Annotated in this window: 205 protein-coding genes and 1 tRNA gene (2 of these 206 only partly in view); 116 read left to right on the top strand and 90 right to left on the bottom strand. The window is 63.0% G+C overall.

Translation table 11 applies throughout. From position 1 onward, the window contains the following. The 6 genes in view from EOC83_RS04150 to EOC83_RS04125 are tightly spaced (at most 30 nt apart) and all read left to right on the top strand, a layout consistent with a single transcriptional unit that may run on beyond the window. Nucleotides 1–759: the end of an extracellular solute-binding protein gene (locus EOC83_RS04150; protein WP_063169976.1), read on the top strand. Its footprint begins 1,116 nt before the window's first position; 759 of the gene's 1,875 nt are visible here — the last part of the coding sequence; the start codon falls outside the window, past its left edge; the stop codon is at nucleotides 757–759. Next, nucleotides 759–2,627: an extracellular solute-binding protein gene (locus EOC83_RS04145; RefSeq protein ID WP_063169975.1), complete on the top strand. Its 1,869-nt coding sequence runs from the start codon at nucleotides 759–761 to the stop codon at nucleotides 2,625–2,627. The genes EOC83_RS04150 and EOC83_RS04145 overlap by 1 nt, the downstream gene beginning before the upstream one ends. A 30-nt stretch (nucleotides 2,628–2,657) precedes the next feature. Then, a complete protein-coding gene (locus EOC83_RS04140) occupies nucleotides 2,658–3,755 on the top strand; it encodes a microcin C ABC transporter permease YejB (RefSeq protein WP_013527941.1) in 1,098 nt (365 codons plus the stop codon). Then, a complete protein-coding gene (locus tag EOC83_RS04135) occupies nucleotides 3,755–4,900 on the top strand; it encodes an ABC transporter permease (protein WP_063169974.1) in 1,146 nt (381 codons plus the stop codon). Before EOC83_RS04140 ends, EOC83_RS04135 begins: the two co-directional genes overlap by 1 nt. Further along, nucleotides 4,897–6,528: an ABC transporter ATP-binding protein gene (locus EOC83_RS04130; RefSeq protein ID WP_063169973.1), complete on the top strand. Its 1,632-nt coding sequence runs from the start codon at nucleotides 4,897–4,899 to the stop codon at nucleotides 6,526–6,528. The genes EOC83_RS04135 and EOC83_RS04130 overlap by 4 nt, the downstream gene beginning before the upstream one ends. Nucleotides 6,529–6,557: 29 nt before the next feature. Beyond that, nucleotides 6,558–7,499, top strand: coding sequence for a glyoxylate/hydroxypyruvate reductase A (locus EOC83_RS04125; protein ID WP_063169972.1), 942 nt, complete (start codon nucleotides 6,558–6,560; stop codon nucleotides 7,497–7,499). 13 nt (nucleotides 7,500–7,512) lie between these two features. Here the strand turns inward: EOC83_RS04125 and EOC83_RS04120 are convergent, their stop codons facing one another. The 3 genes from EOC83_RS04120 to EOC83_RS04110 form a co-directional block, all read right to left on the bottom strand. Continuing rightward, complete coding sequence (locus EOC83_RS04120) at nucleotides 7,513–8,040, bottom strand: AAA family ATPase (protein WP_063169971.1); 528 nt, start codon at nucleotides 8,038–8,040, stop codon at nucleotides 7,513–7,515. Nucleotides 8,041–8,103: 63 nt separating this feature from the next. Further along, entirely contained in the window at nucleotides 8,104–8,466 is a 363-nt protein-coding gene (locus EOC83_RS04115) for a hypothetical protein (RefSeq protein WP_063169970.1), read from the bottom strand. 286 nt (nucleotides 8,467–8,752) lie between these two features. Further along, the gene (locus tag EOC83_RS04110; protein ID WP_063169969.1) at nucleotides 8,753–9,682 is read right to left on the bottom strand and encodes a methyltransferase domain-containing protein; all 930 of its coding nucleotides are present in this window, start codon (nucleotides 9,680–9,682) and stop codon (nucleotides 8,753–8,755) included. A gap of 106 nt (nucleotides 9,683–9,788) precedes the next feature. Here EOC83_RS04110 and EOC83_RS04105 point away from each other — a divergent pair, with 106 nt between their 5' ends. After that, complete coding sequence (locus tag EOC83_RS04105) at nucleotides 9,789–10,799, top strand: ligase-associated DNA damage response exonuclease (protein ID WP_063169968.1); 1,011 nt, start codon at nucleotides 9,789–9,791, stop codon at nucleotides 10,797–10,799. Nucleotides 10,800–10,803: 4 nt separating this feature from the next. Then, entirely contained in the window at nucleotides 10,804–12,405 is a 1,602-nt protein-coding gene (locus tag EOC83_RS04100; protein ID WP_063169967.1) for a cisplatin damage response ATP-dependent DNA ligase, read from the top strand. 20 nt (nucleotides 12,406–12,425) lie between these two features. Here the strand turns inward: EOC83_RS04100 and EOC83_RS04095 are convergent, their stop codons facing one another. Further along, complete coding sequence (locus EOC83_RS04095; protein WP_063169966.1) at nucleotides 12,426–13,565, bottom strand: hypothetical protein; 1,140 nt, start codon at nucleotides 13,563–13,565, stop codon at nucleotides 12,426–12,428. Nucleotides 13,566–13,895: 330 nt separating this feature from the next. Between EOC83_RS04095 and EOC83_RS04090 the strand changes: the two genes are divergently transcribed. Continuing rightward, nucleotides 13,896–13,971: transfer RNA gene (locus EOC83_RS04090), tRNA-Thr, on the top strand. Between the two features lie 49 nt (nucleotides 13,972–14,020). Here EOC83_RS04090 and EOC83_RS04085 read toward each other — a convergent pair. From EOC83_RS04085 to EOC83_RS04060, 6 genes are all read right to left on the bottom strand, one after another. Continuing rightward, the gene (locus tag EOC83_RS04085; RefSeq protein ID WP_063169965.1) at nucleotides 14,021–15,001 is read right to left on the bottom strand and encodes a GlxA family transcriptional regulator; all 981 of its coding nucleotides are present in this window, start codon (nucleotides 14,999–15,001) and stop codon (nucleotides 14,021–14,023) included. Between the two features lie 29 nt (nucleotides 15,002–15,030). Next, a complete protein-coding gene (locus EOC83_RS04080; protein WP_063169964.1) occupies nucleotides 15,031–15,843 on the bottom strand; it encodes an alpha/beta hydrolase in 813 nt (270 codons plus the stop codon). Nucleotides 15,844–15,918: 75 nt separating this feature from the next. After that, the gene (locus EOC83_RS04075) at nucleotides 15,919–17,061 is read right to left on the bottom strand and encodes a glycine betaine/L-proline ABC transporter ATP-binding protein (protein ID WP_063169963.1); all 1,143 of its coding nucleotides are present in this window, start codon (nucleotides 17,059–17,061) and stop codon (nucleotides 15,919–15,921) included. Next, complete coding sequence (locus EOC83_RS04070) at nucleotides 17,054–17,941, bottom strand: proline/glycine betaine ABC transporter permease (RefSeq protein WP_063170454.1); 888 nt, start codon at nucleotides 17,939–17,941, stop codon at nucleotides 17,054–17,056. Before EOC83_RS04070 ends, EOC83_RS04075 begins: the two co-directional genes overlap by 8 nt. 85 nt (nucleotides 17,942–18,026) lie before the next feature. Beyond that, complete coding sequence (locus EOC83_RS04065; RefSeq protein ID WP_164746276.1) at nucleotides 18,027–19,016, bottom strand: ABC transporter substrate-binding protein; 990 nt, start codon at nucleotides 19,014–19,016, stop codon at nucleotides 18,027–18,029. An 11-nt stretch (nucleotides 19,017–19,027) separates the two neighbouring features. Beyond that, nucleotides 19,028–21,121, bottom strand: a complete 2,094-nt coding sequence (locus EOC83_RS04060; protein ID WP_245441299.1) for an FAD-dependent oxidoreductase — start codon at nucleotides 21,119–21,121, stop codon at nucleotides 19,028–19,030. A gap of 131 nt (nucleotides 21,122–21,252) precedes the next feature. Between EOC83_RS04060 and EOC83_RS04050 the strand changes: the two genes are divergently transcribed. The 8 genes from EOC83_RS04050 to EOC83_RS04015 all read left to right on the top strand — a co-directional run bounded on the left by EOC83_RS04050 (nucleotide 21,253) and on the right by EOC83_RS04015 (nucleotide 27,262). Further along, entirely contained in the window at nucleotides 21,253–22,155 is a 903-nt protein-coding gene (locus EOC83_RS04050; protein ID WP_342030131.1) for a LysR substrate-binding domain-containing protein, read from the top strand. A 446-nt stretch (nucleotides 22,156–22,601) separates the two neighbouring features. Further along, the gene (locus tag EOC83_RS04045) at nucleotides 22,602–22,790 is read left to right on the top strand and encodes a DUF2158 domain-containing protein (protein ID WP_013527958.1); all 189 of its coding nucleotides are present in this window, start codon (nucleotides 22,602–22,604) and stop codon (nucleotides 22,788–22,790) included. Between the two features lie 151 nt (nucleotides 22,791–22,941). Continuing rightward, nucleotides 22,942–23,373 (top strand): acid-shock protein, encoded by a 432-nt coding sequence (locus EOC83_RS04040; RefSeq protein WP_024503413.1) that lies wholly within the window; start codon nucleotides 22,942–22,944, stop codon nucleotides 23,371–23,373. Between the two features lie 45 nt (nucleotides 23,374–23,418). Further along, a complete protein-coding gene (locus EOC83_RS04035; RefSeq protein WP_024503412.1) occupies nucleotides 23,419–23,961 on the top strand; it encodes an RNA polymerase sigma factor in 543 nt (180 codons plus the stop codon). Between the two features lie 86 nt (nucleotides 23,962–24,047). Then, nucleotides 24,048–24,500 (top strand): hypothetical protein, encoded by a 453-nt coding sequence (locus tag EOC83_RS04030; protein WP_082826640.1) that lies wholly within the window; start codon nucleotides 24,048–24,050, stop codon nucleotides 24,498–24,500. Continuing rightward, entirely contained in the window at nucleotides 24,497–24,952 is a 456-nt protein-coding gene (locus EOC83_RS04025; RefSeq protein WP_063169958.1) for a periplasmic heavy metal sensor, read from the top strand. Before EOC83_RS04030 ends, EOC83_RS04025 begins: the two co-directional genes overlap by 4 nt. 111 nt (nucleotides 24,953–25,063) lie before the next feature. Next, nucleotides 25,064–25,351, top strand: a complete 288-nt coding sequence (locus tag EOC83_RS04020) for a hypothetical protein (protein WP_013527963.1) — start codon at nucleotides 25,064–25,066, stop codon at nucleotides 25,349–25,351. Between the two features lie 174 nt (nucleotides 25,352–25,525). Then, entirely contained in the window at nucleotides 25,526–27,262 is a 1,737-nt protein-coding gene (locus EOC83_RS04015) for a sulfatase-like hydrolase/transferase (RefSeq protein WP_244514259.1), read from the top strand. A 1-nt stretch (nucleotide 27,263) separates the two neighbouring features. Here the strand turns inward: EOC83_RS04015 and EOC83_RS04010 are convergent, their stop codons facing one another. From EOC83_RS04010 to EOC83_RS03985, 5 genes are all read right to left on the bottom strand, one after another. Beyond that, nucleotides 27,264–28,844 carry an indolepyruvate oxidoreductase subunit beta family protein gene (locus EOC83_RS04010; protein ID WP_063169956.1) on the bottom strand — a complete coding sequence of 527 codons (1,581 nt, stop codon included), beginning with the start codon at nucleotides 28,842–28,844 and terminating at the stop codon, nucleotides 27,264–27,266. Continuing rightward, complete coding sequence (locus tag EOC83_RS04005) at nucleotides 28,837–30,990, bottom strand: indolepyruvate ferredoxin oxidoreductase subunit alpha (RefSeq protein ID WP_063169955.1); 2,154 nt, start codon at nucleotides 30,988–30,990, stop codon at nucleotides 28,837–28,839. Before EOC83_RS04005 ends, EOC83_RS04010 begins: the two co-directional genes overlap by 8 nt. 45 nt (nucleotides 30,991–31,035) lie before the next feature. Next, on the bottom strand, nucleotides 31,036–31,518 hold the full coding sequence (locus EOC83_RS04000) for a MarR family transcriptional regulator (protein ID WP_013527967.1): 483 nt from the start codon (nucleotides 31,516–31,518) through the stop codon (nucleotides 31,036–31,038). Next, complete coding sequence (locus tag EOC83_RS03995) at nucleotides 31,518–33,089, bottom strand: NAD(P)/FAD-dependent oxidoreductase (protein WP_063169954.1); 1,572 nt, start codon at nucleotides 33,087–33,089, stop codon at nucleotides 31,518–31,520. Before EOC83_RS03995 ends, EOC83_RS04000 begins: the two co-directional genes overlap by 1 nt. Nucleotides 33,090–33,403: 314 nt before the next feature. After that, on the bottom strand, nucleotides 33,404–34,195 hold the full coding sequence (locus EOC83_RS03985) for a cyclase family protein (protein ID WP_063169953.1): 792 nt from the start codon (nucleotides 34,193–34,195) through the stop codon (nucleotides 33,404–33,406). Nucleotides 34,196–34,314: 119 nt separating this feature from the next. Here EOC83_RS03985 and EOC83_RS03980 point away from each other — a divergent pair, with 119 nt between their 5' ends. The 13 genes from EOC83_RS03980 (at nucleotide 34,315) to EOC83_RS03915 (ending at nucleotide 48,159) form a co-directional block, all read left to right on the top strand. Further along, a complete protein-coding gene (locus EOC83_RS03980) occupies nucleotides 34,315–35,889 on the top strand; it encodes an NAD(P)/FAD-dependent oxidoreductase (RefSeq protein ID WP_063169952.1) in 1,575 nt (524 codons plus the stop codon). 110 nt (nucleotides 35,890–35,999) lie between these two features. After that, complete coding sequence (locus EOC83_RS03975; protein WP_027161803.1) at nucleotides 36,000–37,529, top strand: ABC transporter substrate-binding protein; 1,530 nt, start codon at nucleotides 36,000–36,002, stop codon at nucleotides 37,527–37,529. Nucleotides 37,530–37,751: 222 nt separating this feature from the next. Next, complete coding sequence (locus EOC83_RS03965; RefSeq protein WP_013527972.1) at nucleotides 37,752–38,759, top strand: ABC transporter permease; 1,008 nt, start codon at nucleotides 37,752–37,754, stop codon at nucleotides 38,757–38,759. Next, nucleotides 38,752–39,600, top strand: coding sequence for an ABC transporter permease (locus EOC83_RS03960; RefSeq protein WP_013527973.1), 849 nt, complete (start codon nucleotides 38,752–38,754; stop codon nucleotides 39,598–39,600). Before EOC83_RS03965 ends, EOC83_RS03960 begins: the two co-directional genes overlap by 8 nt. Continuing rightward, a complete protein-coding gene (locus tag EOC83_RS03955; protein ID WP_063169951.1) occupies nucleotides 39,597–40,478 on the top strand; it encodes an ABC transporter ATP-binding protein in 882 nt (293 codons plus the stop codon). The genes EOC83_RS03960 and EOC83_RS03955 overlap by 4 nt, the downstream gene beginning before the upstream one ends. After that, the gene (locus EOC83_RS03950; protein WP_063169950.1) at nucleotides 40,471–41,307 is read left to right on the top strand and encodes an ATP-binding cassette domain-containing protein; all 837 of its coding nucleotides are present in this window, start codon (nucleotides 40,471–40,473) and stop codon (nucleotides 41,305–41,307) included. The genes EOC83_RS03955 and EOC83_RS03950 overlap by 8 nt, the downstream gene beginning before the upstream one ends. Before the next feature lie 77 nt (nucleotides 41,308–41,384). After that, a complete protein-coding gene (locus EOC83_RS03945; RefSeq protein ID WP_063169949.1) occupies nucleotides 41,385–41,984 on the top strand; it encodes a VOC family protein in 600 nt (199 codons plus the stop codon). Between the two features lie 140 nt (nucleotides 41,985–42,124). Continuing rightward, a complete protein-coding gene (locus tag EOC83_RS03940) occupies nucleotides 42,125–44,419 on the top strand; it encodes a bifunctional salicylyl-CoA 5-hydroxylase/oxidoreductase (protein WP_063169948.1) in 2,295 nt (764 codons plus the stop codon). Further along, nucleotides 44,416–45,189 (top strand): SDR family NAD(P)-dependent oxidoreductase, encoded by a 774-nt coding sequence (locus EOC83_RS03935; protein WP_063169947.1) that lies wholly within the window; start codon nucleotides 44,416–44,418, stop codon nucleotides 45,187–45,189. The genes EOC83_RS03940 and EOC83_RS03935 overlap by 4 nt, the downstream gene beginning before the upstream one ends. Beyond that, a complete protein-coding gene (locus tag EOC83_RS03930) occupies nucleotides 45,183–45,653 on the top strand; it encodes a MarR family transcriptional regulator (protein WP_063169946.1) in 471 nt (156 codons plus the stop codon). The genes EOC83_RS03935 and EOC83_RS03930 overlap by 7 nt, the downstream gene beginning before the upstream one ends. Continuing rightward, nucleotides 45,650–46,462: an enoyl-CoA hydratase family protein gene (locus EOC83_RS03925; protein ID WP_063169945.1), complete on the top strand. Its 813-nt coding sequence runs from the start codon at nucleotides 45,650–45,652 to the stop codon at nucleotides 46,460–46,462. The genes EOC83_RS03930 and EOC83_RS03925 overlap by 4 nt, the downstream gene beginning before the upstream one ends. A 75-nt stretch (nucleotides 46,463–46,537) precedes the next feature. Further along, the gene (locus EOC83_RS03920; protein ID WP_063169944.1) at nucleotides 46,538–47,686 is read left to right on the top strand and encodes an acyl-CoA dehydrogenase family protein; all 1,149 of its coding nucleotides are present in this window, start codon (nucleotides 46,538–46,540) and stop codon (nucleotides 47,684–47,686) included. Between the two features lie 77 nt (nucleotides 47,687–47,763). Further along, nucleotides 47,764–48,159: a RidA family protein gene (locus tag EOC83_RS03915; protein ID WP_063169943.1), complete on the top strand. Its 396-nt coding sequence runs from the start codon at nucleotides 47,764–47,766 to the stop codon at nucleotides 48,157–48,159. 24 nt (nucleotides 48,160–48,183) lie between these two features. Here the strand turns inward: EOC83_RS03915 and EOC83_RS03910 are convergent, their stop codons facing one another. Next, complete coding sequence (locus tag EOC83_RS03910) at nucleotides 48,184–49,275, bottom strand: LLM class flavin-dependent oxidoreductase (protein WP_063169942.1); 1,092 nt, start codon at nucleotides 49,273–49,275, stop codon at nucleotides 48,184–48,186. A gap of 505 nt (nucleotides 49,276–49,780) precedes the next feature. On the opposite strand from EOC83_RS03910, the gene EOC83_RS03905 reads away from it, so the two are divergent. The 4 genes from EOC83_RS03905 (at nucleotide 49,781) to EOC83_RS03890 (ending at nucleotide 53,322) form a co-directional block, all read left to right on the top strand. Then, nucleotides 49,781–50,578, top strand: a complete 798-nt coding sequence (locus tag EOC83_RS03905) for an ABC transporter substrate-binding protein (RefSeq protein WP_024503391.1) — start codon at nucleotides 49,781–49,783, stop codon at nucleotides 50,576–50,578. 149 nt (nucleotides 50,579–50,727) lie between these two features. Next, the gene (locus EOC83_RS03900) at nucleotides 50,728–51,402 is read left to right on the top strand and encodes an amino acid ABC transporter permease (protein WP_013527987.1); all 675 of its coding nucleotides are present in this window, start codon (nucleotides 50,728–50,730) and stop codon (nucleotides 51,400–51,402) included. A gap of 49 nt (nucleotides 51,403–51,451) precedes the next feature. After that, a complete protein-coding gene (locus EOC83_RS03895) occupies nucleotides 51,452–52,753 on the top strand; it encodes a cysteine desulfurase-like protein (protein WP_063169940.1) in 1,302 nt (433 codons plus the stop codon). A gap of 128 nt (nucleotides 52,754–52,881) precedes the next feature. Continuing rightward, nucleotides 52,882–53,322 carry a hypothetical protein gene (locus EOC83_RS03890; protein WP_063169939.1) on the top strand — a complete coding sequence of 147 codons (441 nt, stop codon included), beginning with the start codon at nucleotides 52,882–52,884 and terminating at the stop codon, nucleotides 53,320–53,322. A 523-nt stretch (nucleotides 53,323–53,845) separates the two neighbouring features. Here the strand turns inward: EOC83_RS03890 and EOC83_RS03885 are convergent. The 5 genes from EOC83_RS03885 to EOC83_RS03865 form a co-directional block, all read right to left on the bottom strand. Continuing rightward, nucleotides 53,846–54,676 carry a dipeptide ABC transporter ATP-binding protein gene (locus tag EOC83_RS03885; RefSeq protein ID WP_063169937.1) on the bottom strand — a complete coding sequence of 277 codons (831 nt, stop codon included), beginning with the start codon at nucleotides 54,674–54,676 and terminating at the stop codon, nucleotides 53,846–53,848. After that, nucleotides 54,676–55,530 (bottom strand): ABC transporter ATP-binding protein, encoded by an 855-nt coding sequence (locus tag EOC83_RS03880; RefSeq protein WP_024503389.1) that lies wholly within the window; start codon nucleotides 55,528–55,530, stop codon nucleotides 54,676–54,678. The genes EOC83_RS03885 and EOC83_RS03880 overlap by 1 nt, the downstream gene beginning before the upstream one ends. 2 nt (nucleotides 55,531–55,532) lie before the next feature. Then, entirely contained in the window at nucleotides 55,533–56,387 is an 855-nt protein-coding gene (locus EOC83_RS03875) for an ABC transporter permease subunit (protein WP_224618710.1), read from the bottom strand. A gap of 70 nt (nucleotides 56,388–56,457) precedes the next feature. Next, nucleotides 56,458–57,465, bottom strand: coding sequence for an ABC transporter permease subunit (locus tag EOC83_RS03870; protein WP_063169936.1), 1,008 nt, complete (start codon nucleotides 57,463–57,465; stop codon nucleotides 56,458–56,460). Nucleotides 57,466–57,515: 50 nt separating this feature from the next. After that, a complete protein-coding gene (locus EOC83_RS03865) occupies nucleotides 57,516–59,108 on the bottom strand; it encodes an ABC transporter substrate-binding protein (RefSeq protein ID WP_013527993.1) in 1,593 nt (530 codons plus the stop codon). Nucleotides 59,109–59,561: 453 nt separating this feature from the next. Between EOC83_RS03865 and EOC83_RS03860 the strand changes: the two genes are divergently transcribed. Both EOC83_RS03860 and EOC83_RS03855 read left to right on the top strand, forming a co-directional pair. Continuing rightward, complete coding sequence (locus tag EOC83_RS03860; protein ID WP_063169935.1) at nucleotides 59,562–61,568, top strand: long-chain fatty acid--CoA ligase; 2,007 nt, start codon at nucleotides 59,562–59,564, stop codon at nucleotides 61,566–61,568. Further along, nucleotides 61,565–62,302, top strand: coding sequence for a methyltransferase (locus EOC83_RS03855; protein WP_027161817.1), 738 nt, complete (start codon nucleotides 61,565–61,567; stop codon nucleotides 62,300–62,302). The genes EOC83_RS03860 and EOC83_RS03855 overlap by 4 nt, the downstream gene beginning before the upstream one ends. Before the next feature lie 359 nt (nucleotides 62,303–62,661). Here the strand turns inward: EOC83_RS03855 and EOC83_RS03850 are convergent, their stop codons facing one another. Both EOC83_RS03850 and pgi read right to left on the bottom strand, forming a co-directional pair. Then, nucleotides 62,662–63,384 (bottom strand): HAD family hydrolase, encoded by a 723-nt coding sequence (locus tag EOC83_RS03850; protein ID WP_063169934.1) that lies wholly within the window; start codon nucleotides 63,382–63,384, stop codon nucleotides 62,662–62,664. A 5-nt stretch (nucleotides 63,385–63,389) separates the two neighbouring features. Continuing rightward, nucleotides 63,390–65,033, bottom strand: coding sequence for a glucose-6-phosphate isomerase (gene pgi, locus EOC83_RS03845; protein WP_082826639.1), 1,644 nt, complete (start codon nucleotides 65,031–65,033; stop codon nucleotides 63,390–63,392). 323 nt (nucleotides 65,034–65,356) lie between these two features. On the opposite strand from pgi, the gene EOC83_RS03840 reads away from it, so the two are divergent. The 3 genes from EOC83_RS03840 (at nucleotide 65,357) to EOC83_RS03830 (ending at nucleotide 69,924) form a co-directional block, all read left to right on the top strand. After that, nucleotides 65,357–66,850: a PLP-dependent aminotransferase family protein gene (locus EOC83_RS03840; RefSeq protein WP_024503382.1), complete on the top strand. Its 1,494-nt coding sequence runs from the start codon at nucleotides 65,357–65,359 to the stop codon at nucleotides 66,848–66,850. Between the two features lie 192 nt (nucleotides 66,851–67,042). Next, nucleotides 67,043–68,632: a trimethylamine methyltransferase family protein gene (locus EOC83_RS03835; protein WP_027161820.1), complete on the top strand. Its 1,590-nt coding sequence runs from the start codon at nucleotides 67,043–67,045 to the stop codon at nucleotides 68,630–68,632. A 62-nt stretch (nucleotides 68,633–68,694) separates the two neighbouring features. Next, nucleotides 68,695–69,924, top strand: coding sequence for an aromatic ring-hydroxylating dioxygenase subunit alpha (locus EOC83_RS03830; protein ID WP_063169932.1), 1,230 nt, complete (start codon nucleotides 68,695–68,697; stop codon nucleotides 69,922–69,924). 146 nt (nucleotides 69,925–70,070) lie between these two features. On the opposite strand, the gene EOC83_RS03825 is transcribed toward EOC83_RS03830, so the two are convergent. From EOC83_RS03825 to EOC83_RS03810, 4 genes are all read right to left on the bottom strand, one after another. Next, a complete protein-coding gene (locus EOC83_RS03825) occupies nucleotides 70,071–70,469 on the bottom strand; it encodes a hypothetical protein (protein ID WP_082826722.1) in 399 nt (132 codons plus the stop codon). 64 nt (nucleotides 70,470–70,533) lie between these two features. Continuing rightward, a complete protein-coding gene (gene chrA / locus EOC83_RS03820) occupies nucleotides 70,534–71,922 on the bottom strand; it encodes a chromate efflux transporter (RefSeq protein WP_063169930.1) in 1,389 nt (462 codons plus the stop codon). Beyond that, on the bottom strand, nucleotides 71,919–72,737 hold the full coding sequence (locus EOC83_RS03815; RefSeq protein ID WP_063169929.1) for a chromate resistance protein ChrB domain-containing protein: 819 nt from the start codon (nucleotides 72,735–72,737) through the stop codon (nucleotides 71,919–71,921). Before EOC83_RS03815 ends, chrA begins: the two co-directional genes overlap by 4 nt. Before the next feature lie 215 nt (nucleotides 72,738–72,952). Next, on the bottom strand, nucleotides 72,953–74,758 hold the full coding sequence (locus EOC83_RS03810) for an IlvD/Edd family dehydratase (protein WP_013528004.1): 1,806 nt from the start codon (nucleotides 74,756–74,758) through the stop codon (nucleotides 72,953–72,955). A gap of 146 nt (nucleotides 74,759–74,904) precedes the next feature. Here EOC83_RS03810 and EOC83_RS03805 point away from each other — a divergent pair, with 146 nt between their 5' ends. Beyond that, nucleotides 74,905–75,357, top strand: a complete 453-nt coding sequence (locus tag EOC83_RS03805) for a carbon monoxide dehydrogenase subunit G (RefSeq protein WP_013528005.1) — start codon at nucleotides 74,905–74,907, stop codon at nucleotides 75,355–75,357. A gap of 27 nt (nucleotides 75,358–75,384) precedes the next feature. Here EOC83_RS03805 and EOC83_RS03800 read toward each other — a convergent pair whose 3' ends face one another. Next, entirely contained in the window at nucleotides 75,385–76,566 is a 1,182-nt protein-coding gene (locus EOC83_RS03800; protein WP_063169928.1) for an Mrp/NBP35 family ATP-binding protein, read from the bottom strand. Between the two features lie 269 nt (nucleotides 76,567–76,835). On the opposite strand from EOC83_RS03800, the gene EOC83_RS03795 reads away from it, so the two are divergent. Beyond that, nucleotides 76,836–77,213 (top strand): VOC family protein, encoded by a 378-nt coding sequence (locus EOC83_RS03795; RefSeq protein WP_063169927.1) that lies wholly within the window; start codon nucleotides 76,836–76,838, stop codon nucleotides 77,211–77,213. Nucleotides 77,214–77,224: 11 nt separating this feature from the next. On the opposite strand, the gene EOC83_RS03790 is transcribed toward EOC83_RS03795, so the two are convergent. Further along, a complete protein-coding gene (locus EOC83_RS03790) occupies nucleotides 77,225–78,229 on the bottom strand; it encodes an inorganic phosphate transporter (RefSeq protein WP_013528008.1) in 1,005 nt (334 codons plus the stop codon). A 3-nt stretch (nucleotides 78,230–78,232) separates the two neighbouring features. After that, nucleotides 78,233–78,874: a DUF47 domain-containing protein gene (locus EOC83_RS03785; RefSeq protein ID WP_013528009.1), complete on the bottom strand. Its 642-nt coding sequence runs from the start codon at nucleotides 78,872–78,874 to the stop codon at nucleotides 78,233–78,235. Nucleotides 78,875–79,025: 151 nt separating this feature from the next. Between EOC83_RS03785 and EOC83_RS03780 the strand changes: the two genes are divergently transcribed. From EOC83_RS03780 to EOC83_RS03735, 10 genes are all read left to right on the top strand, one after another. Next, nucleotides 79,026–79,940, top strand: a complete 915-nt coding sequence (locus tag EOC83_RS03780) for a LysR family transcriptional regulator (RefSeq protein WP_063169926.1) — start codon at nucleotides 79,026–79,028, stop codon at nucleotides 79,938–79,940. Nucleotides 79,941–80,116: 176 nt separating this feature from the next. Continuing rightward, nucleotides 80,117–80,596, top strand: coding sequence for a formate dehydrogenase subunit gamma (locus tag EOC83_RS03775; protein WP_063169925.1), 480 nt, complete (start codon nucleotides 80,117–80,119; stop codon nucleotides 80,594–80,596). Continuing rightward, entirely contained in the window at nucleotides 80,593–82,149 is a 1,557-nt protein-coding gene (locus tag EOC83_RS03770) for an NADH-quinone oxidoreductase subunit NuoF (RefSeq protein ID WP_013528012.1), read from the top strand. The genes EOC83_RS03775 and EOC83_RS03770 overlap by 4 nt, the downstream gene beginning before the upstream one ends. Before the next feature lie 10 nt (nucleotides 82,150–82,159). Then, nucleotides 82,160–85,072 carry a formate dehydrogenase subunit alpha gene (gene fdhF / locus EOC83_RS03765; RefSeq protein ID WP_024503375.1) on the top strand — a complete coding sequence of 971 codons (2,913 nt, stop codon included), beginning with the start codon at nucleotides 82,160–82,162 and terminating at the stop codon, nucleotides 85,070–85,072. A gap of 2 nt (nucleotides 85,073–85,074) precedes the next feature. After that, nucleotides 85,075–85,905, top strand: a complete 831-nt coding sequence (gene fdhD / locus EOC83_RS03760; protein WP_024503374.1) for a formate dehydrogenase accessory sulfurtransferase FdhD — start codon at nucleotides 85,075–85,077, stop codon at nucleotides 85,903–85,905. Next, entirely contained in the window at nucleotides 85,895–86,206 is a 312-nt protein-coding gene (locus EOC83_RS03755; RefSeq protein WP_013528015.1) for a formate dehydrogenase subunit delta, read from the top strand. The genes fdhD and EOC83_RS03755 overlap by 11 nt, the downstream gene beginning before the upstream one ends. Before the next feature lie 113 nt (nucleotides 86,207–86,319). Then, the gene (locus EOC83_RS03750; RefSeq protein WP_024503373.1) at nucleotides 86,320–87,873 is read left to right on the top strand and encodes an alpha/beta fold hydrolase; all 1,554 of its coding nucleotides are present in this window, start codon (nucleotides 86,320–86,322) and stop codon (nucleotides 87,871–87,873) included. 110 nt (nucleotides 87,874–87,983) lie between these two features. Then, nucleotides 87,984–88,463 (top strand): carboxymuconolactone decarboxylase family protein, encoded by a 480-nt coding sequence (locus tag EOC83_RS03745; protein ID WP_013528017.1) that lies wholly within the window; start codon nucleotides 87,984–87,986, stop codon nucleotides 88,461–88,463. A gap of 81 nt (nucleotides 88,464–88,544) precedes the next feature. Further along, the gene (locus tag EOC83_RS03740) at nucleotides 88,545–88,907 is read left to right on the top strand and encodes a nuclear transport factor 2 family protein (protein WP_024503372.1); all 363 of its coding nucleotides are present in this window, start codon (nucleotides 88,545–88,547) and stop codon (nucleotides 88,905–88,907) included. A 53-nt stretch (nucleotides 88,908–88,960) separates the two neighbouring features. Further along, nucleotides 88,961–89,275, top strand: a complete 315-nt coding sequence (locus EOC83_RS03735) for a hypothetical protein (RefSeq protein ID WP_013528019.1) — start codon at nucleotides 88,961–88,963, stop codon at nucleotides 89,273–89,275. 174 nt (nucleotides 89,276–89,449) lie between these two features. Here the strand turns inward: EOC83_RS03735 and EOC83_RS03730 are convergent, their stop codons facing one another. The 7 genes from EOC83_RS03730 to EOC83_RS03700 form a co-directional block, all read right to left on the bottom strand. Beyond that, nucleotides 89,450–90,877, bottom strand: coding sequence for a gamma-aminobutyraldehyde dehydrogenase (locus EOC83_RS03730; RefSeq protein ID WP_013528020.1), 1,428 nt, complete (start codon nucleotides 90,875–90,877; stop codon nucleotides 89,450–89,452). 95 nt (nucleotides 90,878–90,972) lie between these two features. After that, on the bottom strand, nucleotides 90,973–91,788 hold the full coding sequence (locus tag EOC83_RS03725) for an ABC transporter permease (RefSeq protein WP_024503371.1): 816 nt from the start codon (nucleotides 91,786–91,788) through the stop codon (nucleotides 90,973–90,975). Continuing rightward, nucleotides 91,778–92,728: an ABC transporter permease gene (locus tag EOC83_RS03720; protein WP_210183137.1), complete on the bottom strand. Its 951-nt coding sequence runs from the start codon at nucleotides 92,726–92,728 to the stop codon at nucleotides 91,778–91,780. The genes EOC83_RS03725 and EOC83_RS03720 overlap by 11 nt, the downstream gene beginning before the upstream one ends. 14 nt (nucleotides 92,729–92,742) lie before the next feature. Further along, nucleotides 92,743–93,753, bottom strand: a complete 1,011-nt coding sequence (locus EOC83_RS03715; protein WP_063169923.1) for an ABC transporter ATP-binding protein — start codon at nucleotides 93,751–93,753, stop codon at nucleotides 92,743–92,745. A gap of 228 nt (nucleotides 93,754–93,981) precedes the next feature. Continuing rightward, nucleotides 93,982–95,136, bottom strand: a complete 1,155-nt coding sequence (locus tag EOC83_RS03710) for an ABC transporter substrate-binding protein (RefSeq protein WP_063169922.1) — start codon at nucleotides 95,134–95,136, stop codon at nucleotides 93,982–93,984. Nucleotides 95,137–95,355: 219 nt separating this feature from the next. Further along, on the bottom strand, nucleotides 95,356–96,267 hold the full coding sequence (locus EOC83_RS03705) for a LysR substrate-binding domain-containing protein (RefSeq protein ID WP_013528025.1): 912 nt from the start codon (nucleotides 96,265–96,267) through the stop codon (nucleotides 95,356–95,358). Between the two features lie 75 nt (nucleotides 96,268–96,342). After that, nucleotides 96,343–96,999, bottom strand: a complete 657-nt coding sequence (locus EOC83_RS03700) for a DedA family protein (RefSeq protein ID WP_081714289.1) — start codon at nucleotides 96,997–96,999, stop codon at nucleotides 96,343–96,345. A 263-nt stretch (nucleotides 97,000–97,262) separates the two neighbouring features. On the opposite strand from EOC83_RS03700, the gene EOC83_RS03695 reads away from it, so the two are divergent. Continuing rightward, nucleotides 97,263–97,712, top strand: coding sequence for an Rrf2 family transcriptional regulator (locus EOC83_RS03695; protein WP_063169921.1), 450 nt, complete (start codon nucleotides 97,263–97,265; stop codon nucleotides 97,710–97,712). Further along, on the top strand, nucleotides 97,702–98,601 hold the full coding sequence (locus tag EOC83_RS03690) for an NAD(P)/FAD-dependent oxidoreductase (protein WP_063169920.1): 900 nt from the start codon (nucleotides 97,702–97,704) through the stop codon (nucleotides 98,599–98,601). Before EOC83_RS03695 ends, EOC83_RS03690 begins: the two co-directional genes overlap by 11 nt. Here the strand turns inward: EOC83_RS03690 and EOC83_RS03685 are convergent. Continuing rightward, a complete protein-coding gene (locus tag EOC83_RS03685; RefSeq protein WP_013528029.1) occupies nucleotides 98,598–99,374 on the bottom strand; it encodes a DeoR/GlpR family DNA-binding transcription regulator in 777 nt (258 codons plus the stop codon). The genes EOC83_RS03690 and EOC83_RS03685 overlap by 4 nt on opposite strands. Nucleotides 99,375–99,777: 403 nt before the next feature. Between EOC83_RS03685 and EOC83_RS03680 the strand changes: the two genes are divergently transcribed. Both EOC83_RS03680 and EOC83_RS03675 read left to right on the top strand, forming a co-directional pair. Then, nucleotides 99,778–100,665 (top strand): phosphotransferase family protein, encoded by an 888-nt coding sequence (locus tag EOC83_RS03680; protein ID WP_063169919.1) that lies wholly within the window; start codon nucleotides 99,778–99,780, stop codon nucleotides 100,663–100,665. Then, a complete protein-coding gene (locus tag EOC83_RS03675) occupies nucleotides 100,662–103,115 on the top strand; it encodes an FAD-dependent oxidoreductase (RefSeq protein ID WP_063169918.1) in 2,454 nt (817 codons plus the stop codon). The genes EOC83_RS03680 and EOC83_RS03675 overlap by 4 nt, the downstream gene beginning before the upstream one ends. 1 nt (nucleotide 103,116) lies before the next feature. Here the strand turns inward: EOC83_RS03675 and EOC83_RS03670 are convergent, their stop codons facing one another. After that, the gene (locus EOC83_RS03670; RefSeq protein ID WP_063170453.1) at nucleotides 103,117–103,749 is read right to left on the bottom strand and encodes a class I SAM-dependent methyltransferase; all 633 of its coding nucleotides are present in this window, start codon (nucleotides 103,747–103,749) and stop codon (nucleotides 103,117–103,119) included. 145 nt (nucleotides 103,750–103,894) lie between these two features. Between EOC83_RS03670 and EOC83_RS03665 the strand changes: the two genes are divergently transcribed. Continuing rightward, entirely contained in the window at nucleotides 103,895–104,755 is an 861-nt protein-coding gene (locus tag EOC83_RS03665; RefSeq protein WP_063169917.1) for a phosphotransferase family protein, read from the top strand. Between the two features lie 7 nt (nucleotides 104,756–104,762). Here the strand turns inward: EOC83_RS03665 and EOC83_RS03660 are convergent, their stop codons facing one another. Then, nucleotides 104,763–105,686 carry a DMT family transporter gene (locus tag EOC83_RS03660; protein WP_063169916.1) on the bottom strand — a complete coding sequence of 308 codons (924 nt, stop codon included), beginning with the start codon at nucleotides 105,684–105,686 and terminating at the stop codon, nucleotides 104,763–104,765. Nucleotides 105,687–105,792: 106 nt separating this feature from the next. Next, nucleotides 105,793–107,073 (bottom strand): amidohydrolase family protein, encoded by a 1,281-nt coding sequence (locus EOC83_RS03655; protein WP_063169915.1) that lies wholly within the window; start codon nucleotides 107,071–107,073, stop codon nucleotides 105,793–105,795. Nucleotides 107,074–107,242: 169 nt separating this feature from the next. On the opposite strand from EOC83_RS03655, the gene EOC83_RS03650 reads away from it, so the two are divergent. Then, the gene (locus tag EOC83_RS03650; RefSeq protein WP_013528036.1) at nucleotides 107,243–108,997 is read left to right on the top strand and encodes an ABC transporter ATP-binding protein; all 1,755 of its coding nucleotides are present in this window, start codon (nucleotides 107,243–107,245) and stop codon (nucleotides 108,995–108,997) included. A 164-nt stretch (nucleotides 108,998–109,161) separates the two neighbouring features. Here EOC83_RS03650 and ilvD read toward each other — a convergent pair whose 3' ends face one another. Beyond that, nucleotides 109,162–111,006 carry a dihydroxy-acid dehydratase gene (gene ilvD, locus EOC83_RS03645; protein WP_063169914.1) on the bottom strand — a complete coding sequence of 615 codons (1,845 nt, stop codon included), beginning with the start codon at nucleotides 111,004–111,006 and terminating at the stop codon, nucleotides 109,162–109,164. A gap of 253 nt (nucleotides 111,007–111,259) precedes the next feature. On the opposite strand from ilvD, the gene EOC83_RS03640 reads away from it, so the two are divergent. Then, nucleotides 111,260–111,730, top strand: coding sequence for a VOC family protein (locus EOC83_RS03640; RefSeq protein WP_063170452.1), 471 nt, complete (start codon nucleotides 111,260–111,262; stop codon nucleotides 111,728–111,730). Between the two features lie 75 nt (nucleotides 111,731–111,805). Here EOC83_RS03640 and EOC83_RS03635 read toward each other — a convergent pair whose 3' ends face one another. The 3 genes from EOC83_RS03635 to EOC83_RS03625 form a co-directional block, all read right to left on the bottom strand. Then, entirely contained in the window at nucleotides 111,806–113,398 is a 1,593-nt protein-coding gene (locus EOC83_RS03635) for a peptide chain release factor 3 (RefSeq protein ID WP_013528039.1), read from the bottom strand. A 100-nt stretch (nucleotides 113,399–113,498) separates the two neighbouring features. Next, nucleotides 113,499–114,428 (bottom strand): haloalkane dehalogenase, encoded by a 930-nt coding sequence (locus EOC83_RS03630; RefSeq protein WP_063169913.1) that lies wholly within the window; start codon nucleotides 114,426–114,428, stop codon nucleotides 113,499–113,501. Then, nucleotides 114,425–115,021 carry a TetR/AcrR family transcriptional regulator gene (locus tag EOC83_RS03625; RefSeq protein WP_063169912.1) on the bottom strand — a complete coding sequence of 199 codons (597 nt, stop codon included), beginning with the start codon at nucleotides 115,019–115,021 and terminating at the stop codon, nucleotides 114,425–114,427. Before EOC83_RS03625 ends, EOC83_RS03630 begins: the two co-directional genes overlap by 4 nt. A gap of 121 nt (nucleotides 115,022–115,142) precedes the next feature. Between EOC83_RS03625 and EOC83_RS03620 the strand changes: the two genes are divergently transcribed. Then, on the top strand, nucleotides 115,143–116,219 hold the full coding sequence (locus tag EOC83_RS03620; RefSeq protein ID WP_063169911.1) for an FAD-binding oxidoreductase: 1,077 nt from the start codon (nucleotides 115,143–115,145) through the stop codon (nucleotides 116,217–116,219). Between the two features lie 335 nt (nucleotides 116,220–116,554). Here EOC83_RS03620 and EOC83_RS03605 read toward each other — a convergent pair whose 3' ends face one another. Next, on the bottom strand, nucleotides 116,555–116,803 hold the full coding sequence (locus EOC83_RS03605) for a DUF6356 family protein (protein ID WP_063169910.1): 249 nt from the start codon (nucleotides 116,801–116,803) through the stop codon (nucleotides 116,555–116,557). A 115-nt stretch (nucleotides 116,804–116,918) separates the two neighbouring features. Between EOC83_RS03605 and EOC83_RS03600 the strand changes: the two genes are divergently transcribed. From EOC83_RS03600 to EOC83_RS03575, 6 genes are all read left to right on the top strand, one after another. Continuing rightward, nucleotides 116,919–117,389, top strand: a complete 471-nt coding sequence (locus EOC83_RS03600) for an Lrp/AsnC family transcriptional regulator (RefSeq protein WP_013528044.1) — start codon at nucleotides 116,919–116,921, stop codon at nucleotides 117,387–117,389. Between the two features lie 165 nt (nucleotides 117,390–117,554). Further along, nucleotides 117,555–118,040: a dUTP diphosphatase gene (gene dut / locus EOC83_RS03595; protein WP_013528045.1), complete on the top strand. Its 486-nt coding sequence runs from the start codon at nucleotides 117,555–117,557 to the stop codon at nucleotides 118,038–118,040. Further along, nucleotides 118,040–118,702 carry an HAD family phosphatase gene (locus tag EOC83_RS03590; RefSeq protein ID WP_063169909.1) on the top strand — a complete coding sequence of 221 codons (663 nt, stop codon included), beginning with the start codon at nucleotides 118,040–118,042 and terminating at the stop codon, nucleotides 118,700–118,702. The genes dut and EOC83_RS03590 overlap by 1 nt, the downstream gene beginning before the upstream one ends. A gap of 69 nt (nucleotides 118,703–118,771) precedes the next feature. Beyond that, on the top strand, nucleotides 118,772–119,626 hold the full coding sequence (locus EOC83_RS03585) for a hypothetical protein (RefSeq protein ID WP_013528047.1): 855 nt from the start codon (nucleotides 118,772–118,774) through the stop codon (nucleotides 119,624–119,626). A 79-nt stretch (nucleotides 119,627–119,705) separates the two neighbouring features. Then, nucleotides 119,706–120,509, top strand: coding sequence for an oxaloacetate decarboxylase (locus tag EOC83_RS03580; RefSeq protein WP_024505790.1), 804 nt, complete (start codon nucleotides 119,706–119,708; stop codon nucleotides 120,507–120,509). Nucleotides 120,510–120,522: 13 nt separating this feature from the next. After that, on the top strand, nucleotides 120,523–121,521 hold the full coding sequence (locus EOC83_RS03575; protein ID WP_024505791.1) for a proline racemase family protein: 999 nt from the start codon (nucleotides 120,523–120,525) through the stop codon (nucleotides 121,519–121,521). Nucleotides 121,522–121,530: 9 nt separating this feature from the next. Here EOC83_RS03575 and EOC83_RS03570 read toward each other — a convergent pair whose 3' ends face one another. Both EOC83_RS03570 and EOC83_RS03565 read right to left on the bottom strand, forming a co-directional pair. Then, entirely contained in the window at nucleotides 121,531–122,241 is a 711-nt protein-coding gene (locus tag EOC83_RS03570; protein ID WP_063169908.1) for a sulfate transporter family protein, read from the bottom strand. 90 nt (nucleotides 122,242–122,331) lie between these two features. Next, complete coding sequence (locus tag EOC83_RS03565) at nucleotides 122,332–123,264, bottom strand: EamA family transporter (protein ID WP_050580561.1); 933 nt, start codon at nucleotides 123,262–123,264, stop codon at nucleotides 122,332–122,334. Between the two features lie 230 nt (nucleotides 123,265–123,494). Between EOC83_RS03565 and EOC83_RS03560 the strand changes: the two genes are divergently transcribed. Both EOC83_RS03560 and EOC83_RS03555 read left to right on the top strand, forming a co-directional pair. Further along, the gene (locus EOC83_RS03560) at nucleotides 123,495–124,487 is read left to right on the top strand and encodes an adenosine kinase (protein ID WP_013528052.1); all 993 of its coding nucleotides are present in this window, start codon (nucleotides 123,495–123,497) and stop codon (nucleotides 124,485–124,487) included. A 239-nt stretch (nucleotides 124,488–124,726) separates the two neighbouring features. After that, entirely contained in the window at nucleotides 124,727–125,428 is a 702-nt protein-coding gene (locus EOC83_RS03555) for an antitoxin Xre/MbcA/ParS toxin-binding domain-containing protein (protein ID WP_063169907.1), read from the top strand. A gap of 33 nt (nucleotides 125,429–125,461) precedes the next feature. Here the strand turns inward: EOC83_RS03555 and EOC83_RS03550 are convergent, their stop codons facing one another. Continuing rightward, complete coding sequence (locus EOC83_RS03550) at nucleotides 125,462–127,741, bottom strand: NADP-dependent malic enzyme (RefSeq protein WP_024501796.1); 2,280 nt, start codon at nucleotides 127,739–127,741, stop codon at nucleotides 125,462–125,464. A 213-nt stretch (nucleotides 127,742–127,954) separates the two neighbouring features. Here EOC83_RS03550 and mutS point away from each other — a divergent pair, with 213 nt between their 5' ends. Further along, complete coding sequence (gene mutS / locus EOC83_RS03545) at nucleotides 127,955–130,684, top strand: DNA mismatch repair protein MutS (protein ID WP_063169906.1); 2,730 nt, start codon at nucleotides 127,955–127,957, stop codon at nucleotides 130,682–130,684. Here mutS and EOC83_RS03540 read toward each other — a convergent pair whose 3' ends face one another. The 3 genes from EOC83_RS03540 to EOC83_RS03530 form a co-directional block, all read right to left on the bottom strand. Continuing rightward, nucleotides 130,685–131,530 carry an aldo/keto reductase gene (locus EOC83_RS03540; RefSeq protein ID WP_127325918.1) on the bottom strand — a complete coding sequence of 282 codons (846 nt, stop codon included), beginning with the start codon at nucleotides 131,528–131,530 and terminating at the stop codon, nucleotides 130,685–130,687. 86 nt (nucleotides 131,531–131,616) lie between these two features. Continuing rightward, nucleotides 131,617–132,009 (bottom strand): DUF305 domain-containing protein, encoded by a 393-nt coding sequence (locus tag EOC83_RS03535; RefSeq protein WP_013528057.1) that lies wholly within the window; start codon nucleotides 132,007–132,009, stop codon nucleotides 131,617–131,619. A 43-nt stretch (nucleotides 132,010–132,052) separates the two neighbouring features. After that, entirely contained in the window at nucleotides 132,053–134,557 is a 2,505-nt protein-coding gene (locus EOC83_RS03530; RefSeq protein ID WP_013528058.1) for a heavy metal translocating P-type ATPase, read from the bottom strand. A gap of 189 nt (nucleotides 134,558–134,746) precedes the next feature. Between EOC83_RS03530 and EOC83_RS03525 the strand changes: the two genes are divergently transcribed. From EOC83_RS03525 to EOC83_RS03495, 7 genes are all read left to right on the top strand, one after another. Continuing rightward, complete coding sequence (locus EOC83_RS03525; RefSeq protein WP_013528059.1) at nucleotides 134,747–135,571, top strand: glycosyltransferase family 25 protein; 825 nt, start codon at nucleotides 134,747–134,749, stop codon at nucleotides 135,569–135,571. Between the two features lie 78 nt (nucleotides 135,572–135,649). Further along, nucleotides 135,650–138,451: a [protein-PII] uridylyltransferase gene (locus tag EOC83_RS03520; RefSeq protein ID WP_063169904.1), complete on the top strand. Its 2,802-nt coding sequence runs from the start codon at nucleotides 135,650–135,652 to the stop codon at nucleotides 138,449–138,451. Between the two features lie 46 nt (nucleotides 138,452–138,497). Further along, nucleotides 138,498–140,105, top strand: coding sequence for a murein biosynthesis integral membrane protein MurJ (murJ, locus tag EOC83_RS03515; RefSeq protein WP_013528061.1), 1,608 nt, complete (start codon nucleotides 138,498–138,500; stop codon nucleotides 140,103–140,105). A 170-nt stretch (nucleotides 140,106–140,275) separates the two neighbouring features. Next, nucleotides 140,276–141,343, top strand: coding sequence for a tryptophan--tRNA ligase (trpS, locus tag EOC83_RS03510; RefSeq protein WP_013528062.1), 1,068 nt, complete (start codon nucleotides 140,276–140,278; stop codon nucleotides 141,341–141,343). Nucleotides 141,344–141,435: 92 nt separating this feature from the next. Next, on the top strand, nucleotides 141,436–141,927 hold the full coding sequence (locus tag EOC83_RS03505) for a universal stress protein (protein ID WP_013528063.1): 492 nt from the start codon (nucleotides 141,436–141,438) through the stop codon (nucleotides 141,925–141,927). A 189-nt stretch (nucleotides 141,928–142,116) separates the two neighbouring features. Then, nucleotides 142,117–142,686 (top strand): NifU family protein, encoded by a 570-nt coding sequence (locus EOC83_RS03500; protein WP_013528064.1) that lies wholly within the window; start codon nucleotides 142,117–142,119, stop codon nucleotides 142,684–142,686. An 82-nt stretch (nucleotides 142,687–142,768) separates the two neighbouring features. Then, nucleotides 142,769–143,095 (top strand): NIPSNAP family protein, encoded by a 327-nt coding sequence (locus tag EOC83_RS03495; protein WP_013528065.1) that lies wholly within the window; start codon nucleotides 142,769–142,771, stop codon nucleotides 143,093–143,095. Nucleotides 143,096–143,206: 111 nt separating this feature from the next. Here the strand turns inward: EOC83_RS03495 and EOC83_RS03490 are convergent, their stop codons facing one another. Then, on the bottom strand, nucleotides 143,207–143,824 hold the full coding sequence (locus tag EOC83_RS03490; protein WP_013528066.1) for a L,D-transpeptidase: 618 nt from the start codon (nucleotides 143,822–143,824) through the stop codon (nucleotides 143,207–143,209). A 226-nt stretch (nucleotides 143,825–144,050) separates the two neighbouring features. On the opposite strand from EOC83_RS03490, the gene cueR reads away from it, so the two are divergent. The 4 genes from cueR (at nucleotide 144,051) to EOC83_RS03465 (ending at nucleotide 146,757) form a co-directional block, all read left to right on the top strand. Then, entirely contained in the window at nucleotides 144,051–144,473 is a 423-nt protein-coding gene (cueR, locus tag EOC83_RS03485; protein ID WP_024501803.1) for a Cu(I)-responsive transcriptional regulator, read from the top strand. 58 nt (nucleotides 144,474–144,531) lie between these two features. Beyond that, complete coding sequence (locus EOC83_RS03480; protein WP_013528068.1) at nucleotides 144,532–144,963, top strand: OsmC family protein; 432 nt, start codon at nucleotides 144,532–144,534, stop codon at nucleotides 144,961–144,963. Between the two features lie 941 nt (nucleotides 144,964–145,904). Continuing rightward, nucleotides 145,905–146,165, top strand: coding sequence for a hypothetical protein (locus EOC83_RS03470; RefSeq protein WP_127219059.1), 261 nt, complete (start codon nucleotides 145,905–145,907; stop codon nucleotides 146,163–146,165). Between the two features lie 91 nt (nucleotides 146,166–146,256). Then, nucleotides 146,257–146,757 (top strand): MmcB family DNA repair protein, encoded by a 501-nt coding sequence (locus tag EOC83_RS03465; RefSeq protein WP_050596417.1) that lies wholly within the window; start codon nucleotides 146,257–146,259, stop codon nucleotides 146,755–146,757. A 14-nt stretch (nucleotides 146,758–146,771) separates the two neighbouring features. On the opposite strand, the gene nhaA is transcribed toward EOC83_RS03465, so the two are convergent. The 5 genes from nhaA to EOC83_RS03440 form a co-directional block, all read right to left on the bottom strand. Then, nucleotides 146,772–147,980, bottom strand: coding sequence for a Na+/H+ antiporter NhaA (gene nhaA / locus EOC83_RS03460; protein ID WP_063169902.1), 1,209 nt, complete (start codon nucleotides 147,978–147,980; stop codon nucleotides 146,772–146,774). Nucleotides 147,981–148,042: 62 nt separating this feature from the next. Further along, nucleotides 148,043–148,606, bottom strand: a complete 564-nt coding sequence (locus EOC83_RS03455) for an ActR/PrrA/RegA family redox response regulator transcription factor (RefSeq protein ID WP_013528072.1) — start codon at nucleotides 148,604–148,606, stop codon at nucleotides 148,043–148,045. Between the two features lie 85 nt (nucleotides 148,607–148,691). Continuing rightward, nucleotides 148,692–150,023: an ActS/PrrB/RegB family redox-sensitive histidine kinase gene (locus EOC83_RS03450; protein ID WP_063169901.1), complete on the bottom strand. Its 1,332-nt coding sequence runs from the start codon at nucleotides 150,021–150,023 to the stop codon at nucleotides 148,692–148,694. A gap of 26 nt (nucleotides 150,024–150,049) precedes the next feature. After that, entirely contained in the window at nucleotides 150,050–152,512 is a 2,463-nt protein-coding gene (gene hrpB / locus EOC83_RS03445; RefSeq protein WP_063169900.1) for an ATP-dependent helicase HrpB, read from the bottom strand. Between the two features lie 47 nt (nucleotides 152,513–152,559). Next, nucleotides 152,560–153,450 (bottom strand): DMT family transporter, encoded by an 891-nt coding sequence (locus EOC83_RS03440; protein ID WP_063169899.1) that lies wholly within the window; start codon nucleotides 153,448–153,450, stop codon nucleotides 152,560–152,562. 28 nt (nucleotides 153,451–153,478) lie between these two features. On the opposite strand from EOC83_RS03440, the gene EOC83_RS03435 reads away from it, so the two are divergent. The 15 genes from EOC83_RS03435 to EOC83_RS03365 all read left to right on the top strand — a co-directional run bounded on the left by EOC83_RS03435 (nucleotide 153,479) and on the right by EOC83_RS03365 (nucleotide 167,353). Next, nucleotides 153,479–154,168, top strand: a complete 690-nt coding sequence (locus tag EOC83_RS03435; protein WP_063169898.1) for a PIG-L deacetylase family protein — start codon at nucleotides 153,479–153,481, stop codon at nucleotides 154,166–154,168. Between the two features lie 277 nt (nucleotides 154,169–154,445). Further along, nucleotides 154,446–155,777, top strand: a complete 1,332-nt coding sequence (locus tag EOC83_RS03430) for an ABC transporter substrate-binding protein (RefSeq protein WP_027164284.1) — start codon at nucleotides 154,446–154,448, stop codon at nucleotides 155,775–155,777. A 109-nt stretch (nucleotides 155,778–155,886) separates the two neighbouring features. Continuing rightward, nucleotides 155,887–156,834: a sugar ABC transporter permease gene (locus EOC83_RS03425; RefSeq protein ID WP_063169897.1), complete on the top strand. Its 948-nt coding sequence runs from the start codon at nucleotides 155,887–155,889 to the stop codon at nucleotides 156,832–156,834. After that, nucleotides 156,831–157,781 (top strand): carbohydrate ABC transporter permease, encoded by a 951-nt coding sequence (locus EOC83_RS03420; protein ID WP_013528079.1) that lies wholly within the window; start codon nucleotides 156,831–156,833, stop codon nucleotides 157,779–157,781. Before EOC83_RS03425 ends, EOC83_RS03420 begins: the two co-directional genes overlap by 4 nt. Then, entirely contained in the window at nucleotides 157,778–157,984 is a 207-nt protein-coding gene (locus tag EOC83_RS03415; protein WP_013528080.1) for a hypothetical protein, read from the top strand. Before EOC83_RS03420 ends, EOC83_RS03415 begins: the two co-directional genes overlap by 4 nt. A gap of 2 nt (nucleotides 157,985–157,986) precedes the next feature. Further along, nucleotides 157,987–159,099 (top strand): ABC transporter ATP-binding protein, encoded by a 1,113-nt coding sequence (locus EOC83_RS03410; RefSeq protein ID WP_013528081.1) that lies wholly within the window; start codon nucleotides 157,987–157,989, stop codon nucleotides 159,097–159,099. Beyond that, on the top strand, nucleotides 159,092–160,105 hold the full coding sequence (locus EOC83_RS03405) for an ABC transporter ATP-binding protein (RefSeq protein WP_063169896.1): 1,014 nt from the start codon (nucleotides 159,092–159,094) through the stop codon (nucleotides 160,103–160,105). Before EOC83_RS03410 ends, EOC83_RS03405 begins: the two co-directional genes overlap by 8 nt. Nucleotides 160,106–160,159: 54 nt before the next feature. Further along, a complete protein-coding gene (locus tag EOC83_RS03400; protein ID WP_063169895.1) occupies nucleotides 160,160–161,803 on the top strand; it encodes a dihydroxyacetone kinase subunit DhaK in 1,644 nt (547 codons plus the stop codon). A 72-nt stretch (nucleotides 161,804–161,875) separates the two neighbouring features. Beyond that, complete coding sequence (dhaL, locus tag EOC83_RS03395; RefSeq protein WP_063170451.1) at nucleotides 161,876–162,478, top strand: dihydroxyacetone kinase subunit DhaL; 603 nt, start codon at nucleotides 161,876–161,878, stop codon at nucleotides 162,476–162,478. Continuing rightward, nucleotides 162,475–162,864, top strand: a complete 390-nt coding sequence (gene dhaM / locus EOC83_RS03390) for a dihydroxyacetone kinase phosphoryl donor subunit DhaM (RefSeq protein ID WP_013528085.1) — start codon at nucleotides 162,475–162,477, stop codon at nucleotides 162,862–162,864. Before dhaL ends, dhaM begins: the two co-directional genes overlap by 4 nt. Before the next feature lie 22 nt (nucleotides 162,865–162,886). Further along, nucleotides 162,887–163,189, top strand: a complete 303-nt coding sequence (locus tag EOC83_RS03385; RefSeq protein WP_013528086.1) for an HPr family phosphocarrier protein — start codon at nucleotides 162,887–162,889, stop codon at nucleotides 163,187–163,189. Next, complete coding sequence (ptsP, locus tag EOC83_RS03380; protein WP_063169894.1) at nucleotides 163,173–164,759, top strand: phosphoenolpyruvate--protein phosphotransferase; 1,587 nt, start codon at nucleotides 163,173–163,175, stop codon at nucleotides 164,757–164,759. Before EOC83_RS03385 ends, ptsP begins: the two co-directional genes overlap by 17 nt. A gap of 11 nt (nucleotides 164,760–164,770) precedes the next feature. Then, nucleotides 164,771–165,193, top strand: coding sequence for a hypothetical protein (locus tag EOC83_RS03375; protein ID WP_013528088.1), 423 nt, complete (start codon nucleotides 164,771–164,773; stop codon nucleotides 165,191–165,193). Between the two features lie 92 nt (nucleotides 165,194–165,285). Next, nucleotides 165,286–166,272, top strand: coding sequence for a dihydroxyacetone kinase subunit DhaK (gene dhaK / locus EOC83_RS03370; protein WP_027164278.1), 987 nt, complete (start codon nucleotides 165,286–165,288; stop codon nucleotides 166,270–166,272). A 64-nt stretch (nucleotides 166,273–166,336) separates the two neighbouring features. Further along, entirely contained in the window at nucleotides 166,337–167,353 is a 1,017-nt protein-coding gene (locus EOC83_RS03365; RefSeq protein WP_063169893.1) for a nucleotidyltransferase family protein, read from the top strand. 7 nt (nucleotides 167,354–167,360) lie between these two features. Here the strand turns inward: EOC83_RS03365 and EOC83_RS03360 are convergent, their stop codons facing one another. From EOC83_RS03360 to EOC83_RS03345, 4 genes are all read right to left on the bottom strand, one after another. After that, a complete protein-coding gene (locus EOC83_RS03360) occupies nucleotides 167,361–168,338 on the bottom strand; it encodes a hypothetical protein (RefSeq protein ID WP_063169892.1) in 978 nt (325 codons plus the stop codon). Beyond that, the gene (locus tag EOC83_RS03355; RefSeq protein WP_063169891.1) at nucleotides 168,335–168,769 is read right to left on the bottom strand and encodes a lasso peptide biosynthesis B2 protein; all 435 of its coding nucleotides are present in this window, start codon (nucleotides 168,767–168,769) and stop codon (nucleotides 168,335–168,337) included. The genes EOC83_RS03360 and EOC83_RS03355 overlap by 4 nt, the downstream gene beginning before the upstream one ends. Then, nucleotides 168,769–169,056 carry a PqqD family protein gene (locus tag EOC83_RS03350; protein WP_032898709.1) on the bottom strand — a complete coding sequence of 96 codons (288 nt, stop codon included), beginning with the start codon at nucleotides 169,054–169,056 and terminating at the stop codon, nucleotides 168,769–168,771. The genes EOC83_RS03355 and EOC83_RS03350 overlap by 1 nt, the downstream gene beginning before the upstream one ends. Before the next feature lie 441 nt (nucleotides 169,057–169,497). Then, nucleotides 169,498–170,244: a DUF2259 domain-containing protein gene (locus EOC83_RS03345; protein ID WP_244514258.1), complete on the bottom strand. Its 747-nt coding sequence runs from the start codon at nucleotides 170,242–170,244 to the stop codon at nucleotides 169,498–169,500. Nucleotides 170,245–170,453: 209 nt separating this feature from the next. Here EOC83_RS03345 and EOC83_RS03340 point away from each other — a divergent pair, with 209 nt between their 5' ends. The 3 genes from EOC83_RS03340 (at nucleotide 170,454) to EOC83_RS03330 (ending at nucleotide 174,561) form a co-directional block, all read left to right on the top strand. Beyond that, a complete protein-coding gene (locus EOC83_RS03340; protein ID WP_063169890.1) occupies nucleotides 170,454–172,361 on the top strand; it encodes a propionyl-CoA synthetase in 1,908 nt (635 codons plus the stop codon). A gap of 112 nt (nucleotides 172,362–172,473) precedes the next feature. After that, nucleotides 172,474–173,556, top strand: coding sequence for an acyltransferase (locus tag EOC83_RS03335; protein WP_063169889.1), 1,083 nt, complete (start codon nucleotides 172,474–172,476; stop codon nucleotides 173,554–173,556). A 246-nt stretch (nucleotides 173,557–173,802) separates the two neighbouring features. Continuing rightward, nucleotides 173,803–174,561, top strand: coding sequence for a metallophosphoesterase family protein (locus EOC83_RS03330; protein ID WP_013528097.1), 759 nt, complete (start codon nucleotides 173,803–173,805; stop codon nucleotides 174,559–174,561). 76 nt (nucleotides 174,562–174,637) lie between these two features. Here the strand turns inward: EOC83_RS03330 and EOC83_RS03325 are convergent, their stop codons facing one another. From EOC83_RS03325 to EOC83_RS03300, 6 genes are all read right to left on the bottom strand, one after another. Further along, a complete protein-coding gene (locus EOC83_RS03325; protein ID WP_024501825.1) occupies nucleotides 174,638–177,025 on the bottom strand; it encodes a polysaccharide biosynthesis tyrosine autokinase in 2,388 nt (795 codons plus the stop codon). A gap of 235 nt (nucleotides 177,026–177,260) precedes the next feature. Then, the gene (locus tag EOC83_RS03320) at nucleotides 177,261–178,157 is read right to left on the bottom strand and encodes a UTP--glucose-1-phosphate uridylyltransferase (RefSeq protein ID WP_013528099.1); all 897 of its coding nucleotides are present in this window, start codon (nucleotides 178,155–178,157) and stop codon (nucleotides 177,261–177,263) included. Nucleotides 178,158–178,231: 74 nt separating this feature from the next. Continuing rightward, on the bottom strand, nucleotides 178,232–179,200 hold the full coding sequence (locus tag EOC83_RS03315) for a glycosyltransferase family 2 protein (RefSeq protein ID WP_063169888.1): 969 nt from the start codon (nucleotides 179,198–179,200) through the stop codon (nucleotides 178,232–178,234). Beyond that, nucleotides 179,190–180,140: a glycosyltransferase family 2 protein gene (locus EOC83_RS03310; RefSeq protein WP_063169887.1), complete on the bottom strand. Its 951-nt coding sequence runs from the start codon at nucleotides 180,138–180,140 to the stop codon at nucleotides 179,190–179,192. The genes EOC83_RS03315 and EOC83_RS03310 overlap by 11 nt, the downstream gene beginning before the upstream one ends. After that, entirely contained in the window at nucleotides 180,140–181,135 is a 996-nt protein-coding gene (locus EOC83_RS03305; protein ID WP_063169886.1) for a glycosyltransferase family 2 protein, read from the bottom strand. The genes EOC83_RS03310 and EOC83_RS03305 overlap by 1 nt, the downstream gene beginning before the upstream one ends. A gap of 40 nt (nucleotides 181,136–181,175) precedes the next feature. After that, nucleotides 181,176–182,348 (bottom strand): glycosyltransferase, encoded by a 1,173-nt coding sequence (locus EOC83_RS03300; protein ID WP_063169885.1) that lies wholly within the window; start codon nucleotides 182,346–182,348, stop codon nucleotides 181,176–181,178. Nucleotides 182,349–182,533: 185 nt separating this feature from the next. Here EOC83_RS03300 and EOC83_RS03295 point away from each other — a divergent pair, with 185 nt between their 5' ends. Then, entirely contained in the window at nucleotides 182,534–184,030 is a 1,497-nt protein-coding gene (locus tag EOC83_RS03295; RefSeq protein WP_063169884.1) for a lipopolysaccharide biosynthesis protein, read from the top strand. 52 nt (nucleotides 184,031–184,082) lie between these two features. Continuing rightward, nucleotides 184,083–185,105, top strand: a complete 1,023-nt coding sequence (locus EOC83_RS03290) for a phosphoribosyltransferase family protein (protein ID WP_013528105.1) — start codon at nucleotides 184,083–184,085, stop codon at nucleotides 185,103–185,105. A gap of 18 nt (nucleotides 185,106–185,123) precedes the next feature. On the opposite strand, the gene EOC83_RS03285 is transcribed toward EOC83_RS03290, so the two are convergent. The 8 genes from EOC83_RS03285 to EOC83_RS03250 all read right to left on the bottom strand — a co-directional run bounded on the left by EOC83_RS03285 (nucleotide 185,124) and on the right by EOC83_RS03250 (nucleotide 193,608). Continuing rightward, the gene (locus EOC83_RS03285) at nucleotides 185,124–186,203 is read right to left on the bottom strand and encodes a glycosyltransferase (protein ID WP_024501831.1); all 1,080 of its coding nucleotides are present in this window, start codon (nucleotides 186,201–186,203) and stop codon (nucleotides 185,124–185,126) included. 74 nt (nucleotides 186,204–186,277) lie between these two features. Beyond that, complete coding sequence (locus tag EOC83_RS03280; protein ID WP_013528107.1) at nucleotides 186,278–186,727, bottom strand: hypothetical protein; 450 nt, start codon at nucleotides 186,725–186,727, stop codon at nucleotides 186,278–186,280. Between the two features lie 13 nt (nucleotides 186,728–186,740). Then, nucleotides 186,741–188,183, bottom strand: a complete 1,443-nt coding sequence (locus EOC83_RS03275) for a GMC family oxidoreductase (protein WP_063169883.1) — start codon at nucleotides 188,181–188,183, stop codon at nucleotides 186,741–186,743. Between the two features lie 92 nt (nucleotides 188,184–188,275). Next, nucleotides 188,276–189,607: a UDP-glucose/GDP-mannose dehydrogenase family protein gene (locus EOC83_RS03270; protein WP_013528109.1), complete on the bottom strand. Its 1,332-nt coding sequence runs from the start codon at nucleotides 189,605–189,607 to the stop codon at nucleotides 188,276–188,278. A gap of 67 nt (nucleotides 189,608–189,674) precedes the next feature. Next, a complete protein-coding gene (locus EOC83_RS03265) occupies nucleotides 189,675–190,529 on the bottom strand; it encodes a family 16 glycosylhydrolase (RefSeq protein ID WP_024501832.1) in 855 nt (284 codons plus the stop codon). Between the two features lie 154 nt (nucleotides 190,530–190,683). Further along, nucleotides 190,684–191,079 carry a hypothetical protein gene (locus EOC83_RS03260; protein ID WP_024501833.1) on the bottom strand — a complete coding sequence of 132 codons (396 nt, stop codon included), beginning with the start codon at nucleotides 191,077–191,079 and terminating at the stop codon, nucleotides 190,684–190,686. 290 nt (nucleotides 191,080–191,369) lie between these two features. Further along, nucleotides 191,370–192,392, bottom strand: coding sequence for a glycosyltransferase (locus tag EOC83_RS03255; protein WP_013528112.1), 1,023 nt, complete (start codon nucleotides 192,390–192,392; stop codon nucleotides 191,370–191,372). Nucleotides 192,393–192,483: 91 nt separating this feature from the next. Next, the gene (locus EOC83_RS03250) at nucleotides 192,484–193,608 is read right to left on the bottom strand and encodes a nucleotidyltransferase family protein (protein WP_013528113.1); all 1,125 of its coding nucleotides are present in this window, start codon (nucleotides 193,606–193,608) and stop codon (nucleotides 192,484–192,486) included. Between the two features lie 514 nt (nucleotides 193,609–194,122). Between EOC83_RS03250 and EOC83_RS03245 the strand changes: the two genes are divergently transcribed. The 6 genes from EOC83_RS03245 (at nucleotide 194,123) to EOC83_RS03220 (ending at nucleotide 200,029) form a co-directional block, all read left to right on the top strand. Beyond that, entirely contained in the window at nucleotides 194,123–194,275 is a 153-nt protein-coding gene (locus EOC83_RS03245) for a lasso peptide (RefSeq protein WP_010913078.1), read from the top strand. A gap of 137 nt (nucleotides 194,276–194,412) precedes the next feature. Further along, entirely contained in the window at nucleotides 194,413–194,727 is a 315-nt protein-coding gene (locus EOC83_RS03240) for a PqqD family protein (protein WP_027164264.1), read from the top strand. A 169-nt stretch (nucleotides 194,728–194,896) separates the two neighbouring features. After that, nucleotides 194,897–195,274 carry a lasso peptide biosynthesis B2 protein gene (locus EOC83_RS03235; protein WP_244514257.1) on the top strand — a complete coding sequence of 126 codons (378 nt, stop codon included), beginning with the start codon at nucleotides 194,897–194,899 and terminating at the stop codon, nucleotides 195,272–195,274. Next, complete coding sequence (locus tag EOC83_RS03230; RefSeq protein ID WP_063169881.1) at nucleotides 195,271–197,193, top strand: lasso peptide isopeptide bond-forming cyclase; 1,923 nt, start codon at nucleotides 195,271–195,273, stop codon at nucleotides 197,191–197,193. Before EOC83_RS03235 ends, EOC83_RS03230 begins: the two co-directional genes overlap by 4 nt. Continuing rightward, a complete protein-coding gene (locus EOC83_RS03225; protein ID WP_063169880.1) occupies nucleotides 197,190–198,176 on the top strand; it encodes a serine kinase in 987 nt (328 codons plus the stop codon). The genes EOC83_RS03230 and EOC83_RS03225 overlap by 4 nt, the downstream gene beginning before the upstream one ends. Before the next feature lie 8 nt (nucleotides 198,177–198,184). Then, a complete protein-coding gene (locus EOC83_RS03220; RefSeq protein ID WP_063169879.1) occupies nucleotides 198,185–200,029 on the top strand; it encodes an ABC transporter ATP-binding protein in 1,845 nt (614 codons plus the stop codon). A 108-nt stretch (nucleotides 200,030–200,137) separates the two neighbouring features. On the opposite strand, the gene EOC83_RS03215 is transcribed toward EOC83_RS03220, so the two are convergent. Then, complete coding sequence (locus tag EOC83_RS03215; RefSeq protein WP_013528119.1) at nucleotides 200,138–200,413, bottom strand: exopolysaccharide production repressor ExoX protein; 276 nt, start codon at nucleotides 200,411–200,413, stop codon at nucleotides 200,138–200,140. A 601-nt stretch (nucleotides 200,414–201,014) separates the two neighbouring features. Here EOC83_RS03215 and EOC83_RS03210 point away from each other — a divergent pair. After that, the gene (locus EOC83_RS03210; RefSeq protein WP_013528120.1) at nucleotides 201,015–201,692 is read left to right on the top strand and encodes a sugar transferase; all 678 of its coding nucleotides are present in this window, start codon (nucleotides 201,015–201,017) and stop codon (nucleotides 201,690–201,692) included. A gap of 100 nt (nucleotides 201,693–201,792) precedes the next feature. Further along, nucleotides 201,793–203,058 carry a polysaccharide biosynthesis/export family protein gene (locus tag EOC83_RS03205; RefSeq protein WP_063169878.1) on the top strand — a complete coding sequence of 422 codons (1,266 nt, stop codon included), beginning with the start codon at nucleotides 201,793–201,795 and terminating at the stop codon, nucleotides 203,056–203,058. A gap of 121 nt (nucleotides 203,059–203,179) precedes the next feature. Here EOC83_RS03205 and EOC83_RS03200 read toward each other — a convergent pair whose 3' ends face one another. The 7 genes from EOC83_RS03200 to EOC83_RS03170 all read right to left on the bottom strand — a co-directional run bounded on the left by EOC83_RS03200 (nucleotide 203,180) and on the right by EOC83_RS03170 (nucleotide 212,927). Then, on the bottom strand, nucleotides 203,180–204,490 hold the full coding sequence (locus EOC83_RS03200; protein WP_063169877.1) for an O-antigen ligase: 1,311 nt from the start codon (nucleotides 204,488–204,490) through the stop codon (nucleotides 203,180–203,182). A 254-nt stretch (nucleotides 204,491–204,744) separates the two neighbouring features. Further along, complete coding sequence (locus tag EOC83_RS03195; protein WP_024501842.1) at nucleotides 204,745–205,851, bottom strand: acyltransferase; 1,107 nt, start codon at nucleotides 205,849–205,851, stop codon at nucleotides 204,745–204,747. After that, nucleotides 205,848–206,918 (bottom strand): SGNH/GDSL hydrolase family protein, encoded by a 1,071-nt coding sequence (locus EOC83_RS03190; protein ID WP_082826634.1) that lies wholly within the window; start codon nucleotides 206,916–206,918, stop codon nucleotides 205,848–205,850. Before EOC83_RS03190 ends, EOC83_RS03195 begins: the two co-directional genes overlap by 4 nt. Before the next feature lie 226 nt (nucleotides 206,919–207,144). After that, nucleotides 207,145–207,972 carry an SDR family NAD(P)-dependent oxidoreductase gene (locus EOC83_RS03185; protein ID WP_013528123.1) on the bottom strand — a complete coding sequence of 276 codons (828 nt, stop codon included), beginning with the start codon at nucleotides 207,970–207,972 and terminating at the stop codon, nucleotides 207,145–207,147. An 87-nt stretch (nucleotides 207,973–208,059) separates the two neighbouring features. Further along, nucleotides 208,060–208,554: an acetone carboxylase subunit gamma gene (locus EOC83_RS03180; protein ID WP_063169875.1), complete on the bottom strand. Its 495-nt coding sequence runs from the start codon at nucleotides 208,552–208,554 to the stop codon at nucleotides 208,060–208,062. Continuing rightward, entirely contained in the window at nucleotides 208,551–210,755 is a 2,205-nt protein-coding gene (locus EOC83_RS03175) for a hydantoinase B/oxoprolinase family protein (RefSeq protein ID WP_063169874.1), read from the bottom strand. Before EOC83_RS03175 ends, EOC83_RS03180 begins: the two co-directional genes overlap by 4 nt. A 12-nt stretch (nucleotides 210,756–210,767) precedes the next feature. Further along, nucleotides 210,768–212,927: a hydantoinase/oxoprolinase family protein gene (locus tag EOC83_RS03170; protein WP_082826633.1), complete on the bottom strand. Its 2,160-nt coding sequence runs from the start codon at nucleotides 212,925–212,927 to the stop codon at nucleotides 210,768–210,770. 112 nt (nucleotides 212,928–213,039) lie between these two features. Here EOC83_RS03170 and EOC83_RS03165 point away from each other — a divergent pair, with 112 nt between their 5' ends. From EOC83_RS03165 to EOC83_RS03150, 4 genes are all read left to right on the top strand, one after another. Next, complete coding sequence (locus tag EOC83_RS03165; protein ID WP_063169873.1) at nucleotides 213,040–213,819, top strand: helix-turn-helix transcriptional regulator; 780 nt, start codon at nucleotides 213,040–213,042, stop codon at nucleotides 213,817–213,819. Between the two features lie 287 nt (nucleotides 213,820–214,106). Further along, nucleotides 214,107–216,281 (top strand): alpha-ketoacid dehydrogenase subunit alpha/beta, encoded by a 2,175-nt coding sequence (locus EOC83_RS03160; RefSeq protein WP_063169872.1) that lies wholly within the window; start codon nucleotides 214,107–214,109, stop codon nucleotides 216,279–216,281. An 88-nt stretch (nucleotides 216,282–216,369) separates the two neighbouring features. Then, nucleotides 216,370–217,932, top strand: a complete 1,563-nt coding sequence (locus EOC83_RS03155) for an ABC transporter substrate-binding protein (protein ID WP_164747171.1) — start codon at nucleotides 216,370–216,372, stop codon at nucleotides 217,930–217,932. A gap of 119 nt (nucleotides 217,933–218,051) precedes the next feature. Beyond that, the gene (locus EOC83_RS03150) at nucleotides 218,052–219,281 is read left to right on the top strand and encodes an aminotransferase class III-fold pyridoxal phosphate-dependent enzyme (protein WP_082826632.1); all 1,230 of its coding nucleotides are present in this window, start codon (nucleotides 218,052–218,054) and stop codon (nucleotides 219,279–219,281) included. 33 nt (nucleotides 219,282–219,314) lie between these two features. Here EOC83_RS03150 and EOC83_RS03145 read toward each other — a convergent pair whose 3' ends face one another. Then, nucleotides 219,315–220,052, bottom strand: a complete 738-nt coding sequence (locus EOC83_RS03145; RefSeq protein WP_013528131.1) for a GntR family transcriptional regulator — start codon at nucleotides 220,050–220,052, stop codon at nucleotides 219,315–219,317. Between the two features lie 131 nt (nucleotides 220,053–220,183). Here EOC83_RS03145 and otnK point away from each other — a divergent pair, with 131 nt between their 5' ends. Next, complete coding sequence (otnK, locus tag EOC83_RS03140) at nucleotides 220,184–221,536, top strand: 3-oxo-tetronate kinase (protein WP_063169871.1); 1,353 nt, start codon at nucleotides 220,184–220,186, stop codon at nucleotides 221,534–221,536. Continuing rightward, complete coding sequence (locus tag EOC83_RS03135) at nucleotides 221,536–222,174, top strand: class II aldolase/adducin family protein (protein ID WP_063170446.1); 639 nt, start codon at nucleotides 221,536–221,538, stop codon at nucleotides 222,172–222,174. Before otnK ends, EOC83_RS03135 begins: the two co-directional genes overlap by 1 nt. A gap of 163 nt (nucleotides 222,175–222,337) precedes the next feature. Here EOC83_RS03135 and EOC83_RS03130 read toward each other — a convergent pair whose 3' ends face one another. Genes EOC83_RS03130 through EOC83_RS03110 form a run of 5 tightly spaced genes read right to left on the bottom strand, consistent with a single transcriptional unit; the run spans nucleotide 222,338 to nucleotide 227,608 of the window. Continuing rightward, nucleotides 222,338–223,609 carry a CaiB/BaiF CoA-transferase family protein gene (locus EOC83_RS03130; RefSeq protein WP_063170445.1) on the bottom strand — a complete coding sequence of 424 codons (1,272 nt, stop codon included), beginning with the start codon at nucleotides 223,607–223,609 and terminating at the stop codon, nucleotides 222,338–222,340. A gap of 35 nt (nucleotides 223,610–223,644) precedes the next feature. Continuing rightward, nucleotides 223,645–224,676, bottom strand: a complete 1,032-nt coding sequence (locus tag EOC83_RS03125) for a dipeptide ABC transporter ATP-binding protein (RefSeq protein ID WP_013528135.1) — start codon at nucleotides 224,674–224,676, stop codon at nucleotides 223,645–223,647. Beyond that, nucleotides 224,673–225,749 carry an ABC transporter ATP-binding protein gene (locus tag EOC83_RS03120; protein WP_082826631.1) on the bottom strand — a complete coding sequence of 359 codons (1,077 nt, stop codon included), beginning with the start codon at nucleotides 225,747–225,749 and terminating at the stop codon, nucleotides 224,673–224,675. Before EOC83_RS03120 ends, EOC83_RS03125 begins: the two co-directional genes overlap by 4 nt. Before the next feature lie 3 nt (nucleotides 225,750–225,752). After that, on the bottom strand, nucleotides 225,753–226,598 hold the full coding sequence (locus EOC83_RS03115; protein ID WP_024501859.1) for an ABC transporter permease: 846 nt from the start codon (nucleotides 226,596–226,598) through the stop codon (nucleotides 225,753–225,755). Beyond that, nucleotides 226,595–227,608, bottom strand: coding sequence for an ABC transporter permease (locus tag EOC83_RS03110; RefSeq protein WP_063169870.1), 1,014 nt, complete (start codon nucleotides 227,606–227,608; stop codon nucleotides 226,595–226,597). Before EOC83_RS03110 ends, EOC83_RS03115 begins: the two co-directional genes overlap by 4 nt. 186 nt (nucleotides 227,609–227,794) lie before the next feature. Here EOC83_RS03110 and EOC83_RS03105 point away from each other — a divergent pair, with 186 nt between their 5' ends. The 3 genes from EOC83_RS03105 to EOC83_RS03095 all read left to right on the top strand — a co-directional run. Further along, nucleotides 227,795–228,604, top strand: coding sequence for an IclR family transcriptional regulator (locus tag EOC83_RS03105; RefSeq protein WP_013528139.1), 810 nt, complete (start codon nucleotides 227,795–227,797; stop codon nucleotides 228,602–228,604). 136 nt (nucleotides 228,605–228,740) lie between these two features. Next, entirely contained in the window at nucleotides 228,741–229,493 is a 753-nt protein-coding gene (locus tag EOC83_RS03100; protein ID WP_013528140.1) for an SDR family NAD(P)-dependent oxidoreductase, read from the top strand. A 143-nt stretch (nucleotides 229,494–229,636) separates the two neighbouring features. After that, nucleotides 229,637–230,686, top strand: the 5' portion of a protein-coding gene (locus tag EOC83_RS03095; RefSeq protein ID WP_013528141.1) for a glucoamylase family protein. 300 nt of this gene lie beyond the right edge of the window; the window shows 1,050 of its 1,350 coding nt (coding positions 1–1,050); its start codon is at nucleotides 229,637–229,639; its stop codon lies off the right edge, out of view.

Below are 230,686 nucleotides of genomic sequence, written 5' to 3'. Positions count from 1 at the left end.
GGCAGCGAACTTGCTTCGAGCGGACTGCCGCGGGGCAAAGAATTGGAGATCCTCAATCAATACAAGGGCAAGCTCCCGCCAGAACTGTTTACCCAGGAGTTCAAGCTTCCGGTCTTCGATAGCCCGAAGGCCGAGCGGTCGTACCTGCGCGAAGCGATCGATCTGTTTGCGGCGGCGGGTTGGAAAATCCAGAATGGCCGTATGACCAATGAGAAAAGCGGGGAGCCTTTTACCGTCGAGATTCTGGGCTTCGACCAGGGCGCCGAACAAACGGTCAATCCATTTGTAAATATGCTGGGAAAGATCGGCATCTCGGCTTCGTTCAGGATAGTCGATACCAGCCAGTACATCGCTCGCGTCAACAATTTCGACTACGACGTCATAACCTCTCGGCTGCCGCAGTCGGACTCGCCGGGCAATGAACAACGCGAGTACTGGAGTTCGAAGGCAGCCGATACACCGGGCTCACGAAATTACGCGGGGATCAAGGACCCAGTGGTCGACGCACTGGTTGAACGCGTTATCTTCGCGACGGATCGCGACGACCTGCTCGCCGCCACTCATGCGCTCGACCGGGTTCTGTTGTGGAATTTCTATTGCGTCCCGCAATTCACCCGATCAGTAACCTGGCTGGCCTACTGGAACAAATTCGGCATCCCGGAAAAACAGCCGACTTACTTGGGTCCCGACATCGATTCCTGGTGGATCGACCCGGACAAGGAGAAGGCGCTGGCGGCCAAATACAAGGGCGGCAATTGATGGCGGCCCTGCCCCGCCGCGACTTTCTCGCCCTGGGCAGTGCCGCGGCAGCCGCTGCCCTGTTGCCCGGCCGGGCCTTCGCCGACATTGCGACTGGCATCAAGCTGCATGGCCTGTCGGCCTTCGGCGACCTCAAATACAAGCCCGATTTCGCGCATTTCGACTACGTCAATCCGGACGCGCCCAAGGGCGGCCAGATGAATTTCGCGCCGCCGAACGCAACCCTCAATCAGAGCTTCCTGACCTTCAACACGTTGAATTTCCTGGTGTTGAAGGGGGAGGCGCCGCCGCGCGCCGAACTCTGTTTCGATTCGCTGATGACAAGCGCGCTCGATGAGCCGGATGCAGTCTATGGCCTGCTTGCCGAAACCGTTACCCTGTCGCCAGACCGCAACGGTTTCCGCTTCGTGCTGCGACCGCAAGCGCGTTTCCACGACGGCTCGCCGCTGACCGCGCAAGACGTTGTCTTTGCGCTGAAGCTCTATAAGGACAAGGGCCATCCGAACCTTTCCCAGGCGTTGCGGTACATGACCGACGTGGTTGCGGTCGATCCCACCACCGTCGATCTCACCCTCAACGGCAAGCAGTCGGCGCAAAACGTCCTTGCGATCGTGGGGATGCCGATCGTCTCCAAGGCATTTTATACGGCCAATGATTTCGATGCTTCGACCATGACGCCGCCGCTTGGCTCGGGTCCCTACAAGATTGGACGCGTGGCGGCCGGACAGACGGTCGAATATGACCGCGTCGCCGACTATTGGGGCCGCGATCTCCCGGTGAACCGCGGCCTCTACAATTTCGACCGCATCCGCATCGACTTCTATCTTGACCGGCAGGCGGCATTCGAGGCCTTCAAGAAAGGCGACACGCATTTTCGCGAGGAATTCACCTCACGGGTATGGGCGACCGGATACGACTTTCCGGCGCTGAAGGACGGCAAGGTCCTCAAACGGGAATTTCCCGGCGAGAAGACGCCAGACATGCAGAGCGTCGCGCTGAACCAGCGTCGTCCGCAATTCCGCGATGAGCGGGTGCGGCGGGCGATCGCCAGATGCTTCGATTTCGAATGGATGAAGCGGGCCTTGTTTTACGGCTCCTACGAGCGCTCTCAATCGAACTTCGAACGATCGGATTACAAGGCCGAAGGCCTGCCCTCGCCTGACGAATTGGCCCTGCTGGAGCCATTCCGGGCCGAGTTGCCGCCAGAGGTTTTCGGTGAAGCGGTAACACAGCCCCTGTCCGACGGTTCGGGCCATGACCGCAAGCTGCTGGGCGAGGCTTCGAGATTGCTTGCGCAAGCCGGCTGGAAGCGCGACGGCAGTTTCGTCGTCAATGACAAGGGTGAGCGGCTGCGGGTCGAAATGCTGGCGGAGGACGATGGCATCGTTCGTATCTACACCCCGTGGTCGGAGAATATGAAGGCGATCGGGATCGACGCATCGATCCGGCAAATCGATTCGGCGCAGTATGAGCAGCGGCACAGCAATTACGACTTCGATCTTGCCTTGCTGCATTGGTCGATCGGGGCGACGCCGACTGACGACAGCCTGCAGATGCTCTATGATTCCCGCATGGCGAAAATCCCGGGGCAGCGCAACTATCCCGGCACCGAAAGCAAGGCCATCGACGCCCTGATCGCGGCAGCAGCCAAGGCGAAAGACCGTATAGAACTCGTCACGGCGCTCAGAGCGCTCGACCGGGTCTTGCGCGCGCGGCTGGACTGGATTCCAACATACTATCTGGCGAATCACCGCGTCGCCTATTGGGACATGTTCGGCTTTGTCGAACAGAAGCCTGATTTCGGCTTTCCGGTCGAGACGCTGTGGTGGTTCGATAAGGGCAAGGCGGCAAGAATTGGCAAAGGCTGAGATGTTCGCTCAACGAGGGCAGAAGGCCTGATGGGCGCCTATATCCTGCGCCGCATCCTTTTGATGATCCCGACGCTGTTCGGCATCATGGCGATATCCTTCGCCGTCATCCAGTTCGCCCCCGGCGGTCCGGTCGAACAGGTCATCGCCCGGCTGACCAATCAGGGCGGCAGCGACCGCCTCGGCGGTGGTGGCGGCGACGCGGGTGCCGGCGGCAATTTCGATGCCGCCGGTGACGTCAGCTCGAAATATCGCGGTGCGCAGGGGCTCGATCCGGAATTCATCAAGAAGCTGGAAAAGCAGTTCGGCTTCGACAAGCCGCCGCTCGAGCGCTTCGGCATGATGCTGTGGAACTATGCCCGCTTCGATTTCGGCGACAGCTATTTCCGCGACATTTCGGTGCTCGACCTGATCCTGGAAAAAATGCCGGTGTCGATCTCGATCGGGCTGTGGATCACGCTGTTGTCCTACCTGATCTCGATCCCGCTCGGCATCCGCAAGGCGGTCAAGGACGGCACTCCCTTCGACGTCTGGACCAGCGGCGTCGTCATTGTCGGCTATGCCATTCCGGGCTTCCTGTTCGGCATCATGCTGATGGTGCTGTTTGCCGGCGGGTCTTTCTGGGACTGGTTTCCGTTGCGCGGCCTCACCTCGGACAATTGGGATCAATTGTCGTGGTGGGGAAAGATCGTCGACTATTTCTGGCACATGACATTGCCGCTGACCGCGCTGGTGCTGTCGGCCTTCGCCACCACGACGCTGCTGACCAAGAACTCGTTCCTCGAAGAAATCCGCAAACAGTATGTGGTGACGGCGCGGGCCAAGGGTCTGTCGGAACGGCAGGTGCTCTACGGCCACGTCTTCCGCAACGCCATGCTGATCGTCATCGCCGGTTTTCCCGGCGCCTTCATCTCGGCCTTCTTCACCGGCTCGCTGCTGATCGAGAACATCTTCTCCCTCGATGGCCTCGGTCTGCTCGGCTTCCGGTCGGTGGTCGAGCGCGACTATCCGGTGGTGTTCGCCAATCTCTACATCTTCTCGCTGCTGGGGCTGTTCGTCGGGCTCTTGTCCGACCTGCTCTACACCTGGGTCGATCCGCGCATCGATTTCGAGCGGAGAGACGTCTGATGTCGGAGGCTACAGTCCCCGTCAACGCGGCACCCGCGCGGATCAAGCGGCCGTTTCTGTCGCCGCTCAACAAGCGCCGCCTGCAGAACTTCAAAGCCAACCGCCGCGGCTACTGGTCGCTGTGGATCTTCCTCGTCCTGTTCGTGCTGTCGCTGTTTTCCGAGTTCATCGCCAACGACAAGCCGATCATCGCTTCCTACAAGGGCGAAATCCTGTTTCCGGTGCTGGTCGCCTACCCCGAGGAAAAATTCGGCGGCTTCTATGCCGTCACCGATTATCGCGATCCGGTCATCCAGGACGAGATCAACGCCAATGGCTGGATGATCTGGCCGCCGGTGCGCTACTCCTATCAGACGGTCAACAACGCTATTCCCGAAGCAGCACCGGCCAGGCCGTCGTGGCAGTATGACGCCAAGACACGCTGCAACCAGTATCCGCAGGGTGCTGCCGACCCCGCCTGCATCGTCGGCAACTGGAATTGGTTGGGCACCGACGACCAGGCGCGCGACGTGCTGGCGCGCGTCATCTACGGCTTCCGCATTTCGGTGCTGTTCGGCCTGATCCTGACCGCCGGCTCGGCCTTGATCGGCGTCGCGGCCGGCGCCGTGCAAGGTTATTTCGGCGGCTGGACGGATCTCTTGTTCCAGCGTTTCATCGAGATCTGGTCCGCCATCCCGGTGCTCTATCTCCTGCTCATCGTCGCCGCCATCCTGCCGCCGGGCTTCTTCATCCTGCTCGGCCTGATGCTGCTGTTCTCCTGGGTGGCGCTGGTCGGCGTGGTGCGGGCCGAGTTCCTGCGCGCCCGCAATTTCGAATATGTCAACGCGGCCCGGGCGCTCGGCGTGCCCAACCGCACCATCATGTTCCGGCACCTGCTGCCTAATGCCATGGTGGCGACATTGACCTTCATGCCCTTCCTGCTCTCGGGCTCGATCTCGACGCTGACCTCGCTCGACTATCTCGGCTTTGGCCTGCCGCCCGGCTCCGCCTCGCTCGGCGAATTGCTCAAGCAGGCGCAGCGCAACCTCAATGCGCCGTGGCTCGGCATTTCCGGCTTCGTCGTCATCTCGCTGATGCTGTCCCTGCTGGTCTTCGTCGGCGAGGCGACGCGCGACGCCTTCGATCCGCGCAAGACGTTCAGATGAGCGAAGCCCCCTTGCTCAGCGTACAGGACCTCAGCGTCGCCTTCAGCCAGGGCGGCGGCCAGTCGACGGCTGTCGACCACATCTCGTTCGACATCGCCAAGGGCGAGACGGTGGCGCTGGTCGGCGAATCCGGCTCCGGCAAATCGGTCTCGGCGCTTTCGGTGCTGAAGCTTTTGCCCTATCCAAGCGCCAGCCACCCCTCGGGAAAGATCGTGTTCCAGGGCAACGACCTGCTGGCGATGAGCGAGAAGCAGTTGCGGCAGGTGCGCGGCAACAAGATCACCATGATCTTCCAGGAGCCGATGACCTCGCTCAATCCGCTGCACACGATCGAGCATCAAATCGTCGAGATCCTGAAGCTGCACCAAGGCATGGCCGACCGCCCCGCCAAGGAGCGCACCCTGGCCCTGCTCAACGAGGTTGGCATCCGCGATCCGCACAAGCGCCTCGATGCCTATCCACACCAGTTGTCCGGGGGCCAGCGCCAGCGCGTGATGATCGCCATGGCGCTGGCCAACGAGCCCGAACTGCTGATCGCCGACGAGCCGACGACGGCGCTCGACGTCACCGTTCAGGCGCAGATCCTCGAACTGCTGGCCGGCTTGAAGAGCCGCAAGGGCATGTCGATGCTGTTCATCACCCATGATCTCGGCATCGTGCGCAAGATTGCCGACCGCGTCTGCGTGATGACCAAGGGCAAGATCGTCGAGACCGGCCCGACCAAGGAGATCTTCGCCAATCCGCAGCATGCCTACACAAGGCATCTGCTGGCGGCCGAGCCGAAGGGCAAGCCGCCGGCCGCCAATGCCGACGCCAAGCCCGTCATGACCGGCAAGGACATAAAGGTCTGGTTCCCGATCAAGCAGGGCTTCTTCCGCCGCACCGTCGACAATGTGAAGGCAGTGGACGGCATCGATGTCACCGTGCGCGCCGGCCAGACGCTCGGCGTGGTCGGCGAATCCGGCTCCGGCAAGACGACGCTCGGCTTGGCGCTGGCGCGCATGATCTCGTCGACCGGCATGATCCAGTTCAACGGTCGCGACATCAACCAGCTGTCCTTCAATGCAATGCGGCCGCTCAGGCGCGAATTGCAGATCGTCTTCCAGGATCCGTTCGGCTCGCTCAGCCCGCGCATGTCGATCGCCGAGATCATCGAGGAAGGCCTCAAGATCCACGAGCCGAAGCTGTCGCCCGACGAGCGCGACGACAAGGTGGCCGCCGTGCTGAAGGAGGTTGGGCTCGATCCGGCGACCCGCAACCGCTACCCGCACGAGTTTTCCGGCGGCCAGCGCCAGCGCGTTGCCATCGCACGCGCCATGGTGCTCAACCCGCGCTTCGTCATGCTGGACGAGCCGACATCGGCACTCGACATGAGCGTGCAGGCGCAGGTCGTCGACCTGCTGCGCAGCCTGCAGGCCAAGCACGATCTCGCCTATCTCTTCATCAGCCATGATTTGAAAGTCATCCGGGCGCTCGCCAACGACGTCATCGTCATGCGCAATGGCAGGATCGTCGAAGCCGGCCCTTCCCAGCAGATTTTTGAAAATCCGCAAACCGACTATACTCGGGCGCTGATCTCGGCCGCCTTCAAGATCGAGACGGCACCGGTCGGCATCGTCAGCGAGTGATTTGCGTAAAGAGGGACTAAAGGACCGCAATGGAAAAAGGCCGCATCCTGCTTGCCGTCACCGGCTTTCATCCGCAGCGCTGGCGCGACCTGCTGTCGGCCGAACGCGAGGTGGTGCTGGAGCCGGACGGCGCCAGCGACCCCTCGATCACCTATGCCGTTGTATGGAAGCAGAAGCCGAACATCCTGGCGTCGCTGCCCAATCTGCGCGCCATCTTCTCGATCGGCGCCGGCGTCGACCATATCTTCGCCGATCCCGGCCTGCCCGACGTGCCGATCGTCAAAATCGTTGCCGACAACCTCACCCAGTACATGACGGAATATGTCGTCTGGCGGGTGCTCGACCATCACCGCCAGGGCCTGCTCTACCGGTCGCAGCAGTCGAAGAAGATCTGGCATGAGCCGCAGCAGAGGCCTGCCGGTGACATTTCGGTCGGCATCATGGGCCTCGGCAGTCTCGGCCGCGCCGCGGCCTCGGTGCTGCTCTCGCTCGGCTTTGCCGTCAATGGCTGGTCGCGCACCGACAAGGCCATGCAAGGCGTCGCGACCTATTCCGGCGAAGCTGGATTGATCCCCTTCCTCAAGGCAACCGACATCCTGGTGGTGCTTCTGCCGCTGACGCCGGAGACCAAGGGCATCATCAACTACGGCGTGCTGAAGGAGCTGCGGAAACGCAACGGCCTCGGCGGCTCGGTGCTGATCAATGCCGGGCGTGGCCGCCTGCAGAAGGATGCCGACATTTTGCGGGCGCTGGATGACGGCACGTTGAAGGAGGCAAGCCTCGACGTGTTCGAGGTCGAACCGCTGCCGAAGACCAGTCCGCTGTGGGGGCATCCGAAAGTGTTCGTGACGCCACACGCGGCGGCGACCTCCGATCCGGTGCATCTGGCGCCGATCATGCTGCGCCAGATGGACGCCTTCGAACGCGGCGAAAAGCTCGACAATCTGGTGGACCGCGATGCAGGGTATTAGCCAGGACAAGGCCTCATCGGGCCAGGTCCCACTCCCGGAAGCACTTCTTGATTGCCCGCAGTGACGATAACTGCACCTTTGGCAGATCAATCTGCTCGAACATAGCCAGGTAGCGTTTGCGATTTTTCGGCGTGGCGACAGTGATATGGCGGATCATATCCCATTTGACGCTGTCGCGCCCGCCCTCCAAGGCACCGCGCCTCTCCCGCTCCAACAACGTCCGGCGAAAATAGCGCAACAAACTTGCGGGTGTGGAAATGTCCAACAGGATCAATCCCGTCGCCCGCCGAAAACGTTGCGGCATACCTACCGAATAATTCCCATCCATCACCCAACGCTCTCCGGCGATTGCGGCGTCGTGCAAGGCAATGAATTCGTCCCTTGGGCGCGCTTCCCAATCCGTGTTCGGGAGATGGAAGAGCTGATCGAGGTGAACAGTCGCCAGATCACGCTTGCGGGCAATCGCGTCGGCGAGGGTCGACTTGCCACTGTTGGACGGCCCCAAGATACATATGCGGTCCCCGAGCTCCGAGAGATGCATCCGATCGTGCCCTGCAAGGTGGTTTGTTGCCTGCGATTCTCGACCCGTAGCCGCCTCCGACCTCTAGCCAGGCAGAGCGATCTTCTTCTGCTTCTCCGGCTGGCCGCAGTCGCGTCGGTCGATCGACCGGTTCATGGCATCGATCTCACCGCTCGCCTTGTCGGTATCGCGCTTGGCCTTGGAGCGCATGTCCGGCGTGAACGGGCCGAAGCCCATCGCCGGATTGGAGAAGGTCGGCTTGGCCTTGATCGGCAGGTTGTATTGCTGCGCCAACCCGTTGCGCTGCGCCAGCAACTGGTCGCACGGCACGGTGTCGTATTGCAGGGAGGACTGGACGTTCGCATCCTGCTGTTCCGACATCGACGTGCCGCCGACACAGCCGGCGGTCAGCAGGCAAGAGGCCAAGATCATCATGTTCCAGCGCATCGGCTATGCTCCTCCTGATATCCCGCCCTGACGCGAGCAGATCGCAAATATCAGTCGCGCATGCAAATCGGACTTTTTCACAGCAGGAATATTTGCGAGGCGGCGAGGCTGCCCCTCCGCAGGCGCGTGGCTGACGGAGCATCAAACGAAAAACCCGCCTGTGCGGCGGGTCACTGGCGCAAATCAGCACCATGAGCGAAAATGTACCATAGCTGAGGGCAGGGCGTCAAGAAAAAATTCCTATCGCACCCGACGAAAAGCTGCCGACACCGCCGACCGGCTGTCGTCAGGTCTTTTGTTCAGCTGAGTTCGGAGCCCTGGCCACAACGACCAACCCGTTGACGTGTTCCCCGCGATCCTGCCGGATCGCGGTTGGTTCCAGTGACAGGACCGAAAGCCCGTTGGCGGCCAGCACGTCGAGCACATAGCGTTGCGCATGCGCATAGCGGCGTGACGGCAGCAGCGCGAAATCGCCATCGCCAGCCAGCGTCTCGACGGAAAACGCGAACAGGCCATCCGTGGCCAGCAAGCCGGCAATCGTCTTCACCACGCCGCCCAGCGCACCGACATAGATGAAAACATCGGCCACCGTCACCAGATCGGCTTTCGGACCGGCATAGGGAAAATCCCGCAGATCAGCCTTATCGAGGAAATCGTAGACGCCCTTGGCCCGCGCCTTTCTCAGCATTTTGGCCGAAATGTCATACCCCTCCAGCCGGTCGGCGATCGGCCGCAGCCTCTGCCCCATCAGGCCTGTGCCGCAGCCGAGATCGAGCGCCAGCGCGAAGCGGCCCGGCCTTGCCGCTCGAATGGCCTGGTCGAGCATCCCAGGCAGGCGGTAACCCAGCCTGCCGACCAGGGACTCGTCGAAGCTCTCGGCATAATGGTCGAACAAGGTCTCGACGAAGGCGCTGGGGAGCGCATCGACCGCCGGCGCCTTGCCGATCAATTGCAGGTTCAGTGCAGCGCCTTGACGATCCGATGGATCGAGTTGCAACGACATCGTCCACGCCTGTGCGGCCAGATCCGCCGCGCCCGCCGCCTGCTGCATCTCGCCGAGACGAAACCAGCCCATCGCCCATTGCGGCGTTATTTCCAGCGCACCGAGCAGCAATTCCGCCGCCGCCGCATGATCGCCATCCGCGTGCAGCATCTCGGCATAGTCGGCGCGGCGATCGGCGTTCAAGTCGCCTGACGAGGCCTGAAGCGGTTTCATGGCGGCGGGTCCTGCCGGCGGATCGAGCCGGCGGTGCTCTATGCGGGAGTCAGCAGTGACTTACAACAGGCTTCCCGCCGCGGAATTATATCCTATCTTGGAGACCATGCGCACCAGTGTTCTGCTTCATCCCCGGCCCGAGGGCCTCTATTGCCCGCCGGGCGATTTCTTCATCGACCCGGTTCGGCCGGTCAACAGGGCACTGATCACGCATGGCCATTCCGACCACGCGCGTTCCGGCCACCGCTCGGTGCTGGCGACGCAGCAGACGCTCGACATTATGGGGCTGCGCTACGGCGAGGGTTTCGCTGGCACGACGCAAGCGGCACAACTGGGTGAGACGATTGCCCTCGATGGCGTCAGCGTCAGCTTCCATCCGGCCGGCCATGTGCTGGGCTCGGCGCAGATAGCGGTCGAGCATCAGGGCACGCGCATCGTCGCTTCCGGCGACTACAAGCGGCAGAGGGACGCGACCTGCGCGCCATTCGAGCCGATCCCGTGCGATGTGTTCATCACCGAAGCGACGTTCGGCCTGCCGGTGTTTCGCCATCCCCCGGACACCGAAGAAATCGCCCGCCTGCTGAAATCGGCCGCGCAGTTCCCTGAACGCTCGCATCTGGTCGGCGCCTATGCGCTGGGCAAGGCGCAACGGGTGATGCGGCTGTTGCGCGACGCCGGCTACGACAGGCCACTCTACATCCATGGCGCGCTGGCCAAACTCAGTGAGTACTACCAGAGCCAAGGCATCGATCTCGGCACCCTCGAACCGGCGACCGTCGAAAGCGGCGGCAAGGATGATTTTGCCGGCGCCATCGTCGTCGGCCCGCCTTCGGCCTTCGCGGATCGCTGGGCGCGGCGGTTTCCCGATCCGATCTCGTGCTTTGCGTCAGGCTGGATGCGCATCCGCCAGCGCGCCAAGCAGGGCGGCATCGAACTGCCGCTGATCATCTCGGACCATGCCGACTGGGATGAGCTGACCGCCACCATCAAGGAGACCGGAGCCGAAGAGGTCTGGGTGACGCATGGCCGCGAGGAGGCGCTGGTCCGCTGGTGCGAACTCGAAGGCATCGCGGCAAAGCCACTGCACCTGGTGGGCTACGAGGACGAGGGCGATTGAAGCCATGAACCGCTTCGCCGAACTTCTCGACCGCCTGGTGCTGACGCCGTCGCGCAATGGCAAGCTGACCTTGCTGACCGACTATTTCCGCAGCGTCGAGGATCCCGATCGCGGCCTGGCGCTGGCTGCCATCACTGGCGATCTCCACATCGCCGCGGTCAAGCCGGCGATGCTGCGCATGCTCGTCACCGAGCGCATGGATCCGGTGCTGTTCGGCTATTCCTACGACTATGTCGGCGATCTCGCCGAAACGGTGTCGCTGGTCTGGCCGCAAACGCCCGGAAACACCCCGAACCGCGAGCCGACGCTTGGCGAGGTCGTCGCCAAGCTGCAGGCGGCAAGCCGCTCCGACGGACCGAAGGTGCTGGCAGGGCTGCTCGACAGCGCCGGCATCTCGGCACGCTTTGCCATCATCAAGCTGGTCACCGGCGGCCTGCGCATCGGCGTGTCGGCGCGTCTGGCCAAACAGGCGCTGGCGGATTTCGGCAAGGTCGAGGTCGCGGAGATCGAGGAGCTCTGGCACGGGCTGTCACCGCCTTACACAGCGTTGTTCGCCTGGCTGGAAGGCAAGGCCGAAAAGCCCAGGAACACGGCGTTGGCATTGTTTCGCCCGGTGATGCTGTCGAACCCGGTCGGCGACGGCGATCTCGAAAAGCTCGATCCGGCGGATTATGCCGCCGAATGGAAATGGGACGGCATCCGTGTCCAGGCGGTGGCGGAGGGCGGCATCCGCCGGCTCTATTCGCGCACCGGCGATGACGTTTCGGGCGCCTTTCCGGACCTCGCCGAGGCCATGCATTTTTCCGCAACGCTGGACGGCGAACTGCTTGTCGGCGATCCCCGGGAGGCGACGGGAACCTTCTCCGATCTGCAGCAACGGCTGAATCGCAAGACGGTGGCACCGAAGATGCAGCAGCAATACCCGGCCTTCATGCGCTGCTACGATCTGCTCCAGGTCGGCGGCGAGGATTTGCGCGCGCTGCCGTTTCGCGAACGGCGCGGCCGGCTGGAAAGCTTTGTCGCGACACTCGACCCGAGCCGTTTCGATCTGTCGCCATTCGTCGACTTCACGGACTGGCAAACGCTGGAGGAACTGCGCCGGGCGCCGCCGCATCCGATCATCGAAGGCGTCATGCTGAAGCGCTGGGACTCAGCCTATGTCGCCGGCCGGCCGAAAGGTCCGTGGTTCAAGTGGAAACGCGATCCGCACACAGTGGACGCGGTGCTGATGTATGCGCAGCGCGGCCACGGCAAGCGCTCGAGCTTCTACTCCGACTATACGTTCGGTGTCTGGTCCGGTGCCGAAGGCGAGGAGGAGCTGGTGCCGGTCGGCAAGGCCTATTTCGGCTTCACCGACGAGGAGCTGAAGCAGATCGACAAATATGTCCGCGACAACACGGTCGAGCGTTTCGGCCCGGTGCGCTCGGTGCGCGCCGACCGCGACAATGGCCTGGTGCTGGAAGTCGCCTTCGAAGGACTGAACCGCTCGACCCGGCACAAATCCGGCGTCGCCATGCGCTTTCCCCGCATTTCGCGATTGCGCTGGGACAAGCCGGCCAACGAGGCCGACCGCATCGAAACGCTGCAGGCGCTGCTCGACCGCTAATTTCGCGCGTGCAGGGTTCGCTATGGCTCGATCGAAACGCGGATTTCGTAGATGTCGGCGGCCTTGCCCTGCTTGTCGAAGTCGGAATTGATGGCAATGGTGCCGGCCGAGCCCGGATGCTTGTCGGGAAACTGCACGTCGAACAGATATTCGTTCTGCTGCTGGCCGACTGCGTAGCGCTTGCGGCCGCAGTCGCCGAGTTCGCCGAAATTGCAGTCGACGGAAATCTGCGTCTCCTTGCCTTCCTCGGAACGGGCAATGATGTCGAACACGGCATGTTTGCCGGCCAGTTTCTCCAGCACGCCTTGTCCGACGTCGAAGCTGATCGCCGAACCGGACGCGCCGGAACGGATGCGCAGGAACGAACCGGTATCGTCCTTCATCACCTCGGCCCTGGCGTCCGACGGCGCGCTGACATGCGATGCATCGGCCGGCGAAAACACATTGATCCAGTCGCGCGACTGGTCGGCGGCGCCGGGCTTTGCCGGACCGCCGTCGGCCGGTGTGAAATCGTCGTCCTCGACGGTCGGCGGCGCTTCAGGCGGGGCGGTATCGAGCTGCGCCGACGTCTTGAAGACGCCGGTCTGCACGGCGAAGAACAGGCCGATGCCAACTGCTGCCAGCAGTGTCACGGTCAGGAAGATGGCGGTCAGCGGCAGGCGACGCCCTCTTATGCGTCGTTCATCGCGGTCGGGCGCCACTTCCGTGGTCGCGCCGGCCGAGGCCGGAACCGACATGTCGATGGCCGGAGCATCGGGAAGCGTGGCGTCCGGCATGATGTCGGGAACGACGGGCAGGACGCGCGAGCGCGGCGCATCGGCAGCGGATTGCACGGGGCCGTCGACGACGACATCGGGGGACGATGCCTGTCGGCCGGTTTCGACCGCGGGCGCCGAGTCCGCTCCGAGTTCGACCGCCGGTGCATCGCCCTGCGGGCCGACATCCGGCACCGCCGGCAGGAACTCGGATTCGATTTCGGTGATTTTCGCCTGGATTGCCTTGCGGCGCTTGATGGCGACCTCAACGGTCACACCGGGATTGGCCTGGAGCGCGCGATCAAGCGCGGCAAAAGCCGAGCGATAGACCCTCTCGCGGAACGCGCGGTCCTCGGCATTGCCTTTCTCCAAGGCGTTCCGGATCGCTTTTTCGATCGCGTCCAAGCGGGTCCCTCTGTCTTTGCCTACCTTGCCGTGATCGTTAGCCGCAGGCGACCAATCAATCAACGGGCGAGCGGCGCATTCTGCCTCGCAGAGGTATGCAAAGTCCATTCCGGCGCTGTTCCGGCAACAAAATCAGCATGTTTCACCGATTTTCACGCGCGGAGAGCGCACGTACCGTGCGCCGCATCCCTTGGCGATTGATTGGCGGACAAGGCGGCGGCCGGCTTTCGAGGGTGCCATGACGCCGCCGCAGGAATTGCCAAGTCGCATCTTGAATTCGCGCCCGGTTGCGTCTATCACCGCCGCATCTTGGAGGCGTTGGCTTCCCGGGCCGCTTTAGCTCAGTTGGTAGAGCACCGCATTCGTAATGCGGGGGTCGCGTGTTCGAGTCACGCAAGCGGCACCATTTACTTGTTCACAGCCGTCCATTCGTTTGGGGCCGCAACCCCAACATCTCACGACCTAGATGGGACGGCTGACGTGCCTCGGGACTGCTTGAAGTCGGTGGGAGTAAGGCCAGTTTGGCGCTTGAAGGCGCGGCTGAAGTGTCCCGCATTGCTGAAGCCACAGCGGAATCCAATCTCGCCCATGTTTAGGTCGCTAACCTCGAGGAGCGTCTTTGCGTAGTGCACGCGTATCGCGAGATATGCCGACAGTGGGCTCCTACCGATTTCAGCAAAAAACAACCGTTCAAGCTGTCGTCTCGAAACGCTGAGCGATCTTGCAATGTCGCTGACAGCCAACGTTTCTTGGACGTTGCTCTCCATGAGAAGGAGGGCACGCCTCAGTTGTCTACTTTCGGCGTTTGGGAAAAGATCTCCCACGGGCTGGACGTCGCGGGTCGTCCTGACCCGATCAAGAATAAGGATCTTGGCAGCTTTCTCGCTAGCTTTCTTACCAATGGACTCTGCCACAAAATGACCAGCCAGGTCGGCCGCTCCGACACCGCCAGCGCAGGTTGCGCGGCTTCTGTCGACGGAGAACAGGCTATCCGCATGTGCCAAGACTTGCGGGAACATGGTACGGAAATCTTTGACGTGGAGCCAGCTCACGGACACGTTGTAGCCGTCCAGCAATCCATATCGAGCGAGTACGAAACTGGCTGTGCAGAGCGCCGTCAATCGAACTCCGCGCGATGCGGCCTTTAGCAGGAAGGCTTCCTTCTGGCTTCCAAGAGTATCGCCCGTGTTCAGAAGCCCGCCAACGACAACGATATCGTCGTATTCCTCCGGGTGCTGGAGTTCTCTCGTCGGCATCACTTCGATGCCGCAACTTGCGCGGATAGGCAAACCACGCTCGCCAACCACTTGCCAGTCGAACTCTACTCTTCGACTCCGATCATCCTCGTCGCCCGCAAGCCGCAGCGTGTCGACGAAAAGCGCAAACGGCGAAAGCGTAAAATGGCGCGTCAGCAGAAACGCAAACTTTCTGGCCATCTCTCGTCATCACCGGTTAGGTCGGAGAACTACTGCAGCGTATCGAAAAGTGCCGCGACGATCATTTCAGGCGCATCTTCCTGGACGAGATGACCTGCTTGAGGCACGGCCGTCATCACCCCGTTGGTGAGCTTCTCGGACAATTTCTGTCCTTGCGCGATTGGGATCCACTCGTCTTCACGACCCCATAGAATTCGAACGGGAAAATTCATCGGCCTATAAAGCTTTTCGACTTCGTCGGTGAATTTTTGATCCATTTGGGCGATCTGTCGATAGAAGGCCGGCTTGCCTACGGGCCCAAGCCAAGGCTGCATATAGAGGTCCAGAGCTTCGCTGCGAAGGGTCTGGAACGCCGCGCCTTGCAGGTACGCTCGCAAGATCGATTCGTGAATGTAATCGGGGGCGCCGGCAAACGCGGCTTCATGCTTTCGCGCATGCTGCACCAAGGCGGAGCCCCAAGGGGCGACCGCCACAGGGTCGACCAACAACAGGCTACGATACCGCACATCGTTAAGATAGTGGGTGCGAAGTGCAGTCGAGCCGCCAAAATCATGACAAAGGACGTCAGGCTCCTTCACGCCCCACTCCTTCAACAGTGAGGCAAAAAGTTTGTTCTGCACGCCTAGCGACACATCCTGACCATCCGCCTTTGCGGATTGACCATATCCGAGGAGATCGAAGAAATAGACCGTCCGGCGTGAAGCTATGAGAGGCGCTATGCGGCGCCATACTTGTGACGAAAACGGCGTTCCATGAAGCATCACCAAGGGAGCGCCCTCCCCGATCCGGCCCCACGCAACGTCCTGGCCTTCAAAACGAAACGACTGATCTAGCTTCAGCATCGGTGCCTCTTGATAACCTCTATGATGATGATTGCGGAAATCGTGCCAAGGCGGAACGATCCCGAGCGACATAGCCTATCGTTCTGCGCGGTTCCCTGGATTCGCCGGCTGATTGGCAGAGTACAACACCGGTCGAAATGAAATGGTGCCCCCACCGTTTTCGCTACCCCACAGTCCGCCGTATCCAATCATGGCCGCCATGATCTGGTCCTTTGTCACTCGACCCAACGGTTTGCCGTGTCCGTCGACGACGACGCTCTCGTGCCCGCCATGCTGGCACATCAGCTTTGCAGCCGCATTCAGGGTGGTGTCAGCTGAGAGAAGAGATTTCGGCAAAGCGCTCGCCGGATTTGACGGCGTCATAATCGCGTCAACTCGTATTATACGTCCTCTGTTGACGTCCTTTACAAACGAGGCCACGTAGTCATCTGCCGGCCGAAGAACGATGTCCTGGCTCGAACCTTGTTGAACCACCTCGCCGTTGCGAAGGATGGCAATCTGGTCTCCCAGTCTCAACGCCTCATCAAGATCGTGCGTGATGAACACGATCGTTTTTTTCACCTCCTGCTGAATATTCCGCAGCATCTCCTGCATGTCTGACCGAATGAGGGGATCGAGGGCAGAAAACGCCTCGTCCATCAGCAGGATTGGCGAGTCGCTTGCCAAAGCCCGAGCCAACCCGACACGTTGCTGCATGCCGCCCGAAAGCTGGTTCGGATACCGGTCTTCAAATCCGTTCAACCCAACGCGTGAAATCCAGCGCATCGCCTTTTCACGATGCCTATAGCGATCGCCGCCTTGGATCTCCAGGCCGTACAGGGTGTTCTCCAGAACGTTGCGATGCGGAAGCAAAGCAAATTTTTGAAACACCATCGCCGTGGTGTTGCGACGAAAGGCCCGCAAAGCATGCTCATCCAATTTGAGAACGTCCTGGCCGCCAACGATGATCTGGCCAGCCGTCGGCTCAACCAGCCGGTTGATGTGCCGTATCAAGGTGGATTTCCCGGATCCCGAAAGGCCCATTATGACGTGGACCTGACCAGCAGCCATATTGATGCTAACGTCGTTCAGTCCAAGGACAAGCCCGTGGCGTTCGTTCAACTCATCTTTCGTCATCCCTCTCGCCAATGCATTCAGGTGGTTGTTGGCATTGGCTCCGAAGATCTTGAACAGATGTGAGATAACGATTCCGACTTGTTTTTCTTCACGATCAGGCATGCATCAACTCCAGGTGTCGCTGCAGCCGCTTGCCATAAGCTTGGCTGATACGGTCAAAAATGATGGCGATACCAACAATGGCTAGTCCATTGAACAAACCCAGCGTGAAATACTGATTGTTGATCGCTTTGAGGACCGGTTGACCCAAACCCTGCACCCCGATCATCGAGGCAATGACGACCATGGCTAGTGCCATCATGATGGTCTGATTGACGCCAGCCATGATGGTCGGCAGCGCCAGGGGAATCTGGACGTCTCGCAGCTTTTGCCAATTGGACGAACCGAAGGCATCGGCCGCCTCTAATACATCCTTGTCCACGAGGCGGATGCCCAGATTTGTCAGCCTGATCATGGGAGGGATCGCATAGATTACGACGGCTATCACACCAGGAACCTTGCCGATTCCCAGCAGCATCACCACCGGGATCAGATAAACGAAGCTTGGCATGGTTTGCATGACATCGAGTACCGGATTGATGACCCTCTGGATGCGCTCCGATCTCGACATCGCAATTCCAACCGGCGCACCGAGCACGATGGCTATGATCGTCGAGACAAGGATCATGGACACCGTCTTCATCGTATCGTCCCACATGCTCAGGAACCCGATTGCAACGAGGGTGACGACGGTTCCAGCCACGGTTGTCAAGTTTCGGGATGCAAGCCATGCCAGCCCAGCCGCCAGCGAAATGATCAGCGGCCAGGGCGTGTCGGTTAGAAAGTGCTCGCACTTGATCAGAAGGTACTGCAACGGCGCGAAAACGCCCTCAATTGAATCGCCGTATGTTCGGGTGAAGGTTCGAAAAGCGTCATCCAGCCCCTTTTTGACAAGCCGCAAGGCCTCGTCATTGAGATGGGGAAAATTTGTCAGCCAATCCATGAGGAATTCTCGGTCGGTCAGCCCAGTGAGGGCAATGGCGGTCGCAATGATGGCCGCTCTAAAGGCCACCACCGCGACACGTTGATTAAAGTGCCGCTTTGATTTTTCCGGCGACGCCGACCGGGACCCACTTGGCCCAGATATCCTCGCGTGTCTTGAGGAAATACCTTGCCGCATCGTCACCAGTGGCCTGGTTGTCGGTCATCCAGGTCAAGAGACCGTTCACCGTATCGTTGGACCACGACCGGGTTTGCAGGTACTCCATCACTGCGGGATCAGTACGATCCGAAAAGCCTTTCGTGACGATCGTCTTTACTCGATCTTGCGGCCAAACGTTTGGCTTTGGATCGGCACAATCCGCCACTGTATTGCAACGCTTCCATTCAGCCTGATTGTAAGGAACCCCGAAGTCGAGCTTCACCATTTCATACTTTCCCAGAATCGACGTCGGAGCCCAATAGAATCCGAGCCAGCCTTGGTGGCGCTCATATGACTTTGCTATCGATCCATCCAAGCCGGCTGCCGATCCGGTGTCGATCAAGGTGAAGCCGGCTTTTTCAGCGCCGTAGGCTTTGAAGAGCTGCGTTGTAACAACCGTCGCGCCCCAGCCCTGAGGCCCATTGAAGACCGCCCCTTTCGATGAATCTTCAGGTGCTGGAAAGAGCTCCGGATGTTTGAGCGCATCCGCAATGGTTTTGATATCCGGATGTGCTTCGGACACATACTTTGGAATCCACCACCCGTTGACGCCACCATCTTTGAGGGCCGCGCCAGTTTCAACAAGCTTGCCTAGCTTGATGCCGGTAGCGACAACATCTGGCAGCAGATCGACCCAGATCTCGGGAGCAACATCGGGCTTTCCCTTTTCGATCATGGAGGTGACCGTCGGCACGGTGTCCCCTTCGAGAATTTCCGCATCACATCCGAACCCAGCTTTAAGAATGAACTTGTCCAGGCTTGCCAGCACTTCAGCGCTCTGCCAATTCATGCTGGAGATTGTCAGCTCACCGCAGCTTGATGCAGCATTCGCAGGGAGTGACTCCAGTACAAGAATTGTCAGGCATGCCGCCGCCAGTGGGAGATTTTTCACGTCGTTTCCCCTTTCATTTGCCTATGTGTTACTGAGTAGCGCGCTTGATCGGAGCCGGTCTGTCCGGCGACCGTGATGACGGAACAGACACGCAACGCATCAAAGAGCGCAGCATGGATGTTCCTCGAAGAGACCGCGTCACCAATCCGGAACAACACGAAATCACCGGCCGGGTTCACCGTTCGGTACTCGGCTTTGCCGTCCAATAGAGATGCTACTTCTATTTGGCCGTTGTTGACTGAATGACTTTGAAGATCGAAGTACAATTCAGCGTTTTCTTCCGTCCCGACTTCATAGAAGACATGATCGGCCTGGAATTTTTCTTCCAGGTCGGTGAGGACGTTTCGCACGGTGACGGTCAAACGGTTGCCGTCAGGGCTCAAGGCAACGATCTCACGGTCGGTGAGGAAGTTCACCCCGCGCTGATACAGGTTGCGCATGCCGACGCCGTAGTTCGTCGGCCCGAGATTATGAAGAGGTGTGCGATCCGGCGTTAAGAGAGTGACGCAAGCACCGGATTGGGTTGCTACCTCCGCCGCCACCAGCGAGTGATGGTCGCCTCGATCGTCGAAAATGATGACCTCTCCAACAGGAGGCTGTCCGGTGAACACGTCCCAAATCGGCCGGGCAAGATGCGCGCCGCCAATGTTCAGCGAGCGCGGCAGTGCGCCTGTCGCGATCACCACCAACACAGGTTTCTCACGCAGGATGTCCTCGGCTTCCGCCAGCATGTTGTAGCGAACATCAACGCCGAGATGCTCGAGTTCATTGACCAGCCAATCGATGATCCCGCGCATCTGGCGCCTGGTGGAACCTCCGGCCGCCATGTTAATCTGTCCACCCAGCTGGTTGGACGCTTCGAACAGGGTCACCCTGTAACCCCGCTCGGCGAGAACACGGGACGCCTCCAGTCCTCCTGGGCCTCCACCAACAACGACAGCGCGCAAACCCGCTATTTCATGGCGGCGAAAGCGATGCGGGAAGAAACGCTCGCGACCGGTCGCGGCATTCTGGCCGCATAAAGCGTCTTTGCCTTGATTAACCCGGTCTGCGCAGTAGTTCATTCCGACGCAGGTGCGGATACGATCTTCCTGCCCGGTTTGCAGCTTTGAGACCAGGTAGGGATCGGCGATGTGAGCCCTGGTCATTCCCACCATATCGACAATGCCGTCGCGCAGGGCATGGCGAGCAGTTGCGATATCGGCAATGCCTCCTGCATAGAATATAGGTAGTGAAACGGCCTCACGTATGTCTTTGGCAACTCCAAGGAAACGGGCTGCGGGAGTGCCCATAGGAGGCATCCATTGAGCCAAGCCCAGATCGTCGTATGGCGCTCCCGCAAGCACGTTGAGGAAGTCGACCAGGCCGCACTGCTCAAGCCGCTGGGCGATCTCGATGCAGTCCTCGCGGCTGAGCCCACCTTTGAGGAAATCGTTACCGGTGATCCTCAGTCCTATGATGAACTCGTCACCCACAGCATCGCGGACGCCGTTCAGGACGTCGAAGGTGAGTCGAAGCCGGTTCTCCAGGGAGCCGCCATAATCGTCCTGTCTGAAATTGATCAGAGGGGATAGGAATTGTCCCAGCAAGTGCGAGTGCGACAGGATTTCGATTCCGTCAAAACCGCCCTTTTTGCATCGTGCCGCCGCGGCCGCAAAGTCCTTGGTGACGCGTACTATATCAGCCCTTTCCATACTCTTTGGATAGGCTCGGTGCGCCCGTTCTCGCGTGTTAGATGGTCCTATTACTGGCAGCCATTCCCCTACGTCGCTGGATGTACGCCTCCCCATATGTGTCAGCTGACACATAATCGCGGCGCCATGGGAATGAACGCCCCCGGTAAGCAGTTCAAACCAAGGCAGGATGCTGTCATCGCCGGCATAAAGTTGCCCAAACGCGGACGGGCTGTCCGACGAAACGTTGGTCGATCCCCCCACCACCGTTAGAGCAAGCCCTCCCTTGGCCTTCTCCTCATGATAGAGCCGGTAGCGCTCCGTAGGCCAACCGTTCTCTACATAAGCCGGCGCATGAGCGGTGCTCATAATCCTGTTTCGAAGTTGCAGAGACCTGAGCTGGAATGAATCGAGCAACGGGTCCTTTTGTCGATGGCTATCGTGAGATGGCACTCTTGGCTTCCTCAGCGTATTATGGCTGGGACTATGATTACGGGGTGCTTTTCGGATAGTCAGCGTAAGATCGATCACGCCTGAGGTAAATCAGATTGACGTCTCGTCCGCCTTTGAGATTGCCGCCACTACACAGTCTGGTCGCGTTCGAAGCGGCGGGAAGCCACATGAATTTTACCGCTGCGGCTCATGAGTTGAATGTCACCAGGGAAGCGGTAAGCATGCAGGTCAGGCTCCTGGAATCCAGGCTTGGCGCCAAATTGTTCGAGCGGGGGCAACGAGGCGTGGCACTTACAGAATATGGGCGCCAATTTCACAATACAGTTTCAGAAAGCTTATGGCTGATCTCAAGGGAGTTTAACGAGAAAGTCGCTGACATTCCGGCAAATGTAACAGTTAGTACAACCGTTGCATTTGGAAGTTGCTGGCTGATGCCGAGGTTGGCTGATTTTCGAATTCGCAATCCCGGGATCAATATAAAACTGGTTGAAACCGATGAATGCTTGGATATGAGCAAATTCGGGATAGACATTTCGATTAGATATGGTCGCGGTGACTGGAATAAATTGAAGTCCGAGAAAGTGTTTAGTGAGGAGTTTTTTCCGATTTGCAGCCCAGGATATGTAAATTCTGTCGGCGCCGAAAACTTCCGCAAGTTTCAAAACGTGACGCTGCTGCATCTAGATGGGCGGGCTCACGAATGGGAGAATTGGGACAAGTGGCTTGAATTCGCGAAGCTAACTTCTTTACGCCCTCAGCAAGGAATCTGGTTTCAAAATTACGACAATCTGCTGCGGGCCACCCTCGAAGGGCAAGGGTTGGCGTTGGGATGGACACGCCTTGTTGAGGAGAAGCTGTCAAATGGGAGTCTCGTACGCCCTTTTGACCTCGCCTTCACGACCGGCAATGGCTACTACATTGTTGAAGCTCCAGCGAATGCTCCAAATCGTGCCAGCAAGATCTTTAGGAACTGGATACGCGACAAAATGCGCATCTAGTCCCGTCGCCGTCGGGCGCTTATGGAAACCATGCAAGGATTTTTTCGTGTGTAACAGCGCCGTTACCCGCTGAAGGCCGCACACAGTAGTGTTCTTGTACATCGCGGATTTATACTGATTCGTAACTGGCCAGCTTTCCAGTTGAGTTCATGGACGACGCGCCCTCACTGGGATGGCCGATCCCATGCCGACTCAAGGCGCGGGCAAGGACGTTACGGGACGATCTCTAGGGAACTCGTTGCGACCCGCTTGGCATCGAAAACGATTTTGATTCTAATGGCTTGAGCCGGCAATTGGCTGCCCGCAAGCGCACCATCCCCCCTCCTTTTCGTCGTCTACCCCTTCGCATCTGGTGCAAAGGATTGCGGCGCCGGCCTGGCAGATCTGCCATTGTCGAGACCCCGGTTTGGTGTGAAACTCATGGCCTCAGCATGGGAGGTCAAAAAATGCCCAACAATTTCAAGACCGGAGACGTGGTCAAGCTGAAATCCGGAGGCCCCAGGATGACGGTCAGCGATGGCGCAGCCTCGGGCATGTATCTGTGCCACTGGTTCAATCGCGAGGGCGAGGTGTGGACCCCGCAGCATGCCGGGTTCAAGCCCGAACAACTGATTGCGGCCGACCAGTCGGACTAGAGCTCCTTCCATCCCGATCGACGGGATGCGCACCCGAGCACGAACGGATCAGCACGCGCGACCGACGGATTTTCCGGGTCGCGGCGTTTAACGGTTGAAGCGCGATGACGGCACAAGCCGTCTGCGTCGCGCCAAGCTGGAGACGCACAACATGATCAGCCGTTCGATATTAGTCGTTGCCTTGAGTTTGCAGACCGTTGCGGCTCTTGCCCAGGCAACGACCCCGCCTGCACCGCAGACCGCCGCGCCACTTGCCGCGCCAGGCGCGTCGGGGAGCAGGTCCGACATCACGCTGGCCAAATTCCAGAAGCGGCGCGAAAAGGCGATCATGGCGGCCGACACGGATGGCGACGGCAAGATCAGCCTGCTGGAATGGGAGGCCTTTCAGGCGAAGCGCAACGTCAAGGGCGACGCCGCCAGATCCTTCGCGCGGATCGATTCCAACCATGACGGCTTCATCGATCGCGCCGAACTCGATGCGTTTTTCGCCAAGCGCTTCGCCCGGCTGGACAAGAATGCCGATGGCATTCTGACAGCCGACGAACTGCCGGGCCACAAAACCGCTCCCAAGCAAGAGCAATGACCAAGAGGCAATGACGCGCGATGAACATCGGGAGTGCGCCGACTGATGGCTGCGGATCCGGACGAGGAGCTGGTTCGCCGTGTCGGCGCCGGCGAGCCGGCAGCCGTGCAAACGCTCGTCGCGCGCAAGCTGCCGCGTATCCTGGCGCTTGCCGTGCGCATGCTCGGCGATGCGGCGGAGGCCGAGGATGTCGCGCAGGAAACCTTCGTGCGGATCTGGCGCCATGCCGCGAGCTGGCGGCGCGGCAATGCGCGCTTCGACAGCTGGATCCACCGGGTGACGCTCAACCTTTGCTACGACCGGCTGCGTCGCAGGCGCGAGTGGGTGACCGGCGACCTGCCGGACGTCGCCGATCCTGCGCCGCTTCCCGATGCTCATTCCGAGGAAGAAGCCCATCGGGTCGAACGGGCGCTGCAAGCCATAGCGCCGCGCCAGCGCGAAGCGATCGTTCTGGTCTACTATCAGGGGATGTCCAATATCGAGGCGGCAGCGACACTGCAGATCAGCGTCGATGCCCTGGAAAGCCTGCTCGCGCGCGGCCGGCGGTCGCTGCAAGCGATCCTGGCGGAGGATGGCGCCGATGAGTAAACGCCGGGCAAGCAGCAACGCAGCACGGCCATTGCGCCTTGCTGGTGCCGCCTGGCGCTCGGCGCCGACGGGCAAGGGGGAGACACATGGCTGAAGGGTCCAGGAACGAACCCGCAATGGATGCCAGGCGCTTTGCCGCCTTGGCGCAGGCCTATGGCGGCGACTTGCGGCGATGGCCCGAGGCCGAGCGAATGGCCGGCACGGTCTTTGCCGCAAGCGACGCGGGCGAGGCCATCTTGAGGCAGGCCGGGACACTTGACGCGCTGCTCGACAGCTACCGCGTCGACGCCCCCGGTAAAGCGCTGCACGGCAGTATCCTGCAGGTCGCCGGCCGGCACCTTGTCCAACGCCGGCGGCAGCGGTTCTGGTGGCTGGGGCTGGGACTCGCAGGCATTGGCCTGGCCGGCGCCGTGGCAGGACTGGCTTTGGTGACCGTCATCACGCCCGAGGTCCAGCCGGACCACACTGTGCTGGATGCCAATGTGACGGCGTTTGGCGATGCCGGCCCGGATGCCGAGAACGGTGAGGAAAGCCTATGAGTACGCGCTGGGTCCGTGGTCTGGTCATTGCTTCCGTGGTGCTGAACGTCTTTCTGGCCAGCGCATTTGTCGGTGGCGCGGTCTGGCTGAGAAATGCCAAATCGGGCTTCTCGCTGGAATCGGCCGGCCGACACCTTCCCGACCAGGATCGCAAGGCGTTCCGCGAGGCGCTGCGCCAGGTTCGCGTGCAGTCCCGTCAGATCATTCTCGATGGCCAGCAGGCGAGGCAGGAGGCAGCGGACCTGTTGCAGCAGCCTGTCATGGACAAGGCCGCCTTGTCCGCCGCCCTGGAACGGGCACGCGATGCCGATGTGACGGTGCGCAGCCGGCTTGAACAGGCCATTGTCGACTTCGCGGCGAGCACATCGCCTGAAAACCGGAGCGTGCTGGCACAGGCGTTGCTGCGCCATATGGAACGCCGCGCCACCGTTACGCCAAAAAAATCGCCATGACGACCGACGGAAAAGACCGGAGACGCCGTTTAACGATGCGAAGGGACAAGCCTGCCCTGTGCACCATACAGGACGGCCATCTTCATCGTCGAAAGCACTCGGAGTCCAATTATGAGTCGCCTGAAAAACTATGCAGCAACCGCTATCCTGGCCATCGGTGGAACTGTCGCGACAGCCTCCGCCTCCAGCGCAATGCCCATCGTGTCCGTTGCGAAGCCAGCCACCCCGGCACTGGTCGAGCATGTCCGCTGGGGCTGCGGCATCGGCTGGCACCCCAACAGATGGGGCCGCTGCGTGCCGAACGGCGTCGTCGTCGTGCGCCCGCGCTACCACTACTGGCACGGTCCGGCCTACGTCTGGCATCCGCATCATCACTGGCGCCACTGGCACCATTACTGATCAAAGCACCGCGGGGCCAGGCACCTTTCGGGGCGGCCCCGCGCGAGCGCTGGCGCGCACCGGACAATCCCGACCAGCCGAGTTAAGGTTAAATCCACTATACATTTGTTCTTAGCCCGCAAATAATCGAAGAATTTCCCGAAACTGTGCTCAGGCATCTTCGTGGGAAAATCTGTGGTTCAGCTTCAAGGTCTTGGACGGGTGCTCTGCCATCCGCTGACGCTGGCCGTGGTCAGCCTTGCAGGCGTCTTCGCCGCCGGACGGGCCGAGCACGAATGGCTGTCGGTGCCGTTCTCGCTGGCGCTGGTGGCTGCCCTTGCCGGACTTCTGTTCCTGGCTTCGGGGCGCCTTGCCTTTTCCGTCTACCTCGCCTGGATGGGCATTGCCTTCGTCACCGTGGTTTCGGCGATCAAGTTCCGGCTGAAAGGATTTTCGCTGCACTTCTACGACACGGTCTTCGTGTCGAGGGACCCGGAAGTGTATCGTTTCCTGCTCGGCTCCTACCTCCATCTGATCGCGCCGGTCGTCATTGCCCTAGGGCTCGGCATCGGGGCGGCGGTGCTTCTGTTCCGGATCGATCGGAAAATCGGCTGGCCGGTGTCGGCACGCGTCCTGGTCATGGCGGCGCTCGTCGTTCTGGTGCCGCTGACCTTTCCGGCCGAGGCCTCGAAGGACCGCTATTTCTACTACATGCAGGGCCGGCACATGTCGGCCTTCTTCGTCTCGCTGCTGGATTTGCACAACCTCGTTGTAGAATCGGGCTTCGAAAAGCGGCTGCAAGCCGTGGCGCCGCAGCCGCCTTTTGCCGACACGGTCGATTGCGGCGACCGGGCTGATCTTCCCGACGTCTTTTTCGTGCTCAGCGAAAGCCAGTCCGATCCCGGCTATTTTCCGCAGGTCGGCAACGGCGCGGGATTCCTGCAGAGATTCGCACCGGGGGCCGGCACGCCGCACCAGATGCAGGTCGAGACGTTTGGCGGCGGCACCTGGATCACCAATCTGTCGCTGATGACCGGCCTGTCGGCCACCGATTTCGGCTGGCGAAGCCCCTATCTGACCATCACCCTGCAGGACAAGGTCGCCGGAGCCTTGCCGGAGGTGCTGGCGCGCTGCGGATATCGGACTGTCGTGATGACGCCGATGGACTTTTCGTTCGTCAATGAAGGGCCGTTCCTGAAATCGATCGGTTTCGAGACCGTGCTCGACATCAAGGACATCGCCGCGCCCTTCTATCACCTGCGCGACAACTTTTATTACCAGGCGGCCGAGGCATTCATCGCCAGGCACCATAGGGAAGACGGCCGGCCGCTGTTCCTCGAAATCCAGACCATGTTTCCGCACTCACCCTATGAGGGGCGGATGGAGCCCGGGCTGAAGGTCGAGGGCGAGCCTTTCTCGGGCGATTTCCAAGCCAATGAGTATCTGCGCCGGATGGCGGTAGCGCGCGGCGATTTCCAGGATTTCCTCGACAAGAGGCAAGCGGATGCCGGTGAACGCGGCGCCGTGGTGCTCGAATTCGGCGATCACCAGTCGTCGGCGACCAAGCCGTTCGTCGAGGCGATCGCCGGGGACGACGCCTTGGCGACCCCTGGCTCGCTTGCCTATCGCACTTTCTACACGCTCACCACCTTCAACCATCCTTTGCGCCATCCGATGCCTGACCTGGCCCCGCTCGACATCGGCTTCCTCAGCGCAAGCCTGCTCGACGCCGCCGGCCTGCCGATGTCGCCTGTCATGGCCGATCTCGTGCGCCTGCGCGACCATTGCGGCGGCAGGTTCCATGGTTGTCAGGATCGTGCGGAGGTCGATGCGCATCTGCGCCGGCGCGTCGATACAGGCCTGCTGCATCTGTTCCCGGAAGCGGTGCCGCTGCATGGGCTGGCGCCGCTCCAATCGGTGGATGCCCGTTAAATCAGTCTATCGTATCCGGCCCCAGCGTCGCCACGGTCTTCAGCGCACCGTCCAGCATGTCGCCCTTCTCGTCCTTCAGCGCGATCTCGCGCAGGCGGCGGATCCAGTCGGCGGCGTCGGTGCGGCCCTTGACCATGTCGAGCGCGGACAGCACCCGGTCGAATTTCGACTGCGCCCGGACATGGGTGTCGCTGTAGCCCTTGATCAGCCGGCGGCAGTTGAGGATTTCGACGGCCAGTGCGTAATCCTGGGGCACATGGTCGAGCGCCAGCGCGTACCAGCCATCGAGATGAGCGACCTCGACCTTGTGGCGCAGCAGGCTGCGGCGCCAGCGACGCAGGCCGCCGATGAACCACAGAGCGGCAAAGCCGGCAAAACTGTCGGTGCGGATGCGGCGGCCATGATTGATGCGACGATCGAGAAAGGCGGCGAGCTTCGGCCGGTTTTCGATGTAGCTGCCCAGACCCGCCGGCAGCGTGCCGCAGAACTCCTCGATGCGCGGATGGAAATATTCGGTCACCTGCAGGATCGAGCCATCCTTGACGCCGACCTCGCGGCGCACGCGTTTGTCGCGCGTCGAACGTGTCTTGAGATCGGCGACGCGGATCATGTCGTCGTAGCACAGCGCGTTGGCCAGATGCTTGGCGGCAGCGATGGACAAGCCGTAGCCCTGAATCGGCCCGTCCAGCGCGACGGCCTTGTCCAACCGGTCGAGATAGTCGCGCCCATAGGCGATGTCCTGATAGTCGACGACCTTTCTCAAGCCTCGAAGCGCCATATCGCGCACGGCCACCGGCAACAGATCGATGCGGGCAGCCAAGGCCTGCCAGCCTTGCAGCAGGTTTCGCGGGCCACTCACCTGTCCGGCGCCCAGGGCAGATTCGACGATCGCTGGCTCGGCCGGCCTAGGCGCCGGTGCTGCCGTGCCGCGCGCACGATCAAACGCGGCACCGAAGGCAGCAAGGCTGGCCTTGACGCCCCGACCACCCGCGCCGATCGCCTGCTCGTAGCTTTCGCGCGTGAACGGCAGCGCGTCCGACCCCGCCAGCGCGCCAAGCAGGCTGGCCGAGATCATCGAGCCATTGTCGGCGGCGATCTTCTCCATGTCGAAGGCGATGAAGCGCTTCGATGCGGCCTCCGCCGTTGCATGCACCTTGGACGACGAGGCGCGGCCGTCGCCCGGCTCGATCTTTTCCGACACGGCGGCGATGCGGTGCGAGGAGGCGATCAGCGTGGTGCGCTCGGGCGTGACGAAGCCGCGAATGATGGCGCGGCCGGCTTCCATCAACTCCGCCGCGATCAGTATGTCGACGTCGCCTTGCGAGGGCGACAGCGCAAAGACCGGCAGCCGGCCGGTGTCGCGGGCCATCTCGACATAGTAGATGGTGGCGCCGGTACGCTGGGCGACGCCGGCGACCGAGGTCGACTGCGCGACATAGCCGTTGCGCTCGGCGACATCGGTAATCCAATCGGCGAGCACGCCGCCGCCCTGGCCGCCGACCGCCAGCACGGCGAGCTTGATGACACGCTCACCATCCTGAGCGCTGGCGTGGGCGCGAAGTGGGGGGACGGCGTCAAGCATCGGCGAAAGTCAGGCGCCGGCTTTCGCGGCGACGCTGCAACAGGCTGATGGTGGCGCGGCGCGCCGCTTCCAGGAAGCGATCCCAGCGGCTTGGATTGTGGACGACGTCGGCGCGATAGAAGGACGGGCAGAGCACCGCCGCATCGGCGACCTCGCCGCAATTGCCGCAACCGACGCAACTCTGGTCGATATGCGCGACCGGATCGTCGCGCAAAAGATCGTCGAGCGACTTGACCGACAGCGATGGGCAGCCGGACAGCCGCATGCAGGCATGGTCACCGGTACAGATGTCCTCATCCACGCCGAACTTCGGTTTCACGACACGGGTCCCGCCCTTGATCGCCTTGTCGACCAGCGGCTTTTCGCGGCGCTGGCGGTTGAGCATGCATTCGGACGAGGCGACGATGACTTTCGGCCCCTTCTCCTCCGTCGTCAGCGCCTCGCGTAGCGTGTCCTGCATCTTGGTCACGTCATAGGTGCGGTCGACATGGCGCAGCCATTTGACGCCCATGCCTTTGACCGCCTCGGTGATCGGATGCTTCGTCGACTTGGTCTTGTTGCCGGCGCGGGATGAGAGGATGTCCTGGCCGCCGGTGGCGGCCGAGTAAAAATTATCGACGATGACGATGACGCCGTCGTTCTTGTTGAACACCGCGTTGCCAATTGAGGAGGTCAGGCCGTTGTGCCAGAAGCCGCCGTCGCCGACGAAGGAGATGGACCGCCGCTTGGCATCAGGCGAATTGAAGGCCGAGGCGGAGGCCGGGCCCAGCCCGTAGCCCATGGTGGTGGCGCCGAGCTCGAAAGGCGGCATGATCGAGAACAGATGGCAGCCGATGTCGGAGGCGATGTGATGCTTGCCGAGCTCCTGCTCGACCAGTTTTGTCGCGGCAAAGATCGGCCGTTCCGGGCAGCCGATGCAGAAGCCCGGCGGACGGCCCGGCACGACATTGATGAGGTCGGCTGCATCAACGCCGTCGCCGACCTTGTTGGGCGCGCGCACCTCGCCCGGCAGCAGATGCGGCGCCTCGGCGCGCAGGAAGGCGCCGATGCCGTCGAGCATGACCTGGCCGGTATATTCGCCGGCCATCGGCAGATGCTCCTTGCCAACCAGCCTGGTGCCTCGACCGGCCTTGTGCAGCATCGAAGCAAAGGCCTGTTCGATGTAGTTGGGCTGGCCTTCCTCGACGACCAGCACCGACTGCTTGCCCTCGCAGAACGACAGGAACTCGTCGTCGATCAAGGGATAGACGGCATTGAGCACATAGAGCGGCACGTCGGTGTCGCCATAGGTGTCGGCAAGGCCGAGCCGCTGCAGCGCGCGGATGACCGAATTGTACATGCCGCCCTGCATGACGATGCCGACCGAGCCATGGTCCGAGCCGAAGAACTCGTTGATCTTGTTCTTGGCGATGAAGTCGACCGCCGCCGGCCAGCGTTTCTGCACCTTCTCCTTCTCATGCAGGAAGGAGGCGGGCGGCAGCACGATGCGGCCGGTGTCGCGGCGCGGCGCGTCGAGGGCATCGGCGACCGTCATCGGCGGCCGCTTGTTGTCCTTGGCGATGAAATGGCCATGCACGTGGCAGCAGCGGATGCGCACCTGCAGCATGACCGGCGTGTTGGAAATCTCCGACAGCTCGAAACCATCCTCCACCGCCTTGACGATCGATGGCAGATTGGGTCGCGGGTCGAGCAGCCACACCTGGCTTTTCATGGCGAAGGCATGGCTGCGCTCCTGCATGATCGAGGAGCCCTCGCCATAGTCTTCGCCGACGATGATCAGCGCGCCGCCGGTGACGCCGCCGGAGGCGAGATTGGCCAGCGCGTCGGAGGCAACATTGGTGCCGACGGTCGACTTGAAGGTCGCCGCACCGCGAATGGGATAATGCACTGACGCCGCCAGCATGGCGGTGGCAGTGGCTTCCGAGGCGCTGGCTTCGAAATGCACGCCGAGCTCGCCCAGAATGTCCTGCGCGTCGGCCAGCACGTCCATCAGGTGACTGATCGGCGCGCCCTGATAGCCGCCGACATAGCCGACGCCGCATTGCAGCAGCGCCTTGGTGATGGCGAGAATGCCTTCGCCGGCAAACTCCTCGCCGGCACCGAGCCTGAGTTTTTCGACTTCCCTGGCAAAAGACCGTTCGGCCATTCTTTTTCTCCCTTCCGTTACCGCCAGCGCTGGCGGCGCGTAGGTCTAGATGTCGTGCTTGCGAATGTTCTTCAGCATCTTCAAAAGCGTGGCGATGAGCGCGGAATATTCGGCATCGTCGATGTCGTCGAACATCGCTTCGAACGCGTCGTGCATGGCCGGCCAGGCGCGGGTGAACTCGGCGCGGCCCTCGTCGGTCAGGAACACATGGCGGATTCGGCTGTCGGTGACACCCTGCTCGCGTCGCACCAGACCCTGGCCCTCCAGCGTATCGAGGGTCCGGCTCAAGGTCGATTGCTCGATGACCGTATAGACCGAGAGGTCGTTGACGGTGATACCGTCGGTGACCGACAGCACGGCGAGCGTGCGGACCTGCGGGATGGTCAGGCCCTGCTTGCGGAAATCGTCGCGCAAGGTGGCGTTGTAGCGGCCCATGATGCGGTTCATCAGATAGGGCGCGAATTGCTGCAGCCCGATCTGCCCCAGGGTCGAAATGCGCTGGCGCTTTTCCGCGACCTTCTCTTCCATCACAGCCTCCCCGCCAGGAGAAAGCCGGAACCGCCGCCGAGACCCGCACCCGGGTGGGTCGAGGCGCCGATATGGTAGAGACCCTTGATGCCGGTCTGATGGTTGCGGCTGGTCTTGAACGGCCGCCACAGGAAAGACTGGTCGATGGTCGAGGAACCGCCATAGGGGTCACCGCCGACCAGGTTGATGTTCATCGCCTCCAGATCGGCCGGCGAATAGGCGCGGCGCGCGATGACGCTGTCCTTGAAGCCTTCGATATGGCTGGCGAGGATCGCCTCAATGCGGTCGGCATAGGCTTCGCGCAGCACATCGGTCCATTGCCCGTCTGCCGGCGCCTGCAGCTTGCCGGCCGCGTCGCCCTTGATGTGGCGAGGCGCCTCTGGCAGTTGCAGCCACAGGATCGCCTTGCCCTCCGGGCAGCGCGACGGGTCGAGCGCGTGCGGCTGGCCGACGCAGATGGTCGGCACCTCCGGCAGCATGCCGCGCGCCGCCTCGTTGCAAGCTTTCGAGACGCCATCCAGGCCGGGCGTGAGGTGCAGCAACGCCACCTTATCCAAGCCTTCGCCCGGCCATGCGGGCGGTTTGTCCAAGGCGTAGTGGATCTGGAAATTGCCTTTGCCGTAGCGGTACTTTTGCGTCGCCTCGACATCGGCTTTGGGTGCATCCGTGCCAAGCAGCCTGCCATAGAGCTGCGTTGGCGTAACCGAGCAGATGACGCTCTTGTCGGCATTGATTGTCTCGCCCGAGGCCAGCCGCACGGCGGTTGCCCGGCCATTGTTTTGAACGATCGAAGCGACATCGGCGCCGGTGCGGATATCGCCGCCGCGTTCCCGAATCAAAGCCTCGAAGGCCGCCAGCAGGTTTTTTGCCCCACCCTTGACGATCGGTGCTCCGGCCGCCTCAAGTGCGAAGGCGATCACCTTGGCGATCTGGCCGGAGAAGGCGTCCTCGGGTCCAAGCCCGGCATGCAGTACCCAGGGTGCCCACAGCGCGCGGATGGTTTCGGACCGGTAGGTGTTTTCGAGCCAGCCGCGCGCCGGCACCAGAGCTTCGCCGAGGAAGGCGGCAAGGCCGCGCGGGCCACGCCGCCAGCCATCACCGGCAAGCAGCTTCGCTGTCGGGTAGGACCACAGGCTGCCGCCGAGCAAGCCGAACAGCAGGCCGGCATTGCGTTCGATGCCGCCGACATCATCCGCGTGCCGGTCACCGTCGCCTGCCGCGATTGCGTTGAGGGCGGCGATGTTGGCGGCACGGTCGGTGCTGAGCACGGCATGGCTGCCATCCGGCCGCAGCACGCCCGTCGGCGTGCCCGTGTGGCAGAACTCCAGCCCGTGGCGCGCGAGATCGGCGCCCAGTGCCGCAAAGGCCGGCGAGGTGATGAACAGCACGAAGGTCGTCGCCATCACATCATGGATGAAGCCGGGTGCGGTGATCTCCTCGGTGCGCAAGCAACCGCCAATGCGGTCGTTGCGCTCCAGGACGAGCACACGCGCCCCTTTGCCGCCGAGCATCGCCGCGCAGACCAGCGCGTTGATGCCGCTGCCGACGATGATGTGATCGGGGGCGGTCATTGGCGGTTGCTCTTTGCTTGCGGGCAGTGGAGTTCAATCGCGTGGAATTGCGCTCTACGGCGCCCCCCTCTGGCCTGCCGGCCATCTCCCCCTCTTGGGGGGAGATTGGCAGCTTCGGCGCCCCACTCAATCCTGCAACGTCGCAGATTGGCGAAAACCATTGTGAAGGCCAATCTCCCCCCTTGAGGGGGAGATGTCCGGCAGGACAGAGGGGGGCGCCGTAGGGCGCTAGCGCTACAAGCCTGCCACCCTCTACCTGCCATCAACCCGGTTTCGCCTTCTCGCATGATCTTCTCCCGAAGACCCACCTCGCTTTATTGCTTCGACACCAGCGCCAGCGCGCGAATCGGGCTGCCGGTGCCGTGCTCGATCTTGAGCGGCGCCGCGATCAGGATGGCGCCCTTCGGCGGCAGCTGGTCGAGGTTGCAAAGGCTGGCGAGACCGTAGCGGTTGGCCTTGTGCATCAGCGTGTGCGCCGGGAATGGCGGCTCCATGCCACCGGCCTTGCCGGCATCGGTGCCGATCGTCTCCGAGCCCCAGCCCTTGATGTCCTTACTGATCAGGAACTGGATGGCTTCGGCCGTCGGGCCGGGCGTGTGCGGACCGGTCTCGTTGGCGTTGAGGAACTCGGCTTCCGAGCCGTTGCGCTTGTACCAGTCGGTGCGCATCACCACCCATTCGCCGGCATTGATCGCACCGTGCTTGGCTTCCCAGGCCTTGATGTGGTCGACGGTGAGCAGGAAATCGGGGTCGGCGGCGGCTTCCTTCGAACAGTCGATGACATTGACCGGGCCGACGAAATTCTGCGCCGGAATGGTGTCGGTGGCGCCGTCCGGATAATCCTTGCCGCTGATCCAGTGCTGCGGCGCGTCGAAATGCGTGCCCGAATGTTCGCCGAGCTTCAGCCAGTTCCAGGCCCACCACGGACCGTTCTTGTCGTAACGGGAGATGTTGTGGATCTCGACCTTCGGCGTGTCGACGGCGAGTTCCGGCGGCAGCTTGATCAACGGCGTGTCCGGCCCGAGCGGCGCCGACAGGTCGACCACCTTGATGGCGCCTGAAAGAAGCTGGCCGGCGACTTCGCCGAGGAGTTTTTGCGTGTCCATGGTTTGAAGTTCCCTCTTTCGTGTGATGATCAAGGCTCGTCTCGGCCCTTAATATCCTACTAGACGAAAACATATGCATCTGCAATTATCTTTAAGCATAAAGGAAATGGGGACGGGGCGTGAGCGAGTTCGACGCCATCTTTGTCGGGGCGGGCCACAACAGTCTGGCATGCGCTGCGCATTTGGCGCTCAAAGGCTGGAAAACAGGGGTTTTCGAGCGCGGCGCGGCAATCGGCGGCGCCGTCCAGACGCGCGAATTCACCCTTCCCGGCTTCCGCCACGATTTCGGCGCGATGAATCTCAGCCTCTTCGCCGGCTCGGCCTTCCACCGGAAATATGCAAATGAATTGAAAGCGCAGGGGCTGGAGTTCGCCCCGGTCGCCGACTGTTTCGCCAGCGCATTCCCTGACGGGCGCTGGTTCGGCGTCAGCAACGATCTGGAAAAGACCGCCGCGCGCATCGCCGCCTTCTCAGCCGCCGACGCCGCCACATGGCGCAGGCTGGTCGCCGCCTTCCCGGCGGAGGCCGAACACCTGTTCCGGCTGCTGGGTTCGCCGATGAGTGCCCGCGCGCTTGCCGGCACGGCGTGGAACCTGTGGCGCAAGAAGGGCATGTCCGGAGCGCTCGATACGGGCCGGCTGCTGCTGTCCTCACCCCGCGCCTGGCTGGAGGAAACTTTCGAGTCGCCGCATATCAGGGCAACGCTCGCCACTTGGGGCATGCATCTCGACTTCGCCCCGGATATCGCCGGCGGTGCGGTTTTCCCCTATCTGGAATCGATGGCCAACCAGAGTTTCGGCATGGTGCTGGGCAAGGGCGGCGCCGACACCATCATCCGTGCCCTCTCTGGCATGGCGACCTCCGCCGGCGGCAAGATCGTCACCGGCGCCGAAGTCGCCGAGATCACCGTTTCGGCCGGCAAGGCGACCGGCGTACGGCTCGCTTCGGGCGAGACGCATACCGCCACCAGGGCAGTCATTGCCGGCGTCGCGCCCAAGGCGCTGACGGGCAAGCTGCTGCCCAATGGTTCGGGCGACGCCGGCTTCGACACGGCGATGCAGAAATTCCGCCATGCGCCAGGCACGATGATGATCCACCTGGCGCTGGACGATTTGCCGGATTGGCGTGCCGGAGCGGAGCTTCGGCAGTTCGCCTATGTGCATCTGTCGCCGTCGCTCGACGCCATGTCGCGCACCTATCAGCAGGCCATGGCGGGCATGCTGCCGGACGAGCCTGTGCTGGTGGTCGGCCAGCCGACGGCGATCGACCCGTCGCGGGCGCCTCAGGGAAAGCATGTGCTGTGGGTGCAAGTGCGCATGCTGCCGGCCGAAATCCTGGGCGATGCCGCCGGCAAGATCGCACCGGACCATTGGGACAAGGTGAAGGAGGTCTACGCAGACCGTGTCCTCGACATCATCGAGACCTATGCGCCCGGCCTGCGCAACAAGATTCTCGGCCGCGCCGTCTTCTCGCCCATCGACCTCGAGCGTGAGAACCCGAATCTCGTCGGTGGCGACCAGGTCTGCGGCAGCCATCATCTGGCGCAGAACTTTTTATTCCGCCCGGCGCGCAACTATGCCGGCTGGAACACGCCGGTGGCGCATCTGCACCTCACTGGAGCCGCGACATGGCCGGGCGCCGGCACCGGTGCGGCGTCGGGCTTCATGCTCGCACAACAGCTTGGCGGGAGGTAGGAGCCGGAGATTTCCTTGAGGCTACGAGGGGCAAGGCGCTGCTGCCCAAGAAGCCTGAACCAATGACCTGAAGACGCCGCGCAGAAACAAAACCAACAAGGGGAACGACCATGACAATCAACAGACGGGAATTGCTCGGATACAGCGCCGCGGCACTCGGGGTGGCCGCCGTCGGCCTGCCGCAGATCGCTAGGGCGGCTGCCGGCGAACTGACCATCGCCTACAATGTCAACCTGCCATCCTGGGATCCGACCACCGGACCCTCGGCCGTCAACCCGACGATCCAGGGGCTTTACCAGTCGGTATTCGACCAGTTCATCCCGCAGAAGCCCGATTTGTCCTTCGCGCCGGGCCTGCTCACCGAATGGGGCTGGAACGACGACCGCACGAAGATCATGATGACGGTGCGCGAAGGCGTGACCTGGCATGACGGCTCGCCGTTCACGGCCGAGGACGTCGTCTGGTCGCTACAGCGGGCAGGCGACGAAAAGACCGGCAACCCGATCCAGTTCGTCTGGAAGAACGTCAACAACTTCAAGATCGACGGCAACAAGATCACCGGCGACGTCGTGCAGTTCGACCCGGTCTATTTCAAATGGATGTCGTTCCTGACCGGCTACATCATGCCGAAGGCCTATTACGAGAAGGTCGGCGCCGAAGGTTTCGAGAAGGCGCCGATCGGCACCGGCCCCTACATGGTGGAAAAGTTCGAGCGCAACGCTTTCCTGCGGCTCAAGGCAAACCCGAACTACTGGGGCGGCAAGCCGGCCTTCGAGAATGTGACGATCAAGTTCGTCGCCGACGCGGCAAGCCGCGTCGCCGAGATCGAATCCGGCTCCTCGCAAGTGACGCTCGAAATCCCCTACGAGGAGTATGACCGGCTGATCGCCAAGGACGGGCTGGCCGGCTCGTGCAAGAACGTTTCCGACATCGGCATGATCTTCTTCAACGACATCGAGGCGATGCTGGACAAGAACGTCCGTCAGGCCGCCGTGATGGCCGTCGACAAGAAGCTGCTGGTCGATCGCCTGCTGCGCGGCTACGGACAGCCGATCGATACGCTGGAAACGCCGGAATACGCATCCTACGACGCGTCGATCAAGGTCGAGCACAATCCGGAAAAGGCCAAGGAATTGCTGGCTGCCTCCGGCTATTCGCCGGAAAAGCCGGTCAAGTTCACCATCCAGACGACCAAGGGCTTCAAGCCCAAGGACTATGAGATGATCCAGGCGATCGTCGGCATGTGGCGCAAGGTCGGCATCGAGGCGACGATCGAGGTCTACGAGATCGCAAAGCACTACGAACTGCGCGCCGCCGATAAGCTGGCGCCGGCCGCCTTCTACAACTGGGGCAACGCCATCGGCGATCCGACCACCTCGACCGGCTTTGCCATGTACGGCCCGAGCCCGCATTCGGTGTGGGACAGCCAGGATTTGATCGACATGATCAACCCGCTGTGGGGCGAGAAGGACGAGGCCAAGCGCATCGCCGGCTGGAAGGCTGTCGACAAATACATCGCCGAGCAGGCCTATGTGCTGCCGCTGATGCAGTATGCGCAGCCCATCGTCCATGCCAAGGGCGTCAATGTGGTTCAGCATGTGTCGGGCGCGCTGCTGCCGGCCCTGATGACCCCGGCCTGAGAGAGTCGAGAAAGGCGCGCTGTCGCAAAGCCGGCATGCCTTCTCCCAACTTGCGCAGGCCCCCTCATCCGGCCCTTCGGGCCACCTTCTCCCCGCTGGGGAGAAGAGACCGGCTCAGCCGTCAGCGACCTCTTCTCCCCTCGGGGAGAAGGTGGCCGCGAAGCGGCCGGATGAGGGGTCTTCGTTCCATCAGTCACCGAAACGCATTAGGCCTACGCCAGAATGCTCCTGCAAAGATTCCTGATCCGTCTGCTGACGATGCTGATCACGCTGTTCGGCGTGGCCGTCGTCGTCTTTGTCGTGATCCGCGTCGCGCCCGGCGATCCGATCGCCATGATGCTGCCGCCTGGTGCTACGGATGCCGACATTGCCCGGCTGCGAGCGCTCTACGGCCTCGACAAGACCATCGTGCAGCAATTCTTCATCTGGCTGTCAGGCGTCGCCAGGGGCGATTTCGGCACCTCGATTTCGCTCAGGCAGGATGTGCTGGGTCTCGTCTTCAACCGGCTGCCAGCGACGCTGGAGCTTGCCATCGTCGCGCTTGTGATGGCGGTGGCGCTCGGCGGCACGACGGCAATCATCGGCGCGCGCGAACGCGGCACGGCGGTCGAGGCCGGCATCGACATCGCCAGCGGCGCGGCGCTTTCCATTCCCGACTTCCTGTGGGGCCTGGTGCTGATCCTGCTGTTCGGCGTGCTGGTGCCGATCTTCGACATTTCCGGCCGGGTGTCGCCGCAGCTCGACCTGCCCTTCGTCACCCAGTTTTATCTGTTCGAGAGCTTGCTTCGTCTGCGCCTCGACCTGACCTGGGATCTGCTGAAACACATGCTGATGCCGGCCGTGGCGCTGGCGCTGCCGCTGGCGGCGATCATCTCGCAGCTGCTGAAACAGTCGCTGAAGGAAGTGCTCGACCTCGACTACGTCGTGCTGGCGCGGGTCAAGGGATTCTCGGAAACACAGGTCATCCTGCGCGAAGCGCTGAAGAATGCCGCGCTGCCGACGCTGACGCTGGTCGGCGTGCAGTTCACCTTCCTCATCGGCGGCACCGTCATCGTCGAACGGCTGTTTTCCTATGAAGGCCTCGGCAACATGGCGATCGACGCCGTCATCAACCGCGACCTGCCGCTGATTCAGGGCATCGTGCTGGTCTTCGCGCTGCTGTTCGTGCTGATCAACCTCAGCGTCGACATGATGTACGCGCTGCTCAATCCAAGGCTGCGCCATGGATGAGGGCCGCGCTCAAAGACGAGCTGTGTCGCCGCGTCTGTGGCTTGCCGGCGGTTGGCTGCTGCTGGCGCTTCTGGCGGCAATCTTCGCGCCGCTGGTCGCGCCGCAGGATCCGCTGGCGCAGGATTTGATGCTGGAACGGTTGCCGCCGTTCTGGATGGCCGGCGCCGAACCCGGCTATTGGCTCGGCACCGACAGCCTCGGCCGCGATCTGTTGTCCCGGCTGATCTTCGGCGGCCGCATCGCCTTCATCGTCGCTTTCGCCGCGGCCATCGCCGCCTGCCTGGTCGGCTCGATGCTGGGGCTCATAGCCGGCTATTTCGGCGGCTGGGCCGACCGCATCATCTCGCGCATCGTCGATGTCTGGATGGCATTTCCGCCGGTGCTGTTCGCCATCCTTTTGGTTGCGGTGCTCGGCACAGGCTTGAGTTCCGTCATCCTGGCCATCGCCATCATCGACTGGACGCGTTTCTGCCGGGTGATCCGTGCCGAGACGATGGGCCAGTCGCGCATGGATTATGTCGAGAATGCCCGCATCGCCGGCTATGGCCGCATCGGCATCATGCTGCGCGAAGTGCTGCCCAATGTGGTGCCGTCAATCGTGGCGCTGCTGTCGCTGGAAATGGGCATCGCCGTCATCGTCGAGGCGATCCTGTCCTTCGTCAATCTGTCGATCTCGACCGACGACCCGACCTGGGGCGGCATCATCGCCGAGGGCCGGCTGTCGATCCATCAGGCCTGGTGGGTGCTGGTGTTCCCGCTGATCACGCTCATCCTCACCGTGCTGTCGTTCAGCCAATTCGGCGAGGCGTTGAAGACGCGCTTCGACCCGGTGCTGCGATGAGCGCGGTCTGCCTTGACATCGCCAATCTGAGCGCCGTGCTGCCCAACGGCCAGCGCATGCTGCGTTCGGTGTCGCTCTCCGTCCAACCCGGCGAGGTCCGCGCGTTGGTCGGCGAAAGCGGCGCCGGCAAGACGATGATCGGCAAGGCTGTGCTTGGTGTGCTGCCGTCGAGCGTGCGCATCGTCGAAGGCGATATGTTGCTTGAGGGCGAAGACCTCGGCAAGTTGCCGCCCAAGGCACGGCGCACGCTGATCGGGGCATGCACGGCGCTGATCCCGCAGGACCCGCTGACCGCTCTCAACCCGTCACGCCGCATCGGCTCGCAGATGACCGACCGGCTGGTGCGCATCCTCGGCTGGAGTGGCGAGAAGGCCGATACCCGCATTCGCCAGTTGCTGGACGAGGTGCAGATCCGCGACCCCGACCGCGTGCTCAAAAGCTATCCGCACGAACTGTCCGGCGGCATGCGCCAGCGCGTGCTGATCGCCGCCGCCTTCGCCGCGGAGCCAAGGCTGATCGTCGCCGACGAGCCGACCACGGCGCTCGACGTCACCGTGCAGAAGCAGATCCTGCGGCTGATCGCTGCGTTGCAGCGCGAGCATGGCACGGCGATCCTGTTCGTCACCCATGATCTCGGCGTCGTCGCCAAGATCAGCCAGAGGGTCTCGGTGCTCTATGCCGGCAAGGTGGTGGAGGAGGCCGAGACCGCAGCGCTCTTCGCCGCGCCGCAGCACCCCTACACACGGGCGCTGATCGCGGCGACGCCACGCTACACCGATCCTTTCGCCTCGCTAAGACCGGTGGACGAGGCGGTGCTGGCCGGACTTGCTTCGGAGATCGCTGCCGCCGACCAAGCCTGGAGGCGGCCGCATGGTTGAACCGTTGTTCTCCGTGCGCGGGCTGAAGGTCGCGCTGCCCGACATGACGCGCAAGCCACTGATCGGCCGCGCGCCATTGGCCGAAATCCTGAAGGGCCTGGACTTCGACCTGCCGCGGGGCTCGGTGACCGGCATTGTCGGCGAATCCGGTTCGGGCAAGTCGACGCTCGGCCGCGCTTTGGTGCGCCTGCTGGAGCCAAGCGCCGGCAGCATCCGCTTCGACGGCCGCGACATCACCAATCTGCCGGAAGCGGAGCTGCGGCCGCTGCGGCGCAATCTGCAGATGATTTTTCAAGATCCGATGTCGTCGCTCAACCCGCGCTGCACCATTACCAGCATTATCGCCGCGCCTTTGAAGCAGAATGGTCTTGGCGACAACCTGAAGGCGCGCGTCGCCGAGGCGCTGCAGCGTGTCGGCCTGCCGCAAAGTTTCGCCAGCCGCTATCGGCACGAACTGTCGGGCGGCCAGCGCCAGCGCGTCGGCATTGCGCGCGCGCTGGCGCTGTCGCCGAAATTCGTGCTGGCCGACGAGATCGTCTCGGGCCTCGACGTCTCGACGCAGGCGCAGATCCTCACCCTGCTGGAGGAGCTTGCCGCGGAGATGGGGCTGACCGTCGCTTTCATCAGCCACGATCTGTCGGTCATCCGGCGGCTGTGCCGGCAGGTGATCGTCATGCGCGAAGGCGTGATCGTCGAAGCGAGCGCCACCGACACCTTGTTCGACAAGCCGCGGCAAAGCTACACGCGCGATCTCATCGCGGCCATTCCGCTGCCCGAGATCGATGCGAGCTGGCTCGACATTCCTTCCGCAGCCAAGCCGCCGACATGAATGCATACGCACGCCGACGAGCGGGCCTCGGACGTGCGACCACAAAGACCAAGTCCCGCCAAATGGAGAGGACTGACATGAAGACCACAATCGCAATTGCAACGCTCGCCGCCGCGATGCTCGGCAGCGCCGGCATGGCCTCGGCGGATTCGATCCCGGGCATGCGCGGCCACGACCACACCGGGATCACGGTTCCCGACATGAAGCAGGCGGTCGACTTCTTCACCGAAGTGGTCGGCTGCAAGAAGGCGATGTCGTTCGGCCCGTTCGCCGACGACAAGGGCACCTTCATGCAGGATCTCCTGGGCGTCGATCCGAAGGCGGTGATCGAAGAGGTCACCATGGTGCGTTGTGGCTACGGCTCGAACATCGAGCTGTTCAAATACACAGCACCGGACCAGAAGGACCTGACGCCAAAGAACAGCGACATCGGCGGCTTCCACATCGCCTTCTATGTCGACGACGTCGCCGCTGCCAAAGCCTATCTCGACGGCAAGGGCGTCAAGACACGCTTGGGACCATTGCCGGTCAAGGAAGGACCCGCCGCCGGCCAGACCATCCTCTATTTCCAGGCGCCCTGGGGGCTGCAACTGGAAGCGATCAGCTATCCCGACGGGATGGCCTATGAGAAGGGCGCCGAGACGGTGTTGTGGAGCCCGAAGAGCCCGGAAAAGTGATCGGCAGCGCGCTTGCGCGATGACACGCAGGCGCGCTTTCGCCATGTCAGGACGATCGTTCTGATATGAAACTTTAAGCTTGAAATATCTTATCGCCGGCGCGATACTGAACTCCAGCAAGCGAAGAGGAGATCGCACAGATGAAGGTTGCGGTTCTCGGCGGCGGACCAGCCGGCCTCTACTTTGCCATTTCGATGAAACTGAGGGACGCCGCCCACGATGTGACGGTGTTCGAGCGCAACCGCGCCGACGACACGTTCGGCTGGGGCGTCGTGCTGTCGGCCGAAACGCTCGACAATCTGTCGAAAAACGATCCGGTCAGCGCCGTCTGGATCAAGAAGCACTTTGCCTACTGGGACGACATCGCCGTCATTCATGACGGCGTGCGCACGGTCTCGTCAGGGCACGGTTTCTGCGGCATCGGCCGCAAGCGGCTGCTGGTCCTGCTGCAGCGCCGGGCGCGTGAACTCGGCGTCAAGCTGATGTTCGAGACCGACATCGCCGATCCCAAGCCTTACATGGAGACGCACGATCTGGTCGTCGCTGCCGACGGCCTGAACTCCAGGGCGCGCAACAGTTTCGTCGACATCTTCAAGCCCGACATCGACACCCGCAAATGCAAGTTCGTCTGGCTCGGCACCAACCAGAAATTCGACGACGCCTTCACCTTCATCTTCGAGAAAACCGAGCATGGCTGGGTGTGGGCCCACGCCTACCAGTTCGACAGCGACACCGCGACCTTCATCGTCGAGTGCAGCGAGCAGACCTGGGCTGCCTTCGGCTTCGGTGCGATGTCGCAGCAGGAATCGATCGCCGTTTGTGAGCGGATCTTCGAAAAACATCTCGGCGGCCACGCCTTGATGACGAATGCCAACCATATCCGCGGTTCGGCCTGGATCAATTTCCCGCGCGTGCTGTGCGAGCGCTGGTCTTACAAGAATCTCGCGCTGATGGGCGATGCAGCGGCATCGGCGCATTTCTCGATCGGCTCCGGCACCAAGCTGGCACTGGAAAGTGCTGTGGCGCTGGCCGAATATGTCGAAACTGAGCCGGACCTGGATGCCGCCTTCCGCAGATATGAGGATGCCCGCCGCACCGAGGTGCTCAAGCTGCAATCGGCGGCGCGCAATTCGCTGGAATGGTTCGAGGAGGTCGAGCGCTATCTCGGCCTCGATCCGGTGCAGTTCAACTATTCGCTTTTGACCCGCTCGCAGCGTATCAGCCACGAGAATCTGCGACTGCGCGATGCCGAATGGCTTGAAAGCGCGGAAGAATGGTTCCAGCGCCAGGCGGGCGCCGGCGGCAACAGCCTGCGCCGCGCGCCGATGTTCGCGCCGTTCAAGCTGCGCGACATGAGGCTGCAGAACCGCGTCGTCGTTTCGCCGATGGCGCAGTACAAGGCTGTCGACGGCTGCCCGACCGACTGGCATTTCACGCATTATGCCGAGCGGGCCAAGGGTGGCGCCGGTCTCATCTATATCGAGATGACCTGCGTCAGCCCGGAAGGGCGCATCACGCCCGGCTGTCCCGGCTTCTACGCGCCCGAGCATGAGGTGGCGTGGAAGCGGCTGGTCGATTTCGTCCACACCGAGACCGAGGCCAAGATCTGCGCCCAGATCGGCCATTCCGGCGCCAAGGGCTCGACCCGGCTCGGCTGGGAGGGCACTGACGTGCCGTTGGTCTCAGGCAACTGGCCGGTGATGGCGGCTTCGGCCGTTGCGTGGTCGCCGCAGAATCAGGTTCCGAAGGCGATGAACCGCGCCGACATGGACCGCGTGCGCGACGAATTCGTCGCTTCGGCCGAGATGGCCGATCGCTGCGGCTTCGACATGCTCGAAATCCACGCCGCGCATGGCTATCTCTTGTCGTCCTTCATCACGCCGGTCACCAACCGGCGCACGGATGAATATGGCGGTTCGCTGGACAATCGCATGCGCTATCCCCTCGAAATCTTCCGCGCGGTGCGCGCCGCCTGGCCGGCGGAGAAGCCGATCTCGATGCGCATTTCCGCCAATGACTGGGTCGGCATCGAGGGCGTGACGCCGGCCGACGCGGTCGAGATCGCGCGGCTGCTGCATGAGGCCGGCGTCGACATCTGCGATGTCTCGGCAGGCCAGACCTCGGCACTGGCCAAGCCTGTCTATGGCCGCATGTTCCAGACGCCGTTTTCCGACCGCATCCGCAACGAGGTCGGCATGGCGACGATGGCGGTCGGCAACATCTACGAGCCGGACCATGTCAATTCGATCCTGATGGCCGGCCGCGCCGACCTGGTGGCGCTGGCGCGGCCGCATCTCGCCGATCCCTACTGGACGCTGCATGCCGCCGTCACGCTCGGCGACCGCGGTGTCAAATGGCCTGATCCCTATCTGCCCGGACGCGACCAGCTCTACCGTCTGGCCGAGCGCGACGCCGCAGCGGGGCTGAAAGTATGACGGCCGCCGCGACGATACCCGGCAAGCATGCGCTGGTCACTGGCGGCGGCTCCGGCGTCGGGCGGGCCATCGCGCTGGCGCTGGCTGCTGCCGGCATCGGCGTCACCATCTGCGGCCGCCGGGAAGCAGAGCTCGCCAAGGTGGCCGGCGAAAACGACCGCATCTCTGGCATCGCCGCCGATGTCACCGACGAGGCGGCAATGGCGGCGCTCTACGAGAGGGCGCAAGCCGCGCGCGGCCCGTTCGACATCGTCGTCGCTAATGCCGGCATGGCCGGCAGCGCGCCGGCGCACAAAACCGCGCTCAGCGACTGGCAGCGGACGCTCGACGTCAATCTGACCGGCGCCTTCCTGACGGTGAAGCCCGCGCTGGCCGGCATGGCCGCGCGGAAGACGGGACGAATTGTTTTCATCGCCTCGACCGCCGGCCTGAAAGGCTACGCCTACGTCGCGTCTTACGTCGCCGCCAAGCATGGCGTCATCGGCCTGATGCGGGCGCTTGCCGCCGAAACAGTGAAATCCGGCGTCACCGTCAACGCGGTGTGCCCAGGCTTTGTGGAAACCGAAATGCTGGAAGAGTCCATCCGGCGCATCATCGAAAAGACCGGCCGCTCGGCCGAACAAGCGCGATCGAGCCTTGCCTCGACCAACCCGCAAGGCCGCTTCATCCAGCCGGATGAAATTGCCGCCGCCGTGCTGTGGCTGTGCGGCGACGCCGCCCAATCGATCACCGGACAGGCGATTTCCATCTCAGGAGGCGAAACATGGTAGCCGGCCCCCTGCCCGCGCCGTCGAGACCCGGCAAGGACCGCTTGCGTCTGTGGATCAGGCTGCTGCGCGCCTCGCGCACGATCGAGGCCGAGCTGCGCGAGCGGCTGAAGAAGGACTTCAACACCACGCTGCCGCGCTTCGACGTGATGGCAGCGCTTTATCGCGCGCCGGAAGGCATGCTGATGAGCGACCTGTCGCGTTTCCTGCTGGTCTCTAACGGCAATGTCACGGGCATCGTCGACCGGCTGGTTTCGGAAGGACTTGTCGCCCGCGCGCGGCGCAATGGCGACCGCCGCACCTCGATGGTGCGGCTGACCGAGGAAGGCACGCAGGCCTTTGCCGCGATCGCCGCGGCGCATGAAGGCTGGATCGGCGAATTGCTGGGCAAGGTCAGTGAGGACGACGCGCGCCGGCTGACCGGCATGCTGACCTCGTTCCGCAGCAACTGGGAGGGACGCGAATGACCGCAATGGCCGGGCGCAAGCCGAAGCATTTCCTCTGGGAGGTCGAGGGCAGGATCGCCAAGGTCCGGCTCGATCGGCCGGAGCGCAAGAACCCGCTGACCTTCGACAGCTATGCGGAACTCCGCGACACGTTCCGCGACCTCGTCTATGCCGACGATGTCGACGCCGTGGTGTTCCTTTCCAATGGCGGCAATTTCTGCTCCGGCGGCGATGTCCACGACATTATCGGCCCGCTGGTCAAAATGGACATGAAGGAGCTCCTGGTCTTCACCCGCATGACCGGCGATTTCGTCAAGGCGATGCTGAATTGCGGCAGGCCGATCATTGCGGCGGTCGACGGCGTCGCGGTCGGCGCCGGCGCCATCATTGCGATGAGCTCCGACATCCGCATCGCCACGCCGGAAGCCAAGACCGCATTCCTGTTCACCCGCGTCGGCCTCGCCGGCTGCGACATGGGCGCCTGCGCGATCCTGCCGCGCATCATCGGCCAGGGCCGCGCCGCCGAACTGCTCTACACCGGCCGCACCATGACGGCTGATGAAGGCGAACGCTGGGGTTTCTACAACCGGCTGGTCGATGCCGCCGCGCTTGAAGCCGACGCGCTCGACATGGCGGCGCGCATCGTCTCCGGCCCGACCTTCGCGCACGGCATCACCAAGACCCAGCTCAACCAGGAATGGTCGATGGGCCTCGACCAGGCGATCGAGGCGGAAGCGCAGGCGCAAGCGATCTGCATGCAGACCCGCGACTTCGAACGCGCCTACAAGGCGTTCGTGGCCAAGGAAAAGCCGGTGTTCGAGGGGGATTGAGGATGATGCTTTGCGTGGAGACGTTGGCGGGAGGGGGGCGCCGTAGTGCGCAAGGCCTCAATAGCGGGGCCACCAATGCCTGACCGTTCCTTCCTCTCCTGGCCGTTCTTCGAAGACCGCCATCGCGAACTAGCCGAGCACCTCGAGACATGGTGCACGACCAACCTCCCAGTCGATCACCATGATGTCGACGCCGCCTGCCGCGAGCTGGTCAGCAAGCTCGGCCGAGACGGCTGGCTGAAGCCAACGGCGCTCGACACCGACAACCCGGGTCCCCTCGACGTCCGCACTTTGTGCATCACGCGCGAGACGCTCGCCCGCCATGACGGGTTGGCCGATTTCGCCTTCGCCATGCAGGGGCTGGGCACCGGCGCGCTCAGCCTGTTCGGCACGGTGGAGCAGCGGCAATGGCTTTCGAAGACGCGCGCCGGCAAGGCGATATCAGCCTTCGCCCTGTCGGAGCCGCGCTCGGGATCAGATGTCGCCAACACGGAAATGACGGCGACCCGCGACGGCGACAGCTACGTTCTTACAGGCGAAAAAACCTGGATCTCCAATGGCGGCATCGCCGACCTCTATGTCGTCTTTGCCCGCACCGGCGAGGCGCCGGGCGCCAAGGGACTTTCCGCTTTCCTCGTGCCTGGCGACGCCAAGGGCCTTGGCATCGCCGAACGGCTCGAAGTGATCGCGCCGCATCCGCTGGCGCGGCTGTCTTTCGAGCGGGTCCGCCTGCCGGCCACCGCACTGATCGGCAAGCCAGGCGACGGCTTCCGCATCGCCATGTCGGTGCTCGATGTGTTCCGCTCGACCGTCGGTGCGGCGGCACTCGGCTTTGCCCGCCGTGCACTGGATGAAAGCATCAAACGCGTGGCCGAGCGCAAACTATTCGGCGCGCCGATGGCCGAATTGCAAATGGTGCAGGGGCACATCGCCGACATGGCGCTCGATGTCGATGCGGCGGCGCTGCTGGTCTACCGCGCCGCCTGGACCAAGGACATGGGTGCGCCCCGCGTCACCCGCGAGGCGGCGATGGCCAAGCTGTTTGCCACCGACAGGGCGCAAGAGGTGATCGACAAGGCCGTGCAGCTGCACGGCGGCGACGGCGTCCGCAAAGGCCACATCGTCGAAAGCCTGTATCGCGAGATCCGCGCGCTGCGCATCTATGAGGGTGCCTCCGACGTGCAGAAAGTGGTGATTGCGCGGCAAGTGATGGGCGCGGCCTGAAGCAGGTCGCGCCCACGGACCAGACTGTTTTGACAATGGATATTGCGAACCGAGTTTTGACGAATCGGGAGACTGAAATGCACCAGATTCTGCAGCCGGAAGGCTGGGCCAAACCTGTCGGCTACGCCAACGGCGTCGCGGCGCGCGGTCGGCTCGTCTTCGTTGGCGGACAGGTCGGCTGGAACGGCCAATGCCAGTTCGAAACCGACGACTTCGTCGGCCAGGTGCGGCAAACGCTTCAGAACATCGTCGCGGTGCTGGCGGAAGCCGGCGCGGGGCCGCAGCACATCACCTCGATGACCTGGTACTTCACCGACAAGGCCGAATACCTTGCCAATCTCAGGGGTATCGGCGAGGCCTATCGCGAGGTCATCGGCCGGCATTTTCCGGCGATGGCCGCCATGCAGGTGGTGGCGCTGGTCGAGGATCGCGCCAAGATCGAAATCCAGGCCACCGCCGTCATTCCGGAATAAATTATTGGCTGCCTCAGGAATAAATTATTCGCGAAGCCCCGCCTGCCTCAAGATCGGCAGCACGTGATCGCAGAAATAGGGCAGTTCTTGCGTGTAGTTGACGAAGGACAGCGCGATGCCCTGATAGCCGTGCCCGGCAATTGCGACCATGTCGGCGGCGATCGTTTCCGGCGTTCCGATCAGCGGGTAGGTGCCGGCGCCGCCGGCGAAACGCTGCCGGTAGCGGTCATAGGCGTGCGGGTCGTGCGATTGCGAGAATTCCTTCTTGCCGGCCATGTGGGCATCGACGGCGTCATGGTCGGCCATATCGACGGCGTAGCGCGTGTAGTAGGCCTGCGCCTCTTCCATCGTCGGGCGGCAGACGACATGCGCCACGGTGTAGACGCCGACATCGCGGCCTGCCTTATCGGCCCGCTCGCTGATGTCGGCGACATGCTTGCCGGCATCGCTCATTTCCGAAAATGTCGTGAACAGATAATCGCACCGGGCGGCAGCGAAATCGCGGCCCGGCCCGCCGAAGGCGGCGTTCATGGTCACGGGGCGCGGAACCTGCAGACTGGCCGGCCGGCTGACAGCCTCCTTGAGGCGGTAATAAGTGCCTTCGTAATCGAGCGGCTCGGCCGACGCATAAAGCTTTTCCAGGATTTCGATCCATTCGGCCGCCTGATCGTAGCCCTTCTCGACCAAAGGCGTGCCGAACATGCCGAATTCCTTCGGGTTCCAGCCGCAGACGATGTTCAAGCCCGCGCGTCCCTGGCTGATATGGTCGACCGTCGCCAGCGCCTTGGCGGCATAGAGCGGATGCACCAGCGGCACATGCACGGTCATGAACAGGCCGATCTGCTCGGTGGCCATGGCGAGTGCCGCCGCCCAGGTGAAGGTCTCGAACGACCATTCGCGCACCTTGTTGCGGCCGCCGAAGCCGCGCCAACGCGCGATCGGCAGCATGAACTCCAGCCCGGCGCGGTCGGCGATCTGGGCTGCGGTCACATTGTCCTGCCAGCTCGCCGCCCAGCGCTCCGGCACATCGGTGATGGCAAGCCCGCCATCGGCATTGGTCGAAAAGACGCCAAGCTTCAGTCTGTTCGAGCCGTGCAAAGGGTGTGGTTTGTTCACGTCGCGACCTCCCGGCGAAGATCGCACGCTAGGCCCGCGCGGAAATATTTCAAGCCTGAAATAGCTTGGCGTCACCATCGCTCGCGGGTATCGGTTCCAGCGGGCCGCACCGTGTCCACCACGCAACGGACATCGCAGCTTTTTAAGCTTAAAACTTTCGCCTTGAAAAGCGCCGCACTTTGGATAAGCATTCCGGAGTCGATGGCGATTGCCGTGCCGGACGGGCTTGCCGGCCAGTCCATCGAGCAGACCAGTCCATCGTGCCGGCCAGTCCATCGTGGGTGCTCCGGGTGGGAGTCTCAGTTCTTGTCGTTCATACTGCCCCAGTCATCATCCAACACGCGCCATGCCTTCGATGACGTGCGCGCGGATTCGCGGTCTGCAACACACAACATCGCCAACCGTGACCGCATGGTCGCTGCCATGAATTGACGCCCTGCGTGAAGCGGGGCGGCAAAAAACCGTGCGGGAGCAACCCGCCCGATCAACAACAGAGGGAACAAAAATGAGCTTCACGCGTCGCAAATTGCTTCTTCTCGCCGCCGCCATCGGCATCGCCGCCGGCCCCGCCACCGCTTATGCCGCGGATGTGCTCAATGTCGGCGCCTACCCGACCAACCCGCCCTTCGAATTCAAGAACGAGAGCGGCACTTTCGAAGGCTTCGAGGTCGACATCGTCAACGAAGCCGCCAAGCGCATCGGCATGACCACCGACATCGCCGATCTCGGCTTCCAGGCGCTGTTTGCCGCCACCACCTCGAAGCGCATCGACGTCGCCATCTCGTCGATCACCATCACGGCGGAGCGGCTGAAGTCACAGTCGTTCACGCAGCCCTATTATGATTCCGATATGGGCATCGCCACCAAGGCCGACAGCCCGATCAAGGCCGAGGCCGACCTCAAGGGCAAGATCATCGGCGTGCTGTCCGGTTCGACCGGCGAAACCTGGGTCAAGGCGCATCAGGAAGCCGACGGCTTCAGCGACGTGAAGGGCTACGACACGCAGCAGAACCTGCTGCTCGACCTCAGCGCCGGCCGCGTCGATGCGGCAGTCAGCGACATTCCGGGCATGGAATATTCCTTCACCAAGATGAAGGACCTGGTGGTCAAGGAGCGCATCAAGACCGGTGAGCAATACGGCCTGATGATGACCAAGGACCACCCGCTGCTCGGCAAGCTGAACGATGCGCTGAGCGCGATGAAGAAGGACGGCACGCTGGCCGCGATCCACAAGAAGTGGTTCGGCAGCGACGCGCCCGCCGACTCTTCGACCATGAAGGAAATGCCGCTGCCGAAGGCCTGAGCTGAAGGCTGCGGTAACATCGTGCCGGCTTTCCAGGCCGGCACGATTCTTTCACGCCTGGCCGCCGGCTTCTGCCGCAGATCTCCTGCCCTCGGCGGCCCATGAGTTTAACGTGAGCATTCTTTGCTCTGGGGTTCGGGAACGCTCCCATGTCGCTGATCGACACCTTCTTCAACCCCGACGTCATTATGTCCAGCCTGCCGGCGCTGCTGCGCGGCTTCCTGAACACGCTGCTGCTCGGCATTTTGAGCATCGGCATCGGCATCCCCATCGGCCTGGGGATCAGCCTGGTGCGGCTCTATGCGCCGAAGCCGTTGCGCTGGCTCGCGGTCGGCTACACCGACATCTTCCGCGCCCTGCCGGTGCTGGTCGTGCTGATCCTGATCTACTATGCGCTGCCCTTCCTCGGCATACGCCTGTCGTCCTGGGCATCGGCGGTGACAGCCTTCGCCTTCATCATGTCGGCCTACTCGGCCGAGGTGTTCCGCTCCGGCATCGAGAGCATTCCGCGTGGCCAGTTCGAGGCGTCGCAGGCGCTTGGCCTGCCGTTCCTCCTGACCTTGCGCAAGGTGGTGCTGCCGCAAGCGATCCGCGTCGTCATCCCGCCGATGACCAGCAACTGCGTCTCGATGTTCAAGGACACCTCGCTCGCCTCCACCGTGGCGCTGCCGGAACTCTTGAAGGAAGCGACCAACGCGCAGTCGCTCTACGCCAACCCATCGCCGCTGATCGGCGCCGCCCTTGTCTATCTCATCTTCCTCTGGCCGATGGTCCGCCTCGTCAGCCTGCTTGAAGAGCGCTTCAAGACCGAAAAGAAGCGCTGACCTCGCCAACCGATCCCACCCCGTCCAAGCCCTCCGCAGGAGCCTACCCGTGAATAAGCATCAAACCGACAATGCGAATGCCACCGCGTTCCCCGTCGACACCATCCGCGCCATGTTTCCAGCCTTGCAGCGGGCCGGCGATTTCATCTTTTTGGACAACGCCGCCGGCGCGCAGATCCCGCAGAGCGTGCTCGACGCGGTGACCAATCATCTGGTTTCGCACAATGTGCAGCGTGGCGGCCGCTATGGCCGCAGCGTCACCGTCGACCAATCGGTCGCCGATGCGCGGACAAGCGTCGCTCTGCTCATCAACGCCTACAGCCCGGCGGAAATCTGCTTCGGCATGAATGCCACCTCGTTCATCCGCCTGGTCAGCCTCGGCATCGGCCAGATGCTGCAAGAGCGCGACGAGATCGTCGTCACCGACATGGATCATGACGCCAACATCGCGACTTGGCTGGCGCTGGAATCGGCCGGTGCGAAATTCAAATGGTGGCGGATGCGTGAGGACGGCAATCTGCATGTCGACGATCTGCGTCCGCTGGTCTCGGACCGCACCCGCCTGGTCGCCTGCACGGTCACGGCGCACTCGATCGGCTCGATCGTCGATGTCGCTGCGGTGGCTGGGATCGCGCATGCGGCCGGCGCCGAAGTGTTCCTCGACTGCGTGCATTACGGGCCGCATGGACTGATCGACGTGCAGGCCTGGGATTGCGACTATCTCGTCTGCTCCGGCTACAAGAATTTCTCGCCGCATATGGGCTTCCTGTGGGGCCGTTTCGAAACGCTGAAGCGGCTGCCGACCTTTCGCGAGGACTTCATCCCCGACGAGCCGCCCTACAAGGTCGAGGCCGGCACCTTCATCTACGAGAACGTTTCCGGCATGGATGCGGCGGTGCAGTATCTGGAACTGATCGGCCGCAATCTGGCGCCGTCCAACAACCGCTCCCGACGCGAAAACATCGTTGCCGGCATGGGCGCCATCCGCGACTACGAGCTGGTGCTGGCGCGCGAGATGCTGGCCGTGCTGAAGGATTGCGGGGCAACCATCTACGGCGTTGCCGACGAGGCGCGCATCCATGAGCGCGTGCCGACCTTCTGCTTCAACATCGGCAAACTATCGCCGCAGCGGGTCGTCGAGGAAATGGCCGAGATGCAGATCGGCATCCGCGACGGCCACATGTACGCGCCACGGCTGATGAAGCGTCTCAACCTCTCGATGGACAGCGGCGCCATCCGCGCCTCGTTGGTCCACTACAACACGGTCGAGGAAGTCCGGCGCTTCGGCGAAGCTCTGCGTGCGATTGTCGCGAAGTTGTCCCGAGCTGCGGCCTTCGGGCCGGTCGAGTAGTAGGCTGCGGCTACATTGGGGGTCGTAATCCTGGGGTCTGCGCGACGCTTCGCCCTAGGCCCTGTACTGATAAATGAAAAAGGACTGCGATAGGTGGAAAACTGCCCTCCCAGCATGCAAGATGGCTGATGGCCAATTTATCGTTCCAGCACTTGAACACCGATTGGAATGCCGAGCCCAATGCTCCTGACATAGAGCTGGTAGTCGAAGGCAACAGCGTCCGCCTTTCCTTTCGTCTTAACCCGTGGGCCTACAGTGCCGAGCCTGGAGAAATTGCGACGCTACGATTCCTCGGCTGCAGTCGTTTTCGTTGGGACGCGACGAACGATCATGCATGGTTTGCAGGAAAAGGGCTTTACGGCGGTCAGGCTCCGAAATGGGGCGAGTTCTACGAGGTTATGGGCGACACTCGGGTCGTCGAGGATGACGATTGGGATGTCTTGTCGGCGGATTTGCCGACCTCCCGTCAATTCCTGTTCTACTTCCGTGACGACACAATTGAGATCGTGGCTCAAGATTGGTTGCTGACACGGGAAACACCACTGGCCGCTGAGGACCCCTCCGGCTGAGACTTTCATACTGCGGCGGAATCTGATTCAGACTCCGCAATAATATGAAGGTCCCGGTCGAAAAACGACTCCATTGCGGATCTACACCCAAGGATATATGCTGTCGCAGCGCGCCTAGGCATCCCGCTTCACCATCGCGCATGTTCCATGAAAGTAAAGAATAGATTCGACTCGCTCATGCACGCGGTCTGTGCTGGTCATGGGTATTGCGGAGGAATGCACGGCGACAAATTCATGCATGTCACCGATTTTATCCCTCAATCCGGTGATGTCACAGCGGACCAATTCGTGGAATGGGTCTTTCTAGCTGAAATTGAGAACAAGAGTGAGCGAATGTCCCCCAGATGGGATCGGCATCGCCAAAGGATACGAAGCTATTTTGTTGAGTACATGGGATCAGACGTCATCGATGCCAGCCAATTAAAATGGGGTGTAGAGGGCTAAGCCAGCCCCTTTGCCCTGCTTCCCAATCATCGCGGTCATACTGCATTTATGAGTTCACGACCTAGGATGACGAAAAGCCTCAGGCGGCCTTCTTCTTCGCCAGCCTCGCTTTGATCGACGCGACGTCGGCGCGCGGCGTCGCGGCGAACAGCGTCCTGGTGTAGCTGTGCTTGGGGTCGGCGAAGACCTCGTCGCGCGAGCCGTATTCCACCGCTTCGCCGAAATACATCACCATCACATCGTCGGCGATGTAGCGTACCACGGACAGATCGTGGCTGATGAAGACGTAGGTCAGCTGGAACTCGTCCTGCAGGTCGGCGAGCAGGTTGAGCACCTGCGCCTGCACCGACAGATCGAGCGCCGAGACCGGCTCGTCCAGCACCAGCAGGCTCGGATTGAGCATCAGCGCGCGGGCAATGGCGATGCGCTGGCGCTGGCCGCCGGAGAACATATGCGGATAGCGATTGTAATGTTCGTGACCGAGCCCGACCTTCTTCAGCATCTTCATCGCCAGGTCGCGCCGCTCGGCCGCCGGCTTGTCGGTGTTGATCAAAAGCGGCTCGCCCAGCACGTCGCCGATCTTCTGGCGCGGATTGAGCGATCCGTAGGGGTTCTGGAAGACGATCTGCACCTTGCGGCGCATCTCCTTGGTCAATCCGCCCTTGGCGATGTCGACCTTGTTGCCGTCGATGAACAATTCGCCCGATGTCGCCGGATCGATCAGCGTGATGATGCGGGCAAGCGTTGACTTGCCGCAGCCGCTTTCGCCGACAATGGCCAGCGTCTTGCCCTTGTCGACCTTGAACGAGACGCCCTTGACCGCGTGCACGGTGCGCGGCCCGGTGAACAGGCCGCCGCCGATGTGGTAGTCGCGGACGATGTTCTTGCCTTCGAGAACCGTGGTGCTCATCAGGTGGCTCCCGCAGCAGAAGGCGCCGGCTCGAACATCATGTCGGAAACGGTCGGCAGCCGGTCGCCGACGGCGTTTTCCGGCAAGGCCGACAACAGCGCCCGCGTGTAATTGCTCTTTGGCGATTCAAACAGCGACAGCACGTCGGCCTCTTCCATCTTGCGGCCCTTGTACTGGACGATGACGCGGTCAGCGGTCTCGGCCACCACGCCCATATTGTGGGTGATCATGATCAGGCCCATGCCGTATTTGGCCTGCAGCGAAACCAGCAGATCGAGGATCTGCTTCTGGATGGTGACGTCGAGCGCCGTGGTCGGCTCGTCGGCGATCAGCAGTTTCGGATTGCAGGCAATGGCGATGGCGATCATGACGCGCTGGCACTGGCCGCCGGACATCTGGTGCGGGAAGGAACTCAGCCGCTCTTCAGGGTCGGCGATGCCGACCAGCTTCATCAGTTCGATGGCACGCGCCCGGCGCTGGGCGCGGTCCATGCCCATGTGGAAGCGCAGCACCTCCTCGATCTGGAACCCGACGGTGAAGCACGGGTTGAGGCTGGCGATCGGCTCCTGGAAGATCATCGAGATGTCCTTGCCGACGATCTTGCGGCGTTCGGACGGGCTGAGCTTCAGCAGATCGACGCCGTCGAAGGCCATGCGGTCGGCCTTGACGGTTGCCGTGTTGGGCAACAGCCCCATCACCGCCAGCATCGACACCGACTTGCCGGAGCCGGACTCGCCGACGATCGCCAGCACTTCGCGCGGCTCGATCGACAGGTCGATACCTTGCACGGCCATGAACGGTCCGGCCGCGGTGTCGAAGGAAACGGTGAGGTTCTTGATCTCGAGCAGAGGCATGCTCAGGACCTCTTCAGCTTGGGGTCGAGCGCGTCGCGCAGACCGTCGCCGATCAGGTTGATGGCAAAGACGGTGATCAGGATGGCGAGGCCAGGGAAGGTCACCACCCACCAGGCGCGCAGGATGAACTCGCGCGCTTCGGCCAGCATGGTGCCCCATTCCGGCGTCGGCGGCTGCGCGCCCATGCCGAGGAAGCCAAGGGCCGCCGCCTCGAGGATGGCGTTGGAGAAGGACAGCGTCGCCTGCACGATCAACGGCGCGATGCAGTTTGGCAGGATGGTGACCAGCATCAGCCTGAGATGGCTGGCGCCGGCGACCTTGGCCGAGACGACATATTCGCGGGTCTTTTCGGCCATCACGGCGGCGCGGGTGAGCCGGGCGAAATGCGGCTGCAGCACGAAGGCGATGGCGATCATGGCGTTGACGAGGCCGGGGCCAAGCACCGCGACCAGCACCAGGGCCAAGAGCAGCGACGGGAAGGCCAGGATGATGTCCATGATGCGCATGATCAGCGTGTCGACCCAGCCGCGGCAGTAGCCGGCGAGCAGGCCGAGGATGACGCCTGAAATCAGCGCTGACGTGACAACGACGAAGCCGATGGCGAGCGAGAAGCGCGAGCCGTAGATCAGGCGCGACAGCATATCGCGGCCGACGGCGTCGGTGCCGAGCAGGAACTGCGCATTGCCGCCCTCCTGCCAGGCCGGCGGCGTCAGGAAGAAGTCGCGGAACTGATCGTCCGGCGAATGCGGCGCCAGCAGCGGCGCGAAAATGGCGATCAGGATCAGCAGCGCGAAGACGAAGAGCCCGATCACCGCGCCCTTGTTGACGGAGAAGTAATGCCAGAACTCGCCGAACATCTGCAACCTGGCGTCCTGCGGCTTGACGACGGTCGCGGCTTCGATGGTGGCGGGGCCTTCATTGCTCATGTCAGTTGGCCCGGATGCGTGGGTTGATGACGGCGTAGAGCACGTCGACGATGAGGTTCACCGACATGACGATCAGCGCGATCAAAAGCAACCCGCCCTGCACGGTGAAATAGTCGCGCTTGGAAATGGCGTCGATCATCCATTTGCCGATGCCGGGCCAGGAGAAGATGCTCTCGGTCAGGATGGCGCCGGTGAGCAGCGTGCCGACCTGCAGGCCGATGGTGGTGACGACCGGGATCAGCGCGTTGCGGAAGGCGTGCAGGCCGATGACCCTACGCGGCGCCAGGCCCTTGGCGCGCGCGGTGCGGACATAGTCCTCACCCAGCACCTCGAGCATCGCCGAGCGCGTCTGCCTCGCGATGACGGCGAGCGGAATGGTGCCGAGCACGATGGTCGGCAAGATCAGGTGCGACAGCGCCGAACGGAAGGCGCCCTTCTGGCCCGAGATCAGGGAATCGATGGTCATGAAGCCGGTCACCGGCTTGAAGAAGTAGAGGAGGTCGATGCGGCCTGAAACCGGCGTCCAGTGCAGCATGCCGGAGAACACGATGATCAGCAGCAGACCCCACCAGAAGATCGGCATGGAATAGCCGGCCAGCGCCGTGCCCATGGTCAGTTGGTCGAACCAGGAGCCGCGGCGGATGGCAGCGAAAATGCCGGCGGCCACACCCAGGATGACGGCAAAGATCATGGCGAAGATGGCGAGCTCGACCGTTGCCGGAAAGCGGACAAGGAAGTCCTTGAGCACCGGTGTCTTGGTGGAAAACGAGGTGCCGAAATCACCGCCGAGGATGTTCGTCAGATAGGTCAGATATTGTTGCCAGATCGGCAGGTCGAAACCGAACTGGTGCATGAGCGCCGTGTGGCGTTCGGGCGACAGGCCGCGTTCGCCCGCAAGCACCAGCACCGGATCACCGGGCAGGATGCGCACGAAGCCAAAGGCGAGGATGGTTATCCCGATGAAGGTCGGGATGATGAGGGCGAGCTTGCCGAGGATATAACGCAGCATGGCGGGCGAGTGGGGGCGTCACCACATGGTGGCGCCCCCGTTTCGCAACCTTATTCGGCGATATCGACGCCGTCGAAGCGGTGGATACCGAGCGGATCCATCGCAAAGCCGGTGACGGTCTTCTGCATCGGCATGAACACCTTGGAGTGAGCGAGCGTCGCCCAGGGTGCCTGTTCCTTGAAGATGACCTGTGCCTGTTCATAGAGCTTGGTGCGCTCGGCCTGATCCGAAACGGTCTTGGCCTTGTTGATGAGCGCATCGAAGTCCTTGTTGCACCATTCCGCGCGGTTGTTCGAACCGACGGAAGCGCAGCTCAGGAGCACGCCGAGGAAGTTGTCCGGATCGCCATTGTCGCCGGTCCAGCCGACGATGACGGCGCCGTCGTGATCGACCGCGGAAGCGCGCTTGAGGTATTCACCCCAATCGTAGCTGACGATCTCGACGGTGACGCCGACCTTGGCGAAGTCCGCCTGGATCAATTCGGCGGTGCGGCGCGCGTTCGGCATGTAGGGGCGCGACACCGGCATGGCCCAGACGTTCATCTTGAGGTCCTTGACGCCGGCCTCTTCAAGCAGCTTCTTGGCTGCATCCGGATCGTACGGATCGTCCTTCACTTCCTTGTTGTAGGACCACATGGTCGGCGGGATCGGGTTGACCGCCACCTGGCCGGCACCCTGGAAGACCGCGTCGATGATGGCCTTCTTGTTGATGGCCATGTTGAGCGCCTTGCGCACGCGCACGTCGTCGAACGGCTTCTGCTGGGTGTTGTACATCAGCGCGCCGACATTGAGGCCTTCCTGCTCCTCGACCTTCAGGTTCGCATCGGCCTGCAGGCCGGCGATGTCGGCCGGTGCCGGGTACGACATGATGTTGCATTCGCCGGCCTTGAGCTTCTGTGCGCGCACGGCCGGATCGGTGGTGATGGCGAAGACCAGATCGTCGATCTTCTGCTTGCCGCCCCAATAGTCCGGGTTGGCCTTGTAGCGGATGGCGGCGTCGGTCTGGTAGTCGACGAAGATGAACGGGCCGGTGCCGATCGGCTTCTGGTTGAACAGCTCAGGCGTCTTGTCGGCCTGCAGCTTGTCGGCATATTCCTTGGAGACGACGGAGGCAAAATCCATGCCCAGCGTCGGAATGAAGGTGATCGCCGGCTCCTTGAGGGTGAACTTCACCGTCAGGTCATCGACCTTCTCGACCTTGGTGATGTTGTCGCCGAACTGGTCATTGTAATACTGGTAGGCAATGCCCGGAATGTACTGGAACCAGGGACCGTTCTTGTCGACCTGACGTTCGAACGAGAACACCACGTCGTCGGCGTTGAAGTCGCGCGTCGGGGTGAAATAGTCGGTGGCGGCGAACTTGACGCCCTTGCGCAGCTTGAAGACATATTCCTTGCCATCGTCGGAGATCGTCCAGCTTTCGGCCAGGCCCGGCGAGGTCGTCGTCTTGCCGTGATCGAATTCGACGAGGCGGTTGAAGACGGTGCGCGAGGACGCGTCGAACGTCTGGCCTGCGGTATACGGCGCCGGATCGAAACCTTCCGGCGAAGCTTCCGCGCAGTAGACCAGAGTTTTCGCATTGGCCATGCCGCCCAGGACGCTTGCAGCCAGCAACGCGGCTGCAAAAGTCAGCTTCTTATTCATTGAGCACTCCCTGATGTTCTTCCAAGCCCCTCTATCAGGCTCGCGAAGCGCGCATATAAGCACCGTTTTTCCGGCTTTGGAACACCCCGTTTGCTTACCCCGCGGGAAGCAGGAAAAAAATCCGCAACTTTGCCAAATTGCAGAAAAAATTAGCCGTTTCTTCCGTTCACGAGATTATTAACAGCCGAATTTTTTTATTGATCGCCAGGCTGACGATATAAATGTTCCCGGCGCTTCCGAGCGGCCGTGGGATGCGTCAGGACACCGCCTGGAGCGCTGGCGGCGGCAAAGACTTTCGACGGCAAATCTTTCGCCGCGTTGCCGCAAGGGCAAGACTTGCACGCTCACCAAGGGAGGCAATACATAGGGTGTAGCGGCCGCAGCGGAGGACGCCCTTGCCAATTCAGGGGCGAGTGCGGCACGGATGAACAAGACTTGTCCAGGGAGGAACGGTTGGCAAAAGCATCAAGGACGACGGCGCCGGTGAAAGCGGGAGCCAAGGCGCCGTCGAAAGCAGCCGGTACTGCCAAGCCGAAAGCACCCGTTGCCAAAGCCGCCAAGCCGAAGGCGGCCGCGGCACCTGTAAGGGCAAGCACAAAGCCGGCGGTGAAAGCCCCGGCCAAGGCTGCGGCCGGAAAGACGGCGCCGGGGCGTAAAGCGGGTGCGGCAAAGCCCGCTGCCAGGCCGGCCTCGAAGGCCGCGGCAGCGGTGAAGGCCCCACCGGCGGCAAAGCCGGCCGACGCCACCGCCAACCGATTGCCGAAAGCGCTGACGGCGCTGGCCGCCGGCTTGCCGGAAAAGCCGTGGCTCAAGAGCTATCCGAAAAACGTGCAGGCGGAGATCGGCGCCCTGCCCTACAGCTCGATCGGCGATTTCCTCGTCGCCGCCTGCAAGCAGTTTTCCGCGCAGCCGGCCTTCACCTGCATGGACAAGTCCATCAGCTACACCGATGTCGAGCGGCTGTCGGCGGCCTTCGGCGCCTACCTGCAATCGAAGGGCCTGCAGAAAGGCGCGCGCGTCGCGCTGATGATGCCCAACGTGCTGCAATATCCGGTGGCGATGATGGCGATCTTGCGAGCGGGTTATGTGGTGGTGAACATCAATCCGCTCTACACGCCGCGCGAGCTCGAACACCAGCTGAAGGATTCCGGGGCGCAAGCCATCGTCATCCTGGAGAACTTCGCCAACACCTTGCAGGCGGTGATCGCCAGGACCGCGGTCAAGCATGTGGTGGTCGCCGCGATGGGCGACATGCTTGGCGGGCTGAAGGGCACAATCGTCAATTTCGTCGTGCGCCGCGTGAAGAAGATGGTGCCGGCATGGTCGCTGCCCGGCCATGTCAAGTTCAATGCCGCCATGAAGGCCGGCGCCGGTATGGGCTTCAGGCCGGCCAAGGTGGCAGCCGACGATGTCGCCTTCCTGCAATATACGGGCGGCACCACGGGCGTCTCGAAGGGCGCCACGCTGCTGCACAGCAACGTGCTCGCCAACGTCGCGCAGAACGCGCAGTGGATGGAGGACGCCTACACGATCAAGCCGAAACCCGCGCATCCCAACTTCATCTGCGCGCTGCCGCTCTATCATATCTTCGCGCTGACGGTGAACGCGCTGATGGGCATGCAGCAGGGCGCCCGCAATGTGCTCATTCCCAATCCGCGCGACATCCCAGGCTTCGTCAAGGAATTGCAGAAATATCCGGTGCACATCTTTCCCGGCCTCAACACGCTGTTCAACGCGCTGCTCAACAATGAGGATTTCCGCAAGCTCGACTTCAAGCCGCTGGTGCTGACGCTGGGCGGCGGCATGGCGGTGCAGAAGGGCGTCGCCGAACGCTGGAAGGCGCTGACCGGATGTTCGGTCACCGAAGGCTACGGCCTCTCGGAAACCTCGCCGGTGGCCACCGCCAACAAGTTCACCGCCGGCGACTTCACCGGCACCATCGGCTTGCCGCTGCCCTCGACGGAGATCGCCATCCGCGACGAAGACGGCAACAATTTGCCGCTCGGCGAGGTCGGCGAAGTCTGCATCCGGGGGCCGCAAGTGATGGCGGGCTACTGGAACCGGCCGGATGAGACCGCCAAGGTGATGACCAAGGACGGCTACTTCAAATCCGGCGACATGGGCTTCATGGACGAGCGCGGCTACACCAAGATCGTCGACCGCAAGAAGGACATGATCCTGGTCTCGGGCTTCAACGTCTATCCCAACGAGCTCGAGGAAGTCGTGGCGATGCATCCGGGCGTGCTCGAAGTGGCGGCGATCGGCGTGCCGGACGAGCATTCGGGCGAGGTGCCGAAACTGTTCGTGGTCAGGAAGGATCCGGCGCTGACCGCCGAGGCACTGACCGCCTTTTGCCGCGAGAACCTGACCGGCTACAAGCGGCCCAGATACATCGAATTCCGCACCGAACTGCCGAAGACGCCGGTCGGCAAGATCCTGCGGCGAGCGCTGCGCGAATGATTGCAGCCGGCGGCGCGGATGCCGTAGATGCACCTTGCCGTCCTGACCCGGCAGAGTTCATCAGGACGAACATGCGCCTCGCCCCGGTGCCGTCGGTGCCTGAGATCCAGCTTTTTACACCGCACCCGGCCAGTGGCCTGAGACGGCTTACCGATACGCACCAAAGCGCTGACGACGATGACGACACGATCGAGGCGGACAACAATGGACCTGAGCCGCAGCCGCCTTACTGGGCTTACGTGTGGGCCGGCGGCGCGGTGCTTGCGCGCCATATACTGGATCATCCGCAAACGGTAGCCGGTCGCCGCGTGCTCGACCTTGGTGCCGGCTCCGGCCTTGTCGGCATCGCCGCAGCCAAGGCCGGTTCGCGCGAAGTGATCGCCGCCGAGATCGACCGTAACGGCGTTGCCGCGATCGGCCTCAATGCCGCGGCCAACGGCGTCGAGATCGCCATTGTCGACAAGGACATTACCACGGGTCCCCCGCCGGCGGTCGAGCTCGTGCTTGCCGGCGACGTGTTCTACGGCCCTGAGGTTGCTCTGCGGGTTATCCCGTTCCTCGACCGCTGCCTGGCGGCCGGCATCGAGGTGCTGGTCGGAGATCCCCGCCGCAACGACCTGCCGCTGTCCCGGCTGCGATTGCTCGCCGAATACAAGGTGCCGGATTTCGGCGACGCGAAGGGGGCTGCGACGAGGCTTAGCGGCGTCTTTTCGTTTGAGGAGGGAGCGCGCTGACGCCACAGAGCAAGCCTAAATTCTACTCATTGTGGACAAACATCGAGGGCAGAAAATAGATTCGACTAGCCGTTGGTCGGAGAAGTCGAGTGGCGTGGATTAAAGTTGTTCAACGTATCGGTTTCACAGTTTGCCCAAAATGCGAAAATCGGGGCTTCGATCTTCAGCCAGGCGAAGACATCGACAGCGCAAAGCGCCAAGATCAGGTGCGGCAAATGCGGGTACGTTTGTTCTGCTGATGAGTGGCCCATTGTGTCCGAAAACAAACCAGAAGCTCGATAGTTTCCATGGACTGCTCCCCCATCTCGGCCATTGGCAGAAAATCCCGAGGTGAATCGAGTTTGACCTAGCCTTTCCCGTCAGATCGTCTCCCTGACCCGCGCCGAGAGAAAATCCGGCAGGTCGGCGACCGAATCCAGAACCACATCGGCAATGCCGGCCAGCGATTCGCGGGTGCCGGTGCCGGAGAGCACGCCGACCGCCAGCCCGCAGCCGCCGGCACGTGCCATTTCGAGGTCGTGCCGGTTGTCGCCGACCATGGCGATTTCCGCCGGCTTGAGGCCGGTGAGATCGCTAAAGGCCTGGATGGTGTCGGGCGCCGGCTTCGGATTGGCCACCGCGTCGTAGCCATAGGCCGCGTCGAACAATTGAGCGACGCCGAGCGTGACCAGCGTCTTTTCCGCGCCGCTGGTCGAATCGTTGGTGGCGACGCCAAGCCGGTAGGATTTCCTGTGCAGTGCCGTCAGCGTATCGACGATGCCCGGCAGCGCCACGGCCATCGCCGAGCCTTGTACGGAGGTGATCTCGTTGAAGCGGGCAACCGCAAGCATCTGATCCTCGTTGGACAGGCGTGGGAACCACAATTCGACGACGTCGAGATTGGTGCCGGAGGCAAAGATGGAGTCCGGCTTGAAACGCTTGTTGGCGAAATCGAAGCCGGCAGCGGCCAGCAGCCTGTCGGCTTTCCAGCGATCGCCTTCCGACGCATCCATGGCCATGAAGTCGGCAACGCCGAGCCAGGTGGCGTTGAAGTCGACAAGCGTGCCGTCCTTGTCGAACAATATTCCCTTGATGTCTGCCAAGCTTTTCACTCCGAGCCACGCAAATGCTGGATGAATCCCACAAGGCCAGCGGTCGATGCATCCCGATTGGCGGCACTTTCCTTGCCCTCCACGACAGGCAACAGGCCGGTGGCCAGTTCCTTGCCGAGTTCGACGCCCCACTGATCGAAGGAGTTGATGTTGAACAGCGTGCCCTCGACGAAGACGCGGTGCTCGTAGAGCGCGATCAGCCGGCCGAAGGTGCGCGGGTCGAGCTTTCTGTAGAGGATGGTGACCGAGGGACGGTTACCCGAGAAGACGCGGTGCGGCGCGATCTTGTCGACCTCGGCCGGCTTCATGCCCTTGGCCAGCATCTGGGCGCGCGCCTCGTCCAGCGTGCGGCCCTTCATCAGCGCTTCCGACTGCGCCAGGCAGTTGGCGAGCAGCAGATCATGCTGGTGCTTGAGATCGGGCTCGTGGCCGACGGCCGCGGCAAGGAATTCGACCGGGATGAAATCGGTGCCCTGGTGCAGCAGCTGGAAGAAGGCATGCTGGCCGTTGGTGCCGGGCTCACCCCAGACCAGCGGTCCGGTCGGCGTCGTCACCGCCGTGCCTTCGAGGGTGACGCTCTTGCCGTTCGATTCCATGTCAAGCTGCTGCAAATAGGCCGGCAGCCTGGACAGGCGCTGGTCGTAAGGGATGACGGCGCGCGCCGGGTAACCGCAGATCACGCGATGCCACCAGCCGACCAGTCCCAGCAGCGCCGGCAGGTTCTCCTGCACCGGCGCGGTGCGGAAATGCTCGTCCATCTCATGCGCGCCATCAAGGAAGGCGCGAAAATTCCGCGGGCCGACAGCGATCATCACCGGCAGGCCGATGGCACCCCAGAGCGAATAGCGGCCACCGACCCAGTCCCAGAAGCCGAAGACGCGATCGGGCGCGATGCCGAACTTGGCCACCAGGTCGAGCGCGGTCGAGACGGCGGCGAAATGCTTGCCGACCGCTTCCTTGCCGAGCGCCTTCTCCACCCAGTCGCGCGCCGTCTGCGCATTGGTCATCGTCTCGACGGTGGTGAAGGTCTTGGAAGCGATGATGAAAAGCGTGGTCTCGGCGGAGAGGCCCTTCAGCGTGTCGTGGATATGGGCGCCGTCTATGTTGGAGACGTAATGCGCGCGCGGCCCGTCATGATAGGGCGCCAGTGCCAGCGTCGCCATGGCCGGGCCGAGATCGGAACCGCCGATGCCGATGTTGACGATGTCGGTGATCTTCTTGCCGGTGGCGCCGGCCGCCTTGCCCGAGCGCACGGCATCGGCAAAGGCGCCCATGGCGTCGAGCACGGCGATGACGTCCGCCTTGACGTCCTGGCCATCGACGGTGACGCCCTTGCCGGTCAGGTTGCGCAGCGCCGTGTGCAGCACGGCACGGTCCTCGGTGACGTTGATCTTCTTGCCCGCGAACATGGCGGCGCGGCGGCCTTCGAGATCGGCGGCCTGCGCGAGCTTTTCCAGCTGCTCCATGGTGGTCGCGTCGACCGCGCACTTCGACCAGTCGAGCAGCAGATCGCCGTCGGTGGCGGAGAATTCCACGAACCGCTTGGGATCGGCGGCGAAGGTCTGGCGCATGCTGGCGGGCGCCGCCGCGCGGTGGTCGCGCAAGGCGGCGAGCTGTTTTTGAAAGGACGATTGATCCACTGCCAAACTCCGAGACCTCGAGCCATCATTACGGACCGGATGTTTCCGGCGCGTGTCGTCGCGACAATCTATCGGGCCGAACTCCACCCGTATCAATGCGCAGCGATGACGCACACCCACACGCCGCCATGACGCACGATGTCATCGCCGGGATGAAGCGCCGCGTCACCCCACGATGCCGCAACGCGGCATCAAAAGGACGTGAAGGATCACTGGCATAAATCCCAACGATCAGAAAAATTGATTGGCGCAACCCCTTGTGCCACGGTTACGTTCGGCTGGTCCAGCCAAACGAAAAAGGCTGGCCATCGAGGAAATCTCCCATGCCACAGCGAAACGACACGGCGATATGGTCCGGCCTGTTCCGGATTTCGGCCGAATCCGGCCAAACCCTGCAGGCGCAGATCCGCCAGGCCATCGTAGCCGCCATTCTCGACCGCCAGATCGCCGCTTCGATGCCGCTCCCTTCCTGCCGCATCCTGGCCGAAAAACTCGGCGTCGCGCGCGGAACCGTGGTGCTGGCGTTCCAGCAGCTCGTCGACCAGGGTTTCCTGGTGGCGCGCGAGCGGCGTGGCCATTTCGTCAATCCCGATGTGCTGGCGACACCGGCCAAGCCGCACCAGAAGGCGCCCGACCAGGCCAATGAGATCGACTGGAAGGCACGCCGCAAGATCGCCGCAAGCGACATGCCGCCGCCGGCCAAGCACGAGAACTGGATCAAGTCGTCCTATCCTTTCGTCTACGGGCAGTTCGACCCGGCGCTGTTCCCGACCGCTGAATGGCGCGAGTGCAACCGCATGGCGCTTGCCGTGCTGGAAATCCGCAACTGGGCATCCGATATGGTCGACCGTGACGATCCGCTGCTGATCGAGCAGATCCAGGCGCGGCTCCTGCCCCGGCGCGGCATCTTCGCCAATCCCGACGAGATCATCGTCACGCTGGGCGCCCAGAACGCGCTCTACATGCTGGCGACGCTGCTGATGTCCAAGGGCTCCAAGGTGGCGATGGAGGACCCCGGTTACCCCGACGCGCGCTCGATCTTCCGCCTTGCGGGCGCAGAGATACAGCCGGTGCCGGTCGACCAGTCCGGCATCGTAACTGCTTCTATTCCCAATGATTCCGGCTTCGTCTTCGTCACGCCCAGCCATCATTGCCCGACCATGGTGCCGTTGTCGGCGGAACGGCGGCAGGATCTTCTGGCGCGCGCCAACCGCTACAACCAGATCATCATCGAGGACGGCTATGACAGCCAGCTTCTCGACGAGGCACCGCAGCAAGCGCTGAAGAGCCTCGATCGTTCCGGCCGCGTGGTCTATGTCGGCTCGATGTCCAAGACGCTGGCTCCCGGCCTGCGGCTCGGCTACATCGTGGCGTCTGCCGGACTGATCGCGGAGCTCCGGGCGCTGCGCCGCTTCATGCTGCGTCATCCGCCGGCCAACAATCAGCGCGCCGTCGCACTGTTCCTGTCGCTCGGCCACCACGAGGCGCTGGTGCGGCGGCTGTCGTCAGCCTTCGACGAGCGGCGCAAGCGGCTGGTCCATGCGATTTCCGCCTTCCTGCCGGAATGGCGCTCGACCGATTCGGCCGGCGGTACGTCGCTGTGGCTCGAAGGGCCGCGCGGCACCGATTCGCGCGGGCTTGCCGAGGCAGCGGCCTCGCGCAGCGTCATCATCGAGCCAGGCGACCGCTTCTTCGATCGCACTGAAAAGCCTTCGCGTTTCATGCGGCTGGGCATCTCGTCGATCGCGCTACAGCACATCGAGCCAGGCATCCGCGAACTGGCCACGGCCGCCGGACGCAGACCCGCGGCCGCCTGATCCATCATCGACCTCTCGTGACCGGAGCCGCTCGCAGCGGCTCCGGTATTTTAGTTCTGGCACATGGAACTGAGCCAGCTGGCCCATAGGATGGGCCAGTGCCGGCGGCATAGTCGGCGTCATCAGGGGAAGAAGCAGGCCGATGGTGGACCAACCGCCACGAGTTCCTGCCGACGAAGTTGGAGTGCTTCCATGCCAGTGGCTGTCGAACAGCAGGACACGCCGGCGAACCGTCGTCCACAACGCTCCGGTCTTCGCGAAACAGGACATGCCATGCGATCATCTCCCCTGGTGGAGGATGCCAGACCACAGCACAAGGCCATCGAGGGCGGCGGCTACGGGCCGCTTCGCGGGGATGACCGCGAGCGTATCCACGAAGGCGTGCTGACGCTTCTGGAGACAGTGGGTTTCGCCAACGCCATTCCTTCCTGCATAAAGGTGCTGACCAAGGTGGGGGCGATCCATGGCGACGATGGCCGGGTCCGCTTTCCGCGCGCGCTCGTGCTCGACACCATCAAGCGGGCGGCACGACATTTCACGCTTCATGGCCAGGACCCCAGGCACGACATGGTGGTCCAGGGCAAGCGCGTGCACTACGGCACGGCAGGCATCGCCGTGCACCTGGTGGATCTGGAGAAGCGTGAGTACCGCGAATCCAAGCTGCAGGATATTTATGATGCCGCCCGCATCGTCGACGGGCTGGACAACATTCATTTCTTCCAGCGGCCGATGGTGGCGCGCGACATCGCCGATCCGCTCGAGATGGATTTCAACACGCTTTATGCCTGTGTGATGGGAACATCGAAGCACGTCGGAACATCCTTCACGGTGCGTGAGAACGTGAAGCCTGCACTTGAAATGCTGTACGCCATCGCCGGAGGCGAGGAGAATTTCCGCGCCCGGCCATTCGTTTCCAACTCCAATTCATTCGTCGTGCCGCCGATGAGGTTCGCCGAGGATGCCTGCGGCGTGCTCGAGGCCTGCGTCGAAGGCGGCATCCCGATCCTGCTGCTGTCGACCGGCCAGTCGGGCACGACGGCACCCGCCGCGATGGCCGGCGCCGTCGTGCAGGCAGTGGCCGAAGTGCTGGCCGGCCTGGTCTATGTCAACGCGCTCAAGCCCGGCCATCCGGCGATCTTCGGCGCATGGCCGTTCATGTCCGACCTGCGCACCGGCGCCATGGCCGGCGGGTCGGCCGAGCAGTCGGTGGCAACGGCGGCCTGTGCCCAGATGGCGCAATTCTACGACCTGCCCGGTGGCTCCGCCGCCGGCATGACGGATTCGAAATTGCCCGATATTCAGTCCGGCTACGAAAAGGGCATCACCAATGTGATGGCCGGCCTCTCCGGCCTCAACCTCGTCTATGAGGCGGCCGGCATGCATGCCTCGCTGCTCGGCTTCTGCCTGGAGAGCCTGGTCATCGACAACGACATGCTCGGTCATTGCCTGGGCTGCGCGCGTGGCATCGACGTGACTGACGAGGCCCTGTCGATCGACAGCATCGCGGAGGTCTGCCTCAAGGGTCCAGGCCACTATCTCGACAACGAACAAACGCTCAAGCTGATGCAGACCGAGCACTTCTATCCTGCCCTCGGCGATCGTTCCTCGCCGAAGGAATGGAACGAAAAAGGCCGGCCTGATATATTGCTGCGTGCGATCACCGAGAAGAAGCGCATTCTTGCCGAACGATTTCCGCGCCATGTGCCAAAACAGGTCGACGACAGATTGCGTGCCCGTTTCGGCAACCTGATCCACCTGCCGCGCACGCATATGGGCGGCTGACCGGAGACAAGTCTCGTGCAGCCATACAGCCATACACGACCAACCATCGGGCAGAACGACAAATGAGTGTGCATCCTATCCAGCAAGCCCCCACCGACGGCGACGCGATCGATCGGCTGGTGGCATCTCATCGGCCAGGCCACGGCCTGGTGCGTGCCTTCTATCATGACCCGGCGATCTTCGAGCGCGACATGGAACGGGTCTTTCGCCGCCACTGGCATTGCCTGGCCCACGCCAGCGTTATCCCGAACCCCGGCGATTTCGAGCTGTTCAAACTGGGCGACGAGGCGGTCATCCTGACACGCGGCATGGATGGCACCGTGCATGCCATGCTCAACGTCTGTCGCCACCGCGGCGCCGAGGTCTGCACCAAGCAGAAGGGCAACGCGAAGATGTTCGTGTGCCCCTACCACGCCTGGGCCTATTCCAATGACGGATCGTTGCGCGCTGCCCGCCTGATGCCAAAGGATTTCGACCGCACGGCGCACGGGCTGAAGAAGCTTCATGTCCGCGTCGCATCCGGTCTGGTCTTCATTTCCTTCGCCGAGACGCCGCTCGATTTCGATCCGATCGAACAGTCGCTGCGAACGAGCTGCGGCCAGTATGGCTGGGGCGACGCCAAGGTTGCGTATCGTCAGTCCTATCCGCTCGACGCCAACTGGAAGCTCGCCGTCGAGAACTATGTCGAATGTTACCATTGCGGGCCGGCGCATCCGGAATATTCGCAGACGCATGCGCTGGAAAAGCCGGCAGAAATGATCGAGCAGCTCAATGCGGCGATGGAGCAACGCACCTGCGCGCTCGGCATCGAGATCGGCAGCGCCAACCGCTGGCAGAACTCGGCGGCCGGCCAGGAAGCAATCCACACCTTCCGCTATGCGCTCTATGACGGCGTTTCGAGCGGCAGCCAGGATGGATCGCCGGTGGCCCCGCTGATGGGACGCTTCTCCGACTATGACGGTGGCGTCACTTCCATCCATCTCGGCGGCACGACCTTCCTCGTATGCTATCCCGATCACGGCATGATCTACCGCTTCATCCCGAAAACGGCTGGCACCTGCGAGATGGAGCTGATCTGGCTGGTGCGCGGCGACGCGGTCGAGGGCCAGGATTACGATCTGGAGAAGCTGACCTGGCTGTGGAAGATCACCACCGAAGAGGACAAGAAGATCATCGAGCACACCGCGCGCGGCGTGCGCTCGCACTATTTCGTGCCCGGACCTATCGCGCCGATGGAATACAACGAACTGCGCTACATCGGCTGGTATCTCGAGGAGATCAGCCGGGCCTGAACGGCTCGGCTGCCTTAGAGCATTCACCGTTTCACGGAAACGGCGATCTGCTCTAACTCTTTGTTTTGACGCAATTCTAGACGGAAAACCGCTCACACTTTTCCTAGAATTGCTCTAGGAGAATCAGGCAGATCTTGCCTTTCGCGTCATTCCGCGCTGAGCCCGTATCGGTCGACGACTTCGGGGTTGATGAGCTTGGCATGCAGCGTCATCAGCACGATCTGCGCGTCGAGGCTGTCACCGGCTTCAAGCGCCGCCTCGATGCGGCGCTCGGCTCCCAGCGTCCGCTCATGGCCATTGGCTTGCTCGAAGGTTTCGGGACCCGCGATGCAATAGCTGCATAATTGTGCCACCGACGCATAGGTGCCCGGTGGCGGCTCGTCGGGCCAGCGATCCTTCATGAGATTGACGAGGGTAAGCTTCACGCCCTCCGGCACAAGGGCTGGATGCAGATCGGCGCCGCGCAATGCATCGTCGAGCTGCCTCAAGTCGCCCGAACGGCCGAACACTCCGAGGAAGCCGAGGGAAGATCGCCGTCCGGCCATGATGTTTCCTTCCATTTCCAGCCCACTTAGGTGGTGGGCAAGCGGATTGCAAAGGCGGTGCTGTCTAACCAGCCGCCGCCAGCAAGATCCCTGCAAGGGCGGATAGCGCGAGTGTCGGCAGCATGCCGACTTTCAGCTTCAGGATGGCGACCATGGCGGCCACGGAAAGCAAGGCCGCGCGCCAGTCGATCGACGAAGGCACCGGCACGTTCATGCCAAGGCCCGTTGCGTGCACCTCACGGAAGATGACGTGCAAGGCAAACCATAGGGCCAGATTCATAATTACCCCGACAACGGCGGCGGTGATCGCGCCCAGTGCGGCCGACAGTGCCTTGTTGCCGCGCAAGGCCTCGATGTAGGGCGCACCGAGGAATATCCAGAAGAAGCAAGGCGTGAACGTCACCCACAGAGTGAGCAAAGCCCCCAGCGATCCGGCAACCAACGGGTCCAGCGAGCCGGAATGGCGGAACGCGGCGATGAAGCCGACGAACTGCAGCACCAGGATGAGCGGCCCTGGCGTGGTTTCGGCGAGCCCAAGGCCATCGACCATTTCACCCGGCACCAGCCAGCCGAAGGACTGGACGGCTGCCTGTGCGACATAAGCGAGGACCGCATAGGCGCCACCGAAGGTGACGACAGCCATGAGACTGAAGAACCGGCCTATCTCGGTCCAGACGCTTGCAGAGCCGGTGAACCACCAGATCAAAAGAACAGGCCCGAGCCAGAGCGGCAGCCAGATCGCGACGGTGCGCGGTGCATGCCATCTGGTCGGTTTGACATGGGCCAGTTCGCCACGCTCGAACATCAGGTCGACCGCTCCCTTGAAGTCGGCAACATCGTCCTTGCCATGGGCCGAGCCGAAAAACAGGGCGGGAGCAATGCGATCCCCCAGCCATCCCGTCAGGCCGGCTAGCAGGACGATGAGCGGAAAGGGCACATTCAACGCATAGATGGCGATGAACGCCGCGACCGCGATCGACACCATGACCCGGTTCTTGAGGGCACGCCGGCTGATCCGGACCACCGCCTCGACGACAATGGCAAGCACAGCCGCCTTGACCCCGAAAAACAGCGCCGCGACAAGCGGCACGTCGCCATAGAGGACGTAGAGGCTGCTCAAGGCGAGCATGACGAGCGCGCCCGGCAAGACGAACAGGATGCCGGCGACAAGGCCGCCGGCCGTCCTGTGCAGCAGCCAACCGATGTAGATGGCGAGTTGCTGGGCTTCCGGGCCAGGCAGCAGCATGCAGTAGTTCAGCGCGTGCAGGAAACGCCGCTCACCGATCCAGCGCCGCTCCTCGACCAGTTCCTTGTGCATCAGCGCGATCTGCCCGGCCGGACCGCCAAAGCTGAGCAATCCGATTTTCGCCCAGACCTTCACGGCCTCGGTGAAGGTCGGTGCAGCCGGCACCGGGACGGTTCCCGCCTTATTGTCCGGGACAAGAGCGGTCACGACGGCTTACCCGCAGCCGGCCAGTTGTGCGTTTCTTCGGTGGCGTCGCGACACCAGCGGAAGAACGCGTCGTAGAGCAGCATGCCTGCTTCCAGTTGTTCCAGATCGTCGCGGTACATACGCGACAGACCAAGCGAGGCAGCCAGAAAGCCGGCCGCCTGAGGCACCAGGTCAAGGCTTGCAGTGTCGGCCGCCCGCACGATTGCAGCGAGGCGATCGAGCGCCGCGGATTCCAGCCCGAACTCCTCGATCATCGTGTCGAAGGTGCAGCGCTCGCCGCGATGGCTCCAAAACACATTGTCGATGTCGAACGGCACGGCCTGAAAGCGGTCGGCAACAGCCAACACTTCAGCGGGTTCGACGAACAGGAACACCGCGTCGGGGTCGACGAAACGCCGGATCAGCCACGGGCAAGCGATGCGGTCGACCTTCGGGCGCGATCGCGTCACCCAGACGTTGGCGCCCTTTTCATTGCGTGGCGACATCTTGGCGGTGCGGGCCAAAAGCCCTCCGGCATCGCGCCAGGCCTCAAACCCGCCTTCGAGAGATTCAGCTGATATCCCCTCATGGCGCAGCCATGCGGCCACGCCTTGCGAGAGCTTTTGCCCCCTCTGGCAAACGACGGCCACCGGCTTGCCGGCGAACGTGGCCGCCCAGGTTGAAACGGTTTTGAAATCGCGACGGCACGACGCCGGCAACAGCCGCGGATCGGCGTCGAAATCTTCATCTATGCGAACATCGACAACGACTGGGGCGCCCGGCAGACCTATGAGCCGGGACAATTGCGGTACGGTGATAGCGGTTGTTGACGGCATGGCGTCCACCTCCTGAAAAGAGAAGCTTGGACGCGAACGTTGGGCTGACGCCTCACGGGGTCGTCGCGATGCACCCCTTGTCATGATGGTGGATTTGTTGGGCGCGCTTGTCAAGGACGGTGGCCGTTCTCGACCTACCCGGCCGCGATGCAACACGCTGACCGGAAAACCGACGGCGGCCTGATTTGATCAAGCCGCCATCCGTCGATCCAGAATCAATGATTGTCCCTGGGGACACCGCTGGTGTGCGCGACATCCTGGTATTTCACCGCCGGCTTCAGCACCATTCCCTCCGAAAACTGCGCGACCATACCGCGCTGGATCTCCTGCCAGGGCGTCTGGTGCTCGGGATAGTGGAAGCCGCCATTGTTCTGCAGTTCGGCGCGGCGCCGGGTGATCTCGTCGTCGGTGACGAGGATGTCGGCCGTGCCCTTGCGCAAGTCGATGCGGACCCGGTCGCCCGTCTTGAGCAGCGCCAGTCCGCCGCCGATCGCCGCTTCCGGCGAGGCGTTGAGGATCGACGGCGAACCCGACGTGCCCGACTGGCGGCCGTCCCCGATGCAGGCGAGCGCGTGGATGCCCTTCTTGATGAGATAGGCCGGCGGCTGCATGTTGACGACCTCGGCACCGCCGGGATAGCCGACCGGGCCGGCGCCGCGCATGAACAGGATGGTGTGTTCGTCGATGCCTTGCGCCGGGTCGTCGATGCGGGCGTGGTAATCCTCCGGCCCGTCGAAAACCATGGCGTTGCCTTCGAAAGCCTCGGGATCCCTAGGATTGGACAGATAGCGCTCGCGAAACTCGGGCGAGATGCCGCTGGTCTTCATGATCGCCGAATCGAACAGATTGCCCCTGAGGTTGATGAAGCCGGCATTGGCCTTCAGCGGCTTGGCGACAGAGCGGATGACGTCGGGGTTTTCGTTGGCGACGCCCTCGCTATTCTCGCCGATCGACTTGCCGTTGACGGTGCGTGCGCCGGGATGCGGCAACAGGTCGCCCTTCATCAGTTCGGCAATGACCGCCGGCACGCCGCCGGCATGATGGTAGTCCTCGCCAAGATATTCGCCCGTCGGCTGCAAATTGACCAGCAGCGGCACATTGAGGCCGACCGTCTGCCAGTCGTCATTGTCGAGCTTGACACCAAGGTGGCGGGCGATGGCATTGAGGTGGATCGGCGCGTTGGTCGAGCCGCCAATGGCCGAATTGACGACGATGGCGTTCTCGAAAGCCTCTCTCGTCATGATGTCGGACGGCTTCAGATCCTCATGCACCATCTCGACGATGCGTTTTCCGGTCTCATAGGAAATCTGGCCACGCTCGCGGTAGGGCGCGGGAATGGCGGCCGAGCCCGGCAACTGCATGCCAAGCGCCTCGGCCAGCGAGTTCATCGTGGTGGCGGTGCCCATGGTGTTGCAATAGCCGGTGGACGGCGCCGACGAGGCGACGATGTCCATGAACTCGTCATAATCGATCTCGCCGGCCGACAGGCGCTGGCGTGATTCCCAGACGATGGTACCGGAGCCGGTGCGCTTGCCCTTGTGCCAGCCATTGAGCATCGGCCCGACCGACAGCGCGATCGCCGGAATGTTGACGGTGGCCGCTGCCATCAGCAGCGCCGGCGTCGTCTTGTCGCAACCGATGGTCAGCACGACGCCATCGAGCGGGTAGCCGTAAAGCACCTCGACCAGGCTGAGATAGGCAAGGTTGCGGTCGAGCGCTGCGGTCGGGCGCTTGCCGGTCTCCTGGATCGGATGGCAGGGGAACTCGAACGGAATACCGCCCATCGAGACGATGCCTTCGCGCACACGCTTGGCCAGTTCGATATGATGACGGTTGCAGGGCGACAGATCCGAGCCGGTCTGGGCGATGCCGATCAGCGGCTTGCCGGACATCAGTTCGGCGCGCGTCAGGCCGTAATTGAGATAGCGCTCGAGATAGAGAGCCGTCATGCCCGGATTGTCGGGATTGTCGAACCACTCCTGCGAGCGAAATTTTTTCTTATGGGTGGGGGCGCCTGCCATCATGGTCTCCGTATTTGTAAGACAAATCGATATGGCAACGCGCGGGAGCAGGCAAGAGGGCGTGCGGTCGCAACCGGACTTTGGTGCGATAGACACGCACCAAGCCGTGCGTTACGGGTTCGGACAGTCTTGTCCGGGAGGTTTTCATGGCTTTGGTGATCGAAGGCGAGGAGCGCATTGCCGCACCGCTGCAAAAAGTGTGGGAAGCGCTGAACGATCCCGAGGTCTTGAAGGCGACCATTCCCGGTTGCCAGAGCCTGGAGATGAAGTCGCCGACCGAGATGGCGGCAACCGTGGTGGTGAAGATCGGACCGATCAAGGCGACGTTCAACGGCGAAGTGACGCTGAAGAACCTGAAGCCGCCGCACTCCTACACCATCCAGGGCGAAGGCAAGGGCGGCATTGCAGGCTTCGCCAAGGGTGGCGCCGACGTGACGCTGACGGCAGATGGACCCGACGCCACGATATTGAACTACGCGGCCAAGGCCGATGTCGGCGGCAAGATCGCCCAACTCGGCAGCCGGCTGATCGAATCGACCTCGAAGAAACTGGCCGGACAGTTTTTTTCCAGCTTCGGCGAGAAGGTCGGCGCGGCCTAGGCTGCAGAGCGGCGGCTACCGAACAAGCTACTCGAAAACAATACTCGGCACCGCCGCTGCCGCAGCACCACGCTCTTCGTTAACCCGGTCCCAGACCTTCGAGGCGATGTCGCGGTAGATTTTCGCCTCGGCGCCGTCGGGCTTGGAGACGACAACCGGCGTGCCGGCATCCGAGCTTTCGCGAATGCCCATCTCGAGTGGCACCTCGCCGAGGAAGGTGACGCCAAGGCGCTCGGCCTCGCGCCGCGCCCCGCCATGACCGAAGATGTCGTAGCGCTTGCCGGTGTCCGGGGCGATGAAATAGCTCATGTTCTCGACGATGCCGAGCAGCGGCACGTCGACCTTCTTGAACATGTTGAGGCCTTTTCGCGCGTCGATCAGGGCCAGGTCCTGCGGCGTCGAGACGATGACGGCGCCAGCCAGCGGCACCTGTTGGGCCATGGTCAGTTGCGCGTCGCCGGTGCCGGGCGGCATGTCGACGACGAGCACGTCGAGCCGACCCCATTCGACTTCACGCAGCATCTGCGTCAGTGCCGACATCACCATCGGGCCACGCCAGATCATCGGCGTTTCCTCGTCGACGAGGAAACCCATCGACATCACCTTCAGGCCGTAATTCTCCATCGGTTTCAGGATCTTGCCGTCGACGGTCTGCGGCCGGCCGTGGATGTTGAGCAGCCTTGGCATGGACGGGCCGTAGATGTCGGCATCGAGCACGCCGACGCGCAGGCCGTTGGCGGCGAGGCCGAGCGCGATGTTGACGGCGGTGGTCGACTTGCCGACGCCGCCTTTGCCGGAAGCAACGGCAATGATCGCTTCGATACCGGGCACGCCACGCTTGCCCGAGCTGTGCGAGGCCGGCGCGTGCGGAGCCGCACGCGGCGCGGCGGCAGCGGGCGCAGCCGGCGGAACGGGCCTGGGTGCGGGGCGCGATGGAACCGGCGCCTCCATGCCGCCGCCCCTCTTCTCCGCCGTCAGCGCGACGACGGCGCCGGCGACACCGGGGATCGCCTTGACGACACGCTCGGCAGCGGCGCGCAGCGGCTCCATTTCCTGGGCGCGGGCGGCGGGAACGGTAATCGAGAAGAAGACCTTCCCGTCGGCGATGAAAATTTCCGAAACCATGCCGAGGTCGACGATGTTGCCGGTGAAATCCGGCCCGTTGACCGTCTTCAGACGCTCGGTGACGATTTCCTTGGTGACGGACATGGCAGTTTTTCCTTACGCAGCTTGCGCCTGAGATGCAGCTTGCACCTGAGATAATGCAGTTTCCGGACAGAACCAAGCCGTGGAGCAATGGCTGTCTTGGCGTGCCTGAAAAACCGGCGGGTCCTGCCGGATTTCATCCGCGCCAAACGTCCTCCAGATAAGCGAGCGCCGATGCGGCCAGCAATCAATCCAGCCGACAGTCGCCAAACGATCGCAGCGACCTATTTCAACGACCAGCACGGGACCGACAAGCCGAGAAGGAGGCGATTATGCTCGCAAACAGCAACGCAACGGCAAATCTGGCGGTAAGCGATCTGGCAAAGGCCAAGGCTTTCTACGAAGGAACGCTTGGCCTGAAACAGGTGCAGGATGAGGGGGGCGAACTGATCGTGTACAAAAGCGGCGATACCACCCTCAACGTCTATCATTCCCAATTTGCCGGAACCAACAAGGCGACAGCGGTGACCTGGATGGTTGGCGACGAGATCGGCAACATCGTCAAGGAGCTGAAGTCGAAGGGCGTCGCCTTCGAGCACTATCAGATGCCGGGCTTGACGCTGGAGGGCGATCTCCACGTCGGTTACGGAATGAAAGTTGCCTGGTTCAAGGATCCAGACGGCAACATCCTGAACCTTGTGGACAGGTAGATTTCTTCACCTCACCTCGCCAGGCCAACCGCGAGGTAGGTGAGCGCCGAAATCAAAGCGGTGGCCGGCAAGGTAACGATCCAGGCGATGACGATGTTGCCGGCAATGCCCCAGCGCACGGCCGAGACGCGGCGGGCGGCGCCGACGCCGATGATGGCGCCGGTGATGGTGTGGGTGGTCGATACGGGAACGCCGAGCCAGGTCGCCGCAAACAGCGTGATCGCCCCACCGGTTTCGGCGCAAAAACCCTGCATCGGGTTCAGCCGGGTGATCTTCGAGCCCATGGTGTGGACGATGCGCCAGCCGCCGAACAGGGTGCCGAGCGCCAGTGCCGACTGGCAAGTGAGGACCACCCACAGCGGCACGTAGAAAGTCGCGCCGAGCATGCCTTGCGAATAGAGCAGCACGGCGATGATGCCCATGGTCTTCTGGGCGTCATTGCCGCCGTGCCCGAGGGAATAGAGCGAGGCGGAAAAGAACTGCATGACGCGGAAGGTGCTGTCGACCGCAAACGGCGTCTGGCGCACGAAGAGCCACGAGACGACGAGAACCAGGACGAGCGCCAGGATAAAGCCCGTCGCTGGCGACAAGACGATTGCCGCGACCGTCTTGCCAAGCCCGGTCCAAACGATGGCGCCCACGCCTGCCTTCGCCACACCGGCGCCGACCAGGCCGCCGATCAGCGCATGCGAGCTGCTCGAAGGGATGCCGGCGATCCAGGTGACGATGTTCCAGACGATGGCGCCGACCAGGGCTGCAAAGATCACCGCCGGGGTGACGATGCTGACGTCGACGATGCCTTTGCCTACGGTCTCGGCAACGTGGAGGCCGAAGAACATGAAGGCGATGAAATTGAAGAATGCCGCCCACAGCACCGCATATTGCGGCCGCAGCACGCGGGTGGAAACGATGGTGGCGATGGAATTGGCGGCGTCGTGCAGGCCGTTGAGAAAGTCGAAGAACAGTGCGACGGCGACGAGGCCGGCCAGCACGGGAAAGGCAATGGTTGCTTCCATCACCTAGACATTCTCAATGACGATGCCGCTGATCTCGTTGGCGACGTCCTCGAAGCGGTCGACCACCTTTTCCAGTTGGCCATAAATCTCGCTGCCGATCATATAGGCCATCGGATCGCTGCTGCCGTGCTTCCTGAAGAGATCCTTCAGCCCTTGCTCGTGCAGGTCGTCGGCCCGGCTTTCGACGCGCATCACCTCTTCGGCGATGGCGTTGAGGCGCACAGTATGCGTTGCGACCTTGTTGAGCAGCGGGATCGCCTCGGCCACCAGCTTGGCGGCGGCGACGATGACGCCACCCATTTCCTGCATCAGCGGATCGAACTCCTTGCGCTCGAACAGCTTCACCGTCTTGACCGTCTTGTGCATCATATCGATGGCGTCATCCATCGACTGGATCAGGTCCTTGATGTCGCCGCGATCGAAAGGCGTGATGAAGGAGCGCCGTACCGCCAGCAGGACTTCCGCGGTGATGTGGTCGGCCTCATCTTCGAGATCGATGATTTTCTGGCACCAGAGATCGATATCCCTGCCCTGGAGAAGCTGCTCCAGCGCCTCGGCGCCGCCGACCACGGTGCGGGAATGTCGTTCGAACAGGTCGAAGAAGCGATCTTCGCGCGGCAAAAGCTTGCGGAACCAGCCCAGCATGGTCGATCTCCCAGTTTCATCCACATAGCGCCGCATTCAGCCGCGGGAAACAGGTAGCCGGCTTAAAGGTGTGGATGCAGGGCAATTGTGCGTGGCGCTTGCGGTAGAGCACAATTTCCCCGACCTTGCAGCGAACGACCGGAAAGATCACATGATCGACAAGCTGGAATTCTTCATCGCGCTCGCCAGGGAGGAGCATTTCGGCCGGGCGGCGGAGGTGTGCGGCGTCACGCAGCCGACGCTGTCGGCCGGCATCAAGCAGTTGGAAGGCCAGCTTGGCGTCATGCTGGTTCTGCGCGGCTCACGCTTCCAGGGGCTGACGCCGGAGGGAAAACAGGTGCTGGTGTGGGCACGCCGCATCGTCGGCGACACCAGGACCATGCGCGAGGAAATGCGGGCGGCGCGCCACGGACTTTCGGGCCGTATCCGCATCGCCGCCATCCCGACGGCGCTCGCCATGCTGCCGCGGCTGACGACGCCATTTCGCGAAAAGCATCCCGGCGTCACCTTTTCGGTGCTGTCGCGGACCTCAATCGAGGTGCTGTCGCTGCTCGGCAATTTCGACATCGATGCCGGCATCACCTATCTCGACAACGAGCCGCTGGGGCGGGTGACCAGCGTGCCGCTCTATGACGAGCGCTACCAACTGATCACCGCGATGGGAAATCCTTATTCCGACCGCGACAAAGTGACATGGGCGGAGCTCTCAAACCTGCCGCTGTGCCTGTTGACGCCGGACATGCAGAACCGCCGCATCATCGACCAGCATCTGGCCGAAGCCGGCGTGCAGGTGCGACCGACGCTGGAATCCAATTCGATGATCGTGCTGTTTTCGCACATCCGCACCGGCAAATGGTCGTCGATCATGCCGCTCAACCTTGCGGAAACATTCGGCTTTTCCGAACCGATCCGCGCCATTCCAATCATCGAACCTGACGCCAGCCACACGGTCGGCCTGGTGGCGACACCGCGCGAACCGCACACACCTTTGGTCTCGGCGCTGCTGGACGAGGCAATGGCGCTGGCGGACGATTTCCATGCCAACCGTTCCGCTAGACAGGGTTAGTCAAACGGAACGATAGAAAATTTCTATCGTACAACGAAACCGCTTTATTGATTTCAGAGGTTTTCTCTGATTTCTTAAGCACTTAGCGATAAAGCGGCACGCGCATGTCGTTGTTCCAAAACAGCTTGATGCTTTTGGCCGATATGCGTGGGTCGCTACGATAGGGAGGGCGCTGCATGACAATGCAGCCTGCAAGTACCGAGATTATGTCGCGCACGGCCGCGATCATCCAGGAGATGAAGGGGCTCGAAGGCCCTTTGCTGCCGATCCTCCACGGCATCCAGGAAGAGTTCGGCCATGTGCCCAAGGATGCGCTGCCGGTCATCGCCGAGGCGCTGAACATTTCCAGGGCCGAGGTGCACGGCGTCGTCAGCTTCTATCACGATTACCGAAGCCATCCGGCAGGCCGGCATGTGTTGAAGCTCTGCCAGGCGGAATCCTGCCAGTCCATGGGTTCGGATGCCATCGCCGCCAAGCTGCAGCAACTGCTGGGCATCGGCTTTCATGAAACGACCCGCGACGGTTCGGTGACGCTGGAGCCGGTCTACTGTCTCGGCCTGTGCGCCTGTTCGCCCGCCGCCATGCTCGATAGCGAGGTGATCGGACGGCTCGATGACGAGAAGCTCGACGAGATCGTTGCAGAGGTGCGCTCATGATCCCGCGTATCTACATTCCCGGCGATTCCGGTGCGCTGGCGCTTGGCGCCGAAAAGGTCGCCAAGGCGATCGCCGGCGAACTCGCCGAGCGCGGCATCGAGGCCAAGATCGTGCGCAATGGTTCGCGCGGCGCCTATTTCCTCGAACCGATGGTCGAAGTCGCTACAGCCAACGGCCGCATCGCCTACGGGCCGGTCAAACCGTCCGACGTCAAAAGCCTGTTCGACAGCGGCTTCCTTACCGGCGGCCATCATAAACGCTGGCTGGGCGCGCCGGACAAGATCCCCTTCCTGGCCAAGCAGACGCGGCTGACTTTCGCGCGCTGCGGCGTCACGGATCCGCTGTCGCTCGAATCCTACAAAAAACATGGCGGGTTGAATGGATTGATGAACGCGCTGGCGCTGACGCCTGCCGCCATCGTCGCAGAGGTGACCGAATCGGGCCTGCGCGGACGCGGCGGCGCCGGCTTCCCGACCGGCATCAAATGGAAGACGGTGCTCGATACAGCAGGCGACCGCAAATACATCGTCTGCAACGCCGATGAAGGCGACTCCGGCACTTTCGCCGACCGCATGATCATGGAGGGCGATCCCTTCGTGCTGATCGAAGGCATGACGATCGCCGGTATAGCCACGGGCGCGACCAAGGGCTTCGTCTATGTCCGCTCGGAATATCCGCATGCGGTGGCGGCGATGAACAAGGCCGTCGAGATCGCCCGCAAGGCCGGCGTTCTTGGCGCCAGCGTGCTGGGTTCCCCTCACGCGTTCGACATGGAGATCCGGGTCGGCGCCGGCGCCTATGTCTGCGGCGAAGAGACGGCGCTGCTCGATTCGCTCGAGGGCAAGCGCGGCATGGTGCGGGCAAAGCCGCCTCTGCCTGCGCATAAGGGGCTGTTCGGCAAGCCGACGGTGATCAACAACGTCATCAGCCTAGCCTCTGTGCCCGTCATCATGGACAAGGGTGCGGCCTTCTACAAGGATTTCGGCATGGGCCGCTCGCGCGGCACGATCCCGGTCCAGATCGCCGGCAATGTCAAATTTGCAGGGCTGTTCGAAGCCGCTTTCGGCATGACGCTTGGCGAGATCGTCGACGAGATCGGCGGCGGCACGGCCACCGGCCGGCCGGTCAAGGCAGTGCAGGTCGGCGGACCGCTCGGCGCCTATTTCCCGCGCGCGCTGTTCGACACGCCATTCGACTATGAAGCCTTCGCGGCCAAGGACGGGCTGATCGGCCATGCCGGTATCGTGGTGTTCGACGACACCGCCGACATGCTGAAACAGGCGCGCTTCGCCATGGAATTCTGCGCCATCGAAAGCTGCGGCAAGTGCACGCCCTGCCGCATCGGCTCGACGCGCGGTGTCGAGACCATCGACAAACTCGCCGCGGGCATCGAGCCGGAGAAGAACCTCGCTCTGGTCACCGACCTCTGCAACACGATGAAATTCGGCTCGCTCTGCGCGCTGGGCGGCTTCACGCCCTACCCTGTGATGAGCTCGATCACCCATTTCCCCGACGACTTCAAGCCCGCGCCCGTGCGCGTGGCTGCCGAATAGGAGCTGGCAGATGAACATCAAGGCCGACTTCCCATCCCTCGTCGAAGAGATTGACTACGGAACCCCGCAATCGAAGGCGCAGAAGCAGGTCACGCTGAACGTCGACGGGCGCAGCATCACCGTGCCGGAAGGCACCTCGATCATGCGTGCCGCGATGGAGGGCGGGGTCGAAATCCCGAAGCTCTGCGCCACCGACATGCTGGACTCCTTCGGTTCGTGCCGTGTCTGCCTTGTGGAGATCGAAGGACGCGGCGGCACGCCGGCATCCTGCACGACGCCTGTCGGCGAAGGCATGATCGTGCGCACGCAGACCGAGCGGCTCGATGCCATTCGCCGTGGCGTCATGGAGCTCTATGTCTCCGACCATCCGACCGGCTGGAACGAACAGGCCGGAACCGGCGCCAGCGAGTTCGACGCGGTGGCGAAGTCGATCGGCCTGACCGAGAACCGCTACGGCATCGAGGGCCGCAACCACGTCAAGCCGGAAGGTGGCGTGGCGCCCGGCCATGGCTCGCTGGCAGTCGATTACATCGCCCGCGACGAATCCAACCCCTATTTCACCTATGATGCCTCGCAATGCATCGTCTGCTCGCGCTGCGTGCGGGCGTGCGAAGAAGTGCAGGGCACGTTTGCGCTGACCATCGAGGGACGCGGCTTCGAATCCCGGGTTTCGGCCGGAATGCACGAGGCGTTCATCGATTCGGAATGCGTGTCCTGCGGCGCTTGCGTCCAGGCCTGCCCGACCGATGCGCTGCGTGAGAAGACGGTGCTTGCCAAGGGCCTGCCGGAGCGCTCGGCCGTCACCACCTGCGCCTATTGCGGCGTCGGCTGCTCGTTCAAGGCCGAGGTGAAGGGTGACGAAGTCGTTCGCATGATGCCCTACAAGGAGGGCAAGGCGAACCACGGCCATTCCTGCGTGAAGGGCCGTTTCGCCTATGGCTACGCCACCCACAAGGACCGCATCCTGTCGCCGATGATCCGCGAAAAGGTCACCGATCCGTGGCGCGAAGTAAGCTGGGAAGAGGCGATCGCCCATACCGCCAAGGAATTCCGCCGCATCCAATACCAGTACGGACGCACCGCGATCGGCGGCATCACCTCGTCGCGCTGCACCAATGAGGAAACCTACCTCGTCCAGAAGATGGTGCGGCAGGGTTTCCGCAACAACAATGTCGACACCTGCGCACGCGTCTGCCATTCGCCGACGGGCTACGGGCTCGGCCAGACATATGGCACGTCTGCCGGCACGCAGGATTTCGATTCCGTCGACTTCACCGACGTCGCCGTCATCATCGGCGCCAATCCGGCTTCCGCTCACCCGGTGTTCGCCTCGCGGCTCAAGAAGCGGCTGCGCCAGGGCGCCAAGCTGATCGTGCTCGATCCGCGCCGCACCGAGATGGTCAAGTCGGCTCATATCGAAGCGGATTACCACCTGCCGCTGAAGCCCGGCACCAATGTGGCCGTGCTGACGGCGCTGGCGCATGTGATCGTCACCGAGGGCTTGTTCGACGAAGCCTTCATCCGCGAACGTTGCGACTGGACGGAGTTCCAGGATTGGGCATCGTTCGTCGCCTTGCCGGAAAACAGCCCCGAAACCGTCGGCAAATTGTCCGGCGTCGATCCCGAGCTGATCCGCGGTGCTGCGCGTCTCTACGCCACCGGCGGCAACGGCGCGATCTATTACGGCCTGGGCGTGACGGAACACAGCCAAGGTTCGACCACTGTGATGGCAATCGCCAATCTCGCCATGGCCACCGGCAATATCGGCCGGCCCGGCGTCGGCGTGAACCCGCTGCGCGGCCAGAACAACGTGCAGGGCTCCTGCGACATGGGTTCCTTCCCGCACGAACTGCCGGGCTATCGCCACATCTCCGGCGAAGCCGTGCGCGATATCTACGAGACCTTGTGGGGCGTAAAGCTGGACGACGAACCCGGCCTGCGCATCCCCAACATGCTGGACGCCGCCGTCGACGGCAGCTTCAAGGGCATCTACATCCAGGGCGAAGACATTCTGCAGTCCGATCCCGACACCAAGCATGTCGCAGCCGGCCTTGCCGCGATGGAATGCGTCGTCGTGCACGACCTCTTCCTCAACGAGACGGCGAACTACGCGCATGTCTTCCTGCCGGGCTCGACCTTCCTGGAGAAGGACGGCACCTTCACCAACGCCGAGCGCCGCATCAACATGGTGCGCAAGGTTCTTGAGCCGAAGGCGCGCTACGCCGATTGGGAGGCGACGCAGGAGCTTGCCCGCGCGATCGGGCTGGACTGGAACTATAAGCATCCCTCCGAAATCATGGACGAGATCGCGATGACCACGCCGAGCTTCGCCGGCGTCTCCTTCGAGCTGCTCGACCGTGTCGGGTCCGTGCAATGGCCCTGCAACGAGAAGGCGCCGCTCGGCACCCCGATCATGCATATCGACGGGTTCGTGCGCGGCAAGGGCAAGTTCATCCGTACCGAATATGTGGCGACGGACGAAAGGACGGGGCCGCGCTTCCCGCTGCTGCTCACCACCGGCCGCATCCTGTCGCAGTACAATGTCGGCGCGCAGACCAGGCGCACCGACAACAGCATGTGGCACTCGGAGGACCGGCTGGAGATTCATCCGCACGACGCCGAGAACCGCGGCTTGCGCGACGGCGACTGGGTCCGGCTGACCAGCCGCTCGGGCGAGACGACGCTGCGCGCGCTGATCACCGACCGGGTGTCGCCCGGCGTGGTCTACACGACGTTCCACCATCCGGACACGCAGGCCAACGTGATCACCACCGACTTCTCCGACTGGGCGACCAACTGCCCGGAATACAAGGTGACGGCGGTGCAGGTCGGCGCCTCCAATGGGCCGTCGGAATGGCAGCGCGACTATGACGAGCAAGCCAAGCAGAGCCGGCGCATCGCGTCTTTGCAGGCGGCGGAGTAGTCTTGAGCGCGCGGCGCAAAGCCACGACGCAGGTATCGCGGCTGGCGCACCGCGCCAGCGGCACTGCTACGGCGAACCGCATGGTGCCGGAAGAGACGCCGGTGGCGTTCTCCTTTGCCGGCACCACGCATGCGGTGATGATGGCAAGCCCGGCCGATTTCGAGGATTTCGCGCTTGGCTTCTCGCTGACCGAGGGCATTGTAGCTGCGCCGGAGGAGATCGAAACCATCGAGGTCGAGGACCATGGCGCCGGCATCGACATCCAGATCCGGCTGAAGGACCGAGCCAACACGCGCTTCGAAGCGCGGCGGCGAAGGCTCGCGGGTCCGGTCGGCTGCGGGCTCTGCGGCATCGAATCGATCGAGGAAGCGATGCGTTCGGTCGATGCGGTTGGTGTGTCAAAGCTTACGCTTGATGCCAACGATATTGTCCGTTCGGTCAAGCTTTTGTCGAAAGTGCAGCCGCTGCACACCGAGACCGGAGCCGTGCACGCCGCCGGCTTCTATGTGCCCGGCAAGGGCATCGTCATGGCGCGCGAAGATGTCGGCCGTCACAATGCGCTCGACAAGCTGGCGGGTGCGCTGGCCAAAGCCGGCATCGAGGGCGCATCCGGTGCTGTCGTGGTGACATCCAGGGTTTCGGTCGAAATGGTGCAGAAGACGGCTTCTATCGGTTCGGCCTTCATCATCGCCGTCTCGGCGCCGACCGCCCTTGCCATCCGCACGGCGCAAGAGTCCGGCATGACGCTGGTGGCGCTGGTTCGCGGCGACGATTTTGATATTTTCACCCACCCCGACCGGGTGATTTGCGGAGTTGCCAAGCATGTCGCATGACGAAGAACACATTATGAGCACTGCCGAGAAGCTGGTGCGCATGGCAAACCAGATCGCCGACTTCTTCCATTCCAAGCCGCGCGAGGAAGGCATTGCCGGCGTCGCCGAGCACATCAACAAGTTCTGGGAGCCGAGGATGCGGCGGCAGTTCTTCGAAATGCTGGACGACGGCACCGGGAACTTCAACGAGTTGGTGGTGGCCGCCTCCGCCAGGATCAAGCGACCGATCACGCCGGCTGCGGCCGACCTCAAACTCGGGCTCAAGCCCTCCCCTGCCGACGTCGCCGCCTCGCAGGAATAGCCGCCAAGCCGCGCCAACTTACATTCACAATCGCTAAAGTTTAAGCTGCCGCAATCTGCGCTGTTCTGCTATGGTTTGACGACCAGAAATCGTCAGGCCGGGGTGGAAATCTCGTGAGGCCGATCGAGACGCGATACGCCTGTAGCGGCGATGTGCGGATCGCCTATCAGGTGGTCGGGCAGGGATCGTTCGATCTCGTCTTCGTGCCGGGCTTCATTTCCAACCTCGACCTGCACTGGGAAGACGAGGGCTACACCAGGCTCTTGAAGCGGCTTTCGGCGTTCTCTCGGCTGATCCTGTTCGACAAGCGCGGCACCGGCCTGTCCGACCGTGTCGACGCGCATAACCTGCCCAGTCTCGAGACGCGGATAGACGATGTGCGCGCGGTAATGGACGCCGCTGGCAGCGGCCGTGCGGCGCTGCTCGGCTCCTCCGAAGGCGCGCCGATGGCAATGCTGTTCGCCGCCACCTATCCGGAGCGGACACGGGCGCTGGCGCTCTATGGCGGCTATGCGCATTTCCACAAATGGGTGATGTCGCCCGAACGCCTCGACGCTTTCATCGAGATGGCGGAGACAGCCTGGGGCACTGGCGCCACGCTGCCCCATTTCGCGCCGAGCCGGGTCGACGACGCGCATTTCGCCCAGTGGTGGGCACGTTTCGAACGATTGTCGGCGAGCCCGACGGCGGCGGCGGCGCTGGCGCGCATGAACGCCGACGTCGACATCCGCCATATCCTGAGCGTGATCAGCGCGCCGACGCTTGTAATCCATCGCCGCAACGATGCGCGGGTCGACCCCGACGCCAGCCGCTTCCTTGCACAGAAGATCCCCGGCGCCCGACTGGTCGAGATTCCCGGACGCGACCATCCGATCTGGACCGGCGATGTCGATGGGGTGGCCGACCTGATCGAGGAATTCCTGACCGGCGAACGCGCCGTGGGCGAAGTAGACCGCGTGCTGGCCGCACTGCTGGTGACACGCATCTACGACACGGCACGGCTCGGCGACCGGATGTGGAGCGAACGCAGCCAACGCTTCCAGGAAACCTGGCGGCTGCTGGTCGGGCGCCATGGCGGGCGCTCTGTGGGCCTGCATGGCGAGTTGATGATTTCGCGCTTCGACGGCCCGGCACGCGCCATACGCTGCGCGGCAGCGCTGCGCGAGGCGGCGCAGGAAATCGGCGTGGCAAGCGCACAAGGGGCGCATGTCGGCGAGATCGAAGTGCGCGGTCCACCCGTTGGGACGACGGCGCGGGTGGCAATGCAACTGGCCGCCCATGCCGGCCGCGGCGACATTATCGCGTCGCGTCTGATCGCCGATCTGGCGGCTGGGTCGGGCCTGCATTTCACCGACGCCGGGCGCATCAGTGTCGACGAGCTGGAGCAGCCGCTGGCGCTGGTCCATGCGACGTCCGAACAGCATCTGGAACCCGCCTGCCGGCCCAAACCCAAGACCGCCGAGCCGGCCGCATTGACGGCGCGCGAAAGCGAGGTGGTGAGCCTCGTCGCCGACGGCAAGAGCAATGCCGCGATCGCCGCCGAATTGCGGCTGAGCGAACACACGGTCAAGCGCCATGTCGCCAACATACTGCTCAAGCTGGATCTGCCGTCGCGGGCGGCGGCGGCGGCGTTTTCGGCCAGGCACCCTGGCCCGCACGGGCCATGAGAGCCATGGCGCTTTCGGGCGAAGCGGCCATGGGCGGGTAAGCGCTATCAATTCTCTCCACGCAGGCTAGGCGGATGTCGCTGGAAAAGGCGCTGCGAACGGAGGAGGAAATGCTGAAGTCGAACCGGACACTCAAATTGCTTGTGATCGCTGCAAGCGTTGGCGCGTTGTTCGCCATCTCTCCCGCAAAGGCCGAGGACGCGTCCGCGGCGGCCGCCTACAAGGACATCGAGGCAACGCTCGGCTCGGTGCCGGACATGTTCAAGACCCTGCCGGATGTGGCCGTCGCCGGCGCCTGGGCCGAGATTAAGGGCGTGCAGCTCAACCCGAAGACGGCGCTTGACGGCAAGACCAAGGAACTTTTGGGCCTCGCCGTCGCGGCGCAGATCCCATGCCAGTACTGCATCTATTTCCACACCGAGGCGGCCAAGCTCAACGGCGCCAGCGACGAGGAGATCAAGGAGGCGGTGGCGATGTCCGCCATCGTGCGCCATTGGTCGACGATGCTCAACGGCAGCCAGGTCGATCTGACGACCTTCAAGAAGCAGACCGACGACGTATTCGCGGCCGTCAAGGCGAAGTCGCAGTAAGAACCACTGCCCGGCGATGAGCGCCGGACGGCACATCGACCATCAACCGCCCGGTCGGAAGACGGGCCAATGGAGGATGAAATGCTGACCAAGACCCAAACAGTGGACGGCGCCGCGATCAAGAAGGCGATCGAAACCCGTGACGGCAAGATGCTGTCGAGCTTCTATGCCGAAGACGCGCTGGTGCGGGTGATCGACCGCAACAACCCGCCGAGCAAGCCGCGTGAAATCCGCGGGCGCGCGGCGATCACCACATTCTGGGACGACATCTGCAGCCGGGCGATGACCCACAAGGTCGACACCACCATCGCCGACGGCGACAGCCTCGCCTTCACCCAGGCCTGCGCCTATCCGGACGGCACCAAGGTGTTCTGCGCAGCGATGCTGGAGCTGAAGAACGGTCGGATCGCAAGACAGACCGTCGTGCAGGCCTGGGACGAGTAGATCAACAACCGTGGATCAACCGCGGCCTGGGCCGCAACCTGGAGGAGAAGACGATGTTCAGCGCCAGATGGCAGATCGACGCCAAGTTCGGACACAAGCAGACCGTGCTCGACCTGTTGAAGAAATGGGAACGCGAGATCGGGTCACAGGTCGGCCTCGACGAGCTGGAATTCCAGATCATGACCGGTTCGATCGGCGCGCGGGAGGCGACGGTCGAGTCCCATCACCAGGTCGAAAGCCTGGCCCAGTTGGAGGCGTTCTTCGCCAAGATCGGCAAGATCGACGCGCACGCGAAATGGGGCAAGGAGATCGAGCCCTATGTCGTGTCTGGCACCAGCCTGTGGAATATCTATCGCATCGTGGAGTAGTGGTCTGCGGTCTTACCTCTCCTCTTGTGGGAGAGGTCGGATTGCCCCGATTTGTCCTTCACAAATCGGTTGGCAACCCGGGTGAGGGGTAAGCTGGCGTCAAGCTGGAACACCCCTCATCCGTCTCGGCGCTACGCGCCGATCCACCTTCTCCCACAAGGGGACAAGGCAAAACTAGCCATGCGCAACCATCACATGCCGCACGGCGGTGTAATCCTCCAGTGCGTAGAGCGACATGTCCTTGCCGTAGCCGGACTGCTTCAACCCGCCATGCGGCATCTCGTTGGTCAGCATGAAGTGGGTGTTGATCCAGGTGCAGCCATATTGCAGGCGGGCGGCCGTCGCCATGGCGCGCGAGACATCCTTGGTCCATACGGATGACGCCAGGCCGTAGTCGCTGTCATTGGCCCAGTTCACCGCCTCGTCGACTTCCGAAAAACGAGTAACCGAGACGACCGGGCCGAACACTTCGCGGCGCACGATCTCATCTTCCTGCAGCGCGCCGGCGACGACGGTCGGCTGGTAATAGAAGCCGGAGCCCTCGCCCGGCTTGCCGCCGGTGGTGATCTCGATGTGTTTCAGTTCCGAGGCGCGCTCGACGAAGCTCGAGACGCGGTCGCGCTGGCGGCGCGAGATCAGCGGGCCGATTTCGTTTTCGGTATCGTCGGGGCGGTCGTACTTGATGGTCGAGACGGCCGAGGAGAGATCGGCGACGAGCTTGTCGTAGATCTTCTTGCCGGCGTAGATGCGGCAGGCGGCGGTGCAGTCCTGGCCGGCATTGTAATAGCCGAAGGCACGCAGGCCGTTGACCACGGCGCCGAGGTCGGCGTCGTCGAAGACGATGACCGGCGCCTTGCCGCCGAGCTCGAGATGCGTGCGCTTGACCGACTTGGCGGCCGCCTGCAGCACCTTCTTGCCGGTGGCGACATCGCCGGTGATCGAGATCATGTTGACCTTGGGATGATTGATCAGCGTGTTGCCGACGCTGTCGCCGCGGCCGAGCACGACATTGACGACGCCTTCGGGCAGGATGTCCGCAAGGATTTTTGCCAGCTTCAGCGCCGTCAGCGGTGTCTGCTCGGACGGTTTGAAGACGACGGTGTTGCCGCCGGCGATCGCCGGCGCCAGCTTCCAGGCCATCATCATCAGCGGATAGTTCCACGGCGCGATGGAAGCGACGATGCCAATGGCATCGCGACGGACCATCGAGGTGTGGCCGGGAATGTATTCGCCAGCGACGACGCCCGGCATCGAACGGACGGCGCCGGCGAAGAAGCGGTAGCAATCGACGATCGCCGGGATTTCGTCATTGAGCACGGCGTTGATCGGCTTGCCGCAGTTGAGCGCCTCGAGCGTGGCGAACTCCTTCGCGTCGGCTTCGATGCGGTCGGCGATCTTCAGCAAATAGCCGGAGCGCTGCGCCGGCGTGGTGCGCGACCACAAGACGAACGCCTGTTCGGCAGCAGTGACCGCCGCCTCGATCTGCGCCTGGCTGGCCTCGGGCAGGTTGAGGATGGTCGCCCCGGTCTTTGGATTGAGGATCGGCTCCTCGGTCTCGGTGCCCTTCTCGAATTTCGAGCCGATCAGCATCTGGGTGTCCATAAGGTTTCTCCCTTTACAGAAGCGAGTAGCGAGTAGCTGAAAGCGAGTAGGGTTTGACCGTCGATCCCTATTCGCTACTCCCTATTCGCTGTTTTTCATTTCCCGCTTCCAGCGATCTGGTCGCCGTCACGGGTGAGGTAATAAGCGGCAAGGATCGGCAGCAACGTCACCAGCATGACGACCATGGCAACGACATTGGTGACCGGGCGCTGGCGCGGACGGATCAGTTCTTCCAGCATCCAGATCGGCAGCGTCTGCTGCTGGCCGGCGGTGAAGGTGGTGACGATGACCTCGTCGAAGGACAGCGCGAAGGCCAGCATGCCGCCGGCAAGCAGCGCCGTGGCGATGTTGGGCAGCACGACATGGCGGAAGGTCTGAAAACCGTCGGCGCCGAGATCCATCGAAGCCTCGATCATCGAACCGGAAGTGCGGCGGAAACGGGCGACGGCGTTGTTGTAGACGACGACCACGCAGAAGGTGGCGTGGCCAAGCACGATCGTCCAGAACGAGAACGGGATGTCGGCCAGCGAAAAGGCCGAGCGCAGCGCAATGCCGGTGATGATGCCGGGCAGCGCGATCGGCAGGATGACCAGCAGCGAGATGGTTTCGCGGCCGAAGAATCTTGTCCGCGACACCGCCGCCGAACAGAGCGTGCCGAGGATGAGCGCGATCGCCGTCGAAATCGCGGCCACCCTGACCGACAGCGACAGCGCCTGCCAGACATCTGGCCGGTTCCAGGTCACGGCGAACCACTGCGTCGTCAGCCCTGGCGGCGGCCAGACGAAACTCTTCTCTTCGGTGGTGAAGGCATAGACGAAGATCAGCAGGATCGGCAGGTGCAGGAACAGCAGCCCGCAGGCGGCGGCAATCTTCAGGCCGAGCGGAGCCGACTGGGAACCATCAGAGCGCATCGAAGGCCCCCATGCGCTTGGCGCCCCAGAGATAGAAGCCCATGATGACGATCGGCACCACGGTGAAGGCGGCGGCGAGCGGGATGTTGCCGGCGGTGCCTTGCTGCGAATAGACCGCCTGGCCGATGAACAGACGCGAGGTGCCGATGATCTGCGGGATGATGTAATCGCCGAGCGTCAGCGAGAAGGTGAAGATCGAACCGGCGACGATGCCCGGCAGCGCCAGCGGAAACAGCACGTTGCGGAAGGTCTGTCCCGGTGAAGCGCCGAGGTCGGACGAGGCCTCGACCAGATTGCCGGGCACGCGCTCGAGCGCCGCCTGAACGGGGAGGATCATGAACGGCAGCCAGACATAGACGAAGACGATGAAGGTGCCGGTGAACGATACCGACAGGGAATTGCCGCCGACGATCGGCAGCGACAGCCAAGCGTCGAGAACCCACAACAAATGTAGCTTGGCGAGCAGCCAGGTGAGGATGCCTTCCTTGGCCAGGATCAGCTTCCAGGCGTAGATCTTGACCAGATAGCTGGACCACAGCGGCAGCATGATGCCGAGATAGAACAAGGCCTTCCAGCGGCCGCGCGCATAGCGCGCCGCGTAGTAGGCGATGGGGAAGGCGATGACGGCCGAGGCCAGCGTGACCAGAGCCGCCATCGTCACCGTGCGCAGGATGATGTCGAGATTGGCAGCCTGGAACAGATCGCCATAGGTCTTGAGCGTGAACTCGCGGTCGATGAGGCCGGAAAACTCGTCGATGGAGAAAAAGCTCTGCGCCAGCAGCGCAAACAGCGAGCCGATATAGACGATGCCCAGCCACAAAACCGGAGGCAGCAGCATGAGCAGCAACAGGACCTTCGGCTTGCGCCAGAAAAGGTCCGACAGAGCGCCGCGCAGACCGCCGCTACCCGGCAGGATGGCGGGAGCGGTTGCACGCATCATGGCGGCGTCGAGGCTCATGCCGGCTCGTCCATCAGATGCAGGTGCTCGCGGTTGAAGGTCAGCACAACCGCCTCGCCTTCTGCCGGCAAGGCGATGCCGGCCGGCACGATGGCGTGCAGCCGCAGCCCGTCGGCGTCGAGCGCCAGCTTTGTCGTGGCGCCGAGATAATTGGTCGAGATGAGGCGGGCCGATACGCCTTCACCACTTGTGACCCCCTTGGCCGCGCGGCCGACGCGAATGGATTCAGGGCGGAGACTCCCCCAGCGATGCTGGCCGGAATAGCGCTGCACGAAATCCGGCGGCAGCACATTGGAGGAGCCGACGAAATCGGCGACGAAGCGGGTCCTCGGCCGCTGGTAGATATCTTCCGGAGTGCCGATCTGCATGATCTTGCCATCGTTGAAGACGGCGACGCGGTCGGCCATCGACAGCGCTTCGCCCTGGTCGTGAGTGACGAAGACGAAGGTGATGCCGAGCGCCTTCTGCAGCGACTTCAACTCCTCCTGCATGTTCTCGCGCAATTTGAGGTCGAGCGCGCCGAGCGGCTCGTCGAGCAGCAGCACCTTTGGCTGGTTGACCAGCGCGCGGGCCAGTGCCACGCGCTGGCGCTGGCCACCGGAAAGCTGGCCGGGCCGGCGGGCGCCATAGCCGGGCAGCCGCACCAGTGACAGCGCCTCTTCCGCCGCCTTGTGCCGCTCAGCCTTGCCGACGCCCTTGACCATCAGCCCGTAGGCAACGTTGTCGAGCACGTTCAGATGCGGGAACAGCGCATAATCCTGAAACACGGTGTTGACGTTGCGGCGATAGGGCGGAACGCCCTCGGCGCGGTCGCCGAAGATCGAGATCGAGCCCGATGTCGGCTGCTCGAAGCCGGCGATGAGGCGCAGGCAAGTGGTCTTGCCGGAACCAGACGGCCCGAGCATGGCGAAGAACTCGCCCGGCGCGATGTCGAGATCGACCGCGTCGACCGCGCGCACGCTGCCGAAATGGCGCGAGGCTTTCTGGAAGGAGACGGCGGAGGTCATGGGCTGTCAGTCCGTTGCCGGTTTGATGTGTTGATGTCGCGCGACGTCCTATCTCCCCCTTGTGGGGGTGAGAAGTGATCCGCATAGCGGAGGAAAGCCAATTGCTTGGCTTTTCGAGCTTCGAACGCCTGAGCCTTGCGAAGGGCCAGGCACTGCCACGAACTGCCGAGCAGACCCCACCCAGACGCTATGCGTCGACCCTCCCCACAAGGGGGAGGGCAAGGATGCTCATCGTCCGCCGATGACGCCGATATAGTCCGACACCCAGCGATAGTAGGGCACGCACTGATCGTTCTGGGTGGCGCATTTCGACACCGGCGTCTTCCAGAACTTGATCTTGTCGAAGTTCTCGTAGCCGTTGGTCTTGCAACCCTCGTCGGTCAAAAGCTCATTGCCCTTGCAGGCGGCGGGCACGACGGGCAGTGAGCCGAACCAGGCTGAGACATCGCCCTGCACCTTCGGCGACAGCGAATGTTCCATCCACATATAGGCACAGTTGGGGTTGGCGGCGTCGGCCTCCATCATGGTGGTGTCGGCCCAACCGGTGGCGCCCTCCTCCGGGATGGTGGAAGCGACCGGCTTCTTGGCGGCGACCAGCGTGTTGACCTGATACGGCCACGAGCCGGAAGCGACGACGCCTTCGTTCTGGAAATCGTCGACCTGGATGGCGGCGTCGTGCCAATAGCGGCCAACCAGTGTGCGTTGGACGCGCAGCAATTCGAGCGCCGCCTTGTACTGGCCCTCGTTCAGTTCATAGGGATCCTTGATGCCGAGTTCCGGTTTGTGGAACATCAGATAGTTGGCCGCATCCGCAATGTGGATCGGCCCGTCATAGGCCTGGACGCGGCCCTTGTTGGACTTGCCGTCCGGCAGCTTCATTTCCTCAAAGACGATGTTCCAGCTCTTGGGAGCCTCCTTGAACACGTCGGTGTTGTACATCAGGACGTTGGGACCCCACTGGTAGGGAACGCCGTAGTGGGCGCCGCCGACGGTGAACCACGGCGCGTCCTTGAGGCGCTCGTCGACCGTCTTCCAGCTCGGGATGAGATCGGTGTTGATCGGCTGCACGCGCTTGCCGGCAACGAGGCGCAACGAGGCATCGCCCGAAGCGGTGACGAGGTCGAAGCCGCCCTCATTCATCAGCGAGACCATCTCGTCGGAGGTGTTGGCGGTCTTGACGTTGACCTTGCAGCCGGTCTCCTTCTCGAAGGAAGTCACCCAGTCATAGCCCTTGTCGGTTTCGCCGCGCTCGATGTAGCCCGGCCAGGCAACGATGTTGACCTGGCCTTCGCCCTTGCCAAGTTCCTTGACCTGGGCGACGGCCTGACCGGAAAAGGTCAGCGCGACCGTCAGAGCAGTGCATGACTTCAGGAATGAATTCATTGTCGATCTCCCATTTAGGCGCCTGACCCTGAAAGCCGGTTTCGGTCTTCGTTAGGGGTCACGCGCGGACTGAAAACTGTCAGTTCGTCCGTTGGGCTTGATGCCGCTCTGATGGCGGCTTTGGTCCCTGAACCGAAAGTGCTTTGAAAATTCCGGTTTCGCAAATTCATTTATCAGAAGGGCGATATCGGTTTTTCCGATAGATGTGCAGCCGGCGTCTCAGGGACGCTGGCGGACCGTCCGTTGCGACTGGGCAAGACCGATGAAATCGCGCGCGGCCTGCGGCAGACCGGAGCCGCGCCGCCAGACCATGCCGACCTGGACCACCGGCAAGGAGCCGGAAATATCGCGCGATTCGATGCGGTCGCCTTCCAGCGACCAGGGCCGGTAGACGAGATCGGGCAGCAGCGCCACGCCGGCACCGGTGGCGACCAGACTGCGCACGGCCTCCACGGAACGGGTGCGGAAGGCGACATGCGGCTTGGCGCCGATCGCCGTCAGCAGCTTGCCGGTATTCTCCTCGATCTCGTCGACGGTCAGCATGATCAGCGTTTCGGAGGCAATGTCGCCAATGCTGATGATGTCGGCGCCGACGAGCGGATGACCGAGCGGCAGCCACAGCCGATAGGCCGAGACTTCGAGGATTTCCGACTGCAACGCGGTGCGGTCGCGCAAATTGGAGGTGACCATGACGGCAATGTCGAGCTTGCCGCCGATCAGGAGGTGTTCGAGATAATCGCCATTGTCCTCGATGGCAGAGACCTCGACGCCGGGATAGGCACGGCGGTAGCGGGCGAGCAGATCCGACAGCACATAGCCGGCGACCAGCGAGGTGACGCCGAGCTGCAGCCGGCCGGCCGCCACCGCCTGCTCGCCGGAGAAAGAGCGACGCGCGTCGGAAACATCGGCGAGGATTTTCGTCGCATGGCGCAGGAACTGGTGACCCTTGTGGGTGATGTTGAGGCCGCGCGGGTGGCGTTCGAACAGTTCGACGCCGAGATCGCTTTCGAGTTCCTTGATCGCTTCGGTGACCGACGATTGCGAGATGGAGAGGTTCTGGGCGGCGCCCGAGACCGTGCCTTGCTCGGCAACGGCGATGAAGAACTGCAGCTGGCGGATGGTGAAAGCCATGCCCGGACTAAACACCGGCGGCCGAATGAAGGAAAGCCGACTGCAGAGCTTATCCCATGACCTGAGAGCTGGCGCTCAACCGAGCGCCAACTTGATGCGCCGCCGGCATGCGGGGCCATAGCGCAGCGCAAGCATGAATGCCGTCTCCAGAGCCACGACGATGACAATGATGCGCAGGCCCACCGTGAAGGAGTCCCGGCCGCTGCCGCGCAGCAGATAGCCGGTGGTGAGAAAGCCCGCGTTCCAGAACGTGGCGCCGAGCAGCGTCGCGGCCGCGAAGGGCAAAGCGGGCAGACAGAGTGCGCCGGCGGCGATCGGCAGGTAATTGCGCACAGTCGGGATGAACTGCGCCAGCAAGGACACCCGGACGTGATTGCGCCGATAGGCCTGGCCGAGCCTGCGGTAGGTCGCGTGACGCAGGAACACGTACTTGCCGAAACGCTCGACCAGCCTGTCGGCACGGTCAGGTCCAACCCGGCGGCCGACCGCATACCAGACAAGGCAGCCGCTGGCGGACGCAAGCGTCGTCACCATCAGCAGGATCGCCAGCGTCGAAGCATCCGGCGCCGCCGTCATGCCGAGGAACAGCAGCAGCACATGCGAGGGCGGAATTGGCAGGATCTTTTCGGTGAAGGCGAGGCAGAAAACGCCCAACAGACCGAAGCCGAGGATGGCTGCCAGCGGCCCCGTCATGCGAAGCGACATGGTGACGCCGACACCAAACGGTGCCACGGTCCATCTCTGGAGAAAAGACAAAGCATCAGGCAACCTTCATCCTGGATCCAACGCTTCGATCGGTCGGCGTGGCGTTTGCTGCAGTCAGCGTCGGACCCGAAATCCGTTGCATATGTCGGGTCCGACGCCTTGGCGCCGGCATACGAGGCGAATCGCGCACCGACTGGTTCTGTTTGCCGCGAATGGATTGCGTGGACATTGCGCCTCGGCGCGGACGAGACGTGTTTGACATCGACACCAATCGTAACTAACTAAGTTACATGAAGCGCAACAGCCGACTGTCCTCTACCCTGCACATTCTCGTCCACATGGCCGAGAAGCCCGAACAGGCGCTGACCTCCGAGCAGCTTGCCACCTTCATCCACACCAATCCGGTGGTGGTCCGCCGCACCATCGCAGGCTTGCGCGACGCCGGCATCGTCACCTCGTCGCGCGGGCACGGTGGCGGCTGGCTGCTCGGGCGGGCGCCCGAGAAAATATCCCTGGCCGAGATCAGCGTCGCCCTTGGCGAGACACTGCTGCCGTTCAGCACCGATCCGGAAAGCCCCGGCTGCCTCGTCGAGCAGGCGGTGATCGCCGTGCTCGACGATTTTCGCAACGCCGCCGAAAGGCTGCTGGCGGAGAAGCTGAGCCGCATCACGCTGGCTGACCTGACCGCCGATTTCCGCCGCCGTTTTGACCTCATTGGAGTCTCCAGCCATGCAGTATGATCTTGCCGTCGTCGGCGGCAGCTTTGCCGGCCTGTCCGCCGCCATCCAGGTGGCGCGGGCAGGACGCAAGGTGCTGGTGATCGACGCCGGCCGGCCGCGCAACCGCTTTGCCGAGCATTCGCACGGCTTCCTCGGACATGACGGGCGCGCGCCCGGCGCAATCCTGGATGACGCAAGGCGCCAACTACTGGCCTATCCGACAGCCAGGGTTGTCGACGGGCGCGCCGACAAGGCCCTTGCCGCTGGCAGCAGCGATTTCGAAATCACCACCGAGGGTGGCGAGACATTCGGCGCGGCACGGCTGGTACTGGCCACTGGGGTGCGCGATATCCTGCCGGAGGTTGCCGGGCTTGCCGAGCTCTGGGGAAAGAGCGTGCTGCACTGCCCCTATTGCCACGGCTACGAAGTTTCCGGCGGGCCGCTCGGCGTGCTCGCAACCGGTCCGATGTCCATGCATCAGGCACAGCTGATCACCGATTGGGGCGATGTCACGCTGTTCGGCAATGGCCTGTTCGAGCCTGACACAGAGCAGATGCGCGCGCTGGAGAGCCGAAAGGTGCGGTTTGAGCCCACCAGCGTTGCCGAGCTAGAGGAAGACGGCTCCGGCGGATTGATCGTCCACCTCGACGACGGCAGAAAGGCCGGCGTCAGGGCGGTGTTCACCGCTCCGCGCAATATCATGGCCAGCCCGCTGGCCGAACAGCTCGGCTGCGGCTTCACCGAAGGCCTCCTCGGCCCGGTGATATCAGTCGACGACAGGCAGCAGACGACCGTGCCCGGCGTCTACGCCGCCGGCGACGCGGCACGTTCGATGCACAACATCGCCCTTGCAGTATCGGGTGGCACCTTTGCGGGCGTCTGCGCCCACCAATCGCTGGTCTTCGGCTAGAACCCGGCTTCCGCGCCGGCGATGCTGAGCCGGGCGCCGGCCTGCGCAAGGGCGGCGGCCAGGTCGTGCGGCGGCGAGCGGTCGGTGGCGAGTTCGGAAAAGCTGTCGAAGCCGCAGACCTGGACCAGACCAAGACGGCCGAATTTCGAGTGATCGGTGATGACGAGGGACCGCTGGCCGCGCGACAGCACCATGCGGGCGAACTCGGCCTCATCCAGATCAAAATCCATGACGCCCATCACCGCGTCGACGCCCCCGGTGGAAATGATGGCGTGACTGACCGAGAAGCGACTGACAAAATCGATCGCCGAGGCGCCGAAAGCAGCACCGGAATCGCTGCGCAACTCGCCGCCGGCCATATAGACCTTGTTGCCGTTGATGGTGGCCAGCGTGCGGGCGATGTCCGAGGAATTGGTGACGACCGTCAGGCGCCGGTGGCCGAGCAGTTCACGCGCAAGGAACGAGGTCGTCGTTCCGGTGTCGAGCATGATGGATTCCCCGTCGCGGATGGTGGCGGCGACCATGCGGGCAATGACGCGCTTGGCGTCGGCGTTCTCACGCATGCGCCGCTCGAACGGCGCTTCGCCGATCATTGACGGCAGGCCGATGGCGCCATGCATCTTGAGGACAGAGCCATCACCGGTCAGCGGCTTGACGTCGCGGCGCACCGTCTCGAGCGACACGCCCAGCCGGTCGGCCAGACTGGCGATGGTGACGGTGCCCTCTTCCTGCAGGAGCCGCAGGATCTCGCCGTGTCGTTTGGACTGGGCCATCTGGTTTCCCGAACTGATGCTCTTGACCGATTCTAAGGTAATTCAATTGCTTTTAAAGGAACTACCTTATGCTTTCAGGCAAAATACCCAAAAAAAGTCACAGCTTTTTATTGACAAGCGGGAAACCCTGGCGTGAAATCAAAGACATTAACAGGCTTCAGATCTGCGACTGGGGGCAGAGCCGCAACTCAGCGATCAGGCCGTTTGGAACGTGCCTGTACAAGGAATTTTCAGATCCGCGGGGGCGGATGCCGGGCTCAAAAACCTGGCCAAGGGGCTCGTCGGTGCGGTGCGGGATACCGATCCTGGCGTCCCGCACCGACGAGATTATTTACGTTTCTCCCCGCCGTCGTTGCGCTGTTCACGGCGCCTTGTCGAAGCCCAGCAAACCAGGGATGATTCCGTGACCGCCGAAGACCGCATCCGCGCCCTGCCCTGCTGGACCGGTGGCATCGAGATCGCACCGCTGCCCGGCGGTCTGAGCAACGCGAATTATGTGGTCACGGACGCGGCGGGACGACACGTCGTGCGCTTCGGCAAGGACTATCCGTTCCACCATGTCTTTCGCGAGCGCGAGGTGATGACGGCGCGGGCGGCGCATGCCGCCGGTTTCGCGCCGGCCGTCCGCCATGCCGAACCGGGCATCATGGTCACAGAGTTTCTCGGCGCCAAGACCTATCTCGCCGAGGACGTACGCGCCAATCTTGGCCGCGTCGCAGCCCTGATGCGCGCCTTTCACCGGGAGATGCCCACTCACGTCTCCGGCGCCGGCTTCATGTTCTGGGTGTTCCATGTCATTCGCGACTATGCGCGCACGCTTGAAGAAGGCGGCAGCCGCAAGCGCAGCGACCTGCCGCGCCTGCTGACGCTGGCCGACGAACTGGAGCGCGCGCAGAAACTGCTGCCGATCGTCTTTGGCCACAATGATCTGTTGCCGGCCAACATTCTCGACGACGGCAACAGGCTGTGGCTGATCGACTTCGAATATGCCGGCTTCAACACGGCGATGTTCGACCTCGCAGGCGCCGCCTCCAACGCCGGCATGAGCGACGAGGAATCCTTCGCCTTCCTGACCGCCTATTTCATGAAGGAACCGGACGAAGCGATCCGCCGTTCGCACGCGGCCATGCAATGCGCCTCGCTGCTGCGCGAGGCGATGTGGAGCATGGTGTCCGAGCTCTATCTCGACGCGCCCGGTATCGACTACGTCGCCTACACCGAGGAAAACCTCGCCCGGCTCGACACGGCGCTGGAAAACTACAGAACGAAGTACGGGATGCAGAAATCATGACATTGCCGACCCAGGCCGCCATCGTCGTCATCGGCGGTGGCATCATCGGCTGTTCGACGGCTTATCATCTGGCGCGCGACCACAAGGCCGATGTCGTTCTGCTCGAACAAGGCAAGCTGACCTCGGGCTCGACCTGGCATGCCGCCGGCCTTGTCGGCCAGTTGCGCTCGTCGGCTTCGATCACCCGCGTGCTGAAATACTCCGTCGACCTCTACAAGGGCCTCGAGGCCGAGACCGGCCTTGCCACCGGCTGGAAGATGACCGGCTGCCTCAGGCTCGCCACCAATGCCGACCGCTGGACCGAGTACAAAAGGCTGGCGACGACGGCGAAAAGCTTCGGCATGGACATGCAATTGCTATCACCGGCGGAAGTCAAGGCAATGTGGCCGCTCATGGAAACCGGCGATCTTGTCGGCGCCTCCTGGCTGCCGACCGATGGCCAGGCGAGCCCCTCCGACATCACGCAGTCGCTGGCCAAGGGCGCGCGCATGCATGGCGCCAAACTGTTCGAGGATGTCCGCGTCATCGGCTTCGAAATGAAGGACGGCCGCATCACGGCGGTGAAGACCAACAAGGGCGACATTGCTTGTGACAAGGTGGTCAACTGCGCCGGCCAGTGGGCGCGGCAGGTCGGCGCCATGGCCGGCATCAACGTGCCGCTGCAGCCGGTGAAGCACCAGTACATCATCACCGAGAAGATCGACGGACTGGCGACCGACGCGCCGACCATCCGCGATCCGGACCGGCGCACCTATTTCAAGGAAGAGGTCGGCGGGCTGGTGATGGGCGGCTATGAGCCGAACCCGCAGGCCTGGGCTACTGGTCTCCCCGGCGGTGACGTCCCCAATGATTGGGAATTCAGGCTGTTCGACGATGATTACGACCATTTCGAGCAGCATATGAGCCAAGCGATCGCGCGCGTGCCGGCACTGGAAACCGTCGGCGTCAAGCAGATGATCAACGGGCCGGAGAGTTTTACGCCGGACGGCAATTTCATTCTCGGCACAGCGCCCGAATGCGCCAACATGTTTGTCGGCGCCGGCTTCAACGCCTTCGGCATCGCCTCGGGCGGCGGCGCTGGCTGGGTGCTGGCGCAGTGGGTGGTCGATGGCGAAGCACCGCTCGACCTGTGGGTGGTCGACATCAGGCGCTTTGCTAATTTGCACCGTGACCGTCAGTGGGTCTGCGACCGCACGCTGGAGGCCTATGGCAAACACTATACGATCGGCTTTCCGCATGAGGAGTATGCCAGCGGGAGGCCGCGCATCGTCTCGCCGCTCTACGACAGGCTGAAACAGCAAAATGCCGTGTTCGGCTCGAAGCTCGGCTGGGAACGGCCTAACTGGTTCGCGCCCGAAGGCGTCGAGCCGCAGGACATCTATTCGATGGGCCGGCAGAACTGGTTTGTGGCGGTCGGCGACGAACACCGGCATGTGCGCGAAAAAGTCGGCATCTTCGATCAATCCTCCTTCGCCAAATACGAGCTGAGCGGGCCCGATGCGCTGAAGGCGCTGGACTGGGTCTGCGCCAACGACGTCAGCAAGCCGGTCGGCCGGCTGACCTACACGCAGCTTCTCAACACACGCGGCGGCATCGAGGCCGATCTGACGGTGGCGCGGCTGGCCGAAGAGAAGTTCTACATCGTCACCGGCACAGGCTTCCGCACGCATGATTCCTCGTGGATCGGCGATCATATCGGCGAAGGGCTCGATGCCAGGCTTGTCGATGTCACCGAGGATTTCGGCACGCTGTCGCTGATGGGTCCTCGGGCGCGCGACGTGCTTTCGGCCGTGACCGAAGCCGACGTCTCAAACGTGAGCTTCCCGTTCGGCCATGTGCGTGAGATTGCCATCGCCGGCCACACAATTCGGGCGCTGCGCGTCACCTATGTCGGCGAACTGGGCTGGGAACTGCACGTGCCCATCGCGGCCACCGGCGAAGTCTTCGACGCGCTGATGGCGGCAGGCAAAAAGCACGACATCCGCCCGATCGGCTATCGGGCACTGGAATCGCTGCGGCTGGAAAAGGGCTATCGTGCCTGGGGCTCCGACATCACGCCCAACGACACGCCGCAGGAAGCCGGGCTCGGCTGGGCGGTCAAGCTGCGCAAGAACACGGATTTCATCGGACGGCGCGCGCTGGAGAAGACCGGCGGCACGGCAATGAAGAAACGCTTTGCCGGCTTCACGGTCGACGACCCCGAGATCGTGCTGCTCGGCCGCGAAACCATCCTGCGCAATGGCGAGCCTGTCGGTTATCTCACCAGCGGCGGTTATGGCTATACGCTGGGCAAGACCATCGGCTACGGCTACGTGCGCAACGCCGACGGGGTCAGCGACGATTTTCTCGCCTCGGGCGACTACGAACTGGTGGTTGCGATGGAGAGGACGCCGGCCAAGATCCACCTCGAGCCGATGTACGACCCGGCAGGCGCGAGGGTCAAAGCGTAGGTCAGGTCACGCGCAGTGCGAGGCCGCGGCTGGGCACGGTGTCGGCTTCGCCGGGCATCGAGACATAAGGGCGCGTTTCCTCGACGCGGGTGACGAGGCCCTGCGCCTCGAGCTCAGCGACGCGCGTGGCGAAGCCCTGATCCCACAGCGAGTTCTTGACCGTCAGCACGATGATGCCGCCCGGCCGGCAGATGCGGATCAGTTCGTCCAGCCCCTCGACGCCAACATGACCTGATGTGAAGACGCCGGCCGAGATCACTCCGGCATAGGCATCATCGGCAAAGGGCAGATGACCGCCCAGCGCCAGGCAATGGAGCGCGGAATAGACACCCTTGCGGGCTGCCTGATCCAGCATGCCTTGCGAAATATCGAGTGCCTCGACTTGCGGGTAACCAGCAATATCAAGCCATTCGCCGATGAGACCGGTGCCGGCCCCGGCATCGAGCAGCGGTGCTGAACCGCGCGGCAGATGGCGGGTCAGCAGCGCAAGGCAGATCGTCGGATGGCGATAGCCGGCGGCCGACATGTCGGCGTCGTAGGTCTGCGACCAACGATCATAAAGTGCGGCGACCTCTTCGGGCCGCTTTGCCGCGTAGGCCGCGCCAAGCGCACCCTGATGTTTGTTGTCCGCCACTTTGATCCAGTCCGCCAATTTTTGATCTCGCAGTGATGATAGCCAAAGCGCGAAAATTGTGGAACCGTTGCCGCGACAAATAACAGTGTGTGGGGGCGCAGGCATGATTACAGACTAGGCGCGCGCGGCACTGGACGCCATTCCCATGCTGGCCGGCTACAGCGGGCCGCTGGAACGGCTGGGCGGCCTCACCAACCTCGTCTTCAAGGCCGGCGACTTCTGCCTGCGCATTCCCGGCAAGGGCACCGAGGAATACATCAACCGGGCCAACGAAGCGGTGGCTGCACGCGAAGCTGCAAAAGCAGGGGTCAGTCCCGAGGTGCTGCATGTCGATGCCGGCACCGGGTTGATGGTGACACGCTACATCGCCGGCGCCGAAACCATGTCGGAGGAGAAATTCAAGGTTCGGCCGGGCAGTCCAGCCCGCGCCGGCGAGGCCTTTCGCAAGCTGCACAATTCAGGCGCGGTGTTTCCCTTCCGCTTCGAGCTGTTTGCGATGATCGACGACTATCTCAAGGTGCTGTCCACCAAGGAGATCGCCCTGCCCGCCGGCTATCATGACGTGGTGCGCGAGGCGGAAACCGTGCGCTCGGCACTTGCCGCCCATCCGCTGCCGATCGTTGCCTGCCACTGCGATCCGCTGTGCGAGAACTTCCTCGATACGGGCGAGCGGATGTGGATCGTCGACTGGGAATATTCGGGCATGAACGACCCGCTCTGGGACCTTGGCGACCTCTCCGTGGAAGGTAAATTCGATCTGGCGCAAGACGAAGAGATGATGCGCGCCTATTTCGGCGGCGAGGCGAGGCCGGCGGAGCGCGGCCGCATCGTCATCTACAAGGCGATGTGCGACCTGTTATGGACGCTGTGGGGGCTGATCCAGCTCGCCAACAACAACCCGGTCGATGATTTTCGCGCCTATGCCGACGGGCGGTTCGCGCGCTGCAAGGCGCTGATGGAGACGTCCGAGTTTTCACGGCATCTGGCGGCGATCCGCCGGGGGTGAGCCTGGACTAATTCACGCCCTTCGGCACGTTTTCGGGCGGCACGGTGGTCTCGACCACTTTCTGGCGGTGGAAGATGAACAGGCCGGCGAGAACGACAATGCCCGAGCCGATCAGGATGCGCGGACCGGGAACGTCGCCGAAGAACACCAGTCCGAACACCACCGCCCACAGCAGCAGCGTGTAATGCAGCGGCGCCAGCGTCGAGGCCGGCGCCAGCTTGAGCGCCCTGGTGATCATCAGATGCGCGCCGCAGGAGACGATGCCGAGCAGCAGCATGGCGCCGAGATCGAGCGCCGACGGCGTCTGCCAGGCGCCGATGCTCAGCACGCCGCCGATCAGCAGCGTGCCGATGGTCTGCCATGTCACCAGATTGGTGTCGCTGGTGCCGCGCAGCCGGCGGTTGAGGATGATGGCGAAGGCGAAGGAGATACTGCCCACCAGCGCAAAGCCTGACGACAGCGAGAACGCCGCCGACGACGGTTTCAGCATGATCAGCACACCGCAGAAGCCGAGCAGGATCGCCATCCAGCGGCGCCAGCCGACCTTTTCGCCAAGCAAGAGGTGCGAGAGTGCCGCGACGTAGATCGGCCCCGCCATGTAGAAACTCATCACATCGGCCAGCGGCAGATAGACCACGGCGGCATAGAAGAGCGCGGTGTCGAGCGTGGTCATCACCACCCGCAGCAGCTGCAGCTCCAGGCGTTCCATGCGAAACAGCTTGGCCGGGCCCTGGTTGGCGATCATCGGGCCGAGCACGAAGAAGGCGCCGATGGAGCGGATCAGCACCACCTGGCCGACGGAGAAGCTGGCGACCAGCCATTTGCCCATGGCGTCGTTCAGCGCAAAAAGGAAATCGCCGGCCAGCATCAACAGAATGCCGGCCAAAAGCACATTCCTGATCGTCGAATTCTGCGCCACGGGCTGCGTCATGCCGATCCCGATTCCTCCCTAGTAAGCCGCGTCGTAGACGGAAGTGGCTGCCTTGACGAGGAGAATTCGGGCAATGGGTAAGACCAGCGCCGGGAATCGGCTGTATCTAGCTGGATATGTGCCGCCGGTTCACCATTCCCGGCCTTCCGCCGATGGACAGCCTGGTTTCCTGCTTCGTCCGCTCCGCCACCACCTTGCCCCTGGCGATGACGCACAGGCGCTCGGCGCGCAGCCGCAGGGCTTCGACCGGATTGCCGGCATCGAGGACGACCAGGCTGGCGCGCTTGCCGACCGCCAGGCCGAGATGATCGAGGCCCATGATCGCGGCATTGACGTTGGTGACCATGTCGAAGCAGCGCGCCATCTCTGCCGGGCTCGACATCTGAGCGACGTGCAGACCCATGAAGGCGACATCGAGCATATCGGCGGTGCCCAGCGAATACCAGGGATCGAGCACGCAATCCTGGCCCCAGCCGACGCGAATGCCGAGCGCCAGCATTTCCTTGACCCGGGTCAGGCCGCGGCGCTTCGGGAAGGTGTCGTGGCGGCCCTGCAGCATGATGTTGATCAGCGGATTGGGAATGACCGAGACGCCGGCCTCGGCGATCAGCGGCAAAAGCTTCGAGACGTAGTAATTGTCCATCGAATGCATCGAGGTGAGGTGCGAACCGGCGACCTTGCCGTGCAAACCAAGACGCTGCGCCTCATAGGCAAGCTGCTCGATATGGCGCGACAGCGGATCATCGGTCTCGTCGCAATGCAGGTCGACCATCAGGCCGCGGCTGGCCGCGATCTCGCACAGCTCCGTTACCGAGCGCGTGCCGTCGGCCATGGTGCGCTCGAAATGCGGGATGCCGCCGACGATGTCGACGCCCATGTCGAGCGCGCGGATGGTGTTTTCACGCGCCGATGGAGAGCGATAAAACCCGTCCTGCGGGAAGGCGACCAATTGCAGGTCGATGTAGGGAGCGACCGTCTTCTTGACCTCGAGCAACGCCTCGACCGCCAGCAGGCGGTCATCGCAGACATCGACATGGGTGCGGATGGCGAGCAGGCCCATCGACACCGCCCAGTCGCAATAGGCCAGCGCGCGATCACGCACGGCCTCATGCGTCAAAAGCGGCTTCAACTCGCCCCACAGCGAAATGCCTTCGAGCAGCGTACCCGAAGCGTTGATGCGCGGAATGCCGTAGGAGAGCGTCGCATCCATGTGGAAATGCGGATCGACGAAGGGCGGCGAGACCAGATTGCCACGGGCGTCGACCTCGGTCCGCGCGGAACCCTGGAGAACGGGCTCGATCGCCGCGATCGTCTCACCGTTGATGCCGATGTCGGCAACCCTGCCATCAGGCAGTGTGCCGCCGCGAACGATAAGGTCGAAATCCATCCGTCGTCATCCCGTCAAAAGAATCATCTGATATAGCCGAGGCTGAAAATCGCATCCCGTCGATGCCGCTTGCAACAGCGATTTGTCCGCGGCGGCCGCGGATGGTTTCATCCGGCCGCAACTCCCTCTATAAGCCGCCTTCGTTGTCCCGGTTTCAAGGATCCGCCGTTTGTTTCGTTTCTTCCGCTCGACGGAAAACCAGCGCCTCGTCGCGAGGTTGATCCGGGAATCCTTTTATCAGCACAGGTTTGGCTACGGCGCCGCGATCTTGTCGATGCTTGTGGTGGCCGCCACGACCGGCGCCAGCGCCTGGATTCTCAAAGAGATCACCGACGAATTCGTAGTCTTCAAGCGGATTGACCGGGTCAACCTGATTGCGGGCGGGGTCGCCACGATCTTCATCCTCAAGGGCCTCGCCAACTTCATTCAGGCCTATTTCATGAGCCGTGTCGGCAACGCCATCATCGCCGACCGCCAGCGCAAGATCTACGACCGCATCCTGGCGCAAGGCATCGAATTCTACCATTCGACCTCGTCGTCCGACCTGATCACACGCATGACCAACAATGCGCAGGCGGCACGCAACGTGCTCGACCTCGTTGTCACGTCCTATGTGCGCGATCTGTTGTCGCTGGTCGTCCTGGTAGGAGTCATGGTCTGGCAGCAGCCAGCCTTGTCTATAATCTGCTTCGTCGTCGGCCCCTTGGCTATCTACGGGGTCAACCGCATCCTGAAACGTGTTCGCAAGTTCGCCGCGATGGAGTTTCGCTCGGTCGGCCAGATCGTGCAGGTGATGCAGGAAACGGCAATCGGCGTGCGCGTCGTCAAATCCTTCAACCTCGAAGGCGCGATGCGCAACCGCATGTACAAGGCCGTGTCGGACGTCGAGAACCGGGCCAATAACATCGCGACGCTGGAGGCTGCGACAAGCCCGGTGATGGAGACGCTGGCCGGGCTGGCTATTGCCGGGGCCATCTTCGTCAGCGGCTTCCTGGTCTTGCAGGGCGGCCAGATGCCGGGAAACATCATGGCCTTCATCGGGGCGCTCCTGTTTGCCTATGAGCCGGCAAAGCGCCTTGCGCGCGTACGCATATCGCTGGAAAGCGGCATTGTCGGCGTGCGCATGATGTTCGAGCTCGCCGACCAGCCGCTCACTCTGGTCGAGAAGCCGGACGCGAAGCCGCTTCTGGCCGGACCGGGCGAGATCCGGTTCGACGCCGTCGACTTCGCTTATCAGAAAGGGCCGCCGGTGCTGGACAGGTTCGATCTGACGCTTGCGCCCGGCAAGATGACGGCGCTGGTCGGGCCTTCCGGCGGCGGCAAGTCGACGATTCTAAACCTGATCATGCGCATGTATGATCCGCAGAGCGGCAGGGTGCTGTTCGACGGTCAGGATATTTCCCATGCGACGCTCGCATCGCTGCGGGAAAAGATCGCCTATGTCAGCCAGGATACGTTCCTGTTTGCCGGCACCATCATGCACAACATCCGGCTTGGGCGCGAGGGTGCGACCGACGATGAGGTGATCGCCGCCGCCAAGGCGGCCAACGCGCATGACTTCATCAGCGCGCAGGCGAAAGGCTACGAGACGGATGTCGGCGAGAATGGCGGCCTACTGTCGGGCGGCCAGCGCCAACGGATCTCGATCGCACGCGCCATGCTGCGCAATGCGGAGATCCTGCTGCTGGACGAAGCGACCAGCGCGCTCGACGCCGAATCGGAAGCGCTGTTCCGCGACGCGCTGCAGCAATTGACGGAAGGCCGCACGACGATCGTCATCGCGCACCGTCTGTCGACCGTGCACCAGGCCGACACAATCGTGGTGCTCGAAGCCGGCAAGGTGGTGGAAAGCGGCCCGCACAAGGCCTTGCTCAAGCAGGGCGGGCTCTATCAGAAGCTCTATGAGTATCAGTTGATGCCGTAGCACTTCTCTTCCCTTCCCCCCCCTTGTGGGGGAAGGTGGATCGGCGCGCGGCGCCGAGACGGATGAGGGGTGTTCCAGCGGAGTGAGACGTCGGTGTTCTCTGGACCACCCCTCATCCGTCGCCTGCGGCGACATCTTCTCCCACAGGGGAGAAGGAAGAAACCTCACTCCGGCACAAACCTCACCGCGCCCTTGGCCGCGCTGGTGGCCATGGCGGCATAGGCGCGCAAGGCGGTCGTCACCTTGCGCTTGCGCTTTTCCTCAGGCTTCCAGGCCAGGGCGCCCCTGGCCTCCATCGCCGCCCGGCGCGCAGCGAGTTCCGCCTCATCGACAGCCAGGCGGATGCTGCGGTTCGGGATGTCGATCTCGATCGTATCGCCCTCCTGCACCAGTCCGATCAAACCGCCTTCGGCAGCTTCCGGCGACGCATGGCCGATCGACAGACCCGAGGTGCCGCCGGAGAAGCGGCCGTCAGTAATCAGAGCGCAGGCCTTGCCGAGGCCCTTCGACTTCAGATAGCTGGTCGGATAGAGCATCTCCTGCATGCCGGGGCCGCCGCGCGGTCCTTCATAGCGGATGACGACGACATCGCCGGCCTTGATCTCATTGGACAGGATCGCCTTGACGCTCGAATCCTGGCTTTCGAACACGCGGGCCGGGCCGGTGAATTTCAGGATCGATTCATCGACGCCCGCCGTCTTCACGATGCAGCCGTCGAGCGCCAGATTGCCCTTCAGCACGGCAAGGCCGCCATCCTTGGAAAAGGGATGTTCGGTCGAGCGGATAACGCCTTTCTCGCGGTCGAGATCGAGCTCGTCCCAGCGGCGCTCCTGGCTGAAGGCGACCTGTGTCGGCACGCCGCCAGGGGCGGCGAGGAAGAAATCGCGCACGCTCTGGCTGGTCGTGCGGGAAATGTCCCAATGGTCGAGCGCCTCGCCCAGGGTTGACGTATGCACCGTCGGCAGGTCGCGGTTGAGCAGGCCGGCATTGTCGAGCTGGCCGAGGATGGCCATGATGCCGCCGGCGCGGTGGACGTCTTCCATGTGGACGTCGGACTTGGCGGGCGCAACCTTGCACAGCACCGGCACCTTGCGCGACAGCGCGTCGATGTCGTCCTGATCGAAATCGATCTCGCCCTCATGCGCGGCAGCCAGGATATGCAACACGGTGTTGGTCGAACCGCCCATGGCGATGTCGAGCGTCATGGCGTTCTCGAAAGCGCCCTTCGAGGCGATGTTGCGCGGCAGTGCGGTTTCGTCGTCCTGTTCGTAATAGCGCTGGGCGAGATCGACGATCAGGTGGCCGGCCTCGACGAACAGACGCTTGCGGTCGGCATGCGTCGCCAATGTCGAGCCGTTGCCGGGCAGCGACAGGCCAAGCGCCTCGGTCAAACAATTCATCGAATTGGCGGTGAACATGCCCGAGCAGGAGCCGCAGGTCGGGCAGGCCGAGCGCTCGATGACCTTGACGTCCTCATCGGAGATCTTGTCGTCGGCGGCCGCGACCATGGCATCGACCAGGTCGAGCGCCTGCGTCTTGCCGGCGAGCACCACCTTGCCGGCTTCCATCGGACCGCCGGAGACGAAGACGGTCGGGATGTTGAGGCGCAACGAGGCCATCAGCATGCCGGGCGTGATCTTGTCGCAATTGGAGATGCAGACCATGGCGTCGGCGCAATGCGCGTTGACCATGTATTCGACAGAATCGGCGATCAGCTCGCGCGACGGGAGCGAATAGAGCATGCCGTCATGGCCCATGGCGATGCCGTCATCGACGGCGATGGTGTTGAATTCCTTGGCAACGCCGCCGGCCTTTTCGATCTCGCGCGCGACCAATTGGCCGAGATCCTTCAGATGGACATGGCCCGGCACGAACTGGGTGAAGGAGTTGACCACCGCAATGATCGGCTTGCCGAAATCCGAGTCCTTCATGCCGGTGGCGCGCCAGAGGCCGCGAGCGCCGGCCATGTTGCGGCCATGGGTGGTGGTGCGGGAACGATAGGCAGGCATGTTTTTTCCTTGGTGGCTGGCCGCAGCCCAGGGGTTGGCGCGGCGGAGCTGAATTCGGACCGCAGGCGTTATAGACGCGCAAGTATGGTCTGGCCACAATTTTGCAATGCGCCAGATTCTCTCAAAAAAATGCGTGGCACTGTCGGATGGCGCGCTGCATGTCCGTCCTTGGGCAGACGGCAAGGAGATGGCACCATATTCGGAGTCAGCCGTTTCACAGGAACAGCGACCGAAACAGCACGAGGAGCACGACATGCAAAAGATCACCACCTGCCTGTGGTTCGACGGCCGAGCCGAAGAGGCCATGAACTTCTACGTCTCCATCTTCAAGAATTCCAAGGTGCTGAGCGTGATGCGTTGGCCCGAAGGCCACGCCGATGCAGGCAAGGTGTTGGTGACCACGTTCGAACTCGACGGCGTGCAGTTCCAGGCGCTCAATGGTGGACCGCAGTTCAAGCACAGCGAAGCGATGTCGCAGTCGATCGACTGCAAGACGCAGGAAGAGGTGGATTACTTCTGGGACAAGCTCATCGAAGGTGGCGGCCAACCATCGCAATGCAGCTGGCTGAAGGATAAATTCGGCGTCTCCTGGCAGGTTGTGCCGGAGCAGCTGCCGCGCCTGCTTCTGGATCCGGACCGGGCCAAGGCCGGCCGCGTGATGTCGGCGATGATGCAGATGAGCAAGATCGACATCGCCAAGATAGAGGAAGCTGCCAGAGGATAGTCGAGGGTCGCGCCGCCCCTCATCCGCCCTTCGGGCACCTTCTCCCCGTGAACGGGGAGAAGGAAAAAGCGCGACTTACGCCGCTCTGTCGCGGACCTGATAGTCCTTGATCGTGGCAAACTTGATCGCCTTCCAGCGCTCCGCTTCGTAGTTCAGCGAGAAGGCGTGCTGGGCGAGGAACACCGGGTCGTTGTCGAGGTCGCGGGCGATGTCGCCGCGATGCGCCTCGATGAAACGCAGGACCTCGGCCTTGTCGTCGGCCGAGATCCAGCGGCACACGGAAAAGCGCGACATCTCGAATTCGACCGGCAGGGTGTATTCGAAGTTCAGCCGTTCCTTCAGGACGTCGAGTTGCAGCGCGCCGACGACACCGACGATGGCCGGTGAGCCGTCCTCGGGCGAAAACAGCTGCACGACGCCCTCCTCTGCCATCTGGTGCAGCGCTTCCTTCAGCTTTTTGGCCTTCATCGCGTCGCCGAGGCGGACACGGCGCAGGATTTCCGGGGCGAAATTCGGAACGCCGCGGAACAGGATTTCCTCGCCCTCGGTCAGCGTATCGCCAATACGCAGCGTGCCGTGGTTGGGAATGCCGACGACGTCGCCGGCAAAGGCCTCGTCGGCGGTGACGCGTGTGCGGGCAAAGAAGAACTGCGGCGCCGACAGCGACATCGGTTTTCCCGTGCGTACCAGCTTGGCCTTCATGCCGCGCTCGAGCTTGCCCGAACAGACGCGGACGAAGGCTATGCGGTCGCGGTGGTTGGGATCCATGTTGGCCTGGATCTTGAAGACGAAGGACGTCATCTTCTCTTCGGTCGCCTCGACCTTGCGGGTGTCGGCCTCTTGAGCACGCGGCGGCGGTCCAAAAGCGCCGAGCGCCTCGATCAGGTCGCGCACGCCATAATTGCGCAGCGCCGAGCCGAAATAGACCGGCGTCAGGTGACCCTCGCGGAAGGCTTCTATATCAAGGGGTCTGCATGCTTCCCGCGCCAGCTCCAGCTCCTCGATGAAGGCCTCGCGCTCGTTCTCCGGCAAAAGGCCGGCGACGCGGTTGGAATCGGGACCGTTGACCGGCGTGCGCTCCTTCTCGTCGTCGCCCCTGCGCACGGCGTTCAGCGCCAGATGGTAGGTGCCGGAAAAATTCTTGCCCCGGCCGATCGGCCAGGTGATCGGCGCCGTATCCAGCGCCAGCTTCTGCTCGATCTCATCCAGAATCTCGAACGGATCGCGGCTTTCGCGATCCATCTTGTTGACGAAGGTGATGATCGGGATGTCGCGTAGCCGGCAGACTTCGAAAAGCTTCAGCGTGCGCGGCTCGATGCCCTTGGCGGCATCGATGACCATGACGGCCGAGTCGACCGCCGATAGCGTGCGATAGGTGTCGTCTGCGAAATCCTCGTGGCCGGGCGTGTCGAGCAGGTTGAAGACATTGTCTTCATACTCGAAGGTCATCACCGAAGTGACGACCGAAATGCCGCGCTCACGCTCGATCTTCATCCAGTCCGACCGCGTCTGGATCTTGTCCTTCTTGGCCTTGACCTCGCCGGCAAGCTGGATGGCGCCGCCGAACAGCAGCAGCTTTTCGGTGAGCGTGGTCTTGCCGGCGTCCGGGTGCGCGATGATCGCGAAGGTGCGGCGGCGCGCCACTTCTTCTTCTATTGCTTCGGGCATTCTCTGGGATTTCCGTGTGACAGGCCGGGCTTCTAGCAGCGCAGTGCGGGCCTGTCGACCGGTCCGGCGGCAGGGAAGCCGCCGGAAGCCATGGCTTGCTTCAGGCCAATTCGGCCGTGCGGCTCGCCTGAAAGACCTCGGGGAGCCAGCCGGCAATGGTGCCGCCTATCGCGTCGGCATGGTCTTCCTGCAGATAGTGCGCACCGGGTCCGAGATTGATGAACCGGCAGTTCTTCAGCCCGGCGGCGAATTCGCGTGCGGCCTGCGGCGCAATCAGCGCGCCGGGATCGCCCGCAAACAGCAGTTTCGGATAGGTGGAGAGCCGAAGTGCGCGATGATCATGTTCGCTGATGGCGGCAACGTCGGCGGGCTGGCCCTCGATCGGCAATTCCCGAGGCAGGCGCAACACCGGCTTTCGCGATTGCGGTGTCGGGAACGGCGCCCGGTAGACGGTCATCTCCTCATCGCTCAGTGTACGCAGCACCGAGGCCGGCAACACTTTTTCGACGAAGACATTGTCTTCCAGGACCAGCTTCTCGCCGACACCCGGCGTGCGCAGCGCCTTGAACATTTCGCGGGCTTGCGGGCGCTGATGAAAATCCTCCCAGCGCTCGAAGGGTCGGATGAATTCCATGAAGGCAAGGCCGAGCACGCGTTGCGGTCGCCGCGCCGCGAGATGGAAAGCCAGGGCCGTGCCCCAGTCCTGCGCGACCAACACCACTTCCTGGATGTCGAGCACGTCCAGGAAGGCGTCGAGATAGCGGACGTGATCGAAGAAGCGATAATCGATATCGGGCTTGCCGGATTGGCCGTAGCCGATCAGGTCGGGCGCGATGCAGCGACCGAGCGGCGCGACATACGGGATGATGTTGCGCCAGATGTGGGATGAGGTCGGATTGCCATGCAGGAACAGAACGGTGGGGCCGGACGCTCCCGTCTCGACATAGGACATGGTCGAATCGAGCACGGCGATCTGCGAGCGTCTCGGTGCAGCGACGCCAGCTTGAGAAATGTTGGCTTTCGAACTCATGGGGTCGGCTCCTTTGCAAAAACTGTGCTGAAGATGATTTTCTTGAACCGCTCGAGCGGCGCGGGGCTACGTTCAACCTTCATGCGCAGCATGGCGCCCTGCCAAGACGACAGCAGGAAGTCGGCAAGGTCCTCGGCCTCGAAGGTCTTGGAGATGTCGCCGGCTGCCTGGCCTTCGGCGATGCAGGCGGCGAAGGGCTGGCGCCAGCGTTCGAAGATGTCGACGAGTTGCAGGCGCAGCGGCTCGCTGTGGACCGCGGTCTCGAGGCTGAGATTGCCTATCATGCAGCCGCGTGCCCAATCATGCGCCTCAAGCTTCGAGGTGATGACATCGACGTAGCGCCTCAGCCGGCCGATGGGCGGCGTGCCGTCCTGCGCCAAGGCTTTCTCGACCAACTTGCCGACATAGGCGAAATAGCGGTCCAGCACCTCCCCGGCAAACTCCTCCTTGGAGGCAAAATGGTTGGTGAACGAGCCGGGCCGGGCGTCGGCGGCGGCAACGATGTCGCGCACACCGGCGGCGGCATAGCCGGAATTCCAGATGGTCCGGAACCCGGCGTCAAGGAGGTTTTCGCGGAGTGATTGTCTGGCCATACCGATATAATACGTACGTACGTATTGATGTCAAGCCGAATAATTTGCGTTGCCGATGTTGGCAAGCGGGGGTGGCACTGGAAGAGTGTCCCTCAGGGGGTGGCGAGTTTGAGGAGCGAACATGGCTGCGGTGAAACAAGTGATCGTCATCGGCGCCGGCATCATCGGTGCTTCCATGGCCTGGCACCTGACCAGGGCAGGCGCACAGGTGACGGTCATCGCCGCCGACAGCGCCGCCGGTGGGGTCGCCACGCCGAACTCCTTTGCCTGGATCAATGCCACCTGGGGCAATCCGGAGCCCTATTTCCGGCTGCGCACCCGCGCCATGGCCGAATGGTCGCGGCTGGCGCGGGACGTGCCCGGCCTGCCGCTCAACTGGTGCGGCGGCCTGTGCTGGGATCTATCGGCGGCCGACATGGAAGCCTATACCGCGCAGCATTCGGCCTGGGGCTACGGCATCGAGCGCGTCGACCGCGCCGGCGCGGCCCGTATAGAGCCTAATCTCACCCAACTCCCGGACGTCGCTTTGCATGTCGCCGAAGAGGGCGTTGCCGAGCCGGTCGCGGCAACGAAGGCGCTGCTGGCCGATGCCGAACGACGCGGCGCGCGGATCATCTCCAGCACGGTGACGGCGCTTGTCCAGACAGGCGGCAGGATTTCGGGCGTCGACACATCGCATGGGCTGCTTGCCACCGACGAGGTGTTGATCGCGGCCGGCGTCGGCTCGGCGGGCATTGCCGCCACCGCCGGCATAAATCTGCCGCTCGAGACGCCACCTGGCCTGATCGTCCACTCGCGGCCCTACGAGAAACTGCTGAACGGACTGGTGCTGGCCGAGCGGCTGCATATGCGCCAGACCGCCGAGGGCCGTATCATCGCCGGTTCCGATTTCGGCGGCGCCGACCCCGGCATGGATGCGCAAGCCACCGCCAGCGAACTGGTCGCGGTCCTGAAAGCCAGCCTGCGCGGCGGAGACGGGCTGGCGCTCGATTTCCACACGGTCGGTTACCGGCCGACGCCGATCGACGGTTTTCCGATCATCGGCCGCGCCGAGGGCATGGACGGCGTCTATGTCAGCGTCATGCATTCCGGCATCACGCTGGCGCCGGCCGTCGGCCTGTTTGCCGCTCGCGAAATCCTTGATGGCGAGCGCGATCCGCTGCTCGCGCCTTACGGGTTGGGACGGTTTGCTCAATAACCCGGACGGACGGCAGCGTCGGCCGATGTCTGTATAGGTTAACGCCCTACGGCGCCCCCCTCTGTCCTGCCGGACATCTCCCCCTCGAGTGGGGAGATTGGCAGTTTCGGCGCCTCGCTCAGTCCCGCAAGGTCGGCGATTGGCGAAAGCCGTCGCGACATCCAATCTCCCCCCTTGAGGGGGAGATGTCCGGCAGGACAGAGGGGGGCGCTGGCCCGCGGCGTTGCCGCAATTTGCAACTACCCGGCCAACGCCAGCTTCGCCACGGCCGGAGCAAAAGGCCGAATGTTGATCCCGTCCCTGGTCATGGTGACGAAGCTCGATGGCGGGATCGCCTAGGCGCGATCCGGAAGAGCCGCAGGCTCCTTGGTCGCGTGCGTGCCTCTGTTGTGCGTCCGCTCGTAAAGCTCGCGAACGATTCGGCTGGCGGTAGTTTCAAACAGAAATGGCAAGAAAGCATGAACGAGCGCGGCGCCGGCCGCCATCAACAGGCGCGACGAAAACCAGGCGGCAAAGCCCATGTGGCTGAAATAGGTTTCGCCGACCTTGGCCGGATGAGAGGTGAAAATCCTTGCGACCGACATGCTGGTTCCCCTTCAGCGCTTGAAGTTCCTGATATGAGTATCCTGACATGCTTCGCCGGTTCATCGGTCTCAAAATGTCCTTGTATTTCGGTGATGCATGGAACAAATATCCCACATGGCGCTGGAAATTGACGAAATCGACCGGAAATTGCTCGCCGAGTTGCAACGCGACGGCACGCTGTCGGTCGACCAGTTGTCGGAACGGGTGGCGCTGTCGCGCAATGCCTGCTGGCGCCGGGTGAAGCGGCTGGAGGAGGCCGGTGTCATCACCGGCAGGGTGGCGCTGGTCGATGCCGAAAAGCTCGGGCTTGGCCTTTCCGTCTTCATCCTGATCCGCACGTCCAACCACGATCCGGAGTGGCTGCAGAGATTCCGGGCGGCGGTGACCGGCTTTCCCGAGATCATCGGCGTCTACCGCATGTCCGGCGACCTCGACTACGTTCTGCGCGCCCGCGTCGCCGACGTGAAGGCCTATGACCGGCTCTACCAGCGGCTGATCGCCAAGGTGGCGCTGTCTGATGTTTCCGCCTCTTTCGTGATGGAAGAGATCAAGGAGACGACGGTGGTTCCGATGGAAGTGCGCTAAGATATGTCGATATTCAGGTGATGCCGGCCTGCAAACGACGGGTTTCGACTCGGCCTGACCTGAATCTCAACACACCTCAGGCCATACTGATGCCTGAAAGAAAGCCGTTGATAGGCTTGCGGGCGAGTTGACCGAATCGCCGTTCGCGCCGATAGGATCGATTTTATGCGCGCAGCCCTTCAAACTCCCTCCGTCATCGGTCCGACCGTCGGCTTCGTCAGGTTGCCGCATGCTGAAGGACTTCCCCTTCCTGCTTATGAAAGCACCGGTGCTGCCGGCATGGATCTGCGCGCCGCGGTGCCGGACGACCGGCCGCTGCTGATCCTGCCCGGAAAACGCGCTCTGGTGCCGACCGGGCTGATCCTGGAAATTCCCGAAGGCATGGAAGGCCAGGTGCGGCCGCGCTCGGGCCTTGCCTTCAAGCATGGGCTGACCGTCCTCAACACGCCCGGCACCATCGACAGCGACTATCGCGGCGAGGTGAAGGTCCTGCTGATCAATCTCGGCGATGAGGACTTTGCCGTGACGCGCGGCATGCGCATCGCCCAGATCGTTTTTGCCGCGGTGACGCAAGCCGCCGTGGAAGAGCGCAACCTGGCCGGCGGCACGGCGCGCGGCGCGGGCGGGTTCGGATCGACCGGCACCGCCTGATGCCTGAACTGCCTAAACTTGTCATCTTCGACTGCGACGGGATCCTGGTCGATACGGAGAACCTGGCCAATCGGCGCCTTGCCGAATGGCTGACCGCTGCCGGCTATCCGACAAGCTTCAAATATTGCCGCAAGAATTTCTCCGGCCGCAGCATGGCGTCGGTGCAGAAAGAGATCGAAGAAAAGACCAGCGTCAGGCTTGGCGCCGATTTTGTCGATCGCTGGAACGCCGGCCTGCCAGACCTGTTCGCCCACGGCGTCGAAGCAATCCCTTATGTCCGCGAATTCGTCGAGGCCGTGCGGTCAGCCGGGATCGCCTATTGCGTCGCCACCTCGGCCCGGGTGTCGAAGATGCACATCACACTTGGCCAGACCGGGCTGTTGCCGCTGTTCGAACACGCGATGTTTTCCTCGACGATGGTCGCGCGCGGCAAGCCGTTTCCGGACCTGTTCCTGCATGCTGCGAAAACCGTGGGCTTTGCACCTGCCGACTGCATCGTCATCGAGGACAGCGTCGCTGGCACGCAGGCCGGCATCGCGGCCGGCATGCGGGTGTTTTCCTATCACGCCGATCCCTATTCCGACCGCGACGGCCTTATCCAGGCCGGCGGCATCCTGTTCGACGACATGCGCGAACTGGCCGGGCTGGTGCCGATCCACTGAGCTGGCTGACGGACTGGACGGGTTGGGAGGCTGTGCTACGTTCCGCGCGCCCGACACCCTGAGGCGACCATGCCGACGAACCTGCTTCGCTTCATCCTCGCCGTGATGCTGCTGCCATTGCTGTGGACCGCAGCCGGCGCGCAAGACGCCAGCCTTCCGGAGCTCGGCAGCCCACTGCCCGGCCAAAAAGACATCACCTATCTCGACCTCGCCAGGATGATCATTCCAGACCTCGCCGCCGACAAGAATGGCTTTTACAGGGGCGGGCTGCCGATCGCTATGCGCCATATCGAGGGACCCGACAGCGGCGGCTCGCCGCCCGAAACCTCAGGCTTTTCCAATGCCTCCGTGCTTGCCATCAAGGCGGGAGGCAAGGACCGCCTGACCATGCTGTTCGATCTCGGCGATTCCTCAGACAGCGCAGAAGGCTATGCGGTGCTAGCGCTCTACGACATTACGGGCAAACCAAGGCTGCTCGACGCCGCCAATGTCGCCCTCGACCGCAGCACCTATTTCCGCGAACCCGGCAAGCTCGGCATCGGCGCCAATGATGATATCCTCATGATCGAGAGTTCGCATTCCAATTCAAACCAGAACTATATGATCGTCCCGCTGATTATGGTCGCCAGGGACAAGTTGAAGCTGATCGACATCATCTATTTGTTCGACGAGCACGTGTGTGCCTATAGCCGGACGCAGGACGTTGCCTTTAAAGCCATCGCAGAGGGCCGACGCCATGCGGCGATCAAGGTAACGGTGACCGATGCCACCGTCGTGAACGACGAAAGCTGCGATGACCAGCCGCCCAAACCTGAATCTCACGACATCTCCGTCACCTATCATTGGGACAAGACAACGTCGCACTACGCCAAGGATTCCGACGCGCTGAACAATTTGGCAGGAGAGAACGCCAAACGCTTCTGAACCAACCGCATTCGTTTGCCCGGCCAGATGGAGCAGGATAAAATCCGCTCGGCCACACCGCATATGATGGGGAACTACCATGGACAAGGGCAAGATCTTTCGCGACCTGCATGCCTCGACCTTCGTCGTGCCCAATCCCTGGGATATCGGCACGACCAAGCTGCTCGGCTCGTTCGGCTTCACGGCGCTGGCGACGACCAGCGCCGGCTTTGCCTTTTCGCGCGGCCTGCCGGACGGCGCGGTGACCTTCGACCAGATGATCCACCATTGCCGCGAAGTGACCGCGGCGACCAGCCTGCCGGTCTCGGCCGACCTCGAGAAAGGCAAGGGCGACAGCGCCGAGCAGGCCGCCGAAACCATCTTCGCGGCGGAAGCTGCCGGCCTTGCCGGCTGCTCGATCGAAGACCACACCGGCGATCCGGACAAGCCGATCTATGATTTTGCGCACGCCGTCGAACGCGTTGCGGCGGCCGTGGAAGCGGCGCGGGCCCTGAAACGCGATTTCGTCTTCACTGCGCGGGCCGAGAACTTCCTCTGGGGCAAGTCCGACCTCGACGACACGATCAAGCGGCTGCAGGCGTTCGAGAAGGCCGGCGCCGACGTACTCTATGCGCCAGGCATCGGCAACGTCGAGATGATCCGCACGCTCTGCTCTGCCGTCAGCAAGCCGGTCAATGTCATGGCGGTACCGGGCTTTACCATCGCCGATCTCGCCATGGCCGGCGTCAAGCGTATCTCGCTCGGGCCGTGGCTGACCAATTTCGCCTACGGCATGCTGGAAACGGCGGCACGCGAAATCCAGCAAGACGGCACCTTCGGCTTCACCCGCGCCGCCATGCCGTTCAGCAAATTGCAGGCCCTCTTCGGCAAATCTTCGGATTAATGGGGCCCGTCGCATGACGCTGACCGTGGTCGACATGCATACCGGCGGCGAGCCGCTGAGGATCGTCACCGGCGGCTATCCCGGTATCCCCAAGGGCACGATCCTGGAAAAGCGCGCCTATGTGCGCGACCATCTCGATCATCTCAGGAAAATCCTGATGTTCGAGCCACGCGGCCATTACGACATGTATGGCGCCTTGCTGGTCGAGCCGGACCTGCCCGGCGCCGACCTCGCCGTGCTGTTCATGCACAATGAGGGTTATTCCACGATGTGCGGCCACGCCATCGTCGCGCTCGGCCGCTACGCCATCGATGAAGGGCTGGTGGCGAAACAGGAACCAGTCACGACAGTCAATATCGAGGCGCCGTGCGGGCTGGTCGTCGCCTCGGTCGAGGTCAGGGACGGCAAGGCCGGTGCGGTTTCGTTCGAAAGCGTGCCGGCCTTCCTTTTCGCCGGTGGACAGGCGATCGAATTGGCGGGCCACGGCACGATTGGCTTCGACGTCGCCTATGGCGGCGCCTTCTACGCGCTGGCCGATTGTCACCAATTCGGGCTCGAATTCGGCAGAAGCCGGATGCGCGATTTCGTCGATGCGGCAACGGGGCTGACGGACAGGCTCAAGGCTGAATTTCCGCTGTCGCATCCCGACCACGGCGACCTAGCCTACCTATACGGCACCATCCTGACCGACGGCCGCGACACATTTTCCGGCGAGGTGACCAAAAACATCTGCGTCTTCGCCGAAGCCGAGGTCGATCGCTCGCCAACCGGTTCCGGCGTCACCGCAAGGCTGGCGGCCATGCATGCCAAGGGCGAGATCGCGATCGGACAGACGCGCACATTCGAGAGCATCGCCGGCTCGCGTTTTTCCGGAGCCGTGGCGCGGACGGCGAAGGCTGGACGGCATGAGGCGATCATCGCCCGCGTCGGCGGCCGCGCCTATTATTCCGGGCGGGCCGAATTCATCGTCGAAGCGGACGACGAGCTCGGACGCGGATTCCTGTTGCGCTGAAGAAAATGCTCAGCGGCGCGAGGAGCGAGCCACTTCCCGCACCGAGATCGCCTTGTGCAGATGCACCATCATGGCGGCGGCGAACAGCGGCGTCAGCAGGTTGAGCAACGGCACGGCGAGGAAAGCGGCGATGAGCAGCCCGGCGAGAAACACTGTGCCGGCATAGTGCCTGCGCAAGGCCTTGGCCTCGTCTTCGCCGCGAAAGCGCATGGCGGCGAATTCGAAGAACTCGCGCCCGAGCAGATAGCCGTTGACGATGAAGAAGGCGGCTATGTTGACGCCCGGCACCAAGAGAAGCAGCAGCGCGACGATGTTGCCGAGAATGACGACACCGAGGAATCGCGCCGACAGCACCAGCGAGCGCAGCGCCGGCATGGCGCGGCCGGTCGGATCGCCGGGATAGTCGGTGCGCTCGACCACTTCGGCGATATCGTCGAGGAACAGGCCAGCGACAACAGCCGTCACCGGCGCGATGAGCAACGCCATGCCGAAGGCAAGCGCTATTGCCGCGATGATGCCGCCGAGCCACCCGGCCCAGGACGGCATGCCGGGCAACAGCGTCTGCAGCCACGGCAGCGCCAGCCACTCGACGAGGCTGGTCAGGCCGAACCACAGAGCCACCAGTGCCAGCACGGTCAAGCCCAGCGTCTTGACGAACACGGCCCGGAAGGGAGGCGAAATCAGCTCGAGGGCCGCAGCGCGGGCAGCGTCGAAAATCACCTTGTCACACCCCCGGTTAGCGGACGCCGCCTAAAAGGCGGATGCTTCCGAGATAGGCAGCGCAGGCCATGAGCACAAGCGGGCTGGCGTTTACCGCGCAAACGCCGGCTTTCGAACCGGGATGGTCATGGCAGCGACCCCGGCCACGACAAAACCCATGCCCAGCCATGCCGTCGAACCAAGACTTTCGCCGAGGAAGAGAGCGCCGATGCCGACGCCGATCGGCACGCGCAGATAGGCCTGCGAGGTGGTGCCGACCGAACCCAGCGTGTGGATGAGGCGGAAATAGATAACGAAGGCCAGCGCGGTGGAAAAGACCGACAGGCCGAGCAGGGCCAGGATCGACGCGGTCGATGGCGCCAGCGTCCACGGCTGGTCGAACACCAGACTGAGCGGCACGAGGATGACGGCGCCGCACAGCATGGAACCGGCGGCCGGTAGCATTGGGTCGAGGCCCTTGAAACCGCGGCCGAAAATGGCGGCCCCGGCATAGCAGACCGTCGCGGCGACGATTGCCAATTGCGCCCACAATTCATGACCGAGGCCACCCAGCGCCTGCGTGCCGATAATGAGGCAGATGCCGGCAATGCCGGCGCCCACACCGATCAGTTTGCGCAAGGTGACCGGCTCGTGGCGGGTGATGAGCGCGGTCAAGAGGAAGGTGAAGATCGGTGAGGTCGCGTTGAGGATGGTGGCGAGGCCGGCATCGACCGAGCGTTCGGCCGCGGCGATCAGGGTGAACGGAATAACGCTGTTGAGGCAGGCCTGGAAGGCGAAGCGGCGCCAGCTTGCAGCATCGCCCGGCAAGGCGAGCCCGCGCCAGCGGATGATGGCCAACAGGATGCCGCCGGCGATCAGGGTGCGGGCGGCAATGAAGGTGACCGGCGGGATGGTTTCGACGCCGATCTTGATGAAGGTGTAGGAGGCGCCCCAGAGCACTGCCAGCACGACGAGCAGTACCAGGTCGGTGGTCAGATCGTTTTTTGCAGGCTCGTTCTTCGTCGACATGCTTTTTGTAGACATTGGGGGCTGGCTCGCCTTCGAAGCGGGATCGTCTGATCCAGGCTTATAGGCGGTGCGGCGATGAAATGCTTCGGCCACGGTCGAATTGTCATAGCGCCTCGCGGCTGATGCCCCTTTGCCTGTTCCGCCAAAGTTGCGTGTCACGCCCTAGGCAAACCGGTTTCAAATCGCTAGACCCGCGCCGGGCCGGCGTGGCAAGAAGCCGGCTCGGGTTTTTGGCGGAGATTTTGATGCCGGATTATGACGTGCTTTGCATCGGCAATGCCATTGTCGACATCATCGCCCAGTGCGACGAGGAATTCCTCGAGACCAACGGCATCATCAAGGGCGCGATGAACCTCATCGACACACAACGCGCCGAACTGCTCTACAGCCGCATGGGCCCGGCGATCGAGGCGTCCGGCGGCAGCGCCGGCAACACGGCGGCCGGCGTCGCCAGCTTCGGCGGCCGCGCCGCCTTCTTCGGCAAGGTCTCCAACGATGCGCTGGGCGAAATCTACGCCCACGACATCCATGCACAGGGCGTCGCCTTCGACACCACGCCGCTCAAGGGCGAGCCGCCGACGGCGCGGTCGATGATCTTCGTCACCCCTGACGGCGAGCGTTCGATGAACACCTATCTCGGCGCCTGCGTCGAGCTTGGGCCGGAGGATGTCGAGGCCGATAAGGCTTCTGGCGCCAAGGTCACCTATTTCGAAGGCTATCTGTGGGACCCGCCGCGCGCCAAGGAAGCGATCCGCCAGACGGCGAAGCTGGCGCACGCAGCAGGCCGCGAAGTGTCGATGACGCTGTCGGATTCGTTCTGCGTCGACCGCTACCGCGACGAATTCCTCGAGCTGATGCGTTCGGGCACGGTCGACATCGTCTTTGCCAACAGCCACGAGATCAAATCGCTCTACCAGACATCCTCGTTCGACGAGGCGCTGGCGCAGATCCGCAAGGATTGCCGGATCGCCGCCGTGACCCGCTCGGAAAAAGGCTCCGTGATCGTGCGCGGCGACGAGACGGTGGTGATCAAGGCGACCGCCATCAAGGAACTGGTCGACACGACGGGCGCCGGCGATCTCTATGCCGCCGGCTTCCTGCATGGCTACACGCAAGGCCGCGACCTGCAAACCTGCGGCGACCTTGGCTCACTGGCGGCCGGATTGGTGATCCAGCAGATCGGCCCCAGGCCCCGGCAGAATCTGCGCCGCGAGGCTGAGCAGGCGGGATTGCTTTAACAACCGTCAAGCTGCCGCCCCTCACCGTCGCGCAGTTGTCATACATCGCACCTACACGCAATCTGGGCGTCCCGCGACTGACATTTCGGTGCGCCCTCAGTCAGTTGGGGTGTCAAGAAATGCTGGACAGCATGCTGTCGGGCGGCAGGATTCGTTGCCGCCGCGATTTCCGTTTTCCGCACTAGAAGTTCAACAATCGGCCGCAGCTGAGGGGGAGCGCGCGGCCAGAAGACAGATGCATGAACAGATTTCAAATCCAGGGCCTCAAGCAGGACGACTTCGCGGAGATGGTCGCGGAAGACGTCGAACGTGCACTTGCCCACTATGACGAGGCCATCAACAAGCCCACCATGGTCTCGGTCGGCAAGATCGCCGGCAGCATAGCGTCCGCCGTCACCTTGCTGTCACCGAAGCACCGGCGCGCCATCGACGCCATCCATGCCGACCTGCCCGGCCTGGCGTCGAAATTCGTGCGCGCGCTGGCGGCGGAAGCCGCGCGCCGCAGCGAAGCCGGTATTGCCGGCGTGACAAATCCGCCGACGACCCCGTTGGCCGATGTCGAGCCTCCTTCGCTGCCAAAGTCCGACGATCTCGAATCGATGCTGATCGAGGACTGGGCCGGCCGCGTCGCCGGTTCGACCTATCTGGAAGAGCATCTGCGCATCGCCCGCTCGACCCTGCACCGCTGGCAGCGGCGGGGTGAGGTCATCGCCTTGCGCAAGGGCGGCCGCAAACATGTCTTCCCGCTGGCGCAGTTCGTCGACGGCCGGCCGGTTGCAGGCATTCGCGACGTGCTATCCCTGATCACCAATCCGAGGCTCGCATGGCTGTGGCTGACGCGGCCCTCGGCGCAGCTCGACGGCCGCGTCCCGATCGACTTGCTGCGGCAGGATCAGGTGGACGAGGTCGTCGAGGCCGCGCGCGTATTCGCGCCGGGCTGAACGCCTCGCGGACTCACCGCTGAGGCCAGCCCCTCAAGTCCCCGCCGTGTACGCCGCGATCGCCGCCATGTTGACGATATCGCTGTCCTTGGCATTCAGCGACACGATCTGAACCGGCTTGTTCAGGCCGACCAGCAGCGGCCCGATCACCGTCGAGCCGCCGAGTTCCTGCAACATCTTGGTCGAAATCGAGGCCGAGTGGAACGCCGGCATGATCAGCACATTGGCCGGGCCGGTCAGGCGGATGAACGGATATTGCGCCATGGCGCGGGCGTTGAGGGCGACGTCGGCGGCCATTTCGCCGTCATATTCGAAATCGACGCGGCGCTTGTCGAGGATGCGCACGGCTTCCTGGACGCGCTCGGAGCGTTCGCCCTGCGGATGGCCAAAGGTGGAATAGGCGAGCATGGCGAGCCTCGGCTCATAACCCATGCGGCGGGCAAAGCCTGCCGCCTCCTCGGCGATGTCGGCGATCTGCTCGGCGTTCGGCATATCGTGCACGGCGGTGTCGGCGACCAGCACGGTCTTGCCCCGCGCCAGCACGATCGAGACGCCGATGACGCGGTGGCCGGGCTTGGCATCGATGACGCGGCGGATGTCGTCGAGCGCGGTCGAATAGTTGCGGGTGACGCCGGTGACGATGCCGTCGGCGTCACCCAGCGCCACCATGCAGGCGGCAAAGTGGTTGCGATCGTTGTTGATCAGCCGCTGGCAGTCGCGAAACAGGAAGCCTTTGCGCTGCATGCGCTCGTAGAGGTAGTCGGTGTAGATGCCGTTGCGGCGCGACAGCCTTGCATTGATGATCTCGATGCCTTGCTTGTTGAGATCGATGCCGGCGTGCTTGGCGTTTTCCTTGATGACGTCGTCGCGGCCGAGCAGGATGGCGGTGCCGAGCTTCTGGTTCACATAGGAGACGGCGGCGCGCATGACCTGTTCCTCCTCGCCCTCGGCGAAGACGATGCGCTTGGGCTGGCGGCGCACGCGGTCGTAGATGCGCTGCAGGGTCGAGGCGATCGGGTCGCGGCGGGCCGACAGTTCCTGCGCGTAACGGTCGAGGTCAAGGATCGGCTTGCGGGCGACGCCTGAATCCATCGCCGCCTTGGCGACCGCAATCGGAATGGCCGAGATCAGGCGCGGGTCGAACGGCACCGGGATGATGTAGTTGGGGCCGAATTTCGGCCGATTACCCTGATAGGCGGCGGCGACGTCGTCGGGCACGTCCTGGCGCGCCAGTGCCGCCAGCGCCTGGGCGGCGGCGATCTTCATGTCGTCATTGATGGTGGTTGCCCTGACATCCAGCGCGCCGCGGAAGATATAGGGGAAGCCGAGCACGTTGTTGACCTGGTTCGGATAGTCCGAACGGCCGGTGGCCATGATGGCGTCGGTGCGGATCTCGGCCACTTCCTCCGGCGTGATTTCCGGATCGGGATTGGCCATGGCGAAGATGATCGGGTTCTTGGCCATCGACTGCACCATGGCGGTGGTCAGCGCGCCCTTGGCGGAGAGGCCGAGGAAGACGTCGGCGCCGTCGAGCGCCTCGGCGAGGCTGCGCGCCTCGGTCTTCACCGCATGCGCCGACTTCCACTGGTTCATGCCTTCGGTGCGGCCCTGGAAAACCACGCCCTTGGTGTCGCATAGGATGATGTTTTCCGGCGAAAAGCCCATCGCCTTCATCAGCTCGATGCAGGCGATGCCGGCGGCGCCGGCGCCGTTGCAGACCATTTTCGTGGTCTTCATGTCACGGCCGGTGATCTCCAGCGCGTTGATCAGGCCGGCGGCGGAGATGATCGCGGTGCCGTGCTGGTCGTCATGGAAGACCGGGATGTCCATCAATTCGCGCAGCCGCTGCTCGATGATGAAGCATTCCGGCGCCTTGATGTCCTCGAGATTGATGCCGCCGAAGGAGGGCCCGAGGAAACGCACGCAGTTGATGAACTCGTCGGCGTCCTCGGTGTCGACCTCGAGGTCGATGGAATCGACATCGGCGAAGCGCTTGAACAGCACCGCCTTGCCCTCCATCACCGGCTTGGAGGCCAGCGCGCCGAGATTGCCGAGACCGAGAATGGCTGTGCCGTTGGAGATGACTGCGACCATATTGCCGCGCGTCGTGTAGTCGAAGGCGCGCGAGGGGTCTTCGGCGATGGCCAGGACCGGAACCGCGACACCAGGCGAATAGGCGAGGCTGAGGTCGCGCTGCGTCGCCATCGGCTTGGTGGCGACGACCTCCAGCTTGCCCGGCCGACCCATGGCGTGGAATTCGAGCGCTTCCTGCGCACTGACGGACGGACCGCTGTTCTCGGTTTTCCTGGCCATGATGTACTTGATTTCCTCACCGGTGCAGCACCTCGTTGAAGCGGGTGCTTTGTGTCGGACCGAATTAAGACCACGCGCCGCCGCGTGTAAACTGCCAGCGTGCGGAATCGCGGTTGGTACGCGCGATTGCGGGCATCCTGCCGTCCCGGTCGTCCCCTGTTTTTCGAAGCCCCGGCATTAAACCGCGCGATCACATCTGCTAGCGTGCGGCGCATGAACATGCACAGCCCGAACGAGCCAGACGCCCCCGAGGCGATGACGCCGGTGCCGACCGCCCACGCCGGCGCCACGCCGATGATCGAGCAATTCATCGAGATCAAGGCGGCAAACCCGGATTCGCTGCTGTTCTATCGCATGGGCGATTTCTACGAACTGTTCTTCGACGATGCCGAGAAGGCAAGCCGGGCGCTGGGCATCGTCTTGACCAAGCGCGGCAAGTATCAAGGGCTCGACATTCCGATGTGCGGTGTGCCGGTGCATGCTGCTGACGACTATCTGCAGAAGCTGATCGGCCAGGGTTTCCGCGTTGCCGTCTGCGAACAGATCGAGGATCCGGCCGAGGCGAAGAAACGCGGCGGCAAATCGGTGGTGCGCCGCGATGTGGTGCGGCTGGTGACACCAGGCACCATCACCGAGGACAAATTGCTGGCGCCGTCGGAATCGAGCTTCCTGATGGCGCTGGGGCGGGTGAAAGGCGGAGCGGACCACTCCTTTGCGCTGGCCTGGATCGACATCTCGACCGGCGCCTTCCGCGTCACCGACACCACCGCCGACCGGCTTTTGGCTGACATCTTCCGTGTCGATCCGCGTGAGTTGATCGTTGCCGAGCCAGTGTTCCACGATCCGGAGCTGAAGCCGGTGTTCGACGTGCTCGGCCGCGTCGCCAGCCCGCAACCACCGTCACTGTTCGATTCGGCGTCGGCGACAGGGCGCATCGCCCGCTTCTTCGATGTGGCGACGCCGGACAGTTTTGGCGCCTTTTCGCGCGCCGAACTGTCGGCGATCTCGGGCGCCATTGCCTATGTCGAGAAGACGCAGAAAGCGGAGCGCCCGCCGCTGTCGCGGCCCGAACGCGAGGAGCAGGGTTCGACCCTGTTCATCGATCCGGCGACACGCGGCAATCTGGAACTGCTGCGCACGCTGTCGGGCAGCCGCGAAGGCTCGCTGTTCAAGGCGATCGACCGCACGGTGACCGGCGGCGGCGCAAGGCTGCTCGCCGACCGGCTGATGGCGCCGCTGACCGACCCGGCGGCGATCGGCGCCAGGCTGGACTCAGTGTCGTTCTTTCGTTCCGAAACGCGACTTTGCCAGGCGGTGCGGTCGAGCCTGAAGAGCGTTGCCGACATGCCCCGCGCGCTGTCCAGGCTGGCGCTCAACCGGGGTGGGCCGCGCGACCTTGGCGCGCTGCGCGCCGGCTTCGAGGCGGCAGGCGCGATCGCCGAAATCTTTGCCGCGACCGCCCTGCCCCCGGAACTTGCGGCGGCATTGGCCGCCATCCATGCACTGCCCCAAGCGCTTTCGCAGCATCTGATGCAGGCACTTGGCGACGAACTGCCGCTGCTCAAGCGCGACGGCGGCTTCGTTCGTGGCGGCTACCATGCCGATCTCGACGAGATGCGGGCGCTGCGCGACGAATCGCGAAAGGTGATCGCCGGGCTGGAACGCTCGCTGATCGACGAGACCGGCATCCGCTCGCTGAAAATCCGGCACAACAATGTGCTCGGCTACTATATCGAGGTGACCGCCAACCACCATGCTGTGATGACCGGCAGCGATGGCGCCAAGGCGCGCTTCATCCACCGCCAGACCATGGCCAACGCCATGCGCTTTACCACGACCGAGCTTGCCGAGCTCGAGACCAAGATCGCCAATGCCGCCGACCGGGCGCTCAACATCGAACTGGCCGCCTTCGAGGCGCTGACGACGGAAGCGGTCGGCGAAGCGGAGAAGATCCGTGCCGGCGCCGATGCGCTGGCCGTGCTCGATGTCTCCGCGGCGCTCGCGCTTCTGTCGGAAAGCGAAGCCTGGTGCCGGCCGGTGGTGGATTCGAGCCTTGCCTTCGAGATTACGGGCGGGCGGCATCCGGTGGTCGAACAGGCCTTGCGCCGCTCCGGCGAAGGCCCGTTCGTCGCCAATGATTGCGACCTGTCGCCGGAGGGAGCTGCCCGGAACGGCGCGATCTGGCTTTTGACCGGCCCGAACATGGGCGGTAAATCGACATTCCTGCGGCAAAACGCGCTGATCGCCATCCTGGCCCAGACCGGCTCGTTCGTGCCGGCGACATCGGCCCATATCGGCGTCGTCGACCGGCTGTTCTCGCGTGTCGGCGCCTCGGACGATCTGGCGCGCGGCCGCTCGACCTTCATGGTCGAGATGGTCGAGACGGCAGCGATCCTCAACCAGGCCGGCGAGCGCGCACTGGTGATCCTCGACGAGATCGGCCGCGGCACCGCCACTTTCGATGGCCTGTCGATCGCCTGGGCGGCGGTCGAATATCTGCATGAGAAGAACCGCTGCCGGGCAATCTTCGCCACCCATTTCCACGAAATGACCTCGCTGGCCGGCAAGCTGGCGCGTCTCTCCAACGTCACCATGCGGGTCAAGGAATGGGAAAACGACGTCGTCTTCCTGCACGAGGTCGGCAAGGGTGCCGCCGACCGCTCCTACGGCGTGCAGGTGGCGCGGCTGGCCGGCCTGCCGGAAGCGGTGGTCGACCGGGCCAAGGAAGTGCTGCACCAACTGGAAGAGGGCGAAGTTTCGGGCAAGACCAACCGGCTGGTCGACGATCTTCCATTGTTTTCGGTGGCGGTGAAGCGAGAAGCGCCGAAGCCGGTCAAGAGCGACGCGCTGGGGGCGGCACTCGGCGACATCAACCCGGACGAAATGACGCCACGCGAGGCGCTGGAAGCGCTCTACCGGCTGAAGGGGTTGGCGGGGACGTAGTCAGATCATCTCCAACCCGCGCTTGCGCGCTGGTGGCGGGAAGGCGCGGTCGAGATCGGCGATGTCCTGCGGCGCAAGCTTGATGTCGAGCGCAGCGACATTCTGGCGGACATGCTCCTCGCTGCTGGCCTTCGGGATGGCGATGACGCCCTCCTGATGCATCACCCAGGCCAGGGCGATTTGCGCTGGGGTCGCATTGTGGCGCCCGGCGATGGCTTCGAGCCTGGCATTGCGCGCCAACGCACCCTGCTCGACCGGAGAATAGGCCATCAAGGGGATGCCGCGCTGCCGGCTCCAGGGCGCCAGATCGAATTCGAGGCCACGCCGGACCAAATTGTAGAGCACCTGGTTGGTCTGGACATTGCCGCCATCGGGCAGGCCGATCAGCTCTTCCATCTCGTCGGTGTCGAAATTGCTGACGCCCCAGTGGCGGATCTTGCCGGCCTTTTTCAGGGCCTCGAAGGCCGCGACGGTTTCCGTCAATGGCACGCTGCCGGGCCAATGCAAGAGATAGAGATCGATGCGGTCGGTGCGCAGGCGTTTCAGGCTGTTTTCGCAGGCCCGCTGCACGCCCGCGCGCGAGGCGTTCGACGGTAGCACTTTCGAGACCAGGAAGGTCTCGTCGCGGCGCCCGGCAATGGCTTCGGCCACCCCCTCCTCGGCACCGCCGCTGGCATACATTTCGGCGGTGTCGATCAACGTGATGCCGAGGTCGAGGCCGAGCTTGAGGGCATTCACCTCATCGGCGCGGCGACGGGAATCTTCGCCCATCTTCCATGTGCCCTGGCCAAGCACCTGAACGGCTTCGCCGGAGGGCAGTTTGGTGGTTCTGATGGTCGGTGGCATGGCGGGCTCCAGTTGGGGCCGGATCGCATCACAGGCTGGGCGATAAATCCAGAGGCGTTCTCGCCGCGCTGGCGATGGCTGAAGACTTACTTCACCGGATGGGCGGCGAGCCAGGCCTGCATCTGCTTGATCTCTGCTTCCTGCGCGGCGATGACGCCTTCGGCCAGCTTGCGGATTTCCGGGTCCTTGCCATTGGCAAGTTCAACCTTGGCCATGTCGATCGCACCCTGATGGTGCGGGATCATGCCTCTGACGAAATCGACGTCGGCATTGCCGGTATAGTCGGACGCCATCATGTCGGCATGCATCTTGTCCATCGCCGCCTTGTAGCCTTCCGTCGAAGGACTGGTCGCGTCCGTCGCCATAGCGCCCATGTCGTGTTTCATCTCTTCGCTCTGCGCCGGAACGCTTTCGAGGAAGACGGCAACCAGCATTCCGGCCGCCATCAGCAGCAGCACGAGTTTTTTGGCGAAGGTCATACATGGTCTCCTGTTGGATGGGTTTCGTATTTGGGGGCTTGGATCAGAGTTTCAATGTTCTCAGCCGCAATGCGTTTGCGATCACCGACACCGAGGACAGGCTCATCGCCGCCGCTGCCAGCATCGGCGACAGCAGCGTGCCGGTGAGCGGATAGAGCACGCCGGCGGCGACCGGCACGCCAAGCACGTTGTAGAGGAAGGCAAAGAACAGGTTCTGGCGGATGTTGCGGATCGTCGCCTGAGCCAGCGTGCGCGCCCGCACGATGCCGTTGAGGTCGCCTTTGACCAAGGTGATGCCGGCGCTTTCGACGGCGACATCGGCGCCGGTGCCCATGGCGATGCCGACATCGGCGGCGGCAAGGGCCGGTGCATCGTTGACGCCGTCGCCGGCCATGGCAACGCCGGTGCCTTTTGCGCGCAGTTCCTCGACAAGGGCTGCCTTCTGTTCCGGCAGCAGGCCGGCGCGGACCTCGTCGATGCCGAGGCTTCTGGCGATCGCGTTGGCCGTGCGTTCATTGTCGCCGGTCGCCATGATGATCCGCAAGCCGCTTTCATGCAGCGCCTTGATCGCCTCGGCCGTCGTTGTCTTGATAGGGTCGGCGACGGCGACGATGCCGGCCAGTTTTTTGTCGACAGCAACGAACATCGCCGTCTTGCCTTCGAGTTGCAGCGCCTCGGCCTTGGCCGAGATGGATGCGATGTCGACGCCAAGGTCGGCCATCATCGCGGCGTTCCCGAGCGCGACCGTCTTTCCCGAGACCGAACCGGACACACCCTTCCCGGTGACCGCCTCGAAGCCGCTGGCCTCTGCAACGGTCACGCCGCGCGTAGCGGCGCCGTCAACGATGGCTTCAGCCAGCGGATGCTCCGAGCCTTTCTCCAGGCCCGCGGCAAGCGCCAGCAATTCGTCTTCGGAAAAGCCGTTTGCCGTGACGACATCGGTCAGCTTCGGCCGGCCTTCGGTCAGCGTCCCCGTTTTGTCGACGATCAGCGTGTCGACGGAAGCGAAGCGTTCGAGTGCTGCGGCTTCCTTGATCAGCACGCCGGCATGCGCCCCGCGCCCGGTGGCGGTCATGATCGACATCGGCGTGGCGAGGCCGAGCGCACAGGGACAAGCGATGATCAGCACCGACACCGCCGAGACGATGGCAAAGATCAGGCTGGGCTCGGGTCCAAACACGGCCCAAGCGATGAAGGCGACAATCGCGACAAGGACGACGGCCGGGACAAAGTAGAAAGAAACGCGATCAGCCAACCCTTGGATCGGGGCGCGCGAGCGCTGCGCCTTGGCGACGAGCTCGACGATGCGCGCCAGCGTCGTCTCGGCGCCGACCTTCTCAGCGCGCATGATCAGCGCACCATTCTTGTTGAGCGTGCCGCCGGTCAGCGCATCGCCCTCGACCTTCTCGACCGGCAACGGCTCGCCCGTGATCATCGATTCGTCGAGCGAGGACCGTCCTTCCAGCACCGTGCCATCGACCGGCACGGCGTCACCGGGGCGTATGCGCAGGCGATCGCCGGCCTTGACGGCGGCGAGGGGCACGTCGTTTTCGGAACCATCGGCGGCGATCAGCCGCGCTGTCTTCGGTGCGAGATCGAGCAAGGCGCGGATCGCCGAGCCGGTCTTTTCACGGGCGCGCAGCTCCAGCACCTGGCCAAGGAAGACCAGCGCGACGATGACGGCGGCAGCCTCGAAATAAACCGGCACCGCACCGCCATGGCCGCGGAACTGATGCGGAAAGATATCCGGAAACAGCGTGGCGACGACGCTGTAGAGATAGGCGGCGCCGACGCCGAGCGAGATCAGCGTCCACATGTTGGGGCTGCGGTTGACGAGCGAATCCCAGCCGCGGTGGAAGAAAGGCAGTGCCGCCCACAACACGACGGGGCTGGCCAATGCCAGCTCAAGCCAGACCTTCGTCCGCTCGTCGACAAAAGCCTGGAAAGTCAGGCCAAGCATCGGCGCCATGGCGACGACCAGCAAAGGGACGGATAGAGCGGCACTGACCCAGAATCGCCTGGTGAAATCGACCAGTTCCGGATTGGGACCCTCGTCACCCGTTGGTACGCCCATCGGCTCCAGCGCCATGCCGCATTTCGGGCAGGATCCGGGCTTGTCGCGGACGATCTCCGGGTGCATCGGGCAGGTGTATTGCGTGCCCTTGGGCATCGGCTGCGGTGCTGGCCTGCCGCCGAGATATTTTTGCGGCTCCGCCTCGAATTTCGCCTGGCAAGCGGCCGAGCAGAAATAGAAGCCCTGGCCTTCGTGGCGGGCAAAATGACTGGCTGTCGCGCGGTCGACGCTCATGCCGCAGACCGGATCGGTGGCGGTCAGGAATTTTTCCAGTTCGGCGACGAATTTCGTGCGGCAGCCCTGGCTGCAGAAATGATAGAGATGGCCATCATGCTCGGCCGTCGGCTTGCCAGCCGCCGGATCGACAGTCATGCCGCAGACCGGGTCGCGGACGACGCTCTTCGTGGTGGGCACGGCGCCTTTTGTCGAGCAGCAGCTGCCGTGCGCGTGATGATCGTGATCTGAATGCGTCATTCGAAAATGCCTTGATGGATCGGTGTGTGACGTGGAGATAGGGCTTCCAGTAACTGGAAGGTCAAGGGCTGTTTCGACTTTTCTTCTCCGGTCCACGGCGCGTCCATCCACCCCAGAAAAAGTCTCACGCGGCAACACCAGGCCTGCTAGAAAGCGCGAGCGTCGCGGGGGTGGGGATTTTCTTCGGCAATGAAGCGTCTGGTCATCAATCTCGATCGGTCTCCCGATCGCCTTGCCCGTGTGACGGCGGAGTTTGCCCGCATCGGCGTTGCATTCGAACGCGTTCAGGCCATAGACGCACGCGACCGGCCGGAGCTGGACCAGCTGCCGCAAAATGTCGGATATCGGAACAGGCTGCCATTGACTGACGGCGAGATCGCCTGCCTGCTCAGTCACCGGGCCTGCTGGGCTGTCATCGCGCAAGGCGACGCCCGCTACGGGGCGATTTTCGAGGACGACATCGTCTTTGCCGCAAAAGCCGGCGCATTGCTTCGCGACAGCGACTGGATCCCAGCCGATGCCGAAGTCGTCAAGCTCGAAAGCTACTTCTGTAAGACCGTGATCCGACGCAAGCGCATTGCCATCGGTCACGGCTTTTCCACATCCAAACTCGACGCCGAACATATAGGAACCGCCGGCTACATCATCTCCAGGCAAACCGCGCTCGACCTGATCAAGGCCACCGAGGAGATCGGCATCGCTGTCGACGACCTTGTCTTCAACCCCGAGTTTTCGGTTTTGCGAGGCGAGACGATCTATCAGCTTGTTCCTGCGCTCTGCGCGCAAGATCAGTTCCTTGGCGACAGGGCGCTCCAATTGCCAAGCCTGCTCAGAGAAAAGCGGGATATCCAGTGCGCCGCACCCGCCGGGACCGGGAAACGCAGAAAGACAGCCATAGCGAGGGTCAAAGCCGAGGCTCGGCGAATAGGCAAGCGCATTGTCGATTTCGGTCGACTGAAGCGGAGAATGGTCATTCCATTTACTTATCCGAGCCAAAACTCAGCCGGGTCTTGAACCGGCTTCAACGCCCCATACCCAGCGCCGCCAAAACGCGCTATAGACGCCGCCGAAACGGCAAGGCCGACTGGATATATGGCAAGAATCTCCCTGAAGCTCGACGAATTGATCGACGGCGAAGCCTTGCGCCGCGAGATGACCGCGCTGACCGCGGGCACGGCGGGCGACGGCTCAGGGCAGGCTGCGCGCAATGGTGTGCTCCAGCTGCTCAAGGGACGACTGGCGGACGGGCGCGCCATTGCCGAACGCATGCTGAGGGACGATGGCGGCGGCAGCGCCTGCGCGGCGCGGCTGTCGCATCTCATGGACGAGATCATCCGGGCGCTTTACGATTTCGCCGTCACCCATGTCTACCGGGTCAAGAACCCGTCCTCCGCGGAGCGCATGGCCGTCGTCGCTGTCGGCGGCTACGGCCGTGGAACGCTGGCGCCGGGGTCCGACATCGACCTGTTGTTCCTGCTGCCTTACAAGCAGACGCCGTGGGGCGAACAGACAGTCGAATACATGCTCTATATGCTGTGGGACCTGGGGCTGAAGGTCGGCCACGCCACACGCAATATCGACGAATGCCTGCGCCTGTCGCGCACCGACGTCACCATCCGCACCTCGATCCTCGAAGCACGTTTCCTGTGGGGCGAGGAAAAGCTCTATGATGAACTGATGCTGCGCTTCGACCATGAGGTGGTGCGCACGACCGGCCCCGAATATGTCCAGGCCAAGCTTGCCGAACGCGATGACCGCCATGCCAAGGCCGGCGAAAGCCGCTATCTGGTCGAGCCCAACGTCAAGGACGGCAAGGGTGGCCTGCGCGATCTGCAGACGCTGTTCTGGATCGGCAAATATTTCTACCGGGTGCGCACCGGCGAGGAATTGGTCGATAAAGGCGTCTTCACCGAGGGTGAGTACCGCGAGTTCCAGAAAGCCGAGGATTTCCTGTGGGCGGTACGCTGTCACATGCATTTCCTCACCGGCAAGGCCGAGGAGCGGCTGCATTTCGACATCCAGCGCGAGATCGCCGAACGGCTCGGCTACACCACGCACCCCGGCCTGTCGGCGGTCGAGCGCTTCATGAAGCACTACTTCCTCGTTGCCAAGGACGTCGGCGACCTGACCCGCATCTTCTGTGCCGCGCTCGAGGAGGAGCAGGCCAAGCACGTGCCGGGCTTCAACCGCATCTTCCTGACTTTCTCGCGGCGCAAGCGCAAGCTGGCCGGCACGTCGGACTTCATTGTCGACAACCACCGCATCAACATCGCCGACGACCAGGTGTTCGAGCGCGATCCGGTCAATCTGCTCAGGCTGTTCTGGTTCGCCGACAAGCACGGTCTGGAATTCCACCCCGATGCGCTGAAGCTGCTGACCCGTTCGCTCGGCCTGGTCAACAAGTCGCTGCGGCGCGACGAGGAGGCCAACCGGCTGTTCCTCGACATATTGACCTCGGATCGCAATGCCGAACTCAATCTGCGCCGCATGAACGAGGCCGGGCTGCTCGGCAGGCTGATCCCGGATTTCGGCAAGATCGTCGCCATGATGCAGTTCTCGATGTACCACCACTACACGGTGGACGAGCACCTCATCCGCTGCATCGGCGTGCTGGCCGAGATCGAACGCGGCGACGGCGAAAAGGTCCATCCCCTGTCGCACACGCTGATGCCGGGGCTGAAGAAGAGCCGCGAGGCGCTCTATGTCGCCGTACTGCTGCACGACATCGCCAAGGGCAGGCCGGAGGACCATTCCGAGGCGGGGGCCAGGATCGCACGCCGCATCTGTCCGCATATGGGGCTGTCGCCTGCCGATACCGAGACCGTTGCCTGGCTGGTCGAGAACCATCTCGTGATGTCGATGACAGCCCAGACCCGCGACCTCAACGACCGCAAGACCATCGAGGATTTCGCCGCGATCGTGCAGTCGGTCGAGCGGCTGAAGCTGCTTTTGATCCTCACCGTCTGCGACATCAGGGGCGTCGGACCGGGTGTCTGGAACGGCTGGAAGGGCCAGTTGCTGCGCACGCTCTACTACGAGACCGAATTGCTGTTGACCGGCGGGTTTTCGGAAGTGTCGCGCGCGCAACGCACGGCGGCGGCGCGCGAGCGTCTGGCCGAGGCGCTTGCCGACTGGCCGGACAAGGCCCGCAAGCGCTATGTCGGCCAGCACTACGAGAATTACCTTTTGACCGTCGATCTCGCAGACCAGCTGCGCCATGCCGAATTCATTCGTGAGGCTGACGCGTCAGGCAACAAGCTTGCCACCATGGTCAAGACCCACCAGTTCGAGGCGGTGACCGAAATCACCGTGCTGGCGCAGGACCACCCCCGCCTGCTCTCGGTCATCGCCGGGGCGTGCGCCGGGGCCGGCGGCAACATTGTCGACGCGCAGATCTTCACGACGTCGGACGGCCGTGCGCTCGACACGATCCTGATCAGCAGAGAATTCGACCGCGACGAGGACGAGCGCCGGCGTGCCGAGCGTGTCGGCCGGCTGATCGAGGACGTGCTGTCGGGCAAGAGCTGGCTGCCGGAAATGATCGAGAAGCGCACCAAGCCGCGGCGCGGCTCCAAGGTGTTCAAGATCCCGCCGCGTGCCGAAATCCGCAACACGCTGTCGAATCGTTTTTCGGTCATCGAGGTCGAGGGCCTCGACCGGCCTGGGCTGCTGTCGGAGATCACCGGAACGCTTTCCGACCTGTCGCTTGACATCGCATCGGCCCACATCACCACCTTCGGCGAAAAGGTCATCGACACTTTCTATGTCACCGATCTCACTGGCCAGAAGATAGATAACCCGGCCCGCATCGCCACCATCCGCAATCGGCTGATGGCAACGCTCGAAGGCATCGTGTCCGAACGCGGCGGCAAGTCCAGGGCGGCGGCCGAGTGACAACGACCATCACTTTGTCCCAATTCCGCAGGCAGTTCCCAAAAGCATGAGCCTCGTCAAGAAATTCGCAACGGTCGCTTCCGGCACGCTGATGAGCCGCGCGCTCGGTTTCGGCCGCGAGATGCTGATGGCCGCCGCACTCGGCACCGGACCGGTCGCCGATGCCTTCAACGCCGCCTTCCAGTTTCCCAACACCTTTCGCCGGCTGTTTGCCGAGGGCGCCTTCAACGCCGCCTTCGTGCCGCTGTTCGCCAAGGAGATCGAGACCCACGGCACCGAAGGCGCCAAGCGCTTTTCCGAGGAAGTGTTCGGCGTGCTGTTCACGGCGCTGCTGGCGCTGACCATCATCATGGAATTGTCGATGCCGCTGATCGTGCGCTATCTGGTGGCGCCGGGTTTTGCCGGCACGCCGGGGAAGTTCGACACCACGGTGACGCTGGCGACGATCATGTTCCCCTATCTGATCTGCATGTCGTTGGGCGCGATGATGGCGGGCATGCTGAATTCGCTGCGCCGCTATTTCGCCGCCGCCGTGGCGCCGGTGTTCCTCAACATCATCCTGATCGGCGTGCTCGCCTATGCCTGGTACAAGGGCTCGGATGCCCTCACAGTCGGCTACGGGCTGTCCTGGGGCGTGCTTGCCGCCGGACTGGTGCAGCTGGCGATCGTCTGGGTGGCAGTGCGCCATGCCGGCATCTCGATCGGCTTTCGCCGTCCCAGAATGACGCCCGCGGTCAAGCGGCTGCTGATCCTGGCGCTGCCGGCGGCCATCACCGGCGGCATCACACAGATCAACCAGCTGATCGGCACGGCGATCGCCTCGGCGCAGAACAGCGCGGTGTCCTCGCTCGCCTATGCCGACCGCATCTACCAGTTGCCGCTCGGCGTGGTCGGTGTCGCGGTCGCCATCGTGCTGTTGCCCGAACTGTCGCGCGCGCTGAAGTCGGGCAATCTGATCGAGGCGGCCAATCTGCAAAACCGCTCGGTCGAGTTCACACTGTTCCTGACGCTGCCGGCAGCCGCCGCACTCTGGGTGATGTCGGAGCCGATCGTACGGCTGGTCTATGAGCGCGGCGCGTTCGCCGCCAACGGCTCGACGCCAACGGTGGCGGCGATCCTGGCGATCTTCGGCCTCGGCCTCCCGGCCTTCGTGCTGATCAAGGCATTCACGCCGGGCTATTTCGCCCGAGAGGACACGCGTACTCCGATGATCTTTGCCGCCATCTCGGTGGCGGTGAACGTCACCACGGCGCTGACGCTGTTTCCACGGATGGGCGCGCCCGGCATCGCGGTGGCCTCGGCCGTCGCCGGCTGGGTCAACGCGGTGATGCTGCTCGGCGTCCTGATCCGGCGCGGCCACTGGGGCCGCGACGTGCCGCTGATGAAGCGCATTCCACGTCTGGTGCTGTCGGCTATCGTGATGGGGGCAGCGCTCTATTTTGCCGAGCATTGGTTCGCCGTCAGGCTCGGGCCCGGCTCGCCGCTGGTGGTCAAGGCGACGACGCTGCTGTCGCTGGTCGCGGGTGGGGCGCTGCTGTACTTCATCACGGCGTTTGCCACCGGCGGCGCCGATTTCGGCATGATCCGTCGCAACGTCAAGCGGGGATCTGGCAAGTCGGCGCCACCGATCGCAAAGACCGACCTGGACGAGTAGCGCCCGACACGCTCGCAGCGCCGTCTTGATCGCAGCGCCGTCTTCGTCCATAAGCGCGCCGTCGCAAGACTTTCGCCGCGCGCGGTTTCCAGCCGCGTGATTGGCTCCGAAAAGTCTGCAACTTTTCGGAATCACGCTTATACGGCCCTCCACAAGCCATGAGGACAATCATGACCGCCTTCAAGCCACTCGTCTTTTCCGGTGTCCAGCCGACCGGCAATCTGCATCTCGGCAATTATCTCGGCGCCATCAAGAAATTCGTTGCCCTGCAGGACACCTCCGATTGCATCTATTGCGTCGTCGACCTGCATTCGCTGACAGCCCAACTCGTTTATGAAGACCTGGCCGACCAGACGCGGTCGATCACTGCGGCGTTCCTGGCCTCCGGCATCGATCCGAAGAAGCACATCGTCTTCAACCAGTCACGGGTCATGCAGCACGCCGAGCTTGCCTGGATCTTCAATTGCGTGGCGCGCATCGGCTGGATGAACCGCATGACGCAGTTCAAGGACAAGGCCGGCAAGGACCGCGAGAATGCCTCGCTCGGCCTGCTCGCCTATCCCTCGCTGATGGCTGCCGACATCCTGCTCTACCGTGCCACCCACGTCCCTGTCGGTGAGGACCAGAAACAACATCTGGAGCTCACCCGCGACATCGCGCAGAAATTCAACAACGACTTCTCCGACCGTATCGCAGCGCTCGGCGTCGGCGTCGAGATGCAGGTCGGCGAAGAGACCGTGAACGGCTATTTCCCGCTGACCGAGCCGGTCATCGGCGGGCCGGCGGCGCGCATCATGTCGCTGCGCGACGGCTCCAAGAAGATGTCCAAATCGGACCCGTCTGATCTGTCGCGCATCAACCTGACCGACGACGCCGATGACATCTCGAAGAAGATCCGCAAGGCCAAGACCGATCCGGAAGCGTTGCCGAGCGAGCTGGATGGCCTGGCCGGCCGGCCCGAGGCAGAAAACCTGGTCGGCATCTATGCGGGTCTCGCCGAGATGTCGAAGGCGGATGTGCTCAAGCAATTCGCCGGCCAGCAGTTTTCCGTGTTCAAGCCGGCCTTGGCCGATCTTGCTGTGGAAAAACTGGCGCCGATCGCCAGCGAGATGCGCCGCATTTCGGATGACCGCGCCTATGTCGACGCGGTGCTCAAGGACGGCGGCGAGCGCGCCGGCGTGCTGGCCGAAGCGACGATGAAGACGGTGCGCGACATTATCGGCCTGCTGCAGGGCTGATCGCGACATCGGGTGCACTGGCACAAGGCCGGCGGCTTGCCGCCGGTCCGCCGCAGTGGCAGATTGCGCCGCAAGACACCGAGTAGATAGACATGGTCTCCAAACGCCTCAGCCGCGAAGCCGGCCATCGCAGGAAATTCCTGACGATCATCGACGACACGCCGGAATGCGAGCGTGCCGTCGCCTATGCCTCGAAACGGGCGCAGAGCACCAGCGGCACGCTGGTGCTGCTCTATGTCATCGTGCCGGACGATTTCCAGCATTGGCTGGGTGTCGAGAAGATCATGCGCGAGGAAGCTAACGCCACGGCGCGCGCCGCACTCGACAGCTATGCCAACAAGGTGCGCCAGAAGCTCGGCATCGAGCCCGAGATGGTGGTCCGCGAAGGCAAGCCGACGGAAGAGATTCACAAATTGATCGAGGAAGACCAGGACATCGCCATCCTGGTGCTGGCCGCCGGTGCGGGCAAGGAAGGCCCGGGACCGCTGGTCGGCGCCGTGGCCGGCAAGGGTGCCGCCTTCCCGATCCCGGTGACTGTCGTGCCGCAGAACCTTTCGGACGAGGAAATAGACAGCCTGGCCTGAGGTGTGCTGATTTTCAGGTGATGCCGGCCTGACCTGAATCTCAACACACCTTCGGGCGCGTCCCAGGGGCGCGCAAAAAACATTCCGCCAGCCAGCCATTCCGGCGATGCGTTTCGCTTGAATGTCCAGCCAATTGAGCCTATTTAGAATTGTTCCAAACTAGATGCCCAACCGGGCACGGAGACGGCCATGTTCATCCAGACCGAATCGACGCCAAACCCGGCGACGCTGAAATTCCTGCCCGGCAAGGAAGTGCTTGTGGAAGGCACCGCCGATTTCCGCGATGCCGACAGCGCCGCCGTCGCCTCGCCGCTGGCCGGCCGGCTGTTCGAAATTCCTGGCGTCACCGGCGTTTTCTTCGGCTATGACTTCATCACCGTGACCAAGGATGGCCCCGACTGGCAGCATTTGAAGCCGGCGATCCTCGGCGCCATCATGGAGCATTTCATGTCCGGCGCGCCCGTCATGGCCAAGGCCGGCCCGGCCGCCGAGACCAGCCAGACCGGTGAGTTCTACGACAAGGCCGACGAGGAGCTGGTCATCACCATCAAGGAGCTGCTCGACACGCGGGTGCGCCCGGCGGTCGCCCAGGATGGCGGCGACATCACCTTCCGCGGCTTCGAGAATGGCACGGTGTTCCTGCACATGAAGGGTGCCTGCGCCGGCTGCCCGTCATCGACGGCGACGCTGAAGCACGGCATCCAGAACCTTCTGCGCCATTTCGTGCCGGAAGTGCAGCAGGTCGAGCAGGTCTCCTGACGCCCGTTTTGACAATTCTACCCTGCTGACCGTCTGGTCCGATTTCTTCGCTTCCGGCGCATCGGTCAGAAGGAACTCCAAAATGATCTACGAACTTCGGGTTTACCGGGCTCTGCCGGGACGCTTGCCGGCGCTTCTTGATCGCTTCGACAAGATCACGCTCAAATTATGGGAAAAGCACGGTATCCGCCAAGCGGGTTTCTTTACCACGCTGATCGGAGCTTCGAACAACGAACTGACCTACATGCTGGCATGGGAATCGCTGGCCGAACGCGAAGAGCGCTGGACGGCGTTCGTGAAGGACCCTGCCTGGACGCAGGCGCGGGAAGACTCCGAGCGTGATGGCCAGATCACCGAGACAATCATCAACCAAATTTTGGTACCCACCGCGTTCTCGGCGGTGTCCTGACCGCCGAGCAGGCGTCGCATCGCGCAAACAACAAAAAACCGGGCCGAATTGCCCGGTTTTCTGCTTGGGACGTCCGTTGTTGCCTAGACGGTCCGCGTACGAAAACTGCCTCTAGAGAACGATGACCTTGGCGCCGACCGAGGCGCGGTCATAGAGGTCGATAATGTCCTGATTCATCAGCCGGATGCAGCCAGACGACATCGCCTTGCCGATCGAATTCCATTCGGGGCTGCCATGCAGGCGATAGCCTGAATCACCGCCCTTGTTGAACAGGTACATGGCGCGCGCGCCGAGCGGGTTCTTCAGGCCCGGCTCCATGCCGCCGGCAAACTTTTCCAATTCCGGCTGGCGCTGGATCATCTGCCTCGGCGGCGTCCAGGTCGGCCATTCGCGCTTGAGCGCAATGTGGGCGGTGCCATGCCACTCGAAGCCCTCGCGGCCGACGCCGATGCCGTAGCGAATGGCCCTTCCGTCGCCCTCGATGAAATAAAGGAACTTGTTCTGCGTATCGACGATGATCGTGCCCGGCTTTTCCGGGCTATCGTAGTTCACTTCCTGCCGATGGTACTTCATCGGCACTTTCTCGATCGGGATGCGCGGCAGCTGATAACCGGCGTCGGTGACCGCGCCGTAGTCGTTGGAGAAGATCTGCGAGCCGATGGTGCTGCAACCGGCGATAGCAGTGGAGAGCGCCAGTGCGGCGATGATTGCAAACGACTTCATGCGCATCAGGTGATCCGGTGCCCCGCCCAAACTCGGCGGCACGAGTCGGCCGCTCTCTCATCATCATTCATGCTGGCATTTGCTTTGCTTGCCAAGCGCGCGATGCCTATATGCCTGCCTTGACGTACCGGTAAGCGTATCACTATGGCATTTTGGCAACAGGACTCACAGGATTGTGAAGCAAATTCAAGGGGCCTGCTCCATGGGTTCCTGGAAATCGAGGAGAACCGTCATGAATGTCGGTGACGCCGCCCACCGCTCCGGCCTGCCGGCCAAGACCATCCGTTACTATGAAGAGATCGGCCTGATCGCCCCGGCACGCGCCGCCAACGGCTACCGCGATTATTCCGGAGACGACATCCATCGGCTGGCCTTCCTGCGCCGCGCGCGCAATCTCGGCTTTTCCATCGACGATTGCCGCCAGCTGATGGCGCTTTACCAGGATCGCAGCCGCGCCAGCCAAAACGTGCGCGAAATCGCCGCCGCCCATGTCACGGCGATCGAGGAGAAAGTGCGCGAGTTGCAGTCGATGCGCTCGACGCTGCAGAAACTGATTCATGCCTGTCACGGCGACGAAAGGCCGGATTGTCCGATCCTTGATGACATGGCGGGCGCGGCATTGCCTAGCGACAAGGGCGCCTCTGCGCCTGCATAATGACCGTATGTCGACGACGCCCGAAGCCTGGTCGACTCCTGCCGGGAGGACATCCGCAATGGTCTCGATGACCGTCGAACTGCGCAATGTGGAGGACACGCGAGCCGCCATGGGCTGGGCCGGCGGCCACACGATCATCGTCGACCGGCCCGAAGGCAAGGCCGGCGGCATGGGCCTGGGCTTCAATGGCGGCCAGTTGCTTGCCCTGGCGATCGGCGGCTGCTTCTGCAACGATCTTCGCTACGTCGCCGAGGAAATGGGCGTAACGCTCGACAAGATCGCCGTGACCGTGACGCTGAACCTCGAAGGCAAGCCTTTGCTCGCGACCTCGTCAACCATGGCGGTTTCATGCACGACGCTGGACGGCTCCGACCCGGCCGAGATCATTACAAGGGCCGCGGCGATTTCCACGGTCAGCAACTCCCTGCGCCAGGGCGTGTCGGTGAGCATTGAAACGGCCGCAACGACGGCCGGCTTGTCGGAGGAATGATCCCCGGGAACAGGCGCATTGGCCGCGTGGATTGTCAGAGATCGCCAAAAAAGGCCCGCCGCCGGCACGGCAGAGCGATTGACCCAATTTTCTTCGGCATCTGGGCGCGTCAATCAGCCGCTCTATGTCTTCCCTTGTCGCAATGATCAACGATGGAGGTTGGCATGGATCGGCGATTGTTTCTGACTGGAATGCTTGGGCTGGCAGGGGCTGCGACCGTCGTCGCAATCGCGCGTCCTGCCACCGCCTTGGCCGGCATCCCGAATACGGGGCCCGGCATTCTCGACGAGCTCGACAAACCGTCCGACGATATTCTCGACCCGGATGGTCCCGGTGTCCAGGATGGCGTCGAGTTGGTGCGGCACCGCAGATGGCACCGCCGCCGTCGCCGACGCGGGTGGAGGCGGGTCTGCCGTCGCTATTGGCGCAATGGCTATTGGCGCCGCAGATGTTTCCGCAGATCCTTCTGGATCCACTTCTGACGAGACCAGCAACGCGAAGGTCCCGGCGCCCGCCGGGGCCTTCGCTATCGCTGCGGGCTTCAATCAATCGGCAAAAAAAGGCCCGCCGCCCCTCGGCAGCGGGCAGGTCCTGGAGTGCCGGGGGATCAACCCGGCATGGGATCAACGAGCGGATCACCGGTTGGTTGCAGGGATCGGCCCGGTAGCCTTCCTTTGGGTGGACCGCCACCGGGCCTGACCGGAGCGGGGTGTATTGGGGGAGCCCCGGCTGCTTCCAAAATATCACTTTTCTCTTATATTCGCTTTAGCTAATTTACATAAAGCCATGCATCACCCGCAGATGGGGTGCGCACTTCACGAAAGTGTCGAAGTGACGTCTCCCTGCTTATGCCATTCGGAATTCGCGGAACCAAAGCGGTTGCATCTGACTTTGGTTGGTGACGCGCAAAGACTTTTTCGCTGCTATCTTAAAGTTACCAAATGGAAATTGACCGGCGCAGCATATCAAGTCGATTTGCGCTGACGATCTCTCTGTTTTTCCAGGAACTGCTTGGCGTGCTCCGCCCAATCAGCCGTGGTGACTTTATGCTCCTGAACGGACTTTCTGAAAGCCTTGCGCAGAGCATCAAGGTCAAAGGCCCACAGTTGTTCACCATCAGTGCTGTTCAATTTTGTGCCGCCCGTCCCCATGAGAACGATGGTGTGCACCACAAGCTCAATCTTTCAAGGATCAATGCCTGACTTCTTTTGGGTATATCCGGGTATATCGAATATACAATCGCCTGCATAAAACAGGTTCAAACCGTGAACAGAATCTGGCATGGTGCCTGGCATGCCGATCATCTCGCCCATCCCAATCAACCCTCTCATCGACGGTCGCCAGTCCGAACGCGCCATGCTGGTGCGGCGCGGTGTGCAGCGGCTGCTCATGGATATGGGCGCGCATGTCTTGCCCGAACTGTCGCTGGCCACCGGCCGCCGTGCCGACCTCGTCGCTTTGACCCGGCAGGGCGATATCTGGATCATCGAGATCAAATCCTCGATCGAGGATTTCAGGGTCGACCGCAAATGGCCCGACTACCGGCTGCATTCCGACCGCTTCTTCTTCGCCACCCATCCCGGCGTACCCTCGGAGATCTTCCCGCACGAATGCGGCTTCATCCTTTCCGACGGCTATGGCGCCGAGATCCTGCGCGATGCGCCCGAGCACCGCATGGCAGCGGCAACGCGCAAGGCGCTGATGCTGCGGATCGCGCGGGCCGGCGCTTCGCGGCTGCTGGCGGCGGAGCTTGCCGGCGTGTCGGTGCCGGCGCTGGAGGGTGAGAGCGAGTAGCGGCGTCCTTCAGTCTATGGCCGGCTCTCCTCTTCGCCGTCCTCCACGCCACCCCTAGCGGACGCCATGAGCAGCACGGCAGCGCCCAGGATGGCGGCGATGAAGGAGCCGGCGAGGATGCCGACCTTGACCGCGTCCTGCAGCGCCACGTCGCCGGCGAAGGCGAGCAGGCCGATGAACAGGCTCATGGTGAAGCCGATGCCGCACAGCAGCGATATGCCGATCATGTGCGTCCAGCCGGCATTGGCGGGTAGGTCGGCAAGACCGAGCCTGATGGCAAGTGCCGAGGAGCCGAACACGCCGACCAGCTTGCCGACCACCAGGCCGGCGGCGACACCCAGCGTCAACGGCTCGATCAGCGCGCCAAAGCTCAGGCCGGCGAGCGAAACGCCGGCATTGGCAAAGCCGAAGATCGGGATGACGACGAAAGCCACAATCTTGTGCAGGCCGTGCTCGAGCCGGTGCAGCGGCGAACGGTCCAGATCGTGACCGATCCCGGCGGAGCGCTCAAGCGGGATGGTCAGCGCCAGCGCCACGCCGGCAAGCGTTGCATGGACGCCAGATTTCAGCACCAGAACCCACAGGACGACGCCCAGAACGAGATAGGGCACAAGCGTCATCACCCGCATGCGGTTGAGCACGACAAGCGCGGCAATGATTGCGAAGGCGGCACCCAGATAAGCCAGCGACAAGCCGCTGGTGTAGAAGATGGCGATGATGATGACGGCACCGAGGTCGTCGATGATGGCCAATGCTGTGAGGAACACCTTCAGCGAAGCCGGCACGCGGCTGCCGAGCAGCGACAGCACGCCGAGCGCAAAAGCTATGTCGGTGGCGGTCGGGATCGCCCAGCCGGACAGGGCGGCCGCATTGTTGCGGTTGACGGCGACATAGACGAGTGCCGGAACCAGCATGCCGCCGGCGGCGGCGATGCCGGGCAGCACGCGCCGAGGCCAGGTGGAGAGCTGGCCGTCCAGCATCTCGCGCTTGATCTCCAGCCCGACGAGCAGGAAGAACACCGCCATCAGCCCGTCATTGACCCAGTGCGAGACGCTGAGCGGGCCGAGATAGGCGTGGAGCACGGAGAAATAGGTTTCGGCGAGCGGCGAGTTGGCGACGATCAACGCAAGTGCCGCCGCCGCCATCAGGATGATGCCGCCGGCCGCTTCGCTATCGAGAAATTCGCGGAAGACGGAAATCGGCCGCTGCTTCAGATCCTGCATGTCGCCTCCGTCATGCCGCCTGTTTCGGCGGGTTTCAATCGGCAAGATGGCAAACGGTGGCCTTAACGCGGCGCGCGCTTTGCCAGTATGCGCTGCAAGGTGCGACGGTGCATGTTGAGCCGGCGCGCTGTCTCGGAGACGTTGCGCTCGCACATCTCATAGACGCGCTGGATATGCTCCCATCGGACGCGGTCGGCCGACATCGGGTTTTCCGGCGGCGCCGCGCGCTCGCCGGCGGTGCGGGTGAGTGCGGCGAAGATATCATCGGCGTCGGCGGGCTTGGAGAGATAATCGACCGCACCGAGCTTCACCGCGGTCACCGCGGTGGCGATGTTGCCATAGCCGGTCAGGATGATGGTGCGGGAATCCTCGCGCTTTTCGCGGATGGCCGCGACCACGTCGAGGCCGTTGCCGTCGCCGAGCCGCATGTCGACCACGGCGTAGGCGGGCGGATTGGCGCGCGCCTTGGCAACCGCCTCCTCGACGCTCTCGGCCGTCTCGACCACGAAGCCCCTGGCTTCCATGGCGCGGGCCAGACGCGTGAGGAACGGCTTGTCGTCATCGACGACAAGCAGCGAGGTGTCCTCGCCTTCAACCATTGCGCCAATATTCTCGTCGCCTGTCATAGTCTCAAAATTCCTGCTGCCTTAATTTTACGCAAATATAGTTCCTGAGCCTCCTTGTCCAATTTTTAGAGGTCCTTCAAGGCTCTCAGGCAGTGTCGAACATGCTGGCCGAAGTGATTTCCGGATTGAGGAACACACCACGCGGCCACGATATCTGGACCATGGCGCCCTCGCCCAGGCCACCCGAATTGCGGAAATCGAGCACGGCACCAGAGCGTTCGAGCAGGGTCTTGGCGATGAACAGGCCGAGGCCCAGACCACCGCCGGTTTCATTGCCCTGGCGCGTCGACATATAGGGCTCGCCGATGCGGTCGATGATCTCGGCCGGAAAACCGGGGCCGTCATCGACGATCGAGAAGGTGACGGTGGCCTCGTCCCAGCTCCAGCGCACGGTGACGCTTTTGCGGGCGAAATCGACCGCGTTCTCGACCAGGTTGCCGAGGCCGTAGATGACGCCCGGATTGCGCTGCCCGACCGGCTCGGGGCCGATGCGTTCGCCGGGCCGAAGCTTGATCGAGATGCCGAAGTCCCGGTGCGGCGCGGTGACCTCCTCGACCAGCGATGTCAATGGCAGCCGCGAAAGATGCGCCTCACCCTCCGAGGACAGGCTGGTCAGCCGCTTGAGAATCTCGCGGCAACGCTCGCTCTGCGAACGCAACAGCGTCACGTCTTCCCCATATTTCGGATCCTTGCCGAGCGCCTTTTCCATCTCCTTGGCGACAAGCGCGATGGTGGCGAGCGGCGTGCCGAGCTCGTGCGCGGCCGCGGCGGCCAGCCCGTCGAGCGCCGAAAGGTGTTGCTCGCGCTGCAGCACCAGCTCTGTTGCGGCGAGCGCATTGGCCAGAAGCCGGGCTTCGGCTGCCACCCGAAAAGCATATATGGCGGTGAAGGCGATCGAGGACAGCACCGCCATCCACATGCCGGCGACATAGAGAAAAGGCATGGCCAGCGGCGCATCCTCATGCCAGGGCAGCGGCAGATGGACAAAGACCAGAAAGGTCGCCGCCGACATGACCAGCCCGCCGAGGATGGCAGTCAGGCGCAGGGGCAGCGATGTCGCCGAAATGACGACAGGCACGGTCATCAGCAGCGAGAACGGATTGGTGAGGCCGCCGGTCATGTAGAGCAGGCCGGCAAGCTGCAGGCTGTCGAAGATGAGGATGCCGAAGGCCGCAAGCGGCGTGAGCCGGTGTGCCGCCGGAAAGCGAAAGGCGAGAAACAGGTTCATCCAGGCCGAACAGGCGATCAGGGCAAAGCAGAGGCTGACCGGCAGCGGAAACTTCAGCCCATAGGCGACGACGAGCACCGCCAGGCTCTGACCGACAATGGCAAGCCATCGCAACCGGATTAGCGTGTTGAGGCGCAGTCTCTGGCTCTGCTGGAAATCGGGCGAACGCAAAACGTTGATCATGGCCATGAATTACAGCCGCGAAGCTCCAAAGGCTAGGTCCCGCGCGGCTTGGCCCGGGCGGTGGCGGCGGCGAGCAGCGGGTTTTCCGGCCAGACATGCTTGGGATAGCGGCCGCGCATGTCGGCGCGCACGTCGGTCCAGGAGCCGCGCCAGAAGCCGGGCAGGTCGCGCGTCGTCTGGATCGGCCGGTGCGCCGGCGACAGGAGTTCGAGCGTCAGCGGCACAGTGCCATTGGCGATCGAAGGATGGCGGTCGAGGCCGAACAGCTCCTGTACGCGAATCGCCAGCACCGGCCATTCGCCGTCATAGCGGATAGGCACATGGCTGCCGGACGGAGCGTCGAAATGGGTCGGCGCCAGCGTATCGATCCTGCGCTGCAGATCATGCGGCACGAGGCTGGCCAGCCCGGCCGAGACAACGCCTGCATCGATGGCGGCAAACGATGCCGCGCCGGCGAGGTAAGGCAGCAGCCAGTCGTCGAGGCGCTCGACGAGGGCGTCATCCGCCATATCGGGCCATGGCGCGCCCAGGCCGCGATGCAGCCAGCCAAGCCGCTGGCGCAGCGTTTGCGCCTCCTTGCTCCAGGTCAGCAGCGACAGCCCGTGCTGGCGCACGGCATCGAGGACGGCGCGGTCGGCGTCGGCCCCCGTTGGCGGCGGCAGCATGCGCTCGGCGAGCGTGATGGCGCCAAGGCGCACGGTTTCACGTACACGCACGGCGCGCTTGTCCCGATCGAAGCTCGTTTCACGGCGCGCCTCGATCCTGTCCGCCAACGCGACACGGACATCGTCCTCGCCGATCGCCGCTGCCGCCGTGATGCGCGCATTCTGTGCCTTGCCCTGCAGGTCGGCGACGACCAGAAACGGCTCGCCCGCCAGCGGGTCGGCGGCGTCGAGCATGGCGCCGGAGCCGTTGGCCAGCACGAAACGGCCGCGCTCGCCGCGCGCCTTCGCCACCCGATCCGGCCAGGCGTGCACGAGCAGGGGACCGCCCGCCGCAGCTTCGCTGCCCTTTGCTCCGCCAGCCTGCCTTGCCAGCCTTTCGGCGAGCTGCTTGGCGGCGGTAGCGCGCGGAGATCTTTCCCCGCGAAAACGCATCAGCCGCCGCTCCAGATCGGCGCCGAGGCCACCGAGGCCGCGTTCGGTAAGCAGCACGGCGAACATTGCCGCCTCGAAGGCATGGCCGCTGCCGGCTGCCTCGGCAACCATATGCGCCAACCGCACCGGCAGAGCGAGCTTGCGCATCGCTGCACCCGCTTCCGTCAGGCGCCCCGTCTCGTCGATGGCATCCAGCGCGCGCAGTAGCCCCCTTGCCTCATTGAGGGCCGGAACAGGTGGCGGATCGAGAAAAGCAAGCGCTGACGGATCGGCAACGCCGAAGGCAGCACAATCGAGCAGCAGTCCGGACAGATCGGCCTCAAGGATTTCCGGCGGCGTGAAAGCGGGAAGTGCAGCCGTTTGCTCGGCCCGCCACAGCCGGATGGCGACGCCTGGCTGCGTGCGCCCGGCACGGCCGGCGCGCTGGTCGGCGGAAGCCTTGCTGACACGCACGGTCTCCAGTCGGGTCAAGCCACTGGCCGGCTCATAGCGCGGCAGCCGCGACAGGCCGGAATCGATGACGACGCGCACGCCGTCGATGGTGATCGAGGTTTCGGCTATCGAGGTGGCCAGCACCACCTTGCGGCGGCCCGCCGGCGGCGGCTTGATCGCCGCGTCCTGCGCCTTGCCGTCCAGCATGCCGTAGAGCGGGACGATGTCGGTATCGGTGCCGACCTTGCCGGCCAGCCGTTCGGCGGTGCGCTCGATCTCGCGCTGGCCGGGCAGGAAGGCAAGGACGCTGCCGCTCTCGTCGGCAAGGGCGGCGCGGATCGCCTTGGCCATCGCGTCCTCGATGGCGATGCCGGCCGGCCGTTCGTCATAACGGATATCGACGGGAAAGGCGCGACCCTCGCTTTCGACGACCGGCGCGCCCGACATGAGTTTGGCGACGCGCGCGCCGTCGAGCGTCGCCGACATCACAGCCAAGCGCAGATCCGGCCTGAGCGCCCCCTGCACGTCGAGCGCCAGAGCGAGACCGAAATCGCCGTCGAGCGAACGCTCGTGGAATTCGTCGAAAATGACAGCCGAAACACCGGGCAGTTCGGGATCGTCGAGGATCATGCGCGCCAGCACGCCTTCGGTGACGACCACGATCCTGGTCTTTGCCGAAATGCGGTTTTCCATGCGCATGGCGTAGCCGACGGTGGCGCCGGGTTCCTCACCAAGCAACTCAGCCATCCGGCGAGCGGCGGCGCGAGCGGCGAGGCGGCGCGGTTCAAGCAGGATGATCTTGCCGGCGCCGAGCCAAGGCGCGTCAAGCAGCGCCAGCGGCACCAGCGTGGTCTTGCCAGCGCCGGGCGGCGCCACCAGCACGGCGCTGTTGCCATCGCCAAGCGCTTCCCTCAGCGCCGGCAGCACGACGGACACAGGAAGCTCCGGCAGGGGTTTTGTGGTCATGGCGCCCGCATATCAGCGGTTACGGCCACGGCGCAACCAGAGTCGGTTCAAAGCCGGGTACGCGAAAACGGGTTCCAGCGCACGGTCCCCAGCCGCGCTTCCTCACGCACCATGGTCAACAGGCCGGCGCCGCCAACGACCGCCAGGCCAACCAGCGACAGCCCGTCCGGATATTCCTGGAAAAACAACGCGCCGAGGATCACCGCCCAGGCGATCTGCGAATAATGCGTCGGCGCGACCCGGTTGGCAGGCGCGTATTTCATGGCCAGCAGTTGAAGGAATTGTCCACCTGCTGTGAAGGCACCGGCCGCCGCCAACCACAGCAACTGCTTGCCGTCGGGAACGGTGAACGAGGTGGCGGCGGCACCGATGCCGTTGAACAGCAGGCCGTAGCCGACCAGCACGCCGAGCATGGTGGTGCGCTTTTCCTGCTGCGCCAGCGAGCGCATCAGGATGACGCTGGTGGCGGCGAGGAAGGCAACACCGAAGGCGGCAAGGTGGCCGAGATTGAGCTCGCGAAAGCCCGGCCGCACCACCAGCATGACACCGGCGAAACCGGCGACCACTGCCAGCCAGCGCCAGGGGCCGACCTTCTCCTTGAGGATCACCGTGGAGAGAATGGTGACGCAGAGCGGCGCCAGGAATATCAACGCATAGGACTCGGCCAGCGGAATGGTGGTGAAGGCGTAGACACTGAGCACGCCGGAAGCGATGCCCGCCCAGGCACGCGCCTGCACCGCCCATGGCCTTCTGGTGCGCCAGAAATCGCGCCAGCGTTCGCCCGCGGGCCGCGTGAAGAACAGGAAGAAGCCCGCGAACAAGGTTATGAAAAAGCCGATCTCGAAGATCGTGAGCTGACCGCCCAGGCTTTTGACAACGGCATCGCTACCCGAATAGCTTGCGTAGGCGATCAGGGCGAGCAGGATTCCGTTCGTCACGTTGTTCCAATTCCGGGGAGAGAGTGGTTTGAAAATCCTGGCGCTCGGTGCGCATCCGGACGACATCGAGATCTTCATGTTCGGTACGATGGCCGCCTATGCTGCGCAAGGCGCAGAACTCACTTTTGCCATGGCCACCGATGGTGCCAGGGGCGGCACAAGTGATCCCGCTGTTCTCGCTCGTGTCCGTCGCGACGAAGCAACGGCCGCGGCCGCGCTGGTAGGCGCAGTGCCACGCTTCCTCGACTTCCCGGACGGCGAGCTGGTGGCCGATGCAGCGCTGATTGGAGCTCTGAAAGCACTGATCGGTCAAATCGGCCCGGATCTGGTGATCACGCATGCGCCCAACGATTATCATGCAGACCATCGCGCGCTGTCGGACGGCGTTCGTATCGCGGCGTCTTTCGCCGTCCCAGTGCTGCATGCCGACACGATGGGCGGCACCGGTTTCTCGCCGACGCACTATGTCGACATTTCCGCCCATGCCGACGTCAAGGCCGAGGCGATCCGCATGCATCAATCGCAGGATCCCGACCGCTTCGTCGACATTGCGCGGACACAGAACGCCTTTCGCGCCGGCCAGTGCAACGGCGCGCAAGGCTCATCGGCCGAAGCCTTCCGTTTCGAACCGTCGTTCCCGTTCGCCGATATCCGCGCGCTGCTGCCGCCGGCGCCGGCGATCCGCAAGGTGATGGTGAGCACCAGAAGGGTAGATTGAAAGCCGAGGCTGCCCCACGTCCCGGTCAGAATCGGCCTGAACAGCTTCGGTAAACCAGCCAGCGACCCGCGCTTTTCCCAACGTTTTCAGACATCGCCATAAGCATGCTGCGGCGCAGCAACGAATTCGCTTGCCTTGTTTAGTAAAAATTGCATCACTAAACAAATTACTAAACATCTGCAGCGCAACCGCGCCGCCATGTTTGGGCCCCTGAGGAGAGGGGTTGAGGGCTTTTTGAAACCGTCATCCGGGCGCGTTTCGCAAATGGGAGGAAGTCATGAAATCGAGCTTGAAACTGGCGTTGGGACTGACCTCGGCAATCACAGCGTCGACAGCCGTCGCGAACGTCGCGCACGCTGAAGACCTGACCCTGTGCTGGGCCGCCTGGGACCCGGCCAACGCGCTTGTCGAACTGTCCAAGGATTTTACCAAGGAAACCGGTATCGGCATGAAATTCGAGTTCGTGCCGTGGACCAACTATGCCGACCGTTTCCTCAACGAGCTCAACTCGCACGGCAAATTGTGCGACCTGATCATCGGCGACAGCCAGTGGATCGGCGGCGCTGCCGAGAACGGCCATTACGTCAAGCTGAACGACTTCTTCGACAAGGAGAAGATCAGCATGGACGATTTCGTGCCGGCAACCGTCGTCGGCTATTCGGAATGGCCGAAGAACACGCCGAACTACTGGGCGCTGCCGGCCATGGGCGACGTCGTCGGCTGGACCTACCGCAAGGACTGGTTCTCCAAGCCGGAGCTGCAGAAGGAATTCAAGGAGAAGTACGGTTGGGACCTCGGCCCGCCAACCACTTTCGACCAGTTGAAGCAGGTCGCCGAGTTCTTCCAGAAGCGCGAGATCGACGGCAAGACCGTCTATGGCGCCTCGATCTACACCGAGCGCGGCTCCGAAGGCATCACCATGGGCGCCATGGACGTGCTCTACAGCTATGGCTTCCAATACGAAAACCCCAAGAAGCCCTATGAAATGGAAGGCTTCGTCAACTCCGACAAGTCGGTCAAGGGGCTGGAGTTCTACAAGGCGCTCTATGATTGCTGCACGCCGCCCGGTGCCTCGAACAGCTACATGGGCGAAGGCGTCGATGCCTTCAAATCCGGCCAGGTGGCGATGCACATGAACTTCGCCTTCACATGGCCGGGCCTGCAGAAGGACGAGAATGTCGGCGGCGACAAGATCGGTTACTTCGTCAACCCGAAGGGTCCCGACGGCGAGCAGTTCGCCCAGCTCGGCGGCCAGGGTATCTCCGTGGTGTCCTATTCCGACAAGCAGGAGGCGGCGCTGAAATACATCAAGTGGTTCGCCAACAAGGACGTGCAGGCCAAATGGTGGTCGCTCGGCGGCTATTCGTGCCTCAACGCGGTGGTCAAGGATCCGAAGTTCCCGGCCAGCCAGCCCTATGCGCAGACCTTCCTCGACTCGATGGCCATCGTGAAGGACTTCTGGGCCGAGCCGAGCTACGCCCCGCTGCTGCAGGCTTCGCAGAAACGCTTCCACGACTATGTCGTCGCCGGCCAGGGTTCGGCCAAGGATGCGCTCGACGGCCTGGTCAAGGACTGGACCCAGGTCTTCCAGGACGATGGCAAGATGTAACCAGCTCCTCCCGAGCTAAGCCAAGCATCCCGTGCCGCCCCTTGGCACGGGATGCAGTTCAGATAAATTCCATGACAGAGACGACCAAGTGACCGAAGCAGGACTCACCATGCTCAATCGGACCGCGGAGAACGTTGCCCGGGCGACCCCGGAACCGTTGGCCCGCAAGGTCCGGGGCATCAGCGACAAGGGCCTCGCCTGGCTGTTCATCTCGCCGACGATCCTGTTGCTGCTGGCCATCAACATCTTCCCGCTGTTCTGGGCGATCTATCTGTCGTTCACCAACTACCGGGCCAACCGCCCGAACGAGGTGGTGAAAAATCTCGGCCTTGCCAACTACCAGCGCATCCTCGGCGACAAGGACATCTGGATCGCCATGCAGACGACCGCGCATTTCGTGTTCTGGACGATCCTTTTGCAGACGCTGATCGGCTTCACGCTGGCCTGGCTGATCGACAGGAAGTTCCGAGGCCACGCCTTCTGGACGACGCTGATCCTGGTGCCGATGATGCTGTCGCCGGCGGTAGTCGGCAATTTCTGGCGCTTCCTCTATGAGCCGCAGATCGGCCTGTTCGCCTATGCGATCTCCTTCGTCACGAGGATCCCGCCGACCAATATTCAGATGCTCTCCAACGTGTCGCTGGCGCCCTGGTCGATCATCATCGTCGATACCTGGATGTGGACGCCCTACGTGATGCTGATCTGCCTCGCGGGCCTACGCTCCATCCCCGAATACATCTACGAGGCGGCCGAGGTCGACCGCGCCTCGAACTGGCGGCAGTTCTGGTCGATCACGCTGCCGATGGCGCTGCCCTTCATCATGCTGGCGGTGCTGTTTCGCGGCATCGAGAACTTCAAGATGTTCGACATGGTCAATCTGTTGACCGGCGGCGGGCCGGGCTCGACGACCGAGGTCGCCTCGATAACGCTGAAGCGGCAGGCTTTCGAAAGCTGGCGCACCGGTTATTCCTCGGCCTTCGCCATCATCCTTTTCGTGGCGGTGTTCGGCCTGGCCAACATCTACGTCAAGGCGCTCAACAAGGTGAAGCAGAGATGAGCCTGACCACAGCCCATTCGGTCGTCGCACCGAGCAGCAACTCGAAACGGATCGCCGGCACGATCATCGTGCTTTACGCACTGATCTCGATCGTGCCGCTGCTGTGGATCTTCGCCACCAGCTTCAAGACGCCGCCGGATTCGATTGCCTATCCGCCCAAGATCCTGTTCCAGCCCAGTCTTGAGGGCTACTGCAATTTGTTCACGACGCGGACCCGGCAGACGCCGGAATACATCAACTCGCTGGGTCCGGCGACGGGCTTCTGCGACGAGACCACGCGCAAGCGCAACATGGTGATCGCCGGTCCGTCCAACTTCCTGCCGCGCTTCGTCAATTCGCTGATCATCGCCTTCGGTTCGACCTTCTGCGCCGTGTTCTTAGGCACGCTGTCGGCCTACGGCTTCTCACGCTTCAAGGTGCCGCTCGCCGACGACCTCCTGTTCTTCATCCTGTCGACGCGCTTCATGCCGCCGATCGCCGTCGCCATTCCGATCTATCTGATGTACCGCGAGCTTGGCCTGTCGGACACCGCGCTCGGCATGATCCTGCTCTATACGGCGGTCAACGTGTCGCTGGCTGTCTGGCTGCTGAAGGGCTTCATCGACGAGATCCCGCGCGAATATGAAGAAGCGGCAATGATCGACGGCTACACGCGGCTGCAGGCCTTCTGGCGCACCGTGCTGCCGCAGGCGACGACCGGCATAGCCGCGACCGCCATCTTCTGCCTGATCTTCGCCTGGAACGAGTATGCGTTCGCAGCTCTCCTGACCTCCGGCACGGCGCAGACCGCGCCGCCCTTCATCCCGACCATCATCGGCGAAGGCGGCCAGGACTGGCCGGCGGTCGCGGCCGGCACGACGATCTTCCTGGTGCCGATCCTGGTTTTCACCATCCTGCTTCGCAAGCAATTGCTGCGCGGCATCACCTTCGGCGCGGTGCGCAAATGAGCTTGACCAAGCCTGGGAACCGCAAATCGCGCTGGCCGGCCTGGGCACGGCGCGGGCTGATGGAAAACATCGCGACAGCGCTGATCGCCATCGGCTTCCTGATGCTGTTCCAGCCCTTCGCGCTGTCGCTCTACACCTACTCCTTCATCACCATGCTCGCCGGCACCGTGATGTTCATCATCGTCTCCAAATTCCCGGAATAATCATGGCCGAAATCCGTGTCCAGCACCTGAGAAAGGCCTTCGGCGATTTCGTCGCCGTGCAGGATTCCAACTTCGTCGTCGAGGATGGCGAGTTCTTCGTCATGCTCGGCCCGTCCGGCTGCGGCAAGACGACGACCTTGCGCATGATCGCGGGGCTTGAGCTGCCGACCGGCGGCCAGATCCTGCTCGGCGGCGACGACGTCACCATGCTGCGGGCCCGCGAGCGCGACATCGCCTTCGTCTTCCAGCTGTTCGCGCTCTATCCGCACATGAATGTGCGCAAGAACATCGGCTTCCCGCTGCTGGCGCAAGGCATGCCTTCGGCCGAAATCCGCACGCGGGTCGAGGAAACGGCGAAGCTGCTGCGCATCGACCATCTGCTCAACAAATCCGTCTCCGGACTTGCCGGCGGCGACCGCCAGCGCGTCGCGCTCGGCCGCGCCATCGTGCGGCGGCCAAAATGCTTCCTGATGGATGAGCCGCTGGGAACCCTTGACACCGAATTCCGCGATTTGATGGTCCACGAGCTGCGCGAACTGCACAACCGCATCCATGCCACGACGGTCTATGTCACGCACGACCAGATGGAAGCGATGTCGATGGCCGACAAGATCGCGGTGATGAACCATGGCGTCATCGAGCAGTTCGGAAGCCCGCGCGAAATCTATGACCGCCCGGCGACCATGTTCGTCGCCGACTTCATCGGCTCGCCACCGATGAACTTTTTGGGATTTGGCGGCGGGCTCGCCAAGGGCGCCAGGGAGATCATCGTGCAAGGCGCGAAGGTCGCGGTGCCGGAGGTGCGCGAGGACATCGCACCTGGCGACATGGCGCTCGGCATCCGCCCTGAACACATCCGCTTCGACGACGCCTCAAAATTGCGCGGCGCCATCTACGGCACCGAATATCTCGGCACCACGCAGATCGTCGCGGTGGAGACGGCGGATGGCATCATCAAGGCACGCGTACCGGCCGAAATCAGGCTCGCCACCGGCGACCATGTCGGCCTGACGCTGAGCAGCGCGCGGCTGTCGCTGTTCGAGAAGGGATCGGGCCGCGCGGTGAGAACCGCGATCCACGATGTCGCCTCGGAACGGAGGGCCCAGCATGGCTGAGGTGCACATCAAGAACGTGACCAAGAGTTTCGGCGACCATGTCGCCGTCGACGGCCTCGACCTGCACATAGCAGATGGTGAATTCGTCGTGCTGCTCGGGCCAACCGGGGCCGGCAAGACGACGACGCTGCGGCTCATCGCCGGGTTGGAACGGCCAGACAGCGGCACGATCGAGATCGGCGGACACAATGCCACGACGCTGTCGCCGGCCGAGCGCGACACCGCCTTCGTCTTCCAGCAATATTCGCTCTATCCGCATCTGTCGGTGTTCGACAATCTCGCCTTTCCGCTGCGCTCGCCGGCGCGGAAAATGCCGGAAGACCAGATCCGCCGCCGGGTCGAGGAGGTGGCGAAGATGGTGCGCATCCATCACAAGCTCGCCAACCGCTCGACCAAGCTTTCGGGCGGCGAAATGCAGCGCGTCGCCATCGGCCGCGCGCTGGTGCACAAACCGTCCATCTATCTGATGGACGAGCCGCTGTCATCGCTCGACGCCAAGCTGCGGGCGGATCTGCGGCTCGAGCTGAAGCGCATCCAGACCGAGCTCGGCGCCACCATGCTTTACGTCACCCACGACCAGATCGAGGCGATGACGATGGCAGACCGCATCGGCATCCTCACCGAGGGCGTGCTGGTGCAGATCGGCTCGCCGCGCACCATCTATTCAGAGCCGGCAAACCTGCATGTCGCGGCGAGGCTCGGCCAGCCGGCGATCAATCTTCTGCCGACCGGGCTGCTGCCTGACGGCGGCGCACCGGCCGGCACCAAGACGATCGGCGCGCGCACCGAGCATCTGACGATCGCGAAGGCCGCGAATGGCCATGCTGACGGCGTTGTCGACTGGGTCGAGCATCTCGGTGACCAGAACCATTTGCATGTGACGGTAGGCACCAAGAAACTGGTGACGCTGACCGATCCCGACACGGATCTGGCGCAGGGCGACAAAGTGGTGATCCGCTACCGGGCGCCGCTGTATTTCGGCGCCGATGGACAGCGATTGATGTGAGCGGTTTTCGGTGATTCAGCACCGGTTTTGACTTTGCCAGTACGGGACGAATCGATGAAGCACTTTTTCAATCGCAGGGAAACGATCGTCACCGAGGCGCTGGACGGCCTGCTACGAACCATTGGCTCCGGCGATCTCGCGCGCCTCGACGGCTATCCCGAGATCAAGGTCGTCCTGCGCGCCGACTGGGACAAGACGAAAGTCAGTGTCGTCTCCGGCGGCGGGGCCGGGCACGAGCCTTCACATGCCGGTTTCGTCGGCAGGGGCATGCTGACGGCGGCGGTTTCGGGCGAGATCTTTGCCTCGCCAAGCGTCGAAGCGGTGCTGGCCGCCATTCGCGCGGTCACCGGCCCGGCCGGCTGCCTGCTGATCGTCAAGAACTACACCGGCGACCGTCTCAATTTCGGCCTGGCGGCAGAGAAGGCGCGCGCCGAAGGGTTTCGTGTCGAGATGGTCATTGTCGCCGACGATATCGCTTTGCCCGACATCACCCAGCCGCGCGGCGTTGCCGGCACCTTGTTCGTGCACAAGATATCAGGCCACCTGTCGGAAGCCGGCCACGATCTGGCTGAAATCGCGGCAGCGGCGCGGGCGGCGGCTAAGGACATAGTTTCGCTCGGCATGTCGCTGTCGTCCTGCTCGATCCCGGGCCAGCCGCACGAAGACAGATTTGGCGAGAACGATGGCGAACTCGGCCTTGGCATTCACGGCGAGCCGGGCGTCGAGCGGATTGCGGTGCAGAGCGCCGACAGGCTGGTGGCGATCATGGCGGAGCGCCTCGCGGCACGGCTTGATCCCAAGGCCACCTACGCCTTGCTGATCAACAATCTCGGCTCCGTGCCGCCGCTGGAAATGTCCGTTATCGCCAATGCGGTGCTTGCCTCGCCGTTGGCCAAAACCATCAAACTGACGATCGGGCCGGGCCCGCTGATGACGGCGCTCAACATGAACGGCTTCTCGCTGTCGCTGATCCGGCTGGATGCGGCGCGCGAAACCGCCTTGCAGGCGCCGGTCGGCCCGCATGCCTGGATACCGGCAAAGCCGGTTGTTTCACCTGCCGTCGTGCCGATGGCGAAAGCGGCCGGACAAAGCGTGGCACGCAAGCCCAGCCAGGATGCGCGGACCCGGTCTCTTCTCGTTACCATCTGCGAAAGGCTGATCGCGCTCGAAGCGACTTTGAACGGACTGGACGCCAAAACAGGCGACGGCGACACCGGTTCGACGGTGGCGACCGGCGCGCGCAGTGTTCTCGAGCGGCTCGACACGCTGCCGCTTGCCGAGCCTGCAGCCACCCTTGGCGCGATAGGCGACATTCTGAGCGCGTCGATGGGCGGCTCCAGCGGCGTGCTGCTGTCGATCTTCTTCACGGCGGCGGCGCAGGCTCTGGGCGGCGGCGCGAGCCTGCCCAGAGCGTTGCTTGCCGGCCTTGAACGGATGACCTTTTATGGCGGCGCCAGAATTGGCGATAGAACCATGGTCGATGCGCTGGAGCCGGCGCTCAAAGCACTCGACGCGAACGGCCTGGAGGAGGCGGCAACAGCAGCCCGCCATGGTGCCGAGGCCACGGCCGCCATGGACAAGGCAAAAGCCGGGCGGTCGGCCTATGTCGGCAGCAAGCTGCAAGGTGTGGTCGACCCCGGCGCTCACGCGGTGGCCGAAGTCTTCGCGGCGGCCGCGGCATTGCATGAAGCGGCCTGACGTATGCTCCAGTTGTCGAATGACCGTTCTTTCGATACTGCCGGCAAGATGGAAACCGGGAATGCGGGTGACATGGCGGCGTTGAACCTTGCCCGGCTGATCGCGGCCGCCGCGGATACGATCGCCGCGAACGCCGAGGAATTGACGGCGCTCGACCAGGCGATCGGCGACGGCGACCACGGGCTGAACATGAAGCGCGGCTTCGAGGCCGTGCGCGCCGAAGCCGAAGCATTTTCGGCCAAACCGCTGCCCGATGCCCTGAAGGCGATCGGCACCAAGCTGGTGATGACGGTCGGCGGCGCCTCCGGCCCGCTGTTCGGCACCCTGTTCCTGGCACTCGGCAAGGAGATTTCGGCGAAACCCGATCGCGCCAATCTGACGGCGGCGTTCGGCAAGGCGATCGAAGCTGTGGCAGCACGCGGCAAATCGCAGATCGGACAAAAAACCATGCTCGACGTGCTGCAGCCGGTGCATGACGCGCTGCTGCAGGGAAAGACAGCTCTTGAAATCGCCGATATCGCCGACGCCGCGGCCGACGCGACCGTGCCTATGAAAGCCTTGCGTGGCCGCGCCTCGTTCCTGGGCGACCGATCGATCGGTCATATGGACGCCGGCGCGCGCTCAACCGCGCTGCTGGTGCGCACAGTGGCGCACAGCCTCGGGGAAAGCGCATGAGCAATGTCGGCATCGTCATCGTCTCGCATTCGCCGCTGGTTGCCGAGGGCACGGCCGACATGGTGCGGCAGATGGTGGGCGACGAAGTGCCGCTTGCATGGTGCGGCGGAAACGGCCATGGCGGGCTCGGCACCAATGTCGAGGCGATCATGGGCGCCATCGACAAGGCCTGGTCGGAAGCCGGTGTCGCCATTCTGGTCGATCTCGGCGGCGCGGAGACCAACTCGGAAATGGCGGTGGAGATGATCGGCGAGCCACGCTCGCACAAGATCATAGTCTGCAACGCGCCGATCGTCGAAGGCGCGGTGATGGCAGCGACCGAGGCCTCCGGCGGCGCCTCGCTGCGGGAAGTGGTGGCGACGGCACATGAATTGTCGCCGTCGTGAACGAACGGGAATTTTGAAAGACATGTCCGCATCCGCCGAAGCGACCGTTGTGATCACCCACGAGGTGGGTCTGCACGCGCGTCCTTCGGTGAAGTTCACCAAGTTGGCCAAGAGTTTTGCCGCCGAGGTGGAGATCGCGCTCGCCGCCAACGGGCCATGGTTCGACGCCAAGAGCATCGTCAAGGTGATGGCGGCCAAGGCGCCGAAGGGCACCGTGCTGCACATCAGGGCCAGCGGTGACGGCGCCAATGATGCCGTCGACGCGTTGGTCGAACTGGTGCGGCGCGATTTCGACGAAGGCGCGGACCATGTCCGAACCGCTTAGACTGCAAGGCATTTCGGCCTCGGCCGGCTATGCCGAGGGGCCACTGTTCGACCTCGACCAGACTGTCGTATCCTATGTCGGCAAAGAAACAGCCGACGACGAGAAGGCCGCGCTCGAAGCCGCAATCGCCGTCGCGACAAGCCGTCTCACCGCATTGAGCGAGATGGCCGAGGGCGATGCCGCCGACATTCTCGAGTTTCAGATCGCCATGCTGCAAGACGATGCGCTGAGCAGCCCGGCCTTTGCCGCGATCCGCACCGGCCTGCCAGCCGACAAAGCCTGGCGGCAAGCGCTTGATACCGAGATTGCCGGCTACGACGCGTCAGACCAGGATTATTTCCGCGCACGGGCCGCCGACATACGCGATATCAGGGACCAGGTGCTGCGGGCGCTGTCCGAGGATGGCGACGTCCAGGCGCCAACCGGCGCCATCCTCTACGGCTGGGATATCGCGCCGACGCGTTTTCTCGAAACCGACTGGAGCCGCGGCGGCGGCATCGCACTGAAGGCGGGCAGCACCGCCAGCCACGTCGCCATGCTGGCGCGTTCGCGCGGCGTGCCGATGGTTGTCGGGTTGGGCACTTCGCTGGCTCGTCTAACCGGCACAGCGCTGCTCGACGCCGAACATGGCGGCATTGTGCTGTCACCCTCCAAGACTGAAATCGCTGCTTTTCGCCAATCGTCCTCATCATTCCGGGCGCGCAGCGACCGGGCCGGGACGTTCCTGGCGCGACCGGCGGTGACCAAGGCCGGCACGGCGGTGCGCGTGCAGGTCAACATCGCCGACCCGTCCGATGTCGACCTCATCGACATTACGACCTGCGACGGAGTCGGGTTGATGCGCACCGAATTCCTGTTCGGCAAGACGCTGCCGGATGAGGAGACGCAGTATCGCGCCTATCGCAAGGTGCTGGAGTGGGCCGGTGAAAAACCGGTGACGATCCGCACCGTTGACGCCGGCGGCGACAAGCCGGTGCCCGGCTTTACGGTCGAGGAGAGCAATCCGTTTCTCGGCCTGCGCGGGATCAGGCTGTCGCTGGCAAGACCCGAGGTGTTTCGTGTACAGATCCGGGCGCTGCTGCGCGCCGCTGTCCATGGCAGCCTGAAAGTGATGTTCCCTATGATCGCCATTGTGGAGGAATACCGACAGACAGCGGCGATGTTCGCCGAAGAGCAGACTGCACTTGCCGCACGCGGCGTCGCACACAACATGCCGCCGCTCGGCATCATGGTCGAAGTGCCTTCGGTGGCGATCGTACCGGAAGCCTTTACCGATGCCGCCTTCTTCTCGATCGGCTCCAATGATCTCACCCAGTATGTCATGGCGGCCGCCCGCGACAACGCTGCCGTGGCGCATCTCAATTCGGTCCGTCATCCGGCCGTGCTGCGGCTGATCGCTGCCGTGACGGCGTTTGGCCAGCGGGAAGAGATCCCGGTCAGCCTGTGCGGCGATGCAGCCGGCGATCCAGCCTCGATCCCGTCACTGATCGAGGCCGGCCTGCGCGATCTTTCCGTCGCGCCGGCGCAACTCGCCATGGCCAAGGCGGCCGTCGCGGACGTTTCTGTCTAGGCGCGGCCGGCATGGTCGACAGGACACCCGAACCCGGTTCCGAAGAGGCGATCCGCGCCTACAAGACGATCCTGTCGCAGGTCATCGACCAGCGCCCGTCCGGTATGCGCCAGCGCCTGGCCGATGCGCTCGGCAAGCACCGCAGCTTCGTCACGCAGATTTCCAGTCCTGCCTATTCGATCCCGATTCCGTCAAAACATTTGCCGGCTATATTTTCCGTCTGCCATTTCAGCCCGGCCGAGCGCGACCAGTTTCTCGCCGCCTATCACCAGGCGCATCCAGGCAAGATGTCGATCGCATCAGGCATGCGCAAGACGCGGCATGTCTCGCTGATCGTGCCGGATTTCGGCGACGACAAGCAGAACGCCGCGCTCGATAAGGCGGTGAACGATTTTATCCAAAAGATCACCAGCATCACCGGCAAGAGTGGCTGATCGAACTCTTGTTTTACGCAATTCCGGACGGAAAACCGCGATACACTTTTCCTGGAATTGCTTTGGAAGGCCTATTTCGGGAGGAGACGGCCGTGAAGAAGTTTATCAATTCGGTGGACACGGTGCTGACCGAAAGCCTCGACGGCTTCGTCGCCGCCCATGCCGACATCCTCGTGCTCGGCGACGAGCACAAATTCATCCGCCGCAAGACCTTGCGGCCGGGCAAGGTGGCGCTGATCTCCGGCGGCGGTTCCGGTCACGAGCCGCTGCATGGCGGCTTTGTCGGTCACGGCATGCTGGACGCCGCCTGCCCCGGCCAGGTGTTCACCTCGCCGACACCGGACCAGATGCTGGCGGCGGCAGAGGCCGTCGACACCGGCGCCGGCTGCCTGTTCATCGTCAAGAACTATGAGGGCGACGTCATGAATTTCGAGATGGCGGCCGAAATGTCGGAAGGCGTCCAGCAGATCGTGACCAATGACGATGTCGCGGTCGAGAATTCTTCCTATACGACGGGCCGGCGTGGCGTCGCCGGCACGCTGGTGGTGGAAAAGATCGTCGGCGCGGCGGCCGAACATGGCCTGGCTCTGGCGTCGCTGAAGGCGCTTGGCGACCGCGTCAACGCTGCTACCCGCTCGATGGGCGTGGCGCTGACCAGTTGCACCGTGCCGGCGGCGGGCAAGCCGACTTTCGATATCGGCGACGGCGAGATGGAGTTCGGCGTCGGCATCCATGGCGAGCCCGGCCGCCGGCGCGATGCGCTGAAAAGCGCCGATGCGATCGCGCAGGAGATTTGCGCCGCGATCCTCGGCGATCTCGGCGACAAAGCGAAAGGCCCGGCGCTGCTGTTCGTCAACGGCTTCGGCGGCACGCCGCTGATGGAACTCTATCTGATGTACAACAGCGCACGGCTAATCTTCGAGAAGCATGGCGTGACGGTGACCCGTTCGCTGGTCGGCTCCTACGTCACCTCGCTCGATATGGCCGGCTGCTCGATCACGCTGACCATGCTCGACGACGAGACGACCGCATTCTGGGACGCGCCGGTACACACTGCGGCGCTGCGCTGGGGCATGTAAAAGCTGGCTTACATTAGGCTTTTCTGCAACCATTCCTGACTTGCTCGCAATGCTAGCTGGGTTGATGCTGCCACCGCTTACTTCCGCCCAAGAAAGACTCTTGCTGCGCTTCGCTGACCCCGAGGCGGCGGCAGGCGGCGAAGATTTGTCGGCAAAGACGCTGACGGCGCTGCTCGACAATGCCGAGTTTCACGGCGTGCTGCCGATCATGTTGCGCAAGCTCAGCGGGGACGCGCGGCTGCCAGCGGATGCCGACCTGCACGGCAAGCTGGAGGATCTGCGCCAGAAGGCAACGATCGCCACCGGCCAGTCGATGCTGTTGAAGTATCATGGCGACCGCATCATGAAGGGACTGGCGGCGGACAATATTCCGGCGCGGATCGTCAAGGGACCCGTCTTCGCGCGAAAGCTCTACCGCAACGTCGCCGACAGGCCCTTCACCGACATCGACATCCTGGTCGAACCCGCCAATCTGGCCAGGGCAAACCAGGTGATCGCGGCATGCGGCTTCGAGCTTGGCAGCAACGAGGCCGAATCCTACGAATTGCAGGAATTCAAATGGTTGGAAAAAGAGAATTCCAGCCTGCTGGTCGAACTGCATGGCGACCTCGTGCATGACACCGGCATGCGGCGGCGCCTGTCGCTGGGTTTCCCTGAATTGCGCGCCATCGACGGCGAAGCCACGGACACGCCGGCGGCTCTTCTAACGATCGCCATCGTGCACGCCGCCGGCGGCCACAAATTCCACCGCCTGCAGCTTTGCGTGGACGTGCTGCAAGGCGTGCGGGCGCTGCAATCACCCGAAGCGGAAGCACGCCTGTTCGACGCTGCCCGTATGACCGGCATCGAACTGGAGTTGGCAATCGTGCTCAATGTGACCGGCCAGCTGTTCGACGAGAGCCGCGCGCTCGAACTCGCCGGCCGCATCAAGCCCGACCTCTCCATACGGCTGGCCAGGCGGCTGATCACAACGAATACGCTGCTTGGCGTCAATTCCAGGGACAGACTGGGCTCGCGCCTGCGCCGCGACGCCTTCCGGTGGATTCAGAGATTGGCCAAGGCCAGGCCGCAAGTAGCCTGACTTGACGTCAATCCAGGGTGCCGCGGATCAGCGCCGCAGCGTCAGCCGGGCGCGCGCCTACTTCGAGCTGGAAGGTCGGCACCGCATTGACCAGCCCGGCGATGGTCGCCAGCCTGCGCTTCTGCATCGGCAGCAGCCCGGTCATGCCGGTGCGGACATTGTCGACTGCCAGCGCCACCATCGCGTCGGTCCTGGCCATGGCGACGAGCCGGGTCTGCCCGTCGGCGGAACGCGCCAGGTGCAGAAGCGCCGCCACCGGCCGGGCGGATGCGTTTTCCACCCGGATGATACCGCCCAACCGTTCTAACGAGACCGGCTGTTCGCCGTTGCGATCCCACGTCTGGCCAAGGCATGGCGCCACCTGCGGGATCATTTCGGCAGTCTTCCGGTGGATTTTGACGGCGCGCGGCAAGCCCCAGGCTACAACCTTGCCCGAAGCGACATTCAGGATCATGGCGTCGTCGGAGCAGAGGCCAAAGCCCTGTGTTGCCAGCGCCAGCGACGTCGTGGTCTTGCCGGTGCCGCTCGGGGCGTGGATCAGCACCACCGCATCGCGGTCAGGCAAGGTCAGCCCGGCCGTATGCAGCATATGCTGGCCACCGGCGTCGAGCGCGGCATCCAGGACCAACATCGACGGCGTCCAGGCGGCTTTCGTACCGGTGCTAATCCGGAGTTCGGCCCAACCTTCCCCACCATTGATCGCAACGGTTTGGCGCCCGGGAAAGACCAGATGGACAATGCCGCCATCCTCGATCATCCGGCAGGGACCATCCTCCGGCACCTCGCCATCGAAGACCAGGGATCCATTGGGTGTCTCGTCCAGCGTGTCTGTTTCGGTGATCTCAAGACGAAAGTCCGGCGCGACGGGTTCCCCTATGCGCAGGCTGCCCAGCATCCGGTCGAAATCCTGCCACAGCTCGGAGCGCTCGGCCGATATGCCAAGGATCAGGCCGTTGAGGCCATAGCAGGCTGAAGGTCTGGTCAAGCGGGACGCGCCTTTACGGCATCGGCATGATGACGATAGATCTCGACCATGCCGGGAAGCTTGTCGCTGACCACCGGCTTGCCGTCGAGGCAGACCCAGCAATGCGCCGATAGACGCTGCGCTTGCATCGACTGCGGTTCGACGCCGAAGCGCAGGTCCGGATCGAAGCCGGCTAGTCGCAGGAAACGATGACCGAGCAGACCTTCCCTCAAGCACCTGCGGTCACGCATCAGCCAGGGGTGGCGGACCGTGCGGTTGACGCTCTCGACGATGTAGGCGGACGGCAGACCGCGATAGGGCGTCGACGAGGCGAGCGGCGCCCATCTGAGCACCTCCTCGAAGCTCCGGTTGGTGACAAGGACCGGCATCAGCCGCGCGCTCGCCCAGAGATGGCAGCGAAAAAGAGCGCGCAGGAGCGGGCCGTCAGCCATCAAGCACCTGGCGCGGCGAGGATACCTTCCGAGATCAGATCCGTGGCCAGTGCCGCCATGTCCTGATCGAGCGTCCCCTTGTCGACCTCGAACTCCTCGCACAGCAGGTCGACGATCTGGTCGAGGTTGCGCGCGCCGTCCACCTTGTCGAGAAAGGCTTCGGTCGTGCCGTTGCATGTATAGAGCTGGCCGCTGCGCGCCAAAAGCACGACTGCGCCATCGCCCACATGCTGCACCGAGGCATCCTCGGCCAGCCGCAGAACGGTTCCAGAGACTATTTCCACCACGCCCCCTCCAAGCCATGCTCATCCCGGAAATCAGATAGCGCGGAGGTGGAGCGCTGTCTATCGGCCGATCACGGGAGCCCGGTGCACGGACCAACGGCCTTGCTGACAGATTCTCCGCGCCAGTCGCGTTAGAACCTGCTCGGTTGCGTCTTCCCGGCCGCATTCGGCCCAGAAATAGTTATCGATGAAACGTGACAAACAGCGGGCTGCCGGCAGCGGACGTTGCATTTCTTCCCCTAAGTAAGGTAAAACCTGCCTGGGTATTGGGGAGATAGCGTATGCGTTACAATTGGGAGCGAGCTCCGACGAGCTTCGAACGTCATAGAAAAGCGCTGGCGACAGCCATTTTGATCGCTGGCGGCATTGGCCTCATGCTTGTGGCCCTGCCGATCTAGAAACAACCTTCAGACAGATCGGCTGCCAGCGCTTGGGCGTGACCTCTCAGCGTGGCTCCCCGGTCACCGCGAGGAAGCGGCGATCGCGCCCCTCGAAACCCTGGCTGAAACGCTGCACCAGCACAACGATCACCGCCGGCTTGCCGGCCGGGGTAAGTTCGTAGGATTCCGACAGGCTGTAGGAGGTCGGGCAGTTTCTTGAGCCCGGCACGGTCTTGTCCTCGTGCAGGATCTTGAACGGCTTGCCGTCCTGGCCTTGCAGCGTCAGCCGGAAGCCGAGTGCCTTGCCAGATGTGTCGCGCTGCTCCGTCGTTGCGAAACTCGCCGAACAATCGCTCGTGCTGGCTGCCAGGATCTCGTCGAGCTGGATGGTCGAAACGCCCGTTTCGCCATGGAGCGGCGACAGCCATTTCTGCGACACCTGTTCGAGGCGGGAGATGTCGTTGTAGGCAACCATTTCACCCGGAAAGGTGAATTTGTCGGACGCTGTCTGCTCGGCTGGGGATGTGATTGCATAATGGGCGAGAATGGGCGCCGCCTGAGCGGCGGCCTGCGCCCTCGCCTGCTCCAGCGTCAGTGTCGCCTCCTCCGTCTCATCGACGACGAGGATCGGCTTACCGCCAACGAACCGATCCGTACGGGTATCGATGACGTCGATCTCAGACCAGCCGGAGTCCGAGGCGCCGGCGTCGAGCGTTCCATATTGCTCGAAGGCGAAATAAGCGCCATCCGGCGAAAAGCCGATGATGTGCCGTGCCGCGGCATCGCCGGCTTCAGCGGTTCCGGTGGACATAGCAAGTACGGCGCCCATGACCGATGATAGCGAAAAGCGCCCGATGATCCGCACAGCAGCAGACATCACCACCCCAGTCCCGTCTCGCAGTTCATAACTGCTTGCCCCCAAGCGCCAGGTCGATGCCGTCGTCACAATGGCGTGGATTTGCGGCCAAGGGTAGAGCGCGCTATCTGGAAGGAAGAAAAACATTTCCCGGGGAGGTATGGATGGCTTCACGCTATCACGAGGTCTATGAAGGCTGGAAACGCGATCCGGAACAATTCTGGGCGGATGCGGCCGGCGCCATCGACTGGTATTCGCCCTGGGACAAGGTGTTCGACGCCAATGCCGGTGTCTATGGCCGCTGGTTCACCGGCGCCACCTGCAACACCTGCTACAATGCCATCGACCGCCACGTCGCCGGCGGCCGCGCCGACCAGATCGCGCTGATCCATGACAGTGCGATTGCCGGAACCGTGAAAAAGTTCACTTATGCCGAGCTGAAGCGCGAGGTCGTCGCGCTGACTTCGGTGCTGAAGAACCGCGGCATCGGCAAGGGTGACCGCGTCATCATCTACATGCCGATGGTGGCCGAGGCGGCCATCGCCATGCTCGCCTGCGCCCGCATCGGCGCGGTGCATTCGGTGGTCTTCGGCGGCTTCGCCTCGCATGAGCTTGCCACCCGCATCGACGATGCCAGGCCGAAGCTGATCATTTCGGCATCCTGTGGCCTGGAGCCAGGCCGCGTCGTTGCCTACAAGCCGTTGCTCGACAAGGCGATCGAGATCTCCCGCCACAAGCCGGACGCCTGCCTGATCCTGCAGCGCGACCAGTTGCGCTGCGAGTTGAAGGAGCATTTCGACATCGACTACGCCGATGCCGTCGCCCGCGAACGGGCAGCGGGCGCCAATGTCGACTGCGTGCCGGTGCTTGCCACCGATCCGCTCTACATCATCTACACATCGGGCACGACCGGGCAGCCCAAGGGCATCGTGCGCGACAATGGCGGCCATATGGTCGCACTGAAATGGACGATGGAAAACGAGTTCGGCGTCAAGCCGGGCGAGGTGTTCTGGGCGGCATCCGATGTCGGCTGGGTGGTCGGCCATTCCTACATCGTCTACGGACCGCTGCTGCATGGCTGCACCAGCATCCTGTTCGAGGGCAAGCCTGTCGGCACGCCCGATGCCGGCACCTACTGGCGGGTGATAGCGGAGCATGGCGTGGTCGCGCTGTTCACCGCGCCGACCGCATTCCGCGCCATCAAGGGGCAGGACCCGAAGGGCGAGTTCATTGCCAAACACGACCTCTCGAAGTTCCGCACGCTGTTTCTTGCCGGCGAGCGCGCCGACCCGGAAACCATCAAATGGGCGGAGCAGAAGCTGAATGTGCCTGTGGTCGACCATTGGTGGCAGACAGAGACCGGCTCGCCGATGACGATCAATCCCGCCGGCCTTGGCCTGCTGCCGGTGAAATACGGCTCGCCCGGCGTGCCGATGCCCGGCTACGACATCCGCGTGCTCGACGATGCTGGCCATGAGGTGAAGCGCGGCACGCTGGGCAATGTGGTGATCAAACTGCCGCTGCCGGCCGGCTGCCTGCCAACGCTGTGGAATGCCGATCAACGGTTCCGCCAAGCCTATCTCGACGAGTTCCCCGGCTTCTACAAGACGGCGGATGCCGGCATGGTCGACGAGGACGGCTATCTCTACGTCATGGCCCGCACCGATGACATCATCAATGTCGCCGGCCACCGCCTGTCAACCGGCGCCATGGAAGAGGTGCTTTCGGCCCATCCCGATGTCGCCGAATGCGCGGTCATCGGCATTGCCGACGCCATGAAGGGCCAGGTTCCGCTGGGCTTCGTGGTGCTGAATGCGGGTGTGACCCGCGATATCGGCTCCATCGAGAACGAGGTGGTCGGCCTGGTGCGCGAACGCATCGGCCCGGTCGCCGCCTTCAAGACGGTGGTGACGATCAAGCGCCTGCCCAAGACGCGATCGGGCAAGATCCTGCGCGGCACCATGCAGAAGATCGCCGACAAGGAGGAATGGGCCATGCCGGCAACCATCGACGATCCGGTCATCCTCGACGAGATCACTGCGGCGCTGAAGGAACGTGGGATCGGCCTTTGAGCCACTGAAGGTGGGCCGCGGACGACCTTTTCGATCGGCAAGCAATACTTTTATTGTGCGACGCAGCAATGCACCCTAAAGTCGTTCGCGGGGGGCCATCGACAAAGGTCGCATGGCTCAGCAGAAGATTACATTTGGCGGCGTCGACATCCTGCGCTTTCTCGCCGCCGTCATGGTCATGGTCTACCACTATGGCTTCTGGGTGTGGGCGTATCCTGACGGTGTTTCGGCGCGCGCCACGGGCGGCGTTCCCCCGCAGCCGGCAATAGGCGCCTGGGTCGAATCCGGCTGGGTCGGCGTCCAGATCTTCTTCGTCATCAGCGGCTTCGTCATCGCCTTCAGCGCCGAAAGGTCGACACCCCTGCGGTTTTTCGAAGCCAGGGTGAAACGGCTGGCGCCGGCCGTGTGGATCTGTGCGCCGGTCACTGCGGCGGTGCTTTTGATCGTCGGCCTCAGCTGGCCGACCGATGCCGTCGTCAGGCTCGTCCGCACCGGCCTGTTCGCCCCTTACGCGCCATGGGTGGACAGCGTCTACTGGACGCTCGGCATCGAGATCGCCTTCTATGCCGTCGTCTGGACCTTGCTGCGGCTCGGCCGCTTCCATCTAATGGAAATTGTGGCGCTCGCCATCGGCCTGGTCAGCGCGCTGTTCTGGTGCCTCTACTGCCCGCTCGACTGGGCCGACCTTGCCGAAACACGCACGCTCGACCTGCTTCTGGTGCATCACGGCGTGTTCTTCGCCACCGGCGTCATGCTGTGGCTGATGCGCTTCAAGGCGGTGACAGCCGCCCGCCTAGCCTTCTGCGCCCTGTTCCTGGCCGGTGGTGTGCTGCAGATCGCCAGTTCGGTCGACGTTCATATCCTGAAGGTCGGGCGTGATATGCCCTTCGCCCCGCCGATCCTCATCTTCCTCATAGGCATCGCGCTGATGGCGTGGTCGCTGCGGCTCGACCTCTCCTGGAGCGGCTGGCGCCGGATCGGGCTGATGACCTATCCGCTCTACCTGCTGCACGATGTCGTCGGCGCGGCCCTGCTCGGCATCCTGGTCCGCGCCGGTCTGCCGCATCTGTTCTCGATGGCGGTCGTCGGCGCGACGATGATCGCGGCAAGCTGGCTAGTGGCGACCGAGGCCGAACCACGCATCCGGCTGCTGCTCGACCATACCGTTTTCCGTTATCGGCTTAAGGCAGCCTGACGACGGTCCGGCAGACCGGCCCGGCCGCCGACCTAAAGCATGTCGCGCCTGAGCGGATTCAGGCCCACCCCAGGCCTTTGTTCCACGGATCGCTCTCCCAAAACGGAGCTCACTTCCGAGCGACATGCATTGGCGGTGCCGACCCGGCGCAGCTGCATTTTCCACGATTGCGGAATTCTTCGTTTCGGGCATGATAACAGGCACTTATGCCTTCGGCATGAGAGCTTGCCTCGAGACGCCCGGCACGTGACCCTGTTCCAGCGAAAACCCCGCATCGCGGCGCGTCCGCGCCTCGATATCGATATGCAGGACGCTGTCGTCTATGCGATCGGCGACGTGCATGGCTGCTACAAGGAACTCCGCGCGCTGGAGCAGAAGATCCTGCTCGATTCGCTGCGCTTCCAGAGCCGCAAGATCATCGTCATGCTTGGCGACTACATCGACCGGGGGTTTCAGTCGGCGCGGGTGCTCGATCACCTCCTGGCGCCGCCGCCGAAAGGATTTCAGCGCATTTGTCTTGCGGGCAACCACGAAGTGGCAATGCTGAACTATCTCGACGGAAATCTGTCCCGCGAACCCTGGCTGGCGACGGGCGGCCTGCAAACCCTGTTTTCCTATGGCATCGATCCGGCGCGCCTCACCAGCCTCTACGGGAGCAGCGCGCAGATCGACCGGCGCATAAGGGAGATCATTCCGGACGATCACGTCAGCTTCCTGCGCGGGCTGCCGATCATGGTCCGTTCGCGGAAGTTCGTGTTTGTCCACGCCGGCATCAGGCCCGGCGTCGACCTTGCGGCGCAAACCGACCATGACCTGATCAACATCCGTTCGGACTTCTTCGAGGCAACGCACCTGCTCGACCGCTGGGTGGTGCACGGGCATACGCCGGTGGATGTCCCGAAGCTCGAAGGGCGCCGGCTCGGCATCGACACGGCCGCCTTCCAGAGCGGACGCCTGACCGCCGTCAGGATCGCCGACAAGCAAGGCAGGCTGATCTTCTCCTGACGCGCAACGATATTCAGGTGTGCTGGCCTGAAGATCGATACACTTCAGAGTGGACCCACTCGCGCAAAGGTCGACGTCAGACCGGCGCCTTGCCGCGCACTTCCGACTTTTCCAGATAGTAGCTCGAATATTTATCGAAGAATTTTTCCGAACCGCCGAACGAGCCGTATTTGGCCAGTTTCTTCAAATCGACCTTGTTCAGCACCGCGCCGACGATCTTGTTGGCGACATAGGGTTCGGATTCCAGCATCGACCTGACCATCGCGCGCGGGGTGCGCCCCCACTCGGTGACCAGTACAAAACCGTCGACCAATGGCGCGAAGGCCTTGGCGTCGACCACCGGTCCGAGCGGCGGCAGATCGACGACGATGTATTCGAACGTCTCCTTGGCGTTCTCGATGAAGCGCCGCATGCCGGCCGAGGAGAGAAGTTCGCTGGTATGCGAGAAGTGACCGCGCAGCACCGCCGGGATGATCGCCAGCTTCGTCTGCCTGTCGATCTTGCCGACGGACTGCCAGGTCTGGCCGCCGACCACCGCTTCCATCAAGCCCTGCTCGGTTTCCATGCCAAGGCCTCGGCTGAGGCCGGGATTGCGCAAGTCGCCGTCGATCAGCAGCGTCTTGGAGCCATTGGCGGCAAGCAAGCCGGCGAGATTTGCCGCGACCGTCGACTTGCCCTCGCCGGGAAGCACCGAGATGATGCCGATGACGCGGCTGCCTTGCCCTTCCATCACGACGTCGAAGGCGATCTTGGCGCTGCGCAGCGTTTCGGAGAACATCGAGGCTGGAGAATCGATGCTGACCCGCATGCGCGCCCGCTTTTCGGCTGAAGACAGCGATTGGGTGGTCTTGGCGTCCACCTGGGTCTCGCCCGGCTTTTCTTCCTTGCCGAGCTTGCCGCCGATCGTCGGCAGGTAGCCGAGGAATTTCAGGTTGACGCGGTCGCGCACGTCCTCGCCGGTCCTGAAGAAGCGTTCGTTGAACTCGTTCAGGCCACCAAAGCCGGCGCCCATCAGCAGGCCAAGCACCAGCGAAAGTCCGAGCACGACGATGGTGCGCGGGCTTGAGGCCGTCATCGGCATCGACGCGTCGGAGATGATGCGGATCTTGCCGACCGGGAAGGACTGCTGCTGCGCGGCTTCCTCGTAACGACCCAGGAATGTCTGATAGAGCGTGGTGAGCGCCGTCGCCTGCTGATCGAGTTCACGCAGCTTGACTTGCGTCTGGTTGTCGACGGAACTCTTGCCTTGCGCGGCCGCGACGTTGGCCCTGAGCGCGGTCTCGCGTGCCTGCGCCACCTCATATTCGTTGCGATAGCTTTCGGTCAGCTGCTTCAGCTCGCCGAAAATCTGCGTCGATATGTCGGCCTTCTCCTTGGAGAGAGCCACCGCCTGCGGGTGCTCGGGGCCGAAATTCGCCTCGACGTCCTGCAGCCGCTTGGCCACTGTGAGGTAGCGGGTCTTGAGCGCCGATATGACCGAGCTGCTTGGCTGGTCGCTCGATATGGCGGCATCCTTGAAAGCGTTTTCGGAGCCGCTGTCGACGATGGCCTTGTACTGCTGGTAGCGGGCGCTGGCGCGTGCGGTGTCGGCCTGCGCCACGATAAGCTGGGCGTTGAGGTCGGAAAGCTGCTTGTCGCTCATCAGCTGGCCATCGCTGTTGGCGGCCAGCCCATGTTCGGCCCTGAATTTCTCAACCGCGAGCGAAGCTGCCTGCGAGCTCTGGCGCAACTCCGTCAACCGGCCCTGCAGCCAGACCGCAGCCCGCTCGGTGGCATCGAAGCTGGCATCGAGCTGATCGGCGAGATAGGCATCGGCATAGGCCTTGGTGATGGCGTTTGCCAAGGCCGGATCCGTCGCCTGATAGCCGAGCGCGATGACGTAGCTTCGGCCGACGCGTTCCGCCCGGATCTCGTTCTGCAGCTTGAGGATCGCGTAGTCGCGGCGCGACGTGGCGATCAGCGCATCGCGGGCGGCCGGGTCGAGCTTGCTGAAGTCAGCGCCACCCGGCATGGAAGAGCTGGGGCGGACATACTGGATCAGGCCGCGGATGAGGCCTATGCCTTGGGCAAGCGCCGACTGGGGCGGATTCATGAACGTGTCGTTCTGGTCGAGCTTCAGCTTGTCGACGACCACGGCGGCAAGCCGCGTCGAGGTCAGGATCTCGATCTGGCTCAGGATGGCGGAATCGGTCTGCATGGTTGTCGACGTCGCCGAAATGTCGTCGACGATCTTGTTCAAGCCCTCGTCGATCAGCACGCTGGCGATCGACTGATATTTGGGCGGCGTTGTCTGCAAATAGAGCAGGCCCAGGAAGAGACCGATGACGGCACACACGGCAACCACCTTGGCCTGCCGTGCGGCCATGCCAAGCAGCCGCTCGATATCGATGAAGTCTTCGCCGTCTCCTGCGTCCGAATTCGGCAATGGCATCCTCTTGTCGAGAGGAAAGTTGGCATAATTCATCTTCGGTCCAATTCTAGAGCCGGTCCTATTCCGATTGATCGCAATTGGCTCTATCTTACTGTTTCAACATGATCTTTTCCGGAAACCGGGACCCACTTTCAGGGATCATGCCTTGGCTTGCAGGCGCCTCGAAGATCGGGAGCATCGCCAGAGCAATGCAAGCGTCGTGCCAGACGGAGAGAACCTGCCGGCCCCTCTTCGCCGGCCATCCGACGATACTCCCGAAAGATGGGCATTATGCGGCTTCTTCCTGGCGTTCATGCGACCGGACGAACTCCTGAAGCATCTCGAAAACCGGACCCTTCATGTCGTCGCGCGCCAGCGCGAAGGCGATGTTGGCCTGGATGAACCCTTCCTTGGAACCACAGTCGAACATGCGGCCGAGGAAAGGCTGGGCGAAGAACGGCTGATCCTTCGACAGACGAACCATGGCATCCGTCAGTTGAATCTCGTTGCCGGCGCCGCGCTGCTGATTGCCCAGGAGCGCGAAAATCTCCGGCTGCAGGATGTAGCGGCCGTTGATGTAGAAATTCGAAGGCGCATTGGCCGGCGCCGGCTTCTCGACCATGGCCGTCACCTCGAAACCGCCGCCGATCTCGGCGCCACGGCCAACGATGCCATATTTGTTGGTCTCGCTGGGTTCGCAACGCTCGACGGCGATTACGTTGCCGCCCGTGCGCTCATAAAGCTCGACGGTTTCGGCGAGGCATCCGCGACCGCCGAAGGACACCATGTCCGGCAGCAGCAAGGCGAAGGGCTCGTTGCCGATAACCTCGCGCGCGCACCAGACGGCATGGCCGAGGCCTTGCGGGGATTGCTGGCGGATGAAGCTGGTGGCGCCGGCCACAGGCAGCATGCTTTCGAGCGCCTCCAGCTGGGTCTTCTTGCCGGTCTGCTCCAGGGTGCCGATCAATTCCGGATGCAGGTCGAAATAGTCCTCGATCACCGCCTTGTTGCGACCGGTCACGAAGACGATGTGTTCGATGCCCGCCTCGAAGGCCTCGTCCACCGCATATTGGACGACGGGCCTGTCGACGACGGGAAGCATTTCCTTCGGCATCGACTTGGTCGCCGGCAGGAACCGCGTTCCAAGCCCCGCCACCGGTATCACGGCCTTCCTGATTTTCTTCATCGCAAATTCCTTCTGAGGAGATCGACTTCAATCCGTTCACAGGCCACGAAAATTCCCTCCATGTGCCTGCATCTTCACCTCCCCGCCCCGACGGCAAATTGTGCCGCCATTCTTCGCAACCGCACGGCGATCGGCATGCCCATATGCCTGACCGCCGCCGGGTCGCTGAGCGCAGTCCGGATCGCCTTGAGCGGGGACCGCGCCTTGATGTGCTGTACCAGTGACAGAAACGATGCCGCCTTGCGCAGGCTGCGGCCACGCCGCGCGAACGCGGCTTGCGCGGCCTCATCCATCCGATGGGTTTGAGCGAACACGGCATCCGCCCTGCGCATGGCTTCGACGTGGTGAAGCTCGAGCACGCGCGAAATGGAGACGCTGCGAATATGGTAGGCATAGCCGATATCGGGCTCGACGACGCATTTTCCGCCGTTGGCCAGGGCGGCGGCAAAGAGGATGTAGTCTTCGCCGATCCTCAGCTTCTCGTCATAGCGAAGCCGGTTTTCGTTCAGGAACTCGCGCTGGAAGATCGGCTTGAGGTAGCCGAGGTTGAACTTGGATTCGAAGACGATGTTGCCGGCGATGTAGGTGGCCAGCGAAATCTCGCGCAAGCCTTCCAGATATTGCCGCGGAAACATCGCGTCCTCGATAACGCCGTCCTCGCGAACGACCTGCAGATTGTCGACGGCGATCTGGGCATCCGCGCTTTCGGCACGCGCGATCATCTTGGCGAGCCGGCCGGGAAAGACCGCGTCGTCGGAATCGAGAACCGCGATCCATCTGCCGCGGGCGGCATCGAGGCCGGCATTCCTGGCGCCGCCCGGGCCGCGATTGCTTGGCAGGGCGATGACACGGACGATATCCCCGGGATAGGCCCGCGCAACATCGAGCGTCGCATCGCGCGACTTGTCGTCGACGACGATGATTTCGACGCTGACACCCTTCTGGGCGATGGCGCTGGCGATCGCCCGATCAAGGGTCGTCTCGGCATTGTAGGCGGCAATAACGAAGGAAACATCGGGGATAGAGCTGACGTCAGGCTGCACGCTTGCCTCCCTCCTGTGGCGAAGGCTGGCCATAGAGGCGGATTTCGCGGATGCCGACGAGGCCGCTGACGACACCAACATGCATAATGCCGCGCAGCACGCTGCGGTTCCTGCGTACCGGACTGACGACGACCGGAAGTGCCGAGGCGAAGCAATAGATGGCCTTTGCCGAGGCCAGGCCGACCTGCTTGGCCAGACCGATTCCGCTGGCGCTGCTGCCCAGGAGATGGCCATGCGTCTGGCCGACGCGGAAGCGGCGGCGGCCGAGCCAATCGAATGCCGCCCTGGAGCGCGGCACCACCTCGTCGACCCATGCCTCGGGCGAGAAGGCGATGCGGCCGCCTGCCTTGTGCATCTGGTCGAAGAATTCGGTGTCCTCGCCGCCGGTCTGGCCACGCGCCAGGCTGAAGCGGCGGCCGCGCAGGCTGTCCGAGCCCATCCGCAGCAGAACGTTGCAGGTGTAGCCGGTCTGGATCTCGCCGCGCACCCAGACGGGCAAGGTCGAATGGAAATCGCCGCGCCGCATCCAGTCCGGCGCGTCCGGGCGATAGCGCGCCCTGACCGGGCCGAGCACGGCGGCGGCACCGCTTTGCTGCGCCATCGCGGCCAGTTCGGCAAGCCATGGCGTCGTGGCCGTCTCGTCGTCGTCGATGAAGGCGACGAAATCCGCGGTGCTCGCATCGAGGCAGGCGTTGCGGGCGATCGAGATGTTGCGCGCCGGGGCGTGCTGATAGTGGATCGGCACCGTCAATTCCCGCGACAGCGCCGCCACCAGGTCACGGGCCGATGGGGTGTCGTCATTGTCGGCGACGACGATGCGGACATCGAATCCCACCGGCATCTCCATGGCGTCGAGCGAGCGCAGCGTGTCGGCCAGTTCCGGCCGGCGGAACGTGCAGACGCCGATGTCGATGCTGCGGTTCTTTGCCGACACCGCCATCAGGCCACTCCTCGTCGCGAGCCGAGGCCGAGAAGCTGCAGCCAGAAGCCGACCGACCAGCCAAGATGCATGACCATGGCCGAGACACCGGCCAGCGCAACGTCGGCCTTGCGCTGGCGGATAGCCGTCACCAGCCCGTAGCCCAGGCACACCGACGCCCACAGCAGCAGCGGCACCGCCGCCAGCCAGTGCACGAAAGAGAAGGCCGCCAGCAGCACCACCGGGAACACCAGCAGCGGCACCATCTGCCTCACCTTCGGGATGACGCGATGCTTCAGCACATTCTTGGCACGCCCGCGACCGTAGCCGAGATACTGGAAATAGAGGCCTGAGAGCGAGCCGCGCGGGTAGTAGACCATCTGCGTCTTGCCGCTCATCCAGATCTTGTAGCCGGCCTTGCGCAGGCGATAATCGAGCTCGGCGTCCTCGTTGTGGCTGAACGTTTCGTCATAGCCGCCGACGGCGCCGAACGCCGATATCCGCATCAGTGCATGATGGCCGTGATCGATCCACTGTCCCTGCGAAAGATGCCTATGCTTCGAGCCGCCGGTGCCGAGCTTGGAGTTCTGCGCCGCGGCCGCTGCTTTCTGCACGGCACCGCTGCCGCTGGTCAGCATCGAAACGACAACCGAATCCGCTGATGTAGCCAGCGCTTCCTCGACCAGCCGGTCGCAATAATCGTCGGGATAACCGCCATGCGCATCGATGCGGATGAGATAGTCGGCACCATCGCCGAAGGTACCGACGGCGAGATTGATCGCCGCGCTCTGGATGCGCCGCTTGTTGTGGAGCAGGATAACCCGCGGGTCCCTGGCAATGACTTCGTCTACGATGGAAAGCGTGCCGTCGGTGCTGCCGCCGTCGACGACGATGATCCGGGCGCCAAGCCTGGCGGCCGCGGGCCGCAATTGATCGAGCAGCGCACCGATATGGGCGGCTTCGTTCAGGCATGGGATAACGATCAGGCTGGATGAGGGTTTTTCCGTCTGCGTCATCAACCTCTGTCCATCTTGCCTCTGTCCATCCCCTGCCATCCTATGCCAATGCCTCGGCGGCAAACGAACCGGGCACGGCGGTCAGGCTGCGCAGCCGCTCGACAAGCGCACGGCAATCGCTGCGATCGTAGCTCCAGGTCCTCGGGTTGCGCGCCAGAACACGCCCCTTCAGCCTGGCGAAGCGATGCTCCTCCATCTTGCCTAGCGCGGCTTCGAGCGCTTCGGGCGACGCCTGCGGCAACAGCACGCCGATATCCTGCTGCTTGAGGAACCGCCCGGTCTCGGTATTGCCCATCGAGATCGGCACCGCGCCGAAACGGCAACCCTCATAGAGCCGGTTGGGCAGAAGCCATTCGGAGTTCTGCCCCGCTTCGAAGAAATCGATCGCCCAGGAAAAATGGACATCGTTGTAGATCGCCGCCATGTCTTCCGGATTGCGGTAGGGCCCGAGAAACGACAGCCATGGCTCGGCCTCGACAAAGCCGTGAAAGTCAGGGAATTCCGACAAAGCCGGACGGCCGCGCAGCACGATCTCGAAGCGGCCCTCCGTGCGGCGGGAGAAATCAGCCAGCAGCTCGAGCGAGCGGCGGCAGCGCAGCGCGCCGAACCAGCCGATCCGCCATGGCGGGCCGACCGGGCTCTCATCGGCCTCGGCAGCGCCGGGCACAATCGTCGCGGCCTCGAAATATTTGTTTTCGACCAGCTCGATGGGTGCCGCGACCTGGCCGAACGGCTTGAAATAATTGGCGATGAAGGCAGGCGAACTGGTCACCAGCAGCTTCACATCCCTGGCCAGAAATCGTTCGGTGGCACGCAGCGCCTTGCCCAGGACATCGTTGCGCAGCACAAGCCGATGAATGTCGAGGCACTCGTATACGATCGGAACCGATGCACCGAAGGCTGACCTGGCGCGGCGGGCAAGCGCCAGCATTTCCAGGTTGCGCGCGACGATGACATCCGGCTTTGGCATTCCGCCCAGCTTCGAGCCTATCGAAACGGCTGCTTTGGCTACGGCCGCGAGGCGTTGGCCGAATCGCCCGTCACGCGTCCCGCCGAGGTCGATCGGGCGCAGTCCCTCGATATCCGCAATCGGATTCGCGGTGCGACGGAATCCGGCCAAGGTGACCTGGGCCCCACCTGCCCTGAGCATCGTGATCCGCCGGCGCACCGCCGGGTCGGAAACGTCGTGCACTAGGTACAAGACATGCAGCATAAAAACTCGACCGCTGTTGGCCCACCCGAGGGAATGCTAGTACAGGTCTTGCTGCATCGCAACATTTTTGGTGCGGCGGTCCACGTTTTCTGTTGCACTGCAAAATTATTGCCGTAGTTTGTGGTCGGCGGCGGTCGTGGATTTTCGGGCTCGAAAATCCACGTAAAAAATCAGGAATCCTGAATTTGGAAGCCAATGCATTCGATCCGCCAGAAGGCTCCTTGCGCAAATCGGTTGGGCGCGGCGCGGTTGTCACGGCCATGGCGCAATCGGTGCGGGTCGCGACACAGATTCTGTCGGTTATCGTGCTGTCGCGGTTGTTGTCGCCACAGGATTTCGGTGTCGTGGCGATGTGCGCGCCGGTGCTTGCCTTTATCGCACTGTTCCAGGATTTCGGCCTGACCCAGGCAACGATCCAGAAATCAGGCATCCGGCATGAGGAGGTGAACTACCTCTTCTGGATCAATGTCGCCGTCAGCGCGATCCTGGCTTGCGTGCTTGCGGGTGCCGCGCCCCTGGTTGCTGCCTTCTACGGCGAGCCGCGCGTGACAGGTCTGGTGGCTGCGTTCGGGCTGCAGATCATGGCCTATGGGCTTGGCGCCCAGCATCTGGCGCTCTTGACGCGCCGTATGCAGTTCGGCCGGCTGGCCGTCATCGACGTCGCCAGCGCCATCGCCGGGCTTGCCGTGTCGATCGCCTGGACCTTCATCGATCGCTCCTATTGGGCCCTGTTTGCCGGCACGCTGACCGGTGCCGTGCTGCCGACGCTCTGCTACTGGGCGAGTTCGCGCTGGCGTCCGGGCCTGCCGCGCAAGGTCGCCGGCATCGGCGAGCTGATCAATTTCGGCGCCGGCATCACCGGCTTCAACTTCGCCAATTTCTTTGCCCGCAACCTCGACAACGTGCTGATCGGCAAATATTGGGGCGAGGCGCAGCTCGGCCTCTATGACCGCGCCTACAAGCTGCTTCTGTTTCCGCTGAGCCAGATCACCAACCCCTTGTCGAAGGTGATGGTTCCAGCACTTTCCAGGCTGAAGGACGAGCCGGATCGCTACCGCAGCGCCTATCTGCGCGTCATGCCGCTGATCCTGCTGGTGGCGCTTCCCGGTGTCGCCTTCGCCACCGCGATGTCGGATGTGCTGATCCCCTTCGTGCTCGGCGAGCAATGGCGCGCAAGCGCCTCGATTTTCCTGGCGCTCGGCTTTGCCGGGCTGCTGCAGCCGCTCAACAATCCGGCGGGGTGGCTTTTCGTCAGCCAGGGCCGCTCCGGCGATTTCATGCGCTGGGGCATCATAACGGCCGTGACGTCGGTGCTGGCTTTCATGCTCGGCCTGCCCTATGGCGCGCTGGGCGTGGCGATCGCCTATGCGATCAGCGAATATCTGCGGACGCCGTTCCTATGGCTCTATGTCGGCAAGAGCGGACCGCTGCAGGCGCATCATGTGCTGCGCGCGGCAACGCCGTTCGTGCTTGGCGCCCATCTGGCGCTGGCCGCGATCTGGTTCGTCAAGCCACTGCTGCCGCAGCAGCATGTCGTCGCCCTGGCCAGCAGCGCCGTGTTCGCCTACCTCATCACAATCATCATCGCACTGGCATTCGCCTCCGGCCGCGAAGCCTTGCGCGAGGCGCTCAAGATGCTGCCGGCAAGGCTGCCTGCGGCAGCGCCGCGCGAAGCGCAATAATTTGGGCGTCTTCGACTGCTACGGACATCTCCTCCAGGACCAGGTCTGAACCATGCACTACCGATCGATCTCCGATATGAACGACGCCATCGTCAGGGGCCTGCACCGGCTGCCGCGCGACATCGACCTGGTCGTCGGTGTGCCGAGAAGCGGCGTTTTGGCAGCGACGCTGGTCAGCCTTGCGGCGAACATTCCGATGACCGATCTCGACAGCTTCCTGGCTGGGCGAATCTACACATCAGGCGTCACCAAGCGCCGGGCCGCTCTCGACCGCAAGGTTTCCGAGATGCGCAAGGTGCTGGTGATCGACGACAGCGTCGCCGGCGGCAACGCCATGCGCGACGCACGCGCCCGCATCCAGGCTGCGGGCATCGAGGCGGACTTCACCTTTGCCGCCGTGTTCGGCCTTGAGCCCCTGCACCAGGAAACCGACCTCGTCTTCGAGGTCGTGCCGCATCCGCGCATGTTCCAGTGGAACTTCATGCATCACAAATTCCTGGCGCAATGCTGCGTCGACATTGACGGCGTGCTGTGCCTCGACCCGACAGAGGCGGAAAACGACGACGGCCCGGCCTATGAGAAATTCCTCAGCGAAGCGCGGCCGCTCCATGTCGCGACCCACAGGATCGGCTGGCTGGTCACCAGCCGGCTGGAGAAATACCGCGCGCTCACCGAGGCATGGCTCGCCAAGCATGAGATCAAATACGACCAGCTGATCATGCTCGATCTGCCGAGCAAGGCGGAACGGCAACGACTCGGCGCGCATGGCAGTTTCAAGGCCGATTTCTACCGCAAGTCCGATGCCATCCTGTTCATCGAGAGCGAGCACGAACAGGCGCTGAAGATCACCGAACTGTCAGGCAAGCCGGTGCTGTGCGTCGAAACGCATATGGTCAGCTTCCCCGACGCGCTGTCGCTGCCGGCACTTGGCCAGGCGGCCCGCAACCTGCCGGCAAGGCTGCGGCAGATCAAGTCGCAAGAGGGCCGCAAGAGCGCCGCCAAGACCATTGCCCGCGCACTGCTTGGCGCCCGCGGCTACGAGACGCTGAAAAGCCGGGTCAAGCGTCCGGCCTGACCTGCTCAGGCGGCGTCGTCAGGCCGCCTGTCGCGCGCGCTGCTGCATGGCCCTGTCCAGTATCGAGAAGAAGGTGATGAACTGGCGATCGGGATCGAGTTCCGGGCGCCCGGCGAAGCTGCGAGCGAGACTGGAAAGCCGGTCATATTCCTGGTTGTCGTTCCACAGCCGCCTGACGGCCGCGACCCAATCGGCCAGCGGAGCATCGTAATCCAGCACCACGCCACCGGAGCCGACAGCCTCGGGCAGACCGCCGCGCCGCGAACCGATAACGGGGATTCCGCTGCAATGGGCCTCCGAAGCGACGCGGCCCCACGCCTCTTCCCACTTGCTGGGAGCAAGCAGGATCTTCGTGCGGCCATAGACCGTCTTCATGTCGCTGGTGCGGCTCTCCAGGACGACATTGCCCAAGGGAGCGATCGTCTGTTCGATCCGCGCCCGGTGATCGTCGTCGAGCTTCCAGCTTTCGACGAACAGGAATGGAATTTCGCGGCAGGCGCCGGCAATCCGCACCGCGAGCTCAAACCCCTTTTCCTCATAAGGGTTGATCAGCGTGACGAACTGGCCCGTCGTCGGCGTCGAGTAATGCGCCGGGTTGATGGTTGGCGGGATCACCGCTGCCTCGATGCCGAATTCTTTTTTGTAGGTTCGCGCGGTGAAATCCGAATTGGCAATGTAAAGCGCCGAATGCAATTCGCGCAGATCGCCGCCCAGTTCATGGAACTCGACATTGCGGAGATAAACGACCAGAGGCACGCCCTCCGCCTGCAGCGCCTTGCCGATCGGAACCGATTTGTGACACTGGACCACGGCGACATCGGGCTTCAGCCTGTCGACGGCATAACCCGCCGCTTCCCAGGGAAACCAGGCCCGCACCACCGGATAGCCGGGATAGCTGTCGACAACCGCCGGCTGCCGCAACAGCTTCATCTTGGCGCGTGCCTTGAAGCCGAAGACACCGTCACCGAACAGGGCGGCGAGCACAGCCGCTTCATGACCGTGCTCGATCAACTGTTCGGCCAGATGATGCGTGCTCGACTGAACGCCGCCACTGAACTCGGGCGGGTAGCCGTTGCCGCCTGCAAAGAGAACTTTCATGATCGGGCTCCTTGTCGCATCTCGTATTCCTTGCTCGGAGACAACAGGCAAAGGCCGCCGCCTCGCTTTCGACGTCAGGCAAGTTTCGGCGGCTCCAGATTGGCGAAGGGATTGGTACAGGATTGCCAGCCGGTAAACCGGATCGGGTCGTTGGGCGAACTGCGCCAGGCGTAGTCCGTCAGCATATGGAATTCGGCGACGACCCAGCGGTCGAAATGCAGCAGATCTTCCCGCTTCCGCCGGGGCAGCAAGCGACGCGCGGCGCCCAGTTTGAGCTCCTCCACCAGGGTGACGGCATCACTCAGTTTTTCGCTTGGGAAATTCCATGGATTCCTGTCGCGGAACGCCAGCACGAACTGCTGCAGATGCTCGATGCGGATGTTCAACTTGCCAAGATATTTTTCCAGCGTGACGCGCACCAGATCCTCGTCCGAGAAGGAGGAAACGGTGGCGTAGGCGACCCCCGTCGAAACCACTCCGCCAGCCAAGACGGCCAGGGCCGAGCGTCTGGAAATCTCGATCATGCGATACCTCCTTTCACGCGATCCGGCTCGCCGCCCGCAAGGACAGCGCTGCCGCGGTCAGGCTCGGGTTGGCGCAGGAGCAGCTCGGATAGGTGCTGGTGCCGACGACGACCAGGTTTCTGAGCTGATGGTGGATCATGCCGCTGTCGACCACAGAATCGGCCGGGCCGGTGCCCATCCTCAGCGTGCCCTGGACGTGCGATTCGGTCGGCCGAATGCCGCGGTCGAAGAGCTTTTCGACCGGCAGCGGCGCCAGAAGGTCAGGCAATTTCTCCAGAGCGCGCGCCATGCCCTTCACCGCGTAGTCCGATGGCGCCTTGAAGCTGACGAAGGCATTGTCATCCGCGTCAAGCGTGACGTAGTTCTCGGGGTCGAGCAGGTTCTCGGTGACCACGACCAACGGCAGCGCCTGGCGTAGCCGCCCCTTTTCGGCACGCATTCCGTGCTGCCAGCGGTTCTCGAAATAGACCAGTGCCGCCGCATGCTCCGATCGGTGAGGACCATCATAGAGGCCGAAATTCAGGCCGGTTGTGATGGTGCTGCCGTCGAAATTGTCGACACCGTCGAGATAGACCTCGAAATTCCAGCCGTAGGATTCATGCAGGCCGCTGCCGACAAATTCGCCGCCCAGGCCGGATCGCAGCATGATCGCCGCACTCTGGATGGCATTGGCGCCGAGAATGAAGAGATCGCCGCTGACCTGGTATTCCTTGCCGTCATGGCTGAACGTGACCGAACGGACAGCACCGCCGACGTGATCGAGCCGGCGCACTTCCGCACCGAGGCAGACCGAGATGTCGGGATGCTCGAAGACGTGCATCAACCCGTTGTTGACGGTGAATTTGGCGTCGACCGGGCACAGCCAGCAACGCAGATTGGCACAGCACGAGCTGCGCTGCGCGGTCGGCACGCGAGCCCGCGCGGTTGGCATGACGAAGTGCTGGTCGGGCTGCGCCGCCTTCATCATCCTGTCCGGTGTCGACATGCGATGCGGCGGTTGCGGAAACGGCTTCGAGCGGGGCAGCATCGCCGCCATGTCGGGGTCGCCGGAGATCGACATGATGTCTTCCGCGTCGCAGTAGAACGGCTCGACGTCGTCATAACTGATCGGCCAGTCATTACCGATGCCGTAGGTGCTTTTCAGCCGGAAATCATTGGGATGAAATCTTGGCGTCTGCGCGAACCAGCAGTTCGTCCCGCCACCCAGTCCGATCGTGTAGTTCCACGGCTTGTCGGAATTGGTCTTGTAGGTCGTCTCGTCTTCGATGTCGGTGTTGACGTTCTGTTCGAGCTGCCATTCATGGGTGTTGTGGCGTCCCCACTCCAGCACCAGAATGCGCGCCTTTCGGCGCCTGGCGAACTCATGCAGGAAGAAGGCCGAACCGAAGCCGGAACCGATCGCGACGAGATCGAAATGATCCTTGGTGATTTGCTCCGGCTTTACGTCCAGCACCATCAGCTACAACTCCACACAGAAATACGCGCTCAACCCCAGCGTCCGCAGGCCGTGTGCGGACCGGTCTTGCATCCGTCTGACAGGGCCCGGTCTCATGCCGCCATTCTGCCGATCGAGTGATATTCGATGCCATGGCGGGCGATGACCTTGGGGTCATAGAGGTTGCGGCCGTCGAAGATGACCGGCGTGGTCAGCGCGTCCTTCACCGCGTCGAAGGACGGCGCGCGAAAGCTCTTCCATTCTGTGGCGATCAGCAGCGCATCGGCGCCGCGCAGCGCCGCCTCCTTGGTGCCGCACAGAAGCAGGTCGTCGCGCAGCCCGTAGATGGCCTGGCATTCCTGCATCGCCTCGGGATCATAGGCCTGCACATTGGCGCCGGCCTTCCAGAGCGCCTCCATCAGGACGCGCGCCGGCGCCTCACGCATGTCGTCGGTGTTGGGCTTGAAGGCCAGACCCCAGAGCGCAAAGGTCCTGCCTTTGAGGTTGCCCTTGAAATAGCGGTCCACCTTGTCGAAGAGAACCGATTTCTGTGCGTTGTTGCGCTCCTCAACGGCGCGCAGCAGCTTGGCGTCGAACTTGACGCCTTCGGCGGTCTTGATCAGCGCCCGCACATCCTTCGGGAAGCACGAGCCGCCATAGCCGAGGCCCGGATAGATGAAATGGTAGCCGATGCGCGGATCGCTGCCGATGCCCTTGCGGACCTCCTCGATGTCGGCGCCGAGTTGTTCGGCCAGATTGGCCATCTCGTTCATGAAGCTGATCTTGGTCGCCAGCATGCAGTTGGCGGCATATTTGGTGAATTCTGCGCTGCGCACGTCCATCACGATCATCTTCTCGTGGTTGCGATTGAACGGCGCGTAGAGTTCGCGCATCACAGCCTCGGTGTCCTCGCTGTCGGTGCCGACGATGATGCGGTCCGGCTTCATGCAGTCGGCAACCGCGGACCCTTCCTTGAGGAATTCCGGATTTGAAGCGACATCGAAAGCCAGGTCCTCGCGGCCTCTTTTCTTCAGCGTGTCGGCGATCCTGGCCTTCACCTTTTCGCAGGTGCCGACCGGCACCGTCGACTTGCCGACGACGATCTTGGGTTTGTCCATTTCGCGGCCGATGGTCTCGGCGACTGCCAGCACATATTTGAGGTCGGCCGAGCCGTCCTCGCCCGGCGGCGTGCCGACCGCGATCATCTGGATCTCGCCGTGCCTGACAGCGGCGGCGGCATCCGTTGTGAACTTGATGCGGCCGGCGGCATGGTTCTCCTTGACGAGGTTTTCCAAACCGGGTTCGAAAATGGGAACCAGGCCCTGGTTGAGCCGCTCGACCTTGGCGGCGTCGATGTCGACGCACACCACCTGGTGCCCGACTTCGGCAAGCACCGCCGCCTGCACGAGGCCGACATAGCCAATTCCAAACACCGTCAAATTCATTCGGTTTCATTCCCATGCAAGGCAGCGGACCGTTTTCGGCCCCGCCGGTTCAAATCGACTTTCCCAACTACTTTACACTGCATGCCAGCGATTCCGGAAATTGACAGGGTTCGCCGAGCGCCGTGAAGGCGACCCGCTCGACCTGCAGGGAAAGCTTGCGGCCCGGATCCGCGAACGCTCCCATCCAGCCCTTCATCGTATCGCTGCCCCAAAAGCTGAAGAATATCTTCTGTGCATGGCTGGGCAGCTTCGCCGGGTCGGTAATCGTGTTCACCAGTTGGCCGTTGACGTACCATCGCAAGCTGTCCTTCTGCCAGACGAAGGCGTAGTCGTTGAAGGCCTTCTCCGTGCCGCCCGGTACGTCGACCAGTTTCTCGTTCTTGCCCTTGCCCGCGATATAGGCGTTGACCTGCACCTTGGAGGTGTCCTTGGTCAGGACCTCGAAGTCGATCTCGTCCCAGGGCTGCTTGTCGCTTGGACCGATATAGGTGAAGAACGCGGCGTTGAGGCCGGAGCCGGTATCGGTCTTCAGCCGTGCCTCATAGGTGCCATAGCCGAAGCGCTGCTTGGTCTGGATCTCGCCGCAGACGTAGTCGCGATCCTTCAGCGTCTGCTTTTCGAAGCCGAGCGACAGCACACCATTCGACAGTTCGACCATATTTTTCGACCAGGTGCAATTCTGATGGCTGCCGTTGTTCCAGCCGTCGGAAACATACCAGCGCGTGCGGTCGAAGCTTTTGAAATCATCGACAAAGGACGGCGATGTCGGAATGTCCTGGGCATGGGAAGGGGTTGCCAGGAAACCGCCAAGAGCAGCCAGCAGCAACGCACCGAGCGACCCCAGCCGCCGGGCGGCTTGTCCGGTCCGATATGCGAGAGGCGGTGCGTCAATTGCCGTCGTAGGTTTCGGATTCCAATTCATACCAAACTCACCTTTGCGCTGTGTGTCCCCAACCCAAAGTCGACGTTCGAACCGCTCCTGCACGGGCCAACCTTGACCTTCCTTGTGACCCTCTCGATTGCTTCTGCTTCCCGCCTTGCATCAAATCTGTTGCAACAGTTCCGAGCCTTCACGTTCAACCTCTGCCGGCGCCTGCCGGCCAGGCGAATTCCGCCGCGGCGGCCGAGGAGGCATCCTCGTCAAAGACCGTATCCAGCGAATGACGGAGCTCTTTCATCATGCCGTCCTGGCGCGACAGCGCCGCGATGCGGCGCTCGCAATTCAGGATCGACTGTGTCAGTGCGCTGACTTCCGAAGACCGCTTGTCGGAAGCAGAGCCGTTTTCCATCGCTTCGACCAGAAAGGCGGCGTTGGTCGACGTCGTCCGGTAGCGATTCTCAAGCCCGGTTCTCTCGGCCTCGATCTCGGCCGCAATCTGCTCGAACAGCTTTGCCAGACGATCAAGACGTGAAACATCGGCCTGACGGTCGCGGGCCGGATCCCTTGATCTGAAACCGAATATCGAGGCCATGAACTCAGGTTCCCGTCATCGCCGGCTTGTGGGCCGGGCTTCTGGCCGATCCCCGCAGCCGGGGCTCAAAAACTCGTGTTGCGTTGTCGTGCTCCTTTTGAGGGAGAGACATCAGACCAATCCGATCGGGGGCCAAGTTCGGCTGGTCGTCCACTATGCTGCACCGCAACATAGACTGCCATCGTCGGAGCCGCGAGGCAACCACCCAATTCGTAAACTCATAAATCCGACCGAAATGGTTTGCGTGATGACATGCCGCGAGTGGACAAATCGCTGCATCGGGACCGCTCTCAGCGTTCCTTGCCCGTGCTGGTTCCGGCCATCAGAAAGCGCAGCGGCGGCACAGGCTTTTGGCTGGACACAAGGCCGACACGACGAAACAGCGCCTCGAGCTTGTCGGAAGCCACGCCCTGGACGATGGGGACGAGGTTGGACAGGCTGGCGAAGGCGTAAGCCGCAGCCGAGCCCAGCCCCCGCTCGGCCTTGACGTCAAGGAAATTACGCAGCCGATATTTGTCGCGCACGTGCCGTTCATGCCGCCGCAGCACCGCCTTCGAGCCTTCCGGCAGGCTGTCGATCGCCAGCAGCGCCAGATCCGCATCGGCCAAACGCTTCAAGTCCTGGGTCTTGTGGCGGCCGCTCAGGGAATCGGCGCGGACGATGGCGCCGTAGCCGCAGGAGCGAATGACCTTGAACCGCGCCCCGCATGCGACCGCGCGGGCGTAGAGTTCATAGTCCTCGCCCAGCCGCAGGCTCTCGTCGTAGCTCAACCCATGGCGGTCGAGGAAGGCACGGCTGATCACCGGCTTCAAAAAGCCCAGTTCGCCCCTCTGCACGCGGCGCCTGGAGATGTTGCCTTCGACGAAACGCTCGAAATCGAGGAATTCCGGATCGGCGGCAAATTGCGGCGCGACGATTTTCGTCGCGTCGCCTGTCGCATCATCCCTGATCAGCATGATGTTGTCGGCGGCGAAATCCCAATCGGCGCCGGCAAACAGGTTGCGAAACCGGCCTTCGAGGAAGAAATCGTCGGCATCGAGAATGCTGATGAACGGCGATTTCGAGCCGGCGATGGCTGCGTTGCGGGCAAAGGAGGGGCCGCGATTGACATCGAGGCGCATCACGGAGAGCCGCCCGCTGCCATCATCGGCGGATCGTGCGACACCGGCGGTGTCGTCGGTGGAGGCATCGTCGACGACCACGACCTCCGCCACTTCCGGTTCGCGCAATGCGGATGCGATGGCGACGGCGATTGTCGCTGCGGCGTTTTTTGCCGCGATGATCACGCAGACCTCGGATTTCGTCATCGACATGGATTTGCCTCTCGTACAGGTAATATCGATTTGCCCTCGCCCCGTACTCGTTCGATGCACTACAGAATTGCCATCAGCATCCAATTTACCCTCAGCGACTCGCCGGCCGCTCGAAGATGCGGCGGCTGATATCGGCGGACGCCGCCCAGCCTGCTTCGGCCAGATAGCGGACCGGCGCGCGGCCGCACAGTTCCCAAAGCACCGTTCGCCGCTGCGGCCACCGCAGCGACGGCAGCCACGGCGCGATGACCATGCTGAGCAGATCCTCATTGCCGATGCGCGGCAGGATCCTGGTCGCGCGCTGCGACAGCAGCGTGCCGGCACCGCCGAGTAGCACGTCGGCGGCGCGCAGGCCAAGCAGCAGCGTGTCGTCCAGACCTTGCGCGGTAGCGGCATCGAGCAAACGCTGCTGATCCGCCTCGTCGAGGCGGCCGGCGCTGGCGCCGATATCACAGACGTATCCGGCGCAGGGTTCCCGGTTGAAAAGTGCCTTGGCGACGCTGATGCAGGACAAAAGCAATGTATCGGCCACCGAGGTGAACGGCACCGTCGCACCGGCGATTTCGACCTGTCGCTTGCGCCGCAGGAACCCGTCCGCGTCGCGCGGGCTTGGCGAGCCGGGCTGCTGGAGGCGGTAGTGGAGATCGACGGTGGACGACCTCGGCCCGTCGTCCCGGGTCATGTGCTGTTCGCCGAGGAAGCGGACCCACCAGACGGAGCTCGACTTGCCTGATACCTCATAGCCGATCTTGCGAAGCGCATCACGCGCCCTGAAAAATCCGAGCGGCGAAACCAGGATGTCGACATCGCCCGAGGGCTTCATAAAATGGTCGTCGTAGAGAAGTTGCTGCTGGAACGGACCCTTCAGAAAAACGAAATCGATCTCGCTGGCGCGCAGCACGTCCTGGATCGCCATCGAATCCATGATGCAGGACGCGTTCATCGAAACCGTTTTCCTGCGGTAGGTGTCGAGCCATTGGAAAAGCTTAGTTGGCCTCTGAAGCGCGGGTGCGCGCGAAAGCGCCTTGAGGACAAAGACGGCGACCTTGTTCAGCCTGGCAATCTCGGCAATTTTTTCACCGTCAAGATGGCGCATCGAAACGTCGCCCGCGCCCGGGCCGGCGAAAAACAATCGCAGGCAAGCCTGCACATAGGCCACCTCGCCGGCACAGCCGGCGGCGCGCAATCGTTCGTATGAGCCATCCGGCAAGGCCATTTAGCGCACAGTCTCCCAAGAAAGCGTTTCGCGCCGACACTTATGCTGCAAGTGCGAAGCAAGCATCACCAAAAACCTCGATGCCGTAAAGCCTTTCCTTCTGCAGTGCGAATTTTTGCCACCAAAGCGTCTATCGAGGTGGCATCGGAAAGCAGTGAAAACCGCGGTTGAAATGTCCCTTGCCACGTCCGCTTAGGCAATCTCCGGACGATTTCTCAAATGGAAATTCTTTTCATTAGAGAGGCCTAAATATAGGCACAACGCAAACGGCTTATGCAAGCAAAATCAAATGCTTAAAGAATCAGCACAGGCGCGATCGTCGTGCACAAGGAATCGGCTAAAAAATGACAAGTTTTAGGCATGCCGCTCATGTGACGACGCCAGCAACCGTAATTGATTAACAGAAAGTAAAACAGTCTTGACTCATAAATGCTGCCGTGCAGCTATTGCATTGCAGCATAAAAGTGCTGACGGCACTCGACAGGCCGTTTCCAGTCCTAAATCGGAGAGTAAAATGGAACAGAATGTTGAAAAGCATGAATATGAAACGCCAAGCCTGACGGTCCATGGTTCGATTGAGACCATCACCCAGGGCGGCGGCGGCAGCACGGCGATCGACGCATCGTTCCCCGCGCATACGCCGATTGGCGACCTGACGTTCTCCTGAGACCTACAGCCGATTCCAGAGTGACATGTTGGGACTCTGGATTCAAAAGCAGACGTAAGAGGGGTCGGGGGGCCAGCCTCCCGATTTCTCCTGCGCCGCCTGGAGATGTCGCAGCGTTTTGTCAGCGAGGTTTGGGGATGAACGGGGAGCTATCCGACCGTGATCTGGGCGACCACGATAGCGTGTGCGCGACCAAGGATGCCGTGGCTTGCGAGTTCGGCGATGGCTTGGCGCTGCTCAATCTCAAATCCAATGTCTACTACAGCCTGAATGGCGTCGGCGCCTTCATCTGGGATTTAATCCAGGAACCCCGGTCGATCGGCGACATCCGCAGCGCCGTGCTTGCGCGCTACAATGTCGACCCGGTGCGCTGCCAGGCCGATGTCGACGCATTGCTGAAGGGCCTGGCCGATAATGGGCTTGCGAGACGGCATCATGAGGCACTTGTCTAAGCCGGTCCAGCACAAGTCCCTGGTTTCACGGGCCCTGGTTTCGCCGGCCTTGTCTTCGCGGGCCACGGCTTTACGGCAGGAACCGGCGAGAGAAACAAACGTCAAGCAGACGAAGCGCGGGGGAAGCCGGCGCGGGCTGGTCAGGATTTTCTCCCTGACTGGCTCGGAAATGATCTTCCTTGGCCATTGCCTGCTGGTGGTGGCGACAGTTCGGCTGGGGCTGACGCTGTTGTCCTACAATCGTGTACGCAGCCTGGTGACGCGCCTCGACGCGCGGCAGTGCGCCTCAATGGGCGAACTGCGGCGCGTCGCCTGGGGCGTTGCCGCCGCGGCCCGTTTCGTCCCTTACGCCACGTGCCTGACCCAGGCGCTCTCCGGCCAGTATATTCTCGCCCGCCAAGGCAATGAATCGACGGTACGCATCGGCATCGAACGTGGCACAGGCGAGCAGTTGAAAGCACATGCCTGGCTGGTCAGCGACAACCATATCGTGCTTGGCGGATCGATCGACGGCTTCGCCCATCTCGTCGACCACGGCAGCCGATGAGCGGCGTCGCCGGAATCCTGTTGCGCGGAGCAAACGCACCGGCGGTCGCGGCGGCCGACATTCAGCAAATGCTGGCGCGCATGCGCCATCGTGGTCCTGACGGCAGTTCTTGGTGGCTGGACACCAGCATCGCCCTTGGCCACGCCTGGCTCAACACATCGGATGAAGTCGGTCCGGGCCCTTTGACGATGGCTGGGGGCCGGCTCGCCATCACCGCCGATTGCCGGCTGGACAACCGTGACGAGTTGCTGGCCAGGCTCGGTATCCGCGACCAGTCGGTAGCCGACGCGATCGTGCTGATGCGGGCCTACCTGCGCTGGGGCGAAGCCTGCCCGGAGCATCTGCAAGGCGATTTCGCCTTCGCCATCTGGGATGACGAGCGGCAATCGCTGTTTTGCGCGCGCGATCATTTTGGCGTCAAGCCGTTCTACTACCACGCGGCGGACCGGCGTTTTGCCTTTGCGTCGGAGATCGGTCCGATCCTGGGCGTCGAGGGTATCCGCGCACGTGTCAGCGAGCGCCAGATCTCCGGCTTCCTGGCCGGGCTTCCCGACGACCCGCAGTCGACCCCCTACAGCGATATATTCAGCCTGCCGGCCCGCCACAGCCTAACCGTCACCGCGCAACAAGTGATGCTGCGCCGATACTGGCAGATCGAGCCGTCGGCGCGGCCCTTGCGGTCGGATGCATCGGAGGAATTCGCCCATCTGTTCTCGCAATCGGTGCGCAACCGCATGCGAGGGACCTCGGCGGTCGGGGCAATGCTGAGCGGCGGCCTCGATTCCTCGTCTATCGCCTGTGTCGCCGGCCTGCAGAATGCCGCCGCGCGCAAGCCGAGGCTGCCAACCTTCTCGCTGATTTTCGAGAAGGGCTCGCCGATGGACGAGCGGCCCTTCATCGATGCCGTTCTCGACCAGCAGAAGGTCGACGCGACGCTGATCCCGGTTGGCAACTATGCCCCATTTGCCGAATTCGAGCGCGTGCTGGAAGAACAGGAAGGAACGTTCCTGGCGCCGGGCCTGACGCTCACCCGCGGCATCTACCGGACTGCCGGCGCCAAGGGCATCAAGGTGCTGCTGGACGGCCATGGTGGCGACGAGGTCGTTTCACAAGGCCACGGCCACCTGCACGAGCTTGCGAATGGCGGCCGATGGATGGATCTGTGGCGCGAGGTCCGCAGCGCCTCCAACACCTATGGCGACAGCACGCTTGGCCTTTATCTCCAGTTCCTGACCCTCTACGGGCCGGCCTGGCGCATCGCCAGGCTGAGGCATATGGCCAACCGTGCCCTGAACAAGATCCGCAAGCCCGCGCAAGTGTCGCGCGCACGAAGCTGGCGCGACCTGATCAATCCGGACCTGGCCAAGCGCACCGAGCTTGTCGACCGGTTTCACCGGGCCGGCTACATGCCGCCCGGCGTCCAGGCCAGCGATGCCTTGAGCCATCGCTGGATCCTGTCGAACGGCTATGTCCCGCATGCTTTCGAGGTTCTCGACAAGGCCGCCGCCAATTTCGGGGTCGAGCCGCGCTACCCCTTCTGGGACAAGCCGCTGGTCGAGTTCTGCCTGGCGCTGCCGGGCGAGGAGAAGCTGAGCCACGGTTTTGGCCGCTATGTGCTGCGCCGCGCCATGCAAGGCGTATTGCCGGAGGCGGTGCAGTGGCGGCGCGACAAGATCGACTTCACTGCCAATCTCCTCAATGGCATGCTGCGCAACCATCGCGACCTCCTGGAACAGCTGCTGGTCTCGGATGCGAACCGCATCGCGCCTTACGTCAATCTGCCTCAAGTGAGTGCTGCCTATGCGCGGCTGCTGCGCCAGCCCGATCAGGCAGCCCCCCTGGATGTCCAGTATGTCTGGCGCTCGGCCTCGCTGTCGCTCTGGCTGCGGCAGCTCAAGCATGGCGGGAGCCCCGCATGATGCCGCGCAACGAGCCGCTCGCTCTATGCAATGATGATGCCTTTTCGCATGGCCGGGCCAAGCGAGAACGCCGCTTCTACCGGGCCTACGGCCTGACCATCGCGTCGGAGGTGACGTTGCCCGAACTGCAGCCGGCGACGCCGGGGGCGGCGGATGTCGTGATTGCCGTCGGCGCGATCGACCTGCCAAAGCCCTCGCCCGAAGCCGCGACCGACTTTCGCTTCGAGCCGGACCGGCAATATCTGGCGTGGCATGCCGTGGGCGCGTTCCTGATCACCGATTCCAGCCGTATCGACATCGAACCGGCGCCCGGCGTCGACGACGCGCTGCTCGCGTTTCCGCTGCTTGGTCCGGTCATGGCGCTGCTCTTGCACCGGCGCGGCCTGCTTGTCCTGCATGCCAGTGCCATCGCCGCCGCCGGCACGAGCGCCATCTTCATGGGTGACAAGGGAGCCGGCAAGTCGACGACCGCAAGTGCGATGATCCGGGCCGGGCATCGACTGCTTACCGATGACGTGGTGGCGCTGGACCTCGCCAATCCGAGTGAGCCAATGACCGTTCCGGGCTTTCCGCAGATCAAGCTGGCGGCCGACGCCGCGGCGGCGATCTCGCTTGGGGAAGCGGAAGTGCGGCCGCAAGTGCATGCGGCGATCGACAAGATGCAGCATCGCCTGAACGGTGGCTTTTCGGGCGACGAGGTGCCGGCGACCAGGATCTATATCCTCGAGCGCGGCGAAAGGGCTGACATCACGCCCTTGCCCGCCATTGCCGCCCTGCCGGCCATCATCAAATTCTCCTATGTGACGCGCTTCGGCCGCGCGGCCCTGCCCGGCGACTTCGCGACGGCGCATCTTCGGCAATGTTCATGGATTGCCAACCATATCGGCGTGTACCGGCTGGAAGTCCCGACGGGCCTGGACAGGATCGGCGAAGCCGTGGAACTGATCGAAAAGGATCTGTCGGCTGGCAGCCGGCGGTTGTGAGCGCAACCATGTCGAAGCCCCCAATCCTTCGCCTGTCGCTGTTTCGAGAAATTGCCGCCTTCGGCGCCACCATTGCCCGGATCGGCGGCCGGCGAACGTGGACGGCGCTGTTCTTCCTCATCCTCGGCAGCCTGACCGAGGGCATTTCGATCCTGCTGCTCGTCCCGCTGCTGCATCTGGTCGGACGTGCCGACCAGGATTTCGCTGTTCGGCTGCCCAACGATGATTTCGTGCGCTGGCTGGTGCCTGATGGCACGCTGCAACTGACGACCGTGCTTTGCGCGCTGGTCGGGCTTGTTGCGGCGCAGGCGGCGTTCAATCGCTTCAAGTCGGTCTACATGGCCAAATTGCTGTTCGATTTCATCAATCGCGTTCGCATGAACCTGTTCGAAAGCATCGGCAAGGCGCGCTGGGGCGTTTTTACACGCATGCGCAGTTCCGATCTCGATCATGCCCTGACCGGCGACATCGACCGCGTCCAGGGCGCGGCTTTCTCACTGCTGATGCTGGTGCAAATCGCCGTTCTTCTGGCCGGCTATCTCCTGGTTTCCGTGTTTATCTCGCCGGTCATGACGCTGTTTGCCGTGGTCGTCGGCATCCTGATGTTCGTGGCGCTGCGGCCCTTCCGGGCACGGGCCACTGCCTTCGGCCGTGTGCTGACCGCCAATCGCCAGGACCAGTACCGGACGGTCTCGGAATTTCTCGGCGGCATCAAGGTGGCCAAGAGCCTGAACGTCGAGGACAGCTATTTCGCGCAGCTGCGGTCGACGCTTGAGAGGATGAAGGCCGACAACATCGACTATGTGCGCAACAGCACCATCGGCACTGCTGTATTCCAGGTGGCGAGCGTCGTGGGCCTGAGCCTGTTCATCTATGTGGCTTTGGTCCGCTTCAATCTGTCGCTGGCCGAGATCGTCGTCCTGCTCCTGGTCTTCATGCGTATCGCGCCGCGCTTCATGGACATGCAGACGCAGGCCCAGCAAGTGCTGATCAACCTGCCCGCCTTTACGGCAATGCGCAGCCTGCAGGCACGTTTCGACGCCGAACGCGAGCCCGGCCATACCGAGTTCGCCGACGCCGGGACACTCTCCCTCAATAAGGGATTGAATATTCGCGGCGTGTCCTTCGCCTACGGAGATGCTGTCGACAAGGCGGTGGTGAGCGGCATCACCTTCGGCCTGCCGGCCGGCAAGGTCACCGCCCTGATCGGCCCGTCCGGATCGGGCAAGAGCACGATCGCCGACATGCTGCTTGGCCTGCTGGAGCCCACCACCGGCAAGATGCTTGTCGATGGCGTCGAGATCGATGCCAGCAATCGCCGTCGCTGGCGCGACCAGGTGGCCTATGTGCCGCAGGACGTGTTCCTCCTGCACGACACGATCGCGGCGAACCTGCGCCTCGCCGCGCCACGGGCCAGCGATGGCGATCTGTGGGCCGCGCTGCGTCAGGCGCACGCCGGCGAGTTTGTCGAACGGCTCGACCTCAGGCTCGAGACGGTGGTCGGCGATCGCGGCGTGCGGCTCTCGGGCGGCGAACGCCAGCGCATCGCGCTCGCGCGCGCGCTGCTGCGCAAGCCGTCGCTGCTCATTCTCGACGAGGCGACCAGCGCGCTCGACTGGCAGAACCAGTCGCTGATCGCCAGGTCGATCGATGGATTACGCGGTACGATGACGATCCTGACCATCGCGCACCGGCCGTCGATGATCGCCTTCGCCGACTGGGTGGTGGCGATGGAAAACGGCCGTATCGTCGAGGTCGGCCAATATCAGCGGCTGAAGGAAAAAACCGGCAGCCGGTTGTCGAGGATGCTGTTGGGGGAACAGTCGGAGAGCGAACCCGCTGATGTGGCGTGAGCCGGCGACCAAGACGCGTCGCGCCGAGACGGATTCACGCGGCGCTTTGGTCCCTTTGTCTCGAAGGATGTCGTTGCCGCCAAACCGGCCACGTTTGAGCAGTCTGCATCAATGCAGGCCGCGCCTGGCACCGCCCAGCTTCTCGCTTTCGGCGACCTCGGGTGCGTTCAGTTTGCGCTCGGCGTCACGAGCTATGTCGGCAGGCGTCGGCGCGCTCCTGGCGATCATGGTGTAGATGAGCACGAAATAGCCAGCCTGAATGGTCACGGCGCAGATGATGACACGCACCAATATCGTGCCTATCGACGCACCGCCCAGCCAGGACCAGCCGACGACGATCGCCAGAGCGAAAATCATCCCGAGGATGAATTTTGGAAGTGCCATACCCAACAGCCCATAAACCGGCTCGGGTATTATCGCGATTGCCCCACCCGAGCGCCGTCCCTTGTCATGTGGGCTTGTTAAGGTCGCCCACTCTCGACCGGTTGCTTCCGGCCTTTTCCACCTGTCGTCACCGTGACAGGTATAATTTGCAATTCTATTAAGGCGAGCAATAGGCGGCAAGGGCAACTTCGGTTATTTTTGATCGAGCTTTTGCGATCGACTCTGCCATGTTGCAATGCACGCAACGGGAGCTAGGCCGATATCCTCTCGTCGATATTTTTCAGTAAAATGGCCAATATTAAGTAGTATTTTATATGGTTTTGACCAAGCATCACGGCATGATGAAGCACTAGTTTGTACCTCGCCTTGGCAAATAGGTAGGTCCGCCTAAAAACCGCCCCACAAAGGCCTCTATTTTTTCGGCTGTGCCCATTTATTGTCACAAATGTGCTAAATATGCCGAAATTTGTGCATGGCAAGCTTATTATTTAGTCATTTCATGACGTGACTATTTCAACGGGGTGGTAAATTGTGTGTTGCGCTGCAACATTTTTTTGGTATCGTGTGGTGAACCATTCGTTCAACGCATGGAGTTTACGGCATGAGGGACGTTGCCAAGTCAGCCACCGCGAGCTTTTCGCAGGCTGACATCGATTTTCCGCCGCCGATCGGCGGCCTGCTCAAACGCAGCTTCGATATCACCGGTTCACTGATTGGCTTGATCGCCCTCAGCCCGCTATTTGTCATGATAGCGCTGCTCGTCAAGTTTTCCGACGGTGGCTCGATTTTCTACGGCCACAGGCGAATCGGGCGGGGCGGACGGATTTTTCCGTGCCTGAAGTTCCGCACCATGGTTCCGGACGGCGACAAGGTGCTGGCAGCCTATCTCGCCACCAACCCGGACGCCAACGCGGAATGGATCGCGACCCGCAAGCTGAAGAACGACCCGCGCGTCACCCGCGTTGGAGCAGTGCTGAGGAAACTCAGCCTCGATGAGTTGCCGCAGATCATCAACATCCTGCAGGGCGATATGAGCCTTGTCGGTCCGCGTCCGGTTGTGCGCGACGAACTAGAGATCTATGGCACATCCGCCGTCTACTATCTGAAATCGCGTCCGGGCCTGACCGGCCTGTGGCAGGTCAGCGGCCGCAACGATGTGTCCTATGACAGCCGCGTCGCCTTCGACCGTCACTATGTTGAGAACTGGTCGCTGTTCGAGGACGTTCGCATCATCATCAAGACCGTCCCGGCCGTCTGGATGTCGCGCGGTTCTTACTGACCGGCCGGTGGCCAATGCCAGACATTGGCGTCGGCCATTCGACGCAAGCTCATCGGGCGATGGGGCTATAGCGGATCGGAACGTTGAGTTGAAAACAGATTTGTTCGAAGCCTTTCGCGGCGGCCCGGTTTCCGGCCGCCTGCGGCGGGCGCGTTTGCTGGCCACATGCCTTGCCATGGCCCTCGTCGTCCCGGACATGGCCGCCGCCGGCGACTATCGCCTCGGCTCGCAGGACAAGCTCACCATCCGCGTCGCCGAATGGCAGACCGTGGAAGGCACATTCCGTGACTGGTCGGCGGTGAATGGCGAGTACACGGTCGGTCCATCCGGCACGCTGTCGGTGCCGTTCGCCGGCGAACTGCCGGCCTCCGGCAAGACCACGTCCGAAATCGCAACGGCGATCGGCGAGGCTTTGCAGAAAAAACTCGCTTTGTCAGACAGACCGGAAGCCTCGGTCGAGATGGCGCAGTTCCGGCCATTCTACATTTCGGGCGAAGTCCAGAACCCCGGCCAGTTTCCATATGTGCCTGACCTGACAGTGTTGAAGGCCATCAGCGTCGCCGGAGGCATCCGGCGAAACGCCGACTACGGACCTCAACTCGGCAAGGACTTGGTTACCGCCAAGGGCAATTTCGATGTCTCCGACGACCAGCGCATTCGGCTGATCGTCAGGCGCGCCCGCATCGACGCGGATATGGCCGGCAAGGCCAGTTTCGACGTGCCTAAGGAGGTCGAGGGCGATCCGAGACTGCCAGCCATCGTCGCGGACGAAATGACTATCCTGACAGCGGACCAAAAGGCGCTGAAGCTGAAGCTTGAAGCGCTCGACGATCTCAAAGGGGTTTTGGAATCCGAGATCGAATCGCTGCAGAAGAAGATCGTCAACCAGCAGCAGCAGGTCGACTTGGCGCAGCAGCAGCTCGCCAGCATCGGCCCGCTAGCGCAGAAAGGCCTGATCGCCAACGCCCGACTGCTGGATTCGCGCCAGTCGGTTGCCGACCTGCAGGGCAAGATCCTGGACTACGAAACCGCCATCCTCACCGCCAAGCAGTCGATCAGCAAGGCGAAGCAGGACGCCATCGATGCCCAGAACACCTTGAGTTCAAACCTCGCTACCGCCCGGCAGCAGACCGAAGCCGACCTGAACGAAGCCGCGCTGAAGGCGAATATGCAGAAAGGCCTGATAGCCCAGGCTACCGATCCCGCGACTGTGGCCGCCATGACAAATGATCAGCAGCCCGCCCTGCTTTATTCACTGGTGCGCAATGTCGACGGCAAGACCAGCGAAATCGCCGCCAAGGAAGACACACTCGTGCTGCCTGGCGATGTGATCAAGGTCAAGCTGGCGCCGCTGGCCAGCCAGTAGCCCACAGCCCGATACCATCCAGCATCTCAATCCGTCCCGTGAGGGGCGGATTTTTGCTGAGCACCATGCTTGCCAGGCGAAGGCTTCCCGCTGCCCTGACTTCAACCCGCGAGTTGATTGCTTATGACGACCCAGCGGCCGCCGGACGGCCGGCATGCCGGGGCCAATCAGCTTCACCCGTGGCCGCATCCGCCGGCGCCTGCGACCGCCGCGTGCGGGTAGTAACGGGCAGCCGCGCCAGCTTGAAGAAACTGTAGTACATCAAGAAGGAACCCGTAAAATAGGGGTTGAGTATCTCGACCTCGACGAAGGAACGAATCAGCAGCAGCACCATCACGCCGGCGAGGATCACCGGCTCGGCCCGCCATGTCTTGAAGACCACCGCCGACACGTGGCCGTAGAGCGTGCGCAGCACGATCAGCGATACCAGCGTCGCTCCGACGAAGCCGAGTTCGACAAGAGCCTCGATATAGGTGTTGTGGAAGTGGAAGCCGGTGCGGGTGGTGATGTAGAACTCGTTCCACAGCCGCTCGGCTTCGGCGAAGCCCTGCACCCAATAGGCGGCATAGCCGACGCCGAGAATCGGCGATTTCTGCACGGCATTCCAGCCCTGCTCCCACAGATAGGTCCGTCCGGTGAGCGTCGAATCCTTGCCGAAGAGGCCGAGGACGAAGTCCATCAGCCCGAGATTCAAGGCGACAAAGGCAGTCACGACCAGCAGACCGGCGCCGATCAGGAAAATCACCCGGCGGTAGCGCCGTGACAAAATTTTGCTCATCGCAAGAAGCGTCACCAGCGCCAGAACCGCCGGTATAGAGGCCATCGAGGTGGCGGAATGCGAGACGAACAGCAGATAGGCCGACAGCAGAATGAGAGGCGCTGTAAGCATGAGGCTCAGCCGGCCGCGCCTGTAAAAGGCAAGGAACACCACGCTGAAATATATGCCGAGCGAGGCGACAAAACCGAGCTGGTTCTTGGAGGCAAACGCGCCGACGAAATTGTAGGTGCCGTCGAGAACATCGTCGGAATAATTGCCGACCCGCAACGAATACAGCAGGATGAAGAAAATCCCGACCAGGGCGCCTATCGTCAATGCGCGCACGCTGACGGTGCGCGCCGCGATATAGGCACAAGCGATATGAGAGAGATATTGGAACGCCGTCCTTGCCGTGATGCCCGGCGCAACCGACCAGAAAATCGAGAAGCAGACATAGGCGGCAAACAGCAGCGGCAGCCAGGCGCTGGACAGATGCCGCAGAAACCGCCGGTAGTCGACCATGACGAGTGGAAGCCAGACCGCGTAGTAGGCCAGGATCAGCACCTGGCCGAAAATGAACGAATAGGAAAACGCCCAGATCGAGACGGCTACGGCAAAGGCGCCATAGACCGAGTTCTTCTCGGGATCGACCAGCAGGGACTTTGGAATCTTCATCTCAGAGTCCCGCCGACACGACCCAGTGCCGGCAAGCCATGAGCCGGCCGGATTTTTCGCAGACATGGGCGTGCAATAAACGGCTTCTCCATTGTGCAGTGCAATATAACCTATCGCGCCCGGCGCTCAATGGCAAATCCGGTCAACTTATCTTACGCGAATTGGCCAAGCGGCGGATACCGAGTCGTCGCACCTTGGAACAGGGCGATCCGTCACAAATCCAGAGGCAGTGGGCGGCCTGTTCCCATCGCGAGTCAGATATGATTTTCGGTTTTCCTGAGCGTCGAGGAGGCTTGCCTACGGGCTGCCAAGCCATTGAAGAGAGCCTGCGCGGGTCGCTCGATCATTGTATAAAGGACAATGGATACCGCTATGGACAGCGCGCATGCCACGATGCCGGCCAGCCCCTGCGCCATCAGCCCTGACTGATGCGGTAGCAGTTTGCTCGCCAGCTGGATCACATAGGGGTGCGAGAGGTAGAGCGAGTATGATGCATCTCCGAGCAAAACCAGAAATGTTATCGCGCGCGTCCGGGGGGGCGACCAAGACAAAGCGGCGGCGGTTAAAACCACGGCAGGGACGCCGTTCGCCAGAAGCCAGGGCAAATCAGGTATCATTTGCCGAATGGCTATTGTCGCCACGAAAATCGCAAGCATAAGCCACGTACGTCCCACGAAAAGCTTCGCACTATGCACATATGCCAGGTAAAGTAAGATGCCAAAAACAAATTCCAGCATCAGCGGATTTGTATAAAAGCGCCAAGCGACGTTTTCACTCTGGATGAATTGACCCATCGCCACGAGAACTACTATGAACATGGATGGCGACAGTGGGCCGCGCAGGCCGCAAGCTATGCACGCAGCATATATTGCATAGAAGAACATCTCATAATTGAGGCTCCAGCCGAGAAAGAGCAGCGGCTGAATCGAACCGTCGACCTTTTCGAACGGGATGAAGAACAGTGATTTCAGGATCGTTTCGCCGCTCACGACGGTCGAATTCAGCAGACCGGGTTTCATCAGCGCAATCAACACGATACCTGCCGTCAGCGTCCAATAGAGCGGAACGATACGAACTATGCGGCGGCGACAGAATTGCCAGGCGCCTTTGGCCTCATCGGTGGTGTAAGCGATTATAAATCCACTGATTACGAAGAATATATCAACGCCTGACGCTCCGAATCCAAAGATATTTTCCTTAAGACCAAACTCTATTTGAAAACCGCTTCCAATATGGAACAATACCACCGCAAAAGCGGCGACGAACCTTAGAACTTGGAGCCCGAGCAGCTTGCGACGAACATTGGTGCTGTCCGGCAGCACCGTTGGTGATTCTACGCCAACCGTCGAAGCTACAGTCATTTTGTCTCTTCCCAGCCAAGGTCCGCTTTCACACGGGCCTCAAGTTCATCGGCCATATGACCCTGGCCGATTTCATTTGGATGCGAGTCGCAGCCGCGTGAAGCAACTCCTCCCGGACTGTCGAATCGTATCAGAGCAATTTTTCTTTCACCCGCGGCACGACGGACCGCCACGGCCTTGTTCACGGCCGACACCGCGGCATCGAGGTCGGCGCCCCAAAGCATCGGGCCGATACCGGCATAGATCATTGCGCCAGGCGCGTTGGCGCGCAATTGGGCAAGCAAGTCCGCGTAGCGTGCGACAAAATCCGGCGGCCGCGCGCCACCACTGAAATCGTTGCTGCCGAGATGCACGACAATGACATTGGTATCAGGCAGTTGCTCCCGGTCAGGACGTGACGGCATCAGTCGCGTGTAGAGGTCGCGCATCGTTGCGTTGGTGCTGCCATCATAATTGCGGACAAGGCCCTTCCCGGATGCTGCAAGCGTCGTAACGTCTGCTCCAAAGCGGCGCGCCACGACTGCGGCAAAGGTCAAGTACTGGTTCTCGGTATCGGCGCTAAACCGGCATTTGGCGTCCTTGCCCTCGACGCCGTAACCCGCCGAGATGGAGTCGCCGATGACTAAAAAGCTGCGGGTTTTCGGCTGCGGCGGCAGAAAAGATCCGTCGGTCCGGATATCCTTGAGAACAGTCGCGCCGAATGACGCTTCGGTTCGGCGGACAAGACGCACGGCGTGCCGGGCGGCCACCGTATCCAATACGACTCTGTAGGTGTGTTCGCCCTTCTTCAAGTCAAGGCGGGATACAGCACCGTCAACATCAACGACCATGCTGTTGCGGCCTGTGTCGTCAAGCACTACGTCGAGCCATGCCCCTTGGAATTCAACCTCGATGGCAGTTCCCGGCCATTCAAATGTGGCTTGGGTTCCGGTCGCCAAAAAGCGACCAACCAGCCGCGCGCTGTGCAACTCCGATTCCCCGGCAAGCGCACAGCGATCAGTGAGCCCATTTAACCCAGCTGCCGCCAACACTGCTATCAGGAATGGCCGAAGACCGGCTACTTTCATCTAGAGTCAGCCTGTGAGAATGGCGAGTGCTACAAGAGCAGTAAACACCTTTTCTCGCAGATGCGAAAGAACTTTTCGCACATGCGAGATGCAGGGCGCGTGCGAAAAATCCGTCCTAAGGCGGTCGTCGCAAGCGGAAGCGCCCCGCCTGATGCCGGCGCCTTTTTAGACACTGGTCCTTTTCAGTCCCCGTCAGTTGGACTTTCGCAAGCACCCCGCTGGAGCGCTACCAAAGCGCTCCGCCGGTGATCTGGATGTTCTCCATGGTGATGCCCTTGGCGAGATCGGAGCACAGGAAGACCGCCAGTGCGGCGATCTCCCGCGGCTGCAGCAGGCGCTGCTGCGGGTTGCCCCTGGCGATCTCGGCCATCGCTTCCTCTGGCGTGCGCCCCTTGCCTTCGCGCTCCACGACCTGCGCCACATTGCGGCGCATCAGTTCGGTCTCGACCCAGGTCGGGCTGATCATAACGCAGGTGACGCCATGCGCCGCCCCTTCCAGCGCCACGCAGCGGGTGAGACCCAGCAGGCCGGCCTTGGACGCGCAGTAGGCCGGGTTGTCCTTCCACCCGACCAAGGCGGCCGTCGAGCCAATGTTGACGATGCGGCCCCAGCCGCGCTCGATCATACCCGGCAGCACGGCACGCGTGACGCGGAAGGCGCCGGTCAGGTTGGTGTCGACGATCTTGTCCCAAAGCGCGTCGGAATGGCCGCAGACCGGCTGCTCGGCGGTGGTGCCGGCGGCGTTGACCAGAATGTCGGCGGGGCCGATGGCCGTCTCGGCGTCAGCCGCGAAACGGTTGGTGACGTCGCTGTCGCGAACGTCAAGGTGTGCGGCGTGAACTTTCGTTCCATGAGCGGCAAGGGCCGAGCGCACGCGCTCGATCTCGTCGGCGGCCGGATAGTAGGCGGCATCGGATCTGTCGGCGCCGGCAGGCGCGATGTAGGAGCCGACGGCGACATTGGCCCCAGCCTCGGCCAAAGCCGTGGCAATGGCGAAGCCCATGCCCGAGAAACCGCCGGTCACGATGGCGCTACGGCCGGAAAGGTTGTTCATGGCGCACGGTCTCCGCTTCGTTTGGGCAGGCAATCAGTCCTGACCGGATTTGGCAATCACAGCGGCGCAGCCTCCATCGACGAGCGTTCAGGACCCCTGAAGCGGTCTGCCCAGCCATTCGCGATAAAAGCCTTCGAGGTCGGGTTCGAAATCATACACGATGGGATAACCGGGTGCCGCCGCCTCGACCTCATGCAGCGTCCCGCACTCCGGGCAGATGAACTCCCGGATTTCCATCCATTCGGGATCAGGGAGATCGCTGTTGGGATAGATCTCGCGCAAAGCCTCCTCGGTGTTGCGCACGTTAATCACGGCGTTGAGCTTCCAGTTCTTCCGATAGTCGCCGAAGGAGTGGCCGCATTCGCAGCGGGTAATGCGCTCATCGCCACTCTGGCAGATGAACAGATGGTCCGAGACCGGCAGCAGGATCGGGTCCTTCCAGGCGACACGATCCTGATAGACGGCAACCATCTTGAAGAAACGGTCGTCATCCTTGTAGGCACTCATGATGCGCCTTGTCTGCGGCCAGGGCAGCTTGCCGGCGGCCAGATCGCCCAGAACTTCCTTGCTGTATGAGGTCATGGCTTGGCTCCCGGCGTGAAGATCGATTTGGCGTCGACGTTCCAGAAATCGCTGAATTCCTTGGTGAAGCGCGACGACAGCTTGATCGCGCTGGCGTACATTTTCTTCACTTCGGGCGCGAAGTCGGCCTTTCCGACGCGGCCACGCTCCTTGGCGATCCAATCCGCCACCGGAATCGCCTTAGCCAGGCGCTCTTTGCGCATGGCGGCGCGGCGTTCGACCGTGGCGTCGATATCGGCGACGGGATAACCGTCTTCATCGTCCTTCAGCACAATGCCGAAAACCTGGTCCGCCGCTTCACGGGTGAGAAAGCCGTTCTCGACATCCCATGCCGTCTTGATCGGATCGCGCTCCAGCACGTCGCCATAGCCACCGCCGCCATTGTAGGAATGGCTGAAGATGTCGCCGGATTTGTGCGGCGAGGTGATGTAGGGGCCTTCGACCACGACATGGTCGCCGCCGATGTTCTTCTCGTAGTCGGAGACGTCAGGGTCGATGCCGGGCGAATGCGCCAGCGGTTCGCCTTTTGCCGCCAGTTCGTGAATGTCTGAGTTGCGCACCGCGCGATGCTTCTGGCAGGTCGGCGCCGGATAACCACCGCACATGCCGCCATTGTCGAACACGCGCGAGGAGTGCTCGGAGGTGTGGAGCCGCAGATGTGAGGTCTTGTTGATCAGCCAGGTCGAGACGAAGGAACAGCCACCGCGATATTTACCGGCGCCGCCGGAATTCGGCACGATCGAACGGCCGATATAGACCATCGGCATCGACTGTTCCCAGACCTCGATGTTGCCCATGTCGGATTCCGGGTTCCAGCCGACATAGGCGGTGTCGAGACCGTCCTTGATGGCGAGCGCCCCGGACCCGGCGGCAGCGCACTCGAAATGCGCCATGCCGAACGGCGTGCCGTATTGGCTTTCGCCGCCCATCTCGATCATCGGGCTGTTGACCTGGCCGACAAAGGCCTCCTCGACGAAGCCGCGCGCGACAAAACTGCGCGACAAAAGCCGTTGGAAAACACCGTAGGCCGGCAGCAGCAGCGCCCATGAGGTGGCGGTGGCCACCATCTCGTTGTCGGGGTTGGTCCAGGTGCCGTGCGGCAGTTTCAGTTCGGTCGCCATCCAGGCACCGTCATTGACCAGGCCTTCGAAATTCATGTGCTGGGTCAGCGTCACGAACATGCCGCCATCCATGCCGGCCGGCGTGCAGTTCATCGAATGGTAGCCCCAGGGCTGCGTGCCCTCGAAGTCCATGGTGATCTTGCCGTCTGACGTGATCTCCATCTCGATCGGGATGTTGTAGAGCCAGTCGGGATCGCCGAGCAGCTGGAAGCCGGGCTTTCCCGCCGTGACATGGCCGTAGAACGTGTGGCCGCGGTAGATGCCGGGCACGGTGAGCTGGCGGGTGCGGGCGAGCTGGGCGCGGCGACCTTCCTCGATGAACTCCTTCGACACCTTCATCCAGTAGTCGAGGCCGATCTCGGAGATCAGCTGCTTGACGCTTTCGCGCATGTCGATGCAGGAGGCGACCTTGGCCTTCTCGTCGAGCACCCAGTAGATCGGCATGCGCAGATTGCGCTCGCAGCGGATGACGTAGTCGCGCCGGATCTCGTCATTCTCGCCGATCTTCTCGGCGCAGACGAACAGGCCTTCGGTGAAGCGCTCCTGCGCCAGGCAGACATCGCCGCCCGGCGTGATGCCGCCGGCTTCCAGTTCGTGGCAGACGGCACCGGCCCAGCCGACCAGCGTGTCTTCATGGAAGATCGGCACCACATCCATGACATCAGGCACCTGCACGGTGCCGATGAAGGCGTCGTTGTTGGCGAAGATATCGCCTTCACGGATTTTCGGGTTTTCCTCGTAATTGTTCTTGATCATCCATTTGATGAAGCGGCTCATCGTATGGACATGCACCATGATGCCGTTGGAGAGCGCGATGGCGTCGCCTTCGGGCGTATAGATGGCGACCACCATCTCGCCGACTTCGCGCACGCCGGGCGAGGCCGAGATGCGGCGGGCCATTTCGCGAGCCGAGACGCAATAGGCGCGCAGCTTGGTGTGCAGCGTCTCGAACTTCAGCGGATCCTGGTTGCGCAGCGTGAGTTCCGTGATGCCGTCATAGCAGCCGGTCTCTTCCATCAGCCGCTCGGAATCGAGCAGTCTTTCGCGAAGGCGCAGGGCCGAAGCAGGTTTGTCCAACATGGCGGTGCCCTCTCAAGCGTGGGTGTAGTGCAGCAGCGTCCATTCATCGACATGGACGCGGTCCTGCGGATGAACGACGAGCGTGGTGGCGGGGTGTTCGATGATGGCCGGACCGATGACTTCGTGACCGGGCTGCAGCAGGTCCATCTCGTAGAGATTGGCCTTGTGCCAGCGTCCGCCGATATAGGCCTCGCGCACGCCCTTGTGCGCGGAAGCCGGATCCGACTTGCCGAGCGGACGCTTGAGCAGCACCGGTTTGACCTTGTCGGCGGTGGCGATCAGCCCGAGTTCGGTGATGGTGAAGCCGGCCTCGCCATAGCGCGACACGCGATGATTGACCTTGGCGTAGACCGCCTCGAACTCGTCGATAACCCTGCGCATGTCGTCGGCCGAGTTGACCTCAGCCAGCGGCGCCATCACTTCGACATCCTCGAGCTGGCCGGTGTAGCGCATCATCAGGAACGGCACGGTCCTGATCTTCTCACGCGCATGGCCGTCGGCGATCATCTCGTCGACCGCGGCCTTGGTCAGGTCGTTCCAGACCGTGGTGACCTTGACGCCGAAGGCGGCCAGCGTCGCCTCATCGGCGCGTGACGGGATGTCGTGCTGCGTCGACACCGAATGCCGGCGCATGAAATCAGCCGTGGTGCAGCCGAAGGCGGAGAAGGCGGCCGCAAACTGGAAGGTGATGATGTCCTTGAAGCCGATGCCCCTGGAACAGCCGGCCAGGTGCAGCGGGCCAGAGCCGCCATAGGACAGCAGCGTGAACTCGGAGGGATGGATGCCCTGGCCCGAAATGACGCGGCGCAGCGCGTTGTTGGCGTCGGCCTCCAGCATGTCGATCATGCCTTCGGCGGCTTCCTCCAGCCCGACGCCCAGGATGTCGGAGCATTTCTCCTGGAAGGCGCGGCGGGCCTTTTCGACCTGCAGCACGACCTTGCCGCCGAGGAAATAGTGCGGGTTGAGCCGGCCGAGAATCGCATCGCAATCGGCAATGGTCGGTTCGGTGCCGCCCCTGGCGAAGCAAATCGGACCTGGATCGGAGCCGGCGCTTTCCGGTCCAAGCGAGACTTTCTTGGTCAGCGGATCGACCTTGAGGATCATGCCGGCGCCGGCACCGATCGTATCGAGGTGCAGCGTCGGCACGTTGAGCTTGAAGCGATCCATCAGCGGCTCGTTCTCGATCCGCGTCTGGCCGCGCGTGATAACGCCCATGTCGAAGGAGGTGCCGCCCATGTCCGAGCAGATCAGCGAATCATTGCCGATCAGCTTGCCGACATAGGCAGCACCGAGGATGCCGCCGATCGGGCCGGAGATCATGGTTTCATGCAGGCGCGGATGGTTGATCGAGGTCAGGCCGCCGAAGGAGAGCAGCGTCTGCACGCCATATTTGAAGCCGTATTTCTTCGAGACGTCCTCGATACCCCTAAGCTGCTTGCGGCCGCGCGAGGTGGCGTAGGCCTCGATCAGGACCGAGTTCAGCCGCGACTGCTCGCGGATGACCGGGCGGACCTCGTGGCTGGTGTAGACGATGATGTCGGCGCCGGCCTTGTCGACCTCTTCGCGGCAGATTTCCGCGATGCGCTTCTCGTGCACCGGATTGACGTGCGAGAAGATGGTCATGATGCAGATCGCTTCGACCTCGTCGGCGATCAGTTTTTTTGCGGCTGCAGAAACCTCGTGCTCATAGAGCGGCAGCACGACGTCGCCGAACTGGTCGATCCGCTCGGTGACGCCATGGGTGCGGCGGCGCGGCACCAGCGGATCGGGATGATGGTGGGTGACCGCATGCAGCCGGTCGGCGTAGGAATAATCGGCCCAGGCCTGCAGCCCGCGGCCCATCAGGATCATGTCCTCGAGGCCCTTGGTGGTGATCAGGCCGAGCCGGCGGCCGGTGCGCGACAACAGCGTGTTCAGCATGCCGGTGCCGGAATAGAGCACGACGTTGACGCCTGAAAACAATGATTCCAGCGAGATGCCCCAGGCATCCGCCGCGTCCTCGGCCGAGGCCAGAAAACCCTCGGCTTCGTTCTTCGGCGTGGTCGCCGACTTGCCGATCTTGAAGTGGCCGTCCTGATCGACAAGGATCGTGTCGGTCATGGTGCCGCCGGCGTCGATGCCGATGACGATTGGGTTGCCGACAATGGGGGCGGTGAGATTGGGTTGGGTCACGGTCGCCTCGGGATCTGGTCTAGGTTGACGCCAGGCTAGATTCATTGGATGGCCTCGCGCCATATGCCTAAAGACACAATGACGGTTGGGCTGACATCGCCGAGAAAAGGGCATGGGCATGGGCAATATCTGGGCGCCGCTCGCCAAAGCGATCGCCGCCATCGGCACGGACAGGCATGTCGACTGCCTGATCGACCTGATCGGCGCCGACATCGACCACGACCTCGTCACGGTGACGCGCTATTCGGCGACGCAGACACCCGAATTCATCAAGCACCGGCGCTTCTCGGATGAGATGGTCCGGCGCTATCTCCACAATTACTACGTGTTCGACCCGTTCTATGCCTCGTGGCGGCGCGAGCGCAGGTTGGGCATCATGCCGCTGAAACGGCTCGCCGACGACGAGGCCAAGCGCGGCCAGTACATTGCCGGCTTCCTGGCGCAGTCGGAGATCTGCGACGAGGTCGGCATCATGCTTGCCGATGGCGGCGACTGGTGCCTCGGCATCTTCCTCGACCGCTCGACCACGTCGTTCAAGGAGAGCGAGATCGCTTTGCTGGACGAGCGGTTGCCTGTATTCGAGGCGCTGCATGCGCTCGACATCAAGGCGCGCGGAACCAAATTCTCCCGCACGTCGGCGCCGACAGGCCCCGGCGCCTCGCCCCGGCAGGAGCCGACGATCCCGGCCAGTCTGTGGCCGGAGCTGTCGCTGCGCGAGCGGGAATTGGTTCAGTTGATCCTCGCCGGCCACCCGACGGCCAACATCGCCGAGCGCCTCGGCATCACCGTCGGCACGGTCAAGAACCATCGCCGGCGCATCTACGAGAAGCTCGACATCACCACCGAGCGGGAATTGTTTTTGCAGTTCTTCCAGCATCAGGCCGATCGCTAGCCGCTCGCTTACCCAGCCGATCCGCCAGCCGAATGCCTGATTTGCAGAGCCGCTCCCTCCGTGAATTGGTGCAGGGGGCTTGTCGCCGGAATGGCTCGAAAACTGGCTTCAAAATTCCTCTTGCGGAACGCCGCCGTCCCGGCTTAGTCTCGGCTTCGCACAGAAAATGAAATTTAATTCCATTTGTGCGGTGCCCGCAAGCCAGTGCAGTGCCCAGGAAAAGTGCCCGGACGCAATCGACTGAGAAAATATTTGATATATCATCTACCAGAACGGAAATAGCTGACATGGTCCAGCAGACATCGATCCAGCCATCGGCGCCCTGGTTGCGGCTCGACGTCGACGATTCGGACTGGAACGACGCCGAGGTTTCGAGCCTGGTGCGCTGGTATCAGCAGATGCTGCTCATCCGCCGTTTCGAGGAAAAAGTGCTCGATCTCGCCAATGCCGGGCTGGTGCATGGTCCGGCGCATGCCAGCATCGGACAAGAGGCGACGGCGGTCGGCGCCATGTCCGTGCTCGGTACGGGCGACCGCATCAACGGCACCCACCGCGCCCATCACCAGGTCTTGGCCAAGCTTGTCAACGCGCAGACGCCCGGCGGATTCGACCCGTTGCATGACGCTTTCAACCCGGACATGCAGGGCTCGGTGCGCGGCTTGATGGCCGAGATCATGGGCCTCAAGTCAGGCTATTGCGGCGGCCGTGGCGGCTCGATGCATATGCGCGACGATGCCTCCGGCATCCCTGGCACCAGCGCGATCATTGGCGGCAACCTGCCGCATGCGGCCGGCTATGCGCTGGCCGACAAGCTGCTCGGTACCGGCAACATCTCGGTCGCCTTTTTCGGCGACGGCACGATGATGGCGGGGCCGGCCTATGAGGCGATGAACATCGCCGCGCTCTACCGGCTGCCGGTGATCTTTTTCGCCGAAAACAATCTCTATGCCGTCTCGACGCACATCAACGAGCAGACGCGCGAGACGCGGCTGGCCTCGCGCGGACCTATGCTCGGCTTTCGCGGCATCGAATGCGACGGCATGGATGTGGTGGCGGTCCACCATGCCATGCGCGAGGCGCGCCGGGCGATCGAGGAAGACGGTGGCCCGGTGCTGGTCGAGGCGCTTTGCTACCGCTTCCTGCATCAGAGCGGCGCGCGCCCGGGTAGCGAATTCGGCTACCGCACGCGGGCCGAGGAAGACGCCTGGAAAGCGCGCGATCCGCTGGTCACGATGGCGGCTCGCCTGAAGACGATGGGCATTTTGAACGCTTCCGACCTCGGCACACTCGACCAGCGCGTCATGGAGGTGGTCAACACCGCTGCCGATTCGCTCACCGAAATGAGTGGCAACGCGCTGGGCATTCCCGACCATCTGTGGCCAGACCCAGGCGGCGTCGACAACCAGATACGCGGTGATCTTTCCGAACTGAAGGGCGAGCGTTTCCTCGAGATCGAGGATATGCCGCCAGCCGACACCAGGCCGGTCAAGTTCATGGTTGCCGCGTCCGAGGTGATTGCGCGCGCCATGGAAAAGGATTCGCGCATCATTATCATGGGCGAGGATGTGCACCGGCTGCGCGGCGGCGTTTCGGGCGCCACAAAGGGTGCGCTGGAACGCTGGCCGGAGCGTGTACTGGCAATGCCCATCGCCGAGAACGGTTTTGTCGGCGTGGCGCTGGGTGCAGCGCTTTGCGGGCTGCGGCCTATCGTCGAGATCATGTTCGGCGATTTCTGCCTGGTTGCCGCCGACCAGCTGTTCAATGCGGTCAGCAAGGTGCGCCACATGTTCGGCGGCGGCTTCCCGGTGCCGATCGTGATCCGGGTGCGCGTCTCGCCGCACACCGGCTACGGCTCGCAGCATTCGGGCGATCCGTCTGGCCTGTTCGCGCTGTTTCCCGGCTGGCGCATCGTCGCCCCGACGACGCCCTTCGACTATATCGGCCTGATGAATTCGGCGCTGAAATGCGACGATCCGGTCGTCGTCATCGAGCATGTCGAACTGTTCCCGAGCGAAGGGCCTGTGCCTGCGGATGACCGCGATTATTGCGTGCGACTCGGCAAGGCGAAAACCGTCAGGCCGGGCAGTGCCTGCACCTTGCTCACCAGTGCCAGCATGGTCGCCGTCGCCAAGCAGGTGGTCGAGGAGACCGGCGTCGATGCCGAGATCATCGATCTGCGCAGCCTCGACCCGACCGGGCTCGACTGGCCGCTGGTGGAGGCCTCGATCCGCAAGACCAACCGGGTGGCCGTCGTCGAGCAGGTGCAGCGTGGACTGTCGCTTGGCGGACGGCTGACACAAGAGATTCAGGATCGCGTGTTCGACTATCTCGATCACGAGATCCTGCATGTGACGGGAAGCCTCTCGGCTCCCGTCGTATCGGCCCCGCTCAACCGCGCCGCACTGGGCGGCGCTGATAAGCTCAAGGCCGCGCTTCAATCCCTCATTGCCGTGGGTGGATAGAGCAACGCATTGCCACAAAGATCTGACAAGAAAATGGGAGAATGAAATGGACATGACGATCCTACCAAGAGCCAAGACCAGGGCGACGATGCTGGCGGCCGTGCTGCTGGCCACCAGCGCCTTCTGGGCGCCTGCCACCTTCGCGCAGGACAGCAAGCCGCTGGTCATTGCGCGTAACATCGACCTCAATTCGCTCGATCCGCACCGCGCCTTCTGCGACACCTGCCAGATCTACAATTCCAGCGTCTACGAATCGCTGCTGACGCTGGACAAGGACAACAAGCTGATCCCGCTGCTCGCCTCGAAGTGGGAAGGCAATGCCGACCAGAGCAGCTTCACCTTCACGCTCGACCCGGCCGCCAAATTCTCGGACGGTTCGCCTGTCGAAGCCAAGGACGTCAAATGGTCCTGGGAGCGGCTGAAGAACCTCAAGGGCAGCGCCTCGTTCCTGATGGACAATGTCGCCTCGATCGAGACTCCGGACGCGCATACGGTCGTCGTCAAGATGGTCGCGCCGAGCTCCGAATTCCTCAACATCGCGGCGGCGCCCTACGCAGCGGTCGTCAACAGCAAGGTTGCTTCCGAAGCCGGCGCCAAGGCCGATGCGGACGCCTCGACGACAGACAATGCCGAGGCCTGGTTCCTGGCCCATTCGGCCGGCAGCGCGCCGTTCGTGCTGAAATCCTATGAGCCCAATTCGGAACTGCGGCTGGCGCGCAACGACAAGTACTGGCGCACGGCGCCGGCGCTGAGCGAAGTCGTCATACGCCAGACCAAGGATGCGGTGGCGCAGGCGCAGATGCTGCAGAGCGGCACCGCCGATATCGCCATGCAGATCGACCCGGACACGGCCAAGACGATGACCGGCAGCGACGTCAAGATCGAGACCGTGCCGTCCTACAACTTCATCTATGTGGCGCTGTCGCCCGGCGCCAAGGCCAACAAGGTGCCGCTGACGCCCGAAGTGCGCGAGGCCATTTCGCTCGGTCTCGACCGTCCTGCTATCCTCGACTTCACCATCGGCTCCGAGGGTCAGCTGATCAGCGCGCCGATCCCGCTCGGCTTCCCCGGCGGTTCGGGCTTCGAGGCGCAGCCCTATGACGTTGCCAAGGCAAAGGAACTTCTGGCCAAGGCCGGACACGCCGACGGCTTCGAGATGGAGGCAGCGTTCCCCGGCATGAACGTCTACGGCGTCGATCTCTCGCTCTTGATGCAGAAGGTCCAGCAGGATCTGGCCAAGATCAACATCAAGCTCGACCTGCAGCCGATCCCCTTCGCCAATTGGCGCGAGCGCGTCAATGGCGACGGCATCCCGATGACGGCGGTGTTCTACGCGCCGGACTATTACGGCACCTCGCAATACATCGACTATTTCGCAATGACGAAGGGCAGCCCTTGGTCGCGCCGTGCCGGCGCGGAGCGCGACCCGTCGGTGCTCAACCCGAAGGAAGCGGATATCTACAAGGCAGCCCTTGCGGCAAGCGGCGACGAGGCCGCCAAGCTGTGGCACCAGGCCGGCGAGGAGATGATCAAGGACAGGATCATCCTGCCGCTGATCAGCCCGAACCTGATCCTGGCCTACAAGTCGGACGTCAAGGGCGTGCGCTACAGCGCCTGCTGCAACCTGCCGCTGGCAGAACTCAGCCACTGAGCAAAACAATACGGGGAGGCGACAGTCGCCTCCCTGTTCTCCATCCCGGAAGGCCAGCAAATCCTGTTCTTCCAACATCAAATTCAATATATGATATATCAATGAGCGGAGACCTCGTCATGCCTTCCCTGATCAACTCCAAGGACCAGTTGCTGCGCGAGCGTGCGGCCTCGGTCATTCCGGGCGGCATGTGGGGACACATGGCGACGCGCTATCTCGGCTCCGCCTATCCACAATTCTTCGAACGCGCCGACGGCTGCCGGGTCTGGGACGTCGACGGGCACGAATACATCGACCTGATGTGCAGTTGGGGGCCCAACATTCTCGGCCACCATCATCAAGCAGTCGAAGAGGCTGCCGCCCGGCAGCGTCGCCTCGGCGATGCGATGAACGGCCCCGGCGAGGTATTGGTCGAACTGGCGGAGCTGCTGGTCAAGACGGTCGCGCATGCCGACTGGGCAATGCTGCAGAAGAACGGCACCGACGCCACCACGGCCTGCGTGACGATCGCGCGCGCCGGCACCGGCCGACGCAAGGTGCTGGTCGCGCGCGGCTCCTACCACGGTGCCGTGCCGTGGTGCACGCCATCGCTGGCCGGCGTCACCGCCGAGGACCGCGCCCATCTGATCCATTTCGACTACAATGACGTCGCCAGCCTCGAAGTGGCCGTCGAGCAGGCCGGCAACGATCTCGCTGCTGTCGTCGTCACTGCCTTCCGGCACGACATCGCCCGCGACCAGGAACTGCCGACCGCCGCCTTCGCCAAACGGGCGCGCGAACTCACCACCGCTGCCGATGCGGCATTGATCGTCGACGATGTGCGCGCCGGCTTCCGCATCGACCTCGCCGGCAGCTGGGAGCCGCTCGGCGTACGGCCGGACCTGTCCGCCTTCTCGAAGGCGATCGCCAATGGCTATCCGCTGGCCGCCATCGCAGGCACCGACCGGTTTCGCGAAGCCGCGACCAAGGTCTATGTGACGGGTTCTTTCTGGTACGGCGCCGTCGCAATGGCCGCGGCGATCGCTACCATCAGCACGCTGCGCGATACCGACGCCGTCACCCACATGACACAGGCCGGCGACAGGCTGCGCTCAGGCCTCGATGCTGCAGCGAAGAAGCATGGTCTTTCGCTGCGACAGACAGGTCCGGTGTCGATGCCGATGGTGCTGTTCGACGGCGATGCCGAATTCAAGCTAGCCAACGCATTCTGCTCGGCCGCCTTGCGCGAAGGCGCTTATTTCCATCCCCGGCACAACATGTTCCTGAGTGCTGCGCACACCGCAAAAGATATAGATCTCGCCCTGCAGGCTGCCGATGCGGGCATGGCCGCCGCGGCGCAGGTGGCGTGACCGGCGCCAATGCGGTGGAAAGGAACAAACTGTTCAGCCGGTGGCCGACACCAGTCGGCCGTTCTGCGCAGCGCGGCGCAGTTCCTCCGGCGTGACCGCGCCGTCGTTCAGCCGTTCGAGAACCTTGACCAGCAGGCGGCCGCCTTCGATCATGTCCTGCTGAATGCCCTTGCGCACACCGTTCTCGTCGCGCGCCCGCAGCGCTTCAAGAATGTCGAGATGCCGGTGGCGGCCGTCATAGGTCGGCCGGGCGTGAGGGTACTGGTAGTTCACCAGCGGTCCGTTGCGCAGCCAGATTCCCTCAATGATGGCCAGCAGCTCCGGCATTTGCGCCGCCTGGTAGATGGAGTGATGGAATTCCCAATTGTCGCGGACGGCTTCGAACCAGCGGCCATTGTCCTCGTTCGCAATGAGTTTCTCATGCACCGCCGCCAGACGGTCGATCTCGCGCGGCTCGATGCGCGTCGTTGCCGCGGCACCCGCCATGCCTTCGAGATGCAGCCTGATGCTGCGCAGTTCCAGATACTGAGCCAGCGACAGCTGGGCGACGGTGATCGAACGGCCGGCCTCCATCTCCAGGCCTTTTTCGCGCACCAACTGCATCAGCGCCTCGCGCACCGGCGTCTCAGACACCTGAAGGCTGGCGGCAAGGTCGCGGATCTTGAAGCGATGGCCCGGCCAGAAACGGCCTTCCATCATGGCACGGCGAAGCTCCTCATAGACACGCGTCGTCAGATTGTCGCGCGCGATCGGCGCGATAGAAGCAGTCACATCCGCTCTCCGTTCTTGCAACAGCGCAGGCGTCGCCTGCGTCGCGTGGCTTGTGTATATGATACCACGAATGGCCTGACCACCGACATGAGACAAGCCGCCCCGAAACCGGCAGACATGAGACGGGCCGCATGACCGCGTCGATGCCTTCCTTGCTGTTCGGCGCCATTGCCGACGATCTGACCGGCGGCACCGAGCTGGCGTCGATGCTGGTCGCGCGCGGCATTCCGACGGGATGCACGGTCGGGCTGGACGCGCCGATCCCATCAGGCAATCTTGCCCATGTGATCCTGCTGAAGACCCGCGTCATCGCAGCCAGCGATGCGGTGCGCCAGGTGCTGGAGGCCGCGGACCGGCTGGTCGAAGCTGGCGCGCGGCAGATCTTCTTCAAATATTGCGCCACCTTCGATTCGACGCCCGCGGGCAATATCGGTCCTTGCGCCGAAGCGCTGCTCGAGCGCCTTGGCGGCGGCGTCACACTGTTCGCCCCCGCGCTGTGTGAGACTGGGCGCACCGTCTATCAGGGGCATATGTTCGGCGGTCCCCAGCTGCTTGCTGAGTCGCCCAAGCGCTTCGATCCGCTGACGCCGATGACCGATTCCAATCTGGTTCGCGTGCTGCAGGCGCAGAGCAGGGGCAAGGTCGGGCTGGTGCCCTATCTCGTCGTCGACGCCGGCGCTGGAGCCATCCGGAGCGCTATAGGAGAGCAAAGCAGGCGCGGCGAGACGCTGCTGGTCACCGACACCATCCGCGAGCGCGATCTGGCGGCGATCGCGGAAGCCACCTTCGACCTGCCGCTGATGACCGGCAATTCCTCAGTCGCCGCGCATCTGCCACCGGCCTGGCTCACGCATGGGCTGCTGGATTCAGGCGATCTCGTTGCCGCCAGCCTGCCGGCCGTCGAAGGGCCGGCAGCGGTGCTGGCCGGCAGCGTCGCCGACCGCACCATCGAACAGCTCGAGCGTTTTGCGCAAAACAATCCACTGCTGACGATTGACCTTGCCAGCGCCTTTGCCGGCGCCGATGTCATGGCCGAAGCGCGTACCTTCGCCCAACGGCATTTGCCCGGCGCGATGATCGCCATTGCTACGACAGCGCCGCAAGCGACCGTCGAAGCGCTGCAGCAGGCGCATGGCCGCGATATGGTGGCGGCAAGGGCGGAAGAGATCCTGGCCGGGATTGCCCAGATTCTGGTGCGCGAACTCGGCGTCCGCCGGCTCGTCGTCGCCGGCGGCGAGACCGCCGGTTCGGTGGTGAAGGCGCTCGGCATCGACCGGATCGCCATGGGCGCCTATGAGGGCCCCGGACTGTCGCGCGCCATCGCTCACCTCCCCGGCCGGCCCTCCGATCCGCTGGCGCTGATGCTGAAATCGGGAAAGCTCGGCGGCCCCGATATCTTCACCGACGTTCTGCAAGACATGACACGGCCGAGCACTATTGCGCCGGCGATCGACACATGGCCACCGGCAAGGAGAGCATCGTGATGGAACTCGAAATCGAACGCACGAGCCTGATCACCACGACGCAGACGCTGGACGCCAGCGGGATGAATGTCGGCACCACCGGAAACATCAGCGTGCGCACGACAGGCGGCATGCTGATCACGCCGACGGGAATAGCCACAAGCGCCTTGCGGCCGGAGCAAATGGTGGCGATGCAGCTCGATGGATCCTGGGACGCTGCGTTCCGGCCGTCGAGCGAATGGGAGATGCACGCCGAAATCTACAAGGCGTTTCCCGAGGCCGGCGCCGTCGTGCATGCCCATCCCGACCATTGCGTGGCGCTGTCGTGCCTGCGTGAACCGCTGCCACTGTTCCACTACATGGTGGCGGGCTTCGGCGGCGATGATGTGCGCTGCTCGGACTATGCGCTTTTCGCGTCAAGCGAACTGGCCAAGGTTGCCGTCGTCGCGCTCAAGGACCGCACGGCTTGCCTGCTCGCCAATCATGGCATGATCGCCTTCGGCGGCGATCTCGACACGGCGCTCATCCGCACCATCAAGCTGGAAACCCTGGCGCGGCAGTACCTTTTGGCGCGCAGCGCCGGCACGCCGGTGCTCATCGAGGGCAGCGAGATCCCCGCCATTCGCGGGCGCTACAAGAATTACGGCCAGCAGAAGTAGCCGGCCGAGCAATTCCAGAAAAGGTGAAGCGGTTTCCCGGGAAAAGCGCATAGCGCTTTCCCCAGGGGATTGCCCCAAAACAAGGAACGGCTCTTCGCCCTGTTGAAGAACCATTCAGTCGACCTGCAAATGCGAGACGAAGGCCCGTCAAGCTCCATGAAGATCAGGCGGGGATCGGTTCGGCGGCCGGCGTATAGACGCCGATGGCGCCGGTGCCGATCAGCTGGTCGATGATCTCGGCGCTATAGCCGAGCACGTCGGCCAGCACGGCAGCTGTGTCCTGGCCCAGCATCGGCGGCGCGGTGAAGTCCGCGGTCAGCTGCGCGGCAAGTCCCTGCGCCGGGCGCACCATGGCGACGGAGCCGAGATGCGGATGCGGCAAGGTCTGGACGAGGCCACGCTCGCGCACATTGGGACTGTCGAAGACTTCCGGTATCGATTTTACCGTGCCGGCCGGCACGCTGGCGGCGGCACAGGTGGCCATCCAGTGGTCACGTGGCTTGGTCTTGAAGACGGCGGCTAGTTGCGGGATCAGCGCCTCACGGTTGGTGGCGCGCGCCCCTGCTTTGATGAAGCGCGAATCCCCAGCCAGATGTGGCAGATCAACGACCTTCTCGCACAGCGCCGCGAACTGGCGGTCATTGCCGACCGCCAGCGCAAAGCTGCCATCGGAGGCTTCGAATATCTGATAGGGAACGACCGTCGGATGGGCATTGCCGTAGCGGGCGACCTCTTGGCCGGTGTTAAGGTAACCGCTGCCGACATTGATCAGCAGGCTGAGCGCGCAGTCGATCAGCGACAGGTCGAGGAACTGGCCCTTGCCGGTCGTCGCGCGCTCGTAAAGCGCCGCCAGGATCGACTGCGTGGCGACCATGCCGCAGACGATATCGGTGATGGCGACGCCGACACGCATCGGTTCGCCATTGCTCTCGCCGGTGATGGCCATGAGGCCGCTTTCGGCCTGCATGACGAAATCATAGCCGGGCCGTCCGGCATCGGGCCCGGTCTGGCCGTAGCCGGAGATCGAACAGTAGATCAGCCGCGGATTTGACGCGCTGAGCTCCTTGAAACCGACGCCGAGCCTATCGGCGGTACCTGAGCGGAAATTCTCGACGACGATGTCGGCCTTCGCCGCCAGCTCGCGCACGATCGCCAACCCCTGCGGGCTTTTCATGTCGAGCGCGATGCTCTGCTTGCCGCGATTGGCGCAGAGATAGTAGGTCGAGACACCCTTGTAGCTCGGCACCGACCACGCCCTGGTGTCGTCGCCGCCGTCGATGTTCTCGATCTTCCAGATCTCGGCGCCGAGATCGGCAAGGCTCATCGTTGCCCACGGCCCGGCCAGCACACGCGAGAGATCGAGAACCTTGATGCCTTCGAGCGGCAAGCGCGCGGGTTCTGCCGTACCGGCATTCGCGGAATGGTCCTCAGTCACGATCAAAATTCCTTCGGGTGAATTCGGCAGGCTACTCAGACAGCCCTGAAAGTGTTGACCGGCTCCGGGAAATGGCAGGCGACCCGATGCGAACCACCGGCCGGATCGAGCGGCGGTTCGACGGCAGCGCAGATCGCCTGCGCCTTGAAGCAGCGCGTGCGGAAGCGGCAGCCGGATGGCGGGTTGAGCGGGCTCGGCACATCGCCGCTCAGCACGATGCGCTCGCGCTTGCGCTCCTTCTCGGGATTGGCGAGCGGCACCGCCGACAGCAGCGCCTGGGTGTAGGGATGCAGCGCCCTCGAATAGAGTTCGGCCGCCGGCGCGATCTCGACGATCTTGCCGAGATACATCACCGCCACCTGATGCGAGATGTGGCGCACGACGGACAGATCATGCGCGATGAACAGATAGGAGGTGCCGAAGGATTGCTGGATGTCCTTGAGCAAATTGAGCACGCCGGCCTGCACCGAAACGTCGAGGGCCGAAACCGGCTCGTCGAGGATCACCACTTGCGGATTGAGTGCCAGCGCGCGGGCAATGACGACGCGCTGGCGCTGGCCGCCGGACAGTTCGTGCGGATAGCGCTTGCCATGCTCGGGATTGAGCCGCACCAGTTCGAGCAATTCGGCGACGCGCGCGCGGCGGTCGGTCGCCGACATGTCGCTCATGCGCAGCGGCTCGGCGATGTTGTCGGCAATGCGCATGCGCGGATGCAGCGACCCGTAGGGATCCTGGAAGACGAGCTGGATGTAGCGCCGCATCAGGCGCATGTCTTCGTGATTGAGCGCGAGCAGGTTCTGGCCACGGAACCAGCTTTCGCCGCTGGTCGGCTCGATCAGCCGCATCAGGCAGCGCCCGAGGGTCGACTTGCCGCAACCGGATTCACCGACCAGACCCAGCGTTTCGCCCGGTGCTACGTCGAACGAGACATCGGCGACCGCACGGACATGGGCAACGGCACGGTCGAAGACGAGGCCGCCGCGAACCGGAAAGTCCTTGACGAGATGGCGAACAGAAAGCGCAGCCGCCGGTTTGGTTTCCGCCTGGAGTTGCTCCGCTGCGCTCATGAGGCCACGTCTCCACTGTCCAGGCTCGCCGCCGCCAGCACAGCACTGTGGAAGGGCGGCAAGGTCGTCGCGAAATGACAGGCCGAGAACCGGCCGCCGACATCGTGCAAAGGCGGGTCCTCGGTCCGGCAGCGTGCCGCGGCATAAATGCAGCGCGGATGGAAGGCGCAGCCGCCCGGCAAGCGCCCAAGTGCGGGCGGCGAACCGTCGATCGAGAACAGCCGCTCGCGGCTTTCCTCGAGGTTGGGGATCGAGGCGATCAGGCCACGCGTGTAAGGATGGCGCGGATCGGCGAACAGCTCGGATACGCCTGCCTGTTCGACGACACGGCCGGAATAGACGACCGCGACGCGGTCGGCATGGCCGGCGACGACGCCGAGATCATGGGTGATCAGCACCAGGCCGAGGCCGAGCCGTTCCTGCAGCGAGCGCAGCACGGCCAGGATCTGTGCCTGCACCGTGACATCGAGCGCCGTGGTCGGTTCGTCGGCAATCAACAGGTCAGGATCGTTGGCGACGGCCATGGCGATCACCGCGCGTTGGCGCATGCCGCCGGAGAATTCATGCGGATACTGGTTGACCCGGCGCTCCGGCTGCGGGATCGCCACCAGATGGAGCAATTCGACCGCGCGCGTCATCGCCTGTTTGCGTGTCACGCGCTGATGCAGCCTGACCGCCTCGGCAATCTGGGCGCCGACGGTCATCACCGGATTGAGCGAGGACAGCGGGTCCTGAAAAATCATGGCGATGCGCGCGCCCCTGATCTTGCGCATCTCGCGCGCCGGTTTGCCGACCAGTTCGTCGCCGTTGAAGCGGACCGAGCCGGTGACCACCGCGTTCTTTGACGTGAGGCCGAGCGCGGCGAGCATGCCGACGGACTTGCCCGAGCCGGACTCACCGACAATGCCGACCACTTCGCCCTTGGCGACGTCGAGGTCGATCCCGCGAACCGCTTCGAACTGACTGCCGGCCTTGCGGAATCCGACCCGCAGACCGCGTATGGACAGCAGCGGCTCGCGCTCGCCCACCTTGTCGACTGCGCCCGGTGGCGCTGAGGAAATCTGTGCGCTCATCGCCTAGTCCGACCTTGGATCGAGAATGTCGCGCAAGCCGTCGCCTATGAAGTTAAAGCCGAGCACGATGGTGAGGATGGCGACGCCGGGACCGAAGGCGATCCACCATTGATAGAAATGAACGGCGCCATCGGAGATCATCGAGCCCCATTCGGGTGTCGGCGGCGTGGCGCCGAGGCCGATGAAGCTGAGCGACGCGGCAAGCAGCACGACCTGGCCGAGATCCATGGTTGCGCTGATCAGCACCGGGGTCCAGCAAAGCGGCAATATGTGCGTGAACAGCACGCGCCGCGGCCTGGCGCCGGCGGCGATTGCCGCCTCGACATGCTCGCGCTCCTTCACCTCCAATACCTGCGCCCGCATCAGCCGGGCGTAGACGGGCCACCAGACGAGCACCATGGCTATGGCGGCATTGCCGAGGCCTGGTCCGAGCGACGCCGCGACGGCCATGGCCAGCAGCATCGGCGGAAAGGACAGAGTGACGTCAACAAGCCGCATGATCGCCGCGCCGGTCAATCCGCCGACGAAGCCGGAAATGGCGCCGAGCAGCGAGCCTATGATCACTGCAGAGACGACGACCAGAACCGCGATCGGCAGCGAATGCGCGGCCCCGTGCAGAGTGCGGGCCAGCACATCGCGGCCGAGTGCGTCGGTACCCAGCCAATGCGCCCAGCTTGGCGCCTGAAGCCGGCGTGCGACCATTTCGAGCGGATCGAACTGCACGACCAGGTTGGCGAATACGGTCATGAACAGCCAGAACAGGATGACGACCGTGCCGATGACCAATGGCGCGGTCAGCCATTCGGGAACCGTCGAGGAGCGGGACTTGGTGACGACGACTGCCATCAGCTCAACCTCACGCGCGGATTGGCCACGACATAGAGTATGTCGGTGATAAGGTTGGTGACCAGGAAGGCGAGACCACCGACGATGGTGACGCCGATGATCGCCGGGAAGTCGAGCGCACGCGCTGCCTCCACGGCATAGGATCCCATGCCCGGCCAGGAGAAGATGGTTTCGGTCAGCACCGCGCCGGTGATCAGATAGGCGAAGGAATAGCCGATGACGGTCAGGGTCGGCACCATGGTGTTGCGCAGCGCATGGACGATGACGACGCGGAATTCGCTCGCCCCCTTGGCGCGCGCGGTGAGCACGAACTCGCGGCTCATCACATCAAGCATGTTGGCGCGCACCAGCCGCGATATGGTGCCCGAAACCGTCCAGCCGAGGACGAAGGCCGGCAGAAGCAGGTGCCAGAGCGCGTCCTTGAGGACGGTCCAGTCGCCAGCCAGAAGCGAATCGATGGTCAGGAAGCCGGTGATGCCGGGCGGCAATGCCAAGCGGGCATCGACCCTGCCCGGCCCCGGCAACCAGTTCAGCATGACGGAGAAGATGAACAACAGGCCGAGCCCCGACCAGAACACCGGCAGCGAAGAGCCGAACAAGGCGAACAGCCGCGCGCCATGGTCGATCAGGCTGTTGCGGAAATAGGCGGCCAGCACACCAAGCACGATGCCGAGCGTGGTGCCGAAGATCATCGCGGCGAAAACCAGTTCGAGCGTTGCCGGCAAGCGGTAGAGAATGTCGGTGCCGACATTGCGCTTGGTGATGAAAGAGGTGCCAAGATCGCCGCTCAGCAGATTACCAAGATATATCATATAGCGTTCCGGCAAAGGACGATCGAGACCCCAACGCGTCTTGGCGGCGGCCACCACTTCGGGGTTGCTCATCTGCTGTTCGGCGACAATCGCGGTCAGCGGATCCCCCTTGGTCACCGTGGTGATCAGGAAGGCGATGGTGACGATGCCGAGCACCAGAAACGGCATTGCGATAAGCCGGCGCAAAATATAGCGAGACACGTGGCTACCTTCACAAGGAGGGGCTTTGTAAGATGGCACAAGGCGCTGGGACATGCCATCGACGGAAACATATTGACAGCCCGCGAAAGCCGCTGTCAATATAAATGGAATTTAATTTCATTTTTGATCGACAGTGCCGACGTCACCGGCCCGACAGGCGGACGACGACGCCAGAAAGACCTCAGCGTGCGCAAGCGAGCCACCAGGGACGAGACGGAGCTTGAAGGCGAAGGCGCACAGCTTTCGTCGTCGCTGGTGCGCGGGCTCGGCATCCTGCGCGCCTTTCGGCCGGGCGACGCCTCGCTCGGCAACCAGGACATCATTGCCCGCACCGGCCTGCCCAAAGCCACGGTGTCGCGCATCACCTATACGCTGAGCGCGCTCGGCTACCTCCTGTACGACAAGGATCTCGGCCGCTACAGCCTGGGGTCGGCTACCGTGGCGCTCGGCTATTCGGCGCTCAGTTCAAGCGCCGTCGTGCACGTCGCCCGGCCGCTGATGCAGCCGCTGGCCGATTTGACGGGGGCGGCGGTGGCGCTCGGCACGCGCGACAGCCTCAACATGGTGTATCTCGCCAATTGCCGGTCGGAGAGCCTTGTCACGCTGCGGCTCAACCCGGGCTCCTATCTGCCGATCTGGAAGACATCGATGGGGCTGGCCTATGCGGCGGCCCTTTCACCCGAGGAGCGCGTCAGCCTTGTACGGGCTTTGCAGGAGGCGGAGCCGGACAAGGCAGCGATGATCGCGGCGGCGATCGACGATGCGATCGCCCAATATGCACGCCAGGGCTATGTGACGTCGTTCGGCGCCTGGCACAGCTACATCCATGCAGTCGGCGTGCCGTTCCGCCCGCGTGACGGCTCGCCGCTGGTTGCCATCACCTGCGGCGGCATCGGCGAGATCATCACCGAGGACCGCGCGCATGCCGAGATCGGACCGGCGCTGGTGGCGATGGTGAAAGCACTGGGCGACCAACTCGAGGGAATTCCCGTGTAATCCCGGCACGGGATTGGCCCAGACGATCGGGCTGCATGCCGGCTTGAACTTGCCTGGTGGGGGCAGCACAGTCGCCGCCGATGGCATGGCGCTCGCGTTGTCAGTCCATCGGGTTCGGGTGACGGGGGGAGATCGGATGCCGATGAATTTTGCAGGACGGTTCAGCGACCGGGTGGCGGTCATCACCGGTGGCGCATCGGGCATTGGTCTGGCGGTGGCGCAGAGGATTGTCGAAGAAGGCGGACGGGTTTCGGTCTGGGATCGCGATCCCGCCCAGATCGAACAGGCCAAGGCCGTCATCCCCAGTCTTCACGGCATCGCTATCGACGTTGCCGATGCCGCAGGCGTGGAGCGCGCTGCCCGGTCAACGCTCGAAGCGCTTGGCGGTGTCGATATCCTGGTCACCAGCGCGGCGATCACCGGGCCGAACATGACGACCTGGAACTATTCGGCGGAAGATTGGCAGAAGGTCATCGACATCAACATCAACGGCGTCTTCTACTGCAACAAGGCGCTCGTGCCGCACATGCTCGAGCGCAACTATGGCCGCATCGTCAACATCGCCTCGATCGCCGGCAAGGAAGGCAATCCCAACGCCTCCGCCTACAGCACGTCCAAGGCCGCGGTGATCGGCCTGACCAAGTCGCTCGGCAAGGAACTGGCCAAGACCGGGGTGACGGTCAATTGCGTCACGCCGGCGGCCGTGCGCACCGCGATCTTCAAGCAGATGAGCCAGGAGCACATCGACTTCATGCTGTCCAAGATACCGATGGCGCGCTTTGGCGAGGTCGACGAGGTGGCGGCGCTGATCTGCTGGATCGCCTCGGAAGAGTGTTCGTTCACGACGGCCGCCGTGTTCGACGTTTCCGGCGGCCGCGCCACCTACTGAGGCAGAACGAATCTCAATTCCACGTGACGGTGCAACGGACGGAGCATGCGGGCGTATAGTTGGACGCCTCGAAGCGACAAGTCGCGACAAGGTAGCGGGAACCATGACACGGAATGCAGCCGTCAGGCGGGAGTTTGCTACTTTTGCTTAGAGCCGAATCTGCCGCACTGTCCGACGATGAGCTTCTGGACCGCTATCAGCGCGCCGCCTTCGATTATTTCCTCGATAACGTGAACCCCGAAAACGGACTGGTCGCGGACACATCGCGGCCGAATTCGCCGGCCAGCATCGCTGTCGTCGGCTTCGCGCTGTCCAGCTATCCGATCGGCGTCGAGCGCGGCTGGATGACGCGCGATGCCGCCGCGAAGCTGACGCTGGCCGCGCTGCGTTTCTTCTCGACCAGCCGGCAAGGCAATAGCGACGACGTCACCGGCCATAAGGGTTTTTACTACCACTTCCTCGATATGCGGACCGGCCTGCGCGTCTGGCGCTGCGAACTGTCGATGGTGGATACGGCGTTGCTGATATCAGGCATGCTGGTGGCGAGCGCTTATTTCTCCGGTGACGATGACGAGGAAGCCGAAATCCGCCAACTGGCCGAGGCGCTCTACCGGCGCGTCGACTGGCGGTGGGCACAAGGTTCAAGCCCGACCCTGCGGCAAGGCTGGAAGCCAAAGAGCGGCTTTCTGCACTATGGCTGGGAGGGCTACAACGAAGCGACGATCCTCTACGTGCTGTCGATGGCCTCGCCTGACAGTCCAACCTCGGATAACAGCTACGAGGGCTGGACGGCGACCTATCAGTGGGAAAACATCTACGGCTACGACGTGCTGTATGGCGGCCCATTGTTCATGCACCAGTTCTCGCATGCCTGGATCGATTTCGCCGGCATCCGCGACGCCTTCATGCGCGAGAAGAACTCGGACTATTTCGAAAACAGCCGCCGCTCGACCTATCTGCATCGCGACTATGCGCGCCACAACCCTTACGGCTATGACGGCTATGAAGAGAACCTTTGGGGACTTTCGGCGGGCGACGGGCCGGGCGGCTTCCGCACCAGCGTGGAGCGACAGCGCCGGCGGTTTTCCGGCTATGCCGCGCGCGGCGCTCCGTTCGGGCCCGATGACGGGACGATCGCCCCTTGGTCCTATCCGGCATCACTGCCTTTCGCGCCGGAGATCTGCCTGGCGGCG

Source organism: Mesorhizobium sp. Primo-A, assembly GCF_003997175.1.
Taxonomy (GTDB): Bacteria; Pseudomonadota; Alphaproteobacteria; order Rhizobiales; family Rhizobiaceae; genus Mesorhizobium; species Mesorhizobium ciceri.
Note: the sequence above shows the minus strand (reverse complement) of the source record. Positions and strands in the feature narration are given on the sequence as shown.

Coding starts and splice junctions, on each gene's coding strand:
- EOC83_RS04145 (WP_063169975.1), top strand. CDS start 759: ATGGCGGCCCTGCCCCGCCGCGACTTTCTCGCCCTGGGCAGTGCCGCG.
- EOC83_RS04140 (WP_013527941.1), top strand. CDS start 2,658: ATGGGCGCCTATATCCTGCGCCGCATCCTTTTGATGATCCCGACGCTG.
- EOC83_RS04135 (WP_063169974.1), top strand. CDS start 3,755: ATGTCGGAGGCTACAGTCCCCGTCAACGCGGCACCCGCGCGGATCAAG.
- EOC83_RS04130 (WP_063169973.1), top strand. CDS start 4,897: ATGAGCGAAGCCCCCTTGCTCAGCGTACAGGACCTCAGCGTCGCCTTC.
- EOC83_RS04125 (WP_063169972.1), top strand. CDS start 6,558: ATGGAAAAAGGCCGCATCCTGCTTGCCGTCACCGGCTTTCATCCGCAG.
- EOC83_RS04120 (WP_063169971.1), bottom strand. CDS start 8,040: ATGCATCTCTCGGAGCTCGGGGACCGCATATGTATCTTGGGGCCGTCC.
- EOC83_RS04115 (WP_063169970.1), bottom strand. CDS start 8,466: ATGCGCTGGAACATGATGATCTTGGCCTCTTGCCTGCTGACCGCCGGC.
- EOC83_RS04110 (WP_063169969.1), bottom strand. CDS start 9,682: ATGAAACCGCTTCAGGCCTCGTCAGGCGACTTGAACGCCGATCGCCGC.
- EOC83_RS04105 (WP_063169968.1), top strand. CDS start 9,789: ATGCGCACCAGTGTTCTGCTTCATCCCCGGCCCGAGGGCCTCTATTGC.
- EOC83_RS04100 (WP_063169967.1), top strand. CDS start 10,804: ATGAACCGCTTCGCCGAACTTCTCGACCGCCTGGTGCTGACGCCGTCG.
- EOC83_RS04085 (WP_063169965.1), bottom strand. CDS start 15,001: ATGGCCAGAAAGTTTGCGTTTCTGCTGACGCGCCATTTTACGCTTTCG.
- EOC83_RS04080 (WP_063169964.1), bottom strand. CDS start 15,843: ATGCTGAAGCTAGATCAGTCGTTTCGTTTTGAAGGCCAGGACGTTGCG.
- EOC83_RS04075 (WP_063169963.1), bottom strand. CDS start 17,061: ATGCCTGATCGTGAAGAAAAACAAGTCGGAATCGTTATCTCACATCTG.
- EOC83_RS04070 (WP_063170454.1), bottom strand. CDS start 17,941: ATGGATTGGCTGACAAATTTTCCCCATCTCAATGACGAGGCCTTGCGG.
- EOC83_RS04045 (WP_013527958.1), top strand. CDS start 22,602: ATGCCCAACAATTTCAAGACCGGAGACGTGGTCAAGCTGAAATCCGGA.
- EOC83_RS04040 (WP_024503413.1), top strand. CDS start 22,942: ATGATCAGCCGTTCGATATTAGTCGTTGCCTTGAGTTTGCAGACCGTT.
- EOC83_RS04035 (WP_024503412.1), top strand. CDS start 23,419: ATGGCTGCGGATCCGGACGAGGAGCTGGTTCGCCGTGTCGGCGCCGGC.
- EOC83_RS04030 (WP_082826640.1), top strand. CDS start 24,048: ATGGCTGAAGGGTCCAGGAACGAACCCGCAATGGATGCCAGGCGCTTT.
- EOC83_RS04025 (WP_063169958.1), top strand. CDS start 24,497: ATGAGTACGCGCTGGGTCCGTGGTCTGGTCATTGCTTCCGTGGTGCTG.
- EOC83_RS04020 (WP_013527963.1), top strand. CDS start 25,064: ATGAGTCGCCTGAAAAACTATGCAGCAACCGCTATCCTGGCCATCGGT.
- EOC83_RS04010 (WP_063169956.1), bottom strand. CDS start 28,844: ATGCTTGACGCCGTCCCCCCACTTCGCGCCCACGCCAGCGCTCAGGAT.
- EOC83_RS04005 (WP_063169955.1), bottom strand. CDS start 30,990: ATGGCCGAACGGTCTTTTGCCAGGGAAGTCGAAAAACTCAGGCTCGGT.
- EOC83_RS04000 (WP_013527967.1), bottom strand. CDS start 31,518: ATGGAAGAGAAGGTCGCGGAAAAGCGCCAGCGCATTTCGACCCTGGGG.
- EOC83_RS03995 (WP_063169954.1), bottom strand. CDS start 33,089: ATGACCGCCCCCGATCACATCATCGTCGGCAGCGGCATCAACGCGCTG.
- EOC83_RS03985 (WP_063169953.1), bottom strand. CDS start 34,195: ATGGACACGCAAAAACTCCTCGGCGAAGTCGCCGGCCAGCTTCTTTCA.
- EOC83_RS03975 (WP_027161803.1), top strand. CDS start 36,000: ATGACAATCAACAGACGGGAATTGCTCGGATACAGCGCCGCGGCACTC.
- EOC83_RS03965 (WP_013527972.1), top strand. CDS start 37,752: ATGCTCCTGCAAAGATTCCTGATCCGTCTGCTGACGATGCTGATCACG.
- EOC83_RS03960 (WP_013527973.1), top strand. CDS start 38,752: ATGGATGAGGGCCGCGCTCAAAGACGAGCTGTGTCGCCGCGTCTGTGG.
- EOC83_RS03955 (WP_063169951.1), top strand. CDS start 39,597: ATGAGCGCGGTCTGCCTTGACATCGCCAATCTGAGCGCCGTGCTGCCC.
- EOC83_RS03950 (WP_063169950.1), top strand. CDS start 40,471: ATGGTTGAACCGTTGTTCTCCGTGCGCGGGCTGAAGGTCGCGCTGCCC.
- EOC83_RS03945 (WP_063169949.1), top strand. CDS start 41,385: ATGAAGACCACAATCGCAATTGCAACGCTCGCCGCCGCGATGCTCGGC.
- EOC83_RS03940 (WP_063169948.1), top strand. CDS start 42,125: ATGAAGGTTGCGGTTCTCGGCGGCGGACCAGCCGGCCTCTACTTTGCC.
- EOC83_RS03935 (WP_063169947.1), top strand. CDS start 44,416: ATGACGGCCGCCGCGACGATACCCGGCAAGCATGCGCTGGTCACTGGC.
- EOC83_RS03930 (WP_063169946.1), top strand. CDS start 45,183: ATGGTAGCCGGCCCCCTGCCCGCGCCGTCGAGACCCGGCAAGGACCGC.
- EOC83_RS03925 (WP_063169945.1), top strand. CDS start 45,650: ATGACCGCAATGGCCGGGCGCAAGCCGAAGCATTTCCTCTGGGAGGTC.
- EOC83_RS03920 (WP_063169944.1), top strand. CDS start 46,538: ATGCCTGACCGTTCCTTCCTCTCCTGGCCGTTCTTCGAAGACCGCCAT.
- EOC83_RS03915 (WP_063169943.1), top strand. CDS start 47,764: ATGCACCAGATTCTGCAGCCGGAAGGCTGGGCCAAACCTGTCGGCTAC.
- EOC83_RS03905 (WP_024503391.1), top strand. CDS start 49,781: ATGAGCTTCACGCGTCGCAAATTGCTTCTTCTCGCCGCCGCCATCGGC.
- EOC83_RS03900 (WP_013527987.1), top strand. CDS start 50,728: ATGTCGCTGATCGACACCTTCTTCAACCCCGACGTCATTATGTCCAGC.
- EOC83_RS03890 (WP_063169939.1), top strand. CDS start 52,882: ATGGCCAATTTATCGTTCCAGCACTTGAACACCGATTGGAATGCCGAG.
- EOC83_RS03885 (WP_063169937.1), bottom strand. CDS start 54,676: ATGAGCACCACGGTTCTCGAAGGCAAGAACATCGTCCGCGACTACCAC.
- EOC83_RS03880 (WP_024503389.1), bottom strand. CDS start 55,530: ATGCCTCTGCTCGAGATCAAGAACCTCACCGTTTCCTTCGACACCGCG.
- EOC83_RS03875 (WP_224618710.1), bottom strand. CDS start 56,387: ATGTTCGGCGAGTTCTGGCATTACTTCTCCGTCAACAAGGGCGCGGTG.
- EOC83_RS03870 (WP_063169936.1), bottom strand. CDS start 57,465: ATGCTGCGTTATATCCTCGGCAAGCTCGCCCTCATCATCCCGACCTTC.
- EOC83_RS03865 (WP_013527993.1), bottom strand. CDS start 59,108: ATGAATAAGAAGCTGACTTTTGCAGCCGCGTTGCTGGCTGCAAGCGTC.
- EOC83_RS03855 (WP_027161817.1), top strand. CDS start 61,565: ATGATTGCAGCCGGCGGCGCGGATGCCGTAGATGCACCTTGCCGTCCT.
- EOC83_RS03840 (WP_024503382.1), top strand. CDS start 65,357: ATGCCACAGCGAAACGACACGGCGATATGGTCCGGCCTGTTCCGGATT.
- EOC83_RS03835 (WP_027161820.1), top strand. CDS start 67,043: ATGCCAGTGGCTGTCGAACAGCAGGACACGCCGGCGAACCGTCGTCCA.
- EOC83_RS03830 (WP_063169932.1), top strand. CDS start 68,695: ATGAGTGTGCATCCTATCCAGCAAGCCCCCACCGACGGCGACGCGATC.
- EOC83_RS03825 (WP_082826722.1), bottom strand. CDS start 70,469: ATGGCCGGACGGCGATCTTCCCTCGGCTTCCTCGGAGTGTTCGGCCGT.
- EOC83_RS03815 (WP_063169929.1), bottom strand. CDS start 72,737: ATGCCGTCAACAACCGCTATCACCGTACCGCAATTGTCCCGGCTCATA.
- EOC83_RS03810 (WP_013528004.1), bottom strand. CDS start 74,758: ATGGCAGGCGCCCCCACCCATAAGAAAAAATTTCGCTCGCAGGAGTGG.
- EOC83_RS03805 (WP_013528005.1), top strand. CDS start 74,905: ATGGCTTTGGTGATCGAAGGCGAGGAGCGCATTGCCGCACCGCTGCAA.
- EOC83_RS03800 (WP_063169928.1), bottom strand. CDS start 76,566: ATGTCCGTCACCAAGGAAATCGTCACCGAGCGTCTGAAGACGGTCAAC.
- EOC83_RS03795 (WP_063169927.1), top strand. CDS start 76,836: ATGCTCGCAAACAGCAACGCAACGGCAAATCTGGCGGTAAGCGATCTG.
- EOC83_RS03790 (WP_013528008.1), bottom strand. CDS start 78,229: ATGGAAGCAACCATTGCCTTTCCCGTGCTGGCCGGCCTCGTCGCCGTC.
- EOC83_RS03785 (WP_013528009.1), bottom strand. CDS start 78,874: ATGCTGGGCTGGTTCCGCAAGCTTTTGCCGCGCGAAGATCGCTTCTTC.
- EOC83_RS03780 (WP_063169926.1), top strand. CDS start 79,026: ATGATCGACAAGCTGGAATTCTTCATCGCGCTCGCCAGGGAGGAGCAT.
- EOC83_RS03775 (WP_063169925.1), top strand. CDS start 80,117: ATGACAATGCAGCCTGCAAGTACCGAGATTATGTCGCGCACGGCCGCG.
- EOC83_RS03770 (WP_013528012.1), top strand. CDS start 80,593: ATGATCCCGCGTATCTACATTCCCGGCGATTCCGGTGCGCTGGCGCTT.
- fdhF (WP_024503375.1), top strand. CDS start 82,160: ATGAACATCAAGGCCGACTTCCCATCCCTCGTCGAAGAGATTGACTAC.
- EOC83_RS03755 (WP_013528015.1), top strand. CDS start 85,895: ATGTCGCATGACGAAGAACACATTATGAGCACTGCCGAGAAGCTGGTG.
- EOC83_RS03745 (WP_013528017.1), top strand. CDS start 87,984: ATGCTGAAGTCGAACCGGACACTCAAATTGCTTGTGATCGCTGCAAGC.
- EOC83_RS03740 (WP_024503372.1), top strand. CDS start 88,545: ATGCTGACCAAGACCCAAACAGTGGACGGCGCCGCGATCAAGAAGGCG.
- EOC83_RS03735 (WP_013528019.1), top strand. CDS start 88,961: ATGTTCAGCGCCAGATGGCAGATCGACGCCAAGTTCGGACACAAGCAG.
- EOC83_RS03730 (WP_013528020.1), bottom strand. CDS start 90,877: ATGGACACCCAGATGCTGATCGGCTCGAAATTCGAGAAGGGCACCGAG.
- EOC83_RS03725 (WP_024503371.1), bottom strand. CDS start 91,788: ATGCGCTCTGATGGTTCCCAGTCGGCTCCGCTCGGCCTGAAGATTGCC.
- EOC83_RS03720 (WP_210183137.1), bottom strand. CDS start 92,728: ATGATGCGTGCAACCGCTCCCGCCATCCTGCCGGGTAGCGGCGGTCTG.
- EOC83_RS03715 (WP_063169923.1), bottom strand. CDS start 93,753: ATGACCTCCGCCGTCTCCTTCCAGAAAGCCTCGCGCCATTTCGGCAGC.
- EOC83_RS03710 (WP_063169922.1), bottom strand. CDS start 95,136: ATGAATTCATTCCTGAAGTCATGCACTGCTCTGACGGTCGCGCTGACC.
- EOC83_RS03705 (WP_013528025.1), bottom strand. CDS start 96,267: ATGGCTTTCACCATCCGCCAGCTGCAGTTCTTCATCGCCGTTGCCGAG.
- EOC83_RS03695 (WP_063169921.1), top strand. CDS start 97,263: ATGAAGCGCAACAGCCGACTGTCCTCTACCCTGCACATTCTCGTCCAC.
- EOC83_RS03690 (WP_063169920.1), top strand. CDS start 97,702: ATGCAGTATGATCTTGCCGTCGTCGGCGGCAGCTTTGCCGGCCTGTCC.
- EOC83_RS03685 (WP_013528029.1), bottom strand. CDS start 99,374: ATGGCCCAGTCCAAACGACACGGCGAGATCCTGCGGCTCCTGCAGGAA.
- EOC83_RS03675 (WP_063169918.1), top strand. CDS start 100,662: ATGACATTGCCGACCCAGGCCGCCATCGTCGTCATCGGCGGTGGCATC.
- EOC83_RS03665 (WP_063169917.1), top strand. CDS start 103,895: ATGCTGGCCGGCTACAGCGGGCCGCTGGAACGGCTGGGCGGCCTCACC.
- EOC83_RS03660 (WP_063169916.1), bottom strand. CDS start 105,686: ATGACGCAGCCCGTGGCGCAGAATTCGACGATCAGGAATGTGCTTTTG.
- EOC83_RS03655 (WP_063169915.1), bottom strand. CDS start 107,073: ATGGATTTCGACCTTATCGTTCGCGGCGGCACACTGCCTGATGGCAGG.
- ilvD (WP_063169914.1), bottom strand. CDS start 111,006: ATGCCTGCCTATCGTTCCCGCACCACCACCCATGGCCGCAACATGGCC.
- EOC83_RS03640 (WP_063170452.1), top strand. CDS start 111,260: ATGCAAAAGATCACCACCTGCCTGTGGTTCGACGGCCGAGCCGAAGAG.
- EOC83_RS03635 (WP_013528039.1), bottom strand. CDS start 113,398: ATGCCCGAAGCAATAGAAGAAGAAGTGGCGCGCCGCCGCACCTTCGCG.
- EOC83_RS03630 (WP_063169913.1), bottom strand. CDS start 114,428: ATGAGTTCGAAAGCCAACATTTCTCAAGCTGGCGTCGCTGCACCGAGA.
- EOC83_RS03625 (WP_063169912.1), bottom strand. CDS start 115,021: ATGGCCAGACAATCACTCCGCGAAAACCTCCTTGACGCCGGGTTCCGG.
- EOC83_RS03620 (WP_063169911.1), top strand. CDS start 115,143: ATGGCTGCGGTGAAACAAGTGATCGTCATCGGCGCCGGCATCATCGGT.
- EOC83_RS03605 (WP_063169910.1), bottom strand. CDS start 116,803: ATGTCGGTCGCAAGGATTTTCACCTCTCATCCGGCCAAGGTCGGCGAA.
- EOC83_RS03600 (WP_013528044.1), top strand. CDS start 116,919: ATGGCGCTGGAAATTGACGAAATCGACCGGAAATTGCTCGCCGAGTTG.
- dut (WP_013528045.1), top strand. CDS start 117,555: ATGCGCGCAGCCCTTCAAACTCCCTCCGTCATCGGTCCGACCGTCGGC.
- EOC83_RS03590 (WP_063169909.1), top strand. CDS start 118,040: ATGCCTGAACTGCCTAAACTTGTCATCTTCGACTGCGACGGGATCCTG.
- EOC83_RS03585 (WP_013528047.1), top strand. CDS start 118,772: ATGCCGACGAACCTGCTTCGCTTCATCCTCGCCGTGATGCTGCTGCCA.
- EOC83_RS03580 (WP_024505790.1), top strand. CDS start 119,706: ATGGACAAGGGCAAGATCTTTCGCGACCTGCATGCCTCGACCTTCGTC.
- EOC83_RS03575 (WP_024505791.1), top strand. CDS start 120,523: ATGACGCTGACCGTGGTCGACATGCATACCGGCGGCGAGCCGCTGAGG.
- EOC83_RS03565 (WP_050580561.1), bottom strand. CDS start 123,264: ATGTCTACAAAAAGCATGTCGACGAAGAACGAGCCTGCAAAAAACGAT.
- EOC83_RS03560 (WP_013528052.1), top strand. CDS start 123,495: ATGCCGGATTATGACGTGCTTTGCATCGGCAATGCCATTGTCGACATC.
- EOC83_RS03555 (WP_063169907.1), top strand. CDS start 124,727: ATGAACAGATTTCAAATCCAGGGCCTCAAGCAGGACGACTTCGCGGAG.
- EOC83_RS03550 (WP_024501796.1), bottom strand. CDS start 127,741: ATGGCCAGGAAAACCGAGAACAGCGGTCCGTCCGTCAGTGCGCAGGAA.
- mutS (WP_063169906.1), top strand. CDS start 127,955: ATGAACATGCACAGCCCGAACGAGCCAGACGCCCCCGAGGCGATGACG.
- EOC83_RS03540 (WP_127325918.1), bottom strand. CDS start 131,530: ATGCCACCGACCATCAGAACCACCAAACTGCCCTCCGGCGAAGCCGTT.
- EOC83_RS03535 (WP_013528057.1), bottom strand. CDS start 132,009: ATGACCTTCGCCAAAAAACTCGTGCTGCTGCTGATGGCGGCCGGAATG.
- EOC83_RS03530 (WP_013528058.1), bottom strand. CDS start 134,557: ATGACGCATTCAGATCACGATCATCACGCGCACGGCAGCTGCTGCTCG.
- EOC83_RS03525 (WP_013528059.1), top strand. CDS start 134,747: ATGAAGCGTCTGGTCATCAATCTCGATCGGTCTCCCGATCGCCTTGCC.
- EOC83_RS03520 (WP_063169904.1), top strand. CDS start 135,650: ATGGCAAGAATCTCCCTGAAGCTCGACGAATTGATCGACGGCGAAGCC.
- murJ (WP_013528061.1), top strand. CDS start 138,498: ATGAGCCTCGTCAAGAAATTCGCAACGGTCGCTTCCGGCACGCTGATG.
- trpS (WP_013528062.1), top strand. CDS start 140,276: ATGACCGCCTTCAAGCCACTCGTCTTTTCCGGTGTCCAGCCGACCGGC.
- EOC83_RS03505 (WP_013528063.1), top strand. CDS start 141,436: ATGGTCTCCAAACGCCTCAGCCGCGAAGCCGGCCATCGCAGGAAATTC.
- EOC83_RS03500 (WP_013528064.1), top strand. CDS start 142,117: ATGTTCATCCAGACCGAATCGACGCCAAACCCGGCGACGCTGAAATTC.
- EOC83_RS03495 (WP_013528065.1), top strand. CDS start 142,769: ATGATCTACGAACTTCGGGTTTACCGGGCTCTGCCGGGACGCTTGCCG.
- EOC83_RS03490 (WP_013528066.1), bottom strand. CDS start 143,824: ATGCGCATGAAGTCGTTTGCAATCATCGCCGCACTGGCGCTCTCCACT.
- cueR (WP_024501803.1), top strand. CDS start 144,051: ATGAATGTCGGTGACGCCGCCCACCGCTCCGGCCTGCCGGCCAAGACC.
- EOC83_RS03480 (WP_013528068.1), top strand. CDS start 144,532: ATGGTCTCGATGACCGTCGAACTGCGCAATGTGGAGGACACGCGAGCC.
- EOC83_RS03470 (WP_127219059.1), top strand. CDS start 145,905: ATGGAAATTGACCGGCGCAGCATATCAAGTCGATTTGCGCTGACGATC.
- EOC83_RS03465 (WP_050596417.1), top strand. CDS start 146,257: ATGCCGATCATCTCGCCCATCCCAATCAACCCTCTCATCGACGGTCGC.
- nhaA (WP_063169902.1), bottom strand. CDS start 147,980: ATGCAGGATCTGAAGCAGCGGCCGATTTCCGTCTTCCGCGAATTTCTC.
- EOC83_RS03455 (WP_013528072.1), bottom strand. CDS start 148,606: ATGACAGGCGACGAGAATATTGGCGCAATGGTTGAAGGCGAGGACACC.
- EOC83_RS03450 (WP_063169901.1), bottom strand. CDS start 150,023: ATGGCCATGATCAACGTTTTGCGTTCGCCCGATTTCCAGCAGAGCCAG.
- hrpB (WP_063169900.1), bottom strand. CDS start 152,512: ATGACCACAAAACCCCTGCCGGAGCTTCCTGTGTCCGTCGTGCTGCCG.
- EOC83_RS03430 (WP_027164284.1), top strand. CDS start 154,446: ATGAAATCGAGCTTGAAACTGGCGTTGGGACTGACCTCGGCAATCACA.
- EOC83_RS03425 (WP_063169897.1), top strand. CDS start 155,887: ATGCTCAATCGGACCGCGGAGAACGTTGCCCGGGCGACCCCGGAACCG.
- EOC83_RS03420 (WP_013528079.1), top strand. CDS start 156,831: ATGAGCCTGACCACAGCCCATTCGGTCGTCGCACCGAGCAGCAACTCG.
- EOC83_RS03415 (WP_013528080.1), top strand. CDS start 157,778: ATGAGCTTGACCAAGCCTGGGAACCGCAAATCGCGCTGGCCGGCCTGG.
- EOC83_RS03410 (WP_013528081.1), top strand. CDS start 157,987: ATGGCCGAAATCCGTGTCCAGCACCTGAGAAAGGCCTTCGGCGATTTC.
- EOC83_RS03405 (WP_063169896.1), top strand. CDS start 159,092: ATGGCTGAGGTGCACATCAAGAACGTGACCAAGAGTTTCGGCGACCAT.
- EOC83_RS03400 (WP_063169895.1), top strand. CDS start 160,160: ATGAAGCACTTTTTCAATCGCAGGGAAACGATCGTCACCGAGGCGCTG.
- dhaL (WP_063170451.1), top strand. CDS start 161,876: ATGGCGGCGTTGAACCTTGCCCGGCTGATCGCGGCCGCCGCGGATACG.
- dhaM (WP_013528085.1), top strand. CDS start 162,475: ATGAGCAATGTCGGCATCGTCATCGTCTCGCATTCGCCGCTGGTTGCC.
- EOC83_RS03385 (WP_013528086.1), top strand. CDS start 162,887: ATGTCCGCATCCGCCGAAGCGACCGTTGTGATCACCCACGAGGTGGGT.
- ptsP (WP_063169894.1), top strand. CDS start 163,173: ATGTCCGAACCGCTTAGACTGCAAGGCATTTCGGCCTCGGCCGGCTAT.
- EOC83_RS03375 (WP_013528088.1), top strand. CDS start 164,771: ATGGTCGACAGGACACCCGAACCCGGTTCCGAAGAGGCGATCCGCGCC.
- EOC83_RS03365 (WP_063169893.1), top strand. CDS start 166,337: ATGCTGCCACCGCTTACTTCCGCCCAAGAAAGACTCTTGCTGCGCTTC.
- EOC83_RS03355 (WP_063169891.1), bottom strand. CDS start 168,769: ATGGCTGACGGCCCGCTCCTGCGCGCTCTTTTTCGCTGCCATCTCTGG.
- EOC83_RS03345 (WP_244514258.1), bottom strand. CDS start 170,244: ATGTCCACCGGAACCGCTGAAGCCGGCGATGCCGCGGCACGGCACATC.
- EOC83_RS03340 (WP_063169890.1), top strand. CDS start 170,454: ATGGCTTCACGCTATCACGAGGTCTATGAAGGCTGGAAACGCGATCCG.
- EOC83_RS03335 (WP_063169889.1), top strand. CDS start 172,474: ATGGCTCAGCAGAAGATTACATTTGGCGGCGTCGACATCCTGCGCTTT.
- EOC83_RS03325 (WP_024501825.1), bottom strand. CDS start 177,025: ATGAATTATGCCAACTTTCCTCTCGACAAGAGGATGCCATTGCCGAAT.
- EOC83_RS03320 (WP_013528099.1), bottom strand. CDS start 178,157: ATGAAGAAAATCAGGAAGGCCGTGATACCGGTGGCGGGGCTTGGAACG.
- EOC83_RS03310 (WP_063169887.1), bottom strand. CDS start 180,140: ATGGCGGTGTCGGCAAAGAACCGCAGCATCGACATCGGCGTCTGCACG.
- EOC83_RS03305 (WP_063169886.1), bottom strand. CDS start 181,135: ATGACGCAGACGGAAAAACCCTCATCCAGCCTGATCGTTATCCCATGC.
- EOC83_RS03300 (WP_063169885.1), bottom strand. CDS start 182,348: ATGCTGCATGTCTTGTACCTAGTGCACGACGTTTCCGACCCGGCGGTG.
- EOC83_RS03290 (WP_013528105.1), top strand. CDS start 184,083: ATGCACTACCGATCGATCTCCGATATGAACGACGCCATCGTCAGGGGC.
- EOC83_RS03285 (WP_024501831.1), bottom strand. CDS start 186,203: ATGAAAGTTCTCTTTGCAGGCGGCAACGGCTACCCGCCCGAGTTCAGT.
- EOC83_RS03280 (WP_013528107.1), bottom strand. CDS start 186,727: ATGATCGAGATTTCCAGACGCTCGGCCCTGGCCGTCTTGGCTGGCGGA.
- EOC83_RS03275 (WP_063169883.1), bottom strand. CDS start 188,183: ATGGTGCTGGACGTAAAGCCGGAGCAAATCACCAAGGATCATTTCGAT.
- EOC83_RS03270 (WP_013528109.1), bottom strand. CDS start 189,607: ATGAATTTGACGGTGTTTGGAATTGGCTATGTCGGCCTCGTGCAGGCG.
- EOC83_RS03265 (WP_024501832.1), bottom strand. CDS start 190,529: ATGAATTGGAATCCGAAACCTACGACGGCAATTGACGCACCGCCTCTC.
- EOC83_RS03260 (WP_024501833.1), bottom strand. CDS start 191,079: ATGGCCTCGATATTCGGTTTCAGATCAAGGGATCCGGCCCGCGACCGT.
- EOC83_RS03255 (WP_013528112.1), bottom strand. CDS start 192,392: ATGTCGATGACGAAATCCGAGGTCTGCGTGATCATCGCGGCAAAAAAC.
- EOC83_RS03250 (WP_013528113.1), bottom strand. CDS start 193,608: ATGGCCTTGCCGGATGGCTCATACGAACGATTGCGCGCCGCCGGCTGT.
- EOC83_RS03245 (WP_010913078.1), top strand. CDS start 194,123: ATGGAACAGAATGTTGAAAAGCATGAATATGAAACGCCAAGCCTGACG.
- EOC83_RS03240 (WP_027164264.1), top strand. CDS start 194,413: ATGAACGGGGAGCTATCCGACCGTGATCTGGGCGACCACGATAGCGTG.
- EOC83_RS03235 (WP_244514257.1), top strand. CDS start 194,897: ATGATCTTCCTTGGCCATTGCCTGCTGGTGGTGGCGACAGTTCGGCTG.
- EOC83_RS03230 (WP_063169881.1), top strand. CDS start 195,271: ATGAGCGGCGTCGCCGGAATCCTGTTGCGCGGAGCAAACGCACCGGCG.
- EOC83_RS03225 (WP_063169880.1), top strand. CDS start 197,190: ATGATGCCGCGCAACGAGCCGCTCGCTCTATGCAATGATGATGCCTTT.
- EOC83_RS03220 (WP_063169879.1), top strand. CDS start 198,185: ATGTCGAAGCCCCCAATCCTTCGCCTGTCGCTGTTTCGAGAAATTGCC.
- EOC83_RS03215 (WP_013528119.1), bottom strand. CDS start 200,413: ATGGCACTTCCAAAATTCATCCTCGGGATGATTTTCGCTCTGGCGATC.
- EOC83_RS03210 (WP_013528120.1), top strand. CDS start 201,015: ATGAGGGACGTTGCCAAGTCAGCCACCGCGAGCTTTTCGCAGGCTGAC.
- EOC83_RS03200 (WP_063169877.1), bottom strand. CDS start 204,490: ATGAAGATTCCAAAGTCCCTGCTGGTCGATCCCGAGAAGAACTCGGTC.
- EOC83_RS03195 (WP_024501842.1), bottom strand. CDS start 205,851: ATGACTGTAGCTTCGACGGTTGGCGTAGAATCACCAACGGTGCTGCCG.
- EOC83_RS03190 (WP_082826634.1), bottom strand. CDS start 206,918: ATGAAAGTAGCCGGTCTTCGGCCATTCCTGATAGCAGTGTTGGCGGCA.
- EOC83_RS03185 (WP_013528123.1), bottom strand. CDS start 207,972: ATGAACAACCTTTCCGGCCGTAGCGCCATCGTGACCGGCGGTTTCTCG.
- EOC83_RS03180 (WP_063169875.1), bottom strand. CDS start 208,554: ATGACCTCATACAGCAAGGAAGTTCTGGGCGATCTGGCCGCCGGCAAG.
- EOC83_RS03175 (WP_063169874.1), bottom strand. CDS start 210,755: ATGTTGGACAAACCTGCTTCGGCCCTGCGCCTTCGCGAAAGACTGCTC.
- EOC83_RS03165 (WP_063169873.1), top strand. CDS start 213,040: ATGGGCATGGGCAATATCTGGGCGCCGCTCGCCAAAGCGATCGCCGCC.
- EOC83_RS03160 (WP_063169872.1), top strand. CDS start 214,107: ATGGTCCAGCAGACATCGATCCAGCCATCGGCGCCCTGGTTGCGGCTC.
- EOC83_RS03155 (WP_164747171.1), top strand. CDS start 216,370: ATGCTGGCGGCCGTGCTGCTGGCCACCAGCGCCTTCTGGGCGCCTGCC.
- EOC83_RS03150 (WP_082826632.1), top strand. CDS start 218,052: ATGCCTTCCCTGATCAACTCCAAGGACCAGTTGCTGCGCGAGCGTGCG.
- otnK (WP_063169871.1), top strand. CDS start 220,184: ATGACCGCGTCGATGCCTTCCTTGCTGTTCGGCGCCATTGCCGACGAT.
- EOC83_RS03135 (WP_063170446.1), top strand. CDS start 221,536: ATGGAACTCGAAATCGAACGCACGAGCCTGATCACCACGACGCAGACG.
- EOC83_RS03125 (WP_013528135.1), bottom strand. CDS start 224,676: ATGAGCGCAGCGGAGCAACTCCAGGCGGAAACCAAACCGGCGGCTGCG.
- EOC83_RS03120 (WP_082826631.1), bottom strand. CDS start 225,749: ATGAGCGCACAGATTTCCTCAGCGCCACCGGGCGCAGTCGACAAGGTG.
- EOC83_RS03100 (WP_013528140.1), top strand. CDS start 228,741: ATGCCGATGAATTTTGCAGGACGGTTCAGCGACCGGGTGGCGGTCATC.